The 230,686-nt window shown below is 66.8% G+C and carries 188 protein-coding genes, 2 tRNA genes, 3 rRNA genes and 4 pseudogenes (2 of these 197 cut by a window edge); 105 read left to right on the top strand and 92 right to left on the bottom strand.

Going from position 1 to position 230,686, the window contains the following annotated elements:
• A protein-coding gene (locus tag WK25_RS28985) for a heavy metal translocating P-type ATPase (protein ID WP_083253105.1) crosses the window boundary here: on the bottom strand, positions 1–2,041 show its 5' portion. Its footprint begins 782 nt before the window's first position; the window shows 2,041 of its 2,823 coding nt (coding positions 1–2,041); the start codon lies at positions 2,039–2,041; its stop codon lies beyond the left edge, outside the window.
• A 403-nt stretch (positions 2,042–2,444) separates the two neighbouring features.
• Between WK25_RS28985 and WK25_RS28980 the strand changes: the two genes are divergently transcribed.
• On the top strand, positions 2,445–3,884 hold the full coding sequence (locus WK25_RS28980) for a DUF1254 domain-containing protein (RefSeq protein WP_059548394.1): 1,440 nt from the start codon (positions 2,445–2,447) through the stop codon (positions 3,882–3,884).
• 151 nt (positions 3,885–4,035) lie between these two features.
• Entirely contained in the window at positions 4,036–7,869 is a 3,834-nt protein-coding gene (locus tag WK25_RS28975; RefSeq protein WP_069243406.1) for a DUF748 domain-containing protein, read from the top strand.
• A gap of 95 nt (positions 7,870–7,964) precedes the next feature.
• Here the strand turns inward: WK25_RS28975 and WK25_RS28970 are convergent, their stop codons facing one another.
• Positions 7,965–8,186, bottom strand: a complete 222-nt coding sequence (locus WK25_RS28970) for a hypothetical protein (protein ID WP_040138834.1) — start codon at positions 8,184–8,186, stop codon at positions 7,965–7,967.
• 251 nt (positions 8,187–8,437) lie between these two features.
• Between WK25_RS28970 and WK25_RS28965 the strand changes: the two genes are divergently transcribed.
• Positions 8,438–10,090: an alkaline phosphatase family protein gene (locus tag WK25_RS28965; RefSeq protein ID WP_069243405.1), complete on the top strand. Its 1,653-nt coding sequence runs from the start codon at positions 8,438–8,440 to the stop codon at positions 10,088–10,090.
• 112 nt (positions 10,091–10,202) lie between these two features.
• On the opposite strand, the gene WK25_RS28960 is transcribed toward WK25_RS28965, so the two are convergent.
• Positions 10,203–11,099, bottom strand: coding sequence for a LysR substrate-binding domain-containing protein (locus tag WK25_RS28960; RefSeq protein ID WP_069243404.1), 897 nt, complete (start codon positions 11,097–11,099; stop codon positions 10,203–10,205).
• A gap of 67 nt (positions 11,100–11,166) precedes the next feature.
• On the opposite strand from WK25_RS28960, the gene WK25_RS28955 reads away from it, so the two are divergent.
• The 6 genes from WK25_RS28955 to WK25_RS28930 all read left to right on the top strand — a co-directional run bounded on the left by WK25_RS28955 (position 11,167) and on the right by WK25_RS28930 (position 15,973).
• Positions 11,167–12,120 (top strand): ABC transporter permease, encoded by a 954-nt coding sequence (locus WK25_RS28955; RefSeq protein ID WP_420480840.1) that lies wholly within the window; start codon positions 11,167–11,169, stop codon positions 12,118–12,120.
• A gap of 7 nt (positions 12,121–12,127) precedes the next feature.
• A complete protein-coding gene (locus WK25_RS28950) occupies positions 12,128–13,171 on the top strand; it encodes an ABC transporter ATP-binding protein (protein WP_069243403.1) in 1,044 nt (347 codons plus the stop codon).
• A 26-nt stretch (positions 13,172–13,197) separates the two neighbouring features.
• On the top strand, positions 13,198–14,286 hold the full coding sequence (locus WK25_RS28945) for an extracellular solute-binding protein (RefSeq protein WP_069243402.1): 1,089 nt from the start codon (positions 13,198–13,200) through the stop codon (positions 14,284–14,286).
• A 10-nt stretch (positions 14,287–14,296) separates the two neighbouring features.
• Complete coding sequence (locus WK25_RS28940; protein ID WP_040138828.1) at positions 14,297–15,127, top strand: ABC transporter permease; 831 nt, start codon at positions 14,297–14,299, stop codon at positions 15,125–15,127.
• A gap of 76 nt (positions 15,128–15,203) precedes the next feature.
• A complete protein-coding gene (locus WK25_RS28935) occupies positions 15,204–15,659 on the top strand; it encodes a TIGR00725 family protein (protein WP_156789130.1) in 456 nt (151 codons plus the stop codon).
• Positions 15,660–15,778: 119 nt separating this feature from the next.
• Entirely contained in the window at positions 15,779–15,973 is a 195-nt protein-coding gene (locus tag WK25_RS28930; RefSeq protein WP_040138826.1) for a YqaE/Pmp3 family membrane protein, read from the top strand.
• Positions 15,974–16,084: 111 nt separating this feature from the next.
• Here WK25_RS28930 and WK25_RS28925 read toward each other — a convergent pair whose 3' ends face one another.
• From WK25_RS28925 to WK25_RS28915, 3 genes are read right to left on the bottom strand one after another with little or no spacing between them, the layout of a single operon-like run.
• A complete protein-coding gene (locus WK25_RS28925) occupies positions 16,085–16,264 on the bottom strand; it encodes a hypothetical protein (RefSeq protein WP_069243400.1) in 180 nt (59 codons plus the stop codon).
• Complete coding sequence (gene cydB, locus WK25_RS28920; RefSeq protein WP_040138824.1) at positions 16,236–17,243, bottom strand: cytochrome d ubiquinol oxidase subunit II; 1,008 nt, start codon at positions 17,241–17,243, stop codon at positions 16,236–16,238. Before cydB ends, WK25_RS28925 begins: the two co-directional genes overlap by 29 nt.
• Before the next feature lie 29 nt (positions 17,244–17,272).
• Complete coding sequence (locus WK25_RS28915; protein WP_069243399.1) at positions 17,273–18,685, bottom strand: cytochrome ubiquinol oxidase subunit I; 1,413 nt, start codon at positions 18,683–18,685, stop codon at positions 17,273–17,275.
• Between the two features lie 387 nt (positions 18,686–19,072).
• Here WK25_RS28915 and ltaE point away from each other — a divergent pair, with 387 nt between their 5' ends.
• Positions 19,073–20,086, top strand: a complete 1,014-nt coding sequence (gene ltaE / locus WK25_RS28910; RefSeq protein ID WP_069243583.1) for a low-specificity L-threonine aldolase — start codon at positions 19,073–19,075, stop codon at positions 20,084–20,086.
• A 116-nt stretch (positions 20,087–20,202) separates the two neighbouring features.
• On the opposite strand, the gene WK25_RS28905 is transcribed toward ltaE, so the two are convergent.
• Together WK25_RS28905 and WK25_RS28900 are read right to left on the bottom strand one after the other, a co-directional pair.
• Complete coding sequence (locus WK25_RS28905) at positions 20,203–20,415, bottom strand: DUF1059 domain-containing protein (RefSeq protein ID WP_040138821.1); 213 nt, start codon at positions 20,413–20,415, stop codon at positions 20,203–20,205.
• Positions 20,416–20,640: 225 nt separating this feature from the next.
• A complete protein-coding gene (locus WK25_RS28900; RefSeq protein WP_040138820.1) occupies positions 20,641–21,546 on the bottom strand; it encodes an HTH-type transcriptional regulator ArgP in 906 nt (301 codons plus the stop codon).
• A gap of 248 nt (positions 21,547–21,794) precedes the next feature.
• On the opposite strand from WK25_RS28900, the gene WK25_RS28895 reads away from it, so the two are divergent.
• A complete protein-coding gene (locus WK25_RS28895) occupies positions 21,795–22,865 on the top strand; it encodes a rhodanese-like domain-containing protein (protein WP_069243398.1) in 1,071 nt (356 codons plus the stop codon).
• A gap of 124 nt (positions 22,866–22,989) precedes the next feature.
• Positions 22,990–23,649, top strand: a complete 660-nt coding sequence (locus tag WK25_RS28890) for a glutathione S-transferase family protein (RefSeq protein WP_059548365.1) — start codon at positions 22,990–22,992, stop codon at positions 23,647–23,649.
• A gap of 121 nt (positions 23,650–23,770) precedes the next feature.
• On the opposite strand, the gene WK25_RS28885 is transcribed toward WK25_RS28890, so the two are convergent.
• Entirely contained in the window at positions 23,771–24,466 is a 696-nt protein-coding gene (locus WK25_RS28885; RefSeq protein WP_059548527.1) for a phosphatase PAP2 family protein, read from the bottom strand.
• A 425-nt stretch (positions 24,467–24,891) separates the two neighbouring features.
• Complete coding sequence (locus tag WK25_RS28880; protein ID WP_040140855.1) at positions 24,892–26,124, bottom strand: MFS transporter; 1,233 nt, start codon at positions 26,122–26,124, stop codon at positions 24,892–24,894.
• Between the two features lie 100 nt (positions 26,125–26,224).
• On the opposite strand from WK25_RS28880, the gene WK25_RS28875 reads away from it, so the two are divergent.
• The gene (locus tag WK25_RS28875; protein ID WP_069243397.1) at positions 26,225–27,208 is read left to right on the top strand and encodes a LysR family transcriptional regulator; all 984 of its coding nucleotides are present in this window, start codon (positions 26,225–26,227) and stop codon (positions 27,206–27,208) included.
• Positions 27,209–27,225: 17 nt separating this feature from the next.
• Here the strand turns inward: WK25_RS28875 and WK25_RS28870 are convergent, their stop codons facing one another.
• The 4 genes from WK25_RS28870 to WK25_RS28855 form a co-directional block, all read right to left on the bottom strand.
• Positions 27,226–27,864, bottom strand: coding sequence for a 2-hydroxychromene-2-carboxylate isomerase (locus WK25_RS28870; protein ID WP_069243396.1), 639 nt, complete (start codon positions 27,862–27,864; stop codon positions 27,226–27,228).
• A gap of 299 nt (positions 27,865–28,163) precedes the next feature.
• Positions 28,164–28,640, bottom strand: a complete 477-nt coding sequence (locus tag WK25_RS28865; protein WP_059548360.1) for an SRPBCC family protein — start codon at positions 28,638–28,640, stop codon at positions 28,164–28,166.
• A 116-nt stretch (positions 28,641–28,756) separates the two neighbouring features.
• The gene (locus WK25_RS28860) at positions 28,757–29,242 is read right to left on the bottom strand and encodes an SRPBCC family protein (protein WP_069243395.1); all 486 of its coding nucleotides are present in this window, start codon (positions 29,240–29,242) and stop codon (positions 28,757–28,759) included.
• Positions 29,205–29,582 (bottom strand): ArsR/SmtB family transcription factor, encoded by a 378-nt coding sequence (locus WK25_RS28855; protein ID WP_040138813.1) that lies wholly within the window; start codon positions 29,580–29,582, stop codon positions 29,205–29,207. The genes WK25_RS28860 and WK25_RS28855 overlap by 38 nt, the downstream gene beginning before the upstream one ends.
• Before the next feature lie 202 nt (positions 29,583–29,784).
• On the opposite strand from WK25_RS28855, the gene WK25_RS28850 reads away from it, so the two are divergent.
• Together WK25_RS28850 and WK25_RS28845 are read left to right on the top strand one after the other, a co-directional pair.
• Positions 29,785–30,315: a GNAT family N-acetyltransferase gene (locus tag WK25_RS28850; protein ID WP_069243394.1), complete on the top strand. Its 531-nt coding sequence runs from the start codon at positions 29,785–29,787 to the stop codon at positions 30,313–30,315.
• Positions 30,316–30,578: 263 nt separating this feature from the next.
• The gene (locus WK25_RS28845; RefSeq protein ID WP_069243393.1) at positions 30,579–31,157 is read left to right on the top strand and encodes a hypothetical protein; all 579 of its coding nucleotides are present in this window, start codon (positions 30,579–30,581) and stop codon (positions 31,155–31,157) included.
• A 34-nt stretch (positions 31,158–31,191) separates the two neighbouring features.
• Here WK25_RS28845 and WK25_RS28840 read toward each other — a convergent pair whose 3' ends face one another.
• The gene (locus tag WK25_RS28840; protein ID WP_040138810.1) at positions 31,192–31,776 is read right to left on the bottom strand and encodes a TetR/AcrR family transcriptional regulator; all 585 of its coding nucleotides are present in this window, start codon (positions 31,774–31,776) and stop codon (positions 31,192–31,194) included.
• A 344-nt stretch (positions 31,777–32,120) separates the two neighbouring features.
• Here WK25_RS28840 and WK25_RS28835 point away from each other — a divergent pair, with 344 nt between their 5' ends.
• Complete coding sequence (locus tag WK25_RS28835) at positions 32,121–32,825, top strand: SDR family oxidoreductase (protein ID WP_069243582.1); 705 nt, start codon at positions 32,121–32,123, stop codon at positions 32,823–32,825.
• 58 nt (positions 32,826–32,883) lie between these two features.
• Here the strand turns inward: WK25_RS28835 and fabV are convergent, their stop codons facing one another.
• The gene (gene fabV, locus WK25_RS28830; protein ID WP_040138809.1) at positions 32,884–34,086 is read right to left on the bottom strand and encodes an enoyl-ACP reductase FabV; all 1,203 of its coding nucleotides are present in this window, start codon (positions 34,084–34,086) and stop codon (positions 32,884–32,886) included.
• Positions 34,087–34,166: 80 nt separating this feature from the next.
• On the opposite strand from fabV, the gene WK25_RS31000 reads away from it, so the two are divergent.
• The 3 genes from WK25_RS31000 to WK25_RS28820 all read left to right on the top strand — a co-directional run bounded on the left by WK25_RS31000 (position 34,167) and on the right by WK25_RS28820 (position 35,394).
• Positions 34,167–34,340, top strand: coding sequence for a DUF2269 family protein (locus WK25_RS31000; RefSeq protein ID WP_409995361.1), 174 nt, complete (start codon positions 34,167–34,169; stop codon positions 34,338–34,340).
• Between the two features lie 133 nt (positions 34,341–34,473).
• Complete coding sequence (locus tag WK25_RS28825; protein ID WP_069243392.1) at positions 34,474–34,698, top strand: DUF1731 domain-containing protein; 225 nt, start codon at positions 34,474–34,476, stop codon at positions 34,696–34,698.
• 72 nt (positions 34,699–34,770) lie between these two features.
• Entirely contained in the window at positions 34,771–35,394 is a 624-nt protein-coding gene (locus WK25_RS28820; protein WP_069243391.1) for a glutathione S-transferase family protein, read from the top strand.
• Positions 35,395–35,463: 69 nt separating this feature from the next.
• On the opposite strand, the gene WK25_RS28815 is transcribed toward WK25_RS28820, so the two are convergent.
• On the bottom strand, positions 35,464–36,873 hold the full coding sequence (locus tag WK25_RS28815) for a serine hydrolase domain-containing protein (protein WP_069243390.1): 1,410 nt from the start codon (positions 36,871–36,873) through the stop codon (positions 35,464–35,466).
• A gap of 258 nt (positions 36,874–37,131) precedes the next feature.
• Here WK25_RS28815 and WK25_RS28805 point away from each other — a divergent pair, with 258 nt between their 5' ends.
• The 8 genes from WK25_RS28805 (at position 37,132) to WK25_RS28780 (ending at position 44,710) form a co-directional block, all read left to right on the top strand.
• Complete coding sequence (locus WK25_RS28805) at positions 37,132–37,551, top strand: HIT family protein (protein ID WP_069243389.1); 420 nt, start codon at positions 37,132–37,134, stop codon at positions 37,549–37,551.
• 3 nt (positions 37,552–37,554) lie between these two features.
• Positions 37,555–37,767: a hypothetical protein gene (locus WK25_RS31980; protein ID WP_144245331.1), complete on the top strand. Its 213-nt coding sequence runs from the start codon at positions 37,555–37,557 to the stop codon at positions 37,765–37,767.
• 170 nt (positions 37,768–37,937) lie between these two features.
• Positions 37,938–38,102 (top strand): hypothetical protein, encoded by a 165-nt coding sequence (locus WK25_RS31895; protein ID WP_167432682.1) that lies wholly within the window; start codon positions 37,938–37,940, stop codon positions 38,100–38,102.
• Between the two features lie 158 nt (positions 38,103–38,260).
• Positions 38,261–38,920 carry a methyltransferase family protein gene (locus tag WK25_RS28800; protein WP_069243388.1) on the top strand — a complete coding sequence of 220 codons (660 nt, stop codon included), beginning with the start codon at positions 38,261–38,263 and terminating at the stop codon, positions 38,918–38,920.
• Positions 38,921–39,294: 374 nt separating this feature from the next.
• Positions 39,295–39,732 (top strand): hypothetical protein, encoded by a 438-nt coding sequence (locus WK25_RS28795; RefSeq protein ID WP_040138802.1) that lies wholly within the window; start codon positions 39,295–39,297, stop codon positions 39,730–39,732.
• 894 nt (positions 39,733–40,626) lie between these two features.
• Positions 40,627–41,463, top strand: a complete 837-nt coding sequence (locus WK25_RS28790; protein WP_040138800.1) for a bifunctional allantoicase/(S)-ureidoglycine aminohydrolase — start codon at positions 40,627–40,629, stop codon at positions 41,461–41,463.
• A gap of 473 nt (positions 41,464–41,936) precedes the next feature.
• Complete coding sequence (locus tag WK25_RS28785) at positions 41,937–44,090, top strand: penicillin-binding protein 1A (RefSeq protein WP_069243387.1); 2,154 nt, start codon at positions 41,937–41,939, stop codon at positions 44,088–44,090.
• 8 nt (positions 44,091–44,098) lie between these two features.
• Positions 44,099–44,710 (top strand): trimeric intracellular cation channel family protein, encoded by a 612-nt coding sequence (locus WK25_RS28780; RefSeq protein WP_040138798.1) that lies wholly within the window; start codon positions 44,099–44,101, stop codon positions 44,708–44,710.
• Positions 44,711–44,746: 36 nt separating this feature from the next.
• Here WK25_RS28780 and WK25_RS28775 read toward each other — a convergent pair.
• The 9 genes and pseudogenes from WK25_RS28775 to WK25_RS28735 form a co-directional block, all read right to left on the bottom strand.
• Positions 44,747–45,523: pseudogene (locus WK25_RS28775) on the bottom strand (heme ABC transporter ATP-binding protein); the annotation flags it as partial.
• A 77-nt stretch (positions 45,524–45,600) separates the two neighbouring features.
• Positions 45,601–46,623: pseudogene (locus WK25_RS28770) on the bottom strand (FecCD family ABC transporter permease); the annotation flags it as partial.
• A 406-nt stretch (positions 46,624–47,029) separates the two neighbouring features.
• On the bottom strand, positions 47,030–47,941 hold the full coding sequence (locus tag WK25_RS28765) for a heme/hemin ABC transporter substrate-binding protein (protein WP_069243385.1): 912 nt from the start codon (positions 47,939–47,941) through the stop codon (positions 47,030–47,032).
• Positions 47,938–49,029 carry a hemin-degrading factor gene (locus WK25_RS28760; RefSeq protein ID WP_069243581.1) on the bottom strand — a complete coding sequence of 364 codons (1,092 nt, stop codon included), beginning with the start codon at positions 49,027–49,029 and terminating at the stop codon, positions 47,938–47,940. Before WK25_RS28760 ends, WK25_RS28765 begins: the two co-directional genes overlap by 4 nt.
• A 70-nt stretch (positions 49,030–49,099) precedes the next feature.
• Positions 49,100–51,370, bottom strand: a complete 2,271-nt coding sequence (locus WK25_RS28755; protein ID WP_069243384.1) for a TonB-dependent hemoglobin/transferrin/lactoferrin family receptor — start codon at positions 51,368–51,370, stop codon at positions 49,100–49,102.
• A 238-nt stretch (positions 51,371–51,608) separates the two neighbouring features.
• Positions 51,609–51,836 (bottom strand): hypothetical protein, encoded by a 228-nt coding sequence (locus WK25_RS28750; protein ID WP_040138794.1) that lies wholly within the window; start codon positions 51,834–51,836, stop codon positions 51,609–51,611.
• Between the two features lie 71 nt (positions 51,837–51,907).
• The gene (locus WK25_RS28745; protein ID WP_040138793.1) at positions 51,908–52,291 is read right to left on the bottom strand and encodes a DUF6232 family protein; all 384 of its coding nucleotides are present in this window, start codon (positions 52,289–52,291) and stop codon (positions 51,908–51,910) included.
• Positions 52,292–52,403: 112 nt separating this feature from the next.
• Entirely contained in the window at positions 52,404–52,664 is a 261-nt protein-coding gene (locus tag WK25_RS28740; protein WP_040138792.1) for a DUF2866 domain-containing protein, read from the bottom strand.
• Between the two features lie 220 nt (positions 52,665–52,884).
• On the bottom strand, positions 52,885–54,045 hold the full coding sequence (locus tag WK25_RS28735; protein ID WP_040138791.1) for a porin: 1,161 nt from the start codon (positions 54,043–54,045) through the stop codon (positions 52,885–52,887).
• A 308-nt stretch (positions 54,046–54,353) separates the two neighbouring features.
• Between WK25_RS28735 and WK25_RS28730 the strand changes: the two genes are divergently transcribed.
• On the top strand, positions 54,354–55,160 hold the full coding sequence (locus tag WK25_RS28730) for a MetQ/NlpA family ABC transporter substrate-binding protein (protein ID WP_040140846.1): 807 nt from the start codon (positions 54,354–54,356) through the stop codon (positions 55,158–55,160).
• 162 nt (positions 55,161–55,322) lie between these two features.
• On the opposite strand, the gene WK25_RS28725 is transcribed toward WK25_RS28730, so the two are convergent.
• From WK25_RS28725 to WK25_RS28710, 4 genes are all read right to left on the bottom strand, one after another.
• A complete protein-coding gene (locus tag WK25_RS28725; RefSeq protein ID WP_040138790.1) occupies positions 55,323–56,438 on the bottom strand; it encodes a succinylglutamate desuccinylase/aspartoacylase family protein in 1,116 nt (371 codons plus the stop codon).
• Positions 56,439–56,697: 259 nt separating this feature from the next.
• Complete coding sequence (locus tag WK25_RS28720; protein ID WP_040138789.1) at positions 56,698–57,480, bottom strand: ABC transporter substrate-binding protein; 783 nt, start codon at positions 57,478–57,480, stop codon at positions 56,698–56,700.
• 225 nt (positions 57,481–57,705) lie between these two features.
• A complete protein-coding gene (locus WK25_RS28715) occupies positions 57,706–58,626 on the bottom strand; it encodes a LysR family transcriptional regulator (protein ID WP_069243383.1) in 921 nt (306 codons plus the stop codon).
• A gap of 67 nt (positions 58,627–58,693) precedes the next feature.
• Entirely contained in the window at positions 58,694–59,641 is a 948-nt protein-coding gene (locus WK25_RS28710; RefSeq protein ID WP_069243382.1) for a GlxA family transcriptional regulator, read from the bottom strand.
• A gap of 106 nt (positions 59,642–59,747) precedes the next feature.
• Here WK25_RS28710 and WK25_RS28705 point away from each other — a divergent pair, with 106 nt between their 5' ends.
• Positions 59,748–60,056, top strand: coding sequence for a DUF3817 domain-containing protein (locus WK25_RS28705; RefSeq protein ID WP_069243381.1), 309 nt, complete (start codon positions 59,748–59,750; stop codon positions 60,054–60,056).
• Entirely contained in the window at positions 60,053–60,454 is a 402-nt protein-coding gene (locus WK25_RS28700; RefSeq protein WP_059548521.1) for a CopD family protein, read from the top strand. Before WK25_RS28705 ends, WK25_RS28700 begins: the two co-directional genes overlap by 4 nt.
• A gap of 9 nt (positions 60,455–60,463) precedes the next feature.
• Here the strand turns inward: WK25_RS28700 and WK25_RS28695 are convergent, their stop codons facing one another.
• The 3 genes from WK25_RS28695 to WK25_RS28685 all read right to left on the bottom strand — a co-directional run bounded on the left by WK25_RS28695 (position 60,464) and on the right by WK25_RS28685 (position 63,858).
• Positions 60,464–61,057 carry a hypothetical protein gene (locus tag WK25_RS28695; RefSeq protein WP_040138785.1) on the bottom strand — a complete coding sequence of 198 codons (594 nt, stop codon included), beginning with the start codon at positions 61,055–61,057 and terminating at the stop codon, positions 60,464–60,466.
• A gap of 213 nt (positions 61,058–61,270) precedes the next feature.
• Positions 61,271–62,659 carry an NCS2 family permease gene (locus tag WK25_RS28690; RefSeq protein WP_069243380.1) on the bottom strand — a complete coding sequence of 463 codons (1,389 nt, stop codon included), beginning with the start codon at positions 62,657–62,659 and terminating at the stop codon, positions 61,271–61,273.
• Between the two features lie 521 nt (positions 62,660–63,180).
• Positions 63,181–63,858: a TetR family transcriptional regulator gene (locus tag WK25_RS28685; protein WP_059548330.1), complete on the bottom strand. Its 678-nt coding sequence runs from the start codon at positions 63,856–63,858 to the stop codon at positions 63,181–63,183.
• 48 nt (positions 63,859–63,906) lie between these two features.
• Between WK25_RS28685 and WK25_RS28680 the strand changes: the two genes are divergently transcribed.
• Positions 63,907–64,587, top strand: coding sequence for an O-methyltransferase (locus WK25_RS28680; protein ID WP_069243379.1), 681 nt, complete (start codon positions 63,907–63,909; stop codon positions 64,585–64,587).
• A gap of 23 nt (positions 64,588–64,610) precedes the next feature.
• On the opposite strand, the gene WK25_RS28675 is transcribed toward WK25_RS28680, so the two are convergent.
• The 5 genes from WK25_RS28675 to WK25_RS28655 form a co-directional block, all read right to left on the bottom strand.
• Entirely contained in the window at positions 64,611–65,729 is a 1,119-nt protein-coding gene (locus WK25_RS28675) for an alkene reductase (protein ID WP_069243378.1), read from the bottom strand.
• Between the two features lie 71 nt (positions 65,730–65,800).
• Positions 65,801–66,607 (bottom strand): 2,5-didehydrogluconate reductase DkgB, encoded by an 807-nt coding sequence (dkgB, locus tag WK25_RS28670; protein WP_069243580.1) that lies wholly within the window; start codon positions 66,605–66,607, stop codon positions 65,801–65,803.
• Positions 66,608–66,756: 149 nt separating this feature from the next.
• On the bottom strand, positions 66,757–67,701 hold the full coding sequence (locus tag WK25_RS28665) for an LLM class oxidoreductase (RefSeq protein ID WP_059548325.1): 945 nt from the start codon (positions 67,699–67,701) through the stop codon (positions 66,757–66,759).
• 12 nt (positions 67,702–67,713) lie between these two features.
• Complete coding sequence (locus WK25_RS28660) at positions 67,714–68,037, bottom strand: MoaF-related domain-containing protein (RefSeq protein WP_059548323.1); 324 nt, start codon at positions 68,035–68,037, stop codon at positions 67,714–67,716.
• Between the two features lie 29 nt (positions 68,038–68,066).
• Positions 68,067–69,269 carry an MFS transporter gene (locus WK25_RS28655; protein ID WP_069243377.1) on the bottom strand — a complete coding sequence of 401 codons (1,203 nt, stop codon included), beginning with the start codon at positions 69,267–69,269 and terminating at the stop codon, positions 68,067–68,069.
• Positions 69,270–69,371: 102 nt separating this feature from the next.
• On the opposite strand from WK25_RS28655, the gene WK25_RS28650 reads away from it, so the two are divergent.
• Positions 69,372–70,313 (top strand): LysR family transcriptional regulator, encoded by a 942-nt coding sequence (locus WK25_RS28650; RefSeq protein ID WP_069243376.1) that lies wholly within the window; start codon positions 69,372–69,374, stop codon positions 70,311–70,313.
• Positions 70,314–70,513: 200 nt separating this feature from the next.
• Here the strand turns inward: WK25_RS28650 and zwf are convergent, their stop codons facing one another.
• Positions 70,514–71,989 (bottom strand): glucose-6-phosphate dehydrogenase, encoded by a 1,476-nt coding sequence (gene zwf, locus WK25_RS28645; RefSeq protein WP_040138776.1) that lies wholly within the window; start codon positions 71,987–71,989, stop codon positions 70,514–70,516.
• Positions 71,990–72,192: 203 nt separating this feature from the next.
• On the opposite strand from zwf, the gene WK25_RS28640 reads away from it, so the two are divergent.
• Together WK25_RS28640 and WK25_RS28635 are read left to right on the top strand one after the other, a co-directional pair.
• Positions 72,193–72,771 carry a TetR/AcrR family transcriptional regulator gene (locus WK25_RS28640; protein ID WP_069243375.1) on the top strand — a complete coding sequence of 193 codons (579 nt, stop codon included), beginning with the start codon at positions 72,193–72,195 and terminating at the stop codon, positions 72,769–72,771.
• A 204-nt stretch (positions 72,772–72,975) separates the two neighbouring features.
• Positions 72,976–73,851 (top strand): SDR family NAD(P)-dependent oxidoreductase, encoded by an 876-nt coding sequence (locus tag WK25_RS28635; RefSeq protein ID WP_040138774.1) that lies wholly within the window; start codon positions 72,976–72,978, stop codon positions 73,849–73,851.
• Between the two features lie 130 nt (positions 73,852–73,981).
• Here the strand turns inward: WK25_RS28635 and WK25_RS28630 are convergent, their stop codons facing one another.
• The 3 genes from WK25_RS28630 to WK25_RS28620 all read right to left on the bottom strand — a co-directional run bounded on the left by WK25_RS28630 (position 73,982) and on the right by WK25_RS28620 (position 76,312).
• Positions 73,982–74,560: a peroxidase-related enzyme gene (locus tag WK25_RS28630; RefSeq protein ID WP_069243374.1), complete on the bottom strand. Its 579-nt coding sequence runs from the start codon at positions 74,558–74,560 to the stop codon at positions 73,982–73,984.
• A gap of 84 nt (positions 74,561–74,644) precedes the next feature.
• The gene (locus tag WK25_RS28625) at positions 74,645–75,628 is read right to left on the bottom strand and encodes an MDR family oxidoreductase (RefSeq protein ID WP_069243373.1); all 984 of its coding nucleotides are present in this window, start codon (positions 75,626–75,628) and stop codon (positions 74,645–74,647) included.
• A 45-nt stretch (positions 75,629–75,673) separates the two neighbouring features.
• Positions 75,674–76,312, bottom strand: a complete 639-nt coding sequence (locus tag WK25_RS28620) for a TetR/AcrR family transcriptional regulator (protein WP_040138771.1) — start codon at positions 76,310–76,312, stop codon at positions 75,674–75,676.
• Positions 76,313–76,536: 224 nt separating this feature from the next.
• On the opposite strand from WK25_RS28620, the gene WK25_RS28615 reads away from it, so the two are divergent.
• On the top strand, positions 76,537–77,727 hold the full coding sequence (locus WK25_RS28615) for a M20 aminoacylase family protein (RefSeq protein WP_040140838.1): 1,191 nt from the start codon (positions 76,537–76,539) through the stop codon (positions 77,725–77,727).
• 64 nt (positions 77,728–77,791) lie between these two features.
• Positions 77,792–79,123, top strand: a complete 1,332-nt coding sequence (locus WK25_RS28610) for an MFS transporter (RefSeq protein ID WP_069243372.1) — start codon at positions 77,792–77,794, stop codon at positions 79,121–79,123.
• A gap of 318 nt (positions 79,124–79,441) precedes the next feature.
• Here the strand turns inward: WK25_RS28610 and WK25_RS28600 are convergent, their stop codons facing one another.
• A complete protein-coding gene (locus WK25_RS28600; protein ID WP_040140837.1) occupies positions 79,442–80,230 on the bottom strand; it encodes an IclR family transcriptional regulator in 789 nt (262 codons plus the stop codon).
• 227 nt (positions 80,231–80,457) lie between these two features.
• On the opposite strand from WK25_RS28600, the gene pcaF reads away from it, so the two are divergent.
• On the top strand, positions 80,458–81,660 hold the full coding sequence (gene pcaF, locus WK25_RS28595) for a 3-oxoadipyl-CoA thiolase (protein ID WP_069243371.1): 1,203 nt from the start codon (positions 80,458–80,460) through the stop codon (positions 81,658–81,660).
• 105 nt (positions 81,661–81,765) lie between these two features.
• On the opposite strand, the gene WK25_RS28590 is transcribed toward pcaF, so the two are convergent.
• Complete coding sequence (locus WK25_RS28590) at positions 81,766–82,293, bottom strand: DUF523 domain-containing protein (protein ID WP_069243370.1); 528 nt, start codon at positions 82,291–82,293, stop codon at positions 81,766–81,768.
• Between the two features lie 64 nt (positions 82,294–82,357).
• Positions 82,358–82,918, bottom strand: coding sequence for a GNAT family N-acetyltransferase (locus tag WK25_RS28585; protein WP_069243369.1), 561 nt, complete (start codon positions 82,916–82,918; stop codon positions 82,358–82,360).
• Between the two features lie 123 nt (positions 82,919–83,041).
• On the opposite strand from WK25_RS28585, the gene WK25_RS31550 reads away from it, so the two are divergent.
• From WK25_RS31550 to WK25_RS28575, 3 genes are all read left to right on the top strand, one after another.
• Positions 83,042–83,332, top strand: coding sequence for a hypothetical protein (locus tag WK25_RS31550; protein WP_156789120.1), 291 nt, complete (start codon positions 83,042–83,044; stop codon positions 83,330–83,332).
• Between the two features lie 75 nt (positions 83,333–83,407).
• A complete protein-coding gene (locus WK25_RS28580; RefSeq protein WP_069243368.1) occupies positions 83,408–84,952 on the top strand; it encodes a PAS domain-containing methyl-accepting chemotaxis protein in 1,545 nt (514 codons plus the stop codon).
• Positions 84,953–85,347: 395 nt separating this feature from the next.
• Positions 85,348–86,892 (top strand): PAS domain-containing methyl-accepting chemotaxis protein, encoded by a 1,545-nt coding sequence (locus tag WK25_RS28575; protein ID WP_069243579.1) that lies wholly within the window; start codon positions 85,348–85,350, stop codon positions 86,890–86,892.
• 109 nt (positions 86,893–87,001) lie between these two features.
• On the opposite strand, the gene gabD is transcribed toward WK25_RS28575, so the two are convergent.
• Complete coding sequence (gabD, locus tag WK25_RS28570; protein ID WP_069243367.1) at positions 87,002–88,471, bottom strand: NADP-dependent succinate-semialdehyde dehydrogenase; 1,470 nt, start codon at positions 88,469–88,471, stop codon at positions 87,002–87,004.
• A 97-nt stretch (positions 88,472–88,568) separates the two neighbouring features.
• Positions 88,569–89,852: a 4-aminobutyrate--2-oxoglutarate transaminase gene (locus tag WK25_RS28565; protein ID WP_156789119.1), complete on the bottom strand. Its 1,284-nt coding sequence runs from the start codon at positions 89,850–89,852 to the stop codon at positions 88,569–88,571.
• Between the two features lie 125 nt (positions 89,853–89,977).
• Here WK25_RS28565 and WK25_RS28560 point away from each other — a divergent pair, with 125 nt between their 5' ends.
• From WK25_RS28560 to WK25_RS28550, 3 genes are all read left to right on the top strand, one after another.
• On the top strand, positions 89,978–91,486 hold the full coding sequence (locus WK25_RS28560) for a PLP-dependent aminotransferase family protein (RefSeq protein ID WP_040138763.1): 1,509 nt from the start codon (positions 89,978–89,980) through the stop codon (positions 91,484–91,486).
• Positions 91,487–91,816: 330 nt separating this feature from the next.
• Positions 91,817–92,881, top strand: coding sequence for a selenide, water dikinase SelD (selD, locus tag WK25_RS28555; protein ID WP_040140831.1), 1,065 nt, complete (start codon positions 91,817–91,819; stop codon positions 92,879–92,881).
• Positions 92,882–93,245: 364 nt separating this feature from the next.
• Entirely contained in the window at positions 93,246–94,325 is a 1,080-nt protein-coding gene (locus tag WK25_RS28550) for a purine-nucleoside phosphorylase (RefSeq protein ID WP_040138762.1), read from the top strand.
• A gap of 228 nt (positions 94,326–94,553) precedes the next feature.
• On the opposite strand, the gene WK25_RS28545 is transcribed toward WK25_RS28550, so the two are convergent.
• Together WK25_RS28545 and ceoR are read right to left on the bottom strand one after the other, a co-directional pair.
• On the bottom strand, positions 94,554–94,850 hold the full coding sequence (locus WK25_RS28545) for a DUF4148 domain-containing protein (RefSeq protein ID WP_040138761.1): 297 nt from the start codon (positions 94,848–94,850) through the stop codon (positions 94,554–94,556).
• Between the two features lie 414 nt (positions 94,851–95,264).
• A complete protein-coding gene (gene ceoR / locus WK25_RS28540) occupies positions 95,265–96,269 on the bottom strand; it encodes a putative multidrug efflux transcriptional regulator CeoR (protein WP_069243366.1) in 1,005 nt (334 codons plus the stop codon).
• Between the two features lie 173 nt (positions 96,270–96,442).
• On the opposite strand from ceoR, the gene WK25_RS28535 reads away from it, so the two are divergent.
• Genes WK25_RS28535 through opcM form a run of 4 tightly spaced genes read left to right on the top strand, consistent with a single transcriptional unit; the run spans position 96,443 to position 103,351 of the window.
• Entirely contained in the window at positions 96,443–97,303 is an 861-nt protein-coding gene (locus WK25_RS28535) for an alpha/beta hydrolase (protein ID WP_069243365.1), read from the top strand.
• Between the two features lie 31 nt (positions 97,304–97,334).
• Positions 97,335–98,552 (top strand): multidrug efflux RND transporter periplasmic adaptor subunit CeoA, encoded by a 1,218-nt coding sequence (gene ceoA, locus WK25_RS28530; protein WP_040138758.1) that lies wholly within the window; start codon positions 97,335–97,337, stop codon positions 98,550–98,552.
• A gap of 46 nt (positions 98,553–98,598) precedes the next feature.
• Positions 98,599–101,799, top strand: a complete 3,201-nt coding sequence (ceoB, locus tag WK25_RS28525; RefSeq protein ID WP_059548303.1) for a multidrug efflux RND transporter permease subunit CeoB — start codon at positions 98,599–98,601, stop codon at positions 101,797–101,799.
• Between the two features lie 10 nt (positions 101,800–101,809).
• Positions 101,810–103,351 carry a multidrug efflux transporter outer membrane subunit OpcM gene (gene opcM, locus WK25_RS28520; RefSeq protein WP_069243577.1) on the top strand — a complete coding sequence of 514 codons (1,542 nt, stop codon included), beginning with the start codon at positions 101,810–101,812 and terminating at the stop codon, positions 103,349–103,351.
• Positions 103,352–103,575: 224 nt separating this feature from the next.
• On the opposite strand, the gene WK25_RS28515 is transcribed toward opcM, so the two are convergent.
• The 6 genes from WK25_RS28515 to WK25_RS31540 form a co-directional block, all read right to left on the bottom strand.
• A complete protein-coding gene (locus WK25_RS28515; protein WP_040138756.1) occupies positions 103,576–104,427 on the bottom strand; it encodes an alpha/beta fold hydrolase in 852 nt (283 codons plus the stop codon).
• Between the two features lie 269 nt (positions 104,428–104,696).
• Positions 104,697–105,026, bottom strand: coding sequence for a DUF3579 domain-containing protein (locus WK25_RS28510; protein ID WP_040138755.1), 330 nt, complete (start codon positions 105,024–105,026; stop codon positions 104,697–104,699).
• A gap of 25 nt (positions 105,027–105,051) precedes the next feature.
• Positions 105,052–106,413 (bottom strand): sigma-54-dependent transcriptional regulator, encoded by a 1,362-nt coding sequence (locus tag WK25_RS28505; protein ID WP_069243364.1) that lies wholly within the window; start codon positions 106,411–106,413, stop codon positions 105,052–105,054.
• Positions 106,403–108,289, bottom strand: a complete 1,887-nt coding sequence (locus tag WK25_RS28500; protein ID WP_069243363.1) for a sensor histidine kinase — start codon at positions 108,287–108,289, stop codon at positions 106,403–106,405. Before WK25_RS28500 ends, WK25_RS28505 begins: the two co-directional genes overlap by 11 nt.
• 173 nt (positions 108,290–108,462) lie before the next feature.
• Positions 108,463–109,827 (bottom strand): 2-hydroxycarboxylate transporter family protein, encoded by a 1,365-nt coding sequence (locus WK25_RS28495; protein WP_040138752.1) that lies wholly within the window; start codon positions 109,825–109,827, stop codon positions 108,463–108,465.
• Positions 109,828–109,941: 114 nt separating this feature from the next.
• Positions 109,942–110,145 carry a hypothetical protein gene (locus tag WK25_RS31540; protein ID WP_156432229.1) on the bottom strand — a complete coding sequence of 68 codons (204 nt, stop codon included), beginning with the start codon at positions 110,143–110,145 and terminating at the stop codon, positions 109,942–109,944.
• A 107-nt stretch (positions 110,146–110,252) separates the two neighbouring features.
• Here WK25_RS31540 and WK25_RS28490 point away from each other — a divergent pair, with 107 nt between their 5' ends.
• The 7 genes and pseudogenes from WK25_RS28490 to WK25_RS28460 all read left to right on the top strand — a co-directional run.
• Complete coding sequence (locus tag WK25_RS28490; protein WP_040138751.1) at positions 110,253–111,092, top strand: MetQ/NlpA family ABC transporter substrate-binding protein; 840 nt, start codon at positions 110,253–110,255, stop codon at positions 111,090–111,092.
• 11 nt (positions 111,093–111,103) lie between these two features.
• A complete protein-coding gene (locus WK25_RS28485) occupies positions 111,104–112,522 on the top strand; it encodes an LLM class flavin-dependent oxidoreductase (protein WP_040138750.1) in 1,419 nt (472 codons plus the stop codon).
• A gap of 18 nt (positions 112,523–112,540) precedes the next feature.
• Positions 112,541–113,734, top strand: a complete 1,194-nt coding sequence (locus WK25_RS28480) for a methionine ABC transporter ATP-binding protein (protein ID WP_069243362.1) — start codon at positions 112,541–112,543, stop codon at positions 113,732–113,734.
• Positions 113,727–114,383 carry a methionine ABC transporter permease gene (locus tag WK25_RS28475; RefSeq protein WP_040138748.1) on the top strand — a complete coding sequence of 219 codons (657 nt, stop codon included), beginning with the start codon at positions 113,727–113,729 and terminating at the stop codon, positions 114,381–114,383. The genes WK25_RS28480 and WK25_RS28475 overlap by 8 nt, the downstream gene beginning before the upstream one ends.
• Positions 114,384–114,437: 54 nt before the next feature.
• Complete coding sequence (locus WK25_RS28470) at positions 114,438–115,310, top strand: hypothetical protein (RefSeq protein WP_059548295.1); 873 nt, start codon at positions 114,438–114,440, stop codon at positions 115,308–115,310.
• Positions 115,307–116,518 carry an acyl-CoA dehydrogenase family protein gene (locus WK25_RS28465; protein ID WP_040138746.1) on the top strand — a complete coding sequence of 404 codons (1,212 nt, stop codon included), beginning with the start codon at positions 115,307–115,309 and terminating at the stop codon, positions 116,516–116,518. The genes WK25_RS28470 and WK25_RS28465 overlap by 4 nt, the downstream gene beginning before the upstream one ends.
• Before the next feature lie 74 nt (positions 116,519–116,592).
• Positions 116,593–116,880: pseudogene (locus WK25_RS28460) on the top strand (LysE family translocator); the annotation flags it as partial.
• A 6-nt stretch (positions 116,881–116,886) separates the two neighbouring features.
• Here WK25_RS28460 and WK25_RS28455 read toward each other — a convergent pair.
• Positions 116,887–117,735 carry a helix-turn-helix domain-containing protein gene (locus tag WK25_RS28455; protein ID WP_040138745.1) on the bottom strand — a complete coding sequence of 283 codons (849 nt, stop codon included), beginning with the start codon at positions 117,733–117,735 and terminating at the stop codon, positions 116,887–116,889.
• Positions 117,736–117,982: 247 nt separating this feature from the next.
• Between WK25_RS28455 and WK25_RS28450 the strand changes: the two genes are divergently transcribed.
• The 4 genes from WK25_RS28450 to WK25_RS28435 all read left to right on the top strand — a co-directional run bounded on the left by WK25_RS28450 (position 117,983) and on the right by WK25_RS28435 (position 122,637).
• Complete coding sequence (locus tag WK25_RS28450) at positions 117,983–118,936, top strand: DUF2167 domain-containing protein (protein WP_040138744.1); 954 nt, start codon at positions 117,983–117,985, stop codon at positions 118,934–118,936.
• The gene (locus WK25_RS28445; RefSeq protein WP_040138743.1) at positions 118,933–119,658 is read left to right on the top strand and encodes a site-2 protease family protein; all 726 of its coding nucleotides are present in this window, start codon (positions 118,933–118,935) and stop codon (positions 119,656–119,658) included. Before WK25_RS28450 ends, WK25_RS28445 begins: the two co-directional genes overlap by 4 nt.
• A gap of 476 nt (positions 119,659–120,134) precedes the next feature.
• A complete protein-coding gene (locus WK25_RS28440) occupies positions 120,135–121,712 on the top strand; it encodes an aldehyde dehydrogenase (NADP(+)) (RefSeq protein ID WP_040138742.1) in 1,578 nt (525 codons plus the stop codon).
• A 373-nt stretch (positions 121,713–122,085) separates the two neighbouring features.
• The gene (locus WK25_RS28435; RefSeq protein WP_069243361.1) at positions 122,086–122,637 is read left to right on the top strand and encodes a hypothetical protein; all 552 of its coding nucleotides are present in this window, start codon (positions 122,086–122,088) and stop codon (positions 122,635–122,637) included.
• Positions 122,638–122,821: 184 nt separating this feature from the next.
• Here WK25_RS28435 and kdgD read toward each other — a convergent pair whose 3' ends face one another.
• On the bottom strand, positions 122,822–123,736 hold the full coding sequence (gene kdgD, locus WK25_RS28430) for a 5-dehydro-4-deoxyglucarate dehydratase (RefSeq protein WP_040138740.1): 915 nt from the start codon (positions 123,734–123,736) through the stop codon (positions 122,822–122,824).
• Positions 123,737–123,966: 230 nt separating this feature from the next.
• Between kdgD and garD the strand changes: the two genes are divergently transcribed.
• From garD to WK25_RS28410, 4 genes are all read left to right on the top strand, one after another.
• Positions 123,967–125,520 carry a galactarate dehydratase gene (garD, locus tag WK25_RS28425; RefSeq protein ID WP_069243360.1) on the top strand — a complete coding sequence of 518 codons (1,554 nt, stop codon included), beginning with the start codon at positions 123,967–123,969 and terminating at the stop codon, positions 125,518–125,520.
• A 179-nt stretch (positions 125,521–125,699) separates the two neighbouring features.
• A complete protein-coding gene (locus WK25_RS28420; RefSeq protein ID WP_059548287.1) occupies positions 125,700–126,092 on the top strand; it encodes a nuclear transport factor 2 family protein in 393 nt (130 codons plus the stop codon).
• Positions 126,093–126,171: 79 nt separating this feature from the next.
• Positions 126,172–126,627 (top strand): RbsD/FucU family protein, encoded by a 456-nt coding sequence (locus WK25_RS28415; protein WP_040138737.1) that lies wholly within the window; start codon positions 126,172–126,174, stop codon positions 126,625–126,627.
• A 225-nt stretch (positions 126,628–126,852) separates the two neighbouring features.
• On the top strand, positions 126,853–127,290 hold the full coding sequence (locus tag WK25_RS28410; protein WP_040138736.1) for a DoxX family protein: 438 nt from the start codon (positions 126,853–126,855) through the stop codon (positions 127,288–127,290).
• A 144-nt stretch (positions 127,291–127,434) separates the two neighbouring features.
• Here WK25_RS28410 and WK25_RS28405 read toward each other — a convergent pair whose 3' ends face one another.
• From WK25_RS28405 to WK25_RS28395, 3 genes are all read right to left on the bottom strand, one after another.
• On the bottom strand, positions 127,435–128,745 hold the full coding sequence (locus tag WK25_RS28405; RefSeq protein ID WP_040138735.1) for an MFS transporter: 1,311 nt from the start codon (positions 128,743–128,745) through the stop codon (positions 127,435–127,437).
• A gap of 322 nt (positions 128,746–129,067) precedes the next feature.
• The gene (locus tag WK25_RS28400; RefSeq protein ID WP_040140826.1) at positions 129,068–130,204 is read right to left on the bottom strand and encodes a branched-chain amino acid ABC transporter substrate-binding protein; all 1,137 of its coding nucleotides are present in this window, start codon (positions 130,202–130,204) and stop codon (positions 129,068–129,070) included.
• A 190-nt stretch (positions 130,205–130,394) separates the two neighbouring features.
• Entirely contained in the window at positions 130,395–130,703 is a 309-nt protein-coding gene (locus tag WK25_RS28395; RefSeq protein WP_069243359.1) for a hypothetical protein, read from the bottom strand.
• 195 nt (positions 130,704–130,898) lie between these two features.
• Here WK25_RS28395 and WK25_RS28390 point away from each other — a divergent pair, with 195 nt between their 5' ends.
• A complete protein-coding gene (locus WK25_RS28390; protein WP_040138733.1) occupies positions 130,899–131,693 on the top strand; it encodes an AraC family transcriptional regulator in 795 nt (264 codons plus the stop codon).
• A gap of 68 nt (positions 131,694–131,761) precedes the next feature.
• On the opposite strand, the gene WK25_RS28385 is transcribed toward WK25_RS28390, so the two are convergent.
• Together WK25_RS28385 and WK25_RS28380 are read right to left on the bottom strand one after the other, a co-directional pair.
• Positions 131,762–132,025 carry a hypothetical protein gene (locus tag WK25_RS28385; protein ID WP_040138732.1) on the bottom strand — a complete coding sequence of 88 codons (264 nt, stop codon included), beginning with the start codon at positions 132,023–132,025 and terminating at the stop codon, positions 131,762–131,764.
• Positions 132,026–132,309: 284 nt separating this feature from the next.
• Positions 132,310–134,202 (bottom strand): bifunctional sugar phosphate isomerase/epimerase/4-hydroxyphenylpyruvate dioxygenase family protein, encoded by a 1,893-nt coding sequence (locus tag WK25_RS28380; RefSeq protein ID WP_069243358.1) that lies wholly within the window; start codon positions 134,200–134,202, stop codon positions 132,310–132,312.
• Between the two features lie 258 nt (positions 134,203–134,460).
• On the opposite strand from WK25_RS28380, the gene aroQ reads away from it, so the two are divergent.
• The 3 genes from aroQ to WK25_RS28365 are packed head-to-tail and all read left to right on the top strand — an operon-like array spanning position 134,461 to position 137,153.
• Positions 134,461–134,916: a type II 3-dehydroquinate dehydratase gene (gene aroQ / locus WK25_RS28375; RefSeq protein WP_059548284.1), complete on the top strand. Its 456-nt coding sequence runs from the start codon at positions 134,461–134,463 to the stop codon at positions 134,914–134,916.
• Positions 134,913–135,767, top strand: a complete 855-nt coding sequence (locus tag WK25_RS28370; RefSeq protein WP_069243357.1) for a shikimate dehydrogenase — start codon at positions 134,913–134,915, stop codon at positions 135,765–135,767. Before aroQ ends, WK25_RS28370 begins: the two co-directional genes overlap by 4 nt.
• Before the next feature lie 42 nt (positions 135,768–135,809).
• Entirely contained in the window at positions 135,810–137,153 is a 1,344-nt protein-coding gene (locus WK25_RS28365) for an MFS transporter (protein ID WP_040138728.1), read from the top strand.
• A 102-nt stretch (positions 137,154–137,255) separates the two neighbouring features.
• On the opposite strand, the gene WK25_RS28360 is transcribed toward WK25_RS28365, so the two are convergent.
• A complete protein-coding gene (locus tag WK25_RS28360; protein ID WP_069243356.1) occupies positions 137,256–138,365 on the bottom strand; it encodes a 2-aminoethylphosphonate--pyruvate transaminase in 1,110 nt (369 codons plus the stop codon).
• Positions 138,366–138,618: 253 nt separating this feature from the next.
• On the opposite strand from WK25_RS28360, the gene phnS reads away from it, so the two are divergent.
• The 13 genes from phnS to WK25_RS28290 all read left to right on the top strand — a co-directional run bounded on the left by phnS (position 138,619) and on the right by WK25_RS28290 (position 153,775).
• Complete coding sequence (gene phnS / locus WK25_RS28355; RefSeq protein ID WP_040138726.1) at positions 138,619–139,710, top strand: 2-aminoethylphosphonate ABC transporter substrate-binding protein; 1,092 nt, start codon at positions 138,619–138,621, stop codon at positions 139,708–139,710.
• A 34-nt stretch (positions 139,711–139,744) separates the two neighbouring features.
• A complete protein-coding gene (phnT, locus tag WK25_RS28350; protein WP_069243355.1) occupies positions 139,745–140,848 on the top strand; it encodes a 2-aminoethylphosphonate ABC transport system ATP-binding subunit PhnT in 1,104 nt (367 codons plus the stop codon).
• Entirely contained in the window at positions 140,826–141,746 is a 921-nt protein-coding gene (locus tag WK25_RS28345) for a 2-aminoethylphosphonate ABC transporter permease subunit (protein ID WP_069243354.1), read from the top strand. Before phnT ends, WK25_RS28345 begins: the two co-directional genes overlap by 23 nt.
• The gene (gene phnV, locus WK25_RS28340; RefSeq protein WP_069243353.1) at positions 141,736–142,596 is read left to right on the top strand and encodes a 2-aminoethylphosphonate ABC transport system, membrane component PhnV; all 861 of its coding nucleotides are present in this window, start codon (positions 141,736–141,738) and stop codon (positions 142,594–142,596) included. The genes WK25_RS28345 and phnV overlap by 11 nt, the downstream gene beginning before the upstream one ends.
• Positions 142,593–143,903 carry a phosphonoacetate hydrolase gene (gene phnA / locus WK25_RS28335; protein WP_069243352.1) on the top strand — a complete coding sequence of 437 codons (1,311 nt, stop codon included), beginning with the start codon at positions 142,593–142,595 and terminating at the stop codon, positions 143,901–143,903. The genes phnV and phnA overlap by 4 nt, the downstream gene beginning before the upstream one ends.
• Positions 143,900–145,354 carry a phosphonoacetaldehyde dehydrogenase gene (phnY, locus tag WK25_RS28330; protein WP_069243351.1) on the top strand — a complete coding sequence of 485 codons (1,455 nt, stop codon included), beginning with the start codon at positions 143,900–143,902 and terminating at the stop codon, positions 145,352–145,354. The genes phnA and phnY overlap by 4 nt, the downstream gene beginning before the upstream one ends.
• Positions 145,355–145,358: 4 nt before the next feature.
• Positions 145,359–145,910 (top strand): phosphonate degradation HD-domain oxygenase, encoded by a 552-nt coding sequence (locus WK25_RS28325; protein WP_040138720.1) that lies wholly within the window; start codon positions 145,359–145,361, stop codon positions 145,908–145,910.
• 509 nt (positions 145,911–146,419) lie between these two features.
• Positions 146,420–147,952, top strand: a 16S ribosomal RNA gene (locus WK25_RS28320).
• Between the two features lie 63 nt (positions 147,953–148,015).
• Positions 148,016–148,092 (top strand) — tRNA-Ile (locus tag WK25_RS28315).
• Between the two features lie 40 nt (positions 148,093–148,132).
• A tRNA-Ala gene (locus tag WK25_RS28310) sits at positions 148,133–148,208 on the top strand.
• A gap of 445 nt (positions 148,209–148,653) precedes the next feature.
• A 23S ribosomal RNA gene (locus WK25_RS28300) occupies positions 148,654–151,534 on the top strand.
• 130 nt (positions 151,535–151,664) lie between these two features.
• Positions 151,665–151,777: ribosomal RNA gene (gene rrf / locus WK25_RS28295) — 5S ribosomal RNA — on the top strand.
• Together the 16S, 23S and 5S rRNA genes with 2 tRNA genes alongside form the textbook arrangement of a ribosomal RNA operon.
• 573 nt (positions 151,778–152,350) lie before the next feature.
• Entirely contained in the window at positions 152,351–153,775 is a 1,425-nt protein-coding gene (locus WK25_RS28290) for an MFS transporter (protein ID WP_069243349.1), read from the top strand.
• Positions 153,776–154,425: 650 nt separating this feature from the next.
• Here WK25_RS28290 and WK25_RS28285 read toward each other — a convergent pair.
• Positions 154,426–155,169: a 2OG-Fe(II) oxygenase gene (locus tag WK25_RS28285; protein WP_069243348.1), complete on the bottom strand. Its 744-nt coding sequence runs from the start codon at positions 155,167–155,169 to the stop codon at positions 154,426–154,428.
• Between the two features lie 416 nt (positions 155,170–155,585).
• On the opposite strand from WK25_RS28285, the gene WK25_RS28275 reads away from it, so the two are divergent.
• Positions 155,586–156,718, top strand: a protein-coding gene (locus WK25_RS28275) for an IS3 family transposase (RefSeq protein ID WP_156789118.1) whose coding sequence is annotated in 2 segments (ribosomal slippage) — positions 155,586–155,835 and positions 155,835–156,718 — 1,134 coding nt in all. Because the reading frame shifts where the segments join, the coding sequence is not laid out codon by codon here.
• Between the two features lie 147 nt (positions 156,719–156,865).
• On the opposite strand, the gene WK25_RS28270 is transcribed toward WK25_RS28275, so the two are convergent.
• Together WK25_RS28270 and WK25_RS28265 are read right to left on the bottom strand one after the other, a co-directional pair.
• Positions 156,866–158,458, bottom strand: a complete 1,593-nt coding sequence (locus WK25_RS28270; RefSeq protein ID WP_040138717.1) for an inorganic phosphate transporter — start codon at positions 158,456–158,458, stop codon at positions 156,866–156,868.
• Positions 158,459–158,669: 211 nt separating this feature from the next.
• On the bottom strand, positions 158,670–159,578 hold the full coding sequence (locus WK25_RS28265) for a LysR family transcriptional regulator (RefSeq protein WP_059548544.1): 909 nt from the start codon (positions 159,576–159,578) through the stop codon (positions 158,670–158,672).
• A gap of 134 nt (positions 159,579–159,712) precedes the next feature.
• Between WK25_RS28265 and metE the strand changes: the two genes are divergently transcribed.
• A complete protein-coding gene (gene metE, locus WK25_RS28260) occupies positions 159,713–162,007 on the top strand; it encodes a 5-methyltetrahydropteroyltriglutamate--homocysteine S-methyltransferase (protein ID WP_069243346.1) in 2,295 nt (764 codons plus the stop codon).
• Between the two features lie 180 nt (positions 162,008–162,187).
• Here metE and WK25_RS28255 read toward each other — a convergent pair whose 3' ends face one another.
• Positions 162,188–163,513: an MFS transporter gene (locus tag WK25_RS28255; RefSeq protein ID WP_069243345.1), complete on the bottom strand. Its 1,326-nt coding sequence runs from the start codon at positions 163,511–163,513 to the stop codon at positions 162,188–162,190.
• 52 nt (positions 163,514–163,565) lie between these two features.
• Positions 163,566–164,522 (bottom strand): agmatinase, encoded by a 957-nt coding sequence (gene speB, locus WK25_RS28250; protein ID WP_059548546.1) that lies wholly within the window; start codon positions 164,520–164,522, stop codon positions 163,566–163,568.
• A gap of 138 nt (positions 164,523–164,660) precedes the next feature.
• Here speB and WK25_RS28245 point away from each other — a divergent pair, with 138 nt between their 5' ends.
• Positions 164,661–165,572 carry a LysR family transcriptional regulator gene (locus tag WK25_RS28245; protein ID WP_059548548.1) on the top strand — a complete coding sequence of 304 codons (912 nt, stop codon included), beginning with the start codon at positions 164,661–164,663 and terminating at the stop codon, positions 165,570–165,572.
• Between the two features lie 93 nt (positions 165,573–165,665).
• Here WK25_RS28245 and WK25_RS28240 read toward each other — a convergent pair whose 3' ends face one another.
• The gene (locus WK25_RS28240; protein ID WP_040138711.1) at positions 165,666–166,130 is read right to left on the bottom strand and encodes an Lrp/AsnC family transcriptional regulator; all 465 of its coding nucleotides are present in this window, start codon (positions 166,128–166,130) and stop codon (positions 165,666–165,668) included.
• 134 nt (positions 166,131–166,264) lie between these two features.
• On the opposite strand from WK25_RS28240, the gene WK25_RS28235 reads away from it, so the two are divergent.
• From WK25_RS28235 to WK25_RS28225, 3 genes are all read left to right on the top strand, one after another.
• Positions 166,265–166,888 carry a LysE family translocator gene (locus tag WK25_RS28235; protein WP_059548550.1) on the top strand — a complete coding sequence of 208 codons (624 nt, stop codon included), beginning with the start codon at positions 166,265–166,267 and terminating at the stop codon, positions 166,886–166,888.
• A 274-nt stretch (positions 166,889–167,162) separates the two neighbouring features.
• Positions 167,163–168,752 carry a S53 family peptidase gene (locus WK25_RS28230; RefSeq protein WP_040138709.1) on the top strand — a complete coding sequence of 530 codons (1,590 nt, stop codon included), beginning with the start codon at positions 167,163–167,165 and terminating at the stop codon, positions 168,750–168,752.
• A gap of 73 nt (positions 168,753–168,825) precedes the next feature.
• Complete coding sequence (locus tag WK25_RS28225) at positions 168,826–170,502, top strand: S10 family peptidase (protein WP_040138708.1); 1,677 nt, start codon at positions 168,826–168,828, stop codon at positions 170,500–170,502.
• 93 nt (positions 170,503–170,595) lie between these two features.
• On the opposite strand, the gene nadE is transcribed toward WK25_RS28225, so the two are convergent.
• The 3 genes from nadE to WK25_RS28210 all read right to left on the bottom strand — a co-directional run bounded on the left by nadE (position 170,596) and on the right by WK25_RS28210 (position 172,908).
• On the bottom strand, positions 170,596–171,444 hold the full coding sequence (nadE, locus tag WK25_RS28220) for an ammonia-dependent NAD(+) synthetase (RefSeq protein WP_040138707.1): 849 nt from the start codon (positions 171,442–171,444) through the stop codon (positions 170,596–170,598).
• 163 nt (positions 171,445–171,607) lie between these two features.
• Positions 171,608–172,477, bottom strand: a complete 870-nt coding sequence (locus WK25_RS28215) for a DMT family transporter (protein ID WP_059548554.1) — start codon at positions 172,475–172,477, stop codon at positions 171,608–171,610.
• A 245-nt stretch (positions 172,478–172,722) separates the two neighbouring features.
• Entirely contained in the window at positions 172,723–172,908 is a 186-nt protein-coding gene (locus WK25_RS28210) for a hypothetical protein (RefSeq protein WP_040140824.1), read from the bottom strand.
• A gap of 199 nt (positions 172,909–173,107) precedes the next feature.
• On the opposite strand from WK25_RS28210, the gene WK25_RS28205 reads away from it, so the two are divergent.
• Positions 173,108–173,866, top strand: a complete 759-nt coding sequence (locus WK25_RS28205; protein WP_069243344.1) for a DeoR/GlpR family DNA-binding transcription regulator — start codon at positions 173,108–173,110, stop codon at positions 173,864–173,866.
• A gap of 103 nt (positions 173,867–173,969) precedes the next feature.
• Positions 173,970–175,796, top strand: a complete 1,827-nt coding sequence (locus WK25_RS28200) for a phospholipase D-like domain-containing protein (protein WP_069243343.1) — start codon at positions 173,970–173,972, stop codon at positions 175,794–175,796.
• Between the two features lie 123 nt (positions 175,797–175,919).
• Here WK25_RS28200 and WK25_RS28195 read toward each other — a convergent pair whose 3' ends face one another.
• From WK25_RS28195 to WK25_RS28185, 3 genes are all read right to left on the bottom strand, one after another.
• Positions 175,920–176,594, bottom strand: coding sequence for a TetR family transcriptional regulator (locus tag WK25_RS28195; RefSeq protein WP_040138704.1), 675 nt, complete (start codon positions 176,592–176,594; stop codon positions 175,920–175,922).
• A gap of 118 nt (positions 176,595–176,712) precedes the next feature.
• The gene (locus WK25_RS28190; protein WP_040138703.1) at positions 176,713–177,981 is read right to left on the bottom strand and encodes an NAD(P)/FAD-dependent oxidoreductase; all 1,269 of its coding nucleotides are present in this window, start codon (positions 177,979–177,981) and stop codon (positions 176,713–176,715) included.
• A 134-nt stretch (positions 177,982–178,115) separates the two neighbouring features.
• Positions 178,116–179,696, bottom strand: a complete 1,581-nt coding sequence (locus WK25_RS28185; protein WP_059548561.1) for an amino acid permease — start codon at positions 179,694–179,696, stop codon at positions 178,116–178,118.
• 619 nt (positions 179,697–180,315) lie between these two features.
• Between WK25_RS28185 and WK25_RS28180 the strand changes: the two genes are divergently transcribed.
• Positions 180,316–181,827: an aldehyde dehydrogenase family protein gene (locus tag WK25_RS28180; protein WP_040138701.1), complete on the top strand. Its 1,512-nt coding sequence runs from the start codon at positions 180,316–180,318 to the stop codon at positions 181,825–181,827.
• A gap of 140 nt (positions 181,828–181,967) precedes the next feature.
• Here the strand turns inward: WK25_RS28180 and WK25_RS28175 are convergent, their stop codons facing one another.
• Positions 181,968–184,430, bottom strand: a complete 2,463-nt coding sequence (locus WK25_RS28175) for a DUF3772 domain-containing protein (RefSeq protein ID WP_069243342.1) — start codon at positions 184,428–184,430, stop codon at positions 181,968–181,970.
• 418 nt (positions 184,431–184,848) lie between these two features.
• On the opposite strand from WK25_RS28175, the gene WK25_RS28170 reads away from it, so the two are divergent.
• Positions 184,849–186,267: an MFS transporter gene (locus tag WK25_RS28170; RefSeq protein ID WP_040138699.1), complete on the top strand. Its 1,419-nt coding sequence runs from the start codon at positions 184,849–184,851 to the stop codon at positions 186,265–186,267.
• A 266-nt stretch (positions 186,268–186,533) separates the two neighbouring features.
• Positions 186,534–187,834, top strand: a pseudogene (locus tag WK25_RS28165) (hypothetical protein).
• Between the two features lie 156 nt (positions 187,835–187,990).
• Here the strand turns inward: WK25_RS28165 and WK25_RS28160 are convergent.
• Positions 187,991–190,189 carry a penicillin-binding protein 1A gene (locus WK25_RS28160; protein ID WP_069243341.1) on the bottom strand — a complete coding sequence of 733 codons (2,199 nt, stop codon included), beginning with the start codon at positions 190,187–190,189 and terminating at the stop codon, positions 187,991–187,993.
• A gap of 155 nt (positions 190,190–190,344) precedes the next feature.
• Complete coding sequence (locus WK25_RS28155; RefSeq protein WP_069243340.1) at positions 190,345–191,847, bottom strand: PLP-dependent aminotransferase family protein; 1,503 nt, start codon at positions 191,845–191,847, stop codon at positions 190,345–190,347.
• Between the two features lie 117 nt (positions 191,848–191,964).
• Between WK25_RS28155 and WK25_RS28150 the strand changes: the two genes are divergently transcribed.
• A complete protein-coding gene (locus tag WK25_RS28150; RefSeq protein ID WP_069243339.1) occupies positions 191,965–192,600 on the top strand; it encodes an FMN-binding negative transcriptional regulator in 636 nt (211 codons plus the stop codon).
• Positions 192,601–192,804: 204 nt separating this feature from the next.
• Entirely contained in the window at positions 192,805–193,614 is an 810-nt protein-coding gene (locus tag WK25_RS28145; RefSeq protein WP_069243338.1) for a hypothetical protein, read from the top strand.
• Positions 193,615–193,642: 28 nt separating this feature from the next.
• Here WK25_RS28145 and WK25_RS28140 read toward each other — a convergent pair whose 3' ends face one another.
• Positions 193,643–194,209 (bottom strand): thioredoxin family protein, encoded by a 567-nt coding sequence (locus tag WK25_RS28140; protein WP_059548573.1) that lies wholly within the window; start codon positions 194,207–194,209, stop codon positions 193,643–193,645.
• A 228-nt stretch (positions 194,210–194,437) separates the two neighbouring features.
• Here WK25_RS28140 and WK25_RS28135 point away from each other — a divergent pair, with 228 nt between their 5' ends.
• Positions 194,438–195,178, top strand: coding sequence for a response regulator (locus tag WK25_RS28135; RefSeq protein WP_059548575.1), 741 nt, complete (start codon positions 194,438–194,440; stop codon positions 195,176–195,178).
• A complete protein-coding gene (locus WK25_RS28130; protein WP_069243337.1) occupies positions 195,175–196,497 on the top strand; it encodes an ATP-binding protein in 1,323 nt (440 codons plus the stop codon). Before WK25_RS28135 ends, WK25_RS28130 begins: the two co-directional genes overlap by 4 nt.
• A gap of 173 nt (positions 196,498–196,670) precedes the next feature.
• Here WK25_RS28130 and WK25_RS28125 read toward each other — a convergent pair whose 3' ends face one another.
• From WK25_RS28125 to WK25_RS28115, 3 genes are all read right to left on the bottom strand, one after another.
• Positions 196,671–197,405, bottom strand: coding sequence for a metallophosphoesterase family protein (locus tag WK25_RS28125; protein WP_069243336.1), 735 nt, complete (start codon positions 197,403–197,405; stop codon positions 196,671–196,673).
• Positions 197,406–197,525: 120 nt separating this feature from the next.
• On the bottom strand, positions 197,526–198,062 hold the full coding sequence (locus WK25_RS28120) for a GNAT family N-acetyltransferase (RefSeq protein WP_069243335.1): 537 nt from the start codon (positions 198,060–198,062) through the stop codon (positions 197,526–197,528).
• 43 nt (positions 198,063–198,105) lie between these two features.
• Positions 198,106–198,738 carry a LysE family translocator gene (locus WK25_RS28115; protein ID WP_040138689.1) on the bottom strand — a complete coding sequence of 211 codons (633 nt, stop codon included), beginning with the start codon at positions 198,736–198,738 and terminating at the stop codon, positions 198,106–198,108.
• A 23-nt stretch (positions 198,739–198,761) separates the two neighbouring features.
• Between WK25_RS28115 and WK25_RS28110 the strand changes: the two genes are divergently transcribed.
• From WK25_RS28110 to WK25_RS28100, 3 genes are all read left to right on the top strand, one after another.
• On the top strand, positions 198,762–199,070 hold the full coding sequence (locus tag WK25_RS28110) for a hypothetical protein (protein ID WP_069243334.1): 309 nt from the start codon (positions 198,762–198,764) through the stop codon (positions 199,068–199,070).
• Positions 199,067–200,260: a porin gene (locus WK25_RS28105; protein WP_069243333.1), complete on the top strand. Its 1,194-nt coding sequence runs from the start codon at positions 199,067–199,069 to the stop codon at positions 200,258–200,260. The genes WK25_RS28110 and WK25_RS28105 overlap by 4 nt, the downstream gene beginning before the upstream one ends.
• 705 nt (positions 200,261–200,965) lie before the next feature.
• Complete coding sequence (locus WK25_RS28100) at positions 200,966–202,888, top strand: SMP-30/gluconolactonase/LRE family protein (RefSeq protein WP_069243332.1); 1,923 nt, start codon at positions 200,966–200,968, stop codon at positions 202,886–202,888.
• A 28-nt stretch (positions 202,889–202,916) separates the two neighbouring features.
• Here WK25_RS28100 and WK25_RS28095 read toward each other — a convergent pair whose 3' ends face one another.
• The 3 genes from WK25_RS28095 to WK25_RS28085 all read right to left on the bottom strand — a co-directional run bounded on the left by WK25_RS28095 (position 202,917) and on the right by WK25_RS28085 (position 207,551).
• Positions 202,917–205,094: a TonB-dependent siderophore receptor gene (locus WK25_RS28095; protein ID WP_069243331.1), complete on the bottom strand. Its 2,178-nt coding sequence runs from the start codon at positions 205,092–205,094 to the stop codon at positions 202,917–202,919.
• 415 nt (positions 205,095–205,509) lie between these two features.
• Positions 205,510–206,475: a PDR/VanB family oxidoreductase gene (locus tag WK25_RS28090; protein ID WP_069243330.1), complete on the bottom strand. Its 966-nt coding sequence runs from the start codon at positions 206,473–206,475 to the stop codon at positions 205,510–205,512.
• Positions 206,475–207,551, bottom strand: a complete 1,077-nt coding sequence (locus WK25_RS28085; protein ID WP_069243329.1) for an aromatic ring-hydroxylating oxygenase subunit alpha — start codon at positions 207,549–207,551, stop codon at positions 206,475–206,477. Before WK25_RS28085 ends, WK25_RS28090 begins: the two co-directional genes overlap by 1 nt.
• A 186-nt stretch (positions 207,552–207,737) precedes the next feature.
• Here WK25_RS28085 and WK25_RS28080 point away from each other — a divergent pair, with 186 nt between their 5' ends.
• Positions 207,738–208,226, top strand: coding sequence for a MarR family winged helix-turn-helix transcriptional regulator (locus WK25_RS28080; RefSeq protein WP_059548585.1), 489 nt, complete (start codon positions 207,738–207,740; stop codon positions 208,224–208,226).
• Positions 208,227–208,327: 101 nt separating this feature from the next.
• Here WK25_RS28080 and WK25_RS28075 read toward each other — a convergent pair whose 3' ends face one another.
• The gene (locus WK25_RS28075) at positions 208,328–209,074 is read right to left on the bottom strand and encodes a TetR/AcrR family transcriptional regulator (protein ID WP_069243328.1); all 747 of its coding nucleotides are present in this window, start codon (positions 209,072–209,074) and stop codon (positions 208,328–208,330) included.
• Between the two features lie 171 nt (positions 209,075–209,245).
• Here WK25_RS28075 and WK25_RS28070 point away from each other — a divergent pair, with 171 nt between their 5' ends.
• The 7 genes from WK25_RS28070 (at position 209,246) to WK25_RS28040 (ending at position 218,382) form a co-directional block, all read left to right on the top strand.
• Positions 209,246–210,427 carry an isovaleryl-CoA dehydrogenase gene (locus tag WK25_RS28070; RefSeq protein ID WP_040138680.1) on the top strand — a complete coding sequence of 394 codons (1,182 nt, stop codon included), beginning with the start codon at positions 209,246–209,248 and terminating at the stop codon, positions 210,425–210,427.
• Positions 210,428–210,458: 31 nt separating this feature from the next.
• Positions 210,459–212,066: a carboxyl transferase domain-containing protein gene (locus tag WK25_RS28065; RefSeq protein ID WP_040138679.1), complete on the top strand. Its 1,608-nt coding sequence runs from the start codon at positions 210,459–210,461 to the stop codon at positions 212,064–212,066.
• A gap of 19 nt (positions 212,067–212,085) precedes the next feature.
• Positions 212,086–212,871, top strand: coding sequence for an enoyl-CoA hydratase/isomerase family protein (locus WK25_RS28060; protein ID WP_040138678.1), 786 nt, complete (start codon positions 212,086–212,088; stop codon positions 212,869–212,871).
• Between the two features lie 36 nt (positions 212,872–212,907).
• Complete coding sequence (locus WK25_RS28055; RefSeq protein ID WP_069243327.1) at positions 212,908–214,908, top strand: acetyl-CoA carboxylase biotin carboxylase subunit; 2,001 nt, start codon at positions 212,908–212,910, stop codon at positions 214,906–214,908.
• A 255-nt stretch (positions 214,909–215,163) separates the two neighbouring features.
• Positions 215,164–216,306, top strand: coding sequence for a DUF2827 domain-containing protein (locus WK25_RS28050; protein ID WP_069243326.1), 1,143 nt, complete (start codon positions 215,164–215,166; stop codon positions 216,304–216,306).
• Between the two features lie 741 nt (positions 216,307–217,047).
• Entirely contained in the window at positions 217,048–217,851 is an 804-nt protein-coding gene (locus WK25_RS28045; protein ID WP_040140818.1) for an EAL domain-containing protein, read from the top strand.
• A gap of 81 nt (positions 217,852–217,932) precedes the next feature.
• A complete protein-coding gene (locus WK25_RS28040) occupies positions 217,933–218,382 on the top strand; it encodes a hypothetical protein (RefSeq protein WP_069243325.1) in 450 nt (149 codons plus the stop codon).
• 183 nt (positions 218,383–218,565) lie between these two features.
• On the opposite strand, the gene WK25_RS28035 is transcribed toward WK25_RS28040, so the two are convergent.
• From WK25_RS28035 to WK25_RS31530, 6 genes are all read right to left on the bottom strand, one after another.
• Positions 218,566–219,702: a DUF2827 family protein gene (locus WK25_RS28035; RefSeq protein WP_069243324.1), complete on the bottom strand. Its 1,137-nt coding sequence runs from the start codon at positions 219,700–219,702 to the stop codon at positions 218,566–218,568.
• A 28-nt stretch (positions 219,703–219,730) separates the two neighbouring features.
• A complete protein-coding gene (locus WK25_RS28030; protein ID WP_069243323.1) occupies positions 219,731–220,198 on the bottom strand; it encodes a DUF4019 domain-containing protein in 468 nt (155 codons plus the stop codon).
• Positions 220,199–220,224: 26 nt separating this feature from the next.
• Complete coding sequence (locus WK25_RS28025; protein WP_059548594.1) at positions 220,225–221,379, bottom strand: DUF2827 domain-containing protein; 1,155 nt, start codon at positions 221,377–221,379, stop codon at positions 220,225–220,227.
• A gap of 14 nt (positions 221,380–221,393) precedes the next feature.
• On the bottom strand, positions 221,394–222,539 hold the full coding sequence (locus tag WK25_RS28020; RefSeq protein ID WP_040138671.1) for a DUF2827 domain-containing protein: 1,146 nt from the start codon (positions 222,537–222,539) through the stop codon (positions 221,394–221,396).
• Positions 222,540–222,939: 400 nt separating this feature from the next.
• The gene (locus tag WK25_RS28015) at positions 222,940–223,611 is read right to left on the bottom strand and encodes an OmpA family protein (protein ID WP_069243322.1); all 672 of its coding nucleotides are present in this window, start codon (positions 223,609–223,611) and stop codon (positions 222,940–222,942) included.
• A 124-nt stretch (positions 223,612–223,735) separates the two neighbouring features.
• Positions 223,736–230,686 carry the 3' portion of a YadA-like family protein gene (locus WK25_RS31530; protein WP_156789128.1) on the bottom strand. The gene runs 984 nt beyond the window's last position, so only the last 6,951 of its 7,935 coding nucleotides appear in the window; its start codon lies off the right edge, out of view; its stop codon occupies positions 223,736–223,738.

Here is a 230,686-nt window from a genome sequence, read left to right as displayed (position 1 = left end):
AATCCGATGCGGCGCCGTTACGCGCGGCGACGTCGGCATCGTACGCGGCCACCACGGCCCGCGCGAGCGGATGATCGCTATGCCGCTGGACCGCGGCCGCGACAGCGAGCGCTTGCTCACGCGGGATACCGACCGCGTCGAACGCCGTCACGGATGGCTTGCCTTCGGTCAGCGTGCCCGTCTTGTCGAACGCGATCACGGTCGTGCGCTGCGCAAGCTCGAGCGCCTGCGCGTCCTTGATCAGCACGCCGCGACGCGCGGCGACGCCGGTGCCGGCCATGATCGCGGCAGGCGTCGCGAGGCCGAGCGCGCACGGGCATGCGATGACCAGCACGGCGACCGCGTTGAGGATCGCGGTTTCGGTGCCGGCGCCGGCAATGAGCCAGCCGGCCAGCGTCAGCACGGCGATGCCGAGGATCGCCGGTACGAACACTTCGCTGACGCGATCGACGAGCCGCTGGATCGGCGCCTTCTCCGCCTGAGCGGATTCGACGAGGCGGATGATGCGTGCGAGTGTCGTCTCCGCGCCGATCGCGGTGGTTTCGACGACGAGTGCGCCTTCGCCGTTGATCGAGCCCGCGGTCACCAGATCGCCGTCGTCCTTCGGCACCGGCAGGCTTTCGCCGGTAATGAGCGATTCGTCGACGTGCGAGCGGCCCGACACGATCCGGCCGTCGACCGGCACGCGCTCGCCGGGACGAATGCTGACCGTCGTGCCGACGCGCACCTGCGCGAGCGGCACGTCGCGCTCCACGCCGTGCTCGACGACGCGCGCCCGGTCGGGACGCAGCGCGTTCAGCGCGCGGATCGCTTCGGTCGTCTGCCGCTTCGCGCGCGCTTCGAGCCATTTGCCGAAGCGCACCAGCGTGACGATGACGGCGGACGCCTCGAAGTACAGGTGGCCCGGATGGGCCGGGTCGCGCAGCAGCATCCACAGGCTCAGGCCGAACGCGGCCGACGTGCCGAGCGCGACGAGCAGGTCCATGTTGCCGGTGCGCGCCTTCACCGCGTGCCATGCGGCGCGATAGAAACGCGCGCCGAAGCCGAACTGGACGATCGACGCGAGCGCGAGCTGCAGCCACCCGTTCAGCATCGCGTCGATGCCGAACGGCCCGACCAGCATCGGCGCGACGAGCGGTGCGCCAAGCACGGCCGACGCGATCACGAGATTGCGTTCCCGGATCGCTTCGCGACGCTTGCGCACGTCCGGCGCTTGCGCCGGATCGGCGGCACGGGCGTCGGTCGCCGCGGCGGCAGCGGCTTCCGGCGCGACGGCGACGGACGCGCGGTAGCCCGCTGCTGTCACCGCCGCGATCAGCGCGTCGGCGCCGACTGTGGCGGCGCGATGCACGGAGGCGCGCTCGGTCGCGAGATTGACCGACGCACGCGCAACGCCCGGCACCGCGGCCAGCGCTCTTTCGACGCGGCCGGCGCAGGATGCGCACGTCATTCCGCCGATGTCGAGTTCGAGATCGGTGGAGGCGGCCGGCGCAGCGGCGGCATCGGCGCCGGGCGGCGTCGCGGTGACGGGTGTCGCGTCATAGCCGGCCTGCTGCACGGCTGCGGCCAGCTGCGACGCGGAAACGCCGGGCGCCGCATCGACGGTCGCACGCTCGGTGGCGAGATTGACCGACGCACGCGTGACCCCCGGTACCTTCGCCAATGCCTTCTCGACGCGCGACACGCAGGACGCGCAGGTCATTCCGTCGATGTCGAGCTCGGTCGTGGCGAAGGGTGGTGCGTGCGACGCAGGCGACGCGTCGGCATGTCCCGCCTGCGCCGTTTCAACGGTATCGCGGGTCCGCTCGCGTATCGTCGCGCGGTAGCCGGCGCCCTCGACCGCATCGACGAGCCGCGCGGGCGCGACCGCATCGTGCGCGGTCACCGTTGCCGCGTGCGCGTCGAGATCGACTGTGGCGTCGACGACGCCGGGCACTGCGGCGAGTGCCCGCTGGACGCGGCCGCTGCAGCCGCCGCAATGCATGCCGTCAACCGTCAGTTCGACGGTGTGCAGCGTGGCGGAGGCGAGTGGTTCAGTCATGTCCGAATCCCCAAAAGCGCGGCGCGAGCCGCGAATGACGTCAGTATCAACATTGCCATGATGGGAAGGTCAAGAGGCGGTGGCGACTTGGCGCAGGAACGTGGTACTGGCTCCGGGGCGGTGACTTGGGTTTGGGGGGCGGAATGCAAAAAGGCAGGCCGCGCTCGGCCGGCATGCCCGCCAATTCGGCCGGCACTGCCCGGCGGGCGGCCGCGTGCAGCGCGTGGCGGTTCTTCTGCCCGTTATTCGGCATATTGGGGATTGCCCGTAGGCGCTATGATACCGGCCTGACATCAGCGCCCGCCGTAGCGAGACGGCGAACGGGCAGGCTGGGGTGCCTTGCTTTCACCGATTGAGTCGGACAAGGCGTTGACTGACAAGAACGAAATTCGGCCAGTATTCAATGATTGAACATCGACGAGAAACAATTTCCCTGCGACGCGCGGCAGGCGTGTCGCTGGCCGTTGCGGCGCTGCTGGCGGGATGCGCCTCGCAACCGGACGCGATCCAGCGGAAAACCGGCTGGATGCGCGCCGAAGTGGCCGACTCCTACGTCTACGCGTATCCGCTCGTGCTGATGGACGTCGCGAAGGAAGCCGCCACGGGCGGCGACGGCGCGCAGCCGGGCCAGGCGCCGCTCAACACGTTGCGCCACGCGCAAGCGCTGCCGCCCGTCGGCGCGGTGAACCCGCCGCTGCCCGGCGTCGACACGCTCGACTCGACCGGCTGGCTCGACGTCGGCGCCGAGCCCGTCATCGTCACGCTGCCCGATACCCGCGGCCGCTATTGGGACGCCCGCGCGCTCGACATGTGGACGAACGTACTGTGGTCGTCGTCGAGCGTGGGCGCACGGGGCGCACGCGGCCTCGCGCGATCGCAAACGATTGCCTTCGTCGCGAAGGACTGGCAGGGCGCGCTGCCGAAGGGCGCGTTGCGCGTCGACGTGCCGTCGGCCAATGCATGGCTCGAAGTGCGGCTGCAAACGAGCGGCGGCCGCGACCTCACGAACGTGAAAAAACTGCAGCGCGCGATTCGCGTGGTGCCGCTTTCGGTGTACACGGGCGCGGCGCGCGGTGCGTCGGTCGCGGTCCATGCGGGCAGCGCGCCGTCGGAGGCCGCGAGCGGCGGCACGCCGGCCGAGCAGGTTGCCGCGCTCGACCCGAAGGCGTTCTTCACGCGTTTCGCGCATGCGCTGCAGGACAACCCGCCGCCCGCCGACGACGCGCATGCGCAGGAACTGCTGAACGACATCGGCGTATCGGCCGGCTATCCGGTGCTGTGGACGGGCGATCGCCTGACTGCCGCGACGGCCGGCGTCGCCGAAGCGCGCGCGCGGCTCGCGGAGCCGCCGTCCAACCTGCTGAACGCGAACGGCTGGAGCTGGATCGGCGACACGGCCGGCAAGTACGGTCAGGACTACGCGCTGCGCGCGTACGCGGCCTACACGCAGTTCGGTACCGCGACGCGCGACGACGAGACGCTCGCGCTCGTGCGCGTCGACAGCGACGGCCATCCGCTGAACGGCGCGAACCGGTACGTGCTGCATTTCGCGCCGGGTGCGCTGCCGCCGGTGCGCGGATTCTGGACGCTCACGCCGTATACGACGAACGGCGCGCTGCCCGACGTCGGCGCCGCGCGCCGCTCGCTCGGCGACCGCGACCGGCTGCGCCGCAACCGGGACGGGTCGATCGACGTGGTCGTGTCTGCGTCGCCGGGCGGGGCGCATGCGGCGAACTGGCTGCCGGCGCCGCGCACCGACTTCGCGCTGGCACTGCGTTTGTACGCGCCGAAGCCGCAAGCAAGCGACGGCTCCTGGATGCCGCCCGCAGTCGTCCGCAAGTGATCGGATAGGCGCGGCCTCTGCCCGGCCCGCGGGCGCGGCGGCCGCGCCCGAACGCCGTTCCGTCACCGCCTCAGCCTATACTTTCGGGATAGCGTGCGCCGCCGTGCCGGTTTTCCGGTGCGGCCGCCGTCCATTTCCGAGGCATCCCCGCATGTCAAGCGCAGACAAACAAACCGTACCCTCGACCCTCCATGCCCTCGGCGGCGTTGCCCGCTCGCGCCGGACCCGGCGTATCGGCATCGGCGTGCTGATTTTCCTGGTTTTGTTCGGACTGCTCGGCTTCTTCGCGGCACCGCCGTTGATTCGCCATATCGCCGAACAGCAATTGAGCCAGCAGCTCGGGCGGCCGTCCACGATCCAGCGCATCGCACTGAACCCGTACACGCTGAATCTCGAAGCCGATGGCGTGCGAGTCGGCGAGCGCGGCGGCCAGGGCGACTTCATCGACATCGGCAAGCTCGTCGTGAGGCCGTCGTGGTCGTCGCTGTTCCGCGGCGCGCCGATCGTCAACGAAGTGCGCGTCGATTCGCCGCGCTTCCATATCGTCCGCTACGACGCGCAACGCTTCAATTTCACCGACCTGATCGAGAAGTTCTCGACGCCGTCCAGCCCGGACAGCAAGCCGACGCATTTCTCGGTGTCGAACATCCAGGTCAACGACGGCCGCATCGACTTCGACGACCGCCTGCTGAATGAGAAGCACGTGGTCGACAACTGGACGCTCGGCATTCCGTTCATCGCGACGCTGCCGTCGAAGACCGACATCTTCGTGCAGCCGAAGCTGCGCGCGCGGTTCGACGGCAGCCCGATCTCGATCGACGGCAGGACGAAGCCGTTCGCACAGTCGCGCGAGTCGGAAGTCGCGCTGAAATTCGACCGGCTCGACGTGCCGAAGCTGATTTCGTATGCGCCGGCGCAGTTGCCGGTGATCGTCACGAGCGGCCTGTTGAGCAGCGACCTGTCGCTGAACTTCGTGATGAGCGGCGACACGCCGACGCTGCGCGTGTCCGGCACCGTCGATCTCCACGACGCAAAGGTGACGGACCGCGCGTCGGCGCCGCTGTTCGCCGCGCGCGGTGTGCATGTTGCGGCCGCCGGCCTCGAGCCGCTGCGCAATGCGCTGCATTTCGACGAGATCCGGCTCGACCAGCCGGTCGTCGATCTCGCGCGCGACAAGCACGGCGTGCTGAACGTCGAGAAGCTGGCCGGCCAGCCTGCCGCCGCGCAGAAGACGACGGCCGCCCGGCCCGCTGCGCCGGGTGCCGCCGCATCGACTGCCGCGGGCGCCAGCGCCGCCAGCGCCAGCGCCAGCGCCGCGACTGCCGCGAGCGGCGCGAACGCCGAAGCCGCCGCGAAGGAAGCGCCGCCGCTCGACCTGACGATCCGTCATTTCGCGATCGACGGCGGCACGATCAATGTCGACGACCGCGTACCGGCGACGCCGACCGCGATGTCGCTGACCAGACTTGCCGCGACGCTCGACGGTTTCACCCTGCGCGGCAAGACGCCGGCGAAGTACACAGTGTCGACGTCGCTGTCGCACGGCGGTGACGTGAAGGCCGAAGGCGCGTTCAACCTTGCGGCGAAGCAGGCCGATACGAAGCTGACGGTCGATGCGCTCGCGCTGCCGGCGCTGCAGCCGTACCTCGGCGAAGCGACCCGCGCGCGCGTGCTCGACGGGGCGCTCGGCGCGACCGTCAACGCGAAGGCCGACTGGGGCAAGACGCCGTTCGACGCGCAGATCGCCGACAGCACGGTGAGCCTGAAGTCGCTGAAGCTCGCGACGCCGGACGCGAAAGCGCCTGCGATCGTGCTGCCCGACGCGCGCGCGCAGATCGCGAAGGTCGACGTCGCCGCGCGCACGGCGGAGATTTCGAGCGTCGACGCGAGCGGCCTCGCGCTCGACGTGAAGCGCCTGAAGGACGGCAAGATCGACCTCGCCGCGCTGGCCGAGCCCGCGCAGCCGGCGGTGCCGCAGCGCACGGTCGCGCGCAAGGCGCAGGCTGCCGCGCCGTCGTGGCACTACCGGATCGACGCGCTGAACGTGAAGGCGTCGTCCGCGAACTTCACGGACCTGTCGACGCCGCGCCCGGTGAAGCTTGCGATCAAGCCGCTCGACCTGTCGGTGCAGAAGCTCAGCGACGACATGACGAAGCCGCTGCCGGTGCAACTGAAGGCAACGCTGAACCGCAAGGGCTCGGTGAACGTGTCGGGCGACGTGACCGCACAGCCGCTGAAGCTCGGGCTGAAGATCAACGGCAACCGCGTCGACGCGGCCGCGTTCGAGCCGTATTTCGGCAGCGCGCTGAACGCGACCATCGCGAGCGCGCTGCTCAACGCGCAGGGCAACCTGACGTTCGCGCAGGTGAAGGACACGCCGCGCGCGACGTACCGCGGCGACGTCGCGCTGGTCGACGTGCGGATGCTCGACAAGGCGACGTCCGACCCGTTCGCGGGCTGGCGGTCGCTCGCGCTATCGAACCTGAAGGTGAACTACGACGAAAAGGGCACCGACGTCGACGCCGCGCGCGTGACGTTCTCGAACTTCTACGGTCGCGTGCTGCTCGACGCGCAGGGCCGGCTGAACCTGAAGGACGTGGTCGCGAAGGAGACGGGCCCCGCGCAATCGCTGACGCGCGACGCGAGCAAGAACGAGCCGGTGCCGCTGTCGCCGGGCGTGACGCCGCCGGCGGCCGCACAGGCCGCGTCGGCCGCGGCCGCGCAGCAGGCGTCCGGCCCGGCCGCCGCGTCGGCGACGGTCGTCGTGAAGGCCGCGCCGCCGCCGCAGAACCCGGTGCGCATGCATTTCGGCGAGCTGCTGCTGCAGAGCGGCCGCGTGACCTACACGGACAACTTCATCAAGCCGAACTACACCGCGAACCTGGTCGCGATCAACGGGACGGTCGGCGCGTTCGGCACCGATTCGACGACGTCGGCGCCGGTCGACGTTGCCGCGAATCTCGCGGGCAACGGGCCGATCACGATCAAGGGCACGGTGAACCCGCTGATCGACAAACCGGCGCTGGACCTCACGGCGACCGCGCACGACATCGAGCTGACCAACCTGACGCCGTATTCGGCGAAATACGCGGGTTATCCGATCACGAAGGGCAAGCTCAACGTCGACCTGCACTACCAGCTCGCGAACGATCAGCTGTCTGCGAACAACCACATCTTCATCGACCAGCTGACGTTTGGCGATCACGTCGAGAACGACACGGCGACCAAGCTGCCGGTGAAACTCGCGATTTCGCTGCTGAAGAACACGCGCGGCCAGATCGACGTGAACCTGCCGGTGTCGGGCTCGCTGTCGAATCCGGAGTTCAGCGTCGGCGGGCTGATCTGGCGCGCGGTGCTGAACCTGATCGCGAAGGCCGTCACGTCGCCGTTCACGCTGCTCGCGAATGCGTTCGGCGGCAGCGGCGGCGAGGATCTCGGCTATGTCGAATTCGCGCCCGGTTCGTACCAGTTGACCGACTCGCAGCAGAAGAAGCTCGACACCGTCGTGAAGATGCTGACCGAGAAGCCGTCGATCCGGCTCGACCTGATCGGCCGCGTCGATCCGGCGAAAGACACGCCGGGGCTGCGCGACGCGTACGTCGACCGGCTCGTTCGCCAGCAGAAGCTGAAGGACGTGATCGGCCAGGGCGAGAGCGTCGATCCGATGTCGGTGAAGGTCGATCAGGCCGAATACGGCAAGTACCTCGCGCGTGCGTACAAGGCCGCCGACTTCAAGAAGCCGCGCAACCTGATCGGCCTGCAGAAGACGTTGCCCGACGCGGATATGAAGCAGGCGCTCGCCGATCACGCGCCGGCCGACGACAACGCGCTGCGTGCGCTCGCGCAGCAGCGCGCGCAGGCCGTGCGCCAGTACCTCGACGGCAAGATCGATTCGAGCCGCATGTTCGTCGTGGCGCCGAAGCTCGATGCGAAGGGGATCGACGACAAGGGCGCGACGACGCGCGTCGATTTCGGCCTGCAGTAAGCGTTACCGCCATCATCCGCCATCCGCCGCCGTTGCGCCCACGCTGGAACCGCGCGCGGCGGCGCCTCGTTGCTCCGTCGCTTCGTCGTTTCCCGTCAGCGCGCGGTGAATTCCGGCTCGCGCTTGTCCAGTTCCTTCCTCGCGGCCAACGGCAGGCGCGCATCGTCCCACTGCGCGAGCCATTCGACTTCCTTCGCGGTGAACACTTGTCCGTAATTCCGCAACGCGTACTGCAGCGCGTCGACGACGTGGTGGCGAATGATTTCGGGGGTGCGTGCGTCGTCCAGCACGAACCGGAGGGCTTCCAGGGTCGACATACTCGTGCTCCGGGTCAGGGAAAACCCTTTATCGCACGCCAATAGTCGCGCGCCAACCGGGAAAAAAATCCGGCGTCATGCGGCTGCGCCCGTGTACGCACCGCATTGCGACGGCGCGATGTCATTTGCGATTGGTTACGTTTGATAGAGAACAGAAAGCCCCGCTTCATCGGACCGCCGCACGGCGCGGCCATATTTTGCGCGCCTGTGGGCAAGTCATGCGGTTCAACGTCAATCGATGAGGTGGGGTGATGATTTCCAGGTTCGTCAAGCAACGAAACATTGTGGCGATGGTGGCGGGCGCGCTGGCGCTCGCAAGCGCCGGCGCGCATGCGGTGCCGCCGGCCGGTCACGGTCAGCGCGTGGTGAAGCACGTGCTGCTGATCAGCGTGGACGGTCTGCACGAGCAGGATCTCGCGCGCTGCATCGGCGCGAACACGTGTCCGAACATCGCGGTGCTCGCGCAGAGCGGTGTCACGTACACGAATGCGTATACGCCGGGCCTGTCGGACTCGTTTCCGGGCTTGGCCGCGCTCGTGACGGGCGGCTCGCCGAAGACGGCCGGCCTGTTCTACGACGTGTCGTACGACCGCAACCTGTACGCGCCGAGCGACACGACGTGCTCGGGCAAGCAGGGCTGGAACGTCGTATTCGACGAGACGACGGGCATCGATGCGCAGAACGGCGGCGCGCTCGTGCATCTGGACGGCGGCGGCGCGTTCAATCCGCAGGCGATCCCGCATGCGAAGGTCGACGGCCGGTGCGTGCCGGTCTACCCGCACAACTACGTGAAGACCAATACCGTGTTCGAGGCCGTGAAGGCTGGCGTGCCGAACGCATACACCGCGTGGGCCGACAAGCACGCGTGGGGTTACGACTGGCTGAACGGCCCGTCGGGCACCGGCGTCGACGACTTGATGCGTACCGAGATCAACTCGATCGACCCGGCCACGGGTACGGATTACACCGACGTCTATTCGCACACCGCGCGCTTCGACAATCTGCACGTGCAGGCGCTGATCAACCAGATCGACGGCCGCGATTCGACCGGCGCGAAGAACGCACCGGTGCCGACGCTGTTCGGCGCGAACTTCCAGACGCTCAGCGTCGCGCAGAAGGCGCCGGTCGCGAAGGGCGGCGGCTACCTCGATGCGAACTTCACGCCGAACGGCCAGGTCGCGAATGCGATCACGTACGTCGACAACTCGATCGGGCGCATCGTCAACGAACTCAAGCAGCACAACCTGTACACGTCGACGGCCGTGATCGTCACCGCGAAGCACGGCCAGTCGCCGACCGATCACACGAAGCTCGTGAAGAACGGCGACACGCTGACGAAGCTGCTCGAAGCGAACAACTATCTCGACCCGAACGGCAATTTCGGCCAGAACAACACGACGACGGGCAACCTGAACGACGGCTCGGGCCTGGCCGGCACGGGCTTCGTGCAGACCGACGACGTCGGCCTGATCTGGCTGCGCGACCGCAGCCAGCGCACGGCCGTGGTGCAGACGCTGAAGGCGAACCTGGGCTGCAATGCGCCGGGGATCTGCGCGGACGGCCCGCAGGCGTACGTCCTGTATGGCGAAGCGCTGGCCGAGCGATTCGGCGATCCGGCCAACGGCCGCACGCCGGACATCATCGTGCAGCCGAATCCGGGCGTGATCTACACGTCGAGCACGAAGAAGGACGAGGAGCACGGCGGCAACGCGCCGGACGACAGCCATCTCGGCCTGCTCGTGTCGTATCCGGGCCTGCATCGCGCGCGCACCGTGTCGGACGTCGTCGGCACGAAGCAGGTCGCGCCGACGATTCTCGGGCTGCTGGGCGCCGATCCGAAGCTGTTGCACGCGGTCGTCGCGGAGAACACGCACGTGCTGCCGGGGCTCGGTATCGATCACTGACGTTGCGCGCGCCGGATGCCGCGGTCGCGCGGCGTCCGGCCCGGGACGCGCGGCGGCGCGCGTCCCGTCATTCCAGGGGTTTTTTGCCGACCGCCGTTGCCCGCCGTCGCCGTCAGCGAGCCGTTGCCTCGTCGAGCATCCATTCGCGGAAACGCCGCAGCGCGTCGCTGGTTTCGAGACGCTCCGGCGCGTAGCAGAGATAGTGACCCTGCGCGTCCACGTCGACCGGCGCGTCGAACGGCTCGACCAGCGTGCCGGCCGCGAGATTGTCGAGAATCAGGAAGCGCGGCACCAGCGCGATCCCGAGCCCGGCCTGGGCAGCCTGGATCAGCACCGAATACTGTTCGAAGCGGGGTCCGGCCAGCGCGTTCATTTGCGACGCGCGATGGCGCTCGGCCCATGCGGACCATGCGATCTCTGCCTGTTCGTGCACGAGGCGCGGCGCTGCCACGGCATCGGCGGGCTCGTGCAGCGCGTGCCGGTCGGCGAATTCGCGCGAGCAGACGGGCACGAAGGTCCGCCCGCCGAGATAGTCGCTTTGCACGCCGTCCCATGCGCCGTCGCCGTAGCGGATCGCCGCGTCGAGCCCGAACGGAAACACGTCACCGGGCGCGAGATGACGCCGAAAGCTCAGCGTGACACCCGGCGCGGCGGCGAGAAAGCGCGTGAGTCGCGGCAACAGCCACTTGGTCGTGAACGTCGGCACGCTTGCGATCGTCAGCAGGTCGCCGTTCTCGCGTGCGCTCAGCAGCTCGATCGACGCGTTGCCGATTTCGCGCAGCGGGCCGGCGACGCGCGCGTGATACACGTGGCCCGCGCGCGTCAGCGCCAGGCCGCGCCCCTCGCGCACGAACAGCTTCACGCCGAACAGCGCCTCGAGGTTTGCGATCTGCCGGCTGACCGCACTCGGCGTCAAGCCCAGTTCGCGGGCCGCGTAGGAGAAGTTCAGGTATTTCGCCGAAGCGACGAACGCGTGCAGCTCCGCGACGTTCGGATACAGGTGTTTCATCCGCTGCTGTTGTTCCGTTCTCGCATGGATCGATGCGGACTTTGTACGTTTTTTTCATGACGATGCCATGTCGGATCCTCACACTGCGCTCGTTCCGACCATGCGCAAGCCCCTGAATCGGCGGGCATTGCGTGCGGTCTTCCCTCATCGCCAGCGAGTGTGTCATGCCTCCGTCATCGGTCCCGTCCCGGCCGTGGCCGACGGTGTTCCGATTCGTCGTAGCAGAGCCGCGCGCCCGCGCATCGGCCGGCTGATACTGCAGGCCTTCGTCGCGGTGTTCGGGTTCTATCTGCTGTTGCCGATCGCGTTGCTGCTGATCGGCTCGGTCGGCGAATCGTGGACCAATACGTTACTGCCCACCGGCTTCACCGCGCACTGGTTTGCCGATCTGGCCGCGAACCGCAGCTTCACGCGGGCGTTCGGCGTGAGCCTGATGGTCGCATTGGCCTGCTGCGCGCTCAACGCGACGATCGGGCTGCCGCTCGCGTATGCGCTGCATCACCGCGCGCGGGCCGGCGGCGGCTTCGCGACGCGCATCGTGATGCTGATGCCGGTCGCCGTGCCGGCGCTCACGCTCGGCTTCGGCTACATCGCGATCTTCAGCGGCGACATATTGCCGTGGCTCGGCACGCTGCCGCTGATGGTCGCCGCCCACGCGGTGCTGACGCTGCCGTATCTGCTGCAGACCCTGCTGGGAGACCTGCGCCATCTCGATCTTGCGCGCCTCGAAGACTGCGCGGCGACGCTCGGTGCAACGCCGTCGCGGCAGTTCTTCACGATCGTGCTGCCGAACCTGCGGCACAGCCTGTTCTCCGGCCTCGTGATGGTGGCCGCGCTGTCGATCGGCGAATTCCAGATCTCGAACCTGATCGCCGGTTTTCGTTACCGGAATTATCCGATCGTGCTGCTGCAGGCGTTCTACGGCGCGACCGGGACGGCATGCGCGGCGACCGTCGTGCTGCTCGTTCTCGCCGTCCTCGCGACGCTCGTGTCCGTCGGCACCGTCCAACGTCTGAAATGAGTCCTTCATGAGCGTCGAATTCGAACACGTCAGCTTTCAGTATCCCGGTGCGCGTCACGGCGTCGACGACGTCACGCTGTCCGCCGCGCCGGGCGAGCTGCTCGCGGTGATGGGGCGCAGCGGCTCCGGCAAATCGACGCTGCTGCGGCTTGCCGCCGGGCTGCTCGACGGCTGGCACGGGCGCATCGCGATCGGCGGCGACGACGTGGCCGGCGTGCCGGTATGGCGCCGCGAAGTCGGGATGGTGTTTCAGCACTATGCGTTGTTTCCGAATCTGTCGGTCGTCGACAACGTCGCGTACGGGCTGCGGATGCGCGGCGTCGCGGCCGGCGTGCGGCGTCGGCGCGCGCTGGACATGCTCGAGCGGGTCGGCCTGGCCGCACATGCGACGCGCGGCGTCGCGATGCTGTCGGGCGGACAGCAACAGCGCGTCGCGCTGGCGCGCGCGCTCGTGATCGAGCCGAAGCTGCTGTTGCTCGACGAGCCGCTGGCCGCGCTCGATGCCGGCATCCGTCATCAGCTGCGCGACGAGATCCGCGCGCTGCAACGCGCGTGCGGCGCGACGACGCTGTTCGTCACGCACGACCAGGACGAGGCACTGAGCATGGCGGACCGCGTCGCGATCGTCGACGGCGGCCGCGTGCTCCAGGCCGGCACGCCGCGCGACCTGTACGAGCGGCCCGTGAGCGCGCAGGTTGCACGCTTCGTCGGCCATTCGACGCTGCTGCGCGGACGCGTGCTCACGCACGGCGCCATCGACGTGCGCTTCGCGATGCTGCGCGCGGACACGGGCGCACACCGGCCCGGCGCCGAAATCGCGGTGCTGGTGCGGCCCGAGCATGTACAGGCCGATCCGCCGGCGCACAGCGCGAACCGGCTCGACGGCCGTCTTGGCGAAGTGCGGTACTTCGGCGCGACGCAGCGCTACGACTTCATTCCGGACGGATCGCCGGACCCGCTGCTGTGCGAAGGGCGCGCGCCCGCCGCGCGCAGCATCGCGATCGACCCGCGCCATCTGCTCGTGCTGCCGGCGTTGCCGGACGCGCACTGATTCCTTTCGTTCAACGGAGATTCACCATGTCTGCAGGTTCCCTTTTCGTGAAGGCCGTGCGCGCCCGCATGCTCGCGCTGTGCGCGCTTGCCGCGCTTTCCTGTGCGGCGGCGCATGCCGCGCCGCTGTATCCGGGCGAGGACGCGCTGTACGCGAAGGCCGCCGACGAAGGCCTCGTCGTATCGTTCGACACCGGCCCCGAATGGGCGAACTGGAAGGCGCTGTTCGCCGAGTTCCGCAAGCGCTATCCGAAGGTCGAGATCACGTACAACGATATCGGCTCGGCGGCCACCGTCGTCGCGCTCGACAAGTCGCGCCGCCGTCCGCAGGCCGATACCGCGTACTACTTCGCGGCGTCGGCGCTCGACGCCGCGGGCAAGGACGTCGTCGCGCCGTTCAAGCCCGTCAACTTCGACCGGCTGCCGGGCGTGTTCCGTGCAACCGACGCGCGCTGGTTCGCCGTGCATTCGCTGAACATCGCGTTCCTCGTCAACCGGAAACTCGTGAAGAACGTACCGCAGCGCTGGTCCGATCTGCTCAAGCCCGAGTACCGCAACGCGGTGGTTTATCTCGACCCGCGTTCGACCGGGCAGGGCCAGGTCGCGGTGTTCGCGGCCGCCTATGCGAACGGCGGCAGCGTCGAGAATCCGAAACCGGGCGCCGACTTCTTCGGCAAGCTGAAGCAGGCCGGCAACGTGCTGCGTGTCGAAGGCACGACGCCGTATGCGAAGTTCGTGAAGGGCGAGATTCCGATCCTGATCGGCTACGAAAACGACGGCCTCAAGGCGAAGTACACGGACGGCATGGGCGACGCGGCCGACGTCGTGATTCCGCAGGACGGCAGCGTGTCGGCGCCGTATGCGATGAGTCTCGTGAAGAACGGCCCGAATCCGTTCGCCGCGCAGCTGTGGCTCAACCTCGTGATGAGCGATGTCGGCCAGGCGCTGTTCGCGCAGGGCTATGTGCGTCCGGCCGTGCCCGGCACGCCGGTGGCGCCGGAAACCGCGGCGAAGCTGCCGAACGCACCGCAGGTGCGTCCGCTCGATGTCGCGAAGGCGGCCGCGCGCAAGGCCGAAGTCGACCAGCTGTGGTCGCAGGCCACGCTCGGCAACTAAGGGGATCGGCATGCAGGCTTCGTTACCGGAACGCGGCGTGCTGCGCCGCTTCGGCGCGATTCCGGCGGCGGCGTTGCTCGCGGTGTGCTTCGTGCTGCCGCTCGCCGCGCTCGTCGACGCGGCATGTGCGGGCGGCGGGCGCGCGTTCGCGGCGGTGCTGCGCGACCCGCTCGTCGCCGATGCGATCGCGCGCTCGGTCGCGCTGGCCGTCGGCGCCGGGACGTTGTCGGTTGGCGTGGGCGTGCCGCTCGCCTTCGCACTGGCGGGGCAGTCGCCTGCTCGCCGCCACTGGTCGCTCGCGCTGCTCGGCGTGCCGCTGGCGTTCTCCGGACTGGTGATCGCGTACGGCTTCATTCTCGCGTTCGGCCGCGCGGGCTTCGTCACCACGCTGCTGGCGGCGCTCGGTGCGGATTCGAACGTGATCGGCGGCGCCATCTACACGATGCCCGGGCTCGCCGTCGCCTATGCGTATTACCTGATCCCGCGCGTCGCGCTGATGATCTATCCGACCCTCGCGAACCTCGACCGGCGGCCGCTCGAAGCGGCGCTGACGCTCGGCGCGCGGCCATGGCGCGCGTGGTTCGACGTTGCGTGGCGCGAGCTGTGGCCGTCGATCGCGTCCGCGTGGTGCCTCGTGACGGCGATCGCGCTCGGCACGTATGGCACGGCACTGGCGCTGGCCGGCACGCAGATCAATATCCTGCCGCTGCTGATGTACCTGAAGCTGTCGGACGGGCAAACCGATTTTTCGCAGGCGGCCGTGCTGTCGATCGTGCTGACGGCCATTTGCACCTGCGTTCTTGCACTGGGGGAAGGCCTTGTTCGCCAACGACGTCATTGAATGCGCGTGGTCCGAGCCGGCACGCGACGCGCTCGCGCGACTGGCGCAACGGCAACGCGGCACGCACCGGCACCGAATGCCGGTCGGCTTGATCGGCCCGCGCGACGCGACGGACGAGCAGATGCGGGTCGCGGAACGGATCGCGCACGCATTGGCGACGGCGGGCGTCGCGCTCGTCGGCGGCGGCAAGCAGGGTGTGATGGAAGCTGCCGCGCGCGGCGCGCATGCGGCAGGTGGCTGTGCAATCGGATTGCTGCCCGAAGACGACGCGGCGCTCGCGAATCCGTATCTGAGCGTCGCGCTGCCGACCGGGCTCGGCATCACGCGCAACGCGCTGGTCGCGCGCGCATCGCTGTGCCTGATCGCGGTCGGCGGCGGTCTCGGCACGCTGTCGGAGATCGCGCTCGGGCTGCAATGGGGCAAGCCGGTGTTCACGATTTGCGACGCGCCGTACGTCGCGGGCGTCGAGTGCTTCGACGAACCGGACCGGCTCGTCGCGCGCGCCGCGCAGTGGCTGAGCGATTCGGCTTAGGCGGTGGCGGCGGCATCTCGTGCGGCGGGCATCGTTGCGGACGTCGGACTTGAAACCGGCGCGCGACTCGCCATATTGTTCGGGCATCGATGTTCAACGACGCTTCGCGAGGATTCCAGATGCGCCTGCTGCTTGCCCTGCTGTTGCCGTGGTTCCAGTTCTTCACGATCGGCCGTCCGATCGCCGGGATCGTCTGTCTGATCCTGCAACTCACGATCATCGGCTGGCTGCCGGCCGCGATCTGGTCGGTCTATGCGCTGAGCCAGTACAAGACCGATAGAAAGATCGACGCGGCGCTGCGCGGGCGGCGGTAGGCGGCGCGGCGGCGCGGCGACGCGCTTCGAGCGATGCGCGAACGCTGCAAACCGGCCCGCGATATGAAAACGGCCGCTGCGATCGTCATCCGATCGCAGCGGCCGATGTGCCTACTTCACCGCAAACAGCGTCAGGTTCATGAAGATCTTGAACGCGTAGCCGAGCGTGACGGCGCCGAGCACGCCTCCGGCCCACAGGACGACGAACCACATCCAGCCGCGCATCCGCGGCCGCGGCGCGCCGGCCTGGCCGGCGGGGGAATCAGTGGTGGTAGTAATGCTGATCTTCATGGCGCACCTTGCCTCGGAATACCCAGTAACCCATCGTCGTGTAGGCGATGATGATCGGCAGGATAACCGCTGCGCCGACCAGCGTGAAGGTCTGGCTCGAACGCGGCGCGGCCGCTTCCCAGATCGTCATCGTCTGCGGAATCGCGTACGGGAACATCGTGACGAGCAGGCCGACGTAGCCGAGCAGCACGAGCGCCAGCGCGAGCACGAACGGCGTCACGTCGTGCCGTTCGCGTACCGCGCGGCGCATCCATGCCGCGCACCCGGCGACGAGGAACGGCACCGGCAGCAGGCGCCAGAACAGCCCCGAATCGAACCACCGCTGCGCGACGGCCGGATCCTGCAGCGGCGTCCACAGGCTGACGACCGCAATGAAGCCGAGCAGCACGACGGTCAGCGGCCACACGACGCGATGCAGGCGCCGTTGCAGGTCGCCTTCCGTCTTCGCGACGAGCCAGCAGCAGCCGAGCAGCGCGTACGTGACGATCAGCCCGAGGCCCGTCAGAAGGCTGAACGGCGTGAGCCAGTCGAATGCGCCGCCGGCGTATACGCCGTCCTTCACGTCGATGCCCTGCAGGAACGCGCCGAGCGCGATTCCCTGGAACAGCGTCGCGCCGGCCGAGCCGCCGATGAACGCGAGATCCCACAGCTGCTTCGTGCGCCGCGCCTTCGCGCGGATCTCGAACGACACGCCGCGGAAGATCAGGCACACCAGCATGAAGATCAGCGGCAGGTACAGCGCGGACAGCACCGTCGAATAGACGACGGGAAACACCGCGAACAGCCCGGCGCCGCCGAGCACGAGCCACGTCTCGTTGCCGTCCCACACGGGCGCTACGGTGTTCATCATCAGGTCGCGTTCCTTCTCGTCAGGGAAGAACGGGAAGACGATGCCGATGCCGAGGTCGAAGCCGTCGAGCACGACGTACATGAAGAGCCCCAATGCGATGATCGCGGCCCAGATTACGGTGACGTCCATAGGTTTTCTCGTATGCGAAAGGAGTGGGCTCAGACGGTCTCGATCAACTCGTCGACGGCCGACATCGGCCGGCGTCCGGTGTGATCGGGGCGCGTGTCCGGCTTGTCGTCATGCTTGACGTCGGGCAACGCGGGGCCGGCCTTCATCAGCTTCAGCATGTAGTACACGCCGGTGCCGAATACGAGGAAGTACACGATCACGAACGTCATCATCGACAGGCTGACCTGCTGTACGGACAGCGGCGACACGGCTTGCGCGGTGCGCATCACGCCATACACGACCCACGGCTGGCGGCCTGCTTCGGTCGTCACCCACCCCGCGAGCAGCGACACGAACCCGGTCGGCCCCATCGCGAGCGCGAAGCGCTGAAACCCCTTCGATTCATACAGGGCGCCGCGGCGGCGCAGCAGCCATGCGAGCGCGGCGAGAACGATCATCGCGAAGCCCAGGCCGACCATGATCCGGAAGCTCCAGAACACGACCGTCGAGTTCGGCCGGTCTTCCGGCGGGAAGTCCTTCAGCCCGCGGATTTCGCCGTCCCAGCTATGCGTGAGGATCAGGCTGCCGAGGTGCGGCACCTTCACCGCGTAGCGGGTCGTTTCGGCCTGCATGTCAGGAATGCCGAACAGGTTCAGCGCGGTGCCGCCCTTTTCGGTTTCCCACAGACCTTCGATCGCGGCGATCTTTGCCGGCTGGTGCTTCAGCGTGTTGATCCCGTGCTGGTCGCCGATTACGGCTTGCAGCGGCGCGAGCACCAGCAGCAGCCAAAGCGCCATCGAGAACATCTTCTTCACGCCCTTGTCGCGGCGGCCCTTCAGCAGGTGCCATGCGCCCGTCGCGGCTACCACGAGCGCGGCGACGATGAACGCGGCGATCGCCATGTGGAACAGGCGGTAAGGGAACGACGGGTTGAACACGATCGCGAACCAGTCGGTCGGCACGATGCGGCCGTCGACGATCTCGAAGCCTTGCGGCGTCTGCATCCAGCTGTTCGATGCGAGGATCCAGAACGTCGAGATCAGCGTGCCGATCGCGACCATCAGCGTCGCGCCGAAGTGGGCGCGCGGGCTCACGCGATTCCAGCCGAACAGCATGATGCCGAGGAAGCCGGCTTCGAGGAAGAACGCGGTCATCACTTCGTACATCAGCAGCGGGCCGGTGACGGAACCCGCGAAGCTCGAGAAGCCGGACCAGTTCGTGCCGAACTGATAGCTCATCACGACGCCGGAGACGACGCCCATCCCGAACGCGACCGCGAAAATCTTCGACCAGAACAGGCAGAGGGTTTTGTAGTACTGCTTGCCCGTCTTCAGCCAGCGATATTCGAGCACGGCGATGAAGCTGGCGAGGCCGATGCTCAGCGCCGGGAAGACGATGTGGAAGGAGACGGTGAACGCGAATTGCAGGCGGGCCAGATCGAGGGCCGAAAATGCGGTGTCCATACCAGTTGACCGAGGCTTGACGATACCCGCCGGCGGGTGCTGGCGGACCCGGGCCGGCGATGCGGCAGGGGTTGGCTGGAGTATGGATCGCGATGTTGCGCCGCGAAATGTGCCAACTCGTCGCAGATGTCCAGCCCGCCGCGCCCGCTTTCGCGCTAAATCGTTGATTCGCATCAAGAACGCGTTGCGCGGCCTGCGCTGGTGCGGCGCGGCGGTCTGCCGCACGTGCGGCAATATGGCGCGTCGCATCATCCGAACGGCGGCCCGCGCGGACAATCGGTGTGCGTCCGGCCTCGGGCGGGCGCCGCGCGAATTGCGTACACTCTCAGTCTCGTTTCGGCAGGGCCGGGCGCCTCGGTTCCGGTCCGCGTTCACAAGGGCACGAAGATGATCGATTTGCGCAGCGATACCGTGACACGTCCGAGCCAGGCGATGCTGGCCGCGATGACTGCCGCCGAAGTCGGCGACGACGTATGGGGCGACGACCCGACCGTGCTGCGCCTGCAGGCCGTCGCGGCCGAGCGGGCCGGCAAGGAAGCCGGACTGTTCTTCCCGAGCGGCACGCAGAGCAACCTGGCCGCGCTGATGGCCCACTGCGAGCGAGGCGACGAATACATCGTCGGCCAGCTCGCGCACACCTACAAGTACGAAGGCGGCGGCGCGGCCGTGCTCGGCAGCATCCAGCCGCAGCCGATCGAGAACGCGCCCGACGGCACGTTGCCGCTCGCGAAGATCGCCGCGGCGATCAAGCCGATCGATAACCACTTCGCGCGCACGCGGCTGCTCGCGCTGGAAAACACGATCGGCGGCCAGGTGTTGCCGGAAGGTTACGTGCAGGAAGCCGTCGCGCTCGCGCGCAGCCGCGGGCTGGCTGCGCACCTCGACGGCGCACGCGTGTGCAATGCGGCCGTCGCGTCGGGGCGCACGATTGCCGAGCTGTGCGCGCCGTTCGACACGATTTCGATCTGCTTCTCGAAAGGGCTCGGCGCGCCGGTCGGCTCGGTGCTGGTCGGCAGTCGTGCGCTGATCGAGCGCGCGCAGCGCTGGCGCAAGGTGCTGGGCGGCGGGATGCGGCAGTCTGGCATTCTCGCGGCAGCCTGCCTCCATGCGCTCGATCGCAACGTCGAGCGGCTCGCCGACGATCACGCGAACGCCGCACATCTCGCGGCAGGCCTCGCGCGCATCGAGCCCGTGAAGGTGCTGTCGCACGCGACGAACATGGTGTTCGCGCAATTCCCCGAAGCCGACTGCGCACCGCTCGAGGCGTGGCTCAAGGAACGCGGGATTCTGACGCAGATGCTGTACGCGTCGCGCTTCGTCACGCACTGCGACGTGTCGCGCGCGGACATCGACACGTTCGTCGACGCGGTCGGCGCATATTTCGCGAAGCGTCGCGCTTAACGCGTAACGCGCCGCGCAGACCCGACCCTTCGCGGGCCGGCGCGATGCGGCAGCGCGCAAGACATCGGGACGGGTCACGCAGCGCGTTGCGTGTCGATAATTGCCGTGCCGGCGGCTTACGCTTGCCGCGGCGTGTCGACGGGCGGCGTGCCGTCGTGGAACAGCGATTTCAGCTGCGTGCGCAGTTCGGCGCTGTCGGTGTGCTGGTGTACCGAGACCGCATGTTGCACGGCGGCCTCCAGCAGTTCGTTGTCGGAATCGGCGGAAATGGCGACCGAGCAATGCGTCGCGCTGGGAAACTCGCGGCAATCGATATAGCGGCGGGGCATGATGTTCTCCTCACGGGAAAGGGAACGGCCGGACTTGCATGATCGGCCGCGCGGCGCGTTCGCGAAGCCGATGACAAAAAGTATAGGCGGCAGCGCCGGACTTTCCGGGAGCGGCGCGCACGCCCCCGCGGCGTCGATCGACCGCATCCGCCGACGCTCGCGTTCAGTCCCGCACGTGCTTCGCTGCGGAGAGGGCCGGCAATCCGCTGCACGCGATGCGCCGCGTTACGGCAACGGCGCGAGCAGCCGGCGCGCCGCTTCGACCACGCGCGCGGACAGCGACGCCATCGTCGGCGATTGCACGGTCCATGCATGCCAGTACAGCGCGACGTCGGTCGGATGCGCGGGCGCGAGATCGACGAGCCCCTGCGTGTCGAGCGGCGCGCCGCCGATCAGCGGCTCCGGCACCATCGCGTAGCCGAGCCCATGCCGCACCGCCGCGAAGTGCGCGTGCGTGCCCGGCACGTAGTGACACGGATACGCGCGTTCGGGCAAGCCGAATTTCTCTTTCAGGAACGCGGACTGCAGCGTGTCGCGCCGCGAATACGCGACGACGGGTGCGGCCCGCGCGCTCGTGCGGTTCAGGCCGCGCGGGAACCAGCGAGCGGCGAACGCGGCCGCGGCAAGCAGCCGGTAGCGCATCGTGCCGAGCGGCGTCGCGACGCAGCCTCGCATCGGCTTCGGCTCGGTCGTCACGCAACCGACGGCCATCCCGCTCTCCAGCAGTGCGAACGTGTGATCCTGGTCCTCGACGATCAGCTCGAACAGGATGCGTTCGCCCGCGAGCACCGACGTCAGCGCGGGCAGGAACCAGGTGCCGAGACTGTCGGAGTTCAGCGCGATCGTGACCGAGATCGGCGATTCACGCTCGGCCGCGAGCGTGCTTTGCAGATCGGCCTGCAGCAGCGCGACGCGGCGCAGATGCTGCAGCACGCGCTGGCCGGCCACCGTCGGCCGGCACGGGCGCGTGCGCAGCACGAGCGGCGTGCCGAGGCTCGCTTCGAGCGCACGCACCCGCTGCGTGATCGCGGACGCGGTCACGTGCAGCCGCACGGCCGCCTGCTCGAAGCTGCCGGTGTCGGCGACGGCCAGCAGCGCTGCGGCCTGCTTCGGATCGATCGTCATCGACATGTCGGCGCAATTCCTGTGAACGTAAGACGAGAACAGGCGCTAGTGTAAGGCAGCGCGCGCGACGGCTCAGCGCGCGGGACGGCGTTCGCCCGGATGCATGCGGCGATGGCGACGCACGCGGGATTTGCACTACGCTGTGTGGACACACACGCCGCTGCGCCAGTAACGACGCACGCAGAGCAGGTCGCGCCACCGTCGCGATTCGCATCCCGATCCGCGCAACCGCCCAGACGACGGAGCAACCCACGATGATCTTCCGGCAACTGTTCGACCCGCAATCGTCGACCTACACCTATCTGCTCGCCGACCCCGCATCGCGCGAAGCGCTGCTGATCGATCCGGTGTTCGAGCAGGTGCGCCGCGACGCCGCGCTGCTCGACGAGCTCGGGCTGCGGCTCGTCGTGACCGTCGACACGCACGTGCATGCCGATCACGTGACGGGCGCGTGGCTGCTGAAACAGCGCACCGGCAGCGCGATCGCGATCTCGGCCGCGAGCGGCGCGCACGGCGCTGACCGCTATCTGAACGACGGCGATCGCTGCGCATTCGGCGCGCGTTACCTGACCGTGCGCGCGACGCCCGGCCATACGAGCGGCTGCATCAGCCTCGTGCTCGACGACGAGTCGATGGCGTTTACCGGCGACTGCCTGCTGATTCGCGGCACCGGACGCACCGACTTCCAGCAGGGCGACCCGCGTGCGCTGTATCGCGCGGTGCACGGCCGGCTGTTCACGCTGCCGGCCGCGTGCCTGCTGTACCCGGCGCACGACTATCGCGGGCTGACGGTCACGAGCGTCGGCGAGGAGCGGCGCTTCAATCCACGTCTCGGCGGCGATCTCAGCGAGGACGACTTCGCGGGCTACATGCGCAATCTCGGGCTCGCGCATCCGCGCCAGATCGACGTCGCGGTGCCCGCGAACCTGCAATGCGGGGTCGCCGCAAACGCGCCCGATGCACAGGCGGCGCCCGACTGGGCGCCGCTCGTCTACACGTTCGCCGGGTTCTGGGAAATCGATCCGCAGTGGCTCGAGGATCACCTGCCGGCGGTGCAGATCGTCGACGTGCGCGAGCCCGACGAATTCACCGGCCCGCTCGGCCATCTGCCCGGCGCAACGCCGATCCCGCTCGGCGAACTGGCCGCGCGTACCGGTGAACTCGCGCACGACCGGCCGATCGTGACCGTGTGCCGCGCGGGCGGACGCTCGGCGCAGGCCACGGTGATCCTGCGCAAGGCCGGGTTCGACGCCGTCGCAAATCTCGGTGGCGGCATGCTGCGCTGGCGCGGCGAAGGGCGCGTCGTGATGGACGGCCGGTCGTAGCGGTACGACGCCCGCAACGAAAAAAACTCGGCCGGATGTCGAATCGGCGTCGCGCCGTTCGTCGTCCAGGTATCCGACCACCTGGCGCTGCACGACGCGGCGCCGACACCCTGAGAGACCCGAGATGACGCCGACGCTCTATGCCCATCCCTTTTCGTCGTACTGCCAGAAGGCACTCACCGCGCTGTACGAGAACGCCACGCCGTTCGAATACCGCGTGCTCGCGCACGACGATCCGAAGCCGATGCAGGAACTGGCTGCGCTATGGCCGATGAAACGCTTCCCGGTGCTGGTCGACGCGGGCCGCACGGTGATCGAGGCAACGATCATCGTCGAGTACCTCGATCTCTACCATCCGGGCCCCGTGCGGCTGGTGCCGGAAGACCGGCGTGCGGCGCTGGAAGTGCGGACGATGGATCGCTTCTTCGACAACTACGTGGCTACTCCGCAGCAGAAAGTCGTGTTCGATGCGCTGCGGCCGGAGCACGAGCGCGATGCGCGCGGCGTGGCCGACGCGCGCGCGATGCTGGAGACGGCGTATGCATGGCTGGATCGCACGATGGCCGATCGCGAATGGGCGGCCGGCGACCGCTTCAGCCTCGCCGATTGCGGCGCGGCACCGTTCCTGTTCTACGCGGACTGGACGCACCGGATCGATTCGTCGTTCTCGAACGTGATCGCGTACCGCAAGCGGCTGCTTGCGCGGCCCTCGTTCGCGCGTGCGGTCGACGAGGCGCGGCCGTACCGTTCGTTCTTCCCGCTCGGTGCGCCCGATCGCGACTGACATGCGAGTTCGCGGCCGCGCAGGCCGCGGCATGCGCATGTCGGGCGGCCGGCGCGCCGGGCCGGCAGCGCGGTCCCGGGCGGCGTGACGACAGCAGCGGATGCATTACGGCGCCGCCCTGTTACATCGCGGTGTGCCTGACCGACTGCGCGAGCGTCAGCAGTTCGTCGAATTGCGTGATCAGCTCGAAGCAGAGCAGGAACGCGAACGTATAGGCGGGCGCGGGGAAGCGCCGGATCGCTTCCAGCACTTGCGGCGCGAATCGCGCGCGAATCGCATCGCGCGTCAGCAGCCACGCGATCGCGATGCCGATCGCCGCACCGGCGATCAGGTCGGTCGGATAGTGATAGCCGAGATACGCGCGCGGCACGCAGATGAACAAAACCGCATACAGCAGCGCGAGCACGCCGGCGCGCCGCGAGATGATGAAGATGCCGGTCGCGATCGCCATCCAAAGCATAGCGTGATCGCTCGGAAACGAACTCCACGCCTGCAGCGTGGCCGCACGCAACTCCTCGGACGGAAAGTGCAGATGCAAGTCCGGGTTGTAGATCGGCCGCACGCGGAACGGCAGGACTTTCGCGAGCAACCGGCCGAACGCGAGCGCGACGAGGCCGCTCGCGACCGTCGCGACGACGAGCTCGCGTTGCCGTTCGCGCTGCGGCCCGGGCTGGAACCATAGCCAGCACAGCACCGGGATGAGCACGAAGCCCTTGAAGGTGTACAGGCCGGCGATCACGCGGATTGCATGATTGATCAGCGGGCCGAACGTGATGTGAGTGAGAAAGGTCTGGATCGTGGTGTCGAAATTGTTCATGTCGTGCGACCCCGACGGCCGCCCGCGCACGCCGCGCGGCCGGCAGGATCAGAGAGCGCGCCCGCACCGGGGCGCAATGGGGGGCAAGTATGTCATCGGTAATTTCGAAGAAAATGGGAAAAAATACCGGGATTCCCCTGAGAAAACGCGATGTCGTAGTGGGGACGGATTGGAGCGCGCCGTGCGCTGCGGTCATGGCGATTCATCGGATGGTTGCGCGCGCATCAATCTGAGCGGACAAAAAATAATCCGTTGAACTGCGCGATTCGGCGCGTGGTCGGCAAGCTTGCACCGGATGCGCGAGTGCGGCCCGCGGCTCGCGCCGGATTGTCGTGCCGCGCCGTGTGACGCCGCGCCGAACGAAATCGAAAAGAAAAGGCGGGCAAGCCCTGCGGCCTGCCCGCGTCACATCCCGGCGCCGCAAATTACCGGCGCCACATCCGCACGGCCAGCGCACCCAGCGACGTTGCCACTGCCAGCACGATCACTGCGGTCCAGCCCAACTGCGCGAGCAATGTACTGCCCGCCGCCGCCCCGGCCGCCATCCCGATGAACATGCCGACGAACAGCACCGCGTTGAGGCGGCTGCGCGATGCCGGATCGATTCGATACACGATCGACTGGTGCGCGATCAGCGTCGCCTGTACGCCGAGATCGAAGCCGATCGTCGCGGCGGCGAGCAGCACGAGTTGCGCATGCGGGGTCAGCAGCGGCGCAGCGGCCATTGACGCGAACGACACCGTCGAGATCGCGATGCCGATCCGCGTGACGCGCTCGGGACCATGGTGGTCGGCGAGGCGTCCGGCAATGGGCGCAGCCAGCGCACCGGCCGCGCCTGCGAGTCCGAATGCGCCGGCGGCCGCGCTGCCGAGGTGGAACGGCGCGCCATGCAGCATCACCGCGAGCGTCGACCAGAACGCGCTGAACCCGACGGCGAGCAATCCCTGTGCAAGCGCCGCGCGGCGCAGTGCGGGGTGACGGCGCCACAGTTCGCCGAGCGATCCGATCAGCGCGCGGTACGACAACTGCGTGGTCGGCGCGAAGCGCGGCAGCCCGCGTGCGGCCACGACGCCGATTGCGGCGACGCTGGCGGCCGCGAGCGCGAACATCGCGCGCCAGCCGGCCGTTTCCGCGACGAAGCCGGCAACGACGCGCGACAGCAGAATGCCGAGCAGCAACCCGGTCATCACCGTGCCGACGATGCGGCCGCGATGCGTATCGTGTGCGAGCGTCGCGGCGGCGGGCACCACGTCCTGCGCCATCGTCGCGGTCAGCCCGATCGCGAAACTTGCCGCCAGCATCAGCCCGAGCGACGGCGCGACCGCCGCGAGCAGCAAAGCGCCCACCAGCGCCGCGGCTTTCGTCACGATCACGCGGCGCCGGTCGAAGCGATCGCCGAGCGGCGCGAGCAGCAGGATGCCGAGCGCGTAGCCGAGCTGGGTGAGCGTCGGCACGAAGCCGATCGCACGGGCAGACGCGCCGAGATCGGCGCCGAGCGCGGCGAGCATCGGCTGCGCGTAGTACAGCGGTGCGACGCCGAGACCGGCGGCCGCGGCGAGCAGCAGCACGAGCCGGCGATCGAGCGTCGACGAGGCGGCCGCGTGGGCCGGTGCATGAGCCGCGCGCGGCGCGGCAGCGAGACGGGTCGGAGTGGACATCGCGTGCATCCTTGTTCGGTTAGCGGATGGACGCCAGTGTGCCGACGCGCCCGCAGCCACGGTAGTGCCGCGCGGTGCAGATTTGTTATACGCTGCGTGCATGACTGACAAAATCTCCGCTTCGCCCGCCGTTGGCGGCTCTGCCCGCATCGACACGGTGCCTGTCGACGGCGCCAGCTATCGTTTCGAGTTGATGGAAACGTTCGTACGCATAGTGGAAGCTGGCAGTCTGTCGGCGGCTGCGGTGCAACTCCATACGACGCAACCGACCGTCAGCCGGCGGTTGCAGACGCTCGAGCGCTCGCTCGGCATGCGCCTGCTGCAGCGGACGACGCATACGATGCGGCTGACCGTCGACGGCGAGCGTTGCTTTACGCGCGCAAAGGAGCTGCTTGCCAGTTGGGCGGCATTCGAGGCCGACCTGCGCGGCGCGCAGGAGGAGCCTGACGGGTTGCTGCGCGTGGCGGTGCCGCATGCGTTCGGGCAGGAGCGCTTCGTCGCGCCGCTTGCGACGTTTCTGCGCGATTACCCGCGCGTATCGGTCGAATGGCTGCTGCAGGACGACGTGCGCGATTTCGTCGGCAGCGGGATCGATTGCGCGATCCAGGTCGGCGAGCCGACCGATCCTGGGGTCGTCGCGATCCGGTTGTCGAGGGTGCCGCGCTTCGTGGTGGCCGCGCCGTCGGTGCTGAACGGCGCGCAGGTGCCGGCCGATCCGGACGCGCTCGCCGCGTTGCCGTGGCTCGCGCTGCGCACGTATTACCGGACGGAGCTGACGCTCACACATGCCGTCACGGGCGACACGCGCCGCATCGCGATCCGGCCGCGCATCACGACCGCGAACCTGTACGCGCTGCGCAGCGCGGCGCTGCTGGGCATCGGCGCGTGCGTCGGCTCATCGTGGCTGCTCGCCGACAACCTCGCGCGCGGCGAGCTCGTGCATCTCGCGCCCGACTGGCAGGCCGCGCCATTGCCGGTGTACCTGACTTACCCGCACGCGCAGTTCTATCCGTCGCGGCTCGTGCGCTTCGTTGCGATGATGCGCGAGGCCGTGCCCCCGCTCGTCGAAGGGCCCGACATCTAGCGCGTCGGCTCGCGCGGTCAGCCGCGCCGGATGCCTTCGGGCAGCGCGCTGATGCGGCGCACTTCGGGCGAGTCGAGCCACGCGCGCGAACTCGCGCAGTCGACGAACATGTCGGTCGCGTCGTCGCCCCAGAACAAGTCGCCGTCGAGTTCGAAGGTCGGCACGCCGAACACGCCGTGCGCGATGGCCCGATCGGTGTTCGCGCGCAGCGCATCCTTCACCGGTTGCGCATCGACCGCCGTCACGCCTTCCGGAAAACCCACCGCTTCGCACAGCGCGGCGAAGCCGTCCGGCGTCGACACGTCGTGGCCGTCGCGCCAGATGTGCCGGAAGATCCGCCGGATCGCGTCGGGCGTGTTTCCCATCGCGATCGCGAGGCGCAGCGGCCGGATCGGGTTGAACGGATGGGCGGGCGGCATCCGGAATGGAATGCCGAGCTTGTCCGCGCGGTATTGCGCGTGGCGATAGGTAAAGATGCGCTTCGCCGCGATCTCGGCCGGCGCTTTCTGCCCCCAGTGCGCGAGCAGCGCGCCCAGCACGATTGGCTTCGGTTCGTACGCGGCGGCAGGGGGCAGCCGGTCGAACCGTTCCTGCTGCAAATAGGCGAACGGCGAAACGAAATCGAAATACCAGGTGGCGGTGCGCGCGGTGGTCATCGTCGGTTCCTGTTGTGCATATGGGCGGGCGGTTGAGCGGGCGGCGCAGGCAGGCGGCGCGACGCGCGCATCAGCGGCCAGTGTCGCATGGGCGCCTTATCCGGCGTCGAGCGCCGCATGTTCGACACCAATTTCCCGGTCGACAAAGCGGCGTATTCGTACATGAACGGCTGGAATGCGTTCGAGGGCGCGAGCACGCACGCTTGCGCAGGCGTGCGGGACGCGTTTTTCCCCGGCACGGCACGCTCGTGTATCGGTTGGATTGTGACCGGCGCTCTGCCGCGCGTCCGGCGGCCGGTTCAGCCCTTCTCGACCAGCGCCGCGAGTTTCGCGAGCGCCATGCGCCAGCCGGTTTCGTTGTCGGCGGCGGGCACACCGGGCGGCACGCCGTCATGCACCGCGTCGACGCGCGTGCCGCCTTCCTCGTCGCGCAGCGTGATCGTGACCGTCATGGCGCCGCGCAGCATCGGATCGTCGGTTTCGAACACGTCGATTTCGACGATGCGCTCGTCGGGCACGAGCGTCACGAAGCGGCCGTGATAGGTGTCGGTGTGCGCGGTGGTCTTTCCGCTATCGCCCGACGGTTCGTCGTAGCTCAGCGATACGCGCAGCGCGCCGCCTTCGCGCGTGTCGTAAGCGTGCACGCGGCATGTCATGCCGTCCGGCACTTTCCATTGTTCGACCGCGTGCGGATCGAGCAGCGCGCGATAGACGCGCCCGCGCGGTGCGTTCAGGTGCCGGCTGACCCGGGTCGAATGCGTGTGCATGTGCAGCATGTCGCCTCCTGCGGAACGCGCGCGACGGTGCACGCCGGCGTCCGGCGTGTCGTCACGCGTTGTTCAGGAATGCTAGGCGCGTACAACGCGGCACGCAATGGCCGGGTCCAGCGTTTTCAGCGCAGCGCGCCCGCGAGTTCGTCGAGCTGCGTGATGCAGGTGTTCCAGCCCTCGAAAAAACCGAGTGCGTCGTGGCGTTCGCGCGTCGCCGCGTCGGGGTGCATCACGCGGGCCTCGTAGCGGCAGCCTGCGTCGGCGTCGGTCATCGTGACGATGGCCGTGAAGCCGAGCCACGGCGCTTGCGGCCGCCACCCGCCGGCCAGCATCGACGTGAACACGATCCGCGTTTCGGGCACGATTTCGAGGAAGCAGCCGGGATTGTCGCTCGTGCCGCCTTCGGGGCCGCGCATGAACGTGTGGAAGGCCCCGCCCGGGCGCAGGTCGAACGCGCGGACTTCGGTCGTCCACGGTTGCGGGCACCACCATTCCTTCAGCAGGTCGGGGTCGGTCCACGCGCGCCACAGCGCGCGGCGCGGCGCGCGCAGCGTGCGCGTGATTACGAGATCATTGGCTTCGGCGGGTTCGGCGTGGCTGGCTGACATGCGTGTGTTCCTCCAGGTGCTGGCGTTCGACGAATTCCACGAGACGATCCGAGCGCGCTTCCCACAGCGCACGCTGCGCGGCGAGCCACTGCTCGGCTTCGGCGAGACGGCTGCCGACCAGTTCGCAGGTGCGCGAGCGGCCGGCTTTCCGGGTCTGCACGAGCCCGCTGCGTTCCAGCACCGCGACGTGCTTCATGAACGACGGCAGCGCCATGTCGAACGGCGCGGCCAGTTCGGACACGGTCCGGCCGCCGTCGCGGAGCGCGCCGACGATCCTGCAGCGCGTCGGGTCGGCAAGCGCGTGGAAGACGTCGCTGATACCGGATTGACAGTTATCCATTCGGCTAAGTGTAGGCGGAATGTCGGGCGATGCAATCGAAATTTTCGTCGAGTAGGATGAGCGGCGGGTGACGTGAGCCGGCCGCCGCCGGGTGCGGCGTTGCCAGCCGTCGGCGGCGCGCATCGGTTGGCCGCCGGCGTCACGTCACATTCGGCCGCATGCCGATCGCGCGCATGGCGTCCGTATCGATACCGGAGAGGGCATGACTCAAGCTGTTGCCGTACGCCGCGTCGACGCGAGCGAAGCACGCGCCTGCATCGACGCACTGGCCGACGTGCTGATCGATTGCGTCGAGGGCGGGGCGTCCGTCAGCTTCATGCTGCCGATCGCGCGCTCGACGGCCGTCGCGTTCTGGACCGGCGTCGCCGAAGGCGTCGCGAGCGGCGAGCGGATTCTGCTCGTCGCCGAGGATGCCGCCGGCCGCATCGTCGGCACCGTACAGATCGTCACCGCGCAGCCGGAGAACCAGCCGCATCGCGCCGACATCGCAAAGATGCTCGTGTCCCGCCACGCACGCAGGCAGGGGATTGCCGCGCGGCTGATGGCGGCGGCCGACGAAGCGGCGCGCGATGCGGGCAAGACCGTGCTCGTGCTCGATACGGTGACGGGCGGCGATGCCGAGCGCCTGTACGAACGTGCCGGCTGGCAGCGTGTCGGCGTCGTGCCGAACTATGCGCTGATGCCGGACGGCTCGTTGTGCTCGACCACGTACTTTCACAAGCAGCTCGGGTAAAACGGTTCGGGCCGCTTCGACGCAGGCGTGCAGCGGCGCGACGATGCGCCGGCGAACGCCGGTCTTTCATGCCGCCGTGAATCTCGTCGCTGCTGTTCGCCACGCACGCGGCGGGGGGCGGCGCACGCTGCCGCCGGACGGCCCGGGCCCGGCCCGGTCGGCGGCGGGATCCCGACAGCACGAAAAGCCGCGCCATGGGCGGCGCCGCTCCGATATAGTGGCGCTGGAAATTGCCCCTGATCGCCCACGGAATCGCCGCGTCGATGAAACGCTCCCATGTCGCTTTCGCCCTCACGGGCCTGCTCGTCGCAGTGCCGATCGCCGCGTACGCGCTCGTCAAGCCTCTGCGGGTCGTCGCGCCCGCGCTGCTGCCGGGCGTGTCATGCCCGAGCGCGGACATCTGCACGGACGACCCCGCGAAGCTCGGCGACGCGCAGCAGCTCTATCGCGACGGGTACGCGCGCGCGGCGGCGGCAGTGGGCGCGTTCCGCGCGGCGCCGCGCGTCGTGTTCTGCTCGACGCGCGAATGTGCGGACAAGTTCGGTCTCGGCGAACGCGCGGCACTGACGCTCGGCGATTTCGGGGTGGTCATCGCGCCGCGCGGCTGGCAGACCTACTTTCTCGCGCATGAACTGATCCATCATCGCCAGGCCGAAGTACTCGGCAATTTCGCGGTCGCGACCAAGCCGCGCTGGCTGATCGAAGGGATGGCGTATGCGCTCAGCGACGATCCGCGTCATCCGCTGACGGAGCCGTTCGAGTCGTGGCGCACCCGGTTCGCGGCATGGCATGCCGCGTTGGGGCGCGAGCCGCTGTGGGAGGCGGCGAAGGCGGTGGAATAACGGTCGCGCCCGACCGGTGTGCGGCGCCGTGCCGCTACGCCCGGACGGCCGGATCGTCGGGCGTCCCGACGAGCGCGCGCCGGCTCGCGTCGAGGATTTCGTCGGCCAGCGCCGGATCGGCGCCGGCGACCGCGCGCGACAATACCAGCGCGCCGATCATTTGGCTGAAGAGGGCAATTGCGTCGGCGCGTGCATCGGTCGCCGCCGGGTTTTCCGCGGCTATCGTTCGCTCGAGCCGGTCGAGATAACCGGCCACGCCGTGCGCATAGCAGGCGCGCGCCGCGTCGGTGACGCGCGGGGCGTCGCCGGCGAAGCCGGACAGCGGGCAGCCGGCTTCGACGTTGTCGCGATGCGCGCTCGACAGGTACGCCGTCACCTGCGTCGCGACGCTGCCGGCATTCGGCGAATCCGCGCGATCCTGCATCGCCTTTTCCATCACCGCGGCCACCAGCGCGTCCTTCGACTTGAAGTGATTGTAGAAGCCGCCTTGCGTGAAGCCCGCTTCCTTCATCAGCTCGGTCAACCCGACCGCATCGACGCCGCGCACCCGGAACAGCCGCTCCGCCGCCGCGATGATCGCGTTGCGGTTTTCTGCCGCCTGTTGTCTCGACACACCCATCGATCTCTCCGTCATACCTGTATATTGCAGCGATTGAAAAACATAATGGCGATCACCATTGACGTGTCCGTGTCCCGCTGCCACAATGCGCGGCAAAGACAAGGGTGATCGCCATTGACATCGAGTGTAGCCGACTTCGCGACCGAAGCGAAGCCCTCGGCGCGACACGCGAAGGCGTCGCTCGGGTCTTGGATGCGGGCGGGCGGGCGCGGCCGGCGGCTCAGGCGGCGTTCCCGCACCTGCGAAGCAACGGTTCGGTAAGCGAAGGCAGCGTGTTATTTCACAGGATCCCGGCCGTGCGGCGAACCGGCGCGACTGGGGTCGACTATCCGAAAGGAACGATCATGAGGATCGAGGGTGCAGTCGTTTTCGTCACGGGCGCAAATCGCGGGCTGGGTCTCGAATTCGCGAAGCAGGCGCTCGAACGCGGAGCGCGGAAGGTGTATGCGGGTGCGCGCGATCCGGCCAGCGTCACGTTGCCGGGCGTGGTGCCGGTGAGGCTCGACGTGACGGATCCGTCGGCCGTCGCCGCAGCCGCCGATGCGGCCCGCGACGTCACGCTGCTGATCAACAACGCGGGCATCGCGCGGCTCGGCAGCCTCGTCGACGACGGCGCGGTGGACGCGTTGCGCGATCATTTCGAAACCAACGTGTTCGGAATGCTGGCGATGTCCCGCGCATTTGCGCCGACCCTCGCCGGCAACGGCGGCGGCGCGATCCTGAACGTGTTGTCGATCGCGAGCTGGGTGAACCGGCCGAGCCTGTCGGGCTACGGCGTATCGAAGTCGGCCGCGTGGGCACTGACCAACGGATTGCGGCATTCGCTGCGCGAGCAGCGCACGCAGGTGGTCGGGCTGCATGCCGGGTTCATCGATACGGACCTCACGCGCGGCTTCGACGTGCCGAAGGCGGCGCCGTCCGACGTCGTACGCCAGGCGTACGACGCGATCGAGTCCGGTGCGGAGGAGGTGTCCACCGACGAGTTCACGCGACAGGTGAAGGCTGCGTTGTCGTCGGGCGTTTATCTGGAAGAACCGGCGCCGCGTTGACGCAGCCGGCAATGCGAACCCGCCGCCCGCGCCGCGAGGGTGCGGCCGGCCGGGCGTGTCAAACCGTCGTGTCGATGATGCCCGGGATCTTCACGTCCGGGTTTACGTCCGCGTCGTAGTCGACGCCGGCGATCTCGAAGCCGAACAGGCGCAGGAACTCGGTCTTGTAGCCTGCGAAGTCGGTCATCTCGTACAGGTTGTCGTTCGTGACCTTGTCCCACATCGCGACGACCTGATTCTGCACTTGCGGATCGAGTTCCTTGTAGTCCGCGCGCAGCCGGCCTTCTTCGTCGATGTGCGGCGTCGCGCCGTACAGGCTGTCCTTCAGCAGCCCGTAGACCTGCTCGATGCAGCCTTCGTGCGTGCCCTTTTCCTTCATCACCTTGAACAGCAGCGACAGGTAGAGCGGCATCATCGGAATCGCGGAGCTCGCCTGCGTGACGACGGCCTTCAGCACCGATACGCGTGCATCGCCGCCGTGCGCAGCCAGCTTGTCGCGAATCGACAGCACCTTCTTGTCGAGATCCTTCTTCGCTTCGCCGATCGAGCCGTTCCAGTAGATGTCGTGCGTGATCTGTTCGCCGAGATAGGTGAACGCGGTCGTCTTCGCGCCGTCGGCGAGCACGCCGGCTTCATCGAGCGCGTCGATCCACATCTGCCAGTCCTCGCCGCCCATCACGGCGACGGTGCCGTCGATCTCTTCCTGCGTCGCCGGTTCGAGCGACACTTCGCGGATCACTTCCTTGTCGGTGTCGAGGCCGCGGAACGTGACCGCCTTGCCGACCGGCTTCAGCGTCGAGCTGATCGTTTCGCCCGTCTTCGGATGCGTGCGGCGCGGCGCAGCGAGGCTGTAGACGACCAGGTCGACCTTGCCGAGATCCTGCTTGATCGTGTCGATCGTGATCTGCTTGACCTTGTCGGAGAACGCGTCGCCGTTGATGCTGCGCGCATAGAGCCCCTTTTCGGCGGCGAATTTTTCGAATGCGGCGCTGTTGTACCAGCCGGCCGTGCCCGGCTTCGTTTCGCTGCCGGCACGCTCGAAGAACACGCCGAGCGTGTCCGCGCCCGAGCCGAATGCGGCCGATATCCGGGCGGCGAGGCCGTAGCCGGTCGACGCGCCGATCACGAGCACCTTCTTCGGGCCGTTGGCGATCGGGCCGTGCGAAGTCACGTAGTCGATCTGTTCCTTGACGTTGGCTTCGCAGCCGACCGGATGAGTCGTCACGCAGATGAAGCCACGCACGCGCGGTTTGATGATCATGAAAACCTCTGTCTAATCGGAAAGGCGGGGACGGCCTGAAATCGGAAAAATCCCGCGCATTGTAATGGAAGCGGGCACCGGTGGCGCGGCTGCCGGTCGAGCTGGCAGCGATGGCGAAGCTCGCGCATGCGAACGGCGATGCCGCTCTGCCGCAGCGCTACTGGCGCCACGCGAATCGCTGGGAATGGCTCGGCTGCCCGGCGTTCTTCGCGATGCTGACCGTCCATTTCCTGATGGTGCTCAAGCCGATGTGAGCCTGTTGCCGGCGTGCGGGAGCGGCGGCGCAAGCGCAGTCAATCGATCGATTCGTGATGCTCGCGCCAAAAGCAGGAGCGCAAAGCATGAGATCGGCGGAGTGGGTTCTCTACTTCGACGGCGATGTCCGTTATGCGTCGCGGAAAGCCGGCGTTCCTGCGCGTGCCGGCCGCGTCGCTGCGCGCCGCGATGGGCGAGCCGCTGCTGGACGGGCAGCGCGCGATGCCGGCGCGGCTGCTTCAGCACGGATTCACGTTCTGCATTCCGACGGGCGAGCACGCGCTGCGCGACCCGACGAGGCGGCCGCACATCGATTTCGCGCATGCGGCCCGCCGTTTTCCCCGGGGTCGTGTATAACTTCGACGTGACCGCGTTCGGGCCGTGTCGTGCGCCCCGGACGCCCCGCATCCGACCTCACCAGGAGCCCGCATGCTGCATGTCCTCGGCAAGATTCCGTCCATCAACGTCCGCAAGGTGCTGTGGCTGTGCACCGAACTCGATCTGCCGTTCGAACAGGAAGACTGGGGTGCGGGATTCCGCACCACCAATGACCCGGCCTATCTCGCGCTGAATCCGAACGGCCTCGTGCCGGTCGTCAAGGACGACGACTTCGTGCTGTGGGAGTCGAACACGATCATCCGTTATCTCGCGAACCGCTACGGTGGCGACGCGCTCTATCCGGCCGAGCCGCGTGCGCGTGCGCGAGTCGACCAGTGGATCGACTGGCAGGCGTCGGACCTGAACCGGTCCTGGGTCGGCGCGTTCCTTGGCCTCGTGCGCAAGTCGCCCGACCATCAGGATCCCGCAGCGATCGCGCAGTCGATCGCGGGCTGGACCAGACACATGCAGGTGCTGAACGCGCAATTGGAGTCGACCGACGCGTTCGTGGCCGGCGATCGCTTCACGCTCGCCGACATTCCGATCGGCCTGTCGGTGAACCGCTGGTTCGGCACGCCGTTCGAGCATCCGGATTTCCCGGCGGTGCAGCGCTACATCGACCGGCTCGCGACGCGCGACCGGTTCAAGCGGTACGCGGGCAGCGCGAATCCGTAACGCGCCCCGTAATGCGCCGCACCCGCTTCGGCGCGCAGCGGCGCACCGACGGCCGTCGGGCCGCTGCCGTCAGTTGCCGGGGGCCGGCACGGCGTCGAGCACGCGCGCGAGGAATGCCCCATGATTCCACGCGGATTCCGGGCGCGACAGCCCGAGCCGCACGACCACCAGCTCGCGGCTCGGCACTACGCTTACAAACTGGCCTTCATGGCCGACCGCATGAAACGCGTCGGCCGGCAGCGGACTCGCGTGCGTATCGCGATCGTCGAACGGCTCCGGCACCCTCACCCAGAGATGTGCGCCGAATTCTTCCCGAGTCGACAGCGGCGTGACCCGCGTCAGGTATCGTACCCAGCCTTCCGGCAACAGCCGCTGCCCGTTCCACACGCCGTCCTGCAGCAGAAGCTGCCCGAAGCGCGCCCAGTCGCGCGCGCTCGCATACATGAACGACGCGCTGCCGAGCGTGCCCGCCGCATCGGGCTCGAACACCGCGCTGCGCATCCCGAGCGGCGCGAACAACGCACGGCGCGGAAACGCGAGGTAGTCGTCCTCGGTGCCGCCCATCGCAACGCGCATCACGCGCGCAACGATCGCGCTCGTGCCGCTCGAGTAGGCCCACTGCGTGCCGGGCGCCGCGGCGAGCGGCTTGGCCGACGCGTAGCGCGCGGTATCCGGCTGCGTGAAAAGCATCACGGCGACGTCGGACAACGGGTCGTCGTAGTCCTCGTTGAATGCCAGGCCGCTCGTCATCCGCAGGAGCTGGTCGAGCGTGATCGCCGCGCGCGGATCGGCGTGGCCCCGCCACTCAGGGAGCAGCGCCGACGCGTCCGGCGCGAGCTTGTGTTGCGCGACGAGCATGCCGGCGAGCGCGGCCGTCACGGTCTTCGTCATCGACCAGCCGGGCAGTGGCGTGTCGGCCGTGAAGCCGGGCGCATAGCGTTCGGCGACGATCCGGCCGCGCCACATCACGACGACCGCGCGCGTGCGTCGCGGCCGCGCCGGATCGGGTTCGTCGAACGCGCGGTCGAGCGCAGCGCGCAGCTTGCGCGCGTCGATGCCGGCGGCCGCGGTGCCCAGCGCGACCGGCATCGCGTGCCCGGCCGACGGATCGGCGACCGGGGGCAGCGCGGCCGGCAGCACGTCGCGCGACGGCCCGAGCGCGAGCGTGCAGCCGAGGCCGGGCCGGAAATCCGCTTCGCGCTGCGCGAAACCGGCGAAAGTGGCGACTGCGCGATGACGGGCGGGATCGATCGACGGCCGCACCAGTTTCAGCAGCGGATGCACGCCGGCCATGATGTCGACGTCGATCACCGATGCGGCGGGCCGCCCCGACACGAACACCCCTGAGCACAGCGCTTTCGCCGCATAGCCGGTCGCGATCGGCGCGAGCCGCGACAGCATGTAGCCGGTGTAGCCGAGCGCGGCGACGAGCGCGACTGCTGCGCCGCGCAGGATCAGCGATTTGAAGGGGATCGTCATGCGCGAGCGTCCTCGGTGGCGTGCCGGCCGGCAACGATCCGGCAGTGTCGCAGGTTCGGGCGATGCGGTGCAATCGCGGCGGCATGACGAACGCCGCGCCGCGCGCGTGCTTCGTTGCCGTGCGCGTCCGGCTGCCGACGGCGCCAGCAGCAGCGTCGGGCAGGGGCGGACAACCGGTTGAACTCCGGCCGGCCGCAGGCCGATAATCGTCCGGCAGCGCTCCCACTCCAACCGCAATCGGAAATATCGGAACACGCCATGTCCTACGACAACAACAACCCGTTCGCGCGCATCCTGCGCGGCGAACTCCCGTGCGTGAAAGTCGCCGAAGACGACGCGACCCTCGCGATCATGGATCTGATGCCGCAGGCCGACGGCCACGTGCTGGTGATCCCGAAGGAGCCGGCCGCGCAGATCTTCGAGCTGTCCGCTGACGCGGCCGCGGCCGGCATCCGCATGACGCAGCGCGTCGCGGCGGCCGTGCGCGCGGCGCTTGGACCGGACGGCATGTTCATCGGCCAGTTCAACGGCGCGGCGGCGGGCCAGACGGTCCCGCACGTGCATTTCCACGTGATCCCACGCTGGGAAGGCGCCGAGCTGCGGATGCATGCGCGCGACGTCGCCGACTCGGCCGCGCTCGAATCGATCGCGCAACGTATCCGCGCGCACTTCGTGTAACGCGTGCCCGATCCACTGGTCCGGTTCGCGGTCGTAATCCGCCTCGGCGCGCATCGCCTGCACGGCCGTGTGGAAATCCAGATGCGCAAACGCGTCGATCGCCGCCGTCGTCGCGTCGTCGAAGGTCATGGTCATGGCATAGCGGTTGCCGCGGACGGCGGCAACCGACCGCGGGCCTTCCCGCCGCGCGCCTGTTTCAGCGGTCACGCCAAGTAACACGTGTAACCGCCAGCGAAACGCGTTCCGGCGGCCCCGGCGCTAGACTCCGCGCATTGCTTCATCGAGCGACAGGAAGGGCCGATCCGCACCTTCGTGCCGGCCGCCGCAGCGTGCGGCGGTACGGCGCTCGCGAGGCGCCATGTGTCCTCTTCGCCGGGAATCGAACCATGTACAGAGTGCTCATCACGTTTGCGCTGATCGCCGGCCTGTCCGGCTGCTACGTCGCGCCGCCGTACGGCTACGCGCCCGCACCGGTCTACTACGGCTATGCGCCGGCGTATTACGCGCCGCCGGTCAGTGTCGGGATCGGCGGCAGCTTCAGGATTCGCTGACGCGGCGGCGTCGGGCATCGTCCGCGCATCCGTTAGCGCCTTCGTTCGCTCCGTCGCCACTTCGTTGCACGACTACGCGCGCCGCACGACGCGGCGCGTGCGTATCGCTCGCCCGTATTCCTATACTTCACGGGAGGAACCCGCCCGGCGAGGCACCGATGGCCGTGACGCGCAAGGCCGCAATCGTATCGAGCGTCTCCACGCTCGTCTATCTGGGGCTCGCCGTGTTCGGCTTCGGCGGGTTTGCCGCCTTCTTCTCCCGCCCGCAACTGGCCGCCGTCGCCGTCGCGACGCTCGCGCTGGGCGTCGCCGCGCTGTTCACCGAGGGCAATCTGAGCACCGGCGAGCGCGAGGACCGCGACAATCGCTGGGTGCTCGCGGGCTTTGCAGCAAGCGGGTTCCTGCTCGCTTATCTGCCCGCGCTGACCGACCGGCTCGGCATATGGACGTTCGGCGGCAACACGCTGCGCTGGGTCGGCGTCGCGCTGTATGTCGCCGGAGGAGCGCTGCGCCTCTGGCCGGTGTTCGTGCTCGGCAAGCGCTTCAGCGGGCTCGTCGCGATCCAGCCCGGCCATGCGCTGGTGACGGACGGCATCTATCGACGAATCCGCAATCCAAGCTATCTCGGGCTGCTCGTCAATGCGACGGGCTGGGCCCTTGCGTTCCGCTCGGGCGTCGGGCTGCTGCTCGTCGCGCTGACCATGGTGCCGCTGGTGGCGCGCATTCGCGCCGAGGAAGCGCTGCTGCGCGCGCAATTCGGCGCCGAATACGACGCATACTGCGCGCGCTCGTGGCGGCTGGTTCCCGGTGTGTACTGACCCTCGTTGGTTGCCGGAGCGCGGGCGAGTGCGGCCGGCTTGCGCGGTATCCCCGATGTGTTGCCACGTGTGTCTGAACCGGCGTAGCGGACGCGTCGCGGTTCGCTCATAAACGGGGCTTGATCGGCGCAGACGGCCGCCCGGCGCGGGTTTTCCGTGATTTCGGCAAGCTTTTCCGGTCGTGTTCCGGTAAACAACTTGTTACCAGAATGTCGACAGCAAGGACGCTCGACCGGTGCTATTCTTCGCCGCAAGCTCATTGAAATGAATTGGTCCGGGATTCGGCACAATGCCGAAATCGACGTCGATCGATTCAGATCGTCATCACGAGCGGACCTTCGATAACCAGATTGCGAACAAGGAAGAATACGGGAATGTGGAAGAAAATCGCCCCCGCTCTCGTCGTCGCCGCGTTGACCGGCGCGACGGCACTGCCGGCAATGGCCGGTGACTTGAACAACGCGCTCGGCGGCGCGCTCGGCGGGGTTGCCGGCGCAGCGGTCGGTGGCGCGGTCGGCGGCAGCACGGGCTCCGTCATCGGCGGCGCCATCGGCGGCGGCGCAGGCGGCGCAGTGACGTCGAACCGTCGCGAGCGCACCGGCGCAATCATCGGCGGCGCCCTCGGCGGCGGCGCGGGCACCGCAGCCGGCAACGCGATGGGCGGCCGCACGGGCGGCCTGCTGGGCGCGGCCGTCGGCGGCGGCGCAGGCGCGGCGCTGGGCGGCAACCTGTCGCGCAGCTCGTACGAACGCGATCACGGCGATCGCGGCTATCGTCACCGCAAGCATCGTCATCACCGCGATTGGGACTGATCGTCGCGAGCGCGACACGGTGCGCGGCTAGCCGGCGCACCGGCGCGCCCGATCCGTCGGCGCCCGATGCGGCGATCCGGCGCGACGATCGGACAAACGGCCCGGCGGCCTCAGCCGGGCCGACATCGCCGCAACACCTGCCTCCTTTTTCCCCCTCCTCAGTTCCTGCCGGCCCCGTCCGACGCTGTCGCACGCTGCCTCCGCGGCTGTATCTTCCCCGCTCGTAGAAGCCACCACGACGTACATCGACCTGCACGCGGCCAACTCCGGCCGGATACCGCGCGATATCGCGACGCGTCGAGCGCAAGGCCGCGCCCTGGCGGTTCGCATCCCGCTCAGCGGTTCTTCGTCGTGCGCTTGCCGTCGGTCCGCACCTCTCTCGACCTGCATGACGACTCGATCGGGAGTTTGCTCCACCACCGACATGCGCACAAACGCTTGTGCATGTCGCTGCCGCAAGGTCCCGCGCTCGCGCGGCGACCGTCATCAGGATTTCCCTGACGGGCGCGGCGTCCGTCGCACGTGTTGACCGGCCCGCCGCGGGCGGCGCCAGGTAGTGCGAAATCGAATGAGCGCCATCGCAACATTTAATTGGTCGATCCGGATCGACTTCGCTATCGTCAACGCTGCCCGCGTACGGAATCGAACCGTGCCGTCCCCGTGCCTCGCCGCACCACCGAACGTGTCCGCGGCCTGGCCGCTGGACTCACTGGCATCGGCCGCCACGTCCGCCGAATCGGTGGCCCGTCGCGAAGCCTGGCCGACCGAACGAAGGCGCCCGCGCTTTCAAGCCACCCCGGCAACGATGTCCCGCCGCCGCATGCGTGCCCCACGCGCATGCCGCGCGTGCCGTTGCGGCCCGGGGCCGGACCAACCCCATTGCCTGGATGCTTTATGTCTAAGACAACGTATTACGCGCCGCATGGCGGCCACCCGCCGCAAACCGATCTGCTGACCGATCGCGCGATGTTCACCGAGGCGTACGCGGTCATTCCGAAGGGAGTGATGCGCGACATCGTCACGAGCTGGCTGCCGTTCTGGACGAACACTCGCCTGTGGGTGATCGCGCGTCCGCTGTCGGGCTTCGCCGAGACTTTCTCGCAGTACATCGTCGAAGTGAATCCGGGCGGTGGCAGCGACAAGCCCGAGCAGGACAAGAACGCCGAAGCCGTACTGTTCGTCGTCGAAGGCGAGGCAGAGCTGACGCTGCAAGGCAACAAGCACACGCTGAAGCCGGGCGGCTACGCATTCATTCCGCCCGGCGCCGACTGGACGCTGCACAACGTCAGCGATGCCGCCGTGCGTTTCCACTGGATCCGCAAGCACTACCAGGCCGTCGACGGCATTCCGCTGCCGGACGCATTCGTGACCAACGAGCAGGACGTCGAGCCGATCCCGATGCCGGGCACCAACGGCGCATGGGTGACCACGCGCTTCGTCGACATGAGCGACATGCGTCACGACATGCACGTGAACATCGTCACGTTCGAGCCGGGCGGCGTGATTCCGTTCGCCGAGACGCACGTGATGGAGCACGGGCTGTACGTGCTCGAAGGCAAGGCCGTCTACCGTCTGAACCAGGACTGGGTCGAGGTGGAAGCGGGCGACTTCATGTGGCTGCGCGCATTCTGCCCGCAGGCATGCTATTCGGGTGGCCCCGGCCGCTTCCGTTACCTGCTGTACAAGGATGTGAACCGCCACATGAACCTGACGCTGAATCCGGCGCGCTGAGCGTCGCGAGCGTCGGGCACGAAAAACCGCCGGTCGATGCCGGCGGTTTTTTATTGGCGATGCGGTTCGATGCGGGAGACGCGTAGCGCAGGGGCCGCGCTACGCGGTCGGCAGCGCGGCCCTCGACATCGCGGCCCGCGCGTGCCTGACGACGGGCAGCACGCCGCGGCGCCCGTTCAGGATCGGGCTGCCGTCGGGAACGAGGCTCCGCCGGTCGCGGTATCGATCGAACATCAGACGCTGGTACGAGCAATCCGGCTCACGTGCCGGTCGACCCGTCGTGACGGCGTGCGGGAGTCCGCACGCGCGGCGTGAACAGGGCCGCCCGTCTTTCCTAAAGAAAATTTAGCCAGCCAAACTTTGGCTAAAGAATGTTCCGGTATTCGGGCATCCCTTCGACAATGCGCGCCTTTCCGCGATCGACGAGCGTTACTTCGTCGCTCGTCTGACGCCGCATCGAAGAAGGAGCCAGCATGACCGACCGCACCGCCAACCCGCCGCCTTCTGAACCGCCGTCGGCTCCGCCGCCCGCGTCGCCGCGCCGCCGCATGTGGCGCGTGTTCGCCGGTGCGCTGCTCGGCTTGACGATCGCATGTGCGGGCATCGGTGCATGGACGATCGACCGGATCTGGACGCAATTGCCGTCCGTCGAACACCTGGCCGTGTACCGTCCCGCGCTGCCGCTGCGGATCTTCTCGCGGGATGGCGAACTGCTGGCGGAATACGGCGTCGAGCGTCGCGAATTCGTGCCGCTCGAACGGATTCCGCCGTTGATGCGGCGCGCGCTGCTCGCGGCCGAGGACGCGAAGTTCTACCAGCATGGCGCCGTCGATATCGGCGGGCTTGCGCGCGCGACGTTCGCGAACGTCGTGACCGGGCAGCCAGGGCAGGGCGGCAGCACGATCACGATGCAGGTCGCGCGCAACTTCTACCTCACGCGCGACAAGGTGCTGAGCCGCAAGCTCGCCGAGATCCTGATGGCGATCAAGCTCGAGCGCGAATACGGCAAGGACAAGCTGCTCGAGCTGTACATGAACCAGATCTATCTCGGCGAGCGCGCATACGGGTTCGCAGCCGCCGCGAACGTGTATTTCGGCAAGCCGCTCGACGCGTTGAGCGCCGGCGAAGCGGCCGTGCTCGCCGGGCTGCCGAAGGCGCCGTCCGCATTCAACCCGGTCGTGAATCCGGCGCGCGCGACCGCGCGACGCAATTACGTGCTCGGCCGCATGCATGCGCTCGGCGAACTCGACGATGCGGCCTACCGCGCGGCGCTCGACGCGCCGATCGTCCTGGCGAGCACGCCGCCGCCCGGCATCGTCGCCGCACCGTACGCGGCGGAGCGCGCGCGCCGGATCATGGTCGAGCGCTTCCACGACGACGCGTATACGCTCGGCCTCGACGTGACCACGACGATCTCGATGCGCGACCAACGCGCGGCCGAAGCCGCGCTCGAGCGCACGCTGAGCCGCCAGTCGCGCGCGACGCGCGATACGCGCCACGGCCTCGACGGTGCGCTCGTGTCGCTCGATGCCGCGACGGGCGACATGCTTGCGCTCGTCGGCGGCGCGGACTTCCACCGCAACGTGTTCGATCACGCGTTGCAGGCGTATCGCCAGCCGGGATCGAGCTTCAAACCGTTCGTCTATTCGGCGGCGCTGGAGAAGGGCTATTTCCCGGGGGTGCTCGTGGACGACACGCAGCGCACGCTCACACATGCGGAAACCGGCGCACGGCCGTGGCGTCCGCGCAATTACGGCAACCGTTACGAAGGCTTCATCCCGGTGCGGCGCGGGCTCGTGCGCTCGAAGAACCTCGTCGCGGTCAACCTGATGCAGGCAGCGGATGCACGGTACGTGCAGCAGCACGCGATCCGCTTCGGTTTCGATGCGCAGCGCAATCCGGCGTCACTGCCGCTCGCGCTCGGTGCGGGCGCCGTGACGCCGCTCGAACTCGCGAGCGCGTACGGCGTGTTCGCGAACGGCGGGACGCGGATGGTGCCCCGGTTGATCGTGTCGGTGAAGCAGCGTCATGGCGGCGCGCTGTACGACGCGTCGGCGCCTGCGGGCGAGCGCGTCGTGTCGGCGCGCAACGCGTTCGTGATGGACAGCATGCTGCGCGATGTCGTGCGCAGCGGTACCGCGCGCGGCGCACTCGCGCTGCGTCGTGACGACGCGGCCGGCAAGACCGGCACGTCGAACGGGTCGAAGGACGTGTGGTTCGCCGGCTATTCGTCGGGGATCGTCGCGGTCGCATGGCTCGGCTACGACACGCCACGCCCGATGGGACGCGCAACCGGCGCGACGCTCGCACTGCCGGTCTGGCTCGACTACATGAAGACGGCCGTCGACGGACGTACGCCTGTCGCGGCGACGCCGCCGCAGGACGTCGCGCTCGTCGACGGCGATTTCGTCTATGCCGAATACACGCGCGGCGCGTGCACGGCGGACGTGCCGGCGTATATCCGCAGCCGCTTCGCCTGCGGCGGTGCGGCGGCCGTCGATGCGCCTGACGCCGCGGCCGACCGCGGCAAACGCAACGAGCGCAACGAGCGCGACGAGCCGATGCCAGCCGCCGTCGACGCGGCCGAGCGCGAGCGCGTGCTCGACCTGTTCCGTATCGACGACTGAGGCGCGCGATGCATACGCTTTATCTGATTGCGATCGTCGCGGAAGCGATGTCGGGTGCGCTGATGGGCATGCGGCGCGGAATGGATCGCTTCGGGCTCGCGCTCGTCGGCGCGGTGACGGCGCTCGGCGGCGGCACCGTGCGCGACGTGCTGCTCGGCCACTATCCGCTCGGCTGGATCGCGCATCCGGAGTATCTGGTGATCACGCTTGTCGCGGCGACCGTCGCATCGTGGGCCGCGCGGCACGTCGCGCGGATGAAGACGCTGTTCGTCACCGTGGATGCGGTCGGCCTTGCGGCGTTCACGATCATCGGCTGCGACATCGGCGCGGCGGCGGGCACCGCGCCGATCATCGTCGTGCTGGCCGGCGCGATCACCGGCGTGTGCGGCGGGATGCTGCGCGACCTGCTGTGCAACGAGATGCCGCTGATTCTGCGCGACGAACTGTATGCGAGCGTTGCGTTCTTCACGGGCACGCTCTATGTGGGCATCCAGCATCTCGGCATCGGCTCGGGTATCGCGACGGCAGCCGCGTTGACGGCTGGCTTCTCGATGCGGATGCTGGCCGTGCGGCTCGGGTGGAAGATGCGCACGTTCGGTGTCGCGGATGTCGAACGCTGAGCGGCGTCGGCGACCGGATACGGTAATTCACGCGCGCTACGCCGGCACCATGACCGGCGGCGCGCCATCGCCCGTTTCCACGATCTTCACCGCGAAGCCGTAGCAGTGCGCGATATGCGCGGGCGTCATCACGTCGCGCGGCGCTCCGTGCGCGACGATCGTGCCGTCGGCGAGCAGCGCGATCGTATCGGCGTGCCGCGCAGCGAGGTTCGGATCGTGAACGATCGCGAGCACGCCGAGCGTCCATTCGCGCGCGACCGAGCGCACGGTATCGAGCAAACGATGCTGATGCGCGAGGTCGAGTGCCGCAGTCGGCTCGTCGAGCAGCAGATAGCGCGGCTGTGTGTCCTTCGCGTCTTCGTCGGGCCACAGCTGCGCGAGCACTCGCGCGAACTGCACGCGGGCGAGTTCGCCGCCCGACAGCGTCGTCACGTCGCGGCCGACGAGCGTATCGGCGCCGGCGCGTTCGAGCGCCTGCCATGCGATGTCGCGGTCCCGATCGCGGCGCGCGATCGCGTGCGTCGCGCCGCTTGGCCGCGCATGCGGAAAGCGGCCGAGCAGCACGATTTCGTCGACGCTGAACGGAAACGCCGGCTGTGCAGCTTGCGGGAGCACCGCGCGCAGGCACGCGAGCCGCGGCGCGTCGATGCGTGCGAGCGGTTCGCCGTTCAGCGTGATGTCGCCGCTCACGTGCACGCCATTGGCCGCGATGCGGCCGGTCAGTTCGCCCGCCAGGGCCTTCAGCAGCGTGCTCTTGCCCGCACCGTTGCGGCCGAGCAGCGCGGTCACGCGGCCGGGTTCGATCGACAGCGATAGGTCGCGCAGAACGGCGCGATGCCGGCGGGCGACGTCAAGATGATGGGCGGTCAGCATGATGAATGGAGCACGGGTCAGCCACCGAGGGCGCCGCGGCTTTTCCACAGAAGCGCGAGAAAGAAAGGTGCACCGAGCAGCGCGGTCAGCACGCCGAGCGGAATCTCGGCCGGCGCGGCGACGGTGCGCGCGGCGAGATCGGCGGTGAGCGTCAGCAGCGCGCCGAGCAGCGCGGCGCCGGGCAGCACGGTGCGCTGATCGGGGCCGCACGCGAGACGCACGCAGTGCGGCGCGACGAGCCCGATGAACCCGATGATTCCCGCGCACGACACGAGCGCGCCGACCGCAAGCGCGACCGCGACGAGCACGCGCCGCTTGAGCCGCTGCACGGGCACGCCGAGGTGCAACGCTTCCGTTTCGCCGAGTTGCAATGCATTCAGCGCGTCACGGTCGCGCGCGAGCAGCACGCAGCCGATCGCGACACACGGTGCGACGGCCGCGAGCGCGGACCATTGCGCGCCGCCGAGGCTGCCGAGGCTCCAGAAGGTCAGCGAACGCAATTGCGCGTCGTCGGCGACGAACGTGAGCAAGCCGATCGCTGCGCCGACGAGCGCGTTGATTGCGATGCCGGCGAGAAGCAGCAGCGGAAGCGCGAGCCGGCCGCGCGACGCCGCGAGCCGGTAGACGAGCGCCGCCACCGCAAGCGCGCCTGCGAACGCGGCAACAGGCAGGACGGTCGCGCTTGCGTGCGCGGCGAACAGTGCTGGGCCGAGCACGATCGTCGCGGTTGCGCCGAGCGCCGCACCGCTCGACACGCCGACGAGCCCGGGATCGGCGAGCGGATTGCGAAACAGCGCCTGCATCGCGGCGCCGGCCGCGCCGAAGCCGCCGCCGACGAGCAACGCGAGCGCGACACGCGGTGCGCGGATGTCGAGCAGCACCGCGCGCGCTTGTTGTGCCGACGGATCGCCGGCAAGCGCGGCCCACGCTTGCGCGAACGGAATGCGGTACGCGCCCACGCACAGCGCGACGGCGGACATGACGCACACGAGGAAGGCGAGTGCCGCGAGCGCGAACGGCGCAACGCGGCGCGAAGTGGCGACACGGGCGGCGGCAGCGGTGGCAGCGGTGGCAGCACCAGCAGTGGTGGCAGCACCGGCAGCGGTGGCAGCACCGGCCGCGGCGCCAGCACTAGCACCGGCACCAGCACCGGCACCAGCACCGGCACCAGCACCAGCACCAGCACCAGCACCAGCACCAGCACCAGCACCAGCAGCGGCGGCAGCACCGGCGGTGGTGGTTGCACCGGCGGTGGTGGTTGCACCGGCATCGGCGGCAGCACTGGCAGCAATGGCAGCACTGGCACGAGCACCGGCACCAGCACCAGCACCAGCACCACCACCACCAGCACCACCAGCACCAAGACCGGCGTTGGCACAAGCACGGTAGGCTGGCGACGGCGCGTTGAAAGTCGAAGCATCGGCACCCATCGACGCAACTCCGGAATCAGGCGAGCGCATCCGACAGCCGTCGGTGCAGGGTCGTGACAGCGAGCGGCAGGCGCGGGCCGAACCCGAGCAGAAGCAGCGCATCCAGCGACACGACGCGTTGCGCGCGGCCGGCCGGCGTCGCGCCGAACCCCGGCGAGGCGAGCAGCGCGGCGCGCCCGCCGACGGCTGCGAGTCCTTCGTCGGAGATCAGTACGACATCGGGCGCGGCGGCGGCGAGCGCTTCGGTCGTCAGCGGCTTGTAGTGATCGAAGCCTTGCATCGCGTTGCGCGCACCGGCGTAGCGAATCATTGCGTCGGCGGCCGTGCGCTGGCCGGCGACGAGCGCCTGATTGCCGGTGTGATTCAGCACGAACAGCACGCGCTGCTGTTGCGCGGCACTGCCCGGCGGTCGTGCGGCGACCGCTTCGCGCGCAGCTTGCCAGTCTCGATCGAAGCGTTCCAGTAGCGCGGCGCCCGCATCACGCGCGTCGAGCGCCCGCGCGACGCCCGTGATCTTCGCGCGCGCCGATTCGACGTCGTGGCGTTCGTCGAACGTGGTCACCGCGACGCCCGCGCTTCTTACCTGCGCGATCGCGGCGGGCGGCCCGGCTTCCGCCGACGCGAGCACCAGATCGGGACGCAGCGACAACAGTCCCTCGGCCGAAAGTGCGCGCTGGTAGCCGACCTTCGGCAGACGCTTCGCGGCATCCGGGTACGTGCAAGTCGTGTCGGTGCCGACGAGCCGGAAGCCGCGCGTGTCGCCGCCACCGAGCGCGAACGCGGCTTCCGCAAGCGCACCGCCGATCACGACCACGCGCTTCGGCGCGGCTTGCGCTAGCGCTCGGCCGGCCAGCGCACCCGTGAGCGCACCGGCGACCGCGCTCGCGAGCACGATGCGGCGTCGCGGCACGAACGATCGCGCGCTCACCGTGCACCTCCGCGCACCGCGGACGGCAACGTCGCGACGAGCCCGCGCCAGTCGTCGCGTTCGGCGTGACCCGGCTCGCGTTCGCCGAACAGCAGCGCAACGTGGTCGCCTTGGCGATCGAACAGTTCGAGCGACGTGACAATACCGTCGCTCGTCGGCTTCTTTACGACCCATGCGGCGGCGATCAGGTCTTCGCGCACGTGCAGGTTGAAGCCGGGGTCGAGCACGTTGATCCACGCGCCGACCTCGCGCACGTTCGCGACGGCGCCCGTGTGGATCTGAATCATCCCCGCATTGCCGACGAACACCATGATCGGCTGGCCGCTGCGGGTGGCCTGTTCGAGCACGTGCCGCAGCGCACGCGCGGCTTCGACCGGATATGCATACCGCGGATCGGCGAGACGCAGCGCCTGCATGCGGCTCACGCCGAAGCGCCGCGTGATGCCGAAGAACTGGTGCGTGTCGGTCATTGCGTCCCACGCGGCGCGAAAGCCCGCGACGTCGATCTCGGTGTCTGCCCGCTCGGGCGTTTTCCGCGCGGCGGGCGCGACGTCGAGCCCCGGCTCTTGCGATGCCGCGCGCCAGCGCTCGACGAACGCATCGTACGCGGCGTGATCGCTGTGCGCGCGCAGGTAGACCTTGTGGATCGCATGACCATGTGCGTCGAAGAACTGCAGACTCTTCAGTGCACCGTGCGCGGTTTCGTCGCGCACCGCGAACGCGGACGCCCAGTGACGATAGAAAATGCGCAGATCGATGTCGCCGAGCGCGAGGCCGACGGGGCCGTCATGGCTCATCTGCGCATATGCGCCGTCCTTTTCGTGGACGGCCGCGTCGTTGCGCGTGAGCGCCATCACGCGGCCGAGGCGCGGCATTTCCTCGAACATCGCCGGAAATCGTGCGTCGAGCCGCACCACGTGTTCGCCGACGAACGCGGCGAGCGCTTCGCCTTCGCTTACGCCGAGCGCGTGCGCGACGTCGCGGTTGCGCAGCTGGCGTTCGGCTTTCAGCCTGACGAACGCGTCGCGCAGCGCGGCGGCCGCGCGGGCCGGCGCGGCCGGCTGACCGGGAAGGGCGGAATGCATCATGTCGGACTCCTTCAGGTAACGGTTGGGGCAGGAACGCGTGACGGCGCGCATCGGAACATCGGAACGAGCATCAGAAATCCACCTTCATGCTGACGGCCACGGTGCGGCCGGGCGACGTGTACGCGTCGAGCACTTGCGAATCGGCCGCGATTCCGCGTACGTCGGACCAGTTCCAGTACTTGCGGTCGAACAGGTTGCGAATGCCGATCGTCGCGCTCACGTGCTTGTTGAAGCGGTAGCCGGCGCGCAGGTCGACGACGAACGACGACGGCGGTGCGAAGCAAGTCTTGTTCGAGCAGTCGGACTTGTCGATGTCGTTGTCGCGTTTCGCGGCCTGGAACAGCAGGTCGCTCTGCACGATCCAGCGCTCGGTCGGCTCATAGCGCACGCCGAACACGGCGGAGAACGGGTTGACGGTGTTGAGCGGCTGGCTCGCCGCGCCATTGTTCTGCGTCGAGCCCTTCGTGAACGCCATCGCCGTCTTCAGCGTGACGCCGTTCGGCATCACCCATTCGGCGCGGCCCTCGAGGCCGTGGATCCGCGCGTCGGCGAAGTTCACGTACTGGAATACGAACGGGTCGGCCGGTCGGCCGCTGCCCGCGATCGTCGTGCGCGAGACGAAGTTGCGGTAGCGGCCGGTGAACGCGGCCGCGCTGTAGCGCACGACGCCGTAACCGGTGCCGGCGTTGCCGCGCAGGCCCGCTTCGAACGTGTCGCTCGTCTCCGGCTTCAGACTCGGGTTGCCGATCGACGTGTAGCCGTGCACCGGATTGGAGAAGCTGCTGTTCACCTGATCGGACGTCGGCGCGCGGAAGCCGTGCGCATACTGCACGTACGGGATCAGCGCGGGCGTGATTTCGTACAGCACCGAGACGCGCGGCGACACTTCGTTCGCGCTCGTCGACACGGCCTTGCCGGTGAACAGCGGATCGTTTCCGGTTGGGCTCAGCCGGTACGTGTCGAAGCGCAGGCCCGGCGTGACGAGCAGGCGGCCGTAGCCGATCCGGTCCTGCACGAATGCGCCGAACAGCGTGTAATCGGTATCGGGAAACGCCTTGTTCGGGAACGCTTCGCCAACGCCCGGCACCGTGCCGTCGCGCAGGTTCGTCACGCGCGACAAGCTGCCGTCGACACCGTACAGCAGCTTGTGCGCGAACGGGCCGGTCGAGAAGCCGCTTTCGGCGAATGCGGAGCCGCCGAACGTGCGCTCCTTGTACTGGTTGTCGCGCGAACGCGATTTCAGCGGCGCGCCGCGCGTCTCGAACGCGTATTGATCCTGCTTCGCGTCCTGGTAGTAGAACTGCACGTGCGCGTTCTGGAACCAGCGGACTGCATCGTCGCGGAGGTCGTAATCGACGCTGAAGCGGTTGCGTTCGAGCCGATCGCGGGTCGTGAGGCCGAGCGTGTTCGGCGGATTGAGCGCCGACAGCACGTCGGTGCTCACGCGCCGCTGCACGGTTTCGGCGGTGAACCTGATCGTGTCGCGCGCGGTGGGCGTCAGCACCAGCTTGCCGAGCAGCGATTCCGAATAGACGTCCTGAGGATTCGATGTCGTGCGCAGCGTGTCCGCCGAGTTGTTGCTGCCGCGCGTGTCGATTTCGTGGCCGCGCCGCCCATCGGCGATGATCATTCCCTGCACGCGATCGTTGCCGGCGGCGGCCGTCACGGTCGCGCCGACGCTGCGGTCGGCCGAGTCGTAGCTCGGCCGGAACGCGAAGTAGCGGGGCTTGCCGTAGATCGACAGCAGGTCGCGCGGATCCTTCGTGATGAAGTTCACCGCACCGGTCAGCCCATCGCTGCCGTACAGCGCCGACGCCGGCCCGCGCAGGATCTCGATGCGCTTGAGCGTGTCGAGATCGGCGTAGTCGCCACGCCCGGCTTCGAGCGGGCCGAACGAAAATGCGCTCGGCAGGCGAATGCCGTCTTCCATCAGCAGCACGCGATTGCCCTCGAGGCCGCGGATGTTGATGCTCGAATCGCCGTCCCGGCCGCCGCCGAGCGCGGCGCTGCCGGGGCGGTACGCGGTGCGGCGCACCGTGACGCCGGGCTCGTAGCGCAGCGCGTCCTTGATGTTGGCGGCCTGCTGTTCGTCCAGATCGTCGTCGGTGATCACCGACACGGACGCGGCCGTGCGGCTCGTCGCGGTGGCGGTGCGGGTTGCCGTGACGGTGACGGGGTCGAGCAGCGCCGCGCCGCTGCGCGGGGACGCGGCAACGGCGGCGGTGGAGGGCTGGTTGGCGTGTTGAGCCGACGAATCGGCGCAAGCCGGGGCGGCGGACAGGCCGAACGCGCCGAACAGCGCGGCGCAGATCGGCCGCCGCGCCAGCGGATAGCAATGCACAGGTGGTCTCCCATTAACGATGACTAGCCCGAAGGCTGGCTGGGTGACGCGTTCACCTGGCTGGCCCGTTCGCGCGCGACACGCGACGAACGGCGAATTGAAAGGCAACTGATAACTGCAGCAGTCTAAATGAGAATGATTATCAGTACAAGAACGAAAGGCGGCGAGTGCACGGACGCGCGCGACCGGCGCGGCTCGGGCGATTCGCGCAGGAAGCCGACCAGGGAGAATGGGGCTGTCAGGCGAGGGATTCGATGCGAATCAGCAGATTGCGTGCGTGGGCGATGAATGCGTCGTGCGTCGCGCGATCGCCGTGGCCTTCGAAGCCGGCCTGCTCGGCGAATGCGAGCTGTTCGGCGTAGAGGTCGACGAGCGCGCGGCGCCCGTCGGGCGGCAGCGTGCGGATCATCGAGACGAGCAGCAGTTCCTGCGCGCGCAGCATGCCGGACAGCGATTGGGCGTTCATGCCGACCTCCTCGAACGATGCGGCGGCGGGCCGCTCATTTCATGGTAGGCGGTCGGCGCGCCGAGCGGAAATCAGCCGGCGGACGTGGTGGAACGGGCGTCGCGCACGACCTGCGCGACACGTTCGACGAACGCGGCGTCGACGCTCGACAGCGCTTCACGCTTGCCGTCCGGCATTTCGACCATCAGCCGGTACGTGACGTCCTGCGTGGTCCAGGCAAGGTAGCCGACGACGGCGAGCATCACGCCGACGACGAGCGCGGCGCTCGATGCGCCGATGCCGCCGGCGATGGCGGTGGCCACGCCGATCAGCGAGATCAGCGACGGCACGAGACGATTCTTCGGGATCTTGACGACGTCGACGTCGCGGATGTCACGCAGCGGGAAGACTTGCCCGGCGGCCGACAGGCCGTTGCGCGTGACCATCACGCCGCGTTCGTTGAATGCGTTTTCCATCGTGTGGTGCGTGGACGAAAACGCGCAGCGTAGCAGACTTCGTTGCCGCGTCAAACGAGACCGAGTGCCGCACGATGCGTGCGGGCCGCGCGTGGCGGCGGAAAGCGGGGCGTCAGAACTGCAGCCGGCCGTCGCCGTACAGTCGGCCCGGCACGTGCGATGCGACGACCTCGGCGATTTCTTCGTCGGTCGATTCTGCCGGCACGATCTGGCGCCGCGCGGGCGCGTCGAGATGCATCGTCCATTCGACGAGCCGGTACGGGCGGCCCCACGGGCGCTGCATTTCCACCGACACGCGGCAGCTCTGGACGGGAAGCGAATGCTGGCGCGTCAGAATCGCGTGCAGATGGCTGAAAACGGAATCTTCGATCATCGTGGCCTCCGATCCTGGCTTGTAGGCAATCTGATGGCGGTGCCGTAGAGGGTCTCAAAAAAAAAGCCGCCGGTGCTCAGGCGGCCAACAGGGGGGGTGAGAGCATCCTCTCAGCCCAGAATTAAGCGAAACTTAAAAGCCCATAAAAAAGCGCCCCGCCGGAGCGGGGCGCCTGTTACCGTCGTGATCCGCGTGAGGAGCGGCCAGTCAGGCGAATGCTTTAGAACTTGTGACGGATACCGACACGAGCGGCCAGCTGGTTCGACGAACCGTTGCCCGACGTGTTGAAGTAGCTCGTGCTCGAGCCGATCTGCGCCTGCACGTTGTTGCCCGATGCCTTCTGGTACACGACCAGGCCGTACACGTCGGTACGCTTGCTGAGCGCGTAGTCCAGGCCCAGGTTGCCCTGGTTCCAGTGCGCCGAGCTGCCGCTTTGCGTTGCGTTCGTGTACGTGTAGCCTGCTGCTGCCGACAGCGCCGGCGTGATCGCATACTTCACGCCTGCTTCGTATGCGTTGTAGAACGTGCCCGATGCCCCCGAGGCGATCGGCGTGAACTGCGTGCGCGTCCACAGCAGCCATGCCGTTGCCGGGCCGAAGATGTAGCGGCCGCCGACGCCGTACGTGCGCAGGTCGCGGATGTTCGTCAGCGCGATGTTCGCGATCGACGTCGAGAATGCCGGCGTCGACTGGCTCGGGAAGCGGATGTCCGTGTAGGCGGCGCCGAGCGCGAACGGGCCGTTCGCGTAGTTCAGGCCGAAGCTGTATGCGCGCGACGAACCGGCCGTCGTCGTGGTGCCCGTCGTCGTCGCCGGTGCGCCAGCGAAGTCGGTCGAGTTCGAGAAGCCGTACAACGCGCCGAACGTGAAGCCGGCGTAGTTCGCGCTCTGGAACTTCACCGAGTTGTTGATGCGGCTCGACGTCAGCTGGTCGATGTCGTTCACGTGGTAAGCGTAGTTGCCCGCGACCGTGTTGCCGCCGGTCGAGTAGTTCGAACCGAGGATGTCGGTCGAGAACGAGTACTGGCGGCCGAACGTGACCGTGCCGTATTGCGCCTGGCTCAGGCCGACGTAAGCCTGACGGCCGAAGATCGCGCCGCCCTGGCCGATCGTGCCGTTGCCGCTGTTGAAGCCGTTTTCGAGCACGAAGATCGCCTTCAGGCCGCCACCGAGGTCTTCGGTACCGCGCAGGCCCCAGCGGCTGCCCTGGGCCACGCCGTCGTCGTACTTGAACAGCTTGCCGCTGCCGCCGTTGGCGGTCTTGCTGTGGTTCACGTAGCTGATACCGGCGTCGATCACGCCGTACAGGGTGACGCTGCTTTGTGCGTGTGCCGCGCCGGCCGTTGCTGCGAGGATGGCGATGGTCAACAGTTTCTTGTTCAAAGGATTCTCCGAGCGAATGAATGGCGTGTCCAGTTGCGGTTCCGGCGCTCTCTATGGGCGCTTTCACGGACCGGTCGCAACTTTATCGGCGGGCCACGTAATGAATATGACAGCGACTGTCATATGACGAATGTGTGGTGCCGATGCGACACTGGATTTTGCCCCGGTTGTACAGCGGGGAGTTATACCGATTCCGCCTGAGATTCGATCGGGGTCCGGAATATGCACATGAAATAAGCTTGGTTGGTGCCGCTGCGGCGCCGTGCCACGATGCGCGCTTCAACAACGACACGGGACAAGAGGACACCATGCGACGTTCGATCCTGACCGGCCTCGGCGCGCTTGCCGCCGCGCTGGCCTTTGCCGCGCCCGGCGCGCACGCCGATTCGCAGACGCTGAAGATCGGCACGATGAGCGGCCCCGACGCGCAGATCTGGACCGAGGTGACGAAAGTCGCCGCACGCGAAGGCCTCGCGATCAAGGTCATCGAATTCAACGACTACGTGCAGCCGAATGCGGCGCTGGACGCGGGCGACCTCGACGCGAACGGTTTCCAGCACCAGCCGTTTCTCGACAGCCAGATCAAGCAGCGCGGCTACAAGATCGTCAATGTCGGGCTGACGTATACGGCGCCGATGGGCTTCTATTCGAAGAAGCTGAAGTCGCTGAAGGATTTGCCGGCGGGCGCGAAGGTCGGGATCCAGAACGATCCGTCGAACGGCAACCGTGCGCTGCTGCTGTTGCAGAAATACGGGGTGATCAAGCTGAAGCCGGGTGTCGGCACGAACGGCGTGAACGCGACGCCGCTCGACGTCGCCGAGAATCCGAAGAAAATCCGGATCGTCGAGCTCGACGCCGCGCAATTGCCGCGCGCGCTGCCGGATCTCGATGCCGCGTCGATCAACACCGACTACGCGGTGAAGGCCGGGCTCACGCCGGTGAAGGATGCGATCGCGATCGAGGACCTGCGCGGGCCGTACGCGAACCTGATCGCCGTGCGCGCGCAGGACAAGGACAAGCCCTGGGTGAAGAAGCTCGTCGCGGCCTATGAATCGGACGACGTGCGCAAGTTCATCGACCAGAAATTCGGCGGCGCGATCGTGCCGGCGTTCTGAACGCCGGCACCCCCCACGCGAGCCGCGCCCGCGGCCGCCATGCCGCCAGGCATCGCGCATCACGCGAAACCGAAATGCAAATCGCCCGCGCAAGCGGGCGATTTCATTGGTGCGCGCGGCGATGCCGCGCACGGCCGGCGGCCGAAGGAGCCCGGCGCTTGCTCAGGCCGACAGCAGCGACCCGGTGCGGATCGGCGTCGCACCGGCGATGCGCGCGACTTCCATCCCGGCCGTCGCGAAGCGCACGACCTGGCGCGCGTACAGCACGCCGGATACGCTGCTCTTCAGCGAGATCACGCGATCGCTGAGCGGATCGACGATGTCGGCCACTTCCTGGCCGGCCTCGATCCACGCGCCGACCGGCGTGCGGAACACGATCACGCCGGAGACCGGCGCAACGAGAGGATCGGTGCCCGCGAGCGGCGTGGCCGGATGCGCGAGCGGCGGCAGCGGGGCGGGCGTGCCGTCGATCACGCCGCGCTCGGTCAGGTATTCGACGATCGCCTGCGAATCCTTTTCCGCGAACTCGTACGACACGTCGCGCTCGCTGCGCAGTTCGACCGTGACCGAAATCGCGCCGTTCGGGATCGGGAAACGGTCGCCGAAGCGGTTGCGCAGATCCGACCAGCAGAAGCTGTGGATCTCGTCGAACGGATTGCCGACCGAGTTCAGCGCGAGCAGCGACGCCTGCGCATCGAGGTAGCGGGCCAGCGGCTCGACGTCTTCCCACAGGTCGGGATTCGTGTACAGATGCATCACCGCGTCGTTGTCGCAATGCAGGTCGAGCACGATGTCGGCGTCGAACGACAGCTTTTGCAGCGCGAGGCGCTGCGATTCGAGCTCGGTGCGCGGCTTTTGTTCGTCGAGCGCCTCGCGCATCGCGGCGCGTACCGCGGCGACGTTGCGCTGCGCGTCGTTCGTCAGCCGGCTCTCGATGCGCGGCAGCACGAGCGCGGCGAGATCGTGGAAATTGCGGTTGAAGTTCTGCATCGAGCCGAGCTCGAAGCGGCCAAGGTGATCGCCGAACACATGCTGCGACAGACCGATCGGATTCGGCACCGGCACGATCACCACTTCGCCGCGCAGCTTGCCGGCCGTCTCGAGCGCGGCGATCTTGCGACGCAACAGCGCGGCGACCAGCATGCCGGGCAGCTCGTCCGCGTGCAGCGACGACTGGATGTAGACCTTCTTGCCGCCGCGCGGGCCGTAGTGAAAGCTGGTGATCTGGCGTTGGGTGCCGATGGCGGGGGAAATCAGCGGATGGGTCTGCGTTTGCATGATGAGGGGAGGGCGGCGCAGCCGCGAGTGATCCGGTATGCGTGGAAGATCGATTGTACGTTGCCTTGCGCGAACCTATCAAACCGGTTCCCGGGCACGTCATTTTCCTTTTCGAATCATCGGGTTGACGCGTAAAAAATAACGCAGGCGCGGCCGTTCCCCGACGCGCATCGGCGCGCTTCGCGGCGCGCGGGCGCAAAAAAAACGGGCTCCTTGCGGAGCCCGTGTGCGCGGATGAGAAGCGCGCTTTTACGCGGTATTACTTGCCGTACACGTCGAAATCGAAGTACTTCTTCGCAATCTTCTGGTACGTGCCGTCCTTGCGCATCGCGGCGATTGCGCCGTCGATCTTCGCCTTCAGGTCGGTGTCTTCCTTGCGCAGGCCGATGCCGGCGCCGTTGCCGAGCGTCTTCGGATCGTCGATGTCCTTGCCGGCGAAATCGAAGTTCGCGCCGCGCGGCGTCTTCAGGAAGCCGATTTCAGCCTGCACCGCGTCCTGCAGCGCGCCGTCCAGACGGCCCGAGATCAGGTCGGCGTAGACCTGGTCCTGGTTCTGGTACGGCACGACCGTGACACCCTTCGGCGCCCAGTACGTCTTCGCGTAGGTTTCCTGGATCGTGCCTTGCTCGACGCCGATCGACTTGCCCTTCAGCGATTCGGCCGTCGGCATCAGGCCCGCGCCCTTCTTCGTGACGAGGCGCGTCGGCGTGTTGAACAGCTTCGACGAGAACGCGATCTGTTCCTGGCGCGCCGGGGTCATCGACATCGACGACAGCACACCGTCGAACTTGCGCGCCTTCAGCGCCGGGATCATCCCGTCGAAGTCGTTCTCGATCCACACGCACTTCGCGTTGATGCGGCGGCAGATTTCGTTGCCGAGATCGACGTCGAAACCGACCACTTTGCCGTCAGCGCCTTTCGACTCGAAAGGCGGGTAGCTTGCGTCGACGCCAAAGCGCACGGTCGACCAGTCCTTCGCGTAGGCAGTGCCGGCCGATACGGCGAGCAGGGCTACGGTCACAGCCGCAAGAATCTTTTTCACTCGGTGACTCCTCGTTTTGTTCGATGGGTGCGCGGTTGTGCCGCGCCGTAAGCCTTCGGCCCGGCGCGGTTTCGTGCCGGACTGTCCGTTTCGCCTGCCCGATGCGGGCGCGCGACGTGCGCAAGATTATCAAGACAAAATACCGGCAGGGCGCCTAGTACATGCCCCGATACCGGACCGACGGCCGCGCATGCGCCGCGCGACCGTTTCAGACCAAGGAACGATTCAACCGAGCGTTTCGTTGACCGCGCGCTGCAGGCACGTGACGAATTGCGATACGGCGGGCGTCGGCAGCAGGTCGCGGCGCGCGATGATCGACAGGTCGAAGCGCGGCATGCTTTCGTCGAGCGCGGCCGTGCGGATGCCGAGCGGCGCCACCATTGCGGCCAGCGGGCGCGTGAAGCAGCCGATCACGTCGGAGCGCGCGACGAGCCCGAGCGTCACCGCGAACGACATCGGCGAGCGCAACAGCCGCTTCGGCAGCGGCAGCCCGCGCGCCTCGAACATCGCGATCATCACGCTGTGCGGAAACTGTTCGGCGCCGACGGTCACGATCCACTCGGCTTCGAGCAAATCCTCTAACCGGCGCGCGTGCGCGAGCGGGTGGCCGTCGCGCATCACGACCGTGAATTCGGTCGACAGCAGCGGCACTTGCGTGAAATCGCGGTCGAGCGCGGGCACATGGTGCATCGCAGCGATGTCGAGCGTGCCGTTGCGCAGCTGCGCGAGCGCGTCGGGCACCGTCACTTCCTCGAGATGCAGGCTCACGTTCGGCATCGACCGGCGAAACGCCGTGACCGCATGCGGCAGCGCGGTCAGCGCGATCGACGGCATCGTGCCGACCGCGACGCGCCCCGACATTTCGCCTTTCTCCTGTTCGACGGCCTCGACGGTGCGGCGCACGTCGCCGAGCAGCTGTTCCGCGCGCGGCAACAGCGCGTGCCCGCACGCGGTCAACTCGACGCCGCGCACGCTGCGCACGAGCAGCTCGGCGTTCAGCGCCGTTTCGAGTTCGCGGATCGTATGCGTGATCGCGGGCTGCGTGACGCCGAGCTCGCGCGCGGCGGCGCGCAGGCTCTTGTGATGCGCGGCGGAGACGAACGCGTGGAGCTGCGCGATGTTCAGGTGATTGCGGATGCGGGTCATCGATCGGGTCCGGTTGGCGCGAAAGGGGGCTGTTGCTGCGTGCTTCAGGTGTCGATCCGGATGAAGGTCACGCATCGGCGCGTGCGCGGAACGCCTGCCGATAGCGCTGCGGCGACGTGCCGACAATACGCGCGAAGCGTTCGCGAAATGCGCCTACCGAACCGAAACCGGCTTCCGTCGCCACGTGTTCGATCGACAATTCGGTCACCTCCAGCAACTGTTGCGCATGACGCACGCGCGCGGTCTGCAGCCATTGTCCCGGCGACGTGCCCGTCTGCTCGTGGAAGCGCCGCGTCAGCGTGCGCACGCTCGTCAACGCCTTGCGCGCGATCGCGTCGAGCGTCAGCGGCTTGCGCAGGTTCGCCTGAAGCCAGTCCATCAGGTCGTGCAGTCCGTCGCCGCCGGCCGGCCATTCGGGTGCGATGAACTGCGCCTGCCCGCCTTCGCGCACGCGCGGCGCCACCGCGCTGCGGGCGGCGTCGACCGCGACCGCAGCGCCATAGTCTGCCTGGATCATGTGCAGGCACAGATCGAGGCCGGCCGCCGCGCCGGCCGACGTCAGAATCCGGCCGTTGTCGACGAACAGCACGTTCGGATCGACGTCGACGTCCGGGTAGCGGCGCGCGAGTTCGGCGGCCGCGAGCCAGTGCGTCGTCGCGCGCAGGCCGTCGAGCAGCCCGGCTTCCGCGAGCACGAACGCGCCGCTGCAGATCGACGCGATCCGGCAGCCGCGCGCGGCCGCCGCGCGCAGCGCGTCGAGCACGCGGCGCGACGTCGGCGCGAGCGGCACCGACGTGCCGGGGACCATGATCGTGTCGGCGTCGGCTAGCGCGTCGAGGCGAAACGGCGGGCGCAGCTCGAACAGGTCGCCGCCGACGCGCGGCCGATCGCTGCACACACGGACGCGGTACGCCTGCGCGACGTTGGGCGCACGCACGCGCGCGAATGTGTCGCACGCCACGCCCAGATCGAACGGGACGACATCGGGCAAAGCGAGAACGGCGACCGTATGCATGGCGTTCGCGGCCGTGGCCAGAATCCGTTGAAAGATGTCATTCTAGCCAATGGCTCGAACCCGCACCGCGCGCGACAATCGCCGCGGACCATCTGGAGGCCTGCCGATGAAACAAGACGATCGCAACGCGTTGCGGAACCTGCAATACCTGTCGCTGGTGGAGGCGACCACCCTCATCGTGCTGATGTGCGTAGCCGTGCCGCTCAAGCACCTCGCGGGTTATCCGGTCGCGGTGTCGATCGTGGGCCCGGTGCACGGCATCGCGTTCGTGCTGTACGTGTGGGCGGTGGTCGGCACCGCGTCGGGCGGGCTGTGGAACAGGGGCGAAGTCGCGCGGCTCGTGCTGTCGGCCGTCGTGCCGTTCGTGGGGCTGGCGAGCGCCGCGTGGATCGCGCGCAGGCGGCACGCGCGATGATCTACCTGATACTGAAGGCCGTGCATCTGGTCGCCGTCGTCACGTTCGTCGGCGGGCTGTTGTTGTCGTCGGTCGCGGTCCGCATCGCGAACCTGGCCGTGCATCGCGCGGTGCGGCGCTGGGATCGCACGGTGACGGCGCCCGCGCTCGCGATCGTCTGGGGCGCGGGTGTCGCGCTCGCGCTGAGCGGTCACTGGTTCGGCAGCGCGTGGCTGTCGGTGAAGCTCGCGATCGTCGTCGCGCTGTCGGCGCTGCACGGGATCCTGAGCGGCACGCTGCGGCGCATGGAGCGCGACGATCTCGTCGTCGTGCCTGTGCCGTGGCTCGGGCAGGCGGCCGGTGCGGTGATCGTTGCAATGGCGTTCGTCGTCGGACTCGCCGTGATCAAACCGTTCTGACGCGGCGAATCAGGCCAGCGCGATCTCGACGGCCGCTAACGTACGACGCCGGATCCAGCCGCTGCCCAGCCGGATAGCGAGCCAGTACGGCGCGAACAACCAGCGCGTGCGTGCGCTCGGGCAGTGAACGAAGGTTTCGGTGCGCAGGATGTGCGCGCCGGCGGCGAGTCCGATCACCTCGAAGCGGAGCACCAGCTTTGCGTCGCGCGGGTCGTTGTGCCGGACGAACGCGTCGGCGTCGGCGATGGAACGCACGTCGAGCGTCGGGCGCCAGAAGCGCCCGATGAGACCGAGCGACAGCGACGTGTCGTCGCGATGAAGCGGTGTGAAGGCGTCCAGGCCGAAGCGCGCGCGTTCCGGGGCAGCCGGCGCGTTGCGCAGCGTGCCGGCGATCGCGGCCGGGAGTTCGCGCACCGTCAGCAGCGCGTCGATGACGGGATCGGCGCGCATGTCGAGCGATGCGACGACATCGATGATGCGCGCGGGCGGCGCGCCGATCGGCTGCGATTCGTGCACTTCGTGGAAGCCGAACGATGGAATGAATGGCGGCTTGCGCGCCGAGGTCCGGGTGCTCGATTCGGAGACGATGCCGAGTGAATTCATCGCGACTCCTGAAGGCAAAACGCGATCGTAGCACCGGGCGCGAATGAGCGTCGCGCCGTTTTCGCGCAGCGCGACACGCTGCCGCGCATCCGCAAAAAAGGCCTGGAAACGAACGCTTCCAGGCCATGAGGCCATCGACGACGATGGTGGAGGAGACGTTGTCGTCCCGATGCGCGCGGCCTTTTTGCGAGCGGCGTCGCGCACGATCTGCGCTCAGATGGCCCAGCCGCCGAGATAGAACGTGACGAGCACGGCCGCGATGAGCACGGTGCCGACGTTGAGCTTGCGAAATTCGCCGCTGGCGAGGCGGCCGATCACGAGCGTCGAGAAGCCGAGCATGATCCCCGTCACGATATTCGCGGTCAGCACGATGAACACCGCGCATACGAGGCCCGACATCGCGTCGACCATGTCGTCCATGTGCAGCTTGCTCACGCTGCCGAGCATCAGCAGGCCGACGTACATCAGCGCGGGCGCCGTCGCATACGAGGGCACGAGGCCCGCGAGCGGCGAGAAGAACATCACGACGAGGAACAGCAGGCCGACGACCGCGGCTGCAAGGCCCGTCTTCGCGCCGGCGGCCACGCCGACGCTCGACTCGATATAGGCCGCCGCCGGCGCGCCGCCGAGGAAGCCGGAGAAGATCGAACTGACCGAATCCGCGGTCAGTGCGCGGCCGCCGTTGACGATGCGGCCGTTGTCGTCGAGCTGCCCTGCCTGGCCGGCGACCGCGCGAATCGTGCCGGTCGCGTCGAACACGGCCGTCATCACGAGCGCGAGCACGCTCGGCAACACGGCCATCGACAGCGCGCCCTTGATGTCCATCGCACCGATCAGCGACGCATGGCCCGGCGCGCTCAGCGACGGCAGCGCGAAGACGCCGCGGTACTTCACCGCCGGATCGAACGCGAGGCCGATCAGCGAGATCGCGACGACGACGAGCAGGATGCCGCCCGGTACGCGCCGCTTTTCGAGCCCGAAGATCGCGGCGAGGCCGATGACCGACATGATGACCGGGAACGCGCCGATTTGCCCGAGCGACACCGGCAGGCCGGCGCCCGGATTCTTGATCACGAGGCCGACGTCGTTCGACGCGATCAGCAGCAGGAACAGGCCGATGCCGATGCCGGTGCCGTGCGCGACGCCTGCCGGCAGGTTGCGCAGGATCCACGAACGCACGCCGGTGACCGAGATGCCGGTGAACACGACACCCATCAGGAAGACGGCGCCGAGCGCGACGCTCGGGTGCAGTCCCTTGCCGAGCACGAGGCCGAACGCGGTGAAGGCGGTCAGCGAAATCGCGCAGCCGATCGCGATCGGCAGCTTCGCCCACAGGCCCATCAGCAGCGAACCGAACGCGGTGGTCAGGCAGACCGCGACGAACACGGCGCTCGTGTCGAAGCCGGCTTTGCCGAACATGCCGGGCACGACGAATACGGAATACACCATCGCGAGGAAGGTGGTCACGCCCGCGACGATTTCGCGACGTTGCGTGCTGCCGCGCGACGAAATGCCGAAGTACCGGTCGATGAGCCCCGTGGTGCGGAGGTCAGTTTCTTGCGCGCCGACGCCGACCGTCGGTTGCACCGGGGTATCACTCATGAGCTTGCTCCTTTATCAGCGTGCTGAAACGGGCCGTGGCGGACCGTCGTCAGGGTGTCTCGTATCTGGTTGAAGTTATCGGCAACGTCGTGGGCGCGCATGACGCGTCACGCGTGGTGCGTGTCGTCGTGCGCGCTCCGAAGGGCGCGCGGATGGCGCGTCGTGCGACGCATGGTGGGGTCGACCCGTCACGTGTGCTTTGCCGTAGCGAAGGTTAGGCGAACGGGTCATCACGTCCCATTGGGGGACGTGCATGCAGCGCATGTCGCAACGCTTATATCGGCGTGGAACGGGGCTTTGTCGGCGCGGAACGCGTGTATACGCCTAGTTGGAATCCGTTAAGGCGACTATTTGAATGCGGGACCGGCGCGCCGCGCGGATGGCGGGTGATGCGTCGAATCTTACGCGCGTCTTTCATCGGCCGCGTACGGCGGCACGGACGCCGCCGCGCGCAGCCCGCATCCGGACGATGCCGCCGCGGCGCGTGAGCCGTGCAGCTGCCGCCGCATTTCGACCGCCCGTCAACCGCGCGACAGATGTGCAAGGTACGCGTCGAACATGTCGGCCATCGCGTCCGAGAACGCGGCGATCTCCGCGGGCGTGCGCGCGGTTTCGGAGAACGCCTTGCCGCCGGACGTGAGCGTCGTCATGACCAGCGTGCACGCGAGCGCATGTTCGGCGTCGGATACGCCGGGCAGCGCTTCGCGCATGAACGCGCTGAACACGCGGTTGCCCTCGGCCTTCACTGCCTGGGCCTCGGGGGCGTCGCGATAGAGGGGCGCGGCGTCGTCGAGCGCGATGCGCATCGGCGCCTCGTCGCATTCGGAACGGATAAACGCGTGGACGGCGGTGCGCAGCCGCTCGGGCGGCGTCTTGCTCGTGTCCTGCAGCATCTCGCACAGCATTCCCGACGTCTGCCGCCATTCGTCGTGCTGGAGCCGGAACAGCACGGCCGCCTTGTTCGGAAAGTACTGGTATAGCGAGCCGACGCTCACGCCGGCGCGCTCGGCGACGCGCGCCATCGTGAAGCGCTGTGCGCCTTCGGCAGCCAAAACCTGAATAGCGGCCTCGAGCACGTCGTCGACGAGTTGGGTCGAGCGGGCCTGCCGAGGCTGTCGGCGCGAGGCGATCGGGGCGTTGCGACGCTGGGTCATGACGGGCCTGCCAATGCGAATAGTAAAACCTGAATAGTTCGTCATATTCTAGTCGGGCGCACTGACGCATTCAACCTGACACCGGAGATTCGCATGACCACCCTGATTCAAGACCCGCTCGCGTCGCTGCTGGAGCGCCTGTTCGACGAAGCCGACGCGTCGTCGCCCGCGTCGAACCCGGACTTCGCCGACTTGACGCGCGACGAGCAAGCGCGGCTGATGCGCAGCAAGACCGGCTACGCGGACTTCTATGCACGCCTGAAGGACTACCCGCTCGCGGTGTCGCGCGAGACGGGCACGCTTCTGTACATGCTCGCGCGCAGCTGCGGCGCGCGTTCGATCGTCGAATTCGGAACGTCGTTCGGCATCTCGACACTGCACCTCGCCGCCGCGTTGCGCGACAACGGCGGCGGCCGCGTGATCACGAGCGAGTTCGAAGCGTCGAAGGTCGCGCGGGCGCGTGCGAACCTCACGGCGGCGGGATTGGCCGATCTGGTCGAGATCCGCGAAGGCGATGCGCTGAGCACGCTGGCCGTGGATCTGCCGGATACCGTCGACCTGCTGCTGCTCGACGGCGCGAAGGCGCTGTATTCGGAGATACTCGCGCGGGTCGAGCCGCGCCTGCGGCCGGGTGCGTTTGTCGTCGCCGACAACGCGCAGTACAGCCCCGAGTACCTCGCGTACGTGCGCGAGCCGCGCAACGGCTATCTGTCGGTGCCGTTCGGCGGCGACGTCGAGCTGTCGATGCGGATCCGCGGATCGCGACCGGATTGACGTTGGCCGCCGAGCTTCTGTCGTTACGCTGCGGTTTGTGCGAGCGTCGGGTAGTCGGTCAGGCCGCGCGCGCCGCCGCCGAACAGCGTGTTGCGGTCGTGCTGCGCGAGCGGGGCGCCGGTGCGCAGGCGCTCGGGCAAGTCGGGGTTCGCGACGAACGGACGGCCGAACGCGACGAGGTCGGCCCAGCCGGCGGCGATCGCATCGCGCGCACGCTCGGCGGTGTACGCGCCGGCGTAGATCAGCACGCCCGGGTACGCGGCACGCAACTGCTGCTTGAATGCGACCGGCATCAGCGGCGCGTCGTCCCAGTCGGCTTCCGCGACGTGCAGATAGCCGACGCCGAGTTCGCCAAGCAGCTTGGCGGCGGCGAGATAGGTGGTTTCCGGATCGTCGTCGACACAGCCGTTCAGCGTGGTCAACGGCGCGAGCCGGATGCCGACGCGCGACGCGTCGCCGGTGCCTTCGATCAGCGCCTGCGCGACTTCGCGCAGGAAGCGCAACCGGTTGTCCAGCGAGCCGCCGTATGCGTCGGTGCGCGTGTTTGCGTTCGAGTCGATGAACTGGTTCACGAGATAGCCGTTCGCACCGTGCAGCTCGACGCCGTCGAAGCCGGCTTCGATCGCGTTGCGGGCGGCGGCGCGGTATTGGTCGACGATCTCGCCGATTTCATCGATCGACAGCGCGCGCGGCTCGGACGCCTGCACGAAGCCCGGCGTGCTGCCGTCGTCGCTGGCGACGAACACGTTCACGCCCTTCGCCTGCAGCGGCGACGACGACACGGGTTGGCGGCCGCCGAGCAGGCTCGTATGGCTCAGCCGGCCGACGTGCCACAGCTGCGCGAAGATGCGGCCGTGCGCCGCGTGGACGGCGTCCGTCACCTTGCGCCAGCCGGCTACCTGCGACGGCGTGTGGATGCCGGGCGTCCATGCGTAGCCTTTGCCGAGCGGCGCGATGTACGTGCCTTCGCTGACAATCAGCCCCGCACTCGCGCGCTGCGCATAATACGCGGCCATCAATTCGTTGGCTTCGTCGCCAGGCTGACTCGCGCGCGAGCGTGTCATCGGCGGCATCACGATGCGGTTCGGCAGCGTCAGCGCGCCGAGTTGCAGCGGTTGGAACAGCGGATCCTGTTGAGTCATGGTGGTGTCCTGTCGGTGCCGCAGCCGGCTGGCCGCGGGCGGGTCGTTTCGGAGGAGCGTGCGGGGCGCGCTCAATCCCACTTCGGTGCGAGACCGGCCGGGTCGACCTCGCGGCCGTTGCGCTCGAGCGCGACGATCTGCACGAGGTCTTCGTCGGTCAGGCGCAGCGTCTGCGCGAGCAGGTTGCTCGCGAGGTTCTCGCGTTTGGTCGACGACGGAATCACCGAATAGCCGAGCTGCAGCGCCCACGCGAGCGCGACCTGCGCCGGCGTCGCGTCGTGGCGCTGCGCGATCGCGCCGATCACCGGGTCGCCGAGCACCTTGCCGTACGCGAGCGTCATGTACGACGTCACGTGTATGCCTTCGCGTTGCAGGAATCCGACCAGCTTGCGGTTCTGCAGATACGGGCTCAGTTCGATCTGGTTCGTCGCGATCGCATCCTTGCCGACCACGGCGATCGCTTCCTTCGTCAGTTCGATGTTGAAGTTCGAGATGCCGATCTGGCGCGTAAGGCCCTTCGCCTTCGCGTCGGCCAGCGCGGTCATGAACGCGGCGAGCGGCACGCCGTTGTCCGGTGCCGGCCAGTGGATCAGCGTCAGGTCGACATAGTCGGTGCGCAGCTTGCGCAGACTTTCCTCGAGGCTCGCGGCGAGCTTTTCCGGTGCGTAGTTGTCGACCCAGATCTTGGTCGTGAGAAAAAGGTCTTCGCGGCGCACGCCCGATGCGGCGATTGCGTCGCCGACTTCGGCCTCGTTGCCGTAGATCTGTGCGGTGTCGATCGCTCGATAACCGAGCTCGAGCCCGTTGCGAACGGAGTCGATGACGACCTGGCCTTGCAGGCGAAACGTGCCGAGGCCGAATGCGGGAATGTTGCTCATCATGTGCTCCTGGAAGGGGGGCGATTGCGGTATGGAAGTCATTCTGACGCTTGGGACTGGTGAGATAAACGCCTTCAGACGCCAAAAATATTTGATCTGAAATCAAATATCGACGTGCATTACTTCCGCGGCGTCTGCGTGCGCCGCCCTTATGCGACGCTGGCCGGCGCGTTCGCATGGAACGCCGGCAGCACGTCCGATGCGATCTCGCACATCGTCTCGTCGAGCGGACGCCGGTTGCGGCGAAAATGCAGGCCGATATGCTGCACGCCCGCATCGCGCATCGCCGCGAGTTCTTCCGTGAGCGCGATGCGGCCGGCGCGCGCGCCGAAGCGGTGGCGCTGCAGCGGTTCGTGCGGATCGTCGGCGAGATCGAGATGGATGAAGCTCACGTACGGCTTGCTGCCGGCCACCGCACGCCAGTTCGCGACGCGCCGCACGTGATCGGCCGGCGTGCCCGGATACGCGAGGCAGCCGTCCATGTGTTCGCCGATCCATTCGGGCGTTTGCTGCGCGAGGCCGGCGACGAGCAGCGGGACCGGCGAGCGTGCGGCAGGCAGCACGTCGAGGCCGGGCGGCAGCTGTCGGCGCGCGCCGTCGCGCAGCAACGCGATCTGGTCGCGGAACGTTGCGCCGCGCGTGGCGAAGTCGCGGCCGAACAGCGGATATTCGACCGGCCGGTCGCCGCTCGCGACGCCGAGCAGCAGACGGCCGCGGCTCAGTTCCTGGATCGTCGCGGCCGATTTCAGCGTGAGCAGGGGCTCGCGCAGCGGCAGCACGACCGCCGCCGTGCCGAGCAGGATGTCACGCGTGATGCCGGCGAGATACCCGAGATACGAGAACGTCTCGAACACCTGCGCGGCGTCGCCGAACGACGGGTCGTACACCGGCACGTCGCGCACCCAGAGCGCGCGGAAACCGAGCGTGTCGGCGAGTTGCGCGAGCTCCGCGTGGATCTCCATGTCGGGCACGCCGGGGTGGCGGCCGTCATGCTGGCGTTTGGCGTTGCCGGCCGGCGTCCAGTCGTTGTCGAGCGGCAGTTCGACGCCGATGCTGAAACCACCGTCGGCGAGTGTGTCGAGCGAAGTGGGCATGATCGGCTCCGTTCAGACCGCGCGCAGGCTGCCTTCGAGGCGATGAAAATCGAGCGACGCCGCGGTGAAGAACGAGCGCGACGTGCCGGCGGCGAAATCATCGATATGCACGACGGTCGCACGGTCGGCTTCCTGCCACGAGATCGCGTAGGTGTCGCCGGCGACGGGCTGCCACGTGTATGCGACTTCGCCTTTCGCACCCGCGTACGGGCCTTCGGTGATCTCGTAGCGCATGTGGCGGCCGTCTTCGTCATACGCGTTGAGCGCGGTGAGGCCGTCGTAGCGGACTTCGAAGGTCTTGCCGGCAAAAGGTGGACGTTGGGTCGGTGCAGTCATGGTGTGTGGCTCCTGCCAGAAGATGACGTTCAATGGGCGAGTTCGACGGGTTCGGCCGTGCGTTCCGGCAGGCCCTGACCGCGATCGAGGCGGCCGCTGAGTGCGGTCAGCGCGAATGCGCCGAGCGTGACGACGGCAGCGATCCACGGCGTATGGCCGAGACCGACGTTCGCGACGATCAGGCCGCCGAGCGACGAGCCGCCCGCGACGCCGAGGTTGAACGCGGCGATGTTGAAGCCCGATGCGACGTCGGTGGCGTCGGGCGCGAAGTGGCGCGCCTGCTTGACGACGTACACCTGCAGCCCCGGCACGTTGCCGAACGCAACGGCGCCCCAGGCGAGCATCGTCACCACCGCGAGCCACTTCACCTGCACCGTGAAGGTCAGCGCGAGCAGCACGATCGCCAGCAACACGAAAATTCGCTTGAGCGCCTTGACCGGTCCGACGCGGTCGGCGAGCTTGCCGCCCCACACGTTGCCGAAGGCGACCGACACGCCATAGCCGACGAGCACGAGGCTGACCTGCGACGGCGTGAAGCCGGCGATCTGTTCGAGCAGCGGCGCCATGTACGTGAACGCGATCAGCGAGCCGCCGTAGCCGACCGCCGTCATCGCATAGACGAGCAGCAGGCGCGGTTGCGCGAGCACGCGGAACTGGCGGGCGAGCGGCGCCGGCGGCGTTTGCGGCAGACCGCGCGGCACGAACGCGACCGCGCCGACGAACGCGACGAGGCCGAACAGCGCGACGATCAGGAACGTCGCACGCCAGCCGAAGTGCTGGCCGATGAAGGTGCCGAGCGGAATGCCGGCGACGAACGCGACGGTCATGCCGCTGAACATCGTCGCGATCGCGCTCGCAGCCTTGTCCTTCGTCACGAGCGTCGTCGCGATGATCGAGCCGACCGAGAAGAACACGCCGTGCGCGAGGCCGGTGAGCACGCGCGCGACAATCAGCGATTCATAGCTCGGCGCCTGCCACGCGACGAGGTTGCCGACGGTGAACAGTGCCATCAGCGCGGCAAGCAGCGTTTTGCGCGGCACGCGGCCGGTGAGCGCGGTGAGGAGCGGCGCGCCGATCGCGACGCTCAGTGCGTAGAGACTGACGAGCAGGCCGGCCGACGGCAGGCTGACGCCGAGGTCGGCGCCGATCGTCGGAATCAGCCCGACGATCACGAACTCGGTCGTGCCGATGGCAAACGCGCTGATGGTCAGCGCAAGCAGGGCGAGAGGCATGATGGGATCCAGGGTTCCAGTAAGGATGGATCGCAGTGTGCCGCCTTTACTTTTGCGGAAAAACTGGTCTATAAACCAAATTGTTTTGATTTCAGATCAATAATGAAAATCACGCTCGACGAACTCCAGGCCTTTGCCGCCGTGGTCGATACCGGTTCGATCACTGCTGCCGCGCAGCAGCTCGACCTGACCGTGTCGGCCGCGAGCCGCACGCTCGCGCGGCTCGAGGAAAAGCTGAAGACCACGCTGCTGCGCCGGACCACGCGCCGGCTCGAACTGACCGAAGAGGGGCGCGCATTCCTGCAGGATGCGCGCGCGATCATCGAGTCGGTCGAGAATGCCGAGGAGCAGATGCTCGCGCGGCGCGAGATGCCGTCGGGGCGGCTGCGCGTCGACGCCGCGACGCCGTTCATGCTGCACGTGATCGTGCCGCTCGTGCGCGGCTACCGCGAACGCTTTCCGAAGGTCGACCTGGAACTGAACAGCAACGAGGGAATCATCGACTTGCTGGAGCGGCGCACCGACGTCGCGATCCGGATCGGGCGGCTCAAGGATTCGACGCTGCACAGCCGGCGGATCGGCAACAGCAGGCTGCGTATCCTCGCAAGCCCCGCGTATCTCGATGCGCACGGCCAGCCGCGCAAGGTGGAGGATCTCGCGAAACACACGCTGCTCGGCTTCACGCAGCCCGAGTCGCTGAACCTGTGGCCGATCCTTGGCACGGACGGCGAGCCTTGCCGCATCGAGCCCGGCATCTGGTCGTCGAGCGGCGAGACGCTGCGGCAGCTCGCGCTCGAAGGCGCGGGCATCGTGTGCCTGTCGGATTTCATGACCGCGCAGGATCGCGACACCGGCAGGCTCGTGCAGGTGCTCGCGCGGCAGACGCTCGACGTCGAGCAGCCGATCAACGCGGTGTATTACCGGAACACCGCAATTTCGTCGCGGATTGCGTCGTTCGTCGATTACATGATCGAGGCGCTGGGTGGCGGAACTGGTGGCGATGCGCCGGCGCGGCGCAAGGCCGCGTGGCTGGGGCACGCGTAGCGGACGCCGTGTGGTGGGGCCCGGCGCCGTTCCCGCACGTCGCGGCGCGCCGGATTTGCATGATTTGCCTGCGCCGGATTTGACGGCGGCGCACGCGTGCGCCGCTCACCCTGCTGTGCGCGCATGCCGACGGCGCTCGCGCCGCCCGCATGCGTTCACATGAAGCGCTTCTCGTGCCCTTGCGCCGGTTGCGCGATCCGTTACGCCTCTTCGGCCCACGACATGTTGTCGCGCGCGAGCAGCGCCGACGATGCGGCGGGCCCGAACGTGCCGGCCGTGTAGAGGCGAGGGCGGTCGCCGAGCTGTTTCCAGCCGTCGAGGATCGGCTCGACCCACGACCAGGCGGCTTCGAGCTCGTCGCGCCGCATGAAGTGCGTAAGGCGACCGCGGATCACGTCGATCAGCAGCCGCTCGTACGCTTCCGCGCGTCGCTCCGGAATCGCCTGCTGCAAATCGAGGTTCAGGCTCACCGGCACCATCTTCATCCCGCTGCCCGGTTCCTTCGCGAGCATTTGCAGCTGGATCGATTCTTCCGGCTGCAGCTGGATCACGAGGCGGTTGCTGTAGTGGCGCGGGCCGCTCGGGATGATCGAGAACGGCATGTCCGCGAACTCGATCACGATCTCCGACTGGCGGCGTTGCAGCCGCTTGCCGGTGCGCAGGAAGAACGGCACGTTCGCCCAGCGCCAGTTGTTGACGTACGCACGCAGCGCGACGAACGTCTCCGCGTGGCTGTCCGCCGGCACGTTGTCTTCTTCGAGATAACCCTTGACCGGCTGGCCGTCCACCGCGCCCGCCGTGTACTGGCCGCGCACCGTGTCGCGCGCGACATCCGACAGCGCCATCGGCCGCAGCGAGCGCAGCACCTTCAGCTTTTCGTCGCGCACCGCGTCCGGGTCGAGCGACACCGGCGGCTCCATCGCGACGATACACAGCAGTTGCAGCAGGTGGTTCTGCACCATGTCGCGCAGCGCGCCGGTGTGGTCGTAGAAGCCCGCGCGGCTGCCGACGCCGACCGTCTCCGCGACCGTGATCTGCACGCTGCGGATGCTCGGCGCCTGCCACAGCGGCCCGAAGATCGGGTTGCCGAAGCGCAGCACCATCAGGTTCTGTACGGTTTCCTTGCCGAGGTAATGGTCGATCCGGTAGATCTGCGATTCCTCAAAATGCTTGCCGACCGCATCGTTGATCGCTTTCGCCGACGCGAGATCGTGGCCGAGCGGCTTTTCGAGGACGACGCGCGAGCGCGCATCGACGAGATGCGCTGCCGACAGGTTGTCGCAGATCGTCGTGAACAGTTCCGGCGACGTCGACAGGTAGAACACGCGGATCGCGTCGCCGCGCGCCGCTTCGGCGAGCCGTGCGTAGTCCTGCGGCGCGTTCACGTCGATCAGCACGTATTTGAACAGGTCGAGGAAGCGGGCCCAGGCTTCGGCGTCGAACGCCTTCTCGTCGATGAACGGGCGCGACTGCTCGTCCATGAACTTGCGGTAGCCGTCGATGCCCCAGTCGCGCCGGCCGACCGCGATGATCCGCGTGTCCGGCGGCAGGTTGCAGTGCAGATGCGCCATGTACAGCGCGGGCAGCAGCTTGCGGGCGGCCAGGTCGCCGCCGCCGCCGAAGATGATCATGTCGACGGGCTGCTCGGCTTCGGTCTGGTTGGGCTTGTTCGTCATGAGTGATTCGCGGTCTGGGAACGGGTGAGCGTGGAACGGACGCCGACGCGCCGGCCGCTGGTGGGTTGGCGTGCCAGTACGTGAAAACGCTAATAGTGCACGGTTTTGACGAATTGCGGATGGGTTCCCCGATGTAACGGCGCTTGCATTCCAGCCGAAAGTCCGATTATGATTGAGCAATCACTCATTAAAGGAGCGTCGACGTGGCCCGACCGCGTAGTCCCGACAAGCACGAAGCGATCCTTTCTGCGGCCGCGCGCGCGCTTGCGGAAGACGGCGCGGGCGCGACCACGGCTCGGATCGCGCGGCTCGCCGGCGTTGCCGAAGGCACGGTATTCACCTATTTCGAGACCAAGGACGTGTTGCTGAACGCGTTGTACCTGAGCCTGAAGGCCGGCATGCGCGACGCGATGATGACCGGGTTTCCGGAGCACGCGCCGGCCGAGCAGGCGATGCGGCATGCGTGGAATGGGTACGTGACGTGGGGCATCGAGAATCCGGACGGCCGGCGAGCGCTGCAACAGCTGGGCGTGAGCGGCCGCATCGACGACGCGCACCGCGCGGCCGGAGCCGAAGGTTTCGGTGCGGTCCGTGCGCTGCTGCGCGAGCATGCCGCCGCGGCTCGCGGGCTGAAGGCCGATGATGCGCATGCGTTCTGCGCGGCGCTGTTCACGTCGATCGCGGAAACGGCGATGGACTCGATCGCCCGGGATCCGGCCCAGGCCGAAGGTTACCGGGAAGCGGGTTTCCGCGCGTTGTGGGCTGTGTTGCACGCGGTGTGAGCGAAGCGGTGATGGGCCGACGGGCGCAAGAGCGCCAGGCCTGAACGCGGCATCGGCAGCCGTTGCACGCACCGGGCTGCCGCCGGGAATGGGCGGGACGTGGTTTCAGGATGGGCGAGTCACGGTCGAACGACCGTTTGATCGCGTCATGTTAATGAGTGAGTAATCATTCATTTTGGTTTCAACCTTGTCGAGGAGCGGGATATGTCGAAAGTCTGGCTGGTAACGGGGGCCGCACGCGGCCTGGGGCGTTCGATCGCGGAAGCGGTGCTGGCGGCGGGCGACCGCCTGGTGGCCGGCGCGCGCGATCCTGAGCGGCTTGCGGATCTGGTGGAACGGTACGGCGAGCGCGTGCTCCCGGTCGCGCTCGACGTGACCGACGAAGCAGCGGCCGCGCACGCGGTGACGGCGGCTCGCGACGCGTTCGGCCGCATCGACGTGCTGGTGAACAACGCCGGCTACGGTCACACGGCGCCGTTCGAGCAAATGGGTGGCGACGACTTCCGCGCTCAGATCGAAACGAATTTCTTCGGCGTGGTCAACCTCACGCGCGCGGTGTTACCGACGATGCGCGCGCAGCGCGCGGGCCACATCTTCCAGGTATCGTCGGTCGGCGGGCGCACGTCCACGCCGGGGCTGTCCGCATATCAGGCCGCGAAATGGGCGGTCGGCGGATTCAGCGACGTGCTGTCGAAGGAGGTCGCGCCGTTCGGCGTCCGTGTGTGCACGCTCGAGCCGGGCGGGATGCGGACCGACTGGGCCGCGCAAGCGAAGCGCGAAGTCGACGGGCTGTTGCCCGACTATCGGCCGTCGGTCGGGAAAATGCTCGACCTGCTGGGCTCGTACGGCGGCAACGAAGTCGGCGATCCCGTACGGATCGCGGCGCTGATCGTCGGGTTGTCGCGCCGCGACGACGTGCCGATGCGGCTGCTGCTCGGCGGCGATGCGCTGTTCGTGTGCGAGCAGGCGGAGACGCAGCGTGCGGACGAGGCGGCGCGGTGGCGGGACACGACGTTGTCGACGATGTTCCCGGATGCGAAGCTGCCGGACGGGCTGCAGGCGCTGAAGAAGGCCGGTTGAACACGCAGCGGCGGTGTCGCGGGTTCGGTGAGCGGCGCGGCGGTCGCCGCTGGCGCGGCGCGCGAGCGCAAGCCGGAGACGGGCGGCATGCGCGCGCCCGGCTTGCGCGGCCGGCGCCGCCGATGCCCGGTTATCGCCCCAGCGTGTAAAACTCCGCGTTCGGCCGCATGTTCGTCACGTTCGCGATGCGATTCGACATCCCGAAGAATGCCGAGATCGCTGCGATGTCCCACACGTCTTCCTCGGTGAAGCCATGCGACTTCAGCGTGTCGAAGTCTGCCTCGCCGACCAGATGCGCGGACTGCGACACCTTCATCGCGAAGTCGAGCATCGCTTTCTGGCGCACCGTGATGTCGGCCTTGCGGTAGTTGGTCGCGACCTGGTCGGCGATCAGCGGATCCTTCGCGCGAATGCGCAGGATCGCGCCGTGTGCGATTACGCAGTACTGGCACTGGTTCGCGCTGCTGGTCGCCACGACGATCATTTCGCGTTCGGCCTTCGTGAGGTTGCCGGGCTTGTCCATCAGCGCGTCGTGATACGCGATGAACGCGCGAAACTCGTCCGGGCGATACGCGAGCGTGAGGAACACGTTCGGGATGAAGCCCGATTTTTCCTGCACGGCCGCGATCCGTTCTCGAATGTCGTCGGGCAGTTCTTCGAGTGCCGGCACCGGGAAGCGGCTGACGGGGGCGTTGTCTGCGGCAGTCATGGGGTCTCCTGAATAAAGCGTTGCGGGCGGTTCCGACGCGCGGGCCGCCCGTCGATAAACAAACGACGCATTGCCGTTGCCGGCTCATGCGTTGACGTCGACGACGATGCGGCCGCGCACCTTCCCGCCGATCAACTCGCCGGCGAGCGGAATCGCGTCGCCGAGGCCGACCTGGTGGCCGATCGTACCGAGCTTCTCCACGTCCAGATCGGACGCGAGGCGGCGCCATGCTTCGAGTCGCTCGGCACGCGGACACATCACGCTATCGATGCCGACGAGCGTCACGCCGCGCAGGATGAACGGCGCGACGGTCGCAGGGAAGTCCATGCCCGCAGCGAGGCCGCAGGCCGTCACCACGCCGCGATAGCGCGTCGTCGCGCATACGTTCGCAAGCACGTGGCTGCCGGCGACGTCGACGGCGCCCGCCCATCGTTCCTTGCCGAGCGGCTTGCCGGGGGTGCTGAATTGCGACCGGTCTAGGATTTCCGACGCGCCGAGCTGCCGCAGGTAGTCGGCATCGGCGGGGCGGCCGGTCACGGCAACGACGCGATAGCCGAGCCGCGCGAGGATCGCCGTGGCGACGCTGCCGACGCCGCCCGCCGCACCGGTCACGACGATCTCCCCGTCGCCCGGGCGCACGCCGTGCCGTTCGAGCGCCATCACGCACAGCATCGCGGTATAGCCGGCCGTGCCGATCGCCATCGCCTGGCGCGGCGAGAACTCGGATGGCAGCGGCACGAGCCAGTCGCCGTCGACGCGCGCCTTTTGCGCGAGGCCGCCCCAGTGCGTCTCGCCGACGCCCCAGCCGTTGAGCACGACGCAATCGCCGGCGCGGTAATCCGGATGCGTGCTGTGCTCGACCTCGCCGACGAGATCGATGCCCGGCACCATCGGGAACTTGCGCACCACCGGGCCCTTGCCCGTGATCGCGAGTCCGTCCTTGTAATTCAGCGTCGAATAGCCGACGCGGATCGTCACGTTGCCCGGCGGCAGTTGCGTGTCGTCCAGCGTCTGCAACCGCGCGTGCTGGCCGGTTTCGTCCTTGTCGATCACGATGCCCTGGAACATGCGTCCTCCTTTTTAGACCGATCGTCTAGTCAATTGCAAAAAAATTCAGCGGCGCGGTAGTCCGTTGAAGAAAAACTCGGCGAACAGTGCGAGCGGTGCGTCGCTGCGTTCGAGCTTCGCGCGCAGCACGGCGCCTTCCCAGCCGATCCAGAAGAACGCGGCGATAGCGGCGGGATCGGCCGCGTCGGCCAGCTCGCCGGCCTGTTGAGCGGCGACGAGGCAGTCGGCCAGCCGGCGCTGCCAGTCGTCGAACGTCGCACGCAGCCGCGCACGGAAACTCTCGGGCAGCGCGCTCATTTCCTGGCCGAGATTGCCGATCAGGCAGCCGCGCGCGTATTCGTAACGGGCCATGCCGTCGCGCGCATCGTCGACGAACGCGCGCACGCGTGCCAGCGGCGGCGCATCGGTCCGGCTCAAATGGCGATCGAGCTTGCGCGCGAAGAACTCGGCGTAGCGATCGATCAGTTCGAGGCCGAACGCTTCCTTGCTGTCGAAGTAGTGATAGAACGAGCCCTTCGGCACGCCGGCGCGGCCGAGGATCTCGTCGAGCCCCGTGGCCGAAAAGCCCTTTTCGGTGAGCGCTTCCAGCCCGGTGCGCAACAGCATGTCTCGGGTGGCGACGAGGTCTTCGTGCTGCTTGGGCGGCCGCCCGCGGCGGCGCGGCGGAGTGGTGCGAATGTCCATTCGCAAATAATAGACCGTTCGTCTCTAAAATCAAGCCCCGCGTTGACGGTCGAGCGAACGACCGCGGCCGGTGCCGGCTTCACCCGTATTAACCCTGATTAAAAAATCTTATCGCGGTGAAAAATTCCGCATCTTATTGAACCGATATCGGCTAGCTATAGTGGCTCGCTTTCCCGCACGCAATCGCCGCGTGCGGCTGACCGCCGACCAGCAGGAGCCGCTTGATGACCACCGCCGCCCGATTTACCGAAATCGACGATCTGATGCCCGCCGCCGGCGCGCTGCGCGAGATTCGCCATCACATTCACCATCACCCGGAACTCGCGTACGAGGAGCACGAAACCGCGGCGCTCGTCGCGGACAAACTCGAGCAATGGGGCTGGCAGGTCACGCGCGGCGTCGGCAAGACGGGGGTGGTCGGCACGCTGCGCGTCGGCGACGGCAAGCGCAGCATCGGCATCCGCGCGGACATGGACGCACTGCCGATCGTCGAGGCCACCGGGCTGCCGTACGCGAGCGGCACGCACGGCAAGATGCACGCGTGCGGGCACGACGGACACACGACGATGCTGCTCGGCGCCGCGCAGCACCTCGCCAGGACGCGCAACTTCTCCGGCACCGTGCATCTGTATTTCCAGCCGGCGGAAGAGCACGGCGTCGACAGCGGTGCGAAGAAGATGATCGACGACGGCCTGTTCGAACGCTTTCCGTGCGATGCGGTGTTCGGAATGCACAACCATCCGGGCGCGGCGCCCGGTGTATTCCTCACGCGCCGCGGCCCGTTCATGTCGGCCGGCGACAAGGCGGTCATCTCGATCGAGGGCGTGGGCGGCCACGCGGCGCGTCCACACCTGACGGTCGATCCGGTGGTGGTTGCCGCAAGCATCGTGATGGCGCTGCAGACGATCGTCGCGCGCAACGTCGACCCGTCGCAACCGGCGGTCGTCACGGTCGGCTCGATGCACGCGGGCACCGCAAACAACGTGATTCCGAACGGTGCACGCCTCGAACTCAGCGTGCGCTCGTTCAGCCCCGAAGTCCGGGCGCTGCTCAAGCGCCGCATCGTCGAGCTCGCCGAGTCGCAAGCCGCGAGCTACGGCGCAACCGCGAACGTCGAATACATCGAAGGCTATCCGGTCGTCGTCAATACGGATGCCGAAACGGATTTTGCCGCGCAGGTCGCGCGCGAACTCGTCGGCGACGCGCACGTGGTCGAGCAGGCCGACCTGCTGATGGGCAGCGAGGATTTTGCGTTCATGCTGCAGCAGCGGCCCGGCTCGTTCGTACGGCTGGGCAACGGCGAAGGCGAGGACGGCTGCATGGTGCACAACCCGAAGTACGACTTCAACGACCGCAACCTGCCGATTGGCGCGGCGTACTGGACGCGCCTCGTCGAACGTTACCTGGCGCAGTGACGATCCGTCGCGACGGGCGACGGCAGGCCGGCGTTTCCGGCCGCATTGACAGGAGATTCGAGCGATGCAGAAGGACCATCTCGCACTGCACCCCGTGTCGGCGGACGCCGTCGAAACCGGTACGCGCGCCGCGCCGGCCGTCACGAAACGCGGCGCGATCGCGGCGGCCGTGATCGGCAACTGGCTGGAGTTCTTCGATTTCACCGTGTACGGCTTCTTCGCGGTGCTGATCGGCAAGCTGTTCTTCCCGTCGAGCGACGCGACCACGTCGCTGCTGCTGTCCGTCGCAACGTTTGCCGCCGGTTTCTTCACGCGGCCGCTCGGCAGCGTCGTGCTCGGCGTCTATGCGGACCGGAAGGGCCGCAAGGCCGCGCTGAACCTGACGATCATGCTGATGGCGCTCGGCACCGGCCTGATCGCGATCGCGCCGACCTACGCGCAGATCGGCGTGGCCGCGCCGCTGTTGGTGGTCTGCGCGCGGCTGATGCAGGGCTTTTCGCAGGGCGGCGAATTCGGCGCGGCGACGTCGACGCTGATCGAGCAGGGCGGCACGTCGCGCCGCGCGTTCCGCGCGAGCTGGCAGCTCGCGACGCAGGGCGGCGCGGCGCTGATGGGTTCGGGTTTCGCGGCGCTGCTGTCCAACACGCTGACGAAGGATGCGCTCGAAGGCTGGGGCTGGCGTCTGCCGTTCCTCGTGGGCGTGCTGATCGCGCCGGTTGGGATGATTTTGCGGCGCCGGCTCGCGGATGATGCGCCCGGCGACAACCATCACGCGATCGAACGCGGCGTGCTGCGCGAGCTGTTCTCGAAGCACACGCGCACGGTGCTGCTGTTGATGCTGACGGTGATGGGCGGCACGGTGTCGACCTACATCCTGACTTTCTACATGCCGACCTACGCGATTCATACGCTCGGGCTGCCGATGAAGCTGTCGATGTTCGTCGGCGTCGCGTCGGGTTGCGTGATGCTGGTGACGTGTCCGCTGTTCGGCTGGCTGTCGGATCGTCTCGGCAGCCGGCGCATGCCGATCTTCGTCGGGCGCGGCGTGCTCGTGCTGCTGCTGTTTCCGGCGTTCTGGCTGATGAACCATCATCCGACGCTGTCGGTGATCCTGCCGCTTACCGCGCTGATGCTGCTGTTCTATTCGCTCGGGTCGGCATCCGAAATGGCGTTGATGTGCGAGTCGCTGCCGCGCCACGTGCGCGCGACCGGCATCTCGATCGCGTACGCGCTTGCGGTGACGATCTTCGGCGGCACCGCACAGCTGATCGCGACGTGGCTCGTGAAGATCACGGGCAGCAAACTCGCGCCGGCAGGCTATGTGGCCGCGTGCGTGGTGCTGTCGCTGGTCGCGGTCGCGATGCTGCGCGAGACGGCGCGCGAGTCGATGGACTGATGCGCGATGCGGGCGGCTGCCGGCGCGCCCGTCGGGCGCATCACGGGCACGATGCCGATGCGAAACGGGATGCTGCCGGATGCGCGATCGGCGGGATGGCCGTGTGTCAGAGCGATGCGGCGCAATTTCGTTCTCGTCAAATTGACGGTGTTTTGGCGCATCCCTAAATTTGCCGATGCGGAGCGCGCCCAGTGTTCCGCACGAAGCAAGTTGCAAGCAGAGTCAGAGAGTTGAGCGGGCGGCTCCTGCCGCCCGTCTTTTTGTCCGCGCAATCCGCGAACGGTCGTGTGCGGCCCGTCCGGCGAGCGAAGCAACCGCTCACCCTCGCCGAGCGACGAGTTCCGACACCGTCTGCGCGGCCTGCTGCAGCGGCCCCAGAAACTCCTTCACCATCTGCTTCGCGGTATGCCGCTGCGCGTTGCCGCTGATGTTCATCGCGGCGATCACCTGCCCGCGCCGGTTGCGGATCGGCGCGGAGATCGACATCAGGCCCACTTCGAGTTCCTGATCGACCACGGCCCAGCCTTGCTGGCGCACCTGCGCGATCGTCGCCTTCAATTCGCCGATATCGGTGATCGTGCGCGGCGTGTGCGCGCGAATGCCGCTTTGCGCGAGCGTTTCGTCGAGCGCCGCATCGTCGAGCGCGGACAGCAGCACGCGGCCCATCGACGTGCAGTACGCGGGCAGCCGGCTGCCGATCGACAGGTTGATCGTCATGATCTTGCGGGTCGGCACACGCAGCACGTACACGATCTCGGTGCGGTCGAGCACGGCGGCCGAGCAGCTTTCGTGGATCTGCGCGGACAGTTGCTCCATCACCGGATCGGCAAGATTCCAGAACGGCATCGACGTCAGGTATGCGAAGCCGAGCTCGAGGATCTTCGGCGTGAGGCGGAACAGCCGGCCGTCGGCTTCGACGTAGCCGAGCGTCTGCAGCGTCAGCAGGATCCGGCGCGCGCCCGCGCGCGTGAGCCCGGTGGCCGACGCGACCTCGGTGAGCGTCTGCTCCGGGCGTTGCGCGTCGAATGCGCGGATTACCGCAAGGCCGCGCGCGAACGACTGTACGTAGGAGTCGCCCGGTTTGGTCTGGATGTCTTCGATGGTCATGAACGGTCGGATTGTCGTGCAGCCGAGAAGATAGCGCATGGGGCCCGGCACGCCAACCGCGCGACGGACCGCGCGCTTGACAGGTCGTCCCCGCACTCCCTATGATGCGTTGAACGTTCGATACACGATCTTATGTTCGTATATAGAACATTTAAGCGCATCCCGGCGGGCAATGCAAGGGGCGCGTTTGATTCACTTACCAGCCTTGCATGAGACCGGAGACACCGATGACCGAAGCTTTTCTGTGTGATGCGATCCGTACCCCGATCGGCCGTTACGGCGGCGCGCTGTCCGGCGTGCGCGCCGACGACCTCGGCGCAGTGCCGCTGAAGGCGCTCGTCGAGCGCAACCGCGACGTCGACTGGACGGCGATCGACGATGTGATCTACGGCTGCGCGAACCAGGCCGGCGAAGACAACCGCAACGTCGCGCGCATGTCCGCGCTCCTCGCGGGCTTGCCGGAAGGCGTGCCGGGTTCGACGATCAATCGCCTGTGCGGTTCCGGGATGGACGCGGTCGGCGTGGCCGCGCGCGCGATCAAGTCGGGCGAGGCTGCGCTGATGGTGGCCGGCGGCGTCGAAAGCATGACGCGCGCACCGTTCGTGATGGGCAAGGCCGCCAGCGCGTTCGCGCGCCAGGCCGACATCTACGACACGACGATCGGCTGGCGCTTCGTCAATCCGCTGATGAAACAGCTGCACGGCGTCGACTCGATGCCGGAGACCGCCGAGAACGTCGCGGTCGATTACAACATCAGCCGCGCCGACCAGGATCTGTTCGCGCTGCGCAGCCAGCAGAAGGCCGCGCGTGCGCAGCAGGACGGCACGCTTGCCGAGGAAATCGTGCCGGTCACGATTCAGCAAAAGAAGGGCGATCCTGTCGTGTTTTCGCGCGACGAACATCCGCGCGAGACGTCGCTCGACGCGCTCGCGAAGCTGAAGGGCGTCGTGCGCCCGGACGGCTCCGTCACGGCCGGCAACGCGTCGGGCGTCAACGACGGCGCGGCCGCGTTGCTGCTCGCTAACGAAGCCGCCGCGAAGCGCTTCGGCTTGACCCCGCGCGCACGCGTGCTGGGCATCGCGACAGCCGGCGTCGCGCCCCGTGTGATGGGCATCGGCCCGGCGCCGGCGACGCAGAAGCTGCTTGCGCGGCTCGGGATGACGATCGGCCAGTTCGACGTGATCGAGCTGAACGAAGCGTTCGCGTCGCAGGGGCTCGCGGTGCTGCGCATGCTCGGCGTCGCCGACGACGATCCCCGCGTGAACCCGAACGGCGGTGCGATCGCGCTCGGCCATCCGCTCGGCGCATCGGGTGCGCGCCTCGTGACGACCGCGATGTACCAGCTGCATCGCACCAACGGCCGCTTCGCGCTGTGCACGATGTGCATCGGCGTCGGCCAGGGCATCGCGATCGCGATCGAACGCGTGTGACCGCGCGATGCGGCGACGCGTGTGCGCAGTGCGCGCGCCGCTTCGCCGCATGTTCTTTCCAAAACGATGTGGCCGCCACGAGAGATCGTCGTGGCGGCCACATCGTCATTCGGCCTGCGAATATTGCGCGACCCGCGCGGCAAGCGCGTCGAACTCGGTGTCCGCGAATACCTCGACACCATGCTGGCGCAGCAGCGCCGCCGTCACGCCCGCGCCGGCATGGCGCCGGCCCGTGAAACTTCCGTCGTGGATGAAACGGCTTCCACACGATGGGCTGCCGTCCGCGAGGATCGCGAAGCGGCAATCGTGTGCACGCGCGAGCGCGAGCGCCGCCTGTGCGCCGTCGACGAATTGCGCGGTCACGTCGGCGCCGTGCACGTCGACAATGCGCGCGGCGCCCGTCAGCACGCGTTGCCCTGTTGCACCGTCCGCGATTTCGGCGGGCGGGCGCGGCACGCTCAATCCTCCCGCAAGTTCCGGACACACGGGCACCAGCCGCCCTTCGCGCTGCCACCGCGCGAGCGCGTCATGTGCGGCGGTTTTCGCCGAGCCGTTGTAGCGGACCGGGTGGCCGAGCACGCACATGCTGACGAGGATCTTCGCCAGGGCTGACTGCCGCGCCGCGTTTTGCATGGGCGTTCTCCGTGAAGGCGGGTTGGGGCAGCGGAAATTCTACGGACGCGGGCGCGTGCGCGTGTCAGGCCGTCGGCGCTTCCAGATGGATGTCTTCCGGCTCCAGCGCATACAGCGCCGGATCGGGCGACGGGCTGACGCGGAAGCCGAGACGCAGATAGAAGTCGATCGTGCGCTGCGACGGCGTCGCCGACACGTACAGCCGTTCCGCGCCCATCGCCCGGGCCTGCGCGCGGGCCGCGCGACAGAGCCGCTCGCCGAGCCCGCAGCCGCGCCAGTCATGGCTCACATGCAGGAATTTCAGTTGCAGCATGTCGCGTCGCGGGCCGAGCCGATCGCTGTCGACGATGACGGCCGCGACGAGCGTCGCGCCGTCGAACATTCCGACACACCAGCCACCGCGATCGTGGCAGTCGAGCAGGATCGGCGTGTAGTGCTCGGCTTCGCCGTCCGGCCAGCTGCGCACGTCGTAAAAGTCGGGAACGAGCCGCAGTTCGCCGTCGCGCAGCACGTACAAATGATGAATGATCTCGCGCCGGTCGATGGTCCACACGAGCGGAATCTCGTCGCGAGCGAGCTCGCGGGACGACAGTGCGTCGCATTCGGCGGCGGTGCGGCGCGTCATGCGGTTGCCGCGGGCGGGGTAGGTTGTCATGTGCTTGCCGTGGTGCCCGTTGCGGTGCCGTGAGCCTCGCGCGCATTTTCGCCAAACGCGCCGCATCGCGGCTTCCAGAACAGGCAGCTAATAATGTTCGTCGTCAGCCATGCATCAGGCTGCCGCATTTTCGCGATCGAATGCCGTCGAAAGGCCGATCCGGATGAGTCGTTTCGTCGTCTGCAATGGCTGGCCGGATTGGTGTGTGCGCCGATGTTATCCCATAAAGCATCGCGCATTATTCGAGAAGCGCCGGCTGAGATTATCGCGGGATTATTTGATCGAAATCATCCCGATGGACGAATTCGGGAATTTATGCGCGTTCGGATTAAGGTTTTTCCGGAACGTGCCGACAGCAAGGACGAGACCGTCGTAAAGCGATAAACCGTTTTTCGGCTACTGAGCGCGATTTCAGCGCTGCGCGGATTCCGCATCCGGAACCGCCTATCGGAGCCTTGCATGCGCAACAACCAGCCAGTCACCCAACAGGAATTCGAGTTTCCCGACGACGTCACGTTGATGTCGACCACCGATGCCGACAGCATCATCACGTACGCGAACACGACGTTTGCGCACGTGAGCGGTTTCCCGGCCGACGAACTCGTTGGCCAGCCGCACAACGTCGTGCGCCATCCGGACATGCCGAAGGAGGCGTTCGCCGACATGTGGGCGACGCTGAAGAACGGCGAGCCGTGGACCGCGCTCGTGAAGAACCGCCGCAAGAACGGCGACCATTACTGGGTGCGCGCGAACGCGGTGCCGGTGATGCGCAACGGCGCGCCGCATGGCTACATGTCGGTGCGCACGCGCGCGTCGCGCGACGAGGTCGCGGCCGCGGATGCGCTGTACCGCGCGTTCCGCGCGGGCAAGGCAGGCGGCCGCCGATTTTACAAGGGACTGGTCGTGCGCACCGGGCTGATGCGCATCCTGTCGCTGCCGCAGGCAATGTCGGTGCGCACACGCGTCCACGCTGCGCTGTGCGTGCTGGCGCCGACCGTCGTCGGTGCCGGCTGGGCGTGCGGGCTCGCCGGCGGCACGCTCGCCGCGTTCGCGGCGGCGACGGTGGGCGTGTCGGCGGCGGCGGGTTTGTGGCTCGATGCGCAGATCGTGCGTCCGCTGAAGCGGCTGCACGATCAGGCGCTGAACGTCGCGACCGGCGAAAGCCGCCGCGGCGTGAGAATGAACCGCGTCGACGAGATCGGCATGACGCTGCGCACGATCAACCAGCTCGGGTTGATGTTCCGCTGGCTCGTCGACGACGTCAGCGAACAGGTGCACAACGTGCAGCGCGCGAGTAACGAGATCGCGCAGGGCAACAACGACCTGAGCGCGCGCACCGAACAGGCTGCGTCCAGCGTGCAGCAGACGGCCGCGTCGATGGCCGAGATGACGGCCACCGTCGACAGCAATGCGGAGACCGCGCTGCAGGCGAACCGGCTCGCGATGTCCGCGAGCGATGCGGCCGAGCGTGGCGGGCAGGCGGTGAACGAGATCGTCACGACGATGCGCGACATCACCGACAGTTCGCGCAGGATCGCCGACATCATCGGCGTGATCGACGGGATCGCGTTCCAGACCAACATTCTCGCGCTGAATGCGGCGGTCGAAGCCGCGCGCGCGGGCGAACAGGGACGCGGTTTCGCGGTGGTCGCGGGCGAGGTGCGCGCGCTCGCGCAACGCAGCGCGAACGCGGCGAAGGAAATCAAGACGCTGATCGGCGCGAGCGTCGAGCGGGTCGAGTCCGGCGCGCGGCGAGTCGACGATGCGGGCAGAACGATGGAGGACATCGTCGCGCAGGTGAAGCGCGTGTCGGACCTGATCGCGGAGATCAGCTCGTCGACGGCGGAGCAAAGCACCGGCGTCGCGCAGGTCGACCAGGCGGTGGTGCATCTGGACAACATCACGCAGCAGAACGCGGCGCTGGTCGAGCAAAGCGCGGCGGCGTCGGAAAGTTTGAAGCAGCAGGCGACGCGGCTCGTGGATGCGGTGAACGTATTTCGATAACGATCGCGGCGCACGCTTGCGCGTGGGCCAGGCCCGACGCGAGGCGACGCGTTTGCGTTTCCGTTTCGATATGCACGCGGCGAACGATGCGCATTCGCGGTCGGGATTTCTTAACCTCGTCGTTAATCCGGGTAGTGGCGGCGCGCCGAATTATCAGACGAATGTGTTTCAAGTCATTGATAAAAAGGCGTTTTTATTCACGTATAAACAAAATGTTCGGCTAAAGCAGGTTGATGCAAATTTAGTGCATATTTATCCGTGCCCGGCATAATGTTTTCCGAAGTTTTGCCGAAAGCGCAGGAGTGGGATCGAACGCATGCGGGCCGACCGCGATGCGGGCGGTCCCGATCCAGTCACCAAGCGGACGCAAGATCTGCAACCAGGAACTCCACACCATGCGCAATAACCAGCCTGTCACGCAACGCGAATTCGAATTTCCCGACGACGCGACGCTGATGTCGACTACCGACGCGAACAGTTACATCGCGTACGCGAACGCCGCCTTTATCCAGGTCAGCGGATTCTCGCCGGAGGAAATCGAAGGTCAGCCGCACAACGTCGTGCGCCATCCGGACATGCCCAAAGAGGCGTTCGCCGACATGTGGACGACGCTGAAGAACGGCGAACCGTGGACCGCGCTCGTGAAGAATCGCCGCAAGAACGGCGATCACTACTGGGTGCGTTCGAACACGGTGCCGGTGATGCGCAACGGACAGCCGACGGGTTACATGTCGGTGCGCACGAAGGCGACGCGCGACGAGATCGCTGCCGCCGATGCGCTGTACCGCGCCTTCCGCGAAGGCAAGGCAGGCAACCGCCGTTTCTACAAGGGGCTGATCGTCCGGACCGGACTGATGCGCGTCGCGTCGCTGTTTCAGACGATGTCGGTGCGCGCGCGGCTGCATTCGACGCTGTGCGTGCTCGCGCCGGCCGTCGTCGGCGCGGGCTGGGCGTGCGGGCTCGCCGGCGGCGCGCTCGCCGCGTTCGCGGCTGCGACCGCGGGCGTGTCGGTGGCCGCCGGCCTGTGGCTCGATGCACAGATCGCGCGTCCGCTGATGCAGCTGCGCGACCAGGCGTTGCGCGTTGCGACCGGCGAGAGCCGCACCGGTGTCGCGATGAACCGCGTCGACGAGATCGGCATGACGCTGCGCACGATCAACCAGCTCGGGTTGATGTTACGCTGGCTCGTCGACGACGTCAGCGAGCAGGTGCTCAACGTGCAGCGTGCGAGCAACGAGATCGCCCAGGGCAACAACGACCTGAGCGCGCGCACCGAACAGGCATCCACCAGCGTGCAGCAGACGGCCGCGTCGATGGCCGAAATGACGGCGACCGTATCGAGCAATGCGGAGACCGCGCTGCAGGCGAATCAGTTGTCGGTGTCGGCGAGCGAAGCGGCCGAACGCGGCGGGCACGCGGTGAGCGAAGTCGTCACGACGATGAACGACATCACGGCCAGCTCCCGGAAGATCTCGGACATCATCGGCGTAATCGACGGGATCGCGTTCCAGACCAACATTCTCGCGCTGAATGCGGCGGTCGAAGCCGCGCGGGCGGGCGATCAGGGACGCGGTTTCGCGGTGGTCGCGGGCGAGGTGCGTGCGCTCGCGCAGCGCAGCGCGAACGCGGCGAAGGAAATCAAGACGCTGATCGGCGCGAGCGTCGAGCGGGTCGAATCCGGAGCGCGAATCGTCGATGGCGCGGGCAAGACGATGGAGGAGATCGTCACGCAGGTGAAACGCGTGTCGGACCTGATCGCGGAGATCAGCTCGTCGACGGCGGAGCAAAGCACGGGCGTCGCGCAGGTCGACCAGGCGGTGGTGCATCTGGACAACATCACGCAGCAGAACGCGGCGCTGGTCGAGCAAAGCGCGGCGGCGTCGGAAAGCCTGAAGCAGCAGGCGACGCGGCTCGTGGATGCGGTGAACGTGTTTCGCTGAAGACGGAGATGACGCGGGCGCGGCGGAGAGGGGCGCCGGCCCGCGTCGTGACCGCCCGGTTCCGGCCGGGCGGTCAGGGCCTGCCGCTCACGCGACCGGCCCCGAGCCGTCAGACGGCCAGACAGAGGTACTTGATCACGACGTAGTCGTCGATGCCGTAATGCGAGCCTTCGCGGCCGAGGCCCGACTGCTTGACGCCGCCGAACGGGGCGACTTCGTTCGAGATCAGGCCCGTGTTGATGCCGACCATCCCGTATTCGAGCGCTTCGGCGACCTTCCACACGCGGCCGATGTCGCGGCTGTAGAAATACGCGGCGAGACCGAATTCGGTGTCGTTCGCGAGGCGGATCACCTCGTCGTCGCTGCCGAATTTGAACAGCGGCGCGAGCGGCCCGAACGTCTCTTCCTTCGCAACCTTCATCGCCGGCGTGACGCCCGTCAGCACGGTCGGCTCGAAGAAGCCGTGGCCGAGCGCATGGCGCTTGCCGCCCGTCACGACGGTCGCGCCCTTCGCGAGCGCATCTTCGATGTGCGCCTCGACCTTCAGCACCGCCGCTTCGTTGATCAGCGGCCCTTGCGTGACGCCCGGCTCCGTGCCGCGGCCGACCTTCAACTGGCCGACCGCCGCCGCGAGCTTCTGCGCAAACTGGTCGTACACGGCTTCGTGGACGTAGAAGCGGTTCGTGCACACGCATGTCTGGCCGCTGTTGCGATACTTCGACGCGATCGCGCCCTGCACGGCCGCGTCGAGGTCGGCGTCGTCGAACACGATGAACGGCGCGTTGCCGCCCAACTCCAGCGAGACCTTCTTCACCGTTGCCGCGCACTGCGACATCAGCAGCCGGCCGACCGGCGTCGAGCCCGTGAACGACAGCTTGCGCACGATCGGGTTCGACGTCAGTTCGCCGCCGATCGCCTTCGGGTCGCCCGTGACGACGCTGAACACGCCGGCCGGCACGCCCGCGCGCTCGGCCAGCACGGCCATCGCGAGCGCCGAGAACGGCGTCGCCTCGGCCGGCTTCACGACGATCGGGCAGCCTGCCGCGAGCGCCGGGCCGACCTTGCGCGTGATCATCGCCGCCGGGAAGTTCCACGGCGTGATCGCCGCGCACACGCCGATCGCTTCCTTCGTCACGACGATGCGCTTGTCGCTTGCCGGCGTCGGGATCGTATCGCCGTACACGCGCTTGCCTTCTTCCGCGAACCATTCGAGGAACGATGCCGCATAGCCGATCTCGCCTTTTGCTTCGGCCAGCGACTTGCCCTGCTCGGTGGTCAGGATCAGCGCGAGATCGTCGGCGTTCTCGATCATCAGGTCGTGCCACTTGCGCAGGATCGTCGCGCGTTCCTTCGCGGTCTTCTTGCGCCACGCCGGCCACGCGGCGTTCGCGGCCTCGATCGCGTGACGCGTCTCGGCCGCGCCCATCGCCGGCACGGTGCCGAGCAGTCCGCCGGTGGCCGGGTTGCGGACCTCGAACGACTCGCCGTTCGCCGCGCGTTGCCATTCGCCGTTGACGTACGCGTGCTGGCGGAACAGCGACGGATCTTTCAGTGCCAGGGTTTCCTGAACGGTGCTCATATGAATCGCCTGCTTCGAAAAGGACGGGTAAGGACAGATGAACGCCGCCGCCGTCGTGAAGACGGCGGCGGCGCATTCAGCCGCAGTGGACGGGAACTCAGGCCGGCACGCCGACCGTTTCCTTCAGCACTTCCTCGAGGATCACGAGCGCTTCGTCGAACACGGCTTGCGGGATCGTCAGCGGGAACAGGAAGCGCACGACGTTCGAGTACACGCCGCACACGAGCAGCAGCAGCCCGCGCTCGAGCGCACGCGCCTGCACGCGCTTCGTGAAGTCGGCGTCCGGCTCGCCCGTGCCCGGCTTCAGGAATTCGACCGCGATCATCGCGCCCGGACCGCGCACGTCGGCGATCTGCGGCACGTCCGCCTGCAGCGCGTTCAGCTTCGCCTTCAGTACGTCGCCGAGTTGCGTCGCGCGCTCGCACAGCTTCTCTTCGTCGATGATCTCGAGCACCGCGTGCGCCGATGCCACGGCCAGCGGGTTGCCCGCGTAGGTGCCGCCGAGGCCGCCGGGAGCGGCCGCGTCCATCAGGTCCGCACGGCCGACGACGCCCGACAGCGGCATGCCGCCCGCGAGGCTCTTCGCCATCGTGATCAGGTCGGCCAGCACGTCGTAGTGCTGCATCGCGAACAGCTTGCCGGTGCGCGCGAAGCCGGTCTGCACTTCGTCGGCGATCAGCAGGATGCCATGCTCGTTACAGATCTTGCGCAGCGCGCGCACGAATTCGGCCGGCGCCGGGTTGAAGCCGCCTTCGCCCTGGACCGGTTCGAAAATGATCGCGGCGACACGCTTCGGATCGATGTCGGCCTTGAACAGCATCTCGATCGCCTTGATCGAGTCGGCCGTCGTCACGCCGTGCAGCGCATTCGGATACGGTGCGTGGAACACGTCGCCCGGGAACGGGCCGAAGTTCAGCTTGTACGGCGCGACCTTGCCGGTCAGCGCCATGCCCATCATCGTGCGGCCGTGGAAGCCGCCCGAGAACGCGATGACGCCCGGACGGCCCGTCGCCGCGCGTGCGATCTTGATCGCGTTTTCGACGGCTTCGGCGCCGGTCGTGAAGAACGCGGTCTTCTTCGGGTAGTCGCCCGGCGCGCGCGCGTTGATCTTTTCCGCGAGCTCGACGTACGACGCGTACGGGACGATCTGGTAAGCGGTGTGCGTGAAGCTGTTCAGCTGATCCGAGATCGCCTTGACGATCTTCGGGTGGCGGTGGCCCGTGTTCAGCACCGCGATCCCGGCGGCGAAATCGATGAAGCGGCGGCCTTCGACATCCCACAGCTCCGCGTTCTCGGCGCGGGCTGCGTAGAAATCGCACATCACGCCGACGCCGCGCGGGGTGGCGGCGTTCTTGCGGGCCTGCAGGTCGGCATTCTTCACGGTCATCTCCTTGATGTTCTGTCCGGTGGGATAAAAACGGCCGCGTTGGCAGCCCATGGAGGCGACTATAATCACATTTGGCTCCGGCAATCAGAGCCATTTCAATAAATATTCAGGAGCCAATCATGCGCGCAAGCGTGTTGTCGGACTGGCTGGCGCAGCGCCTCGTGCGCGGCGGCAATCAGCCGATCTACCGGCAGCTGCACCGGCTGCTGCAGCAGGCGATCCTGTCGCGCGAACTGCCGGCCGGCACGCGCGTGCCGTCGTCGCGGCTGCTCGCAGCCGAGCTCGGAATCGCGCGCAACACGGTCACGCAGGTTTACGAACAACTGGCGCTCGAAGGCTATGTGAACTCTGCGACGGGCCGCGGCACGTTCGTCGCGGACAGCGCGCCGGACGAGATCGTCGGTGCGCCGGCCGATCCGGCGGCCGGGCCGGCGGTCGTGCAGTCGCCCGCGCGGCGGCTGTCCGAGCGCGGTACGCGGCTTGTCGACGGCGCGGGTGTGTCGAAGCGGCAGGGCGGCGCGTTCATGCCGGGCGTGCCCGATGTGTCCCGTTTTCCGGCGCGCGTGTGGACGCGGCTGCACAACAAGTACTGGCGGCGTCTGCGCCCGGATCTGCTGACCTACGCGCCCGGCGGCGGGCTCGCGCTGCTGCGCGAGGCACTCGCCGACTACTTGCGCACGTCGCGCTCGGTGCGCTGCACGCCCGAGCAGATCGTGATCACGACGGGCATCCACCAGTCGATCGACCTCGCGGTGCGGCTGCTGACCGATCCGGGCGACGCGATCTGGACCGAAGATCCGTGCTACTGGGGCGTGCGCAGCGTGCTGAACGTGTCGGGGCTGACCACGCGGCCGATTCCGGTCGACGACGAAGGGATCGCGCCGTCGGCCGCCGATCTCGCCGAGCCGCCGAAGCTGATGCTCGTCACGCCGTCGCATCAATATCCGCTCGGGATGGTGATGAGCCTCGCGCGCCGCCGGATGCTGCTCGAATACGCGCGCCAGCACGGCTGCTGGATCATCGAGGACGATTACGACAGCGAGTTCCGCTACGGCAGCCGGCCGCTCGCATCGTTGCAGGGGCTCGACACCGCCGGGCAGGTGATCTACGTCGGCAGTTTCGGCAAGACGCTGTTCCCGGGGCTGCGGGTCGGCTACCTCGTTGCGCCGGAGCCGCTCGCGGAGAGCTTCGCGACCGCGAGCGCCGAGCTGTACCGCGAAGGTCAGCTGCTGCAGCAGGCGGTGCTCGCCGAGTTCATCGCGGAAGGGCACTTCGTGTCGCATATCCGCAAGATGCGCACGCTGTACGGGCAGCGCCGCGAGGTGCTGCTCGATGCGGTCGCGCGCCGCTACGGCGATACGCTGCACGCGCTCGGCAGCGATGCGGGGTTGCATCTCGTCACGCGGTTGCCGGATGGTGTCGACGATCGCGCGGTCGCGCAGGCCGCGCTCGAACGCAACATCGTCGTGCGGCCGCTGTCCGGGTATTACGCGGAGCGCGAGCGCGCGGCGTCGGGTTTGCTGCTCGGCTACGCGTGCGTGCCGGAGGACGAGATTCCGGCTGCGTTCTCGACGCTCGCCGAGGCAATCGACGAGCGCGCGTTCGACAAGGTCGTGGCGGCGGCGTAACGGCGCGCGCGGTGCCGCGGGCAAGCTGGCTGTTCGCGCTTTGATCAACGCGGCGCCGGGCACTACCCGTGCGTATGAGGCAAGCCGCTGCGTGCCGGGCCGCCCGCGCCGGCTCTGCTCGCGCATCGCGAACCGGCCGATTGCGATCGCAAAGATCGGATGCGTTCGCGCAGTGCGGACACGGTCGCGTCCGGCAGGCGCCGGTACGCGAAGATCACGATCGCAAAGGTCGCGAGCGAGGGCTGGCACGCGCTGTCGCTTGCGTGGGTATCGGGCGCGCTCGCGCGGAATTGTCGATAATGGAACGTTGTTATTCACCGGATGCCGACGATGACCGAAGCCACCCTCACCCCGCCCGCCGTTCCACGCCTCACGAGCCTGTCGCACGGCGGCGGCTGCGGCTGCAAGATCGCGCCGGGCGTGCTGTCCGAACTGCTGAAACGCGCGACGCCGCCGGCGTTGTTTCCCGATCTGCTGGTTGGCACCGAAACCTCCGACGACGCGGCGGTCTACCGGCTCAACGACGAGCAGGCGATCGTCGCGACCACCGATTTCTTCATGCCGATCGTCGACGATCCATTCGACTTCGGCCGGATCGCGGCCACGAACGCGCTGTCCGATGTCTACGCGATGGGCGGCAAGCCGATTCTCGCGCTCGCGCTGGTCGGAATGCCGATCAACGTGTTGCCGCACGAGACGATCGCGGCCGTGCTGCGCGGCGGCGAGTCGGTGTGTGCGGACGCCGGCATTCCGGTTGCTGGCGGCCATTCGATCGATTCGGTCGAGCCGATCTACGGACTCGCGGCGATCGGCGTCGTGCATCCGTCGCGCGTGAAGCGCAACGCGGCCGCGCGTGCGGGCGACGTGCTCGTGCTCGGCAAGCCGCTTGGCGTCGGCGTACTGTCGGCCGCGTTGAAGAAAAACCAGCTCGATGCCGACGGCTATGCGCAGATGGTTGCGACGACCACGAAGCTGAACCGGCCGGGCGCCGAACTCGCGGCGCTGCCGGGCGTGCATGCGTTGACCGACGTCACGGGCTTCGGGCTGCTCGGCCACACGCTCGAACTGGCGCGAGGCGCGAATCTCACGGCGCGCGTGCATTACGCGTCGCTGCCGTGGCTGGCGGGCGTCGAGGCGTTCGTCGCCGACGGCGTGTTCACCGGCGCATCGGGCCGCAACTGGGCCGCGTATGGCGCCGACGTGCGGCTCGCCGACGGGCTGCCGCCGGTCGCGCAGGCGCTGCTGACCGATCCGCAGACATCCGGCGGCCTGCTGGTCGCATGCGCGCCGGACGCAGTCGACGACGTGCTCGCTTGCTTCCGCGCCGACGGTTTCGACCGTGCCGCCGTGATCGGCGAGATGGTGGACGGGCCGGCACGCGTCGATGTGGGCTGATGCGGCTTTCTCCCGCGCCGATCGCTGACTGTCGCGGGAGTCGATGCCGGTACTCGCCGGCATCGATGATCGATGACCGTTCTTCTGTTCGGCGAATGGAGGGCGAACCACGCCACACTTGTCTTGGTTCGCGTTGCATGGTCCGCATCATGGCCGGCGTGAGTGCCGGCTAAAACGAATAGCATTCCTGACGTTGTAACGAGACATGCGCGTCGTGTTGCCGTGCGTTCGATGTCCACAGACGCGCGCTCGAGCAGTCCCGGCCGTTTCGTAGTCGGGTTCCCGCCCGCGCCCGCGCGTTCTATACTCCGTCGCGCAGTCTCCGACAGTCGTTCTCACTCACTCACCGAAACAAGGAACGCCGATGCTGACTCGCTCCATTCTTTCCGCCGCCGCATTTTCGCTCGCAGCCTGTGCAACCGCGCCGTCGATCGCGCAGGACAACCCGGGCAGCGACGCGGTCAACGCGGCATTCGCCGAGGCCGGCTCACATGGCCGCCCGGTCAAGGTCATGATCATCACGATGTTCGGGCCGGAAGGCCAGGCATGGCTCGACCGGCTCGGCCCGTGGCGCGACATCACTGTGCCCGGCCTGTCGCCCGATTATCCGGCCGTTCACTGCAACAAGCAGGACGTATGCGTGGTGACGACCGGCATGGGCTACGCGAACGCGTCCGCGACGATCATGGCGCTCACGTTCTCGTCGCGCTTCGATCTGCGTCGCACGTATTTCCTGGTTTCCGGCATTGCAGGCGTCGACCCGGCACAAGGCACGGTCGGCTCGGCCGCTTGGTCGAAATATCTGGTCGATTTCAGCCTGCAGTGGGAACTCGATGCGCGCGAGATTCCGGCCGGCTGGAACACCGGCTTCCTCGGCATCAACACGAAGAGCCCGAACGACAAGCCGCCGCTCGACTACCGCACCGAAGTGTTCCAGCTGAACCCGCAGCTGGCCGACGCCGCGTACGCGCTGTCACGCAACGTCGTACTCGCGGACAGCGCACAGGCGCAGGCGGCGCGCGCGAAGTTCACGTACGCGCCGGCGAACCGGCCGCCGACCGTGATCCAGTGCGACACGTCGTCGGGGAACACGTGGTTCTCTGGCACGCTGATAGGCGAGCGCGCGCGCCAGTGGACGAAGATCCTCACCGACGGCAAGGGCACCTATTGCATGACCGCGCAGGAAGACAATGCGACATATGAAGCGCTGAAGCGCGCGGCGAGCGTGAAGCGCGTCGACTTGTCGCGTGTCGCGGTGCTGCGCACGGGCTCAGATTTCGACCGCCCGTACGCCGGGCAGACGAGCGCCGACAACCTGCTGAACTACGCGGATCAGGGCGGCTTCGCGCCGGCGACGGAAAACCTGTACCGCGCCGGCAATCCGCTCGTGCATGACATCGTCACGCACTGGGGCGAATGGCGCGACGGCGTGCCGCGCCGCTGACGGCCGACCGCTGTCGGCGACACGTCGCCGCGAAGGTCAATGCGATTGCGGCGCGGAACGGAACGGCGTCCACACCGGCGTGGTGTCGTCCCAATGATCGAGCGGCGAAGGAAGTTGGTCGTTCATCACAGACTCCTGCAACTAACTGACTAATCGAGTGTTCGACGGCGGTATCGCGACGCCGCGCAGACGATCATGCTCTGCGCGGCGTTGCTCGTTTACCGACGTTTATCGCGCGCCGCCTGCGAGCTGATTGCTCTCCGGCATCGAGCGATACGGGCCTTGCGCGAGTTCGAGCCCTTGCGGATACGAATTGGCCTTGCGCAGCCATGCGAGCGTGCCGTCGCGGCGCGCCTGTTCGACTTCGGCGCTGACTTCGGCGCGCGTGCGCGGGCCGTTGTTGTGCTGCGTGTACCACGACGTGTTGCCGTAGTCGCCGGCGTGCGGGGTGGTCGTATCGGCGAAGGCCGGTGCGGACACGGCGAGTGCGACGGCGACGGCGGAGAGAAGATGGCGGCGGTTCATGACGTAACTCCTGTGTTGGTCGGAGTTGGCGCGTGGGCGCTCGCTCCGGTCCCGTCAAGCGGGGCTATTCGATGCGCAACGAAGTGCGCGACAGGGTTTACTCTAGGTGTCCGTGCCGGCTCGATAAATGCCGCCGATGCGAATTGAATTGTCGCGATGGAGGAACAATCGCGATACGTACCTTCATCAGGGTTATTCGACCCTCGCGCACAGCGGCGTGCAGCGGGGCTCGCGGCGATGCGGGGCGGTGCGCGCGACGCCGCGACCGGGCGATTGCCGCGCGTGGTGCAAAGGTGTGATGCGGATTCGGGAAAGACAGCGTGTGGCGGCAGCGGTCACGCGAAGTGACACCGAAGCGGCGCGAAGGCAGGACGGCGCGCGGGCAGAACAGCCCGCGCGCCGCGAATCAGACGATTATGCGACCCATTCGTTGATGACCGGCGTGTCGAGCGCCGGCGCGCGCTCGGCTTCCTCGAACGTGCGCTTGCTGCACGTCGCGTCGAGGCTGCCCTTGCCGCTCAGCAGCGGGCAGCGGTCGAACACTTCGGCGATCCAGTCGACGAACACGCGCACCTTCGGCGACAGGTGCCGGCTGTGCGGATATACCACCGAGATCGGCATCGGCAGCGGCTTCAGGCCGGGCAGCACTTCCTTGAGCCGGCCGTCGCGCAAGTGCGGCAGCACCATGAACAGCGGCGGCTGAATCAGCCCGAAACCTTCGAGCCCGCAGGTCACGTATGCATCGGCGTCGTTGACCGACACGATCGCGTTCATCTTGACCTCGACTTCCTTGCCGTCGGTCAGGAACGTCCAGTCGATCGTGCGGCCCGTGCGGCTCGAGAAATAGTTCACCGCCTTGTGATCGCTCAGTTCCTCGATCGTGTGCGGTTCGCCATACTTCTCCAGATACGCGGGCGCGGCGACCGACACGCACTCGAACAGGCCGACGCGGCGCGCGACGAGCGACGAATCCTGCAGCGCCCCGACGCGGATCACGCAGTCGACGCCTTCCTGCAGCAGATCGACCGGCCGGTCCGACAGGCCGAGTTGCAGATCGATGTCCGGGTAGCGCGTATGGAATTCACACAGAGACGGAATCACGAGGAGCCGGCCGATCGACCCCGGCATGTCTATACGCAACTTTCCGTGCGGCTTCCGGTTGTTGGCCTGGAAGCGTGCTTCGGTTTCCTCGACGTCGGCGAGGATCCGCACGCATCGTTCGTAGTACGCTGCGCCGTCGGGCGTGAGCGACAGCCGGCGCGTCGTCCGGTGCATCAGCCGCACGCCGAGGAATGCTTCGAGATTCTGGATGATCGTCGTGACGGATGCCCGCGGCAGGCCGAGCGTTTCTGCTGCCTTGGTGAAGCTGCTTGTATCGACGACGCGAGTAAACACCTGCATGGCCTGAAGCCGGTCCATCACAACCTCCGCAATCTAATGAGCCCCCGAACAAAGAGGCTGCGCTACCTGATGGGTAAGCGCAGCCTGGGATTGTTCGGGGGCGTTGAATTGTGTTGCCGGATTATAGGCATTTATCCGGATGTCTGCCGGACCCAGAATTCGTTCCATCTCGAAATGGATGCTGCATCGTCATGGACGCTTCTGAATTCAGCAAATTCCTGAAAGCCGCATTGCCCGCCGAAGCCAGAGCCGACGCGGCGTTGACGGTCGCGGAGGTGGAAATCCCCGGCTACGCGCAGGACATTGCGCTGCGTCTGTATCGGCGCGCGGACAAGACCGGATTGCCGGTAGTGCTTTATTTCCACGGCGGCGGTTTCGTGCGCGGCACGCTCGACGACGCCGACTTCGCCGCGCGCTTTTTAGCAGAACGCTTACCAGCTCTCGTAGTGTCGGTCGATTATTCGCTCGCACCGGCCTTTCCGTTTCCGGCCGCGCCGGAGGATGCGTATCGCGCCGCCGTATGGGCCGCGACGCGCGCCCGCTCGTTCGGCGGCAATCCGAAGAAGATCGGCGTCGCGGGTCATGACGCGGGCGGCCAGCTCGCGAATTGTCTCGCGTTCATCGCGCGCGATCGCGGTGAAGTGCCGATCGCCGCGCAGGCGCTGTTCGGGCCGATGCTCGACCCGAGCATGACGCGCATCGGCGACGCCGAACGTCTTTCGTCGGACATCACCGCGCGCGAATGCGCGGCCTGTTATCGCGCGTACCTGCCGCAGGCGGCGCAGCGCATGCACCCGTATGCGGCCCCGCTCGAATCGGTGCGCCTCGCGGGCTTGCCGCCGACGCTGGTTGTCACCGCGCAGAACGACGTGCTGCACGTCGAGGCGGAGAAATATGCGGGCTGCCTGATTTCATCGGGCGTGCTCACGCAGGTGATCCGCTACCCCGACGTCACGCATGCGGCGCTCGCGACGCACGAGGCCGCGCTGGAGGAAGCCGTGCGCTTCTTCCAGTGCCGTTTCCAGGCGCGCCAGCCGAATCGATCCGAATAACCAGACCACGCCACGCTTACCGGAGATCTACATGGCCATCCTACGCACCACCCGTTCACGAATTGCGACCGCGGCGATCGCGACGCTCGCCGTCATCGGTCTCGGCACGTTCGGCGCGATGCGCGTGAACGCGAACGCGCCCGAGAAGGCGGCTGCGCCGCTGCCCGAAGTGGACGTCGCGACCGTCGTCCCGCAGACCGTCACCGACTGGCAAAGCTATTCGGGCCGCCTCGAGGCGGTCGAGAAAGTCGACGTGCGCCCGCAGGTGTCGGGCACGATCGTCGCGGTGAACTTCAAGGACGGCGCGCTCGTGAAGAAGGGCGACGTGCTGTTCGTGATCGATCCGCGTCCGTACCAGGCGGAAGTGGACCGCGCGGCCGCGCAGCTCGCGGCCGCGCAGGCCCGCAACGGCTACGCGCAGAGCGACTGGCAGCGCGCGCAGCGGCTGATCGGCGACAACGCGATCGCGAAGCGCGATTACGACGAGAAGCAGAATGCCGCGCGCGAAGCGAGCGCGAATCTCAAGGCGGCTGAAGCCGCGCTTGAAACGGCGCGCATCAATCTCGGCTATACGCGGATCACCGCGCCGGTATCGGGCCGCGTGTCGCGTGCGGAAATCACGCTCGGCAACGTCGTATCGGCCGGCGCGTCGGCCGCGCCGCTGACGACGCTGGTGTCGGTGTCGCCGATCTACGCATCGTTCGACGCGGACGAGCAGACCTACCTGCAATACATCAACGGCGCACGCAACGGCCGCAAGGTGCCGGTCGAGCTCGGCCTCGCGAACGAAACCGGCTATTCGCGCAGCGGCGAAATCGATTCGGTCGACAACCGGCTCGACACGTCGTCGGGCACGATCCGCGTGCGCGCGCGCTTCGACAACGCGGACGGCACGCTGGTCCCCGGCCTCTACGCGCGCGTGAAGGTGGGCGGCAGCGCGCCGCACCCGGCATTGCTCGTCGACGATGCGGCGATCAACACCGACCAGGACAAGAAGTTCGTGTTCGTTGTCGACCAGCAGGGTCGCGTGTCGTATCGCGAGGTGCAGCCAGGCATGCAGCACGGCAACCGGCGCGTGATCGTGAGCGGCCTGGCCGCCGGCGATCGCGTGATCGTGAACGGCACGCAGCGCGTGCGTCCCGGCGAGCAAGTGAAGCCGCACATGGTCCCGATGACGGGCGGCGACGAGCCGTCAGCGCCGCTCGCGAACGAAGCGAAGCCGGCCGCCTCGGCGAAGGCGGAATCGTAAGCGGCGTGCCGCTTCGATTTCCGCGTTCAACCAGACAGAGCTACAGATGAACATTTCCAAATTCTTTATCGACCGACCGATCTTTGCAGGAGTCCTATCAGTGGTCATCCTGCTCGGCGGGGTGATCGCGATGTTCCTGCTGCCGATTTCGGAATATCCGGAAGTCGTGCCGCCTTCGGTGATAGTGAAGGCGCAGTATCCGGGCGCAAACCCGAAAGTGATCGCCGAGACGGTCGCGTCGCCACTCGAAGAGCAGATCAACGGCGTCGAGGACATGCTCTACATGCAGTCGCAGGCGAACAGCGACGGCAACATGACGATCACCGTCACGTTCAAGCTGGGCACCGATCCGGACAAGGCCACGCAGCTCGTGCAGAACCGCGTGAACCAGGCGCTGCCGCGCCTGCCGGAAGACGTGCAGCGGCTCGGCATCACGACGGTGAAGAGCTCGCCGACGCTGACGATGGTGGTCCACCTGATCTCGCCGGACAACCGCTACGACATGACCTACCTGCGCAACTACGCGCTGATCAACGTGAAGGATCGCCTGTCGCGGATCCAGGGCGTCGGCCAGGTGCAGCTGTGGGGTTCGGGCGACTACGCGATGCGCGTGTGGCTCGATCCGCAGAAGGTCGCGCAGCGCGGGCTGTCGGCCGAGGACGTCGTGCAGGCGATCCGCGAGCAGAACGTGCAGGTCGCGGCCGGCGTGATCGGCGCATCGCCGTCGCTGCCCGGTACGCCGCTGCAGCTGTCGGTGAACGCGCGCGGCCGCTTGCAGACGGAAGACGAGTTCGGCGACATCGTCGTGAAGACGACGCCGGACGGCGGCGTCACGCACTTGCGCGACATCGCGCGAATCGAGCTCGACGCATCCGAATACGGGCTGCGCTCGCTGCTGGACAACAAGCCCGCCGTCGCGATGGCGATCAACCAGTCGCCGGGCGCGAACTCGCTGCAGATTTCGGACGAAGTGCGCAAGACGATGGCCGAGCTGAAGCAGGACATGCCGGCCGGCGTCGACTACAAGATCGTCTATGACCCGACGCAGTTCGTGCGTTCGTCGATCAAGGCCGTCGTGCACACGCTGCTCGAGGCGATCGCGCTGGTCGTGATCGTCGTGATCGTGTTCCTGCAGACGTGGCGCGCATCGATCATTCCGCTGATCGCGGTGCCGGTGTCGATCGTCGGCACGTTCTCGCTGTTGCTCGCGTTCGGGTATTCGATCAACGCGTTGTCGCTGTTCGGGATGGTGCTCGCGATCGGGATCGTCGTCGACGATGCGATCGTGGTCGTCGAGAACGTCGAGCGCAACATCGAAAGCGGGATGAACGCGCGCCAGGCGACCTACAAGGCGATGCAGGAAGTGAGCGGGCCGATCATCGCGATCGCGCTGACGCTCGTCGCCGTGTTCGTGCCGCTCGCGTTCATGTCGGGCCTGACCGGCCAGTTCTACAAGCAGTTCGCGATGACGATCGCGATCTCGACGGTGATCTCGGCGTTCAACTCGCTGACGCTGTCGCCGGCGCTGTCCGCGATCCTGCTCAAAGGCCACGGCGACAAGGAGGACTGGCTCACGCGCGTGATGAACCGCGTGCTCGGCGGCTTCTTCAAGCGCTTCAACAAGGTGTTCCATCGCGGCGCGGAGAACTACGGCCGCGGCGTGCGCGGCGTGCTGTCGCGCAAGACGCTGATGCTGGGGGTGTACCTCGTGCTGGTCGGTGCGACGGTCCTCGTGTCGAAGATCGTGCCCGGCGGCTTCGTGCCCGCGCAGGACAAGGAATACCTGATTGCGTTCGCGCAACTGCCGAACGGCGCGTCGCTCGATCGCACCGAGAAGGTGATCCGCGACATGGGCTCGATCGCGCTGAAGCAGCCGGGCGTCGAGAGCGCGGTCGCGTTCCCGGGTCTGTCGGTGAACGGCTTCACGAACAGCTCGAGCGCGGGCATCGTGTTCGTCACGCTGAAGCCGTTCGCGGAGCGGCACGGCAAGGCGCTGTCGGCCGGTGCGATCGCCGGTGCGCTGAACCAGCAGTATGGCGCGATCAAGGATTCGTTCGTCGCGGTGTTCCCGCCGCCGCCGGTGCTCGGCCTCGGTACGCTGGGCGGGTTCAAGATGCAGATCGAGGATCGCGGCGCGGTTGGCTACGCGAAGCTGTCGGATGCGACCAACGATTTCATCAAGCGCGCGCAGCAGGCGCCGGAACTCGGCCCGCTCTTCACGAGCTACCAGATCAACGTGCCGCAGCTGAACGTCGATCTCGACCGCGTGAAGGCGAAGCAACTGGGCGTGCCGGTGACCGACGTGTTCAATACGATGCAGGTGTATCTCGGCTCGCTGTACGTGAACGACTTCAACCGCTTCGGACGCGTGTACCAGGTGCGCGTGCAGGCCGATGCGCCGTTCCGCCAGCGCGCGGACGACATCCTGCAGTTGAAGACCCGCAACGACAAGGGCGAGATGGTGCCGCTGTCGTCGCTGGTGACGGTGACGCCGACGTTCGGCCCGGAAATGGTCGTGCGCTACAACGGCTACACGGCGGCCGACATCAACGGCGGCCCCGCACCTGGCTTCTCGTCGGGGCAGGCGCAGGCCGCGATCGAGCGCATCGCGCATGAAACGCTGCCGCGCGGCGTGCGGTTCGAATGGACCGACCTCACGTACCAGCAGATCCTTGCGGGCGATTCGGCGATGTACGTGTTCCCGATCAGCGTGCTGCTCGTGTTCCTCGTGCTCGCTGCGCTGTATGAAAGCCTGACGCTGCCGCTCGCGGTGATCCTGATCGTGCCGATGAGCATTTTGTCGGCGCTGACGGGCGTGTGGCTCACGCAGGGCGACAACAACATCTTCACGCAGATCGGCCTGATGGTGCTGGTGGGGCTGTCCGCGAAGAACGCGATCCTGATCGTGGAATTCGCACGCGAGCTGGAGCACGACGGCAGGACGCCGCTCGAGGCCGCGATCGAGGCGAGCCGGCTGCGGCTGCGTCCGATTCTGATGACGTCGATTGCGTTCATCATGGGTGTCGTGCCGCTCGTCACGTCGACGGGCGCGGGCTCGGAGATGCGGCATGCGATGGGCGTCGCGGTGTTCTTCGGGATGCTCGGCGTGACGCTGTTCGGACTGATGCTGACGCCGGTGTTCTACGTCGTGCTGCGTACGCTCGCGGGCGGCAAGATTCACGTCGCGGGCAAGGATTCGGCCGGTTATGGCGTATCGCCGCCGAATGCGTCGGCTTCGGATGCTTGAGGACAAGAAGATGGACAACATGCACAACTCGAATGGCCTGATGCGCTTCGCGAAGGTGGCGGCCGCGAGCACCCTGCTCGCGACGCTGCTCGCCGCGTGCGCGGTGGGGCCCGACTACAAGCGCCCGGACGTGTCGACGCCCGCGGCGTTCAAGGAAGCGCCGACGCTCGCGCCCGGCGAACAGGCCGGCACGTGGAAGACGGCCGAGCCGGCGGACGGCGAACATCGCGGCGAATGGTGGAAGGTGTTCGGCGACCCCGTGCTCGATTCGCTCGAAGCGCAGGCGCTCGCAGCGAACCAGAACCTGAAGGCCGCGGCCGCGCGTGTCGAGGAAGCGCGTGCGGCAACCCGCACCGCGCGTTCGCAATGGTTCCCGCAGGTCGGCGTGGGGTTCGGGCCGACGCGCGAAGGGGTGTCGTCGGCGTCGCAGTTCCAGCCGCAGGGCACGGGCCCGACCACCGCGACGCTGTGGCGCGCACAGGGCACGGTGTCGTACGAGGCCGACCTGTTCGGCCGCGTGAGCCGCAACGTCGAAGCGTCGCGCGCCGACCAGGCGCAGAGCGAAGCACTGTTCCGTTCGGTGCAGCTCGCGCTGCAGGCCGACGTCGCGCAGAACTACTTCGAACTGCGTCAGCTCGATTCGGACCAGGATCTGTACCGCCGTACGGTCGAACTGCGTGAAGAGGCGCTCAAGCTCGTGCAGCGCCGCTTCAACGAAGGCGACATCAGCGAGCTCGACGTGGCGCGCGCGAAGAACGAACTGGCGAGCGCGCAGGCCGATGCGGTCGGCGTCGCGCGCCGGCGCGCGGCGTCCGAGCATGCGCTCGCGATCCTGCTGGGCAAGGCGCCCGCAGACTTCGCGTTCAAGGAAACGCCGATCGTGCCGGTCGCGGTGAAGATTCCGCCGGGCCTGCCGTCCGCGCTGCTCGAACGCCGTCCGGACGTATCGGCGGCCGAGCGAGCGATGGCCGCCGCGAATGCGCGGATCGGGCTCGCGAAGTCCGCGTATTTCCCGAAGCTCGATATCACCGGCGCGTTCGGGTATGAGGCGTCGACGCTCGGCAACCTGTTCCTGTGGTCGAGCCGCACGTTCCTGCTCGGGCCGTTCGCCGGCACCGCGCTGACGTTGCCGCTGTTCGACGGCGGCCGTCGTGCGGCCGGCGTGCAGCAGGCGCGCGCGCAGTACGACGAGCAGGTCGCGAATTACCGGCAGCAGGTGCTCGTCGCGTTCCGCGAAGTCGAGGACAATCTCGCCGATCTGCGCCTGCTCGACGACCAGATCCGCGCGCAGGAGGCGGCCGTCAACGCGTCGCGTCGCTCGGCAACGCTGTCGCGCACGCAGTATCAGGAAGGCGAGGTCGCATATCTCGACGTGATCGACAGCGAGCGATCGGTGCTGCAGTCGCAGTTGCAAGCGAACCAGTTGACCGGTGCGCAGGCGGTATCGACCGTGAACCTGATTCGTGCGCTCGGCGGCGGATGGGGCGATGCGCCGGCGTCGGCCGCGGTTGGCGATGCGGCGGCGGGCAAGCAGGACGTCGCCGTGCGGTGAGAGATCGGCGGGCGTCGGCGTGCCGGCGCCGCGCTCGATCGACGAAGAAAGATCGAAGCCGGAAGAACCCCGATCCGTGGCGACGCGGATCGGGGTTTTTTACGTGTGCGACTCCGGAGGCAACTCAGGATGTTCGGTGGCGCGCTCCGCGAGCAACACCGCGTATCGCATCGTGCAGAAAAGGGACTTGCGGTAACGGGCGGTGCGCATGCCGCCCGCGAACGTTACGCAGCGACGAACTCGTGCACGTAACGGTTGAACACCGCGGGGCTCGCCGCGTTCATCCCGTGCGATGCGCCTGCGACGGTCTGCCGTTGCGCATCGCCGATCCACTGCGACAACGTATCGACGTTGTGGCGGAACATCTTCGGGCTGCGCTGGCCGTCGATCAGCAGCGTGCGGCATGCGATATCCGCCGCGGCCTGCTGCGAATACGCGGGCAGCGGATCGCGCAGTTGCTTCGGCAGCGTGCTTGCGTTGTCGATCGCCATCGTGCGGAAGCGGGACGTGCTCTTTTTCCACGCGCCCGGCAGGCTCACCGAGTCGACGAACATTTCGAGGCCCGCTTCGACGTCGCCCTGATCGATCAGGTTCACGGCCTTCGTGCGCAGCGCGATCGCGGCGGCCGGCAGCGCGGCTTCGCGCACGCCCGGCTGTTGCAGCGGGCCGCCCGGATCGGCGAGCGTCAGCGTGTCGACGAGGTGCGGATGCTGGCGCGCGACGTTGAACGCGACGTTGCCGCCGCGCGAATGGCCGACGAGATGCACGGGGCCGAGATCGAGTGCGTCGATGAATTCAGCGAGTTCGTCGACGTGGTTTTGCCAGCTGAACTCGTCCTGGATGCCTGCTTCGACCGCCGGCCAGTAGTGGCTGAGGCTCGGCGCGATGCAGCGGTAGTGATCCGACAGCGATGCGAGTTGCGGATCCCAGTAGCGGTAATCGCACAACGACCCGTGCACGAACACCATCGGCGCGCCGCTGCCCCGCTCGACATACGGCAGGCTGATGCCTGACGAAAGCGTCGCAAATTGCAGGTCGGGGTTCGCGAGCACCGAAGGCTCGATTCGCATGTTCATGACTGAAAACTCATTGGGTGCGTCATCACGCCGCAACTATGCCTGACGGCGAGCTGCGAGGAAAACGCATAATTTTCATCGTGACGATCAATTTTATTGATGGATCGGCCGGAAAGCCTTGTCGTGGCGAGGCGACCGGGCGAGTCTTTCAATCGTCTGACGATTGATGGTGCGACGTACGGCACGGGCGGACACCCGCGCAATCGCGCGTCGAAGCGGCGGGGAAGCGGGAAAAGGCGAAGGGGCGGCCGCCGAGCGCGGCCGGCGCATTACCGCACCGCGAGCGCCGGCGCGGTCCGAAGCTCGACCGCAAGATCGTTGTCGGCCGCGAACTGCATCGCGAAATCGAACGCATCGGCACAGACTTCGCGCAGTTCGTCGGACACGAACAGGCATTTGACGCCGCCGTCGACGACCGGCATTGCGAGCCGCGACAGCGCACACGGATAGCCGGGCCGGCGTTCGCCGACGAACAGCGTGATCACGCCCGCGAGCCGTTCGGGCCAGTCGCTCGGGCGGAAGGTCTTCTGCGCGCGCGTGACGCCGCGGATCAGGTGGCCGTCGATGCGGCCGCGTTCGGTGATGTCGATGCGATCCATGCCGGTATGCGTGTTCTCGTTCGCGTCATTCGCCGCCGTCGGCGGCCGTGTCGCCGCGCGCGGGAATCCGCAGGTGGCGCAGCTTGTGATACAGCGTCTTCTTCGGCATGCCGAGTGCAACGCTTGCGTCCGCAACGTTGCCGTTGTGACGCCGCAGCATGTCCTCGATCAGCATCCGCTCGAAATACGCGAGCTGTTCCGCGAGCGTGCCGCCGGCCGTCGCCGTGCCGCCCGACGACAGCAGGCTGTCGCCGGTCAGCCCGAGCACGAAGCGGTCGGCCACGTTCTGCAGTTCGCGCACGTTGCCGGGCCACGCGTGCGTCATCAGTTCGGATACCTGCGCAGCCGTGGCGACCGGCGCCGGCTGCCCGAAGCGCCGTGCGGCCGCGAGCACGAAATGCTCGAACAGCAGCGGCACGTCCTCGCGCCGCTCGCGCAGCGGCGGCAGCTCGATCTGCGCGACGTTGAGCCGATACAGCAAGTCCGCGCGGAACCGCCCTTCGGCCGCGAGTTCCGCCAGATCGGCCTTCGACGCGGCCACCACGCGACAGTCGACCGGAATCAGCTCGTTCGCGCCGAGCCGCTCGACCACACGCTCCTGCAGCACGCGCAGCATCTTGATCTGCAGCGAAACCGGCATCGTCTCGATTTCGTCGAGGAACAGCGTGCCGCCGTGCGCCCATTCGATCTTGCCGATCCGTTTCTTGATCGCGCCGGTGAACGCGCCGGCCTCGTGGCCGAACAGCTCGCTCTCGAACACCTGTTCAGGCAGGCCGCCGCAGTTCAGCGCGACGAAGTGGGCATCGCGCCGGCCGCCGAAATCGTGCAGGCTGCGCGCGATCAGCTCCTTGCCGGTGCCCGTCTCGCCGGTGATCAGCACCGACACCGACGTATCGGCGAGACGCAGGATCTTCTTGCGCACGTCGGCCATCGCGGGCGACTTGCCGAGCACGAACGCGTCGATGCCATGCCAGTTGTTCAGGGCCGCGCGCAGCCCCTGAACCTCGAGCGTCAGCCGGCGCTTCTCGACGGCGCGCGCGACGCGGCCGGCGATTACGTCCGACGAAAACGGCTTCTCGATGAAGTCGTACGCACCGTCGTGCATCGCGCCGACGGCCGTCGAAATATCCGCGTGCCCGCTGATCAGCACGACCGGGATCTGCGGATCGACGGCCATCACCCGTTCGAGCAACTGCAGCCCGTCGATGCCCGGCATCCGCACGTCCGACACGATCACGACGGGCGCGCCGGGCGCGACGTGCGCGAGCGCGTCGGACGCGGACGCGAATGCGTCGACCGGAAATCCGGCGAGGGCGACGGCCTGCTCGACGCCGATCCGGACGTTTTCATCGTCCTCGACGACCAGCACCCGAATCTCATCTTCCATGCTCTGTCCTTTGTTGCGGCGTCGCCGCCGCGAATTCGATGGTGAACTCCGCGCCGCCTTCGTCACGGTTCGTCGCGGCGATCTTCGCGCCGAACGCCTCGACGATGCGCGACGTGATCGCGAGGCCGAGCCCGAGCCCCTGGCCGCGCGGCTTGGTGGTCACGAACGGCTCGAACAGGTGCGGCAGCACGTCGGGCGCGATGCCGGCGCCGCTGTCTGCGACGCTCAAGCGTATGCGGCCGGTTTCGTCGGCGTCGGCCGCCTCGATGACGATGCGCCGCAGCGGCGCGTCGTGCACCGCGTCGAGCGCGTTGCCGAGCAGGTTCACGATCACCTGCTGCAGCTGGCTCGATTCCGCGGACACTGTCGTGCCGGGCGCGATGTTCACGTCGAGCTGCACGCCTTCGTCGCGGATGCGCGCATCGTAGATGAGCCGCGCGTGCGCGACGGCTTCGTTCAGCGATACCGCGACGCGCTCGACGTCGGGCTTGCGTGCAAACGTCTTCAGCTCGCCGGTGAGCACGGCCATGCTGTCGACGAGCTTGCCGATCCGTTCGAGATTCGCGTACGCCGGCGCCGGCTGCCCGCGCTCGAAGAACGTGCGCGCGTTGTCGCACAGCGTGCGGATCGCGACGAGCGGCTGGTTCAGCTCGTGCGTGAGACCGGCTGCCATCTGCCCGAGCACCGCGAGCTTGCCCGCGTGCACGACTTCCTGCTGCGAATCGCGCAGCCGTTGCTCGGTGCGTTCGCGCTCGACGATCTCGCGTTGCATCCGCTCGTTCGCGGCGGTCAGCGCGGCCGTGCGCTGCGCGACGGTCAGCTCGAGCCGGTCGTTCGCGCGGCGCAGCGCGTCCTGCGCGTTCAGCCGCGCGACGATCGCCCGGCGGCGCTGGATCGCGTAGCCGACCAGCAGCGCGGCAATCAGGAACGCGCCGGTGACGAACACGAACGCGGTCTGCTGCTGGCGCCGCGCGCCGGCGATGTCGAGCAGCACCATCAGCGAATCGCCGGCCTGCGGCGCGGGGCGCGACATCACCAGATAGCGTGTGCTGCGACCCGCGTGGCGCGTATCCGGGAACGTGCCGAACCACGCGGCGGCGCCGCGATCGCCGATGCGGCGATACGGCAGCACGTCCACCGTGCGGCCCGCATACTGGCGCGACGCCTGGATGTCGCGCTGCTGCTGCGCGGTGATCGGCCGCAGCGCGGTGAACTTCCACGCGGGCTCGGTCGAGATCACGATCACGCCGTTGCTGTCGACCACCATCGCGGCGACGCCCGGCGCGCGCCAAGCGGATTCCAGCGGATCGACGCTGATTTTCACCGCGGCCGCGCCGACCGGCACGCCGTCGTCGCGCACCGCGCTCGCGAAATAGACGCCGGGCACGCCCGTGTTGGTGCCGATTCCGAAGAAGCGGCCGCTGCCGCGCGCGAGCGCGTCCTTGAAGTACGGACGGTACGACACGTTGGTGCCGACGAAGCTGATCGTCTCGTTCCAGTTGCTCGCGGCGATCACTTCGCCGTGCAGGTCGATCACGTCGACCGCGCCGCTGCCGGCGTCGCGGTTCACGGCTTCCAGATAGGTATCGACCGAATGCACGAGTTCGGGGGCGTCGTGCGGCGCGGCCTTCAGCAATGCGCGCACGCTGTCCTGCCGCGCGACCAGGCCGGGCAGGATCTCGAAGCGCCCGAGCTCGCTTTTCAGGCTCGACGCATACAGGTCGAGCCGGTGCGCGCCGGTTTCCTCGAGCGCATCGATCGCTCGCTCCCACGCGAAATCGACGGCCGCGCCGGCCACGCCGACATACAGCACGGCCGCTGCCGCCCAACCCCACCACGGGATTCCCTTGAAGCTCTTCTGCACGTTCGCCCTCATCGAAGCCCGCTATCGGCCGGCCGCCATCTCCCGCCGCTACGGGCCGTCCCCGCGGCCGGTGAGCCACCGCAACCGGTCAGCCACCGCGCGCCGCAACGACACGCGCCGCGCACCGGCTGAACCGGCGGCGGCGCGTGCGAAGCAGCGTGCGCGACGATGCGCGCGGCCGTGCGTTATCCGAAGTGCGCGACCAGGATCAGCGTCACCGTGACGACGATCGCGCCGCCGATGCGGGTGGCGATCTGCGCGAACGGCATCAGCTGCATCCGGTTCGCGGCGGTCAGGATCGCGACGTCTCCGGTGCCGCCCTGGCCACTGTGGCAGGCGTTCACGATTGCGGTGTCGATAGGGTACATCTTCAGCAGGCGGCCGACCACGAAACCGGTGCCCATCAGCGTCGCGACGGTCGACACGATCGTGACCACGTTGACGATCGTGAATGCGGCGGTCAGCTTGTCCCACGGCGTCATCGCGACACCGATCGCAAACAGCAGCGGATACGTGACGGCCGTCGAGAAGAACTTGTAGACGACGAACGCGCCTTCCTGCAGCGGCGGCGACACCGCCCGTGCGAGCTTCACGAGCACCGCGAGGAACAGCATTGCGACCGGCGCGGGAAGGCCGAACAGCTTGTGCGCCATCAGGCCGACGAGGTACAGCGTGATCGCCGTGATGCCGGCGCCGGCGATGTGCGTGACGTCGACGTGGCCGCGGATTTCCTCGCTTTCCGGCGCCATGTCGCCGCTTTCGCCGACCTGCAGGCGGCCGTTGCCGGTCAGATGCGGCAGGCGCTTGCCGAGCATGTCGAGCGCGCCCGACAGGATGATCGCGGTCAGGCTGCCGAGCATCACCGGCGGCAGCACCATCGCGAACATCTCGCCCTGCGGCAGGTGCATCAGTTCCGAATAGCCGATCGACAGCGGAATCGCGCCTTCGCCGACACCGCCGGCCATGATCGGCACGACGATGTACAGCAGCGTGTGGCGCGCGCCGAGGCCGAGCGCGGTGCCGACCGCGGTGCCGACGATCGCGGCCGCGACCGATCCGGCGGCGAGCGGAATGAAGATCTTCACGAAGCCCTGGATCAGCACGCGACGGTCCATGCTCAGGATGCTGCCGACGATGATCGACGCGATGAACAGGTACAGGAAGTTCGTCGACTTCGTGAACTCGACCGTCAGGTTCAGCACCGGCTTCGGCAGCACGTGGTAGTAGGTCAGCGCGGACGGCACGAAGGTCGCGAAGATCGCGGCCGCGCCGATGTTGCGCAGGAGCGGCAGGCGCTTGCCGAGTTCCGCGCACGTGAAGCCGAAGAATGCGAGCACCGCGATCGCCATCGAGATCTCGCCGGGCACCTTGCCCGTAACGGCAAACCCGACGATCAGCCCGAACAGGATCACGTAGACCGGCAACGGAATGATGCCGATGCGAATTTCCATCAGCTTCCACCAGCCGTGCGGCCAGAAGCGTTCGCGCGCGACTGGACCGGCTTCTGCAACGGCCTCGGGTCGGGTTGGGGTATGGATAGAGGTCTGCAAGACGTGTCTCCTGATGTATGGAATGCCTGCATCGCTTCGCGGCATCGTGTGCCGTCTATTACGCAACCCCCATGCCAGAAATCCGGCCAGCCGGAATATTTTTAGTGCATTGATTCATAACGGATTTGTTTCGTCTGCGGAAAAGGTTGCCGCGGGCGGCAGGCCGAGATTTCGGAATTCGCGCGGCAGCCAGGCCGAGATTTCGGCCTGGCCGCCGGCCGTCGCACCGTCCCTGCGCTGATCCGCGCGCCATATCGCCGCACGCGATTTTCTTCGCACAATCGCTTCGTAGACCGCCCTGCCGCCGCTCACTATCATCGGCTGATCCTTTTCCGATGCGACGACGACTGTCCGGAGAACGCCCGCGCGTTCGCCGCGGCGTCGCTCATCCGTCGATACCGTCTTTGGACAGGAGAGTGGTTCCGATGCTGCATCCCGTTTTTTCCGCCCGCTTTTCGCTCCGCCGGTTCGCGACGCTCGCGCGCGTACTGGCGGCCACGCTGCTCGGCGTCGCGCTGCTGAACGCCGCGCGCGCCGACACCGCGCCGCTGAAGGTCGGCATCTCGACCAGCCCGCAGATCGACGCGCTGAAGATCGCCGCGAAGGAGGCGAAGGAGCAGGGGCTCGACGTGAAGATCGTCGAGTTCACCGACTGGAATACGCCGAACGCCGCGCTCGCGAACAGGGACATCGACGTCAACTACTTTCAGCACATTCCGTTTCTCGAGAACGCGAAGAAGCAGGGCGGCTACAACTTCATCTCGATCGCGCCGGGCACGATCATGAAGATCGGCCTCTATTCGAAGAAGGTGAAGAGCTTTGCCGAGCTGAAGGACGGCGCGCGCGTCGCGATCGCGAACGATCCGGTGAACGGCGGTCGGGGGCTGTTGCTGCTGCAGCGCGCGGGACTCATCACGCTGACGCCGGGCGCCGATTATCGCGCGACGACGCACGACATCGTGTCCAACCCGAAGCACCTGAAGATCATCGCGCTCGAGGCGTCGCAGCTTGCGCGCTCGCTCGACGACGTCGACCTCGCGCAGGGCTATCCGAGCTTCATCAAGCTCGCCGGCACGACCGATCCGAACAGCGCGCTGCTGTTCGACGGCACGGAGAACAAGAACTTTGCGATCCAGTGGGTCGTGCGGCCGGAGAGCGCGAACGATCCGCGCATCCGCAAGTTCATTTCGATCTACCAGCACTCGCCGGCGGTGCGCCGTGCACTCGACAACGCGTTCGGGTCGCTGTACGCGATCGCGTGGTGACGGGGGGCGACATGACGACCGCAAACCGCAAGAAAATCCTGCTCAACGCGTTCAACATGAACTGCGTCGGGCACATCAATCACGGGCTGTGGACGCACCCGCGCGACCGCTCCGCGCATTACACCGATCTCGATTACTGGGCCGATCTCGCAAGGACGCTGGAGCGCGGCAAGTTCGACGGCATCTTTCTGGCGGACATCGTCGGCGTGTACGACGTGTTCGGCGGCGGCCCTGACGTCGCGCTGCGCGAATCGGTGCAGGTGCCCGTCAACGATCCGCTGCTGCTCGTGCCCGCGATGGCGCAGGTCACACGGCATCTCGGCTTCGGCGTGACCGCGAACCTGACGTACGAGCCGCCGTATCTGTTCGCACGCCGGATGTCGACGCTCGATCATCTGACGAAGGGGCGCGTCGGCTGGAACATCGTGACCGGTTATCTCGACAGCGCCGCGCGCGGGATGGGCCTCGCGCAGCAGATCGGCCACGACGACCGCTACGAACGCGCGGACGACTATATGGACGTCGTCTACAAGCTGTGGGAACAGAGCTGGGACGACGATGCGGTGATCCGCGACGCGCGCGCGCGCGTGTTCGCGCAGCCGGGCAAGGTGCGGCGCGTGAAGCACGACGGGCCGTTCTATTCGGTAGACGCGATCCACCTGAGCGAACCCTCGCTGCAGCGCACGCCGGTGCTGTACCAGGCCGGTTCGTCGGCGCGCGGCGTCGAATTCGCGGCGCGTCATGCGGAATGTGTGTTCGTGAACGGGCAGAGCAAGGCCGCCGCGCGCGCGGCCGTGCTCGACATTCGGGCCGCCGCCGCGCGGCAGGGGCGCGACCCGGCGTCGATCAGGATCTTCGCCGGCGTGAGCGTCGTGACCGCCGAGACCGAAACGCTCGCGCGCGAGAAGTTCGACGAATACCGGCGCCATGCAAGCCCGGAAGCGGGCCTCGCGCATTTCGCGAGCTCGACCGGCATCGACTTCGCGAAGTACGGCCTCGACGAGCCGATCTCGTACGTGAAGACCGATTCGATCCAGTCGGCCGTCGACGCGATTTCGAAGAAGAGCACGACCGGCACGTGGACCGTGCGCCGGATGCTCGAACAGATGTCGCTTGGCGGCCGCTATGCGCCGATCGTCGGTTCGCCGTCGCAGGTCGCGGACGAACTGCAGTCGTGGATCGATGAAACCGGCATCGACGGCTTCAACCTGACACGCACTGTGATGCCCGAGTCGTTCGAGGATTTCGTCGACTGGGTCGTGCCCGAACTGCAGAACCGTGGCGTCTACAAGGAAGACTACGACGCCGCGCCGACGTTGCGCGAGAAGCTGTTCGGCGCCGGCGCGCGGCTGCCGGCCTGGCATACGGGCGCGCAGTATCGGCCGACCGCCGCGTTGGCGACCGAGCGTGCGCACCCTGCGCATGCGTGAACGTGACGGAGCGAAGCGATGACGCAATTGTTCGATACGCTGGGTTTCGTCGACGCATCGGCCGTGCGGGTCGGCGCGGCCGTGGACGCCGGCGCGCCGGCGGCACATGACGAAGCGGCCGCGCGCGCCGACGGCGCCGCCGCCGTGTCGTTCGCGCACGTCGGCAAGGTATTCGCGACGCCGCACGGGCAGGCCGCCGCGCTGCGCGACGTGACGCTCGACGTGCGGCGCGGCGAGGTGTTCGGCATCATCGGCCGCAGCGGTGCCGGCAAGTCGACGCTGCTGCGGCTCGTCAACGGCCTCGAGCGACCGAGCTCGGGCAGCGTGCGCGTGCACGGCATCGATGTCGGCACGTTAGACGAGAACGGGCTCGTCGCACTGCGTCGCCGCACCGGCATGGTGTTCCAGCATTTCAACCTGCTGCACGCGAAAACGGTGTTCGAGAACGTCGCATTGCCGCTGAAGATCGCGGGCGTCCCTAAGGCCGAGCGCACGCGCAAGGTCGATGCGCTGCTCGATCTCGTCGGACTCGCCGCGAAGCGCGATGCGTATCCGGCAAGCCTGTCCGGCGGCCAGAAGCAGCGCGTCGGCATCGCACGCGCGCTGGTGCACGACCCGGAGGTGCTGCTATGCGACGAGGCGACGTCGGCGCTCGATCCCGAGACGACGCAGTCGATCCTCGCGCTGCTCGCCGACATCAATCGCCGCCTCGGGCTGACGATCGTGCTGATCACGCACGAGATGGAAGTGATTCGCGCGGTGTGCGACACGGTTGCGGTGATCGAACAAGGTGAAGTCGTCGAAACGGGCGCGGTTTGGCGCGTTTTCGGCGATCCCCGTCATGGTGCGACGCGCGCGCTGCTGAGCACGCTCGTGCACGATCTGCCTGCGGAACTTGCCGCACGCGTGCAGCCGCTGCCCGAGCACGCGCCGCTGCCCGACGGCGCGCACGTCGTGCTCGACGTGCGTTATACGGGCGAAAGCGGCGGCGAGCCGGACGTCGGCGCGCTTGCCGCGGCGCTCGGCGGCTCGGTGCGATTCCTGCACGGCGGAATCGAACGGATTCAGGGGCATGCGCAGGGGCGTCTCGTGATCGCGGCCGCGCCCGGCGCGAGCGCAGGCGGTGCAGAGCATGCACGCGGCGCCGTTGCGGCATTGCTCGAACGCGCGCGCCGGCATGCGAACCGTGCGGAGGTGCTCGGCTATGTTTGAGCTCTGGTGGCCGGAACTGCTCGACGCGATCCGCGACACGCTGTCGATGGTTGCCGCATCCGCGGCGATTGCCGCGCTGCTCGGCATCCCGCTCGCGGTGATTCTCGTGACGACCGCGCCCGGCGGCATCTACGAACGGCGCGGCGTGAACACGGTGCTCGGCGCGCTCGTCAATGTGTTCCGCTCGACGCCGTTCATCATCCTGCTCGTCGCGCTGCTGCCGTTCACGCGCATCCTGATCGGCACGACGATCGGCGTATGGGCGGCCGTCGTGCCGCTGTCGATCGCCGCGATTCCGTTCTTCGCACGGATCGCCGAAGTGAGCCTGCGCGAAGTCGATCGCGGATTGATCGAGGCCGCGCTCGCGATGGGGGCGAAACGACGCCACATCGTATGGCACGTGCTGCTGCCGGAAGCGCTGCCCGGCATGCTGGGCGGCTTTACGATCACCGTCGTCGCGCTGATCGGCTCGACCGCGATGGCGGGCGCCGTCGGCGCGGGCGGACTCGGCGATCTCGCGATCCGCTACGGTTATCAGCGCTTCGACACGACCGTCATGGCGACCGTGATCGTGATCCTGATCGCACTCGTTTCGGCCGTGCAAATCACGGGCGACCGCCTGGTCCGACGCGTGACCCGGCGTACCTGAGCGGCGCCACGAGCGCCGGCTCTTTTTCATTGAAGACCTGAGAGAACGATACCCATGACCTTGCCCATCGGCGCACAGCGCGAGTGGAACGGACAATTCGAGGAAGCGCTGTTTCTGGACGTCGCGCGGCGTCATCGTCCCGGCTTTCCGGCCAAGCTCGCAACGCCGCCGCGCGAGCCGCGCGGCGCACACGAGCTCGCCGCCGTCGCGGACTACTACACGAAGATGGCGTCGCACGACCTGTTCATCGTGCAGGTCGTCGCGAAGGCGATCGACACGCTGTTTCGCGACGACCCGCATTTCCAGCTGATCCTGTCGCGGCAACTCGGCGATGACGGCGCCCACGCGGTGATCGGTCGCGAACGCGTGACCGAACTGACGGGCCGCGATCCGCTGCCGGAAATCGAGCGGCTCGTCGCCGCGCACTGGGAGCGGATCGGCGACATCGCGGTGCGCGACGTCGCCGGCTTCCTCGCATTCGAATGGCACTATGAGCTGCACATCCTCGCGAAGCTGTGGATCCAGCGCAAGACCGGCAGCATCGCCGACGGCGCGATGCGCGAGCACGGCGAGAACCGGATTCGCCCGGACGAGGAATGGCATCGCGTGCAGATCGTCCAGTGGTGGTTCGACACGTTGAACGTGCTGCCGGCCGTGGAGCGCGACGCGCTGATCGACCGCGTGATCGCGGCCGACGAGGAAACTCAGGCACGGCTCGACGGCTATCTGCACGACGAGTACGCGCACACCGCGCATGTCTTTGGCGCGGACATCGCCGAATACCGCGCGATCTACGACGATTGGCGGCGCGAGATGCTGTCGGCGCTGACCGGCCGGCAGCTCGATGCGCTGGTGCCGCTGTCGGGCCAAGTCGTTGAGCACGCAACGATCGCGCGGGAAGCGGTTGCACGGGAAGCGGTCGCATGAACGATCCCCGCGGGCCGGCAACGCTGGTGCCGGATACGGATGCGCCGGCCGCCACGGACGACGCGCTCGCGCGCGCGATCGACGCACTCCGCGCGACGGCTGCCGAACGCGATCGCAAGGGCGGTCATGCAGCGGCCGAGAAGCAGTGGCTCGCCGATGCGGGCCTGCTCACGCTCGCGGTGCCGCGCGAATTCGGCGGGCAGGAAGCGGCGTGGCCGACGGTCTATGACGCGATCCGGCGCATCGCACGGGTCGACAGCGCGCTCGCGCATCTGGTCGGGTTTCAGGCGCTGCAGGTCGTGAGCGTCGATGTGTGGGGCAACGCGGCGCAGCGCGAGCGCTACTTGCGCGGCACCGTCGAGCATCGCTGGTGGTGGGGCAATGCGGTGAACCCGCTCGACACGCGCGTCGCGGCGACCGCGACGCCGGACGGCGGCTACCGGCTCGATGGCGTGAAGGGCTTCTGCTCGGGTACGCGCGGCTCGCAGCGGATGACCGTGTCCGCGCACGACCCGGAAACCGGCCGCGCGGTGTTCGGCGTGGTGCCGACCGATCGCGACGGGATCACGGTCAACGACGACTGGGATCCGATCGGTCAGCGCCAGACCGACAGCGGCAGCGTGCGTTTCGACGGCGTGATCCTTGCACCCGACGAAGTGCTGCACCGGTCGGAGACACCGCCGACGCCGCGCGCGACGCTGCGCACGCTCGTGTCGCAGCTCGTGCTGACGAACCTGTTCGTCGGGCTCGCCGAAGGCGCACTGGCCGAGGCTCGCGACTACGTGCTGAAGCACGGGCGGCCGTGGATCGCTGCTGGTGTGGCACAGGCGAGCGACGATCCTTATACGCTGCAGCGCTTCGGCGACATGCGCGTGCAAGCGGTGGCCGCCGCATCGCTCGCCGATCGTGCGGCCGCGGCGTTGCAGCGCGCGTGGTCGCGGCGCGACGCGCTGACGGCCGAGGAGCGTGCCGAGGCCGCGCTCGCGGTGTCGGATGCGAAGATCGTCGCGCAGCGCGCGGCACTCGACAACGGCGAGGCGCTGTTCGATGCGTGCGGCGCGAGAGCGACGGCTGCGTCGCTCGGCCTCGACCGCTTCTGGCGCAACGCGCGCACGCATACGCTGCACGATCCGCTCGACTATCGGCTGCGCGATGTGGGCCGGTTCGCGTTGACGGGGGAATTGCCGCAGGCGTCGCTGTATACGTAGCGTCGGCAAATTGTCCGGCGACGCTGCGCGGCCCGGTGTCGCTTACCGTGGGCGTGCCGGCCGGTTCCGTTTGCTCGAGCGCATGCCTGTCCAACGTGTCGAATCCGAAGGTCGCGCTGTTCTATCTCGCGTTTCTGCCGCAATTCGTCCCGGCGGGCGCCGCACGTCCGATGCTGTCGCTGTTCGTGCTCGGCACGACGTTTGCCTGCCTGACGTTTCTCGTCAAGGGGCCGGTCGCGCTGTTCGCCGGCCTGCTTTCGACGTCGATCCGGCGCAATCCGCGCATCCTGACCCGCATGCACCGTGTGAGCGGCGCGGTGCTTATCGCGCTGGGCGTGAAGCTGGCGTTCGAGCGTCGCTGATCATGTTCACTGCGCCGGCATCGTCTCCGCCAGCGTGCGCATCGCGTCCGCCGTTTCCGGGTTCGCCGGGAAAAACGCCTCGATCGCGAGTTCCGACAGCGTGACGTCGACCGGCGTACCGAACACGGTCGTCGTGCTGAAGAACGTCAGTTCGCCGGCGGCCGTGCGCAGCCGCAGCGGCACCGCGATGTCCGCGTAGTCGGCGCGTGCGTGCGTGTCGTCGGACCGGCCGCCCGGTGCCGGATAGGCAGCGAGTTCGTCGCGCAGCGCATGCAGCGCGCGGTCGCCGCTCGCGTCGATTTGTCGTTGCAGCCGGTGCAGGATATGCGCACGCCATTCGTGCCAGTTGACGATCTGCGGCGCGAGGCCGTCGGGATGCAGGCTCAGGCGCAGCACGTTGACGGGCGGCTGCAAGAGCGCCGGATCGGCCTGCGCGACCAGCGCGCCGAGCATCCGGTTCGACGCGAGCAGCGTCCAGTGGCGATCCACCGCGAGTGCCGGGTACGGTTCGTGGCCGCGCAGCACGGCTTCGACCGCGTGCCGCGCCGCATCGAGTTGAGGATCGGAAAAGGGGCGCTCGCGAAACAGCGGCGCATAGCCTGCGGCGACCAGTAGCGCATTGCGCTCGCGCAGCGGCACGTCGAGGCGCTCGGCCAGATGCAGCACCATCTCCCGGCTCGGCTGCGCGCGCCCCGATTCGACGAAGCTCAGGTGTCGCGCTGACACCTCGGCTTCCAGTGCGAGGGCCATCTGGCTCAGGCGCCGGCGTTGACGCCACGTGCGCAACAGGGAGCCGATACCGGACACGCGGCCGGCGGACGGGGGAAGCGATTGAAGGGTGGCGGTCGAGTTCATGACGAGGATGATAGGCAATCCCGCGCGCATCGGGCATTACCTGCGAGGTAAGCATTCCGGATCGGCGGGCGTCGCCGGTGCCGCGCGACGCTCCGTTGCGCCCCCGCATTTTCGTTCCCGGATGCGGACCGACGCTGCGTTACCATAACCCCCGTGCCACCTGAGAGGCGGCATCGGACCCGCGACCGCAGCGCCCGGGCCGTATGCCGCGCACATTCACAACAAGGCATTCCGGGGGAATCCAACAATGAAAAAACTCGCCGTCCGCGTCGCATGCGTGGCGATGCTCGCGCTCGCCGCGACCAGCAGCCACGCGCAAACCGAAGCCGCGCAGGTCGAAATGAGAGCGGCCGCCGCGGCCGCCAACAAGGCCGTCGTGAACGGTCCCGCCGATATCGACGTCAAGCGCGAAGCCGTGCTGAAGCTGAAGGCCGGGGAGTCGTTCGTGCCGGCCGCCGAAGCCGGCCGCTACCTGCGTTCGATGGGCAACTCGATCGACGAATCGAAGCTGGTCGGCCTCGTGCTGCCCCAGGACCCGGACGCCGACTGGATCTCGGTCGTGTCGTTCGAGCCGAGCGGCTACATCCGCGACGATGACGCGAAGGACTGGAAACGCGACGAATTGCTGAAGAGCCTGCAGGCCGGCACCGAGGAAAACAACCCGGCGCGCAAGGAACGCGGGCTGCCCGAGACGGAGGTGGTCGGCTGGGCGCAGCCGCCCGCGTACGACGCCGCCACGCACCGGCTCGTGTGGTCCGCGATCATCCGCGACAAGGGCGCGCCCGCGAATCCGCAGAGCGACGGCGTGAACTACCGGACGCTCGTGCTCGGCCGCGACGGCTACCTGTCGCTGACGATGGCATCCACGCTCGCCGATCTGCCGAAGTACAAGGCATCGGCCGACGACCTGCTCGCGAACATCCGCTTCAACGACGGCAAGCGCTACGCCGATTTCAACAAGTCGACCGACCACGTTGCCGAGTACGGGCTTGCGGCGCTGATCGTCGGCGTCGGCGCGAAGAAGCTCGGGCTGCTCGCGCTGATCGGCGCATTCGCCGTGAAGTTCTTCAAGATCGGGGCGGTCGCGTTGCTGGCGGGCGGCGCGGCGCTGAAGCGCTTCTTCGGGCGTAAGCCGAAGCCGGCGGCCGTGCCGGTCGTCGCCGACGCTGCCGCCGTGTCCGGCACGGAGCGCAAGGAATGACGAAGCTGCTGTTGCTGATCTTCGGCGGCCTGAAGCTCGGCAAGGTGCTGATGTCGGCGGGCACCATGCTGGCGTCGATCGCGGTCTACGCGCTGTTCTACGGGTGGCGCTTCGCGGCCGGCTTCGTCGCGCTGCTGCTGGTCCACGAAGCCGGCCACTACGTGGCCGCGCAGCGGCGCGGGCTCGATGTGGGGCTGCCGACGTTCATCCCGTTCGTCGGCGCATGGATCCAGCTGAAGGAGATGCCGCACGACGCCGAAACCGAAGCATACGTCGGGCTGGCCGGGCCGTTCGTCGGCACGCTCGGCGCGCTGGCCTGCTACGCGGCCGCGCGGCACTACGACAGCAACCTGCTGCTTGCACTCGCCTATACGGGTTTCTTCCTGAACCTGTTCAACATGATTCCGCTGTCGCCGTTCGATGGCGGACGCATCACGGCGGTGCTGTCGCCGCGCATCTGGTTCGCGGGCGTGCCCGTGCTGATCGCGCTGTTCGCGTACCGGCCGAGCCCGCTGCTGATCGTGATGGCGATCCTCGCGCTGCCGCAGTTGAAGCGCGCGTGGCGCTACGATCCCGACGCGCCGGAGAACCGCGCGTACTACACGACGTCGGTCGAGACGAAAACGACCTACGCGCTGTGCTACGTCGGCCTGCTCGCGTTTCTCGCGCTGATGACGTCCGGCGTGCACGACATGCTGCGCGTCGCGCATTCGGCGGCCTGAGCGATGTGAAAAGGGGGCGGCCGCTCATGCGCGGCCGCCGTCGTCTTCCCGCATGCTCTCGGGAGCCTTGCCGAAGAACGCCACGCCATCGGCACGATCACGAGCACGTCGCTGTCGGCGCAATTGCCGCCGATGACGCCCACCGACGGCAGCATTTCCCCGCGATCGGCATTTTGTGCGCGAGCGTTCGCCCCCGCCGAGGCGGTATTCGGGTGGATTCGGTCACTTGCTATAACATATGTTGTCGTATGACATAAGATGGGGTTTTACGGGCAATGTCGCCCAGCAGAAGCCTCGGCTTTTCGGTGTGAAGGCGTGGGGCGATGCACTAGCATCGCGGAAAATGCCGACAAATAAGGGGTGGAGGGTAAGGCGCGTGCAACGATAGCGCCGGCATAAATGTGCGAGTCTGTCGGCAGACATCGTATCTGTTCAGCTACAATGTGCAGACCCTTCCCGACCCACGGAGCATTCCCATGCAACTGACTGGACAGATGCTGATCGGCGCCGACGCGGTGGCCGGCTCGGCCGGCGCGTTGCGCGCGTTCGACCCGACGAAAGGCGCGCCGATCGACGAACCGGCGTTCGGCGTCGGCACGCAGGCCGACGTCGAGCGCGCGTGCGCGCTCGCGCGCGACGCCTTCGACGCGTATCGCACGCAGCCGCTTTCGGCCCGCGCGGCGTTTCTCGAAGCGATCGCCGATGAAATCGTCGCGCTCGGCGACACCCTGATCGAACGTGCGCATGCGGAAACGGGGCTGCCCGTCGCGCGGCTGCAGGGCGAGCGCGGCCGCACGGTCGGCCAGCTCCGGTTGTTCGCGCGCGTCGTGCGCGACGGCCGTTTCCTCGCCGCGTCGATCGATCCCGCGCAGCCCGCGCGCACGCCGCTGCCGCGCGCGGACCTGCGGCTGCAGAAGATCGGGCTCGGGCCCGTCGTCGTGTTCGGCGCGAGCAACTTCCCGCTCGCGTTCTCGGTGGCCGGAGGCGATACCGCGTCGGCGCTGGCGGCCGGCTGCCCGGTGATCGTGAAGGCTCACGAGGCGCATCTCGGCACGTCCGAGCTGGTCGGCCGCGCGATTCGGGCGGCGGTCGCCAAATGCGGGATGCCGGCCGGCGTGTTCTCGTTGCTGATCGGGCCCGGTCGCGTAATCGGTGCCGCGCTCGTCAGCCATCCGGCGATCCAGGCCGTCGGTTTCACCGGATCGCGGCAGGGCGGGATGGCGCTCGTGCAGCTTGCGAATGCGCGTCCGCAGCCGATTCCGGTCTATGCGGAAATGAGCAGCATCAATCCGGTCGTGCTGTTCCCGGCCGCGCTGGCCGCACGTGCCGACGCGATCGCGACCGGCTTCGTCGATTCGCTGACGCTCGGCACCGGCCAGTTCTGCACGAACCCGGGCCTCGTGCTGGCCGTCGACGGCCCCGATCTCGACCGTTTCGAGGCGGCTGCCGCGCAGGCGCTCGCGAAGAAGCCGGCCGGCGTGATGCTGACGCGCGGCATCGCCGACGCGTATCGCAACGGCCGCGGCAAGCTGGCCGAACTGCCTGGCGTGCGTGAAATCGGCGCGGGCGAGGCGGCGCAGACCGAATGCCAGGCGGGCGGCGCGTTGTATGAAGTCGCCGCGCAGGCGTTCCTGTCCGAGCCGGCGTTCGGCCACGAAGTGTTCGGGCCGGCGTCGCTGATCGTGCGCTGCCGCGATCTCGACGAAGTTGCGCGCGTGCTCGACGCGCTCGAGGGCCAGCTGACGGCCACGCTGCAGATGGACGCCGACGACAAGCCGCTCGCGCGCCGCCTGCTGCCGATCCTCGAGCGCAAGGCCGGCCGCCTGCTCGTCAACGGCTTCCCGACCGGAGTCGAGGTATGCGATGCGATGGTGCACGGCGGTCCGTTCCCGGCGACGTCGAACCCGGCGGTGACGTCGGTCGGCGCCACCGCGATCGACCGCTTCCTGCGGCCGGTGTGCTATCAGGACTTCCCGGACGACCTGCTGCCGGAAGGGTTGCAGGAAAGCAATCCGCTCGCCATTCCGCGATTGCGCGACGGGAAGGCGGAGTAACGGTGAGAAACGGCTAAAGGCGCGCGCCGGCAGAGGCGCGTTGCGGTACGTTGGAACACGGCGGCGGACGGTGCCCACGGGCGCGTCCGCCGTTTTTCGTCGATGGCAGGCTGTCGAGCCGCCCTTGTCGTGCGGCCGGCGAGGGGGCGCGACGCGTTGCAGCTGCCCGGGTGCGTCCAGCACGCGCCGATCGCGAGTCCACCGCTTGCTGCCGGCGGCCAGCCTGGCCGAGGCAAGCGGATGAGCCATGAGGTGCCGGCTCGACGGGCCGGCTTCCCCGTTTCCCGATTTTCTCCTACAGTAGCGAGGCCTCGGACCGCCCGGTCCGCTGGCGAGCCTGAGAGCGCGAAAAAATCCAACAAGGAACCATCCGATGAACATCAGCAAGCGCGGCGACCATCTGTTCGCCGCCGGATTATGGAAGGCGATCGGCGACGTCGCCCAATCCGTTCGTACCCAGATCGGCGAATACAGCGAAGGGCGCGTGCTCGCCGACACGCTTGTCGAATTGCGGCGCGACCTGGGCGGCAGCGAATTCGACATCACGATCAACCAGGGGCGCGTCGTCACCGATTCCGATGCGCATTCGCTCGCATTCGGCCACGCCGTTCGCCGCTTCCGGCAGGACATGGAAGCACTGGTGTACGCGCTGAAATATCGCCGCGACATCGACGAACACGATCAGCGCGCGCGCACCGAAGCACTGACGCAGGCGAACAATCAGCTCACCATCGCCAAGCAATCCGCGACGATCACGGTCGGCCGGTTCTTCGATGCGGTCGTCGATCGCGACGTGCTCGCGCAGATTCTCGACGGTGCATCGACCGCACGGGCACGGGCTGGCACGCAGGTGCAGGTCGAGTCGACGCGGATCAGGCTCGGTATCGTGCGTCACCGGATCGTCGGGATCATCGCGCAGATGTGACGGCGGCCGCGTAGAGCGGCGTGGCAGGAAGCCGCGCCGTGATAGACCATGCATGCATCGCTGCGGATGCACGCGTGGTTTCGCGCAAATGAAAACGCTCGCGGCATGCGCGAGCGATCACAACGCGAACGGCCGACGGCGGGTGGCCCGGCTGAATGCCGCGCCCGCTGCCGGGCGCGTTCGCTTACTGCGGGCCCATCTTCCTGATCAGCACGTCGAGTTCGGCGAGCTCGGCTTCGGTCAGGTCGACGAGCGGCGCGCGCACCGGGCCCGCGTCGTGGCCGACGAGCTTCGCGCCCGCCTTCACGATGCTGACCGCGTAACCGGCGCGCCGGTTGCGGATTTGCAGGTACGGCAGGAAGAACTCGTCGATCAGGCGGCCGACCGTCGCGTGGTCGTCCTTCGCGATCGCTTCGTAGAATGCCATCGCCGTCTTCGGGATGAAATTGAACACCGCCGACGAGTACACCGGCACGCCGAGCGCCTTGTACGCGGCTGCGTAGACTTCGGCCGTCGGCAGGCCGCCGAGATAGGCAAAGCGATCGCCGAGGCGGCGGCGGATCGTGACCATGCTTTCGATTTCGCCGACGCCGTCCTTGAAGCCGATCAGGTTCGGGCAACGATCGGCCAGGCGCTCGAGCATGTCGGCGTTCAGCTTCGAATTCGCACGGTTGTACACCACGACGCCGATCTTCAGCGAGCGGCACACCTGCTCGACGTGCTCGGCAATGCCTTCCTGGCTCGCTTCGGTCAGATAGTGCGGCATCAGCAGCACGCCGCTCGCGCCGAGGCGCTCGGCCTCTTGCGCATATTCGATCGCGACGCGCGTCGCGCCGCCGGCGCCCGCGAGAATCGGCACCTTGCCCTTGCAGGTTTCAGTCGCGACGCGAATCACGTCCGAATACTCGCGCTGCGTCAGCGAGAAGAATTCGCCGGTGCCGCCGGCCGCGAACAGTGCGGTCGCGCCATACGGCGCCAGCCATTCGAGGCGTTCGGCATAGGTGGCCGGGCGGAAGCTGCCGTCCGCGTCGAAATCCGTCAGCGGAAACGACAGAAGGCCTTCGGAAATGATCTGTTTGAGTTCTTGCGGTGAGGTCATGGTTGGGGTCGTCCGTTTAGCGCGAGTGCTGGGTTCGTCGGGCACGGCATCCGGGCCACATTGGCGATGTCGTTGTATGTCATCGTACAACGCGAGGTTGAGCGATGCAAGCGGTTTGCGGGCCGGCCGAGGGTAGGGTCTTTCCGGATCAGGGTTTACGGCGCGTCGCACGATGGCGTCGAATGTCGTATGATGACTAACGATTTGACGATGGGCCTCCAGGAATCCCGATGACTGCTTCTCCTCTCTACATTCGCGTGCATCCGGACGACAACGTCGCGATCGTCGTCAACGACGGCGGCCTGCCGGAGGGCGCGACGTTCGCCGACGGCCTGACGTTGCGCGAAGGCGTGCCGCAGGGTCACAAGGTCGCGCTGGTCGACCTCGCGGCCGGCGACCCGATCGTCCGCTACAACGTGGTGATCGGCTACGCGCTCACCGAGCTGCGCCGCGGCAGCTGGGTCAACGAACGCACGATGCGCATGCCCGAGCCGCCGGGCCTCGACGATCTGCCGCTCGCGACGCGTGCCGCGCCGCCGCTGGCGCCGCTCGAAGGCTATACGTTCGAAGGTTTCCGCAATCCCGACGGCTCGGTCGGCACGCGCAACATCCTCGCGATCACGACGACCGTGCAGTGCGTGTCCGGCGTCGTCGAGCATGCGGTGAAGCGGATCAAGGAAGAATTGCTGCCGCGCTACCCGAACGTCGACGACGTGGTCGGGCTCGAGCACACGTATGGCTGCGGCGTTGCGATCGATGCGCCGGACGCCGACATCCCGATCCGCACGCTGCGCAACATCAGCCTGAACCCGAATTTCGGCGGCGAGGTGATGACGGTGAGCCTCGGCTGCGAGAAGCTGCAGCCCGAGCGTCTGCTGCCGCCGGGCTCGATTCCCGTTGCGGCCGCCGGCGTGACGGACAACGGCGGCGTCGTGTGCTTGCAGGATGCTGCGCACGTCGGCTTCCACTCGATGATCGACTCGATCATGAAGATGGCCGAAGTGCATCTCGAGCGGCTGAACCGCCGCCGTCGCGAAACCTGCCCGGCGTCGGATCTCGTCGTCGGCGTGCAGTGCGGCGGCAGCGACGCGTTTTCCGGATTGACCGCGAACCCGGCGGTCGGCTTCGCGGCCGACCTGCTCGTGCGTGCGGGCGCGACGATCATGTTTTCGGAAGTGACCGAAGTGCGGGACGGCGTCGCGCAGCTCACGTCGCGCGCGGCGAGCGAGGACGTCGCCCGCGAGATCATCCGCGAGATGGACTGGTACGACCGCTACCTGCAGCGCGGCCGCGTCGACCGCAGCGCGAACACGACGCCCGGCAACAAGAAGGGCGGCCTGTCGAACATCGTCGAGAAGGCGATGGGCTCGATCGTGAAGTCGGGCAGTGCGCCGATCGCCGGCGTCGTGCGGCCCGGCGACCGGGCGCGACAGAAGGGGCTGCTGTATGCGGCGACGCCCGCGAGCGACTTCATCTGCGGCACGCTGCAGCTCGCGGCGGGGATGAACCTGCACGTGTTCACAACCGGCCGCGGCACGCCTTACGGCCTCGCTCAGGTGCCGGTGATCAAGGTCGCGACGCGCAGCGATCTCGCGCGCCGCTGGCACGATCTGATGGATCTCGACGCGGGGCGGATCGCGACCGGCGCGGCGACGATCGAGGACGTGGGCTGGGAACTGTTCCGCCTGATGCTCGACGTCGCGAGCGGCAAGCGCCGCACGTGGGCCGAGCAATGGAAGCTCGCGAATGCGCTGACGCTGTTCAATCCGGCGCCGGTGACCTGATCCGCAACACGCGACGGCATGCGACGCGGGCGCCTTCGGGCGCCCGCTTTTCGTTGGGCGGTGCGATCTGCTTACCTCGCACGTAATCGACCGGCGGTGCGGGGCCGGCGACGATAGCGTCACGCGAACCCGAAACGTTCGCGGCATGGTCTTCCGTCAATCCAACCAAGGAGCCTCGCATGAATACCGCTCAAACCGCCTCGTCCGCCCACGCCGAGCTGATCGACCGCTATTTCGACGCATGGAACGAACCGGATGCCGCCGCGCGGCGCGCGCTGATCGAGGCCGTCTACGCGAGCGACGCCGCTTATCGCGATCCGCTGATGGCCGGCGACGGCCACGCGGGCATCGACACGATGATCGCGGCCGTGCAGGAACGCTTCCCCGCGTATCGCTTTCACCGTACGACCGATGTCGACGGATTCGGCCAGCATCTGCGCTTCTCGTGGGCGCTCGTATCGCCCGACGGCGCGGCGATCGTGCGGGGCGCGGATTTCGGCACCGTCGATGCGTCGGGCCGGCTGAAGTCCGTCACGGGCTTCATCGACGAAATGCCGGCAGCGGCGTCGTGACGCGAGCCGCGCACAACCGCAGGCGTCCGGGATCGGGTAACGTTACGCAGTTCGTTCCCGATCCCGGAGACTTGCCGACATGTTGAAGAACCTCGATCCGCTGCTGCACGCCGACATCCTGCACGCGCTGCGTGCGATGGGCCACGGAGATGAAGTGGTGATCTGCGATGCGAATTTTCCGGCGGAATCCGTCGCCGAGCATACGGTCGTCGGCCGCGCACTACGCATCGACGGCGCCGACTCGGCGCGAGTCGCGCGCGCGGTGCTGTCCGTGCTGCCCCTCGATACGTTCGTCGAAACGCCTGTGTGGCGGATGGAAGTGGTCGGCGATCCGGCCGCCGTGCCGCCGGTGCAACGCGAAGTGCAGGCGGAGATCGACCGCGCGGAAGGGCGCGCGGTGCCGCTCGCGGGCATCGATCGCTTTGCGTTTTATGAGCGGGCGCAGCAAGCGTATGCGGTGATCGTCACCGGCGAGCTGCGCGGCTACGGGTGCTTCGTCTTCAAGAAAGGCGTGCTGCTGGCCGATGCGGGCTAGGGCCGGTTCCCATTATTTTTCGCGGATGCGGGCGCTGGGCTCGCTGCGGCGCCGTCGCGCGTCGCCATCGTCGCAGTGTAAAGATTTGCTACAACCTTTTTCTTGGACGCTGCGCGAAGTCCTTCTATGCTGGCCCATTTGCCGCCGCGCCCGCCGGGCCGCGCGGCACGAACCGTACGGGCAACGTCCCGCGCGGGCGGCCGACTTGCATACGAGGAGAGAGGCATGACGCGTTCCGTCGATTCCGGCGTCATTTTTTTCGCACGCCTGGCGCTGGCGGCGTTGTTTCTGTGGGGCGGCGTGATGAAGCTGCTCGGCTACGGCGAGTTCATCGGCTATCTGCACGGGGTGAACGTCCCGTATCCGCAGGTGATGGGGCCGGTCGTCGTCACGATCGAGGCGCTGGGCGGGCTGCTGCTGATCGTCGGCTACAAGGTGAAGCCGCTCGCATTGCTGATGGCGGTCTATACGGTCGCGACCGCAATGGTTGGCCACAATTTCTGGGACGCGACTGACGCAGCGGTCCAGCACGACATGGTGATCCACTTCTGGAAGAACATCGCGATCGCCGGCGGGTTCCTGCTGCTGTTCGTGACCGGTGCCGGCGGCGCGAGCATCGACGCACTGCGCCGGCCGAGTTCGTCGTACGGCGTGCTGCGCTGAGTCGAACCGCGATTCGCCGAGTCGAACCGAGTCGACCGAAGCGCCGCACGCGCGCCGCGACACTGACGCAAAGCAAAAGGGCCGAACCCGCACGCGGCGGAATTCGGCCCTTCGTTCATCCGGCCGGCGCGTGCGCGCCGTCGTTCAGCGTGCGTCCTTCAGGTCTTTCGCGTCCTTTGCGAACTGCACGGCGATCGCGCCGAGCACGCAGATCGCGGCGACGTACACGACCGGCGCGAGCGGATTCGACTTCATCATCAGCGACACGATCACCGGCGTAAGGCCGCCGAAGATTGCGTAAGCGACGTTGTACGAGAACGAGATGCCCGAGAAGCGCACGACGGCCGGAAAGCTGCGCACCATCACGAACGGCACCGCGCCGATCGTGCCGACCGCGAAGCCGGCGATCCCGTAATACAGCGGCAGCGTCGATGCGTCGGCCGCCACCTGCGCGAACAGCAGGTAGTAGCATGCGGCGAGCACGAGGCCGCCGATGCCGAGCACGCGTTTCGCGCCGATCCAGCCCGCGAGCGAGCCGGCGGTGATGCAGCCGGCCGTGAGGCACAGCGTCGCGATGCTGTTCGCGAACAGCGTGGTCGCGGGCGTCAGGTGGAACTGCTTTTGCAGCAGCGCAGGCGTCATCAGGATCACGACGACGATCGCTGCCGACAGCATCCACGTAAGCAGCATCGATACGATCACCGCGCGCCCGTGGTCGCGCAACACGGCCTTCAGCGGAATCTCGGCCGCGAGCGCCTTCTTCGCCTTCATCTCCGCGAACACCGGCGTTTCATGCAGCCAGCGGCGCAGGTACACGGAGAACAGGCCGAACACGCCGCCGAGCAGGAACGGAATGCGCCACGCGAATGCGGTGACTTCGGCGCCCGAGTAACGGCTGTTGATGCCGGCGGCAACCAGCGAGCCGAGCAGGATGCCGGCCGTGAGTCCCGCGGTCAGCGTGCCGCACGCGTAGCCGATGTGGCGCGACGGCACATGTTCGGACACGAACACCCATGCGCCCGGCACTTCGCCGCCGACCGCCGCGCCCTGCAGCACGCGGAACAGCAGCAGCAACACCGGCGCAAGGATGCCGATCGTGTCGTAGGTCGGCAGCAGCCCCATCAGCAGCGTCGGCACCGACATCATCAGCACGCTGAGCGTGAACATCCGCTTGCGGCCGAACAGGTCGCCGAAATGCGCCATGATCACGCCGCCGAGCGGGCGGGCGAGATAGCCGGCCGCGAAGATGCCGAACGTCTGCAGCTGGCGCAGCCAGTCGGGGATGTCGTGCGGGAAGAACAGCTGTCCGATCGCGGGCGCGAAGAACACGAAGATGATGAAGTCGTAGAACTCGAGCGCGCCGCCGAGTGCGGCAAGGCCAAGAGTTTTGTAATCGCTGCGCGTGAGCGCGCGTTCGGCGGCGCGAGGCACGCCGCTCAATTCGGAAGCTTGCATGGTCAGGACGATCGGTTTTCGAATGTAGTTGTCGGTGCTGCGTCTCCAGGGCCCGCTTTTCGGCATGGCTGGCAAGGCGCGGCTTGCGTCGTCGAGCGTGGGTCGCGTATCGGATGGAATACGTTACAGGCGCCGTCGCACCAGGATGGGGCGCGACGGAGACGATGCGTCGAAGCGGGTGGGAGGATTCTACAGGAGCGCGAAATGCGCGCATGCGGCAGGCGGCCGGGGAAAGCTTCGGCGCTTCGCCGCGCGCAATGCGGACGCGGCGCGGCAGGCGGAGAAACCGCATGCCGCGCCGCGTGGCAGGGGTGCGACGTAATCAGTTGCCGGCGATCGTGTCGACGGGCTTGAACGTGCCGCGCTCGACCTTGTAGATCGTCACCGGCGCATCCTTCAGGTCGCCCTTCGCGTCGTACGCGATGCTCGGCGCCGACACGCCCTTGATCGATACCTTGCCGAGATACGGCGTATAGACTTTCGGGTCGGTCGAGTTCGCCTGCTTCATCGCGGTGAGCAGTGCGATCGTGCCGTCGTACGAATAAGGCGAATACGTGATCACGTCTTCGTTGAAGCGCGCCTTGTAGCGGGATGCGTAGCCGGCGAAGCCGGGCATCTTTTCCTTCGGCAGCCCGCCCATGTAGACGATCGCGCCTTCGGCCGCTTCGCCGCCGACCTTCAGGAACGTCGGCGAACGCGACATCTCGCCGGTCACGAACGCCGATTTCATCCCGAGCTGGCGCATCTTGCGGATCATCGGCGAAGACTGTGCGTCTCCGCCGCCGTAGAAGATCGCGTCGGGATTGATGCCCTTCAGGTTGGTCAGGATCGCCGAGAAGTCGAGCGCCTTGTCGTTCGTGAAGTCACGCTTCACGATCGTGCCGCCCGCGGCCTGCACGGCTTTCGCGAATTCGTCGGCGATGCCCTGCCCATAGGCGGTGCGGTCGTCGATGATCGCGATGCGCTTGAAATGCAGCGTCTTCACCGCGTACGTGCCGACGATGCGGCCGGCCTGCGCGTCGCTCGTCAGCAGCCGGTAGGTCGTCTTGTAGCCGCGCGCGGTGTACTGCGGCGACGTCGCCATCGAGATCTGCGGCAGCCCTGCGCGATCGTACAGGTCGGACGCGGGGATGCTCGTGCCCGAGTTGAAGTGGCCGATGATCCCGCTGACGTTGTCGTCGATCAGCCGCTGTGCGACCGTCGTGCCGGTGCGCGGGTCGGCCTGGTCGTCCTGCGAGTCGAGCTGGAACGTGACCGGTTTGCCGCCGATCGTCGGATGCGTCGCGTTGAAATCGGCGATCGCGAGCTGTACGCCCTTTTGCATGTCCGTGCCGTAGTTCGACTGCGGCCCCGTTAGCGGTGCGGCGAAACCGATCTTGACGACGTCCGCGGCGATGGCGTGTGCGCCCGACAGTGCGCAGGCAGCAGCCAGCGCGACGTGCGATACCTTCAGCTTCACTTTCACTTCCCCTTGATGGCGTGGTTGGGCCGCGGCCGGCCAGCGGGCCGCTGCGGTAAACCGGGCGAGACGTATCGCTTGTGCGGCGCCCGCAGAAGCCGGGCCGCATGTGCCGCGCGCCGTGCGGGTTGTGCCGGAATCCGCGTGCGTGGCGGCGGCGGGATGTCGTCTCGTGACCGTTGAGCGAAGTCTAGGCAACGAAAATACGCGCGTCTTGCGCGTTCGGTGCGCGGGTGGCGACGATTTCGGCATATCGTCGATAACCCTGATATGTGCTCAAATCGTCATCCTGAATGCGCAAACCCGCCAAGACGCGGCGCGGCGGCATTTTTACGATGGCGGGTCCGAGCGCCTGGCGTGGCGTGACGATGGCGATGCCGGCGCGATACGCCGTCGTGGCCGCCCAGGCGCGTGACAGGCGGCGGCCGGACGCGACGCCGTCCCGCCGGACACGCGCACTGCGGTCGTTGCGCGCGCAACCGCAAGGCGGCGCGCACATCGCGCACCGCCGTATGCACGGAGCAGAGCATCGCCCATCGGCTGCGCAGCGCTCGTATTGCACGATCGTCGGGCCGCGCGATAGCGTGAGCGGCGTTACCCGCTGCACCCGATCGCGTTCCGACGAACGCCGCGCCGCGTCCGCGGGGCGCTTCTATAATCGACGCCATCAGCCACTCCCTCCGCACACGCCGGGATGACGACCTTCCTTGCCGCACCGCCCATGACCCTGTCCGAAACGTTGCGCTACCAGCCCGACAACACCGATCTTGGTGCGATGCTTGCGCATTTCCGCCTGCTCGAGCCGGTGTTCGACGCGCTGCCCGACGTCGCGTTTTTCGTGAAGGATGCGAACGGCCGCTACGCGCTCGTCAATCGCACGCTCGCAATGCGCTGCGGCTACAAGGACAAGCGCGACCTGCTCGGCAAGACGACCGACGAAGTGTTTCCGCGCCGCTTCGGCCGGACTTATTTCGAGCAGGACATGGCGACGATCAATGCCGGCCAGCAGTTGATGGATCAGCTTGAGCTGCACCTGTATCCGGGCCGTCAGCCGGGCTGGTGCCTGACCTGCAAGGAGCCGCTGCGCGACGCGGCCGGCAAGGTGGTCGGCCTCGCGGGGATCTCGCGCGACCTGAAGGCGCACGAGGGTTCGCATCCGGCATACAGCAAGCTTGCCGACGTCGTGCAGCACATCCAGGATCACTACGTGCAGCCGCTGAACCTGAAGCACCTCGCGCAGATGGCGGGGATGTCGGTCGCGCAGCTCGAGCGCTACTTCCACAAGGTGTTTCACCTGACGCCGCGCCAGGTGCTGCTGAAGACGCGGCTCGAGGCGGCTACGGCGCTGCTCGTCACGCACGACAAGGTAACGGACGTCGCGGCGCTATGCGGCTATACGGATCACAGCGCGTTCACGCGCCAGTTCAAGGCGACGGTCGGCGTGACGCCGACCGAATACCGGCTGATGCTGCAGGATCGGGCAGGTTGACGCGATGCGCCGGCCTCGGGCCGGCGCATCGGATGATCGGGGTGGTGCGGGAACGGGGAAGCGATGGCTCAGCGGTAGCCGAGGCCTTTCAAGACGGCCGTGCCGTCCTCCGTCAGGCGGAAGCTCGGCGAGGTGTCGGCGTCGAGCTTGATCATCTCGACGAGTCCGGCTTCCTGCAGCGCGGGCAATTCGGGCTTCGCATTCGCGCCGATCGGTGCGTGCAGCAGCACGAGCAGCGTCGCGATCTCGTGATGGCTGAGCAAGCGGCGCAGCATCGTCTTTTTCGCAGGGGGGGCGGCCGGGCGGCCCGCGGGTGCATCTACGGCGCTCATCGCTGTCCTCCTTTTCGGGATATCCATCGGGTGGTTGGTTCCGGATGGTGCCGTCGAAGACTTAAGCGATTCTTAAACGCGCGGCGGGCAGGCCAATGGTGCGGTGCGGCGTCCGTTACCGGATGTAACGCCGGCGCGGGGCGCATTCCGCGCGCCAGCGCGCCGAGCCTTGCCGGGCGGCTCTGTGCGGCGGCGTTGCGCACGATGGTGCGTCTGCCCGCCGCGCGGTGTGGCGTCTGCCGGTGTTCCGGTTCCGCCTGCGCCCGATCCGATTCATACCCCTCTTATTTCTTGCGCTGCGCCTGCGCGGCGAGGCGCACGGCCGCGTTCGCCGCGCCGTAGCCGTCGTAACCGCCGCGCCGCTCGACGATTTCCAGCGAGAACCGGCCGTCGACCAGTTCCGTGTATGCGTGCAGGAATTCGCCGCCGCTTTCGTCGCGGTCGTACAGCAGATGGTGCGCGCTCAGCGTGTCGATCATCTCGTCGGGCAGTGCGTAGCGTGCGGCCAGATCGTCGTAGTAGTTCGGCGGAATCCGCAGGAACGGCACGCCGTCGGCCGCGAGCGCGGCGACCGTCTTCACGATGTCGTCGGTGCGGAACGCGACGTGATTCAGCCCCGTGCCGTGATAGCGGTCGAGCGATTCGGCAACGGCCGTATGACGGTCGACCGATGCATTCAGTGCAATTCGCACCGAGCCGTCGGCGCTGCGCACCGCGCGGCTGCGCATCAGGCCGTACGGATCCGGTACGAGCCAGCTGCGCTCTGCCTCGAAGCCGAAAGCGGTCTTGAAGAACAGGATCCAGGTATCGAGCGCGTCGGCCGGCAGCGCGAGGCAGACATGATCGATACCCGTCAGCGGGCCGACCTCGGTCGGGCCGTCGATGTCGGTGAGCACGAAATCCGATTCGTACAGCGTCGGCGCGTTCGGCGCTTCGTCGACGAAGTATTCGAGGCTGCCGTCCGGCGCCTTCACGCTCGGCAGCACGCGCTCGTTCGGGCCGACGCGCCCGGAAAACGGCGCATAGCCGAAGCCCGCCGCGCGTTCGAACGCGACATTCGCGTCGTCGACGCGGAACGCCGACGCGCACAGCGACAACCCGTGCTGCTGGAAGAACGCATCGGCGAACGAATCGCGCTCGGCGTTCAGCACGATCGACGCCGCGCCGTGCTGGAACAGCGTCACGTCCTTCGACCGGTGGCGACCCGCGAGCCGGAACCGCATACGGCCGAGCCATTCGCCGACGGTGGCCGCTGCCTGCGCGTCGACCGCGAATTCGATGAACTGGAACCCCACGTGCGCGGGCGGCGCCGGCGGTGCGAACAGCGGTTGCCCGGCGGACGGCGTGCGGCCGTCCTGCGCGAGTCGCGCGCGCGTCAGTTCTTCCAGATAGAGCAGCGAGCGGTGGCCGTCGGCGGCCGTGATCGCGGTCGGCGCGGCGCGGAAGCCGTCGTTGAAGATCTCCAGCGACAGCGGCCCCGTATAACCGGACTCGATCACGCGGGCCGTGAAGCGCGCCAAGTCGAAGTCGCCCTGGCCGGGGAACGAGCGGTAGTGGCGGCTCCATTCGAGCACGTCCATCGCGAGCTTCGGCGCATCGGCAATCTGAACGAATGCGATCCGGTCGCCCGGAATGTCGGCGATCGCGTCAGGCGAGTCGTCGAGCGACAGCGTATGGAAGCTGTCGAGCGCGAGGCCGAGGTGCGGGCTGTTGACCGCATTCACGAGCTGCCACGCGTGACCGTACCGTTTCACGACGCTGCCCCACGCGAGCGCCTCGTACGCGGCGACCACGCCGGCCTGCCGCGCCGCTTCGGCGAGCGTGCCGAGCTGGTCGATCAGCAGCGCGTCGTCCGCGATCGCGTCGGGCGACACGCTGCTGCATACCAGGATGCGATCGGTGCCGAGCGCGTGCATCACGTCGAACTTGCGACGGATGCGGTCGAGATTGCGCGCGAGCTGCGCCGCGCTCACGCCCTCGAAGTCGCGAAAGGGCTGGAACAGCACGATGTCCAGGCCGAGATCGGCGGCCATGCGCCGCACGTCGGCGGGCGAGCCGTCGAAGTACACGAGGTCGTTCTCGAAGATTTCGACACCGTCGAAACCGGCGGCCTTGATGGCTGCGAGCTTCTCGGCGAGCGTGCCGGACAGTGACACCGTGGCGATCGAGCGCTGCATGGGCGAATCCTGCGGGTGAGCGGGATGTGGCGTCGGCCGAATGGGGCGGGAATGAACCAGTCGTTGAATTCGTTGCGGATGCCATATCCCCAATTTACTAGGGAAGTGACGCAGATTATACAAACTAACTAGATGGTACAAATAAGCGAAAACCCGAAAAGACAGCGGGCTCGCGCCGGCGCACACTAGCGCCACATCCTGATTGTCACGGGGCGGATCGGATAACGTTCCGCCCCCGTTTTTGGAGCAGAAATCGTCATGAGCAAGCACAAGGTGCTGGTGCTGAACGGCCCGAACCTGAATCTGCTGGGCACCCGCGAGCCGCATATCTACGGCGCCGAGACCCTTGCGGACGTCGAGCAGCGTTGCCGTAGCGCCGCCGAAGGCCTCGGTCTGGAGATCGACTTCCGCCAGTCGAACGCCGAGCACCAGCTGATCGACTGGCTGCATGCCGCGCGTCACGACACGCACGGCATCGTGATCAACCCGGCTGCCTATACGCATACGTCGGTCGCGCTGGCCGATGCGCTGTCCGCGATCGCGAAGCCCGTGATCGAGGTGCACATTTCCAACGTGCACCGCCGTGAGGCATTCCGTCACCACTCATATATAGCGGCCATTGCCGAAGCGGTGATCTGCGGGTGCGGTACCGAAGGCTACGTGTTCGCGCTGCAGCGCCTGTCGACCCTTTTTGCCCAGCGAGCCGCGCAATGAGCCGCCCGTCCTTTCTGATCGGCCTGATCGGCCAGGGCATCGGCGGTTCGTTGTCGCCCGCGATGCATGAGGAAGAGGGATTCCGCCAGGGTTTCGGCTACGTCTATCGCCGCATCGATCTCGACGTGCTCGGGCTGACCGCCGACGCGCTGCCCGAATTGCTCGACGCCGCGCAGCGGATGGGCTACAACGGCCTGAACATCACGCATCCGTGCAAGCAGCGCGTGATCGAGCATCTCGACGAATTGTCGGACGACGCGCGCGCCCTCGGCGCGGTGAACACCGTGTTGTTCAGGGACGGCAAGCGGATCGGCCACAACACCGACTGGTCCGGTTTCGCGAAATCGTTCCGCCGCGGGCTGCCGTCCGCGTCGCTCGAGCGTGTCGTGCAGCTCGGCGCGGGCGGTGCGGGTGCAGCCGTCGCGCATGCGGCGCTGCAAATGGGCGCGGCCGAACTGACGATTTTCGATGTCGACCGCACGCGTGCGGTCACGCTCGCGGGCGAACTGCAGCAACGGTTCCCGGCCGCGCGGGTCACGGCCGGCGACGACCTCGCGGCCGCGGTGAAAGCCGCAACCGGGCTGATCCACGCAACGCCGACCGGCATGATCAAGCATCCGGGCTTGCCGCTGCCCGCCGAACTGCTTCACGCCGGAATGTGGGTCGCCGACATCGTGTACTTCCCGCTCGAAACGGAACTGCTCCGCGCGGCGCGCGCGGCTGGCTGCGCAACGCTGCCGGGCGGCGGGATGGCCGTGTACCAGGCCGTCGATGCGTTCGAAATCTTCACCGGCCGCACGCCCGACGACGAGCGGATGTTCGAACACTTTCAGTCGCTCGTCGCGCGCTGACCTTTCTACCTACTAGCTCGAAAAAGAGACCAGGAGACAACCATGCAGCACACCACCCATACCAACGCCGCGCCGGCGCAGGCGGCCGGCACGGTCCGGCGGACATCGGCGCGCTACAAGATCCTTGCGCTGCTCGCGATCGGCACGATGATCAACTACCTCGACCGTACGGTGCTGGGGGTGGCTGCGCCGCAGCTCACCAAGGAGCTCGGCATCAATGCGGCGGTGATGGGCATCATGTTTTCCGCGTTCTCGTGGACGTACGTCGCGATGCAGGTGCCCGGCGGTCTGTTTCTCGACCGCTTCGGCAGCAAGGTCACCTATTACTGGTCGATGACGCTGTGGTCGCTGTGCACGTTCCTGCAAGGCTTCGTGCCCGGTGTCGCAACGCTGCTCGCGTGCCGGCTCGGCCTCGGCGTGACCGAGGCGCCGTGCTTTCCGACCAATAGCCGCGTGGTCGCGACCTGGTTCCCGCAGAACGAGCGCGCGATGGCGACGGGCACGTATACCGTCGGCGAGTACATCGGCCTTGCGTTCTTCAGCCCCGTGCTGTTCGCGTTGATGGGCGCGTTCGGCTGGCGCTCGCTGTTCTGGGTGGTCGGCGCAGTCGGCATCGTGTTCGGCCTGGTCTGGTGGAAGCTTTATCACGAGCCGCGCAATCATCCGGCCGCGAACTCGGAGGAGCTTGCGTACATCGAAGCAGGCGGCGGCCTCGTTCATGGTGCGCGCAAGAACGGCGACGCGGGCGCCAGGTCGGCGCAGGCCAAGTTCAGCTGGTCGATGGTTGGCCGGCTGGTGAAGAAGCGTCAGCTCGCGGGTATTTGCCTCGGCCAGTTCGCCGGCAACTCGACGCTCGTGTTCTTCCTGACCTGGTTCCCGACCTATCTCGCGACCGAGCGCCACATGGGCTGGCTGAAGATCGGCTTCTTCGCGGTGATGCCGTTCATTGCCGCGTCGGTCGGTGTGATGTTCGGCGGCATTTTCTCGGACTGGCTGCTGCGTCGCGGCAAGTCGGCGAACCTCGCGCGCAAGCTGCCGATCATTGCGGGCCTGCTGCTCGCGTCGACGATCATTCTCGCGAACTACGTGCAGAGCAACGAAGCCGTGATCGCGATCATGTCGGTGGCGTTCTTCGCGCAAGGGATGGCCGCGCTCGGCTGGACGCTCGTGTCCGACATCGCGCCGGACGGCCTGCTCGGCGTGACGGGCGGCATCTTCAACTTCGCGGCGAACCTCGCGGGGATCATCACGCCGCTCGTCGTCGGCTTTATCGTCGCATCCACGGGTTCGTTCGTCGGCGCGCTGGTGTTCATCGGCGTGATCGCCCTGATCGGTGCGCTGTCTTACATCTTCGTGGTCGGCGACATCAAGCGGATCGAGCTTTAAGCATCGGCTCCACGCACTCTCGGTGCGTTCGCCCGGCGGCCCGTGGGTCGCCGGGCGTTTTTGTTTGCGGGCCCGGTCGCGGGCCGGTTTATGCGCGTGCAGTCATGCGCGTTGCACCGTAATCCCGAGCGATTCGACCGCCCGTGCGATCGCCGCTACCGCGCGCCGGATGACGTCGGCATCGATGGCGCCGATGCAGCCGACGCGAAACGTTTCCACCTGCGTCAGCTTGCCCGGATAAAGAATGAATCCCGCATCGCGCACCGCGTCGTAGAAGCGGCGGAAATCGTAGTCCGGATGATCCGGCGCGTGAAACGTGACGATCACCGGCGCCTGCACGGCGGCATCGAGGAACGGCACGAAGCCGAGCGCGCACATCGAGTCGACGAGCGTGCGGCAGTTCTGCGCATAACGCGCGCCGCGCGCCGGCTGGCCGCCGTCGGCAAGGTACTGGTCGAGTGCGGCGCGCAGCGCGGCGACGACGTGCGTCGGCGGCGTGAAGCGCCACTGGCCGGTCTTGCGCAGGTACGCGTGCTGATCGTGCAGGTCCAGCGCGAGCGACGGCGAGTTGCCTGCGCACGCGTCGAGCGCGTCGCGCCGCACGATCGCGAAACCCATCCCCGGCACGCCTTCCAGGCACTTGCCGCTCGCCGAGATCAGCGCGTCGATGCCGCTGTCCTCCAGCGCGATCGGCACCGCGCCGAACGAACTCATTGCATCGACGATCAGCCGCTTGCCGTGCCGCCGGCACACTGCGGCGATCGCGTCGAGCGGGTTCAGGATGCCGGCGCTCGTTTCCAGATGCACGAGCGCGACGTGCGTGATGCGCGGCTCGCGCGCGAGCGTGGCGTCGACCGCGGCCGGGTCGACCGCCGTGTCCTCGCCGAACGGCAGTGCGATCGCGTTGATGCCGAGCCGGCCGAGGATCTTCAGGATGCGCGCGCAATACGCGCCGTTGTCCGGCACCAGCACGACGCCGTCGCGCGGCACCAGCGTGCCCAGCGCGGCCTCGACGGAAAACGTGCCGCTACCCTGCATCGGCACGCACACGTACTCGTCGCCGCCGTGCGCGATCGCGACGAGATCCGCGCAGACGCCGGCCGTCAATTGATTGAAAGCGGCGTCCCACGAGCCCCAGTCATGTTGCATTGCGTTGCGTGTTGTGGCGGTCGTGGCGAGCGGACCGGGCGTGAGCAGAATCGGGTCGGGCATGTTTTTCCTCAGGAAAGGGCGAGAGAAATTCCGGGACAGCAGCCTGTGCGACTTGCAGGATATTGGCAAAATATGTCATTTTGTGGCAATTGTGGCAGTCGTCACGGGGTTGTCATCGAACGCTGTGATCCTTCGGTTGCCGCGCGAAGCCACCTGCAGCGCGGCAGCGAGGCAGGCCGGTTCGCGGCTTGTCCGACTGGAAGGAGCCGGATCGTGCCCCGGCCGCTTGGTGGTCCGCCTACGGAGAAGTGAGATGACACTGCAGAATTCCTCGCGCGCCGCTCGCGGCGCGTTCCTGAAGTTCGCGCTGGCCGCTTGCGCCGCCGGTCTGCTTCAAGCCGCGTCGATGCCCGCGCATGCGGCGAATGCGGTCGTGCTGTACACGGCGGACGGTCTGGAGAACCTCTACCGCGATGTGCTGCCTGCGTTCGAGAAGAAGGAAGGCGTGAAGGTCAACATCGTGACGGCGGGTAGCGGCGAGGTCGTCAACCGCGCGAACATCGAAAAGAATTCGCCGAAGGCGGACGTGATCGTCACGCTGCCGCCGTTCATCCAGCAAGCCGGCCAGATGGGGCTGCTTCAGCCTTACCAGAGCGTCAACTACAAGAACGTGCCGGCGATCGCGAAGGCGGAAGACGGCACGTGGGCGACGTTCGTGAACAACTACTTCTCGTTCGCGATCAACCCGGACGTCGTGAAGAACCAGCCGAAGACATTCGCCGACCTGTTGTCGCCGAGCTATGCCGGCAAGGTCGCGTACTCCAACCCGGCAACCGCCGGCGACGGGATGGCCGTGCTGATCCTGACGACCACGCTGATGGGCGAGGACAAGGCGTTCGACTACCTCGCGAAGCTGTCGCAGAGCGTGAAGTTCCACACGAAGGGCACGGGTTACCTGAACGTGCTGCTGTCGCGCAACGAAATCAGCGTCGCGAACGGCGACCTGCAGATGGACCTCGACGATGCCGACCACGGCGCGCTGTCCGTCAAGCCGATCTTCCTGGCAGCGAAGGCCGGCGACCAGCCGACCACGTTCCAGCTGCCGTACGGCATCGGCCTGATCAAGAGCGGCCCGAACCAGGACGCCGGCAAGAAGCTGATCGACTACCTGATGTCGACCGAAGTGCAGTCGAAGGTGCCCGACATGTACGGGATTCCGGGCCGCACTGACGTGCCGCTTGCCGGCAAGAACGGTGAAGCGGTGAAGAAGGCGATCGCGGGCGTGAAGCTGATTCCGGTCGACTGGGCGCAGGTGATGGAGAAGAAGCCGCAGTGGATCGAGCGTTGGAAGAAGGACGTGATCGGCAGCTCGGGCAAGCAGCTCGACGTCGTCAAGCCGAAATGACCGGTGCACGCCGCCTGAATTCGAAAGCAAGAGGATGAACCCGGTGGACACCACCCTGACCCATCCCGGCGCATTCGGCGCCGCCGGGCCGCACGCGACGTTGCGGTCCGGCGCGCCAGGCGGCGTGCAGATCGAACACCTGAGCGTGCGCTACGGTGCGCGCACGGTGCTGGACGATCTGTCGCTGTCGATCGCCGCCGGCGAATTTCTGACCGTGCTCGGCAAGAGCGGCTGCGGCAAGACCACGCTGCTGCGCTTCATCGCCGGGTTCGTGAAGGCCGATGGCCTGACCGGCACGCTGACCGTAGCCGGACGCGACCTCACCTATGTGCCGCCGCACAAGCGCAATCTCGGGCTGCTGTTCCAGAATTACGCGCTGTTCCCGCACCTGTCGGTGTTCGAGAACGTCGCATTCGGGCTGCGTGCGCGCAGGATGGCGTCGCCGGAAGTGACGCGCCGCGTCGCCGACGCGCTGAAGCTCGTGCAGCTCGGCGATACCGGCCATCACCTGCCAGCGCAGTTGTCGGGCGGGATGCAGCAGCGCGTCGCGCTGGCCCGCGCGCTCGTGATCGAGCCGGACGTGCTGCTGCTCGACGAGCCGCTGTCGGCGCTCGATGCGAATCTGCGCGCGTCGGTGCGCAGCGAACTGAAGGCGTTGCACGAGCGGCTGCCGAACCTGACCGTCGTCTGCGTGACGCACGATCGCGACGACGCGCTCGTGCTGTCCGACCGCGCGCTGCTGATGCGCGACGGCCGCATCGCGCAGCTCGGCACGCCGCAACAGTTGTACGACGCGCCTCGCGACGGCTACGTCGCGCGCTATCTCGGCCCGGCGAACCTGCTGCCGCCGCATGTGATTTTCCCGCTTGGCGATCCGCGCCACGACGTGCGCGACAAGGTCGCGTGCGTGCGCCCCGAACGGCTGACCGTGATGCCGCCCGCGGCGGGCGGGCTGCACGGCACGGTGTCGTCCGTCGAATGGCAGGGCGCCGACCTGTCGGTCGCGGTCGTGATCGACGCGGCGCCCGACGAACCCGTGCGTGTGACGATGCAACGCGGCCGCGGCGCGGCCCCCGAGCGCGGCGCGCGCGTGTCCCTGCATTGCGAGGCAGACGATGTCGTCCTTATCGAGCCCTGAAGCCGGCCTGACGCCGCGGCTGCACGCATCGGCCGCCGAGCATGCCGCGGCCGCGCGACGCCGCCAGCGCATGAGCGACCTGCACATCGCCGCGCTCGCGATGGTCGTGCTGGGGCCGCTCGTCATCTATCCGTTCGTGCGTCTTGTGCTGCTGAGCGTATCCGGCGATCACGGGCTCAGCTTCGCCGCGTACCGCGCGTTCTTCGGCAACCCGGATACGCGCAACGTGATGATGACGACCGTCGGCGTGCTGTTCGCAAGCGCGGGCAGCGCGTCCGTGCTCGGCGTGCTGCTCGCCGCGCTTCTGTTCTTCAAACCGTTCCCGGGCGCGTCGCTCGTCACGCGTTTCCTGGAACTGTACGTCGCGTTCCCGTCGTTCCTCGTCGCGTTCACGCTGATTTTCCTGTACGGGTCGCAAGGCTCGATCAGCATCGCGCTGCAGCATCTGCTCCATCTCGAGAATCCGCCGCTCGATTTCCTGTTCGGTACCGGTGGCGTGATCCTTGCGCAGACGGTGTTTTACACGCCGTTCGTGGTTCGACCGACGCTGGCATCGTTCGCGACGCTCGACCTGCGTCTGGTCGAGGCGGCGCGCAGTCTCGGCGCGTCCGGGTGGATGCTCGCGCGTCGCATCGTGATGCCGATCGCGTGGCCGGGCATCGCGGCCGGCACCGTGCTGTGCTTTCTGCTGACCCTGAACGAATTCGGGATCCTGCTGGTGCTCGGCAGCGCACGGCTCGTGACACTGCCAGTCGCGATCTACAGCAGCGCGACCGTCGATCTCGATCTGCCGACCGCGTCGGCCGGCGCGGTCGTGATGCTCGCGCTGTCGCTGGCGCTCTATGCGGTTTATCGCCGGGTGAACCGGCGCGCGATGGGAGGGAACGATGTCCGCTGAATTCCGTATCGGACAAGCCGTGCCGCGTCACCAGATCGGCTGGGGCGACACGCTGCGCAAACATGCGTCGCGCGCGGCGCTCGCGCTGGCCGCATTCACGTGCTTCTGGCTGTTCGTGCTGCCGGTGAGCGTGGTCGCGCTGTCGAGCGTGTCGACGCAGTGGTCGGGCACGATTCTGCCAGCCGGTTACAGCCTGCGCTGGTTCGAGCGGCTCGGGTCGCCGGAATACGATGCGTTGCTGACGAGCCTCGAAATCGGCTTCGGCGTGTCGGCGCTCGGCACGGTTCTCGGGCTGTGGCTCGCCCTCGCGCTCGAAGGGCGCGACCGCCGCGGGCTCGGCGCGCTCGTCGACGCCCTCGTGATGGTGCCGAACGGGATGCCGAGCGTCGTGCTCGGGCTCGCGGTGCTGATCGCGTATCACCAGAAGCCGCTGGACCTGTCGAGTTCCGCGGCGATCGTGGTGCTCGTGCAGCTCGCGCTGATTTTGCCGTTCTGCTATCGGTGCGCGGCCGCCGCGCTGCGCCCGGAGCTGACCGTGCTGCGCGAAGCGGCCGCGAGCCTCGGCGCCCCGCCCGCGATGGTGCTGCGCCGCGTGCTGCTGCCGCAACTGGTGCCGGCGCTGCGCGCGAGCGTTGCGCTCGGCTTCGCGCTGTCGCTCGGCGAACTCGGTGCGACGCTGACCGTGTATCCGCCGGGGTTCGCGACTGTGCCGATCGTCGTCATCGGCCAGGTCGAGCGCGGCTACTACCTTCCCGCATCGGCGTTGTCGCTGCTGATGCTCGGCGCGTCGCTCGCGGCGCTGCTGCTGATCGCCGCGCGTGTGCCGCGCGGCAAGCGGGCCGCATCATGAACGCCGCGTTCGCGTTGCGGCTTCCCGGCGAGCAGCCAGACGCCGGCACGGATTCGACCCGTCTCGCCGGGCGCTGCGTCGACGTCAATGGCCGGCGCTACCGGCTGCCGGTCGAACCGACCGTCGTCGTCTGCGTCGACGGCTGCGAGTACGACTATCTCGAGCGCGCGGTCGAAGCGGGCGTCGCGCCGTTCATCGGCCGGATCATCGCCGAAGGCACCGCATGGCGCGCCGATTGCGTCGTGCCGACCTTCACGAACCCGAACAACCTGTCGATCGTATGCGGCGTGCCGCCGTCAGTGCACGGGATCTGCGGCAACTACTTCTGGGATCCGGCCGCCGACGATGGACGCGGCGCCGAAGTGATGATGAACGACCCGGCCTACTTGCGTGCCGGCACGCTGCTCGCGGCGGCCGCCGACGCCGGCGCGCGCGTGGCCGTCGTCACCGCGAAGGACAAGCTGCGGCGGCTGCTCGGCTGGCGGATGAACGGTATCTGCTTCTCCGCCGAGAAGGCTGCGCAGGCGAATCTCGCGGAGAACGGGATTGTCGACGTGCTCGACTGGGTCGGGCTGCCGTCGCCGGACGTGTACAGCGCGGCGCTGTCCGAGTTCGTGTTCGCGGCCGGCGTGCGCCTTGCGCAGAAACGCCAGATCGACTTGATGTACCTGTCGACCACCGACTATGTGCAGCACAAATGCGCGCCGGGCAGCGCGGGCGCGAACGCGTTCTACGCGATGATGGACGGCTACCTGGCGCAGCTCGACGGGCTCGGCTGGGCGATCGGGCTCACCGCCGACCACGGGATGAACGCGAAGCACGATCCCGCGACGGGCCGCCCGAACGTCATCTACCTGCAGGACGCGTTCGACGGCTGGTTCGGTGCGCGCGCCGCGCGCGTGATCCTGCCGATCACCGATCCGTACGTCGTGCATCACGGCGCGCTCGGCTCGTTTGCCACGGTTTATCTGGCGCCGGGCGCCGACCGCGCCGAAGCGATGTGGCGCATCGGCCGGCTCGACGGCGTCGAACTCGTGCTCGACAACGCGGAAGCCGCCGCGCGCTTCGAATTGCCGGCCGACCGGATCGGCGATCTCGTCGTGATCGCTCGGCGGGACACGACGCTCGGCACGCGGGAGCGCGAACACGATCTGTCCGGCCTGACCGTGCCGCTGCGCTCGCATGGCGGCGTGTCCGAGCAGGAAGTGCCGTTGCTGTTCAATCGTCGGATCGAGCGGGGCGATCCCGTGCGCCGTCCGCGCAACTTCGACGTGTTCGATTTCGTGTTGAACCGGATCGCGACATGATGGCTCATCCCCGGCAAGATCACCCCGCGTTCCGCGCCGAGACGCTGCGGTGGTGCGGCACGCGCGCGCTGCGCGACCGTGTGTTCGACGTCGCCGATCCGTACACCGGCACGCGCGTCGGAACGGCGCCGCTTGCGAGCGTCGAGGACGTGCGCGCTGCATTCGACTACGCGATCGCGTATCGGCCGGCGCTGACGCGTTACGAGCGTTCGCAGATCCTCGAGCGCGCGGCCGCGCTGCTGCGCGAGCGAGCCGACGAAGCGTCCGATCTGATCACGCTCGAGTCGGGATTGTCGAAACAGGATTCCCGTTACGAGATCGGCCGCGTTGCCGACGTGCTGAAGTTCGCGTCGGCCGAGGCGTTGCGCGACGACGCGCAGAGCTTCTCATGCGACCTGACGCCTCACGGGAAGGCGCGGCGCGTGTTCTCGCAGCGTCAGCCGCTCGACGGCGTGATCGTCGCGATCACGCCGTTCAATCACCCGATGAATCAGGTTGCGCACAAGATCGCGCCGGCGATCGCGACCAACAACCGCGTGATCGTGAAGCCGTCGGAGAAGGTGCCGCTGTCGGCGTTTTATCTGGCGGACCTGCTCTACGAGGCCGGCTTGCCGGAACCGATGCTGCAGGTGCTGACCGGCGATCCGCGCGAAATTGCCGATGAACTCGTTACGCATCCGCATGCGTCGCTGATTACCTTTACGGGCGGCGTGTCGATCGGCAAGGCGATCGCCGCGCGGGCCGGGTATCGGCGCATCGTGCTGGAGCTGGGCGGCAACGACCCGCTGATTGTTCTCGACGATGCCGATCTGGAACGTGCGGCGTCGCTCGCCGTACTCGGCTCGTATCGGAATTCGGGGCAGCGCTGCACGGCCGTGAAGCGGATTCTGGTACAGCGCTCGATTGCGCCGGCGTTTACCGAATTGCTCGTCGAGAAGACGCGCGCATGGAAGTACGGCGATCCGTTCGATCCCGCGAACGACATGGGGACGGTGATCGACGATGCAGCGGCGCGGCTGTTCGAAGCGCGAGTCGACGACGCTGTTGCGCGGGGCGCGCGCCTGCTGATCGGCAACGTACGTCGTGGTGCGCTGTATGCGCCGACCGTGCTCGACAACGTCGATCCGTCGATGACGATCGTACGCGACGAAACATTCGGTCCCGTATCGCCGATCATCGCGTTCGACACGATCGACGATGCGATCCGGATCAGCAACGGCACCGCGTTCGGGTTGTCGTCGGGCGTCTGCACGGACAGCACGGCCGCGGTCGTGCGGTTCGTGAACGAATTGAAAGTCGGGACGGTGAACGTGTGGGAGGTGCCTGGATACCGGATCGAGCTGTCGCCGTTCGGCGGGATCAAGGATTCGGGGCTCGGCTATAAGGAGGGCGTTCAGGAAGCGATGAAGAGCTTCACGAACCTGAAGACGTTTTCGTTGCCGTGGGAGTAAGCGGATGGCACTGACAGTGGAAGAGATTCACGGTCTGTATCGCGAGCACGGCCACGTCGCGTATAGCGGCGAACCGGTCACGCAACTGGAGCACGCGTTGCAGAGCGGCTTGCTGGCGGAAGAATCGGGCGCCGACGACGCACTGGTCGCGGCGGCGTTCCTCCACGATCTTGGCCATCTGCTGAGTTGTCAGGGGGAGACGCCGAGCGCGCGCGGGATCGACGATCTGCATCAGTATTACGTGTTGCCGTTCGTGCGGCCGCTGTTCGGCGACGCGGTGCTGGAGCCAATCCGGCTGCATGTCGACGCGAAGCGTTGCCTGTGCCGTACGGATGCCGGGTATGTCGAGAGCCTGTCGGCGGATTCGGCGCGCAGCCTTGCGCTGCAGGGCGGCATCTATAGTGACGATGAAGCGGCGGCGTTCCTGCGGCGTCCGTTCGCGGCAGACGCGCTGCGTCTGCGCCGCTGGGACGACGCGGCGAAGGAGGCCGGCAAGGTGACGCCCGGTCTCGATCACTATATGGAGATAGTGGCGCGCCAGGTGCGTGTGGCCTGACGATTGAACCGTGTCTATTTAAGGCCCCCGCACGCGGCAGCGTGCGGGGGCCTTAAATTTTTTCGGAAACCCCTTGCGCGATCGCTGAACGATGCCTAGAATCACGCCTCTTTCGCGCTAACGGAAACGCGGCGCGGGAGAAGAAGGGAAGCGGTGCGATTGGGTCAGCGGTAGCGGCCCTGGGCACACGAAGCTGAACCCCTCGCGGTCGCAACGAAGCAGTTCAGAAAGTTGTTGACGAGCGAAGAAAGGCGGTTCATAATCTCGCTTCTCTGCTGCTGAAAACGCAGCGCTGCCGGGAAACGCGAAGTTCCTCGCAGGAATGCTCTTTAAAAATTAACAGCCGATAAGTGTGGGCGCTTGATGGCAGCGAGCTGATCTTCGGATCAGATAGCAAAAGTATCAAGAGTCTCACACTAAAGTAAGTCAGGTTTATGAAGTGATTCATATTCCTGTCAGCTTTGAGTGAGCGACCGGTTCTTAACGGAACCGAAAACAGTAACAGGTTTGAACTGAAGAGTTTGATCCTGGCTCAGATTGAACGCTGGCGGCATGCCTTACACATGCAAGTCGAACGGCAGCACGGGTGCTTGCACCTGGTGGCGAGTGGCGAACGGGTGAGTAATACATCGGAACATGTCCTGTAGTGGGGGATAGCCCGGCGAAAGCCGGATTAATACCGCATACGATCTACGGATGAAAGCGGGGGACCTTCGGGCCTCGCGCTATAGGGTTGGCCGATGGCTGATTAGCTAGTTGGTGGGGTAAAGGCCTACCAAGGCGACGATCAGTAGCTGGTCTGAGAGGACGACCAGCCACACTGGGACTGAGACACGGCCCAGACTCCTACGGGAGGCAGCAGTGGGGAATTTTGGACAATGGGCGAAAGCCTGATCCAGCAATGCCGCGTGTGTGAAGAAGGCCTTCGGGTTGTAAAGCACTTTTGTCCGGAAAGAAATCCTTGGCTCTAATACAGCCGGGGGATGACGGTACCGGAAGAATAAGCACCGGCTAACTACGTGCCAGCAGCCGCGGTAATACGTAGGGTGCAAGCGTTAATCGGAATTACTGGGCGTAAAGCGTGCGCAGGCGGTTTGCTAAGACCGATGTGAAATCCCCGGGCTCAACCTGGGAACTGCATTGGTGACTGGCAGGCTAGAGTATGGCAGAGGGGGGTAGAATTCCACGTGTAGCAGTGAAATGCGTAGAGATGTGGAGGAATACCGATGGCGAAGGCAGCCCCCTGGGCCAATACTGACGCTCATGCACGAAAGCGTGGGGAGCAAACAGGATTAGATACCCTGGTAGTCCACGCCCTAAACGATGTCAACTAGTTGTTGGGGATTCATTTCCTTAGTAACGTAGCTAACGCGTGAAGTTGACCGCCTGGGGAGTACGGTCGCAAGATTAAAACTCAAAGGAATTGACGGGGACCCGCACAAGCGGTGGATGATGTGGATTAATTCGATGCAACGCGAAAAACCTTACCTACCCTTGACATGGTCGGAATCCTGAAGAGATTCGGGAGTGCTCGAAAGAGAACCGGCGCACAGGTGCTGCATGGCTGTCGTCAGCTCGTGTCGTGAGATGTTGGGTTAAGTCCCGCAACGAGCGCAACCCTTGTCCTTAGTTGCTACGCAAGAGCACTCTAAGGAGACTGCCGGTGACAAACCGGAGGAAGGTGGGGATGACGTCAAGTCCTCATGGCCCTTATGGGTAGGGCTTCACACGTCATACAATGGTCGGAACAGAGGGTTGCCAACCCGCGAGGGGGAGCTAATCCCAGAAAACCGATCGTAGTCCGGATTGCACTCTGCAACTCGAGTGCATGAAGCTGGAATCGCTAGTAATCGCGGATCAGCATGCCGCGGTGAATACGTTCCCGGGTCTTGTACACACCGCCCGTCACACCATGGGAGTGGGTTTTACCAGAAGTGGCTAGTCTAACCGCAAGGAGGACGGTCACCACGGTAGGATTCATGACTGGGGTGAAGTCGTAACAAGGTAGCCGTATCGGAAGGTGCGGCTGGATCACCTCCTTTCCAGAGCTATCTCGCAAAATTGAGCGCTCACGCTTATCGGCTGTAAATTAAAGACAGACTCAGGGGTCTGTAGCTCAGTCGGTTAGAGCACCGTCTTGATAAGGCGGGGGTCGTTGGTTCGAATCCAACCAGACCCACCATTGTCTGGCGGTAACACACCTGAGGCAAATCTGTACTCATGGGGGCATAGCTCAGCTGGGAGAGCACCTGCTTTGCAAGCAGGGGGTCGTCGGTTCGATCCCGTCTGCCTCCACCAATTGCGATGATCGTTAGCGCTTCAGCGCTTACGAGCATCTCACTCCCGAAGGGAGCCCAATGGATAATGTTTGATGGAGTTCGAGAGAACGAATCGAATATTACTCATTGGCGATTGAGCCAGTCAGAGTGATATGAGTAACACCATATCGGCTGTCGTTCTTTAACAATCTGGAAGAAGTAAGTAATTTGGATAGCGGAAGCGTCTTTGAGATGGACGTGGAAACTATCCGGGTTGTGATTGTATCGATGTATCTCAAGATGATTCGAACTTCATGTTCGGCTCCCTACGGGAGTGGGACCAGAGTAAGCGCTAAAGCGCCAACTCTGGTCGACATCAACTTGGAATACGGCACAACGCGAGAACTCAACCTGTAACGTACTTTGTATCGGATCCTCGTAAGCGCTAAAGCGCTAACGATGATCGAGAGACAGACTCGTTATAGGGTCAAGCGAACAAGTGCATGTGGTGGATGCCTTGGCGATCACAGGCGATGAAGGACGCGGTAGCCTGCGAAAAGCTACGGGGAGCTGGCAAACGAGCTTTGATCCGTAGATGTCCGAATGGGGAAACCCACTCCTTATGGAGTATCCATGGCTGAATACATAGGCCATGTGAAGCGAACGCGGTGAACTGAAACATCTAAGTAACCGCAGGAAAAGAAATCAACCGAGATTCCCAAAGTAGTGGCGAGCGAAATGGGATGAGCCTTGCACTCTTTATTTATATTGTTAGCCGAACGCTCTGGAAAGTGCGGCCATAGCAGGTGATAGCCCTGTAGGCGAAAACAGTATGAAAGAACTAGGTGTGCGACAAGTAGGGCGGGACACGTGAAATCCTGTCTGAAGATGGGGGGACCATCCTCCAAGGCTAAATACTCGTGATCGACCGATAGTGAACCAGTACCGTGAGGGAAAGGCGAAAAGAACCCCGGGAGGGGAGTGAAATAGATCCTGAAACCGCATGCATACAAACAGTCGGAGCCTCGCAAGGGGTGACGGCGTACCTTTTGTATAATGGGTCAGCGACTTACGTTCAGTAGCAAGCTTAACCGTATAGGGCAGGCGTAGCGAAAGCGAGTCCGAATAGGGCGTTCAGTTGCTGGGCGTAGACCCGAAACCAGGTGATCTATCCATGGCCAGGATGAAGGTGCGGTAACACGTACTGGAGGTCCGAACCCACTAACGTTGAAAAGTTAGGGGATGAGCTGTGGATAGGGGTGAAAGGCTAAACAAACCTGGAAATAGCTGGTTCTCTCCGAAAACTATTTAGGTAGTGCCTCGTGTCTCACCTTCGGGGGTAGAGCACTGTCATGGTTGGGGGGTCTATTGCAGATTACCCCGCCATAGCAAACTCCGAATACCGAAGAGTGCAATCACGGGAGACAGACATCGGGTGCTAACGTCCGGTGTCAAGAGGGAAACAACCCAGACCGCCAGCTAAGGTCCCCAAATATAGCTAAGTGGGAAACGAAGTGGGAAGGCTAAAACAGTCAGGAGGTTGGCTTAGAAGCAGCCACCCTTTAAAGAAAGCGTAATAGCTCACTGATCGAGTCGTCCTGCGCGGAAGATGTAACGGGGCTAAGCTATATACCGAAGCTGCGGATGCGTGCTTGCACGCATGGTAGGAGAGCGTTCCGTAAGCCTGCGAAGGTGCGTTGAAAAGCGTGCTGGAGGTATCGGAAGTGCGAATGCTGACATGAGTAGCGATAAAGGGGGTGAAAGGCCCCCTCGCCGTAAGCCCAAGGTTTCCTACGCAACGTTCATCGGCGTAGGGTGAGTCGGCCCCTAAGGCGAGGCAGAAATGCGTAGCTGATGGGAAGCAGGTCAATATTCCTGCACCGTCGTTAGATGCGATGGGGGGACGGATCGCGGAAGGTTGTCCGGGTGTTGGAAGTCCCGGTCGCTGCATTGGAGAAGGCGCTTAGGCAAATCCGGGCGCGTAATTCAAGGGTGTGGCGCGAGCTCCTTCGGGAGCGAAGCAATTGGAAGTGGTTCCAAGAAAAGCCTCTAAGCTTCAGTCTAACGATGACCGTACCGCAAACCGACACAGGTGGGCGAGATGAGTATTCTAAGGCGCTTGAGAGAACTCGGGAGAAGGAACTCGGCAAATTGGTACCGTAACTTCGGGATAAGGTACGCCCTTGTAGCTTGACTGGCCTGCGCCAGGAGGGTGAAGGGGTTGCAATAAACTGGTGGCTGCGACTGTTTAATAAAAACACAGCACTCTGCAAACACGAAAGTGGACGTATAGGGTGTGACGCCTGCCCGGTGCCGGAAGATTAAATGATGGGGTGCAAGCTCTTGATTGAAGTCCCGGTAAACGGCGGCCGTAACTATAACGGTCCTAAGGTAGCGAAATTCCTTGTCGGGTAAGTTCCGACCTGCACGAATGGCGTAACGATGGCCACACTGTCTCCTCCCGAGACTCAGCGAAGTTGAAGTGTTTGTGATGATGCAATCTACCCGCGGCTAGACGGAAAGACCCCATGAACCTTTACTGTAGCTTTGCATTGGACTTTGAACCGATCTGTGTAGGATAGGTGGGAGGCTATGAAACCGGAACGCTAGTTTCGGTGGAGCCGTCCTTGAAATACCACCCTGGTTTGTTTGAGGTTCTAACCTTGGCCCGTGATCCGGGTCGGGGACAGTGCATGGTAGGCAGTTTGACTGGGGCGGTCTCCTCCCAAAGCGTAACGGAGGAGTACGAAGGTACGCTAGGTACGGTCGGAAATCGTGCTGATAGTGCAATGGCATAAGCGTGCTTAACTGCGAGACCGACAAGTCGAGCAGGTGCGAAAGCAGGTCATAGTGATCCGGTGGTTCTGTATGGAAGGGCCATCGCTCAACGGATAAAAGGTACTCTGGGGATAACAGGCTGATACCGCCCAAGAGTTCATATCGACGGCGGTGTTTGGCACCTCGATGTCGGCTCATCTCATCCTGGGGCTGTAGCCGGTCCCAAGGGTATGGCTGTTCGCCATTTAAAGAGGTACGTGAGCTGGGTTTAAAACGTCGTGAGACAGTTTGGTCCCTATCTGCCGTGGGCGTTGGATATTTGAAGGGGGCTGCTCCTAGTACGAGAGGACCGGAGTGGACGAACCTCTGGTGTACCGGTTGTCACGCCAGTGGCATCGCCGGGTAGCTATGTTCGGAAGAGATAACCGCTGAAAGCATCTAAGCGGGAAACTCGCCTTAAGATGAGATATCCCTGGGGACTAGATCCCCTTGAAGGGTCGTTCGAGACCAGGACGTTGATAGGTCGGGTGTGTAAGCGCAGTAATGCGTTCAGCTAACCGATACTAATTGCCCGTAAGGCTTGATCCTATAACAAGTCTGTTTCGCGCTACAGAGCGCGTCGGACGGTTGGATTCTCGTGTGTGATACACACAACCCAAAATTACTGCTTCTTCCAAGATTGGTTCTGCTGGCCACGCCAGCAGGACAACCCTCTTTGCCTGATGACCATAGCGAGTCGGTCCCACCCCTTCCCATCCCGAACAGGACCGTGAAACGACTCTACGCCGATGATAGTGCGGATTCCCGTGTGAAAGTAGGTAATCGTCAGGCTCCCCTCAAGCCAGAAACCCCCGCCCGAACAGGCGGGGGTTTTTGCATTTGCGGCGGCGGAAATGGCAGCGTGAGAGGCGCTGGCAGCCTGCGGCCGCCTGCGGGCCGCGCCACCGCAAGATCCATCATCAGTGCGGATCGCTTTACCGTCCCGACGGCAGGTCGGTCGATCCGGCTTTCACCAATGCTTCGCCAATTCCGATTGCCGTGGCACACGTCCCCTGCGACATCCCGAAACTGACCGCACATTGGGCAATGTGTCGCGGACTACATCCTTTCATGGTGTTGTGAACGAAAACGATGGCGGGCGTAAATGCGCTGTTTGAACGGAACTCCACGTTTCATCGTCCAAACCGTCGGCAAATAACACCAATTCGGAAGGGGTTTGCGCTACGGGCTGCCGCCGCCGGAGATCGTCATAAAAATCCACGCGCACAAAATCCGTTCACGGCATGCGGGCGAAAGCGGAACGTCAACCCTTCAAGGTAATATCGCTCTTTCATTCCGATCTTCGCCGTTCGTCTGTATCTGCTGGCGGTCGGCGCATCTTGCATCCTGTCTCCCGCACCGTTCATGACCGACAGCTCTGCCCAACGTGGTCGGACGACCGACTTCCTGCCGTATCTCGTTGCCGCCACGTTCTTCATGGAATATCTCGACACGACCGTGATCGCGACCGCGCTGCCGCAAATGGCGCGCTCGTTCGGCGTCGGACCGAACGCGCTCAGTCTCGGGATGACGGCCTACATGCTCGCGCTCGCGGTCTTCATCCCGATCAGCGGCTGGGTCGCAGATCGCTATGGGTCGAGGACGGTCTTCGCGACCGCCATCGTGGTCTTCACCGGCGCGTCGGTGTTGTGCGGCCTCTCCGAAGGCGTGATGACGTTCACGGCCGCACGCCTGCTCCAAGGCGTCGGCGGGGCGATGATGGTGCCGGTCGGACGGATGATCGTCGTGCGCAGCACCGACAAGGCAAAGCTGATGCGCGCGATCGCGACGATCACGTGGCCGGGCATCGTCGCACCGGTCGTCGGACCGCCGGTCGGCGGTTTCATCACGACCTACGCGTCATGGCGATGGATCTTCCTGTTGAACGTCCCGTTCGGTATTGCCGCACTCGTCTGCACGTGGCTGATCGTGCGCAACACGCGGGCCGACGAGCGGCGGCCGCTCGACTGGGGCGGCTTCGTGCTGGCCGGTGGGGCGCTGACGTGTCTGCTGCTCGGTACCGAAGCGGCCGGCCAGCAGGACGTCGACTTCGCGCGCGCCGGCATGTTGGTCGGCGCCAGCATGCTGTTCGGCATCGCCGCGTGGATCCACGCGCGCCGCTGCGCGCATCCGCTACTCGACTTCACGACACTGAACGTGCCGACGTTCTCGGTGACCGTGATCACCGGCTCGCTCACGCGGATCGCGATCAACGCGGTGCCGTATCTGCTGCCGCTGCTGTTCCAAATCGGCTTCGGGCTGTCGCCGTTCCAGTCGGGGCTGCTGCTGCTCGCGAGTGCGTTGGGCAACCTCGGAATGAAAGCCGGGACGTCGTGGATCCTCGACCGCTTCGGCTTCCGCCGCGTGGCGCTCGTCGACGTGACTATCGTCGGGCTCTTTACGATCGCATGCGGCTGGTTGACTGCTTCGACGCCACTCGCGATCACGCTGTTCGTCGTTTTCGTGTACGGGCTCACGAGGTCGATGCAGTTCACGACGCTCGCGACGTTGGCGTATGCGGATATTCCCGCCCAGCAGACGAGCGCGGCCAGCACGTTATGGAGTGCCGCGCAGCAGATGACGATCGGGATGGGAATCGCATTCGGCGCGTTGTCGTTGCGGCTCGCGGCATTGGTGCGCGGCGACGTCGCCGGCATGCACTACGTCCTAGACGATTTCCGCTGGGCGTTCGTCGCGGCAGGCGCGCTTGCGCTGGCGACATTGCCCGGCTATGCGCGATTGGCCTCCGATGCGGGTGACCGCTTGCGGGCGAATATCGCACGAGGATAGGGCGATACGCGACGTGCATTGAATGCGCGACAGGTGAGTACCCGTGTCGTCTGTGGCGCGCTTGGGGCGCCGGTCTGCTTGCTCCGCTGCGGTGTGGGCCGGCGCGACGGCAATCGCGATTCCGGACGCAAACGAGCAGATTGCGCTGCGCGTTGGACAACGACGTGCGGCGCGGTCGGTGCGAATCAAGTTGAATGCCGGAGTCCTAGGGCCCGAGGCGCGTGGGCACGACTGCCCGACTGCCGACGCCGCAAACCGCAAACCGCAAACCGCAAACCGCAAACCGCAAACCGCAAACCGCAAACCGCAAACCGCAAACCGCAAACCGCGAACCGCGAACCGCGAACCGCGAACCGCAAACCGCAAACCGCAAACCGCAAGCCGCAAGCGGCAAGCGGCAAGCGGCAAGCGGCAAGCGGCAAGCGGCAAGCGGCAAGCGGCAGGTGGCGGGTGGCGGGTGGCGGGTGGCAGGCGGCAGGCGGGAAGCCACAGGGCCAAAGGGCCAAAGAGCCAAAGAGCCAAAGAGCCAAAGAGCCGAAAGCCGAAAGCCGAAAGCCGAAAGCCGAAAGCCGAAAGCCGAAAGCCGAAAGCCGAAAGCCGAAAGCCGAAAGCCGAAAGCCGAGCCGGCACCGCGCTCGCCTCGATTGCTGTCACTCGGCGTCGTGGAAGATGATGCCGACCGTGTGGCGGCGGCCGCTTCGAATCCTGCTCACACCATGGCGCAAGTTGACGCGATAGACACCTCGCGTTCCGTGCACGGGCCTGCCGTGCACCGCGAAGATCACTGCGTCGCCTTGCGTCAGCGGCACCACTTCCGCACGCGACTGCATCCGTGGACGCTGTTCCGTCAGCACGAACTCGCCACCCGTGAAATCGCGGCCGGGCGCCGACAGCAGGATCGCAACCTGGAGCGGGAACACGTGTTCCCCATAGAGGTCCTGATGAAGGCAGTTGTAGTCGTCGGCACCGTATTCCAGGATCAATGGCGTGGGTCGCGTCTGTCCCGCTGCATGGCACCGGTCGAGGAACGACCAATGATCTTTCGGATAGCGGACGTCGGCTCCAAGCGCCTCGTTCCAGCGATTCGCGATCGGTGCGAGACGCGGATAGATCGTCGCGCGGAGTTCAGCGATGATCGCCGGCAGCGGATACGCGAAATACTTGTACTCGCCGCGTCCGAAGCCGTGCCGGGCCATGACCACGCGTGAACGGTACAGCGTATCCCGAGCATAGAGCGACGCGAGAGCCTCGCACTCGCTTGCGGACAGCAGGCCCGGTACGCGCGCGCAGCCGTATCGGTCCAGCTCGCCCTCGACGGACGGCCAATCGATCGCATCGACCCTTCGCGCGACGTCCATCGATGCGGCGGCAGGTTGCAGGTCGGCAATTTTCACAGGGTGTACCTCGGTTCGTCGGCAATAGGGCATCGTGAGGCCGCATGCAGCGGTACGGACGCGTTCCGCCCGCCATTCACGCAGCGATGAGCGTCGATGGATCCAGTCTAGTCCTGTGCGTCTGCCGGCGCGCTCCAGATCTTGCGCTTCAATTCGGAGATGAAATGGCGGGAGAGCTTGCGGCTCGGTGCGAATATGCAGAACGCGGTAAGACCGCGAAACGCGCGGGACCAGGAGCGAAGAAGCGGAGAAGCGGAGAAGCGGAGAAGCGGAGAAGCGGAGAAGCGGAGAAGCGGAGAAGTGTAGTGGTTCAATGCCCTTGGACAGTTCGAAAAGGAGGTAACGTGTCGTTGTAGTGGTTCAATGCCCTTGGACAGTTCGAAAAGGAGGTAACGTGTCGTCTGGAGGGCCAAAGCATGGTCAGGCGTGCGTTTTCCGAGGAATTCAAAGAAGAAGCGATACGACTCGTCGTAGAGCAGGGTTACCCCTTTTCCAAGGCGTGTGAGGCTGTAGGAGTTGGGGAGACCGCACTGCGTCGCTGGGTCGCACAGTGGCGAGCGGCACACAGTTTAGATGCGCCGAGTCCGGCACAACTCAGTGCAGACGCGCGTCGGATCAAGGAACTGGAGGCGCGCGTAGCCGAACTCGAACGGGAGCGTGAAGTTTTAAAAAAATCCACGGCCTTCTTCGTCAAGGAGCTCGAACGCTCCTGGAAGTGATCCAGGCGATGGAGAAGGCCTACCCGGTAGCGCTGATTTGTCGACTGGCTGGTGTAGCACGCAGCAGCTATTACGCATGGAGGGCGCGCCAAGGCAGATCAAATCGCGATGCGACGGTACTGGAAGCGGTGCGCCGTATTCATGAGGAGACTCGTCGAAGCTACGGCAGCAGGAGGATGTCGCAAGCGTTGCGCTTGCTCGGACACAACGTAGGACGTTATCGAGCACGATCGTTGATGCGTAAGGCTCGGCTGGTGCGGTCTAAGCGCGTACATCGTTATCGAGTGGCGCAAGCCGAGAGTCTGATTGCGCCGAATCTGCTTGCACGACGATTCGATCCGGCGCAGCGCAATCAGGTATGGGTGGGCGACATCACGTTTGTGCAGACTAGGCAGGGATGGCTTTACGTGGCCGTCGTCATGGATCTGTATGCGCGCCGCATTGTGGGCTGGGCGTTTAGTCAGCACGCGGACACCGACTTGGTGCTCAAGGCATTAAGACGGGCTTACGATCATCGTCGCCCGGCACCAGGCTTGATGTTCCATTCGGATCAGGGCTGCCAATACACGAGCACGCGCTTTCTCGCCGAGCTGCGCGCCCGTGGCGCGATCCAGAGTATGAGCCGGCGCGGCAACTGTTGGGGCAATGCGGTGGTCGAGCGCTTCTTCCGAAGCCTCAAAAGTGAATGGATCGGCGAGCAGTTGTACTTCGATCACCGCCATGCAGAGCAAGACATCACCGACTATTTAGTCGATTTCTACAACCATCGTCGCCTTCACTCGGCTGCGAAGGGAATGCCGCCAGCGCGTTTCGACGCGCTTGCAGCCTAACCCGGAGCTATGTCCAGAGTTACTTGACCACTTCAGAAACGGAGAAACGGAGAAACGGAGAAACGGAGAAACGGAGAAACGGAGAAACAACACCCGTCCCATCGACCGCGGACGACCGGATTCACCGGCCGCCCGCCGTCCGCCGGATCAAGCCACCGACCGGAACAACCAGTAAAGCCCTGCCGCCAGCGCGATCGACGCCGGCAGTGTCAGCACCCAAGCCAGCACGAGGCTGCGCACCGTGCTCCATTGCAGCCCGGACCCGTTCGCCGCCATCGTGCCTGCGACGCCCGACGACAGCACATGCGTCGTCGACACCGGCAACCCGTACGCATCTGCCGCGCCGATCGTTAGCATCGCGACGAGTTCGGCGGATGCACCCTGGCCGTACGTCAGATGCTGCTTGCCGATTTTCTCGCCGACGGTCACGACGATCCGCTTCCACCCGACCATCGTGCCGAGACCGAGCGCGATCGCGACAGCGACCTTCACCCAGGTCGGGATGAACTTCGTCGCGTGATCGAGCTGCTTGCGATAGTTGTCGATCGCGAGCTTGTCGTCGGCGGCGAACGCGGGTTGCCCCGACTTCTCGATCAGGCGAATCGCTTCGGACACCAGATACATCGTGTTGCGCACGTTGTCGACGTCGCCCTGCGGCACGGCTGCCATCGAACCCGACGAGCCGACCGCGGCCGCCAGCGACGTGGAAAGCTGTTGAACGCCCGGCAGCACTGCGGGCGTCATCTGACGGTGCTGCACGAAGTGCTCGACGTCGGCACGCGGATTCGCCGACGGTGCGACGCCATTCGAGTATTTTGCGAAGGTCGCGGCGGCCTGATTCGCGACGGCGACGAACGTCTGCGATTCGGCCGGCGTGACGGCCTTGTTCAGTGCATACGCGGTCGGCACCGTGCCGATCAGGATCAGCATGATCAGTCCCATTCCCTTCTGTCCGTCGTTCGACCCGTGCGCGAACGACACGCCGGTGCACGTGAGGATCAGCAGGCAGCGGATCCAGAACGGCGGCGGCTGATCCTTCGGCGGCTCCTGGTACAGTTCCGGAATCCGCACGGCGGCTTTCAGCAGGAGCAGCAGCAGCGACGCGCACAGGAACCCGACGATCGGCGAGAACAGCAGCGACTTGCCGACGCCGAGCGCCTGAGCCCAGTCGACGCCGCTCGTGCCCGACGGGCCGTGCATCAGCTGGTTCATCAGCCCGACACCGATGATCGAGCCGATCAACGTATGAGAACTCGACGACGGCAATCCGAAATACCAGGTTGCGAGGTTCCATACGATCGCGGCAATCAGCAGCGCGAACACCATCGCGAAACCCGATCCGCTGCCGACCTGCAGGATCAGCTCGACCGGCAGCAACTGCAGGATGCCGAACGCGACGGCACCGCTCGAAACCATCACGCCGAGGAAGTTCCACATGCCGGACCAGATTACCGCGACGTTCGGCGTTAGCGAGTGCGTATAGATCACGGTCGCGACCGCATTCGCCGTGTCGTGGAAGCCGTTGACGAACTCGAATCCGAGCGCGATCAGCAGCGCGGCGCCGAGCATCAGATACGGGAACAGCGATCCTTCGCGGACGGGCGCCAAATCGGCGATCAGATGGGTGGCGATATAGACCGCGCCGATCGCGAGTACCAGCAGGAAGGCGGCATAGCCGACCTGCCGGCTGCGTTCGGTAGAGCCGGAATTGTTTGCGGCGGACTGGGCAGACTGATTCATGACGGCATCTCGTAAGGGAATCGCGTCCGATCCTAGCTTTCGCTAGCAGTCAGTTTGATGACAGTACGGACATCGAATCGTCGTCTTACGAATGTGAAAGCCGGGAGCCGAATCGTGGCGACGCGAGATGCCGTGGCGACGCGCGCCATTCCCCACATAGTGAGCACGTGCCGCCACCGGAACCCCATCGCGGACGCAGCACGCGAGCCGCCTAGCGAAGCATGCGCGGTGCGTGCCCCGTCGATTCGCGCGCCAACGTCACGAACGCGGCCAGATAGTCGATCGACGCGTCCGCCTCGCGGATGCCGAGAAAGATCTGTTTCGCGATGCCCTTCTTGCCGAGCCTGACCGGCACCACCGGCATCCGGTCCGCGTATTCGTCGGCGAGCCAGCGCGGTAGCGCGGCCACGCCGCGTCCGCTCGCCACCATCTGCAGCATGATGTCGGTCGTCTCGATCGACTTGTGGCGCCGCGGCACGATGCCGGCCGGCGTCAGGAACTGGTTGTAGATGTCGAGCCGGTCGGTCTCGACCGGGTAGGTGATCAGAATCTCGTCGGTCAGCTGCTGGGGCGTAACGTACTCGGCGTGCGCGAACCGATGCGCGTCGGCGACGACCAGCACCTGCTCGTAATCGAACACGGGATCGAAGCGCAGCCCCGGCCGGTTCAGCGGATCTGGCGTGACGAGCACGTCGACGTCATGACCCAGGAGCGCGCCGATGCCGCCGAATTGAAAGCGCTGCTTGACGTCCACATCGACGTCGGGCCAGCGGGAGAGGTAGGGCGACACGACCTTCAGCAGCCATTGGTAGCACGGATGGCACTCCATCCCGATGCGCAGGGTGCCGCGTTCGCCCTTCGCGTACTGCTTCATCCGCTCCTCCGCCAACTCGAATTGTGGCAGCAGCCGGTTCGCGAGCTTAAGCAGATATTGGCCGCCCTGCGTGAGCCGCAGGCCGCGGCCTTCGCGGTCCCAAATCGGTGTGCCGAGCTGCTGCTCGAGCTTGCGGACCGTATGGCTGAGCGCCGATTGGGTGAGATGCAACGCGTTGGCGGCGGCCGTCAGCGAGCCCTGACGCTCGACTTCACGGATCACGGCGAGATGGAATCGTTCCAGCATGGCATTGAGTTACCGGGAGACAGATAAACGCATGAAGAAATCTAATGGATGAATGAAATAATGCCATTTTATTTCATGGGATGAAATCCCTATGATGGCTGCCGGATCGACTATTTCTACTGGATGGCAGCTTCATGGTTACGACACACAATCTCGGTTTTCCGCGGATCGGCGCGAAGCGCGAACTCAAGTTCGGTCTCGAGCGCTACTGGAAGGGCGAGTCGTCGCGCGACGCGCTGAGGGCGCTTGGCGCGGAGTTGCGCCAGCGGCACTGGGCCCAGCAACGTGATCTCGATCTCGCGCCGCTCGGCGATTTCGCGTTCTACGACCACGTGCTCGACATGAGCTTCACGCTCGGTAACCTGCCAAAGCGCGTGCAAGGCTTCCATGGTGATTCGCTCGACAACTATTTCCGCGTCGCGCGCGGCCGTTCCGCCCAATCGGACGGCGAGCATGCGGCGTGCTGCGGCGGTGTAGCCGCCGGCGAAATGACCAAGTGGTTCGACACGAACTACCACTACATCGTCCCGGAATTCCACGCGGACACGAACTTCTCGCTCGATCCGTCGCGGCTGCTGCAGCAACTCGCCGAAGCGCAGGCGCTCGGCGTGGCCGTGAAGCCGGTCATCCTCGGCCCCGTCACGTATCTGTGGCTGGGCAAGGTGAAGGACGATTCCGACCGTCTCGCGCTGTTGCCGAAACTGCTGCCTGTATACGGTGCGCTGCTCGACACGCTGACCGCGCAGGGCGTCGAATGGGTGCAGATCGACGAGCCGATTCTCGTCACAGAACTCGATGCCGAGTGGCGGCACGCGCTGCGTATCGCGTACGACACGCTGGAGACGCGTCGGATCAAAGTGCTGCTCGCCACGTATTTCGGCCAGTTGCAGGACAATCTGTCGCTCGCGGCGTCGCTGCCCGTCGACGGCCTGCATATCGACGCGGTCAACGCGCGAGACGAGGTCGATGCGCTCGTGCGCGCATTGCCTGCCGATCGCGTGCTGTCGCTGGGCGTGATCAACGGGCGCAACATCTGGAAGACGGATCTGAACGCAGCGCTCGACTGGCTCGAACCGCTCGCAAAGCAACTGGGCGAGCGGCTGTGGCTCGCCCCGTCGTGCTCGCTGCTGCACGTGCCGGTCGATCTCGCGAGCGAGGCGCAGCTCGACGCGGAGATCCGTTCGTGGCTCGCGTTCGCGCTGCAGAAGCTCGACGAGCTGAAGGTGCTCGCGACCGCGCTGAACGCGGGCCGCGACGCGGTTGCCGACGCGCTCGCCGCGAATGCGGCCGCGATCGAGTCGCGCCGCCGCTCGCCGCGCGTGAACAATCCGGCGGTGAAGGCGGCGATCGCGCGCATCGACGCGCAGCTCGGCAGCCGTGCGAGCCCGTACCCGGAGCGGGCGCCGAAGCAGTCGGCGCGGCTGAACCTGCCGCACTTCCCGACGACGACGATCGGCTCGTTCCCGCAAACCGCCGAAATCCGCCACGCACGCAGCCAGTTCAAGGCCGGCGTGCTGAATGAAGCCGACTACCGCGCGGCGATGCGGGCCGAAATCGAACGCAGCGTGCGCGAACAGGAATCGCTCGGGCTCGACGTGCTCGTGCATGGCGAAGCGGAACGCAACGACATGGTCGAATACTTCGGCGAACAGCTCGACGGCTATGCGTTCAGCCAGTTCGGCTGGGTGCAGTCATACGGGTCGCGCTGCGTGAAGCCGCCGATCCTGTTCGGCGACATCAGCCGTCCGAACGCGATGACGGTCGAATGGATCACTTACGCGCAGTCGCTGACGAGCAAACCGATGAAGGGCATGCTGACCGGGCCGGTGACGATCCTGAACTGGTCGTTCGTGCGCGACGATCAGCCGCGCTCGGTATCGTGCTACCAGCTCGCACTCGCGATTCGCGAGGAAGTGCTCGATCTCGAGAAGGCCGGCGTGCGGGTGATTCAGATCGACGAGGCCGCGCTGCGCGAAGGGCTGCCGCTGCGTCGCGCGCAATGGGGCGCGTATCTGACGTGGGCGGTCGAGTCCTTCCGCATCGCCGCGAACGGCGTGCGGGACGACACGCAGATCCATACGCACATGTGCTATTCGGAGTTCAACGACATCATCGCGTCGATCGCCGACATGGACGCGGACGTGATCACGATCGAAACGTCGCGCTCGGACATGGAGCTGCTCGACGCGTTCGACAATTTCCGTTATCCGAACGAGATCGGGCCTGGCGTGTACGACATTCACTCCCCGAACATCCCGACGCAGGATCATATCGTCGGCCTGATGCAGAAGGCGGCCGAGCGGATTCCGGCGGAACGGCTGTGGGTGAATCCGGACTGCGGGCTGAAGACGCGCCAGTGGGCCGAGGTGATGCCGGCACTGACCAACATGGTCGCCGCCGCGAAGACGCTGCGCAATCAGATGCGATAACGCGGACGAAGCGCGCAGCCCGCCGCTGTCGATGACGGGAGCGCCAAGTCGCGGCGCTGCATGCGCGAGCCGCTTGTCGAGATGTTGCTTCGCGGATACGGTCGAGCTTGAGCGCTGTGCCGCAGGCACAATGCAAACGGGCAGGCGATGTCGCCTGCCCGTTGCGTGAGTTGCGTGGAATTACGCGGTGCGCGCGCCGCGCGGCAGTGCGTCGTCCTGCTGGCCGGGTGCGCCGGCATCGTCGATGCTGACGCGCCGCGAAATCAGCCACACGCACAGCGACGACAGCAGGGCGGCGCTCGTGTACTGGATCGCGAGCGGCCACCATTGCGGCGCCACGTTCTGTGCGATCAGCGTGGCGACGAGCGGCGTGAGGCCGCCGGCGAGCGCGCCGCACACCTGGTACGCGATCGAGATCGCGGTGTAGCGGATGCGCGCGATGAAGATGCCGCTGACGAAGCCCGCGACCACCGAGTAGTAGCCCGATTCGGCGAGCGTCGCGAGGCCGACGCCGACGGTGATCGACACCGGCGTGCCCATGTGCACGAGCGGCAGCATCACGAACGGTACGATCGCGGCCCATGCGCCGGTGATCAGCAGCACGCGCGTCGTGCCGAAGCGCTGTGCGAGGAACGCTGCGGCGAGCTGCACGACGAACTGCAACACGGCCACGATCGTCATGCAGTGCAGCACCATCGAGCGGTCGAGCGACAGGAACTGCGTTGCATAGCTGATCATGAAAATGTTGCTGAAGTACACGCCGGCGATCCCGTACACGTTCGCGCCGATCGCGAGCAGAAGCAGCGGCCAGTACTGGAGCGCCTCGCGCACGGGGTTTTGCGCGGTGTTGCCGCTCTTCTTCACTTCCTCGAACTCGGGCGATTCGGACACGCTCGCACGGATCACGAAGCCGACCGCCAGCAGCACCGCGCTCGCGAGGAACGGCACGCGCCAGCCCCAGCTCATCATGTCCTCCTTCGGCAGCGTGCTGATCGCGCCGAACGCGAGCATCGACAGGATCAGGCCGCTCGCGCTGCCGAGCTGCGCGAACGACGCGAAGAACGTGCGCTTGCCTGCGGGTGCATGCTCGCCCGCAAGCAGCACCGCGCCGCCCCACTCGCCGCCGACCGCGACGCCCTGCAGCACGCGCATCAGCACGAGCAGGATCGGCGCGATCACGCCGGCCTGCGCGTGGGTCGGCAGCAGTCCGATCGCGACGGTCGACACGGCCATCAGCATGAGCGTCGCAAGCAGCGAACGCTTGCGGCCGAAGCGGTCGCCGAGATAGCCGAACATCACGCCGCCGAGCGGCCGCGCGAAGAAGCCGACCGCGAACGAGCCGAACGACGCGAGCAGGCTGATGAAGCGGTTTTCGCCGGGGAAGAACAGCGGGCCGAACACGATGGCCGCGGCGGTCGCGTAGCTATAGAAGTCGTACCACTCGATCGTGGTGCCGACGAACGATGCGAGCGCCGCCCGCTTCGGTTGTTTGACGGAAGTCCCCATCTGCTGTGTGCTCCTCTGGAATCCTCTGATTGGAATAGTCGGGTGGCGGCGCTCAGTCGCGGTACGCGACGCCCGGCAGCACGCACAGCAGCTCGTACGCGAGGTTCGCGCCGAGCAGCGCCGTGGTGCCGAACGGGTCGTACGGTGGCGCGACTTCGACGAGATCGCAGCCGACGATGTTCAACCCCTTCGCGCCCCGGATGATCTCGAGCGCCTGCGGCACCGTGAGCCCGGCGATCTCCGGCGTGCCGGTGCCCGGTGCGTACGCCGGGTCGATGCCGTCGATGTCGAAGCTGATGTAGACGGGCGTGTCGCCGATGCGCGCGCGCACTTCCTCCATCAGCGGCGCGAGCGACTTGTTCCAGCATTCCTCGGCCTGGACCACGCGGAAGCCCTGCTCGCGGCACCAGTCGAAATCTTCCGCGGCGTAGCCGGTGCCGCGCAGGCCGATCTGCGTGACCTTGTCGCCGTGCAGCAGCCCTTCTTCGACCGCGCGGCGGAACGGCGTGCCGTGCGCAATCTTTTCGCCCATCATCGTATCGTTGACGTCGGCGTGTGCATCGACGTGGATCAATGCAACCTTGCCATGCTTGCGATGAATCGCGCGCAGGATCGGGAGCGCGATCGTGTGGTCGCCGCCGAGCGTGACCGGCTTGCAGTTGTGCTCGAGGATCGCGTCGTACGCGGCTTCGATGCGCGCGATCGAATCGTGCAGGTTGTACGGATTGATCGCGACGTCGCCGATGTCGGCGACTTGCAGCGAATCGAACGGCGCGGCGCGCGTGGCCATGTTGTACGGGCGCAGCAGCACGGATTCGGTGCGGATTTGGCGCGGACCGAAGCGCGCACCGGTGCGGTTGGAGGTGCCGAGATCGAACGGCACGCCGACGAAGCACGCGTCGAGCCCGGCGGCGCTCGGCACGTGCGGCAGGCGCATCATCGTCGCGATGCCGCCGCTGCGCGGCATTTCATTGCCGCCGAGCGGCTGGAAATGGGTGTGGTCGTTCATGGGATGCCTCTTCCGATGTGGGGTTGCCGTATCATTCGACGCGGTCTGGCGCATAGTTTTACGCGTCCGGCCGGAAAGAAGAATGCGAAGATATCGACGTAAACATCGATTTTCATCGATGTATGGAAGGGGAATAGCGTGCTCGGGAATTTGTCGACCCTCGATCTGCGGTTGATCCGCGTGTTTCTCGCGGTCACGGACGCGGGCGGCGTGTCGGCCGCGCAGGCGATGCTGAACGTCGGCCAGTCGACGATCAGCGCGCAGCTGTCGTCGCTCGAGACGCGGCTCGGCTACCGGCTTTGCGAGCGCGGCCGCAGCGGTTTCCGGCTTACGCCGAAAGGCGAGCGGTTCCACGCGATGAGCCGCAAGCTGCTCGCCGCGCTCGACGAATTCGGGATGGCCGCGCGGCACATGGACCGCCAGCTGGTCGGCACGCTGAACATCGGCCTGATCGGTCATACGCCCGTCAGCCAGAACGCCCGGATCGCCGAGGCGATCGCGGCGTTCCGTACGCGCGACGAAGCCGTGCGCTTCTCGATCTCGGTGCGCGCGCCCGGCGATCTCGAGGAAAAGCTGCTGAGCAACGAGATTCAGATCGCGGTCGGCTACTTTTGGCACCGCGTGCCGACGCTGCACTACACGCCGCTGTTCATCGAGCAGCAGGTCGCATACTGCGGGCGCGGCCATCCGCTGTTCGAGCGCGCCGGCGCATTGACGCCGGCGGACGTCGCCGGATTCGAATGGGCGTGGCGGTCGTACCCGCTGCCGGAGGCGCAGATGTCGACGACGCCCGATCGTGTGACCGCGACCGCCGACAACATGGAAGCGGTTGCGCTGCTGATCCTGTCCGGCCATCACCTCGGTTATCTGCCACAGCACTTCGCGGCGCCTTACGTCGCGCAGGGGCTGCTTGCACCGCTCAATCCCGAGCGGCTGCACTACGAAGTCACGTTCCACATGGTCGTCGCGCGCGACGGGCGCGGGGATCCGGTCGTCGAGGCGTTTCTCGAGGATCTCGAGCGCGCGCATCAGTCGCCTGACGTGGTCTGAGCCACGCGAAGTCGTGAGAGGCCGGGCGGACGACGCAACGCCGGTCACGCGGCAACGCGAAAGAGCGCCGCGCGCCAGCCGGCACGGCCCGCATCACGGCACCGGCAAGCCCGCGTCATGCTTCACTTCCCGCAGCGACAGCGCCGATTCGATCGACGTGACGCCCGGCAACATCCGCAGCGACTCGCGCAGGAACGTGCCGTAATCGTCGAGATCGCGCGCGACCACCTGCAGCAGATAGTCGGCCGTGCCCGCGACGTTGTGGCACGCGAGAATCCGCTCGATGCCGAGCACTTCCCGCTCGAACCGGTCGGCGACCTTGCGGTCGTGGGTCGCGAACCGCACCAGCACGAATGCGACGACGCCGAACCCGAGCGCCTGCCGCGACAGTTGTGCGCGGTAGCGCTCGATATAGCCGTCGTTTTCGAGACGCTTGAGGCGCCGCGCACACGGCGTTTCGGACAGGCCGACCGACTCGGCGAGGCGCGCAATCGGCAGGCGGCCGTCGCGCTGCACAGCAGCGAGAATCGCGCGATCGGTTTTGTCTAGCTCGATCATTTTGGAGGATTCCTTGTTCCAGTGAACGTATTGTGGCGGATTCCGCTACAAGCGGGCAATCCGGAGCGAAAGATGGCCAATAATCCCTCCGCCTTCAGCGGCAACATATCGCCATTGAAGGACGGGGGCAGACCATGATTTCCACGCATTTGCTGTTGATTTATCTCGCCGCGCTCGCGGCCATTTACGCGGTGCCGGGCCCCGACATGGCGCTTGTGCTGCAGACCAGCATCGGCCGCGGCGTGCGGCCCGGGATCGCGGCGGCGGCAGGCCTGTCGCTGTCGCGCACGGTGCACGTGACGCTGTCCGCTTGCGGCGTTGCGGCATTGATCCGCAGCGCGCCGTGGCTGTACGAGGCGATCCGCTACGGCGGCGCGCTGTATCTCGCTTACGTTGCGATCCAGGTATTCCGCTCGCCCGTGTTCGCGCTCGCAGACGGCGACGCGGCTGCTGCGGCGGAACTGCGGCAGTCGTTCTTCAAGGGGTTGCTGACGAACCTGCTGAACCCGAAGGCGCTGCTGTTCTGCTCGGTGTTGCTGCCGCAATTCGTGCGGCCCGAGGCCGGGCCGGTCGTATGGCAGATGTTCGAGCTCGGTGCGATGCTGATCGCGGCCGGCGTGTGTTTCGACATTGCATGCGTATTCGGCGCGTCGCGCATCGCGGCATGGATGCGCGCGCATCCGCTCGCGCAGACGGTGCAGCGCTGGACGTTCTCGGCGGCGCTGATCGGCTTCGCGCTGCGCCTGTCGATGGACTGAGCCGCTGCGTCGTCGCATCGCTACCGTGCGTTCCGCGGCCGGCTGCCCCACGCGGTGCGCCGCCAAGCTTGGCGCTTGCGCAATGCCGGCACGTGCGCACTTCGCGGTACCGCCCTGCACGGGCGCAAATCGTCTGACTGTTCTAAACTTCCTTTAACTTCGCGCCGTCGCAACGCGCCGTCGCGAACCGACTGACCGAACGGAACCGTCTTCCACCGCCCCTGTCCGATTTCCTGGCTGTTCCGTGCAACGCGGTACCAAGGAGGGTCTGAACATGGCAAGGCATCTTCAAGCCGACCGTGAACCCCGAATCGTCGCCGAGTCCAAGTGTCTCGGTCAGTGCGATCCGGCAGAACGCATCCACGTCACGATCATGTTGCGGCGGCAGGAAGAAGGGCAACTCGATGCATTGGTCCACCAGCTCGCGAGCGGCGATGCGAATGCGAAGCCGCTGTCGCGCGACGCATTCGCGCAGCGTTTCTCCGCCAATCCCGACGACATTCGCAAGACCGAGGACTTCGCGCGCCGGCACCGGCTGACCGTCGATCGCGTCGACCCGGTCGAGAGCGTCGTCGTGCTGTCGGGCACGATCGCGCAGTTCGAGGCCGCGTTCAGCGTGAAGCTCGAGCGTTTCGAGCATCGCGCGATCGGTCAGTATCGCGGCCGTTCGGGCCCGATCGCGCTGCCGGACGAACTCGGCGATGCGGTTACGGCCGTGCTCGGTCTCGACAGCCGGCCTCAGGCCAGGCCGCACTTCCGCCTGCGTCCGCCGTTCAAACCTGCGCGCGGTGCGGCCGCCGTCACGTTCACGCCGCCGCAGCTTGCATCGCTGTACGGGTTTCCTGCTGGCGACGGCGCCGGGCAATGCATCGCGATCGTCGAGCTTGGCGGCGGCTATCGCGCGGCCGATATCGACCAGTATTTCCGCGGGCTCGGCATCGCCAGCCCGCCGACGCTCGTCGACGTGAACGTCGGCACCGGCCGCAATGCACCGACCGGCGAACCGAACGGCCCGGACGGCGAAGTCGCGCTCGACATCGAGATCGCAGGCGCGATCGCGCCGGCCGCGAAGATCGCGGTGTACTTCGCTCCAAACAGCGACGCGGGCTTCATCCAGGCCGTCAACGCCGCCGTCACCGACAAGACCAACCGGCCTTCCGTGATCTCCATCAGCTGGGGCGGTCCGGAAGCGATCTGGCAGGCACAGTCGGCCCACGCATTCAATCGCGTGCTGCAGGCGGCCGCCGCGCAGGGCATCACGGTGTGTGCGGCGTCGGGCGACAGCGGCTCGGGCGACGGGCTGCAGGACGGCGCGGATCACGTCGATTTTCCTGCGTCGAGCCCGTACGTGCTCGGCTGCGGCGGCACGCAGCTCGACGCGCTGCCGGGGCAGGGCATCCGCAGCGAAGTCACGTGGAACGACGAGGCGGGCGGCGGCGGCGCGGGCGGCGGCGGCGTCAGTTCGCTGTTCGATGTACCGGCGTGGCAGCAAGGGCTGAAGGTCACGCTCGCCGACGGTACCACCACGCCGCTCGCGAAGCGTGGCGTGCCCGACGTTGCCGGCGATGCATCGCCGCAAACGGGCTATGAGGTGTCGGTCGCCGGCACGCCGACGGTGATGGGCGGTACGAGCGCGGTTGCACCGTTGTGGGCCGCGCTGATCGCGCGAATCAATGCATCGGCAGGTGTATCGGCGGGCTGGATCAACCCGGTGCTGTACAAGAATTCCGGCGCGCTGCGCGACATCACGAAAGGCTCGAACGGCACCTATGCGGCCGCGGCCGGCTGGGACGCGTGCACGGGCCTCGGCAGCCCCGACGGCGCGAAACTCGCGGCGCTCTTCGCGCGCAAGCCGTCGAGCTGACGCGCCGGTATTCACCTTCACTTTCGACGCGGGTGTCCTGCCCGCGTCTTTTTTCACCTCCAGGAGCAGCACGATGGGCATCGATTCCGCATCTTCCGGCGGCGTGTATCCGCTGCATCACGGCGACCACAATTCGCATGGCGTGCCGCCGACCATCAATCCGGTCGCGCTGAGCCACGGCCGCGACGTGCCGTTCTTCGATCCGGTCGCGTACGGCAACGGCCCCGACGACTCGGTCACCGATACGACGGAGGCGGCCGCGATCACGCACCACACGATCCTGATCGACGGCAAGCGCATCGCGTACACGGCGACGGTCGGCCATCTCGTGACGGTCGATCCGAGCAGTTCGCAACCGTCCGCGAAGATCTTCTACGTCGCGTTTACGGCCGACGGCGCGCGGGAGGAAACGCGGCCCGTCACGTTCTTCTACAACGGCGGGCCCGGATCGTCGTCGGTGTTCGTGCTGCTCGGCTCATTCGCGCCGAAGCGCATCAAGACGTCGATGCCGGGATTCACGCCGCCCGCGCCGTACCAGATTGAAGACAACCCGGACAGCATGATCGATCACAGCGACCTGGTGTTCATCAATCCGGTCGGCACCGGCTATTCCGCGGCCGTCGCGCCGAACAAGAACCGCGATTTCTGGGGCGTCGACCAGGATGCGAATTCGCTGAAGCAGTTCATCAAGCGCTACCTGACGAAGAACAACCGCTGGAATTCGCCGAAATACCTGTTCGGCGAATCGTACGGCACCGCGCGCAGCTGCGTGCTCGCGTACAAGCTGCACGAAGACGGCGTCGACCTGAACGGCGTCACGCTGCAGTCGTCGATCCTCGACTACCGGCAGGCCGGCAATCCGGTCGGCGCGCTGCCGACGGCGGCAGCCGACGCGTGGTATCACAAGAAGCTCGGCATCAAGCCGGCGCCGGCCAATCTCGGCGCGTTCGTCGAGGAAGTCGCGCAGTTCGCGCGCACCGACTACCTGAGCGCGTTGCGCAACGTCCCGCATGCGGACCCGGCCGTCGTGCAGAAGCTGTCCGACTATACGGGCATCGATACGGCGACGCTGCAGACGTGGGGGCTCGACATCGCAGGCTACGACGCGCGCGGAAATTCGCTGTTCCTGACGACGCTGCTGCATGCGCAGGGGCTCGCGCTCGGCTCGTACGACGGCCGCGTGACCGGGATTTCGTCCGGCATCGCCGGCAAGATCGATCCGAATTCCGGCGGCAACGACCCAACGATGACCGCGGTGACGGGCGTCTATACGGCAATGTGGAACAGCTATCTGAACGAGCAGCTGAAGTTCACGTCGAACTCCGCGTTCACGGACCTGAACGACCAGGCGTTCCAGAATTGGGACTTCAGCCACATCGATCCGACCGGCGAGCAGCAGGGCATCGATGCGAAGGGGAACGTAATCCTCTATACCGCTGGCGATCTCGCCGCGGTGATGGCGCTGAACGTCGATCTGAAGGTGTTGTCGGCGAACGGGCTGTACGATTTCGTCACGCCGTTCTACCAGACCGTGATCGACTTGCAGCAGATGCCGCTCGAGGACCGGAAGGTGCGGCAGAACCTGTCCGCGCGCTTCTATCCGTCGGGGCACATGGTGTATCTGGACGGGGGGTCGCGCACCGCGCTCAAGCGCGATCTGGCGGCGATGTACGACGCGACGGTCAGCGACACGGGCGCGCGGATGCGGATCCGCGCGCTGCAGGCGAAGAAAACGGGCGGGCACGCGTAGCGCCGCCCGTCGGGCACGCGCCGCGCGCAACCGTTCCGGCTCGCGCGGCGCCGCCGGTGCCGTCGGCGCGATTCTCGCGCTGCGGCGGCCGGGTTACGCGGCCGGCCAGTCGAACGGCGTGTACGGCAGCGCGCGCTTGTGGCGCGAGCCGTCGTAGAAGCGCAGCACCGTTTCGTACACGTTGTCGGCGACCGTCTTGCCTTCGAGGAAATCGTCGATCTCGTCGTAGGTGACGCCGTACGCGTGCTCGTCGGGGCGCAGCGGACGCAACTCCTCGAGGTCGGCCGTCGGCACCTTCATCACGATCAATTCGTCGCCGCCGAGCGCGCGGGCGATCGCACGCACGCGGCGCTTGCTCAGGCCGGCGAGCGGCAGCACGTCGGCGCCGCCGTCGCCGAACTTGGTGAAAAAGCCCATCAGCGATTCGGCTGCGTGATCGGTGCCGATCACGATGCCGCGCCGTGCACCGGCTACCGCGTACTGCGCGATCATGCGCTCGCGCGCCTTGATGTTGCCGTGCACGAAGTCCTGTTGCGCCGGGTTCTCGAATGCGTGACCGGACGCGATCAGCGACGCGAGCATCGCGTCGGCGGCGGGCTTCACGTCGACCGTGAACGTCTCGTCGGCGCGCACGAACGCGAGCGCACGCTGCGCGTCGGCTTCATCGTTCTGCACGCCGTTCGGCAAACGCATCGCAATGAAGCGTGCGTCATAGCCCTCGGCACGCAGTTGCTCGACCGCGAGCTGCGCGAGCCGGCCGGCCGTCGACGAATCGACGCCGCCGCTGATGCCGAGCACGTAGGTCCGCAGGCCGGTCGAACGAAGATACTGCGCGAGGAAATCGACGCGGCGCTTGATTTCGGCGTCGACGTCGAATTGCGGGGCGACGTGCAGTTCGGCAATGATCGCGCGTTGGCGGCTGGCGTAATCGGCGGATGTCATGGGGGTGGTTCCGGAACGAAATGCGAGGCGCCCATCATAAGCGCAATCGCGGCCGGGCACCGCGCCCCGCATGCGATCCGGCGGCCGCGCGTTGCATCGGCGACACGCAGTGCATCGTCATGGTGCAACGGCGGCGGCGCGATCGCGGTCGCGGGCGGCGAACTCACCGCCGTGCGAGCACGACCCCTGCCAGCGCGAGCGCGAAGCCGGCCAGTTGGATGGTCGCGAGCGTCTCGCCGAACAGCCAGTAACCCTGCAGCGCGGCGAGCGGCGGCGCGAGAAACAGCAACGACGTCGCGCGCGCGGCGTTGCCGCGCCGAAGCATCCACATCAGCATCGTGACCGCGCCGCCGGACAGGAACACGACGCCCCACACGAGCGAAATCCACAGTGCCGGCGCGCCGATCCAGCGCGCTTCGTGCAGCAGTGCGACGAACACGGCCGCGACGATCGCCGCGCCGAGATTCTGCACGGCGACGGCCGTGCGCAGGTCGTTCTGCGCGAGCCTGCCCTTCTGGTACAGCGAGCCTGCGGTGATCGACCCGACCGACAGCACCGATACGATCACGACGAACCACGCAGGCGCGGCGCCCGGAGGCGGCGCGACGCCGCCCGAGACCTTCGGCGCAAGCACGAGCGCGACGCCGGCCAGCCCGAGCGCCATGCCGAGCCAGCCGCGTGCGGGCAGCCGCTCGTTGAACAGCGGAACGGCGAGCACGGCGGTCGCGAGCGGCTGCAGCGCGCCGAGCAGCGCCATCACGCCGGCGTTCAGCCCTTGCGCGACCGCCCAGTAGCTCGCGCCGAGATAGATGCCTTGCAGCAGCGCGCCGGCGATCAGATGGCGCGGCCATTCTCGGCGGGCCGGCCACGGTGCGCGCGCGGCGAGTGCCACCACGCCGAACAGCGCGGCCGTACCCGCGAAACGCGCGAGCAGGAAGAGGTTGGGATCGGCGTAGGGCTTGATGGCCCGCGCGACAATGAAGCCGGTGGACCACAGCGCGACGAAAGCCGCGGCGACGAGCGAGTTGAGCATGCAGAGCGGGCCGCGATGCGACCGGACGAATCGTGGAGTCGATCAGTATCGGGCGAAGCGGTGCCGCCGTCTTGTCGGATTCTGCACTCGCGCGCGGCGCAGGGCGGCGGTACGCATCTGCTCCACGCGCGGTGTGTGCTTTCGCTGCTATCGCAGAGGTCGAACGCGATGCGCGGCAGGTGCGCGACGTGCCGGCCGAGCGAGCCGGCTGCGGGCTCCAGCGCGGCGCGCTTGACGAACGCAGATCAGTCGAGCGAGAACGTGTCGAGCGGCTGGTTCGCGCGCGCATCGGTCGCGAAGCGTGCGGCGAGTCGCTCGTACAACCGGCGCGCCTCGTCGAGCGTCAGGTCGATCCAGTACGGATCGCCGGCGCCGTCGTTGAGCCGTTCCGGCGAAAACTGGATTTCGATCACACTGCCTTTGCGATACATTGCGCGTCCCTTGATGGTCTGTCGTTCGGCGAAACGCAAAGTGTAGCAATCGCTGCCGCACCGATTCGCGCGCATCGGGCAATACTGAATTTCGCTTTCGGAAGCGCGCGGGCCGCCGGCCGCGCCGCGTCAAATGGCGGTCAAACGGCCGTAATACAATGACCGGCTTACCCATAACAGTCACCTCGGGCGCATCGCGATGCTGGCGGAACAACGTCATCAATACATTCTGTCGGAGCTCGGCCGATCGGGCGCGCTGTCCGTGGCCGAACTCGTGCGCTCGCTCGACGTGTCGCGCGAGACCGTGCGGCGCGACCTGAACGCGCTCGCGGCGCGCGGCCTGCTCGTGATGACGCACGGCGGTGCGCTCGCGGCGGACCGGCGCGAGCCGAGCCTGTCCGAGCGTGAAGCGGCGCACGCCGACGCGAAGCGCGTAATTGGCCGGCGCGCGGCCGAATTCGTTCCCGACGACGCGTCGGTGCTGATCGACTCCGGCAGCACGCCGCATGCGGTCGCGCTCGCACTGACCGACCGGCACCGGCTGTCGGTCTACACGAACGACTGGCGCACCGCGTTCGTGCTCGCGCGGCGCAATGGCAATCGCGTGACGCTGCTCGGCGGCGAACTGTCCGACGACGAGGACGCGACGTTCGGGCTCGATACGATCCAGCAGCTCGGGCAATATCACGTCGATTTCGCGTTCGTCGGTGCGGGCGGCATTACCGTCGACGGCGACTGCACCGACTATTCGCGGCTTGCCGCCGAAGTGCGCAGCCGGATGATCGCGGCGGCCGGCACGGCGGTCATCGTCGCCGATCATTCGAAATTCGGCCGCGTCACGCCCGTGCGGATCAACGGCACGTCGGCCGCCCGCTACCTCGTCACCGAGCGCACGCCGGACAAGGCCGTGCGCCGCGCGCTGAGCGGCCGCGGCATCGAGCTGGTGGTGTGCGACTGACGCGCAGTCGACACACAAGGTTCATCGAACGGTCATCGCGCTGGAAAAACCGCTGTCGACACTGACCCATTCACGTCGATCGGCCACGCGCCAGGAGCACTGAATGACCGTCAGCGTACGCAGCTATCTTTCCCCGACTCTCGTGCTGCTTGCCTTCGACTGGGCAGCCGCGCGCTCGCGCGACGACTTCCTCGGCTTTGCGATCCGCCGCACGCCCGGTTTCTGGTCGGCGGACGGCAAGACCCGCGCGCCGAACAGCTGGCTGCCGAACCGGCTCACGTTCGACGGCCCGGCCGCCGGCACGCAGGGCGACGCGCCGACCGACCAGGCGCCGATTCAGAAATTCATGTGGTGGGACGCGCGCATCGATCCGCAGGACCGCGGTGCGTCGTTCCGCTATCACGTCTTCCCCGTCGTCGGCACGCCGGAGCGTCTGCAGCTGCTCGATGCGCAAGCCGGCGTATGCGACGTCGTGCTGCCCGCGCACGTCGTCGACGGCATCGGCACGTGGTTCAACCGCGCGGTGGTGAGCTCGCAGGCGTTCGCGAAGCAGGTCGCGGTGCTGGGTCTCGCGCCGGACGCGGCGCCGAGCGCGGACGAGGCGCTGAAGCTGCGCACGTGGCTCGCGAACGACATGGAGCAGGTGTTCTCCGAAATGCTCGATCCGGCGTCGCGCGCGGTGTCGGCCGTCTATCACCTCACGGACACACTGTGGGCGCTTCCGGCGTTCGAAGCGTTCGGGCGCACGCACGGCGCGGCGGCGCTCGCGATCGTCTACGACGCGCATACGACCGGGCGCAAGGGCAAGCCGCCGCTGCCTTCGCCGAACCAGCCGGCGGTCGACGCGCTGCAAGGCCTCGCGACGCTGGCGCCGCGCGATCGGACGCACATCATGCACGACAAGTTCATCGTGACCGACGCGCGCGCGAGCGGCGCGTCCGCGCCGACGCCTGCGCGCGTGCTGACCGGCTCCGCGAACTTCACGACCGAAGGGCTGACGGAGCAGGCCAACGTGCTGCACACGTTCGATTCGCCGGCGCTTGCCGCGCAGTACAACGCGCGCGCCCGGGCGCTGGCCGCGAATCCGCCGATCGCGGTGACGGCGAAGTTGTCGCCGGGATGGTCCGAGCCGCTGACGATCGGCAGCGCGCAGGTGCGCGTCGCGTTTTCGCCGGAGCCGGCCGGGCAGCGCACGGAGATTGATACGATCGTCGCCGCGATCGAGGCCGCTCGGCATTCGGTGTCGTTCTGCCTGTTCATGCCGACCGATGCGGCGCTGCGCGACGCGTGCTTCGCCGCGGGCGACCGCGGGTTGATGATGTTCGGGCTGGTGAACCGCATCAACGTCGGCAGTGCGACGAAGGCCGATGCCGAGCGCCGCGACGGCGAGCCGCTCGATGCGGCGACGCTCGCGAACCTGGAGCTTTACCATCGCCGCCGCGACCGACGCGACGTGATCGATGCCGCGTATTTTTCGCCGGCGACGGTGCCGCAGGGCTTCGAGCCGGAGCTGCGCCTGTTTCCGGGCGAACCGGCTCCGGCCTATCCGCCGGTCGTGATCCATCACAAATTCATCGTGATCGATGCGGAAGGCGCAAATCCGATCGTCTATACGGGCTCGGCGAACATGAGCCGCAACTCCGAGCAATACAACGACGAAAACCTGCTCGAGATCCGCGATGCGCGGATCGCGGCGATCTATCTCGCCGAATTCCTGCGGCTTTACGAACATTACCGTGCGCGGGCGCTGTCGATCGAAACCAGGCGGCGCGGCGGCGGTGCATCGCGGCAACTCGCGCTTGCACCGGATTCGAGCTGGGCGAAGAAGTACTACGTGGCGGGAAGCCCGGAGGAGAAGGCGCGGATCGCACTGGCGTCGAGCGTGCCGGTGGAGCCGACTGCCGAGCCGGTCCGGCGTCGCGTGGCCTGAACGAGTGCGGCACGCGCGCACCGCCCATGCCGGGTGCACGCGGTGCGCTGCCGCTGGAAACGTGTGCCGGACCGCGAGTGCGCCGCTCGCCCGCCGGCCTTTCGCTGCAGCGGTGCGGGGCGCTTAAGCGCAGACGTAGCGCAGCACGGTATCGGCGATCGTCTCGCGATGCCGCGCACGCAGCCGCGGCGCCGACGGATCGCGACCGAATGCGGCGCCGAACGTGTAGCGGTTCGACACGCGATGGAAGCAGAACGAGCTGATCAGCAGGTGCAGGTCGAACGCGTCGATGTCCTTGCGGAACACGCCGCTCGCCGCGCCGCGCTCGAGCAGTTCCTCGAGCGTCTTGATGATGCTGACGTTGCGGTTCTTGAACGACTTCAGCTGTTCGAGATACTTCGCGCCGTGGATGTTCTCGATCGACACGAGGCGCACGAAGTCGCGGTGCTTGTCGTGGTAGTCGAACGTGAATTCGACGAGCCTGCGCATGCCTTCGCGCGGCTCCATGTCGCCGACGTGCAGCTCCTGCTCGAGCTCGCGGATGTCGCCGTACACCTTCTCCAGCACGGCCTCGTACAGGCCTTCCTTGCTTTCGAAGTAGTAGTAGAGCATCCGCTTCGTCGTGTTGGTGCGCTCGGCGATTGCGTCGACGCGCGCGCCGGCGAGGCCCATCGCGGAAAATTCCTGCGTGGCGACGTCGAGGATGTTGCGCTTCGTTTGCTCGGGATCGTATTTGCGCCGCGCATCGGTCGCAAGCGCGCGGCTTTCGGACGTGGCAGCCTTGCTTCCAGCTTTCATGTGACTTTGTTGTGGGTTGGCGGCGGCATGGAGAAACCATTCTAGCATGCGGGAAATCCCCGCCCGGCCGACCTGCCGCTCTAATCGGCCGCGCGATTTGCGCTGTTGCCGCCGTCGTTCAGCGCCGATACGACGCGAGCGCGTCGCGGGCCTGGTACGCGGTGTAAGTGAGCTGCGCGGCGGCGAGGCCGGCAAGCCCGAACGTGCGTGTGAGCCCGAACGCGGCGAAGCCTTGCGGCACGGGTTGCTCGCCGGCCAGCGCGGCGGCGAGCGCTTCGCCGGCTACGGTGGTCGGTGCCATCCCGTGACCGCCGAACGCGATCGCATGCCATACGCCGTCGGCATCGCGGCCGATCTGCGGCATCTTGTGCCGCGCATAGCTCATCAGTCCGCCCCACGCGTAGTCGACCTTCACGCCGTCGAGCTGCGGGTACACGCGCAGCAGGTCGCGCCGCAGCAGCCGCGCGATCGCGTCGGGGCCGCGGTCGAGCACCGAGATCCGGCCGCCCCAAAGAATGCGCGTGTCCTTCAGCGGACGGTAATAGTCGAACGCGAAGCGCGTGTCGTAGATCGCATACGGCGCGTCGATCGCGTCGGGCAGGCGCGTGCCGAGCGGCTCGGTCGCGATCACGTAGGTCGCGATCGGCAGCACCGCGCGCTCGATGCGCGGCGACACGCCGCGCGCATAGCCGCCGCCGGCGAACACGACGTCCTTCGCGCGTACCGTGCCGTGCGCGGTGCGCACGTCGTAGCCGGCGCCTTTGCGCGCGATGCCGAGCGCGGCCGAGCTTTCGTACACGCGGGCACCGCCGCGCGATGCGGCGGCCGCGACGCCAAGCACGTATTTGAGCGGATGAAAGTGGAAAGCGTTCGGCTCGAACAGGCCGCCGTAGTAACGCTGCGTCTTCAGCCGCGCGCGCAGCGCGTCGGTCGCGACCGGCTCCCAGTCGACGTCGAATTCCTGCTTCATCAGCGTGCGCACGCCGTCGAGTCGCGACGAATCGTCGAACCAGTTCGCGAGCATCACGCCTTCGTCGACGATGTCGCAGTCGATTCCGTAGCGGGCGATCCGCGCACGGATCAGGTCGACCGCATCGACCGTCAAGCGGTACAGCCGCCGGCCTTCGTCGCGGCCGAGCGTGCGCAGCAGGTCGGCGTTGTCGAGGCTGTAGCCGCCGAACACGAAGCCGCCGTTGCGGCCGGACGCGCCGAAGCCGACCCGCTCGCCGTCGAGCACGACGACGTCGCGCACGCCGCGCTCGACGAGGCCCAGCGCCGTGCACAGGCCGGCGAGGCCGCCGCCGACGATGCAGACCTGCGTGTCGACGGCGCCGGCTAGCTGCGGATACGGCTGACGGGTAACGGTGGCTTCGTAGAAGTTCTGCATGCGGGTTCGGTGGCTCGTAACGGCGCGAAAAACGGACGGCGCGCGTCGATCTTGCCTGAACGCGCGCGCCGCGTCGAATCGGGTTTCAGCGCAGCGGCCGCCGCGCTCGAGCGGCGGCCCGCGTCCTGCCGGGCTCAGGCCCCCGGCGTCGGGTTGACCGGGGCGGCGACGTAGGCCGGATAGCCTGCGGCGGTCTTGCCTGTGGCGTCGTGCGTCGCATTGCGATCGATCCAGGGCGCGATCTCCATGTCTTCGTAACGCACCAGCCGGCATTTGCGCACCAGCGCGTAGCCAAGCCAGATCACCAGGAAGAACGGCAGGCCGATGTAGGTGGCGGCGATGCCGGCCCAGTCGATTTTGTCGGCGAGGAACGCCTGGTAGTCCTGGCCGAGCGCGACGATCGCGCACAGCACGAACGCGAACAACGGGCCGAACGGGAACCACTTCGAGCGGTACGGCAGCTGGTCGAGCCGGTAACCCTGTTTCAGGAAGCCCTTGCGGAAGCGATAGTGGCTGACCGCAATGCCGAGCCACGTGATGAACCCGGCCATCCCCGACGTATTCAGCAGCCACAGGTACACCGTCTTGTCGCCGTACAGCGACGTGAGGAAGCACAGCGCGCCGACGGCAGTCGTCGCGTAGAGCGCGTTGCGCGGCACGCCGCCGGGCGACAGCTTCGCGAACACTTTCGGCGCGCGACCCTCGACCGCGAGGTTGTAGAGCATCCGCGTGGACGCATACATGCCCGAGTTGCCGGCCGACAGTACGGCCGTCAGGATCACCGCGTTCATCACGCCGGCCGCAAACGCGAAGCCCGCGTGGCGGAACACAAGCGTGAACGGACTCACGCCGATGTCGGTGACGTCGCTTTTCAGCAGACTCGGGTCGGTGTACGGAATCAGCACGCCGATCACGAAGATCGCGAACACGTAGAACAGCAGGATGCGCCAGAAGATCTGGCTGACCGCGCGCGGGATCGTGGTGCGCGGATTCTCCGATTCGCCGGCCGCGACGCCGATCATTTCGGTGCCCTGGAACGAGAAGCCGGCGATCATCGCGACGCCGAGCATGGTTGCCCAGCCGCCCGCGAACGGCGCGTCGCCGATCGTGAAGTTGCCCCAGCCCGCGCTCGGGCCGCCCTGCATGATCCCGAAGATCATCAGCAGGCCGACACCGACGAACGCGAGCACCGTCAGCACCTTGATCAGCGCGAACCAGTATTCGGCCTCGCCGAAGCCGCGCACCGACAGCGCGTTGAGCGCAAAGATCACCACGAGGAAGAGCGCGCTCCACCAGACGCCCGGCACATGCGGAAACCAGTAGTTCATCACCAGCTGCGCGGCGACGAGTTCGACTGCGAGCGTCACCGCCCAGTTGTACCAGTAGTTCCAGCCGAGCGCGAAGCCGAAGCCTTCGTCGACGAATTTTGCACCGTAGGTCGCGAACGAGCCCGACACCGGCATGAACGCGGCCATTTCGCCGAGGCTCGTCATCAGGAAGTAGACCATCAGGCCGATCAGCATGTACGCAAGCATCGCGCCGCCGGGGCCTGCCTGCGAGATCGACGCGCCGGACGCGACGAACAGGCCCGTGCCGATCGAGCCGCCGATCGCGATCATCCGCAGATGGCGCGCCTGCAGGCTGCGGTGGAGAGACGGCTTCGCGGGCGGCGAGCCGGACGGACGGGGCGAGTCGGGGCGGGCATCTGAATGCATGGCGGGTGCTGGGCGCTGTCTCCGGAATTGTTCTTTGGCTGCGAAGGGCGACGCAGGGCCGGCCGCCGGCCTGGCAGCGACGCTGCTTCGCGCGCTTCGATCCGGCTCCCGCCGGGCCGCGGCGCGCGTTGCCTTCGCCTGTCGTCCGGCCGCCGTTCGGCAGCCGTCGGCGCGCCGGGTGCGCTGCACCTCGACGCCGCCCCGATTGTGGGTTCCGGCCGCGCGTGCGGCAACCGATATTTCTGCACAGGGTGATGCAGGTTTGTCATCAACCGGCGGTTCGCCACGGACGGGTGAGCGGCCCCTTCGCGTGCTTGGACGGGTCCAGCGGCCGCGCCGAAACCGGCGGTGTCGCGATGCCCGGTTGTTGCGTTTTAGGAATGAAGTCGTGAGTTAATATCAATAGCGGCCGGACTTGTGGGCACCGACAATGTGTCTCATGGATCGTGCCTCGCGAGGCTGGGGCGCGCCGGCCGGCCGCGGTTCCGGCGGCGCCGCGCGGTGCGCCGGCCTGCGTCGCGGACGCATCCGCTTGCACAGGGCGCGCGAACGCGCTCCAATCGAATCACGCGGGCGGCGCTGCCGCCGCACCGATCAATCTGTCCCTGAAGAGGAAGTGATGCAATTCAACGACATTCTTGCTGCGCTCGACATCGATCTCGCCCAGTGGAAAGGCAATGCGCTGACCGCGCGTTCGCCGCTCGACGGCGCGACGCTCGCGACGCTGGCGGTCGATTCGCCCGCCGACGCCGAGCGCAAGATCGACGCCGCGCACGACGCATTCCTCAAGTGGCGCACGGTGCCGGCGCCGGTGCGCGGCGAACTCGTGCGCGTGTTCGGCAACGTGCTGCGCGAGCACAAGGCGGAGCTTGGCCGCCTCGTCACGCTCGAAGCGGGCAAGATCACGTCGGAAGGCCTTGGCGAAGTGCAGGAAATGATCGACATCTGCGATTTCGCGGTTGGCCTGTCGCGCCAGCTGTACGGCCTGACGATCGCGTCCGAGCGCCCTGGCCACCGGATGATGGAGACGTGGCACCCGATCGGCGTGTGCGGCGTGATCTCGGCGTTCAACTTCCCGGTCGCGGTGTGGGCGTGGAACGCGGCGCTCGCGTTCGTGTGCGGCGACCCGGTCGTGTGGAAGCCGTCGGAAAAGACGCCGCTCACGGCAATCGCGTGCCATCAGCTGCTCGCCAAGGCGTTGCGCGAATTCGACAAGACGCATCCGGGCGTCGCGCCGGAAGGCCTGCATCAGCTGGTGCTCGGCATGCGCGACGTCGGCGAGGTGCTGACGTCGTCGAAGAAGGTGCCGGTCATCAGCGCGACCGGCAGCGTGCGGATGGGCCAGGAAGTCGCGAAGGTGCTGAGCCAGCGTCTCGCGCGCGGCATCCTCGAGCTCGGCGGTAACAACGGGATGATCGTCGCTCCGAGCGCCGACCTCGATCTCGTCGTGCGCGCCGTCACGTTTGCGGCAGTCGGCACGGCAGGCCAACGCTGCACGACGTTGCGCCGCCTGATCGTTCATCGCAGCATCGTCGATCAATTGCTGCCGCGCATCGAGAAGGCCTATGCGTCGGTGAAGGTCGGCAGCCCGCTCGAGGAAGGCACGCTCGTCGGCCCGCTGGTCGACCGCGCGTCGTTCGACGCGATGCAGAAGGCGCTCGCCGACGCGCGCGAGCAGGGCGGCGAAGTGAAGGGCGGCGAACGCGTCGATGTCGGTCATGCGGATGCTTACTACGTGCGTCCGGCCATCGTGCGGATGCCGAAGCAGTCGGCGGTGGTCGAGCGCGAGACGTTTGCGCCGATCCTCTACGTGATGGTGTACGACGACTTCGAAGACGCGATTGCCGTGCACAACGCGGTGCCGCAAGGGTTGTCGTCGGCGATTTTCACGAACGACATGCGCGAGGCCGAGCAGTTCATGTCGGCGGCGGGCAGCGACTGCGGGATCGTCAACGTGAACATCGGCACGAGCGGCGCGGAAATCGGCGGTGCATTCGGCGGCGAGAAGGAAACGGGCGGCGGCCGCGAGTCCGGTTCGGACGCGTGGAAGGCGTATATGCGCCGTGCGACGAATACGATCAACTACAGCCGGCAGTTGCCGCTGGCGCAGGGGGTGAAGTTCGACGTGTGATGGTGCGCGCCCTGCCGGGCGCGTCGCGCGTCGAATGACACGGGCCGGTTGCCGCGATGCGGTAACCGGCCCGTGTCGTTTCAGGCAATGAGCGGCGCGATGCGACGCCGGATCGCAAGCGCGCTCGCCCGGTCACGCGCTCACGATTCCTGCCGTGGGGCGCCGTCGCCCGACGGCATGTTCTGCACAACCAGCATCTGCGGCGTCGACAACGTGATCTTCGCCGCGCGCAACTGCTTCAGGATTTCGAACAGCAGGTCGCTCTTCGTCGAGCTGGCGATCCGCGGGCTCGACACGTAGCCGGTCACGCTGAGCGTGATGCCGTCCGGCGCGAGCTGGCTGAACGTGACCGACGGCGCCGGCTTGTCGAGAATCGCCGGATGTTCGCGGTACGCGTCGAGCAGCAGGTCGCGCACCTGCTCCGGGTCGGTGTTCAGCGGGAACGTCAGCATCAGCGTCGCGACGCCCTGCGTGCTGTTGCCCATCGTCACGTTGCGCACGTTCTGCGAGATCAGCTGCGAGTTCGGCACGATCACGGTCGAGCGGTCGCTGAGCTGGATCTCGGTCGCGCGCACGTTGATCCGGCGAATGTCGCCTTCGACGCCCGCGATGCTGACCATGTCGCCGACCTTCACCGGCCGCTCGGTCAGCAGGATCAATCCCGATACGAAGTTCTTCACGATCTCCTGCAGGCCGAAGCCGATACCGACCGACAGCGCACTGACGATCCACGCGAGATTGCTCCACTTGACGCCAAGCAGGCCCAGCGTCATCAGCACGAGCAGCACGTACCCGACGTTGGTGAACAGCGTGATGAGCGACACGCGCATGCCGGCGTCCATGCCGAGCGCCGGCATGAACTCGCCGTCGAGCCAGCGGCGCACCGAGCGCAGCAGGTAGAAGCCGATCGCGAAGCCGATTACGGCGTTCATGATCCGGTCGGGCATGATGTTCAGGCTCTGCAGCCGCTGCCCGCCGACCATCGCGACCGCGCTGTCGAGCAGGTCGCTCGGCGTCGTGCCGAAGCCGCCCGTCAGCAGCGCAATGGCCGCGACCAGCATGAGCAGGCTCGTGCCGAGGCCGGACACGACCGTGTGCGCCTGGTCCAGATGCCGGTCGTCAAGCGCGAACAGGTGCTTGATCTGCTTGCCCGTCGACAGGTTCACGGAGAACAGGCTTTCGCTCGCGTCGCGCGTCAGCTGCGTCAGGATGTAGACGCTGCACAGCACGATCTCGAACCATACGAGCTCGTACGTGATGAAGCGCGCGACCGTGATGTAGCCGATCAGCAGCGCGACCAGCGACACGACGATCGCGACCGTGACGCCGGCGTGGATCAGCCCCGCGAGCGTCGAACGGTCCTCGGGCGCCTCGCCGGACGCGGCAAGCGCGCTGCGCACGCGATTCGCGCGCAGGATCGACGCACCGACGGTCAGCGCGACGACCAGCGATACGATGCCGCGGCCAAACAGCGTGACGGACAGGCTCGTGTCGACGATCCGGTTGATCGATTCGATCGTGCCCGATATCAGCAGCAGCGCGGCCAGCACGCCCGGGAACGGCTTCATCGCGAGCGCGACGGGATCGGCGAGCGCGGGCAGCCGCCATGACGGATGTTTCGTGCAGAGCAGCGCACGGCCGAGGCCGGCGATCAGCGCGCACGTCACCGCGAGCTTCGCGAATTGGTCCCACAGATCCGTCATCGACGGCGTGAGCTCGTAGTGGCGCGCCAGCGCGAGGTAGAGGATCTGGACGGCGACCGCGGTGGCCAGCAGTGTCGCCAGCGCGGTCGACAGCGCGAGCGCGCTGCGTCGCAGCCGCGTTGGCGGCAGCCGGTTCAGGCACACCCACGCGAGCCCGCGTTCGACGATGCGGCGTCCGCCGAGCCACGCGGCGAGCGCGGCGATCAGCAGCAGCGTCGTGATCGCGCGCTGGCCCGGCGTCCACGACGAACGCAGCATGTCGCGCAGTTCGTCGTTGAAGTCCTCGAGCCGCCGGACGTCGTCAGGCGACAGATGGAACAGCGGCAGCCAGAACTGTGCGCCGAAGATGCTGCCCGAGCGGAACGCGAGCTGGTTCCTCAGCAAGCTGCGGTGCAGCTTCGCGAACTGATCGTTCAGGTTCGACAGGTTCGTCTTCTGGTCGGCCACCTGTTTCAGCGCGGCATCGATCTGCGCCTTGCGCGCGTTCAGCGCCGCCCGCTGCTGCGCGACCGCTGGCGTTTCGGGCGACGCCCCCGGCGCCGGCGGCGGCCCGAGCACGTCGAGCTGCGCCTGCACCTGCGTGCGCTGCGGAACGAGCTGGCTCTGCAGCTTGTCGACGTCGGCGCTCAGTTCCTGCGTCGCGTCGCCGAGCTCGTCGAGCTCCTTGCTGTTGGTCGCGGTCGACGTCTGCTGCTTGATGCGGTCCTGTTGCACCTGCATTTGCTTGAGCTGCGCGAGTGCGTCGCTCAGCGAAATGGCCGGCACGGGGACGCCGACGCCGCTCGCGCCCGGCGCGGACGCGGGAGAGGGGAACGCGGCCGCGGTCGCAATCGCCGCGAACTGCAGCAGTGCGATCAACGCGATCCGTCGTGCGTACGTGGAGAGTCGTTGCATGGACATGGAATACTTACGTTTTGCCGACGATGCCGGATGCCGAAAGGCATCCGGAAGCCGGGAGTTGGCCCGGTAGCATGTTACCGGGGTGCGGCGGCGCGGGGCGTGCCAATTCGGGCTCGGGCGGGGCGCGAGCGGACGTGCGGATGGTGGTCGGCACGCGGCCCGCGAGCCCATGCAGAGGCCGCCGCGGCGGTTGGCCGGGCGGTCGCGCGACCTCAATTCCCGACGCCGGCATGAACGACGAGCCCGACAGACAGTTACGCAATTTACATCTCGTTCCGCGCGAAAACGCGGTGCCGGAACCGGTTCACGTCGCGACGCTGCCCGTGCGGCGTGCCGGTACAATGCAGCGAATCATCCGACGGCGGCCTGCCGGCGCGCTGTACAACAACACACGACACGATCAGGAGACACGACCAAGATGGTCTCAACGGACAGCATTCCCGAGGCAGCTGCCTCGTCTTCCTCCATCGACCCCGGCTCGATCTCGGCACGCCTCGACCGCCTGCCGCCCACCCGCAGCGTCTGGAAGCTCGTCGTGCTGCTGAGCCTCGGCTTCTTCTTCGAACTGTACGATCTGCTGTATAGCGGCTACGTCGCGCCCGGGCTCGTGAAAAGCGGGATCCTGTCTGCGACCACGCACGGGTTGTTCGGCACCACGGGCGTCGCGAGCTTCATCGCCGCGCTGTTCTCCGGCCTCTTCATCGGCACGATCGCATGCGGCTTCCTCGCGGACCGCTTCGGCCGCCGCGCGATCTTCACGTGGTCGCTGCTGTGGTACACGGCCGCCAACGTCGTGATGGCGTTCCAGGACACGGCGGGCGGTCTGAACTTCTGGCGTTTCGTCGTCGGCCTCGGGCTCGGGGTCGAGATGGTCACGATCGGCACGTACATCTCCGAACTCGTGCCGAAGCAGATACGCGGCCGCGCGTTCGCGTGCGAGCAGGCGGTCGGCTTCGTCGCGGTGCCGGTGGTCGCGTTCCTCGCGTACCTGCTCGTGCCGCACGCGCCGTTCGGCGTCGACGGCTGGCGCTGGGTCGTGCTGATCGGCGCGCACGGCGCGCTGTTCGTGTGGTGGATTCGCCGCGAACTGCCGGAAAGCCCGCGCTGGCTCGCGCAACAGGGCCGCGTCGATGAAGCCGACCGCATCATGCGCGCGCTCGAGGCGAAGGTCGAAGCCGAATACGGCCGGCCGCTGCCGCCGCCCGCGCCGGCGGAACCGGTGCCGCCGCGCGGCAGTTTCCGCGACATGTGGGTGCCGCCGTATCGCAGCCGCACGATCATGATGACGATCTTCAACGTGTTCCAGACGGTCGGCTTCTACGGCTTCGCGAACTGGGTGCCGACGCTGCTGATCAAACAGGGCATCACGATCACGTCGAGCCTCATGTATTCGAGCGTGATTGCGCTCGCCGCGCCGCTCGGCCCGCTAATCGGCCTCGTGATCGCCGACCGCTTCGAGCGCAAGTCGGTGATCGTCGCGATGGCGGCGGCGATCGTGGTGTGCGGGCTGTTGTTCAGCCAGACGACGATCGGCGCGTTCCTGATCGTGCTCGGCATCGGTCTCACGCTTGCGAGCAACATCATGTCGTACAGCTTCCACGCGTACCAGGCCGAACTTTTCCCCACTTCGATCCGCGCGCGCGCGGTGGGCTTCGTCTACTCGTGGAGCCGGTTCTCGGCGATCTTCTCGTCGTTCGTCATCGCGGCCGTGCTGAAAGGCTTCGGCACGTTTGGCGTGTTTGCGTTCATCGCGGGCGCGATGGTCATCGTGATGGCAGCGATCGGGTTCATGGGGCCGCGCACGAAAGGCATCGCGCTCGAAACCATTTCGAAGTAGGCAACGGAGGGGGCGCGCATGTCGAGTGCGCGCGCACACGTGGCCGGAAATCGCGAACACGTCAGCCTGCGCTGCACCCGCGACGCAACCCGCAACGAGTTGAAACAAAGCGTGACCAAGCGCAAAATCCCCGCAAAACCGGGGGTTCGGCCCTGCGGATCCGTGTTCGCCCGAGTAGAATGAAAGACCTGACGACTCATTAGCCGCCATCGTGCCGGACGCGTTCATGCGCGCACGGCCCCACCGCGAAGAGGCGTCGGCGCCGGATGCCCAGCGTGTGTCCGGCGTGTCGATGGCTTGCGCGGAAGACGTGCCGCCGCCGCGTGCGGCGGCCGGTTCGGCCGATGGCCTCGATCGCATGACACTTTCCGACCTCGCGCGGCGTTTGTCCACACCGCGCCGCCGTACCCTCGCAGCCGCATCGATGTGGCTCGCTGCCGCTGTCCCGATTTCCATGCTCGTCGAGCAGCCGGCGTCGGCCGCGTCCGACGCGCCGGCGTCAGTTGCTACGCCATCCTCAGCAATGGCTTCGTCCGCCCATCCCGGTTCCGCCGCGCATTCGGCTTCGTCCGCGCATGCGTCGCCGGCAGCGACACCATCGTCAACCGCCTCCGCCGCACCTCACCACGCCGCGCCCGCGAGCGACGCATCGGCGCCCGCCGCGTCCGCTGCATCGCCGGCTTCTGCGGCATCGCCCGCATCGGCTGCGTCCGGCATGCCCGCGAGCGAATCAGAGGCCGCCGCACCGACGCCGCCGCGCCGGCATCCGCCGTTGTCGGCCGACGAGGCGAAAGACGCGACCGCACGCGCGATCGACATGCGCAAGCGCTTCCCGCAGGAAGTCACACGGCGCCTGAACGTGCCCGCGAGCGAACAACGTGCGTACGGCGAGCGGCTTCAGAAGGCGCTCGACGATGCGAACCTCGGCGACCTCGCAGGCGAATACGTCGCGATGGTCGATCGCGCGCCGAACGTGCAGGCACTGTTCATCTACTTCCGTGCGACGCCGAAGAATGAATGGCTGATGATCGGCGCGTCGCCGGTCGGCACCGGCTGGCCCGGACAGTACGATCACTTCCTGACGCCGCTGGGCGTGTTCCATCATTCGCCCGATCACATGGACTTTCGTGCGGAAGGCACGACCAACGACAACGGCATTCGCGGCTACGGGCAGCGCGACATGCGGATCTACGACTTCGGCTGGGTGGACGGCGAGCGTGGCTGGGGCAAGGGCGGCAAGTCGCCGATGCGCTTCCAGATGCACGCCACCGATCCGGACCGCCTCGAGCCGCTGCTAGGCATCCGGCACTCGAAGGGGTGCGTGCGGATTCCCGCATCGCTGAACACGTTCCTCGACCGTCACGGCATCCTCGACGACGACTACCAGGCGCGCGTCGAGGCGGGCAAGTCGCTGTGGGTGCTGCGCCATGATCGCGACATCACGCCGATTGCCGGCCGCTATCTGGTCGTCATCGACAGCGAACGCAAGACGCGTCCCGCATGGTCGCCGGCGCCGGGCCGCCACGCATGGTCGAAATTGCCGAAGAACGGCGACACGGCGGACTGACGAATGGCCGGCATTGCTGCCGGCCCGATTCAAGCGTGTCGGCGAGGCCGTTCATTCAGTGTGCGTAGCCGTGGGCCCTCTAGCGTGCGATGCACCGCCCGTGCGCGTTGCGATTCCTTCGGATCGGCCGCATGAAGCGCCATCGCGCTGCCGCGATCAGCGGAAAATCTTCAGCCAGTCGAACAGCCCGACATGCGGCCGCCGCCTCGGCACCGGCGCGGGCGCGCTGCGCGGCCGGAAGTCCGGCGAGAACTGCGCATGCGGATCGATTGCGCGTGCACGCAGCGCCGCATCGTAGAACGACCCGACGATCGGCAGCGCGCTGTGCGCGCCCGCGCCCCAGTAGTCGCTGCGCAGCGTCACGCTGCCGTCGTCGAAGCCGACCCACGCGCCGGCCACCAGTTGCGGATGCATCAGGATGAACCAGCCGTCCGTGTTGTCCTGGGTCGTGCCGGTCTTGCCTGCCACGTCGATGCGGATCCCGTAGCGCGACCGAATGTCGGCACCGGTCCCGTAGTCGACGACGCTGCGCATCGTGTCGACGAGCGTCTGCGCCGCCGTCTCCGGCAGCGCGCGTTCTGGCGGCGCGCTGCCGAACGCGGCGAGCACCTTGCCATCGCGATCCTCGATGCGCGTGATCATCTGCGGCGCGACGTACACGCCGCGGTTCGCGATCGTCCCGTACGCGGACACCATTTCCTTCAGCGTGACCGGGCTCGTGCCGAGCGCGAGCGACGGCACCGCGTCGAGCGGGCTGTCGCGCACGCCCATCGCGCGCGCGAGCTGCGCGACCTTCGCCGCGCCTTCGCGCTGCATCACCTGTGCGGTGATGCGGTTGCGTGACAGCGCGAGTCCGTCGCGCAGCGTCATCGGCGCGTCCGTCGGCGGCTCGGCGTCGGTCGGGCGCCACACCGCATGCGTGCCGATCGGGATCGCGACCGGGCGATCGACGAACGTATCGCCCGGACGCATGCCGTCCGCGAACGCGGCGCCGTAGACGAACGGCTTGAACGTCGAGCCGGGCTGGCGCCGCGCCTGCACGACATGGTCGAACGGCTCGCTGCCGAAGTCGGGGCTGCCGACCCACGCGCGGATCGCGCCGTTGCGCGGATCGATCGCGACGAAGCCGGCCTGCACCTGCGTCTTGCGCTCGCACAGCGCACGCATGAACGCGCGATTCGCGCCGAGCTGCTTCAGCGCTGCCGTATCGGCGAGTCCCGCGTCGCGCGCGGCGCGATAGTCGGGCGTCTGCCGGATGAAGCCGCGGAACAGGTCGTTGCGCAGCCCGCAGCCGGACGGGCCGCGCCACGCGCTGTCGGCGATCGCCTGCAGGCGGTCGGTCTGCTGCACGAGCGCTTGCGTTGCCATGTCCTGCAAGCGCGCATCGAGCGTCGTGCGCACGACGAGGCCGTCGGAATAGAGATCGTAGTTGTTGCGGTCGGCCCACGCGATCAGCCACTTGCGCAGCTGTACCGCGAAATGCGGCGCGGGGCCGGGCTGCGCTGTCTGCGGTTCGAAGTCGACGCGCAGCGGCCGCCGCTGCAGTTGCGCGAGTTGCCGCGGCGACAGCATGCCCATTGCGGCCATCCGGCCGAGCACGATGTTGCGGCGCTGAACCGCGCGTTCCGGATTCAGCACCGGGTTGTAGTAGCTGTTGCCCTTCAGCATCCCGACGAGCGTCGCGCTTTCGACGACGTCGAGATCGTCGGCCGATTTGCCGAAATAGGTGCGCGCGGCCATTTCGACGCCGTACGCGTTGTAGAGGAACGGGACGGTGTTCAGGTAGGTCTCGAGAATTTCGTCCTTGCTGTAGACGATCTCGATCTTGAATGCGGTGATCAGCTCCTTCAGCTTGCGCGTGAGCGTGGGCGCGCGCCCGACTTCGTCCGGGTACAGGTTGCGCGCGAGCTGCTGCGTGATCGTCGAGCCGCCCTGACGGCTGCCAGAAAACGTATGCAGCCCCGCCGCGAGCGTGCGGCGCCAGTCGATCCCGTGGTGTGCGTAGAAGCGATGATCCTCGGTCGCGATCAGCGCGTCGACCATGTGCGGCGAGATCTGCTTGAGCGGCACCCATTCGCGGTTCACCGGTCGGAACTCGGCGATCAGCTGGCCGTCGGCCGACAGCACGCGCGCCGGGCGGTCGATGCGCGCCTTGCGGATGTCGCCGATGCTCGGCGTGAACGGAACGAACGCGAGCAGCACGAGCACGCCCAGCAGCGGGATCGCGCCGACGGTCAGCGCGATCCCGCTGCGTGTCGGGTGGCGCACGCGCTGCCACGCGCCGACACCCAGCGCGCGGGCGCCGTCACGGCAGCGAACCGACAGATTGCGAAGAAACGGCACGAAGCGAGTCACGGCGGCGGGAGCCCGAGCGGAAAAGGCGCGATCCTAGCAAACCGGCCGGCAGCGGCTGTGACGAAAAGGCCGGTTTTCTTGCAAGATTTACAGACGATTACGTTTGTTGCCTGCGGCCAATCTTTGCGTGTAAATGCGCGCGGCGATTCGCCGGATCAGCGGCCCGCAGCCGCTTCGCCGATCACGTATGCGAGCCGCTGCGCGGCCGCCTCCATCAGCGCGCGCTCGAACCCGCCGAAACCGAGCACGAGGCCGCTGCGTTCGGTGCCCGGTGCGAACATCGGCGATACGGCCCGCACCGCGACACCGGCCAGCGCCGCGCGCGCGACCACGTCGACATCGTCGAGCCGTTGCGCGAGCCACAGTACGACGTGCATGCCCTGGTTGCCCGGCTGGAGCCACGCGAGCTCGCGCGGCAGTCGCGCGTGCAGCGTGTCGATCAGCAGCGCGCGCTGTTCTGCGTAGACGCCTCGCACGCGGCGGATGTGGCGGTCGAGGTGACCTTCGGCGATGAACGCGGCGAGCACGTGCTGATCGGCCGTCGGCGCGTGGCGATCCATCAGCACGCGCGCGCCGCAAAACGCCGGAACGAGGCTGTCGGGCGCGATCACGTAGCCGAGCCGAAGCGACGGGAACAGGATCTTGCTGAAGGTGCCGAGATAGACGACGCGATCCGGATCGAGCCCTTGCAGCGACGGAAACGGATGGCCTTCGTAACGCAGCTCGCTGTCGTAATCGTCTTCGACGACCCAGGCGCGATGCGTGCGCGCCCACCCGAGCAGCGCATTGCGCCGCGCCATGCTCATCGGCATGCCGAGCGGGTACTGGTGCGACGGCGTGACGAATGCCGCGCGTGCGTCGGGTGCGGCGCGGATGCCGGCTTCGACGTCGATGCCGTCCGCGTCGACCGGCACGCGCACCATCGCATCGCGCCGCCCGGTGCTGTCGAGCAGCGCGGTGATGCCGCGATACGCGGGATTCTCGACCCACGCGCGATCGCCCGCGCCGAGCAGCACCTGAGTCGCGAGATGCAGTCCTTGCTGCGTGCCGCTCGTGATCACGACCTGAGCGGCACTGCAGCGAACCGAACGCGACCGGCGCACGTGGTCGGCGATCGCTTCGCGCAGCGGCAATGCGCCCTGCGGATCCGTATAGCCGGACGGCGCGCCGTCGCCGCGGGCGCGCAAGCGGTTGCCGAGGCGGCGCCAGATGTCGTCGGGCGCGGTGGGGCCGGCCGGCACCGAGATCGCGAACGGCGCGGCCGGCAATGGGCGAAATTCGCGGGCGATCCGCGCGAACGTCGCGGCCGGCTCGGGCAAGCCGGTGGGCGCGCCGTGAGCGGTGCGCAGATGCGCCGCAGACGGCTCGCCGGGGGGCGCAGGCTTCGCCAGCGCGTTCGCGACCCGCGTGCCGGCGCCGCCGCGCGATTCGAGAAACCCTTCGGCGACAAGCTGCGCATACGCATCGACGACGGTTCCGCGCGCGACTTGCAGCGACGCCGCGAGCAGCCGCGTGGACGGCAGCAGGTCGCCGGGCCGCACGTCGCCGCGGCGCACCGCGTCGCGCAACGCCTGCGCGAGTTGACGGCTCAGATCGCCGGCCGCGCGGTCGAGCGTGCCGAGCGACGGGATTTCGACGATCCGGGCGGTTCTGGCCATGATTCTGGTCTGCTGAAATTGTTTGAAACTGGCTCTACAGAATAAACCAGATAACGCTCACAATCGGCGCATGCCGTGCCCGTTTCCGCCAGAACCCTGTCCGACCGTGGAGCCGCCATGTATGTCCCCGCCGATTTCGCCGAATCCCGTCCCGACGCGCTGCGCGAGCTGATCGTGCAGCACCCGTTCGGCAGCCTGGTCACGCATGGGAAGAGCGGCCTCGACGCGAACCATCTTCCGTTCGAGCTGGTGTCCGGCGATGGCGGCGCCGGCGAGTTGCATGCGCACGTCGCGCGGGCGAATCCGGTGTGGCAGGAGGTCGCGAACGGCGACGAGGTGCTTGTCATTTTCCGCGGTGGCGACGCCTACGTTTCGCCGAACTGGTATCCGAGCAAACACGTCACGCATCGGCACGTGCCGACCTGGAATTACATGGTCGTGCACGCGCACGGCCGCATCACGGTGCGCGACGACGAGAAGTTCGTGCGGGGCGTGGTTGCGCGGCTGACGCGCACGCACGAGGCGTCGCAACCGTTGCCGTGGAAGATGGCCGACGCGCCGAAGGACTATCTCGATGCGATGCTGCAGTCGATCGTCGGGCTGCAGATCGAGATCACGCGGCTCGTCGGCAAGCGCAAGCTCGGGCAGAACAGGACGGTCGACGATATGCGCGGTGCGGCCGATGCGCTGATCGCGGAGGGGCATTTCGCGATCGGTGAAGCGATGCTGGCGGAGGCCGACGCAAAGCGCTAGCGAGCGACGCACGGCGTGGGGGCGGCGAGGTCAAGCGACGGCGCGGAGCCGGGCGGGGCCGTAACGCGGAATTCGCCGCGCGTTGACGCGTCGCGGCGAAATTGCCCGTGTCGGGGTGGGTGTGTATCGTGCAGTGGCGTACTTGCCGTGACGGAACACGCGCAGGCGATGCGCGCCGCTTGAACCCCCTTTTCATCCCGCACTATGACCCTGCTCAAGCCTCTATTCGAGAAATGGAAGGCGCAATCGCCTTCCGGGAAACTTTACACATCGGGCAATGCCGCGTTGACGCTCGTCATGGGCGCCCTCGTCGCGATTCCGTGGACGGAGCAACGCACGCTGACGTTGGTGATGGCGGTTCCGTTGGTACTGTTCATGGCCGGATTCTTGATCTGGTTCGTGCCGAAACTGCTTGCATTCAGCCGGTCGCAGATCGGGACGATGCCGATCGTCGTTGTGAGCACGCTGCTTGCGCCAATCTGCTTGGGAGTCTCAAGGCAGTTCGTCGGCATGGTTGTGCGACTGCCCCCGCAGTCATTCGACGTGACGGTGGCACTGTTCGCGGTTCTTTTCATTCCCATCGGATGGGGCGTCGTTGTCAGTGCCATTCTGCTGTTCGTGTGCTCCGTGTCGATTCTGGGCGTGATGACGACGTCATCTTTTCGTCCATTCCTGCGCATCTTCGCAGTGAATCCGACCGGCTGGCTTGCATGTACGCTCGGACGCGTGGCAGCGGCCGAACGCGCGATCGGCAACCACGCGGCGGGTGCATTCGTGTTCGGCATCGTCATCCTGCTGTTGTCCGCCGGTTATGCCTCTGCTGTAGCGAATCCCGCTGTCGGCCGACTGGCCGCGTACGCGCTCGACTTCTCTTATGCGGACGAGTACCCGGGCATTCGATCCGGTGAGCGCATTCGTCTGCTCGACAACGGCCTTGTCGCGCACGCGGAGCGGCGAGGACTCGAGGTGATATTCGACGTGAACGAGTACGCGTCGCGCCCAAAGGCGAAGTGAGCCGCACCGAACAGCACGTGCCGACCTGCTACTGCGTCCGCGTCGTCCCCGCCTGCGCCAGCGCGCCGCGAATCGCCGCCTCGGTCTTGTCATACCCGCCTTCGCCATACCGCGTGTAGACGACTTTCCCGTTCGCGTCGATCAGATACAGCGCGGGCCAGTACTGATTCCCGTACGCGCGCCACGTGTCGTAGCGGTTATCCTGCGCGACCGGATACCGGATGTCGAAACGCTTGATCGCGTCGGCAACGTTCTTCGCATCGCGCTCGAACGGATACTCGGGCGTATGCACGCCGACCACGACGAGCCCCTGGTCGCGATACTTCCGGTACCAGTCGTTCACGTACGGAATCGTATGAATGCAGTTGATGCACGAGTACGTCCAGAAATCGACCAGCACGACCTTGCCGCGCAACTGGTCCAGCTTGAGCGGCGCGCTGTTGTGCCAGCGCTCGATGCCGGTGAAATCGGGCGCCTGCGTGCCGGCGAGCGACGCGGTCATGCCGGGGTCGTCGCGGGTGCCGGCGAACGCGGCGAGCCCCGCCGTGGCGGCGAGGGCGATCACGAAGGCGGCGGTCTTGAATCGGGGCAGCATGGCGGTTCTCCGGGTAGGGCGGCCGTCGCGCGGGTGCGTCGGCCGGACAGGTTTCGACAGCCCCCATTGGGCCGCGCCGACGTATCTGCGATGTGTCCGGCCGGTCGCGCATGTGCAATGTTGTGTGTCGTCGTGGCGGCGCGATACATTGCGATACAAACGCGCGCCCGCGGTGCGGTATAACAGCGGACATCGCCAGGCGAACCCTCACGACACCGACACCGATTCATGGACAAAATCGACCACGTACTGATCGTCGACGACGATCGCGCGATCCGCGAACTGATCGCGGATTACCTCGAGAAGAACGGCATGCGCGTGTCGGTCGCCGCGAACGGCCGCGAGATGCGCAACGTGCTCGACGACGGCGCGCCCGACCTGATCGTGCTCGACCTGATGCTGCCCGGCGAGGACGGGCTCACGCTGTGCCGGGATCTGCGCGCCGGCAAGTTCCGCACGGTGCCGGTGCTGATGCTGACCGCGCGCGGCGAGGAAACCGACCGCATCATCGGCCTCGAAATGGGCGCCGACGACTATCTCGCGAAGCCGTTCGCGGTGCGAGAGCTGCTCGCGCGGATCCGCTCGGTGCTGCGGCGCGCGCGGATGCTGCCGCCCGGCATGCAGGTGACGGAGACGGCCGCGATGCTCGCGTTCGGCGAATGGCGTCTCGACACGACGGGGCGCCATCTGCTCGACGCCGAAGGCACGCTGGTCGCGCTGAGCGGCGCCGAATACCGGCTGCTGCGCGTGTTCGTCGACAACCCGCAACGCGTACTGACCCGCGATCAGCTGCTCAACCTTACGCAGGGCCGGCAGTCCGATCCGTTCGACCGGTCGATCGACCTGCTCGTGAGCCGGCTGCGCCAGCGGCTGCGCGACGGCGCGCGCGAGCCGCGCTACATCAAGACGCTGCGCAACGAGGGTTACGTGTTCTCGTCGGCGGTGACGTCGGTGGAAGGCGACGCATGAACGCGCGCACGCTGTGGCACTGGCCGCGCTCGCTGTTCACCCGGCTCGCGCTGATCCTGTGCGTCGGCCTCGTGCTCGCGCAGACGCTCTCGTTCTGGCTCACCGTGATGGAGCGCGACCAGGCAACGACCAACCTGATGATGGGCTACATCGAGCGCGAGGTCGCGAGCTCGGTCGCGCTGCTCGACCATCTTCCGCCGGACCAGCGCGCCGCATGGCTGCCGCGTCTCGCGCGGCGCAGCTACGCATTCATCCTCGGCCCCGGCGAGACGGGAACGCCGCCGGAGGCAAGACTGTCGGCGCGCGTCGAGCGCTCGATTTCGGACGGCATCGGTGGCGACTATCCGCTGACCGCGAACGCGATGCCGGGCGATAGCGAGCATCTGCAAGTACATCTGCGCCTGACCGACGGCTCGCCGCTGACGATCGACATCCATCCGATGTCGACGGTGCCGCTGTCGGGGTGGCTGCCTTACGTGCTCGCGCTGCAACTGGCGGTGCTGGCCGCGTGCTGCTGGATCGCGGTGCGGCTCGCGACGCGGCCGCTGAACCAGCTCGCGCAGGCGGCCGACGCGCTCGGCCCCGACCTGAAGGGCGAACGCCTGCGCGAGGACGGGCCGTCCGAAGTCGCGCGCGCCGCGCGGGCGTTCAATGCGATGCAGGACCGCATCGCGCAGTACATGGCGGAACGCATGCAGATCCTTGCGTCGATCTCGCACGACTTGCAGACGCCGATCACGCGGATGCGGTTGCGCGTCGACGTGATGGACGACGACGCGCAGGGCGCGAAGCTGCGCCAGGACCTGATCGAGATGGAGCATCTGGTGAAGGAAGGCGTCGCATATGCGCGCACGCTGCACGGCACGGAAGAGGCCGCGCGTCGCATCGACCTCGATGCGCTGCTCGACAGCATCGTGTGCGACTACATGGATGCGGGGCAGGATGTCGCGCTGCACGGCGGCGGCCCGCTCGCGCTCGTCACGCGGCCGAAGGCGCTGCGCCGGATCGTCGGCAATCTCGTCGACAACGCGCTGAAGTTCGCGGGCGCGGCCGAGATCGACGTGCAGCCGGCGCCCGGCGGCGGCGCCGTCATCGCGGTGCTCGACCGCGGGCCCGGCATTCCGGACGATCAACTCGACGCGGTGTTCGAGCCGTTCCGGCGCGTCGAGACGTCACGCAATCGCGAGACGGGCGGCACCGGGCTCGGCCTCGCGATCGCACGACAACTTGCGCTCGCGATGGGCGGCACGCTCACGCTGCGCAACCGGCCGGATGGCGGCGGCCTGGAAGCGCGGTTGACGCTCGCGAATGCGGCGTGATGCGGTGGCGCGGCGCAGCGGGGTGACGCGGCAGGCTGGCGCCGCGTGATGCCGCGCGACGCTGCGGTGCGCGGCGAGATCGTGCATGTCGACGCCGCCGGGCGCGATCGTCAATGCCGGATATCTGACCAGAGCCGTGCGTTGGGACGCGGTGTGGAGAAGGCGGCGATGCGTCAGCACCGCCCGGTGCGCAGCGCGACGGCCCAGTCGTCGCGCCCGCGCGATGCCGCGGTGGCGGCGGCCGTGTGCCAGTCGTACTCGACCGCGTGAAACGCCGCGTGCCACCCGGCCCGCGTGCGCGACACCATCGCATAGCGCGCATGCGGCGAACCGGTTTCGATCCGGTGCGGATGCGGCTGATCGTCGGCGTATGCCTGCAGGCCGACGCTGCCCGGGTTGACGATGAGCCGGCCGTCGTCGAGCCTCGCGATGCGGGGCACGTGCGTGTGCCCGCACAGGATCAGCGATGCCGGCACGTCGCCGGCGCGCTGCGCGATTTCATCGGGCGTCGCCGCGCGGCAGCCTTCCGGTGTGACCGTTTCGAGGAAATAGACGAGGTCGCTCGCGGGCGTGCCGTGCACGAGCAGCACGTCGTCGCCGAGCGTCACGCGCTCGGGCAGCGCGGCGATCCATGCGCGATGCTCGTCGCACAGCGTGTCGTGCGCCCAGCGATCGGACGGACCCATCGTGTCGCGATCCCCGGTCAGCAGTTGTCGCTCGTGATTGCCCTTGATGGTTGGCAGGTCGAGCGCAATCAGGCGCTCGGCCGTTTCGGCCGGCTGGAGCGCCCCCGACACGATGTCGCCGAGATTGACGATCACGTCGGCGCCGCGGCGGCGCACGTCGTCGAGCACCGCGTCGAGCGCGGCGAGGTTGCCGTGGATGTCGGATAGCGCGGCGATTTTCATGACGAAGCAGTCGATGCGGGGAACGGCGATTGTCGCCAATTCGGCGTGGATCGTCCAATCGCGTCGACGGCGGCGTGCACGCATCGCACGGCCACCCGCGTCCGTTTGCCGGCCGGCGCGTCAGTCGGTCGCGATGCGCGCGTACATCGCGAAATCGCGCGGCACGCCGCGCACCATCCTGTATGCACGCAGCAAGCCTTCGTACCGGTAGCCGCATTTCTCGAGTACGCGCGCGGAGCCGGCATTGGTCGTCAGCACGACGCCTTGCACGCGCACGAAGCCTTCGGCTGCGAATGCCCACGCTGTGACGCTCGCGCAGAGCGCGCTTGCGATGCCGCGCCCCCAGTACGGCGGCGCGAGATCGTATGCAATTTCGGCGGAGCGATTAATCGGCGATATCGTATGCAGCCCGATCGTGCCGGCCAGCGCGCCGGATGCGTCGTCGACGATCGCGAGACGGCGGATCGAGTCCGGATGAGGCGATTCGATGTTGGCGAACAACGGCAGCAGATCGCGGCGGGAACGCAGGTTCCAGCTCGTGTGGCGCACGACGTCCGGATTCGACAGATACGCGAACCACTTGTCGAAATCCGCGCGGTCGAGCTGGCGGAGCGACAGGCCGGGGAAGCCGGAGCGGGGCGGCGCATCGACTTTCATCGCGTGTCAGTCGCGAACGATGTGTTGTGCGTGCCGATCCGGCCTACGCCGCATGGCGTCGATACAGCGCGAGCGAACCGGCCAGCACGAGCAGCATCGCGCCGCAGGTGCGCTCGAGCCACAGCGCGCCCGCGCGCTTCAGCACCCGCACCGCGCGTGCGCCGAGCAGCGCGTAGCCGAACATCACCGCACCGTCGAGCAGCGCGAACGTCACGGCGAGCGCGACGTATTGCGGTGCGAGCGCCGCAGCCGGATCGAGGAACTGCGGCAGGAACGCGGAGAAGAACAGGTAGCCCTTCGGATTCGTCGCCGCGGTCAGGAAGCTCTTGGCGAAGATGGACGCGTTGCGCTCCGGCGCCTCGGTGCCGTGCGCGGTGGCGACGTCGAGCGTGCCCTTCGACGTGAGCAGCCGGACGCCGACGTACGCGAGATAGGCGGCGCCGAGCCACTTCACGACCGAGAACCAGAACGCCGATGCGATCAGCAGCGCGCCGAGGCCGAGCGCGACCGCGACGATCAGCACGAAGTCGGACAGCATCGCGCCGGCGAAGCCGTAGGCCGCGCGGCGCACGCCGTAGCGCGAGCCATTGGTCAGCGCGAGCAATACGGTCGGGCCGGGTGTTGCGATTCCGACGAACGCGACGGCGGCGAAAATCAGCAAGGTTGTGTGATGCATGCCGGCGGCTCCCGTGCAAGGCGGTGCTCGATTATCTGGCGCGCGTCGCCGCGCTGTACAGCGTCTTGCGCGACGCGACGAATTGTCTCGAAATCAGCAAGAAGCTGTTTTTATTATTGCGCTATCGAACGGAACCGGTTCCATCTACCATGGCGGCCACGGCGGGCATGCTCGCCGCGACGTCGCGCGCGTATCGCACGTGCGCGTTCCCGCGTGCGGCCGCCGCCGGCCCGGCAACATCGAACACCGAAACGCCGGCGGATCTCGCCGACCGCACGTGCTACTCGCATAGAACAACGGGCTCGTCGCCCGGAGACGCTAAAAAACCATGAACAAGCAACTGATCGCAGCACCGCTGCTGCTCTCGCTCGCGGGTCTCGCATCCGCGCAAAGCTCCGTCACGCTGTACGGGATCGTCGACGCGGGCGTGACCTACCGCAGCAACGAACGGGTCGGCTCGACGGGCGCGTACACCGGCCATTCGAACGTCGGCCTGACTACCGGCAACCTGTCCGGCAGCCGCTGGGGCATCAAGGGTTCGGAAGATCTCGGTGGCGGAATGCGCGCGCTGTTCGTGCTCGAGAACGGCTTCGACATCACCAACGGCACGTCGGGCCAGGGCGGCCGCCAGTTCGGCCGCCAGGCGTTCGTCGGCGTCGGCAGCAATCGCTACGGGACAGTCACGCTCGGCCGCCAGTACACGTCGCTCGACGACTTCGTAAGCCCGGTCGGGCCGTCGTCGTTCATCGGCGGCTTCGGCGCGCATCCCGGCGACATCGACGATCTCGACCAGACCGCACGCGTCGACAGCTCGATCAAGTTCACGAGCGCGAACTATGCGGGCTTCACGTTCGGCGCGCTGTACGGCTTCGGCGGCCAACCAGGCAGCATGAAGCGGCGCAATACGTGGAGCGTCGGCGCGGCGTACGCGTCCGGGCCGCTGCGCGTCGGCGTCGGCTACGAGCGCTCGGACAACAGCAAGACGGGCGCGGCCGATCCGGCGGCGGGCAAGTGGCAAAGCACCGACGACGGCCTGTTCAACTCGTCGATCAACGAAGGCTATGCGAGCGCGCAGTCGCAGCAAATCGTCGCGACCGGCGCGACTTACGACTTCGGTGCGGCAGTGGTCGGCGTGAACTACAGCAACGTGCAGTACCGCGGCGGCCCGCAGTCGCTGTTCAACGGCCATGCGACTTTCAACGTCGCGGGCGTGTTCACGCGCTGGAACGTGCGGCCGCAGACGCAACTGTTCGCCGGCTACAGCTACACGCGCGGCAGTGACGTCGACGGCATCGACAACCGCGCGCAGTATCACAACGTCACGCTGGGCGCGGCCTATGACCTGTCGAAGCGCACCAGCGTGTACCTGCTCGGGGCGTACCAGCACGCGTCGGGCACGACGCTCGACGCGCTCGGCCGGCCGGTGGCCGCGACCGCGTCGGTGTCGGACAAGGCGAACGGCCATTCGTCCGATTCGCGCTCGCAGGCGATCGTGAGCGTCGGGATGCGTCAGAAGTTCTGACGCGCGAGATCGGTCGCAGGTGCGCACGGCGGGCAGCGTACCGACGATCCGCAGCCGACGGATGCATCTGGCGTGCGGGCAGCGCGCGAGGGCTGTCGCGATGCGCGGCCCGACTCCGTCGACAGCCGGGGCGGTACGGCGCTCGATCGCGCACGCCCGCCTGACATGGCCGCACGCGCAGCCCGCATGCGGCCTTCTCGTTCTATCGTCGGCTATTCGGTGCTTCGCCGGTCGGTCCGCGGCTTCGTCGTTCTTGGCCGTTGCTCTGTTGACGGCATTCCGCCGCGCATCGCTCTATTTCACTTCTTCATGATCGTGCGGCAATGCGGCATGCATCGTGCGCGTCGCATCGGGCCATGCCTCTGCGCCGGATTATTTTTTCTCTTTCATTTTAATTTCGATTTGTAATCATTGGCCTCGATTTGGATGCGCTTGTAATTCGATATGTGCGCATCAGCAATAATTACCAACGCCAATTCGATAATTCGCAAAAAATTCCTGTTTTTATGAGTCGCATCGGCGTCGTGCGACGGCGATAGATGCTCGTAGAAGCGGAGTGATGGACCGCCGGTTGGCCCGTGCCGGGCGGTAAAGCAATGTAATGTGAATTTCACCGCGCAATTGAACACGACTTTGCAGAAATCACCAATATTTCATGCGCGGCGAATTAAAGTGTCGAGAAACGATCGTCCGGGAGCATCATTCATGGTATCGAAACAAATGCGCGCGGCATTGCTTGGAATGTGCATGGCAATGCTGGCGGCGCTGACTCCCGCGCAAGCGCAGTACACGACGGACTGGCTCGCGAACACGTTCGGCACGCTCGCTGCGCACGTCGGCAACGGTGCGCGCTCGTTGTGGGTGGCGCCCGAAGGCGTGATCTACACGTCGTCGCGCTGGGACGAAAACGCGGGCGGCGTCGCGATCTACCAGAACGGGCAGACGCTCGGCACGATCGGCATCCACGACGAATTCCAGGGCGGCGCGATCACCGGCAACGCGAGCTCGCTGTTCGTCGCGCTCGGCTACAACCGCACGTTCGGCAGCGGCTCGGTCGGCCGCTACAACCGCAGCACGAACCAGCGCGATCTGCGCATCCCCGTCAGCACATGGACGGGCATCCAGTACGCGGACGTGATCACCGGCCTCGCGACGGCCGGCAACCTGCTGTACGCGAGCGACTTCTACGGCAACCGCGTGCGCGTGTACACGACGGACGGCGTGTGGCAGCGAGACATCAGCGTATCGGGGCCGGGCGCGCTCGCGCTGGATGCGGCCGGCAACCTGTGGGTTGCGCGCAAGAGTGCGGGCGTCGTCGCGCAGTTCAGCCCGACCGGCGCGGCGATGAGCACGATCCAGATGGCGGCTCGCGCGCGGCCCGCGTCGCTGTATTTCGACGCGCCGACGGGGCAGCTGCTGGTAGGCGACGAAGGCCCCGACATGAACATCAAGATCTACGCGCTCATCGGCGTGCCGCTGCAGGTCGGGACGTTCGGCGTGCAAGGCGGATATCTCGACACGACGACGGGCATCAAGGGGCAGGTCGGCGACAAGCGCTTCACGCGCGTCGCCGGCATCGGCAAGGATGCGGCCGGCAACCTGTACGTGCTGAACAATGCGTGGGGCGGCGGCTGGGATCTCGGGCGCAACGGCAGCACCGATCTTCATTCGTACAGCCCGACGGGGGTGCTGCAATGGAAGCTGCAGGCGCTGAACTTCGAGGCGGCCGCCGCGCCCGATCCGGCCACCGACGGCGCGTTCTTCTACAGCGGCAACACCGTGTACACCGGCACCGCGGGCGGCACGTTCGTCGCGAATACGGTCGATCCGTTCACCTATCCGAAGGACCCGCGCCTCGACATGAACGATTACCAGCGCGGCCAGCATTTCGGCCAGCTCGCGCTGGTGAACGGTACGCGGATGCTTGTCGCGACCGGACAGAACCCCGGCAACTACAACATCTACCACTTCAACAGCGCGAGCGGTTACATCGCGATTCCGGACGGCTCGATCCCCGGCAAGCCGTTCAACACGACGCTGCAGGTGACGGCCGGCTTCTCGCTCGACGACAACGGCGACGTATGGGCCGGACTCGATCGCACCAACAACATCTCGCATTATCCGATGACGGGTTTCGACGCGACCGGGAAACCGACGTGGGGCAAGCCGGTGCAGATTCAGATTCCGCGCAGCGTGCTGCCGCTCACGCGAATCATCTACCAGGCCGACAGCGACACGATGATCCTCGCGCAGGGCATCTCGGGCAGTTGGGACTGGACCGCGATGAACGGACACATCGAGGTGTATCGCGGCTGGAAAGCCGGCAACACGACCACGCCGAACGTCGCGATCGATTTGACGAGCGCGAACCCGAAATCGATGGCGGCTGCCGGCCACTATCTGTTCGTCGGCTACGTGCACACGGTGCCGAACGTCGACGTGTTCGATCTGAATACCGGCAGCCTCGTGACCACGCTGACGAACTCGAACACGTCGGCAATGGACGTCGGCAACGACGTCGATTCGATGTACGGCATTCGTGCCTATCGACGCTCGACCGGCGAATACGTGATCACGAAAGACAATTACAACGGGTCAAGCCTCGTCGTGTATCGCTGGCGTCCGTGATCGCGTATGCGCGCGTCGCAACCGCCGGTCAGAACGACACGGTCGTCGTCAGCGTGACGAGCCGCGGCTCGCCGACCGCGACGATCAGGTTGCTGTTGCTCGACGGATAGTAGGTCTTGTCGAGCAGGTTCTTCACGTTGAGCTGGATGCGCGTCGGGAACTTGCCGATCGTCGTCTCGTAGGCCGCGAACGCATCGACGGTCACGTAGCCGGGCAGCGTGAAGCTGTTCGCGGTGTCGCCGGGCCGCGCGCCGACGAGCCGCGCGCCGCCGCCGAAACGCCAGTGGCCGGGCAGGTTCGCGATCGCGGTGTCGAACACCGCGAACAGGCTGCCGGTGTGACGCGCGACGTTGACGAGCGATGTGTTGCTGTCTCGATCGTTCGCGTTCGTGTATGCATAGCTGCCGATCAGGCTCAGGTGCCGCGTGATCTGTCCGGCGACATCGAGTTCGATCCCGCGCGAGCGTGCGGTGCCGATCGTCGACGTGACGTCGCCGACGGTGACGGCCACGTTGCGCTTGTCGATCTGGTAGGCCGCAAGCGTGCCGGTGATGCCGGGCTTCACGCTGAACTTCAGGCCGGCCTCGAGCACGCGGCCGAATTCCGGCGCGAGCGGCGCCGCGACATTCGATGCGACGTTCGGCTTGAACGAGCGGCTCACGTTCGCATACGCGGTCAGCGACGGCGTGAGCGCATACGCGAGCCCGAACTGCGGCAGCCATACGTTTCCGTGCGAGCGGTCGGCGAACACGAACGGGCGGCCCATTCCCGATTCCTGCTGCCAGTCCTCCCAGCGCAGCCCGCCGACCGCGGTGAGCCGGTCGGTGATCTTCACCGAATCCTGCACGATCATCGAATACGCATGGACCTTCGAAAGCGAATCGCTTTGCTTCGCGCTCACCGTGCCGCCGGGCGCGAGCAGGCCGTACACGGGATCGTACAGATTGAAGCCTGTCGTCGCCGCGCCGCGGATCGTGTCGCCGCGATAACTGCGCTGCCGCTCGTATTCGCCGCCGATGTACAGCGCGTGGCTCATTCCCGCGAGGGTCACGTTGCCAAGCAGGCCGAGCGTCGCGATCTGGTCTGAATCGTTGCGCCCGAGGTTGGCATCGGATGAGCGCGACAGTGCGCCGGTCGTGCTGTTGAATGCGGTGGCGCGCGTGATGTACTGGTCGTACCGGTCGCGGCCCCAGCCATAGGTCGCGCGCACGCGCCACGCGTCGGAGAAGCGGTGCTCGACGCGGGCCCGCAGCGTTTCCTGGATTCCGCTGCTTTGCGCCCACGCTTCCTCGTAGCGGCGATAGCGCAGCGCATCGTCGGGACGGCCGCCTGCGAGCACGGTGCCGCGATCGAACGGTGTGGTGTAGTCGACGTATTGGTAACTGACGTCGATCGACGTGTTCGCGTCGTGCCACGACAGCGCGGGCGCGATCAGCGCGTTGCGCTCGCGGCCGAAGCTGCGCCAGTAGCGGCTCGTGTCGTAATCGCCGGTGAGCCGGAATGCGAGCGTGCCGCCCGCGACCTGCCCGGGCTTGCCGAGCGGGCCGGTCAGGTCGAACTGCGCGCCGCTGCCGCCGTGGCTCGTGCGTGAGGCCGAAATCGAGCCGCCGAACGTATCCTCCGGCTTGCGCGTGACGAGATTGATCACGCCGCCCGGATCCTGCATCCCGTACAGCAGCGACGCGGGGCCCTTCAGCACCTCGACGCGGTCGATCGTTGCCAGATAGCTGTGCAGAACCGGCGTGCGTACGCCATCGACGAGCACGGAGCCGTCGTTGTTCGAACCGAAACCGCGCTTGATGAACGCGTCGCGTGTGCCGCCGAGCGTATTGGTCTGCGTGACGCCGCTGATGTTGCCGAGCACGTCGTCGAGCGAGCGCGCCTGCTGGTCCTGCATCACGCTGCTGCTGACCACGGCGACCGATTGCGGAATCTCCTTCAGCGGGCGATCGTCGCCGCCGGCGATGCTGCTGGTGCGAGGTTGGTAGCCGACGGTCGGATCGGCGAGAGCCGCTGCGCTGACGCTGATCGCCGGCAATTCGCGTTCGGGCGGCACGGGCGCCGACGAAGGGGCGGCCGCTGCCGCGGCGGGAGGTTCGGTATCCGCATGCGCGCCGGTCGCGACGCAAAGGGTGATCAGGGCAGGCAGGCTCGCGCGCCACGGGCGCAAGGTCCGCGCATGGCGGGACGGTCGACGGGATGACATGAATCGATGGATGAAGGCGTGCCAAGGACGAGGGCGCGGGCCGCAGCACTCGACTGCGTCACCACGACAGGGTGCGCATGATATAGGTAATGAGAATCGTTTGCAATTGTAAAGATGAGCGTTCCGGCCGGAGCAGCAATCGTGCGGGAGCGATGACGTCGAATCGAGGGGCAACCGGTGATTTGACGCATGCCATCGCACGGTCTTCAACGTCGCGTGGACGTGATGCGACGGCATGTCCGGTGAGGCCGGAAAGGGTGCGCGCGGCCGACGAGCAGTCTGGCGTTCGTGCTGGCGTTGCGGCTAGCGTGTGCGTTCCACGCCGAGCGGGGGATAGAGCGTGGCGTAGCAGCTGCCGCCCGTGAACACGATCATCTGTCGCATGGGGTCCGCCGCTGCGCGCCGCGCGAGCCGCCTACAGATCGAGCACCAGCAGGCCGGTTCGCGACCGAGAGCAACACGGCATGAACTGGTCGCCGGCCGCCCGTTCCGCTTCCGTCAGATACGAATCGCGATGATCGGGCTCGCCTTCGAGCACGCGGGTCACGCAAGTGCCGCACACGCCTTGCTCGCACGACGTCAGCACGTCGATCCCGTTGGCTGCGAGCGCCGTGATGACCGTGCAGTCGGCCGGGACGTCGATCACCTTGCCGCTGCTCGCGATCTTGACCTGGAACGCGCGGTCGGCGCCAGTCGATGCCGCCGCGCCGCCGAAGAATTCGTAGTGCAGGCGCGCTTCGGGCCAGTCGCGCTCGCGCGCGGCGTTCAGTACTGCATCCATGAAGCCGCGTGGCCCGCACACGTACAGATGCGTGCCCGCAGGCACGCCGGCAAGCACGGCAGCCAGATCGAAGCGTTGCGCGGGATCGCCGTCGTCGACGTGGAGGCGCGCGCGATCGCGAAACCCGGCCGCTTCGAGCCGCTCGACGAAGGCCATGCGCGCCATCGAACGCGCGCAGTAGTGCATGTCGAACGGCATGCCCGATGAAAACAGCCGTTCCGCCATGCTCAGTATCGGCGTGACGCCGATCCCGCCCGCAAGCAATAGATGGTGCGGTGCGTCGGGCGCGAGCGGAAACTGATTGCGCGGCATGCCGATCCGCACGATGTCGCCTTGCCGGACCGCGTCGTGAATCGCGCGCGATCCGCCGCGGCCGTCGGCCTCGCGCAACACGGCGATCTGGTAGCGATCGCATTGATCGGGGTGGTTGCACAGCGAGTACTGGCGCACGAAGCCGCCCGGCAGATGCACGTCGATATGGGCGCCGGCGTCGAAGCGCGGCAACGGCGAGCCGTCGTCGCTGACGAATTCGAGGCCGCAGATATCGTGCGCTTCCTGCCACTTGCGGGCGACGCGCACCGTCAATGTCGCGTCGTTCATCACGCCTCCCCGACCTGCGCGGCGGGAATCACGGGACGTTGCGGGCGCGCGGCGTTTTCGGCGGCGAGCAGCCGGTCGATTACCTTGCGCGACAGCACGCCGCCGGCGTCGATGTTCAGCTTCAGCAACTGGCGGTCCGGCCATTGTTCGAGGTTCCGTTGCTGGCGCTCGAGCATCTCGAGATCCTCCGCGAAGATCTTGCCCTGGCCTGCGCGGATCTCGGCGGTCAGCGCGTGATCGTCGGGCCGGAAGTTGCGCGCCATCCCCCAGAAATACCAGATCGACGTGTCGGTCTCGGGCGTGATGAAGTCGACGACGATCGACGACGCTTTCTTGTTCGCGGGCGCATCGTAGCCGCCGTGGCCCGCGTGCGCGACACCGACTTCGATCATCACGTGGCTCGGCGGCGTGAAGCGGCAGATCTGCCAGCGATCGACCGGCACGTCGTCGGCGAGGCCGTTGCCGCGCAGCGCCATCCGCCAGAACGGCGGCGGCATCACGTTTTGCATGAAGCGACTCGTGACGACTTCGTCGCCGTGGCTCGTCGTCTTCGGCGGCGCTTCGTCGATTTCCTTCTGGCCGATGCTCGTCGCATGCACGTACGTCTCGTGCGTGAGGTCCATCAGGTTGTCGATCATCAGCCGGTAGTCGCAGCGGATGTGATACAGGCCGCCGCCGTGCGCCCAGGCCGGATCCTCCGCCCACGCGAGCGGCGGCAGTTTGGCCGGATCGGCTTCAGATGCGTCGCCCGGCCACACCCAGACGAAGCCGTACCGCTCGACCGCCGGAAAGCTGCGGATCGCCGGAAAACCGCCGACGCGCTGGCCCGGCATGCCGGCCGTCTTGCCGTTGCAACCCATTTCGAGCCCGTGATAGCCGCACACGAGCACGCCGTCGCGCACGAACCCGAGCGACAGCGGCGCGCCGCGGTGCGGGCAGAAATCCTCGAGCGCGGCAACCTGGCCGTCCGCCGCCCGGTAGAACACGATCGATTCGTTGCAGATCTTGCGGCCCAGCGGCTTGCCTTCGATTTCGTCGGGTGTGCACGCCACATACCAAGCGTTCTTGAGAAACACGTGTCGTCTCCTTTGGGGCGGTACCGCCGGGGCGCGCCCGTTCTTTATTCCGTGTACTGAATGTGATTCAGTGTACTTACCGAGGGCGGCCCGGGCAAGGCGGGCGGTATACTGGTTTTCCCGGGAACTGGCGCGACGCAGCGCCATGCCGCCGGCGCCCCGCCCGCCTATCTGATCGACTCATTCATGGAAAAAACGAATCCCGCCAACCTGCCGGCTTTCCCGATCGATCTGTACGACGAGCCCGGACATCTGATCCGCCGTGCGCACCAGATCGCGGTCGCGATGTTCTACGAGAAGTTCGGCCGGGACGTGACGCCGGTGCAGTATGCGGTGCTGCGGATGCTTTACGAGTCTCCGGGGCTTGACCAGGTGACGCTCGCGCAGCGCGTGGCGCTCGACACGTCGACGACCGCCGATCTCGCGGCGCGGCTGGAGGCGAAAGGGCTGATCGTCCGCGAGGTGCTGCCGCGGCGGCAGCGGCGCCTGCTGCTGACGCCGGCGGGCGTCGAATTGCTCACGCACCTGATGCCGTCGGTGGCGGAACTGCGCGCGGGGCTGTTCGACGGGATGGGCGAGGACGATTCGCAGGAATTGATGCGCCTGTTGCGCAAGTTCGTCCATTTGAACAACGAGCAAAGCCGCGCGCCGCTGCGCGTCGCCGAGGATTCGTAGCGGTCGAACGGTCCTGCGACCCGGCGACCCCGCGACCCCGCGACCCCGCGCGCGGCGGCAGCAGCGAGGCCGAGAGCGGCGCGCTGCGGCTGCCGCCGCCGTTACCTGTGTGACGCTTCGCCTTCGAGCCGCCGCACCGCTTCGGTCACTTCGTTCCTGAAGCGCACCAGCGCCGCCTGCTCCGGCGCGGGCGGCTGCACGGCCGCCCACAGCATGTCGATCAGCTGCGTGGCCGTCGTTTCCGTATCGAGCTTGCGGTGCCCGAGAATCGCATCCCACAGCACGTGCTCGATCGGCCCGAACACCATCGAGCGAAGCAGGCTCAGCGGCATGTCGCGGCGCACCTGCCCCGCGGCCTGGCCACGTGCGAGCACGTCCATCAGCGGCGCCGTGTAGCGGCGCTGCAGCGCGGTGAGTTCGTCGCTCAACGCGTGCTGCTTCGCGCGGCCCTCCGACAGGACCAGCGCACACAGCCCCGTGCCGTTCACCAGCATCAGCCGCAGGTGCGTGCGCACGATGAACGCGAACTGCTGCTGCACCGGCGCGTCCATCGGCATCCCGTGTTCGAACGCGGCGATGATTTCGTCGTACCAGTCGGCGATCACACGCGCGCACAGCTCGCGCTTGCCGCGGAAATAGCTGAACACCGTCGCCTCCGATACACCGACGCGCTGCGCGATCTCGGCGGCCGTCGCATGCTCGTAGCCCTTTTCGGCGAACACTTCACGACCGGCGCGCAGGATGTCCTGCACGCGCTGCTGGGACTTGCGCCCGGCGGGTGCGCGCGACGGGTCGGCGCGGTCGGCTTTGGCGGTGGCGGTCATGGTGTCGGCGGTAGCGGCTGTCATGTCGCCATGATATCTGAGTGTCACTCAAAAAACTATTGACGCCGAACCGGGCGAGGCGCGAAACTGTGCAAAATTTCCGCTGCATTGGCTTAATGAATCGACGCATTGATCCGATTTGAGCGAAACTCAGAAATCGGTGCGTGCAACCCACTTTCCGAAGACGGAGGAGACATGATCAACCTGCCCGGCGTGCAATTCATGCTCGGTGAAGACATCGAGATGCTGCGCGACGCCGTCGCGACGTTTGCGGCGAAGGAAATCACGCCGCGCGCGGCGGAGGTCGACCGCACCGACCAGTTCCCGATGGATCTGTGGAAGAAGTTCGGCGACCTCGGCGTGCTCGGGATGACCGTCTCGGAGGAATACGGCGGCGCGAACATGGGCTACACGGCCCACATGGTCGCGATGGAGGAGATTTCGCGCGCGTCGGCATCGATCGGCCTGTCGTACGGCGCGCACTCGAACCTGTGCGTGAACCAGATCCACCGCAACGGCACCGACGCGCAAAAGCGGAAATACCTGCCGAAGCTCGTGTCGGGCGAACACATCGGCGCGCTCGCGATGAGCGAGCCGAACGCGGGCTCCGACGTCGTCAGCATGAAGTTGCGCGCGGACAAGCGCGGCGACCGCTACGTGCTCAACGGCACGAAGATGTGGATCACCAACGGCCCTGACTGCGACACGCTCGTCGTCTACGCGAAGACGGATCTCGACGCGGGCCCGCGCGGCATCACCGCGTTCATCGTCGAGAAGGGGATGAAGGGCTTCTCGGTCGCGCAAAAGCTCGACAAGCTGGGCATGCGCGGATCGCACACGGGCGAACTCGTGTTCCAGGACGTCGAGGTGCCGGAAGAGAATATCCTCGGCCAGCTCAACGGCGGCGTGAAGGTGCTGATGAGCGGGCTCGACTACGAACGCGCGGTGCTGTCCGGCGGCCCGACGGGCATCATGGCCGCGTGTCTCGACGCGGTGGTCCCGTATATCCACGACCGCAAGCAGTTCGGCCAGGCGATCGGCGAATTCCAGCTGATCCAGGGCAAGGTCGCCGACATGTACACCACGTTCCAGGCATGCCGCGCGTATCTGTACGCGGTCGGCCGCCATCTGGACTCCGCGGGCAGCGACCATATTCGCCAGGTGCGCAAGGACTGCGCGGGCGTGATCCTCTACACGGCCGAGAAGGCGACGTGGATGGCCGGCGAGGCGATCCAGATCCTCGGCGGCAACGGCTACATCAACGAATACCCGGTCGGACGTCTGTGGCGCGATGCGAAGCTGTACGAGATCGGCGCGGGCACGAGCGAGATTCGCCGGATGCTGATCGGCCGCGAGCTGTTCGCGGAAACGATGTAACGCCCCACGTCACGCGAACGGAGCCCCGTCGATGCCGATCATCGAATCGAAACTGAACCCGCGTTCGGAAGATTTCCGCGCGAACGCCGCGGCGCTCGAGGCGGTCGTCGCCGACCTGCGCGCGAAGATCGAACAGCTTGCGCAAGGCGGCGGTCAGGCCGCGCGGGACAAGCACCTCGCGCGCGGCAAACTGCTGCCGCGCGACCGGATCGCGCAACTGCTCGATCCCGGCGCGCCGTTCCTCGAGTTCTCGCAACTCGCGGCGAACGGCATGTACAACGACGACGCGCCGGGCGCGGGCGTGATTACCGGCATCGGCCGGATCGCGGGCCGCGAGTGCGTGATCGTGTGCAACGACGCGACGGTCAAGGGCGGCACCTACTACCCGATGACCGTGAAGAAGCACGTGCGCGCGCAGGAAATCGCCGCGGAAAACCGGCTGCCGTGCGTGTATCTCGTCGACTCGGGCGGTGCGAACCTGCCGAACCAGGACGACGTGTTTCCCGATCGCGACCACTTCGGCCGCATCTTCTTCAACCAGGCGACGATGTCCGCGGCGGGGATCGCGCAGATCGCGGTCGTGATGGGCTCGTGCACGGCAGGCGGCGCATACGTGCCGGCGATGAGCGACGAATCGATCATCGTGAAGAACCAGGGCACGATTTTCCTCGGCGGCCCGCCGCTCGTGAAGGCCGCCACCGGCGAGGAAGTGAGCGCCGAGGATCTCGGCGGCGGCGACGTGCACACGCGCCTGTCGGGCGTGGCCGATCATCTCGCGCAGAACGATTCGCACGCGCTGTCGATCGCGCGCAACATCGTCAGTCATCTCGCACCGAAGATCGCGCCGCCAGTGACGCTGCGCGAACCGAAGCCGCCGCGCTACGACGCGAAGAGCCTGTACGGCGTGATTCCGGTCGACACGCGCAAGCCGTTCGACGTACGCGAGGTGATCGCACGCATCGTCGACGATTCGGAGTTCGACGAATTCAAGGCGCGCTTCGGCACGACGCTCGTCACGGGCTTCGCGCACATCTGGGGGCACCCGGTCGGGATCGTCGCGAACAACGGGATCCTGTTCTCGGAATCCGCCGTGAAGGGCGCGCATTTCATCGAGCTGTGCTGCCAGCGCAAGATTCCGCTGGTGTTCCTGCAGAACATCACGGGCTTCATGGTCGGCCGCAAGTACGAGAACGAAGGCATCGCGCGTCACGGCGCGAAGATGGTGACGGCCGTGTCGAACGCGAAGGTGCCGAAGTTCACGGTCATCATCGGCGGCTCGTTCGGCGCCGGCAACTACGGGATGTGCGGCCGCGCGTTCGGTCCGCGCTTTCTGTGGATGTGGCCGAATGCGCGGATCTCGGTGATGGGCGGCGAGCAGGCCGCATCGGTGCTCGCGACGGTGCGCCGCGACGGGATCGAGGCGAAGGGCGGCACGTGGTCGGCCGACGACGAGGATGCGTTCAAGCAGCCGATCCGCGACCAGTACGAGCGCCAGGGGCATCCGTATTACGCGAGCGCACGACTGTGGGACGACGGCGTAATCGATCCGGCGCAGACGCGCGACGTGCTGGGGCTCGGGCTTGCGGCGTCGATGAACGCACCGATCGAAGACACGCGCTTCGGCGTGTTCCGCATGTGACGGCCCGGAGGACTGACCGATGCGATACGAAACGATCAAGGTAAGCGACGCCGGCCGCGTGGCGACCGTCACGCTCGCGCGGCCAGACGTGCGCAACGCGTTCAACGAGACGACGATCGCCGAGCTGACCACCGCGTTCGAGTGGCTCGACGCGCACGAAGGCGTGCGCGCGGTCGTGCTCGCCGCCGAAGGCGCGGCATTCTGCGCGGGCGCGGACCTGAACTGGATGAAGAAGATGGCCGGGTACTCGGACGACGAGAACCGCGCCGATGCGCGCAAGCTCGCGCGGATGCTCGAGGCGATCCATCGCTGCGGCAAGCCGGTGATCGCGCGCGTGCACGGCGACGCGTATGCGGGCGGCGTGGGGCTCGTCGCGGCGGCCGACATCGCGATCGCCGCCGACGGCGCTAAGTTCTGCCTGTCCGAGGCGCGGCTGGGCCTGATTCCGGCGACGATCGCGCCGTACGTCGTGCGTGCGATGGGCGAGCGCGCGGCGCGCCGCTACTTCACGACGGCCGAGGTGTTCGACAGCGCACGTGCGGCGTCGCTCGGCTTCGTTCACGACGCGGTGCCGGCCGATGCGCTCGACGACACGGTCGCGCAGGTGGCCGCGGCAGTCGTCGCGAACGGTCCCGCCGCGGTGCGCGCGTGCAAGCGGCTCGTCGCCGACGTGGCCGGCCGGCCGCTCGACGCGGCGCTGATCGAGCAGACCGCCGACTGGATTGCGCGCACCCGCGCAGGCGCGGAAGCGCGCGAGGGGATCGCATCCTTCCTCGAGAAGCGCACGCCTTCGTGGCGTGAATGACGGCGTGCCCCTAACTTTCCGGACGACATCGAAGCCATGTTCGACAAGATTCTGATCGCCAACCGCGGCGAAATCGCGTGCCGCGTCGCCGCGACGTGCAAACGTCTCGGGATCGCGAGCGTCGCCGTTTATTCCGACGCGGATGCAAACGCGAAGCACGTCGCCGCTTGCGACGAAGCGGTGCACATCGGCGGCTCGGCCGCCGCGGACAGTTACCTGCGCATCGAGCGCATCATCGAGGCCGCGCGCGCGACCGGCGCGCAGGCCATCCACCCGGGCTACGGCTTCCTGTCGGAGAACGAGGATTTCGCGCATGCGTGCGAAGCGGCCGGCATCGTGTTCATCGGGCCGCCGGTCGACGCGATCGCGGCGATGGGCTCGAAGGCGGCCGCCAAGGCGCTGATGCATGCGGCCGCGGTGCCGCTCGTGCCGGGTTATCACGGCGACGACCAGGACGCGCACAACCTGCATCGCGAAGCGGACCGGATCGGCTATCCGGTGCTGCTGAAGGCCAGCGCGGGCGGCGGCGGCAAGGGCATGCGCGTGGTCGAGCGCTCGGAGGATTTCCTGGCGGCGCTGGCATCGTGCCAGCGCGAGGCCGCGAGCAGCTTCGGCAACGACCGCGTGCTGATCGAGAAATACCTGACGCGTCCGCGTCACGTCGAAGTGCAGGTGTTCGGCGACACGCACGGCAACACCGTGTACCTGTTCGATCGCGATTGCTCGGTGCAACGCCGTCATCAGAAGGTGCTCGAGGAAGCGCCGGCGCCGGGCCTGCATCCGGACGTGCGGCAGGCGATGGGCGAGGCGGCCGTCGCGGCCGCGCGCGCGGTGCATTATGTCGGCGCGGGCACCGTCGAATTCATCATGACGGGCGAAGCGTTCTACTTCATGGAGATGAACACGCGCCTGCAGGTCGAGCATCCGGTCACGGAGATGGTCACGGGGCTCGATCTCGTCGAGTGGCAGCTGCGCGTCGCCGCGGGCGAGCCGCTGCCGCTGAAGCAGGACGAGCTGCGCGTGCACGGGCATGCGATCGAGGCGCGTCTTTACGCGGAGAACCCGGCGCGCGGTTTCCTGCCGTCGACGGGAACGCTGAAGCACCTGCGGCTGCCGGACGGCGTCGAGTTCGCGATCGGTGCGCCGGTGCGCGTCGACAGCGGCGTGCGCGAAGGCGATGCGATCACGCCGTTCTACGATCCGATGATCGCGAAGCTGATCGTGCGCGGCGCAGACCGTGCCGAAGCGCTGGGCCGGATGCTGCGCGCGCTGCAGGCCTGCGAGGTGGTCGGCTTGCACACCAATGCCGCGTTCCTGCAGCGGATCGTCGCGTGTCAGCCGTTTGCGATCGCCGATCTCGACACGGGCCTGATCGAGCGCAACCACGACGTGCTGTTTGCGCCGCAACAGCCGCCGCGCGCGACGCTCGCGCTCGCCTGCGCGGCGCTCCTCGCGCGGGAGCGCGATGCGGCCGGGGGGCAGCGCACGTCGCCGTGGAGCGCGCTGCCTGACTGGCGGCTGAACGGCGGCTATCGGCGCACGCTCGAATGGCATGCGCCGGAACGCGAAGCGGACGTGACGGTCACCTATGAAGACGATGGCGGCGGCGCGCGTGTCGCGACCGGCGATGCGCCCGCGCAGTCGTTCGCGTGGACGCGCGGCGCGACGCCGCTCGACTTCGACGTGACGCTCGGCGGCGTGCGCAGCAGCGGGCGCGTGTATGCGGACGGCGACTGTTTCCACGTGTTCACGCAGGGCGTGGCCGAGACGTTCGAGTGGCGCAACGTGCTCGCGCACGCGGGCGATGCCGAGCACGGCGGCGGCCGCCTCACCGCGCCGATGCCCGGCAAGGTGATCGCGGTGCTGGTCGAGGCCGGCCAGAAGGTCGACGGCGGCACGCCGCTGATCGTGATGGAGGCGATGAAGATGGAGCACACGATCGGCGCGCCGGGTGCGGGCGTCGTCGCGGAAGTGCTCTACGGCGTCGGCGATCAGGTCGCCGACGGCGCGCAGTTGCTGGTGATGGCGCAAGCGTAAACGGCGTATTGGCGACGCACGGGCCGGCGTAGCGTGTTGCGGCGCGACGCCGGCCTTGTCGCGTCCGGCGGCCGCGTCGATCGCAGTCGAGCGGCGTCAGGCGCGCGCATCGCGCATCGCGTGCGGAACGTTCGACACCGCGCATGACGATCCATGACAGTTCGTTGGCGCGCGCTTCGCTACACTGGCGGATTGCTCGCGCGGCTGCGTGCCGCGCGCTACACTGCGTCCATTCACTCTCCCATCCCGCCGACGATGACGTCTCCTGTCCTGACCGGCCTGCGCATCGGTATCACGATCGGACTGCGCGCCCCCGACGAAAGCCTGTGGATCAACGGCATCAAGCAGAACGCGTTGTTCCTCGCGAAGCTGCTGATGGCGTCGCCGCACGGCTACCGCGTGACGCTGGTCAATACGACCGACGTGCCGCTCACCGATGCACTGCCGTGGGATCGCACCGTGTACGACACGCGCGCGTTCGCGGACATGAAAGACGCACTCGACGTGCTGATCGAGCTCGGCGGCCAGATCGACGCCGCACAGACCGCTTATCTGAAGGCGCGCGGCGCGAAGATCGTCAGCTATTGCTGCGGCGTCGAGTACATCAACGCGATGGAGTCGATGCTGTTCGGCCGCCGGCTGTGGGATTCGCTGTTCATCAACCGCGGCTACGACGAGGTGTGGGCGATTCCGCAGATCGCGCCGTCGTCGCTGCCGTTCCTGCAGTCGTTGCGCCGCTGCCCGGGGCGCGTCGTGCCGTTCGTGTGGGATCCGATGTTCCTGACCGAGCGGGCGGCGCCGCTCCCCGAGCACGGCGAGTACCGGCCGCGCGGCGAGCCCGGCAAGCGGCTCACGGTGATGGAGCCGAACCACAACGTGGTCAAGTTCTGCGTGTACCCGATGCTGATCATCGACGAGGCGTACCGCCGCGACCCCGATGCGATCTGCTTCACGCACGTGACGAATGCCGACCGTCTCGCGCACGACAGCCCGGAGTTCGTGATGCTGATGAACTACCTCGACATCGTGCGCGCGGGCAAGGCGAGTTTCGTGGGCCGTTTCGATACGCCGCTGTTTCTCGCCGACCTGACCGACGTTGTCGTATCGCATCAATGGTCGAACCCGCTCAACTACTTCTATTTCGATGTGTGCTGGCAGGGCTATCCGCTCGTGCACAACGCTAGCCTTGCGCCCGATCTCGGCTACTACTACCCGGACAACGATGTGCAGAAGGGTGCGGACGCACTGCTGCACGCGCTCCACACGCACGACGACGATTGGGAAGGGTACACGCGGAGCCAGCGCGAGATACTCGGCCGCTACACGTCGGCCAACCCCGCACTGGTCGCCGAGTACGACGCGTTGCTCGCGAACCTGATTGGCGCGACGGCTGCGTGAGATCGTGCGCGTGGCGTCGCCCGCATTATTTCCGGTTAATGTCTGAAGAAAGCGCGGCGTTAAAAAAGAAACCGCCGAGCCGGGGAGACTCGACGGTTTTTGAAGGCACGAATTCGACGGCTCCGAGGGAAGTCCGTCCGGAATTATTTTAGAGGTTAACAAGCTGAAAAGATTGTTAAAGATCTTTCAATCGGTTGATGTCATATAATCCAGCGACCGATATCTATTCGATGCCGCGGCCATTGTCTTGCGGGTATTTTCAATATCGTTTGAAACGGCGAAATTAGTTTCGACAATGATCGAATGCCGACGGGAACGCTCGTTCCGTGGCCATGCATGGCACGCACGGCGTCCGGGCGGTCCGCGACGGCACGATTCCGACGATCGATATACTCATACCAAATAACGAGCCATCGTGCATGTGAAACGGAAATTCCGGCAAATCGGTCGCGCGGCGTAGTTTAAAGGCGTCAAATAAACGCTTATCTGTGATAAATCGATGATGGTTTTATGTAACCTGTCGCACAATCGCCGGTTCTCATGCGTGGTGTATTTGTCGTGTTTGAATATCGTTAACAATATCGGATTTGACGGCGCGACGAAATGAAAAGTACGCTCCCGGAAAAGATCGAAACAAGAGGTTGGGCCGGGTAGGCAGTGGCGCGCGTCGTGGTCGGCTCGCTCCACGAGTATCGATAGCGCGGGCCGTCGCCGACGGCCCGACACTTGCCGGAGCGCCGGATGAATGCGGTCGAACCTCGCCTGGAGGCGAACAGGGTAGCGAATCCAAACGAGATCGAACTCGTGTTTGGCGCACCCGACGATCACCCCGACCTCGCGTCGGTACGCAGTTTCGTCGAAAGCCGGCTTGCGTTTGCACGCGAGCCGGTGTGCCGGGCCGATCTGTCGGGCGGCGTGCTGTATCACGAATGCCTTGCGCGGTTGCGCTGGGGCGCGCACGACGCGTTGCCGCCGATCGCGTTCCTGCCCCGGATCGAGTCGCTCGGGCTGATGCGCTGGTTCGACCGGCTCGTGGTCGGCCGGACGATCGACGCGCTGCGCGCCGAGGCGAACGCCGTGTACGGCTGCAACATCGCGGCGGCGAGCGCGGTCGTCGACGACGCGTGGTTGCCGATCTTCAGGCGGCTCGAGCGCGAGCCGTCGGTGGCGGCGCGGCTCGTCGTCGAAATCACCGAGACGGGGCCGCTGAACCCCGTCGCGGGCCGGTCGTTCGTCAATCGGTTCCGGCAGGCCGGATGCCGCGTCGCGATCGACGATTTCGGCGTCGGCTTCAGCGCGCTGAACAATCTCGTGATCGGCAACCCCGACATCGTGAAGCTCGACCGGTCGGTGCTGTCGTTGATCAAGCGCAACGCGATCGGACGCTACCAGTTTCGCCGGCTGATTGCGTTCGCGCACGAAAGCGCGCGGCACGTCGTCGTCGAAGGCGTCGAGAACGAGGTCGATCGGCAAATCATCCTGGATTCCGGCGTCGCGTGGGCGCAGGGAATCCGCTTTTCGAGGCGGTCGCCAGCGGCTGCATGAGCTTGCGTGAGGCCGTACGAGCCCATCGCGGGCAGCGCATTCCGGCATCGCGCAAGGACGGATTCTAAAAGGGGCGTGGGCATGATGAGGACGAAGGCGTGGGGCGGGCACGGAGCGGGCACGCGGGCGGCTGGCGCGCACGCGCTCGTCGCAATCGGCGAATTGGCGGACGTGCTGCGCCAGATCGGCGCCGACCTCGCCGAAAGCGCCGATGTCCGCGATACGCTCGATGCGCCGACGGACGTCGAGCCGTTTCTAGACGGCCTTGGCCGCGTCTCGCAACTGATTTACCGGATGAAGCTACTCGATGCCGATGGCCGCGAGCGCGCTGCGCGACACTATTTCGCCGGCGTGTTTGCGGGCGCGTGCGGCGACGATTCGGCGATCGCGTGCGGCGTCGCGGGCAGCCTCGCGCAGCAGGCGGGCGCGGTCAGCCCCGCTGCTGCCCGCTGTTTCGCAACGCTCGCACGCGTCGGCCGGCGTCATGGCCGCATGTTTGCAGAATGGCGGGGGCAGCGCGTGCCGGCATAGCGCGTGTTTGCACGCCGGGCCGTCGTCGCGATGTGAACGAGCGGATAGCGAGTGCTTGCGCTTTGATCCGTGCGCCGCTTGCCGGGGCGATGTATCTGTCGATGGCGAACGGGCCGTGGATCCGGTCGTTCACCGCGCAATTTCGAACGGTGTCCTTAATCGGCGAAACGCGGGCCGGCGCGCTCAGCCGAGCGCACGCGCGCCGAACAAACGCTGGATCTGCCCGGAATATGCGCCGACGTTGTGATCCGCGAGCGCGTCGACCCGCTGCAGGCAGCGGCGGGCTGCCGTCGCGTATTCGTCGAGCCGCGCGTCGTGCGTCTGCGCGGCGGTTGCGATCGCACGCGCGGCGTCGAATATCTCGAAGTCCGGGTAGTAGTAGCCGACGTCGCGCAGGAACGGCGAGTTGTGCACGAGCGGGTAGTTGCCGTACAGCGCGTCGTACAGCAGGTAGTTCAAGCCGTTTTCCCAGTGGTGCGATACGACGATGTCGGTGTGGTGCGCGGCCCATGCAACGAACGGCGCGCGCACGTCGGCCGTCGCCTTGCCGTCGCGCACCATCTCGAGCCCGAGCGCGAGATGCTTGAAGGCGACGTTTTCCTTCTTGTCGAACGTATTGGTCATGTACACGTGCTCGACCAGCTCGGGATGGTCCATATAGCAGGCGTTTGCGGCCAGCATCGGGACGATCGAACTCTTCACGACGTTCAGGTTCGGTTCGAAGAACGCGATTCGCTTCGCCGGGCCGCGGTTGCGGTAGCCGAAACGCGCCTTCAATTCCGGATCGGCGTCGAGGCTGCGTTCGATGAAGTACGGCGACCAGATGTGCGGCAGCTCGATTACCGGTGCGCGATAGACGGCCTGAAAGTATGCCGCGCACGTATGCATGTGCTGCGGGTTGGTCCAGATCTCGTCGAACTGCACGCGGTGCGGGTTCGGCCGCCAGTCGTTCTTCTCGAAGTTGATCGTTTCGACGGCGATCACGTAATCGTTGCCGAAGCGGTAAGACACGCACTTGCCGCCGCGCCGGCGCACCGCGTCCGTGTGCGACGGATCGATGAACGCGTTCATCTCGATCAGCAGGTCGGTCTGATGGACGATCGCCGACAGCGGCCGCAGCGCGTCGCCGAATGCATCCATCATCAGCGCCTGCGGGTAGTCGGTGATGCCGTCGTCGTGCGCGAGCCACACTTCGCCGATCAGCGGCGAACGCTTGAGCAGCATGTACAGGTACACGCAATGCTGGTTCGCGCCGTTGTACCAGATCGACTGCGTCGCGTCGCGCTGAACGTTCATCGTAATCGCGACATTGATTTTCATCGGCGGCTCCGGGCGGACGGTGCGCGGTTCAAGGCGTGTAGTTCTGCGACTGGCGCGGCACGTAGCCGGTCAGGTGCCAGCGGCCGTCGTCGCCGAGGCGAAAGCTCAGTTTTTCGTACACGGTCGTCCCGGTCGCGAGCGTCGTTGCATAGTCGACGTTCGCATAGAGCCCGTCGGGCATCGACGATGAATTCGTGTAGCGAATTCGCGTGATCTGCGCCCAGCCGCGATGGCCGACCATGCCGACCGACTGGCGCGCGCGCTGCATGTCCAGCGCGAACTGGTCCTGCTTGACGCGCGCCTTCACGAACGCGGCGGCGTCGTTCCACACCGCACCGTACTGGCCCGCGTCGAGCTGCCTGAAGACTGCATCGGCGTCGCGCAGCAGCGCGTCGGCAGATTCGCCGTCGGATTGCGCATGCGCACCGATCGCGATCGACGCGACGGCGCAGCCGATCAGCCATTTCGTGCGAGAGACGGGCGGATGTGCGTTCATGTCGGAGTCCGGGGGAAGGCGGCGCGTCATGCGTCGCGATAGAGCGACGCGATCGCGTCGGAATACGCGGCGACGTTGCCGGGGTTGTAGATGCTGACCGAGTCGAGCACGTGCTTCGATTGCTCGCGGTACGCGTCGAGGTTCGCATCGTGCTCGGCAAACGCCTGCAGCAGCGCGCGGCCGCCGGCCTGGCAGTCGAAGTCCGGATAGAAATACCCGGCCTTGCCGAGGAACGGCGAGTTGTGGATCAGCGGGTAGTCGCCGTACAACAGTTCGTAGTACAGGTAGTTCTGCGCGTTTTCCCACGTGTGGGACACCACGGCGTCACCGTACGCGGCCATGAACTCGTACACCGCATAGCGGCTTTCGAACGTCGTGATTCCGTGGTTCACGATGTCGAGGCTTTTCGCGAAGTGGACGAACGTCGCGTGTTCCTTCAGGTGCAGCGTGTTGCACACGCGCACGAACTCGAGGAACGCAGGCTTCGCGCGGTACGCTTCCTCGGTCACCAGCATCGGGATGATGCTCGTCTTCACCATGCAGATGTTCGGCTCGAACATCGTCACGCGCCAGCGCGGCTTGCCCGGCCGATAGCCGAATGACAAACCGGCGCCAAGCGTCGCACGCGCCTTGTCGAACAGCATCGGATGCCAGATGTGCGGAACGATCGTCACCGGCGCGCGCAGGCCCGTCTGGTAATAGTGCAGGCAAGAGCGCTCGAATTCCGGAATCGTCCACACCGCGTCGTACGGCGCGCCCGAGAAAAGGAAGCCCGACGGCTTGTCGAACATCGCACGCTCGATGTCGATCACGTAGTCGTTGCCGACCCGCATCGTGACGACCTTGCCGCCGCGCGCGCGGAATGCGCGCAGGTAGTCCGCGCCGAACTGCGCACTCATTTCGATCAGCACGTCGCAGCGTTGCAACGCTTCGTCCATCGACAGCAGCGGCACGTTCCACTCGCCGAGCATCATCTGCGGATCGGCGACCTGTTCGCCGCCGTTCACCATCACGGCGTCCGCGACGAGCGGTGACTGACGCAGCAGCAGGATCAGCAGCAGGCAGTTCTGGAAAATGCCGTTTTCCCACAGCGACTGGCCCGCGCCGCGCACGAACAGCGATACGCCGACGACGAGACGTTTGCCGTCGCCGGGCGCTTGACGGGCATTCGAGTCCGACATGCGTGTGCTCCGGTTCAGGCGACCAGGCGCGCGACGAACGCGTCCAGGTTCGCGGGGTTGTCGATCGAGACCGACCGCAGCAGCCGGCCGGCTTTCGCGCGATAGTCGTCGAGCCGCTCGTCGTGATGCAGCCACGCGTCATACAGCGCGCGGGCGCCGGAGACGGAATCGAAATCCGGGTAGTAGTAGCCGGCGTCGCCGAGCAGCGTCGAGTTGTGGATCAGCGGATAGCCGCCGTAGAGCACGTCGTAATAGAGGTAGTTCTGCGGATTTTCCCAGTGATGCGATACCACGGCATCCGCATGGCGCGCCATGAAGCCCGGCAGATCGAGGCGCGGTTCGAACGTCGCCTTGTGCTGGCGCACCAGCTCGAGGCTGTTCGCGAAGTGCACGAAGGTTGGATGCGCCTTCATGTGCAGCGAGTTGACGACGAACAGATGCTGCACGGCGTCCGGATGCGCGCGATAGAACTCGTCGCACGCGAGCATCGGGTAGTGACAGGACTTCACGACCGAGATGTTCGGCTCGAGCGTCGCGAGACGCCATGGGCGGGGGCCACGGCGATAGCCGAAGGTCACGCCCTCGTTCGCGAGCGCGGCGATGCGGCGATCGAGGAAGTACGGCGACCAAAGATGAGGAATCGTATAGACCGGCGCGCGGGTGAGCGTGCGCAACAGCGGCACGTCGATCTTCTGCGACTTCTCGAGCACCCACACTTCGTCGAATTGCGTGCCGTTGAAGATGTGGCCCGACGGCTTGCCGAAGATCGGCGTCTCGGCGAGACCGCTGTACGTATGACCGACGTAGCACGCGACGAGCTTCGTGCCGAGCGCCTTCACGTGCCGCATCCATTCGACCGGCAACTGCGCGCCCATCTCGATCACGACATCCAGTGCGTGCGTGACGTCGGCGGGTTTGACGAGCGGCACGTCGAGTCCGTCGAGTTCGAGGCCGGCCGGCAGTGCGTTCGCGTCGCCGCCATTCAGGAAATAGACGGGGCCGACGTGGTCCGAGCGTTTCAGCATCATCGCGAGGTACGCGATGTTCTGGTGGATGCCGTTTTCCCAGATCGCCTGGCCGTCGCGCGCAAACAGCGAGATGCCGACGGCCGGCCGTTGCGTGCGCGTGCTGCCCGAGGCGGTTTGATCGATGTCCGTCACCGGTTGGTTTCCTCTGCGGCGCCGCGCGTTCGGCGGGGGCGTCGAGCGCCGGGCCGCGAAACGGCGCGCCGTGGATTGTCGTGGTTGCGTTCGCGTCGGCGCATGCGGGAATACGAGTCGGGCTGCGCGGAGCGCTGAGCGGCCGCCGGATTCCGCGGTTGCGTCGGGCGCGATTGGCACGGCGCGCGACGCGGGCGGAACGGCCCGGCAACTGTCTGCGGCGATTGTGGCACGGAAGTCGCCGGTTTGTGGAGGGGCATGACGAACTTTGACATACCGTCCGGCGCGGACTCGCGCGGACGGGTGGCAAGCCGCGCCCGCGTGGTTCGGCAGTGCGTCGGCCGGGCGGGAATGCGCAGCCGGTGCCGGCCGCCGCGCAAGGATCGCCGCGGCCGGGCGCTCAGCGCTGCAGCGAGATCTCGACGCGGCGGTTGCTCGCGCGGCCTTCGGCCGTCGCGTTGGATGCGACCGGATCGGTCTTGCCGCGGCCGGAGACCGTCATCGAGCCGGCCTTCAGCCCATGCGCGTTCAGATAGGATGCGACCGCTTCGGCGCGGCGCTTGGACAGCGCGAGGTTCGACGCATCGCTGCCGACCGAGTCCGTATAGCCGGTGACCGACACCTGGGTATATGTGCGGTCCTCGCGTTCGCTCAGCAGTTTGTCGAGCGAGGCGCGCGCGGCGGGCGTCAACGTGGCCTGGCCGGTTGCGAACAGCGCGTCGCCCGCGAGGTTCACGTGTTCGACCGCGGCGGGCGCAGGGGCCGGCGCCGAAGCTGCGGGCGCCGCTTCGGCCGGCGCCGCGCCGCACTGGAATATCAGCGTCGCGGGATCCGCGCCGTCGCGCAGCGCGCGGGCCGAGTCGATCGTGCGTACCGGCTGGTCCGCGCAGATCTTGCGTGCGGCTCTCATGCACGTCTGCGGGCCCGACAGCAGGCCATGGCAGTCCACCTGGAACGTGCGCACGCCGTCGCGCGGCTGCAGTTCGGATGCGCTGTAGGTCGGGCCCGATGCGGTCGAGCACGCGGCGAGGCCGATCGCGGAAAGTGCGAGCGCCAGAGCGAGTTTGTTCACGGTTACATCCTCAAAACTGTGGTTGACTGAAGCGCACCGCACGATGGGCGGTGCGCTCGTCCTGCCGTCGTGGCCGCCGCGCGCAACCCGGCTCGCAAGCCGGGCGGCGTGGCGTCGCGACCGGTTACTTCCACTGATACAGCATGCCGGCGCCGATCACCTTCTGACCGCCGCTGAAGCCGCCGTTGATCGACGCCTTCAGGTTTTCCGTGATGCGAGCCTGCATGTTGACCGCCATGGCCTTCTGGCCGAGGAAGGTCGACGTGCCGACCCCCATCCCGAAGTTGGCGTCGCGGTCCAGCTGCGGGATCGACGCCATCGCACCGACCGCCGCGATACCCTGCTTCGCCATCTGGTCGGTCTGCTGCAGCTGCGAGCCCAGCGAGTTGATCTGCGCCTGCTGTCCCGACAGTGCCGTCGACAGCGTCGTCTGCACCTGCGTCAGCTGGTTCACGTTCACCGCATCGGTGCCTTGCGTGCCCGGCGCGACGTTCGTGATCTGGCGTTGCTGCTGGTCGCTGCCCACCGACACCACGTTCGAGCGACCGCCGTCGTTCGACGCCGCACCGATCGCCACCGAGTTCGAGCCGGCCGTGACGACGGGCCTGTCGTTGCCGGTGCCGTTCATGTCGGCGGCGATGCCGTTGTTGTTCGCCGTGCGGGTCGTGTTGTTGATCGTCGTCGACAATTGGCTCACCTGGTTGTTGAGGTTGGTCACGCCCGTCGACAGCGACGCCACCGTGCTGTTCGTCGAGCTCAGGCCGGTCGACAGCGAGCCGATGCCCGTCGACGTCGACGTGGACAGCGACGTGAGGTTGCTGTTGGTCGAGCTCAGGCCGGTCGACAGCGAGCCGATCGCCGTCGACGTCGACGTGGACAGCGACGTAAGGTTGCTGTTGGTCGAGCTCAGGCCCGTCGACAGCGAACCGATGCCGGTCGACAGCGACGAGATGTTCGACGCGGTCGACGTCGACAGGCTCGTGATCGCCTGGTTCGTCGCGTTGAGCTGGCTGCCGTTGATCGCGTCCGTGCTCGTGGCCGAGATCTGGCCGGCCGACACGTTCGTGATCTGGCGCGTGGCGCCCGTGGCGGCGTCGCCGACGCTGACCACGCCTGCCGGCGAACTGCCCGCGAAGAAGTACGTGACGCCGCCAATCGTTGCGCTCGACGTGCCGACTGCGTTGCCCGTGACCGAGTTCGCGCCGAGGGCGATCGAGTTCGCGACGTTGGCCGTGGCGTTCGAGCCGAACGCGAGGGCGTCGGTTGCCGTAGCCTTTGCGTTCGTACCGTAGGCCTGCGCGCCGATTGCGCTGGCCGTCGCCTGGTTGCCGAGCGCGATCGTGTTGTCCGCGGTGGCCTGGTTCGCGCTGCCGAGGGCCAGCGCGCCGTTGCCGGTTGCGGTGTTCGCGTTGCCGAGCGCCACTGCGCCGGTGCCGGTCGCGGTGTCGTTTGCGCCCATCGCGACTGCGCCGGTGCCCGTTGCAACACTCGGGTCGCCGATCGCGACCGCGCCGTCGCCGCTCGCGGTGTTGCCGGAGCCGATCGACACCGCCTTGCCGCCTGCGGCCGATGCATTCTGGCCGATCGCGACTGCACCTGCCGTTTGCGCGTTCGAGCCGTCGCCAACCGCCACGCTGCTGGCGCCGGCCGCGCTGGCGTTCGCGCCGGCGGCGAGTGCGTTGACGCCGGTTGCGCCGTCATTTGCGTAGTTGCCTTGCTGCGTGCCGTTGTCGTTGACGCTGAAGTAGTGCGTCTTCGCGGCTTCGATCGCGGTCGACGTCGAGGTGGACAGCGACGTGATCGAGCTGGTGGCCGACGACAGGCCGGTCGACGTGGACGTCGACAGCGACAGTATCGTGCTGGCAGCCGTCGACAGACCGGTCGAGGTCGACGTCGACAGGGAGGCGATCGAGCTGGTAGCCGACGACAGGCCGGTCGACGTCGAGGTCGACAGTGAAGCGACGGAGCTGTTGGTCGAGCTCAGGCCCGTGGACAGCGACGTGACGCTGCTGGCGGTCGACGTGGACAACGACGTGAGCGAGCTGTTCGTCGTGCTCAGGCCGGTGGACAGCGAGCCGATCGAGCTGGTTGCCGACGAGAGGCCGGTGGACGTCGACGTCGACAGGGAGCTGATCGAACTCGTAGCCGACGAGAGGCCGGTCGACGTGGAGGTCGACAGCGATGCCACCGAGCTGTCGGTCGAGCTGAGGCCGGTCGACAGCGAGCTGATGCCGGTCGAAGTCGAGGTGGACAGCGAGCTGATCGAGCTGGTCGCCGACGACAGGCCCGTTGACGTGGAAGTCGACAGCGAAGCGACGGAGCTGTCGGTCGAGCTGAGGCCGGTGGACAGCGAGCTGATGCCGGTCGACGTCGACGTGGAAAGCGAGCCGATCGAGCTGTTTGCCGACGAGAGGCCCGTTGACGTGGAAGTCGACAGCGAAGCGACGGAGCTATTGGTCGAGCTGAGGCCGGTCGACAGCGAGCTGATGCCGGTCGAAGTCGAGGTGGACAGCGAGCTGATCGAGCTGGTCGCCGACGACAGGCCCGTTGACGTGGAAGTCGACAGCGAAGCGACGGAGCTGTCGGTCGAGCTGAGGCCGGTGGACAGCGAGCTGATGCCGGTCGACGTCGACGTGGAAAGCGAGCCGATCGAGCTGTTTGCCGACGAGAGGCCCGTTGACGTGGAAGTCGACAGCGAAGCGACGGAGCTATTGGTCGAGCTGAGGCCGGTCGACAGCGAGCTGATGCCGGTCGAAGTCGACGTGGAGAGAGACGAGATCGAGCTGTTGGCAGACGAGAGGCCGGTGGAGGTCGACGTCGACAGGGAGCTGATCGAACTCGTAGCCGACGACAGACCGGTCGACGTGGAGGTCGACAGCGATGCCACTGAGCTATCGGTCGAACTGAGGCCAGTGGACAGCGAGCTAATGCCGGTCGACGTCGAGGTGGACAGCGAGCCGATCGAGCTGTTTGCCGACGAGAGACCGGTCGACGTGGAGGTCGACAGCGATGCCACCGAGCTGTCGGTCGAGCTGAGGCCGGTCGACAGCGAGCTGATGCCGGTCGAAGTCGAGGTGGACAGCGAGCTGATCGAGCTGGTCGCCGACGACAGGCCGGTCGACGTCGAAGTCGAGAGCGACGCCACGGTGCTGTCGGTCGAGCTGAGGCCCGTCGACAACGAGTTGATGCCGGTCGAGGTCGACGTCGACAGCGAGCTGATCGAGCTGGTTGCTGACGAGAGACCCGTCGACGTGGAAGTCGACAGTGAGGCAACCGAACTATTGGTCGAGCTGATGCCGGTCGAAGTCGACGTGGAGAGAGACGAGATCGAGCTGTTGGCAGACGAGAGGCCGGTGGAGGTCGACGTCGACAGGGAGCTGATCGAACTCGTAGCCGACGACAGACCGGTCGACGTGGAGGTCGACAGCGATGCCACTGAGCTATCGGTCGAACTGAGGCCAGTGGACAGCGAGCTAATGCCGGTCGACGTCGAGGTGGACAGCGAGCCGATCGAGCTGGTTGCCGACGAGAGACCGGTCGACGTGGAGGTCGACAGCGACGCCACCGAGCTGTCGGTCGAGCTGAGGCCCGTCGACAACGAGTTGATGCCGGTGGAGGTCGACGTCGACAGGGAGCTGATCGAACTCGTAGCCGACGAGAGGCCGGTTGACGTCGAGGTTGACAGCGACGCCACCGAGCTATCGGTCGAGCTCAGGCCGGTCGACAACGAGGTGATGCCCGTCGAAGTCGACGTGGAAAGCGAACTGATCGAGCTGGTGGCTGACGACAAGCCCGTTGACGTCGACGTCGACAGCGAAGCGACGGAGCTGTCGGTCGAGCTGAGGCCGGTGGACAGCGAGCTGATGCCGGTCGACGTCGACGTGGAAAGCGAGCCGATCGAGCTGTTTGCCGACGAGAGGCCCGTTGACGTGGAAGTCGACAGCGAAGCAACGGAGCTATTGGTCGAGCTGATGCCTGTGGACAACGAGTTGATGCCGGTCGACGTCGACGTGGACAACGAGCTGATCGAGCTGTTTGCCGATGACAGACCCGTCGACGTGGAAGTCGACAGCGAAGCAACCGAGCTATTGGTCGAGCTGATGCCGGTGGACAACGAGCTGATGCCGGTCGACGTCGAGGTGGAAAGCGAGCCGATCGAGCTGTTTGCCGACGACAACCCCGTCGACGTGGAGGTCGACAGCGAAGCAACCGAGCTATTGGTCGAGCTGATGCCGGTGGACAACGAGCTGATGCCGGTCGACGTCGACGTGGAAAGCGAGCCGATCGAGCTGTTTGCCGATGACAGACCCGTCGACGTGGAAGTCGACAGCGAAGCAACCGAGCTATTGGTCGAGCTGATGCCGGTGGACAACGAGCTGATGCCGGTCGACGTCGAGGTGGAAAGCGAGCCGATCGAGCTGTTTGCCGATGACAGACCCGTCGACGTGGAAGTCGACAGCGAAGCAACCGAGCTGTTGGTCGAGCTGAGGCCGGTCGACAGCGAGCTGATTCCGGTCGACGTCGAGGTGGAAAGCGAGCCGATCGAGCTGTTTGCCGATGACAGACCCGTCGACGTGGAAGTCGACAGCGAAGCAACCGAGCTATTGGTCGAGCTGATGCCGGTGGACAACGAGCTGATGCCGGTCGACGTCGAGGTGGAAAGCGAGCCGATCGAGCTGTTTGCCGATGACAGACCCGTCGACGTGGAAGTCGACAGCGACGCCACGGAGCTGTTGGTCGAGCTCAGGCCGGTCGACAGCGAATTGATCCCCGTCGAAGTCGACGTGGAGAGCGAAGCGATCGAGCTGGTTGCCGACGACAACCCCGTCGAAGTCGACGACGACAGCGAGGTCACCGAGCTATTGGTCGAACTGAGCCCCGTCGACAACGAGGTGATGCCAGTCGACAGCGACGAGATCGCGCTGCTGGACGACGATACCGTCGTTGACAGCGAATCCACGATGGAATTGGTCGCGAAGAGTTGGGAGCCGTTGATCGCGTCCGTGCTGGTCGGCGTTATTTGGCCTGCCGCGACATTGGTGATCTGGCGTGTGGTGCCCGTGCTCGCATTGCCGACGCTCACCACGCTGCTCGGGTTGCCCCCCGCGAACGTGGAGGTCACGCCGCCAACGGTACCCGTGGGCGTCGGAGCGGGCGCGCCGGTAACGGAGCCGCTGCCGAGTGCGACGTCGCCCGCGTGGTTGGCGATCGCATTCGGGCCGATCGCGACCGAGTCGGTGCCGAGTGCCTGGCTGTCGGCTGCCGTCGAATTCGCGTGGAAGTACTTGATGCCCTGGTTGTTGATGCTGTCGATCGCCGAGCCAACACTATTGGCGGTCGACGTCGTGCCGTTCGCGTTGTACGTCGTGTACGACGGAGCGGAAACGGTGCCGGTTGCCGGGTTATAGCTTGAACCGCCGCCGAGGGCCGCGGCCGTGCTGTTGCCGAGATTGTCGGTCTTGGTGGTAACCGTGCTGAGGCCGGTCGACAGCGAGCTGATCGAGCTATTGGCCGATGAGAGGCCGGTCGATGTAGAAGTCGACAGCGAAGCGACCGAACTATTGGTCGAGCTGAGGCCTGTCGACAGAGAATTGATGCCCGTCGAAGTCGAGGTAGACAGCGAGCCGATCGAGCTGTTAGCCGACGACAGCCCCGTCGACGTGGAAGTCGACAGCGAGGCAACCGAGCTATTGGCCGAGCTGAGGCCGGTCGACAGCGAGTTGATCCCCGTCGAGGTAGAGGTGGACAGCGAGGCGACCGAGCTATTTGCCGAGCTGAGCCCGGTCGACAGAGAATTGATGCCCGTCGAAGTCGAGGTAGACAGCGAGCCGATTGAGCTATTAGCCGACGACAGCCCCGTCGACGTGGAGGTCGACAGCGAGCTGATCGAGCTGTTAGCCGACGACAGACCGGTCGACGTGGAAGTTGACAGCGAAGCGACCGAGCTATTGGTCGCGCTGAGGCCGGTCGAGGTCGAGGTGGACAGCGAGCTGATCGAGCTGTTAGCCGACGACAGCCCCGTCGACGTGGAAGTCGACAGCGAGGCAACCGAGCTATTGGCCGAGCTGAGGCCGGTCGACAGCGAGCTGATCCCCGTCGACGTCGAGGTAGACAGCGAGGCAACCGAGCTATTGGTCGACGACAGACCGGTCGACGTGGAGGTAGACAGCGAGCTGATCGAGCTATTAGCCGACGACAGCCCCGTCGACGTGGAAGTCGACAGCGAGGCGACCGAGCTATTCGCCGAGCTGAGGCCGGTCGACAGCGAGTTGATCCCCGTCGACGTGGAGGTAGAAAGCGAGCTGATCGAGCTATTAGCCGACGACAACCCCGTCGACGTGGAAGTCGACAGCGAAGCGACCGAGCTATTGGTCGAGCTGAGGCCGGTCGACAGCGAGCTGATCCCCGTCGACGTCGAGGTAGACAACGAGGTGACCGAGCTATTGGTCGACGACAGACCGGTCGACGTCGAGGTAGACAGCGAGCTGATCGAGCTATTAGCCGACGACAGCCCCGTCGAGGTGGAAGTCGACAGCGAATTGATGCCCGTCGAGGTCGAGGTGGACAGGGAGCCGATCGAGCTATTAGCCGACGACAGCCCCGTCGACGTGGAAGTCGACAGCGAAGCAACCGAGCTATTGGTCGAACTGAGGCCGGTCGAAGTCGAGGTGGACAGCGACGAGATCGAGCTGTTAGCCGACGACAGCCCCGTCGAGGTGGAAGTCGACAGCGAGGCGACCGAGCTATTCGCTGAGCTGAGGCCGGTCGACAGCGAGTTGATCCCGGTCGAAGTCGAGGTAGACAGCGAGCTGATCCCCGTCGACGTCGAGGTAGACAGCGAGGCAACCGAGCTATTGGTCGACGACAGACCGGTCGACGTGGAAGTCGACAGCGAGGCGACCGAGCTATTCGCTGAGCTGAGGCCGGTCGACAGCGAGTTGATCCCGGTCGAAGTCGAGGTGGACAGCGACGAGATCGAGCTGTTGGCCGACGACAGCCCCGTCGACGTGGAAGTCGACAGCGAGGCAATCGAACTCTTGGTCGAACTGAGGCCGGTCGAGGTCGATGTGGACAG

Origin of the sequence: Burkholderia latens, assembly GCF_001718795.1 — a bacterium.
Taxonomy (GTDB): Bacteria; Pseudomonadota; Gammaproteobacteria; order Burkholderiales; family Burkholderiaceae; genus Burkholderia; species Burkholderia latens_A.
This window is presented reverse-complemented; position numbering and strand designations above follow the sequence as displayed.

Coding starts and splice junctions, on each gene's coding strand:
- WK25_RS28980 (WP_059548394.1), top strand. CDS start 2,445: ATGATTGAACATCGACGAGAAACAATTTCCCTGCGACGCGCGGCAGGC.
- WK25_RS28975 (WP_069243406.1), top strand. CDS start 4,036: ATGTCAAGCGCAGACAAACAAACCGTACCCTCGACCCTCCATGCCCTC.
- WK25_RS28970 (WP_040138834.1), bottom strand. CDS start 8,186: ATGTCGACCCTGGAAGCCCTCCGGTTCGTGCTGGACGACGCACGCACC.
- WK25_RS28965 (WP_069243405.1), top strand. CDS start 8,438: ATGATTTCCAGGTTCGTCAAGCAACGAAACATTGTGGCGATGGTGGCG.
- WK25_RS28960 (WP_069243404.1), bottom strand. CDS start 11,099: ATGAAACACCTGTATCCGAACGTCGCGGAGCTGCACGCGTTCGTCGCT.
- WK25_RS28955 (WP_420480840.1), top strand. CDS start 11,167: ATGTCGGATCCTCACACTGCGCTCGTTCCGACCATGCGCAAGCCCCTG.
- WK25_RS28950 (WP_069243403.1), top strand. CDS start 12,128: ATGAGCGTCGAATTCGAACACGTCAGCTTTCAGTATCCCGGTGCGCGT.
- WK25_RS28945 (WP_069243402.1), top strand. CDS start 13,198: ATGTCTGCAGGTTCCCTTTTCGTGAAGGCCGTGCGCGCCCGCATGCTC.
- WK25_RS28940 (WP_040138828.1), top strand. CDS start 14,297: ATGCAGGCTTCGTTACCGGAACGCGGCGTGCTGCGCCGCTTCGGCGCG.
- WK25_RS28935 (WP_156789130.1), top strand. CDS start 15,204: ATGCCGGTCGGCTTGATCGGCCCGCGCGACGCGACGGACGAGCAGATG.
- WK25_RS28930 (WP_040138826.1), top strand. CDS start 15,779: ATGCGCCTGCTGCTTGCCCTGCTGTTGCCGTGGTTCCAGTTCTTCACG.
- WK25_RS28925 (WP_069243400.1), bottom strand. CDS start 16,264: ATGAAGATCAGCATTACTACCACCACTGATTCCCCCGCCGGCCAGGCC.
- cydB (WP_040138824.1), bottom strand. CDS start 17,243: ATGGACGTCACCGTAATCTGGGCCGCGATCATCGCATTGGGGCTCTTC.
- WK25_RS28915 (WP_069243399.1), bottom strand. CDS start 18,685: ATGGACACCGCATTTTCGGCCCTCGATCTGGCCCGCCTGCAATTCGCG.
- ltaE (WP_069243583.1), top strand. CDS start 19,073: ATGATCGATTTGCGCAGCGATACCGTGACACGTCCGAGCCAGGCGATG.
- WK25_RS28905 (WP_040138821.1), bottom strand. CDS start 20,415: ATGCCCCGCCGCTATATCGATTGCCGCGAGTTTCCCAGCGCGACGCAT.
- WK25_RS28900 (WP_040138820.1), bottom strand. CDS start 21,546: ATGTCGATGACGATCGATCCGAAGCAGGCCGCAGCGCTGCTGGCCGTC.
- WK25_RS28895 (WP_069243398.1), top strand. CDS start 21,795: ATGATCTTCCGGCAACTGTTCGACCCGCAATCGTCGACCTACACCTAT.
- WK25_RS28890 (WP_059548365.1), top strand. CDS start 22,990: ATGACGCCGACGCTCTATGCCCATCCCTTTTCGTCGTACTGCCAGAAG.
- WK25_RS28885 (WP_059548527.1), bottom strand. CDS start 24,466: ATGAACAATTTCGACACCACGATCCAGACCTTTCTCACTCACATCACG.
- WK25_RS28880 (WP_040140855.1), bottom strand. CDS start 26,124: ATGTCCACTCCGACCCGTCTCGCTGCCGCGCCGCGCGCGGCTCATGCA.
- WK25_RS28875 (WP_069243397.1), top strand. CDS start 26,225: ATGACTGACAAAATCTCCGCTTCGCCCGCCGTTGGCGGCTCTGCCCGC.
- WK25_RS28870 (WP_069243396.1), bottom strand. CDS start 27,864: ATGACCACCGCGCGCACCGCCACCTGGTATTTCGATTTCGTTTCGCCG.
- WK25_RS28865 (WP_059548360.1), bottom strand. CDS start 28,640: ATGCTGCACATGCACACGCATTCGACCCGGGTCAGCCGGCACCTGAAC.
- WK25_RS28860 (WP_069243395.1), bottom strand. CDS start 29,242: ATGTCAGCCAGCCACGCCGAACCCGCCGAAGCCAATGATCTCGTAATC.
- WK25_RS28855 (WP_040138813.1), bottom strand. CDS start 29,582: ATGGATAACTGTCAATCCGGTATCAGCGACGTCTTCCACGCGCTTGCC.
- WK25_RS28850 (WP_069243394.1), top strand. CDS start 29,785: ATGACTCAAGCTGTTGCCGTACGCCGCGTCGACGCGAGCGAAGCACGC.
- WK25_RS28845 (WP_069243393.1), top strand. CDS start 30,579: ATGAAACGCTCCCATGTCGCTTTCGCCCTCACGGGCCTGCTCGTCGCA.
- WK25_RS28840 (WP_040138810.1), bottom strand. CDS start 31,776: ATGGGTGTGTCGAGACAACAGGCGGCAGAAAACCGCAACGCGATCATC.
- WK25_RS28835 (WP_069243582.1), top strand. CDS start 32,121: ATGAGGATCGAGGGTGCAGTCGTTTTCGTCACGGGCGCAAATCGCGGG.
- fabV (WP_040138809.1), bottom strand. CDS start 34,086: ATGATCATCAAACCGCGCGTGCGTGGCTTCATCTGCGTGACGACTCAT.
- WK25_RS28825 (WP_069243392.1), top strand. CDS start 34,474: ATGCGTCGCGGAAAGCCGGCGTTCCTGCGCGTGCCGGCCGCGTCGCTG.
- WK25_RS28820 (WP_069243391.1), top strand. CDS start 34,771: ATGCTGCATGTCCTCGGCAAGATTCCGTCCATCAACGTCCGCAAGGTG.
- WK25_RS28815 (WP_069243390.1), bottom strand. CDS start 36,873: ATGACGATCCCCTTCAAATCGCTGATCCTGCGCGGCGCAGCAGTCGCG.
- WK25_RS28805 (WP_069243389.1), top strand. CDS start 37,132: ATGTCCTACGACAACAACAACCCGTTCGCGCGCATCCTGCGCGGCGAA.
- WK25_RS31895 (WP_167432682.1), top strand. CDS start 37,938: ATGTACAGAGTGCTCATCACGTTTGCGCTGATCGCCGGCCTGTCCGGC.
- WK25_RS28800 (WP_069243388.1), top strand. CDS start 38,261: ATGGCCGTGACGCGCAAGGCCGCAATCGTATCGAGCGTCTCCACGCTC.
- WK25_RS28795 (WP_040138802.1), top strand. CDS start 39,295: ATGTGGAAGAAAATCGCCCCCGCTCTCGTCGTCGCCGCGTTGACCGGC.
- WK25_RS28790 (WP_040138800.1), top strand. CDS start 40,627: ATGTCTAAGACAACGTATTACGCGCCGCATGGCGGCCACCCGCCGCAA.
- WK25_RS28785 (WP_069243387.1), top strand. CDS start 41,937: ATGACCGACCGCACCGCCAACCCGCCGCCTTCTGAACCGCCGTCGGCT.
- WK25_RS28780 (WP_040138798.1), top strand. CDS start 44,099: ATGCATACGCTTTATCTGATTGCGATCGTCGCGGAAGCGATGTCGGGT.
- WK25_RS28760 (WP_069243581.1), bottom strand. CDS start 49,029: ATGATGCATTCCGCCCTTCCCGGTCAGCCGGCCGCGCCGGCCCGCGCG.
- WK25_RS28750 (WP_040138794.1), bottom strand. CDS start 51,836: ATGAACGCCCAATCGCTGTCCGGCATGCTGCGCGCGCAGGAACTGCTG.
- WK25_RS28745 (WP_040138793.1), bottom strand. CDS start 52,291: ATGGAAAACGCATTCAACGAACGCGGCGTGATGGTCACGCGCAACGGC.
- WK25_RS28740 (WP_040138792.1), bottom strand. CDS start 52,664: ATGATCGAAGATTCCGTTTTCAGCCATCTGCACGCGATTCTGACGCGC.
- WK25_RS28730 (WP_040140846.1), top strand. CDS start 54,354: ATGCGACGTTCGATCCTGACCGGCCTCGGCGCGCTTGCCGCCGCGCTG.
- WK25_RS28725 (WP_040138790.1), bottom strand. CDS start 56,438: ATGCAAACGCAGACCCATCCGCTGATTTCCCCCGCCATCGGCACCCAA.
- WK25_RS28715 (WP_069243383.1), bottom strand. CDS start 58,626: ATGACCCGCATCCGCAATCACCTGAACATCGCGCAGCTCCACGCGTTC.
- WK25_RS28710 (WP_069243382.1), bottom strand. CDS start 59,641: ATGCATACGGTCGCCGTTCTCGCTTTGCCCGATGTCGTCCCGTTCGAT.
- WK25_RS28705 (WP_069243381.1), top strand. CDS start 59,748: ATGAAACAAGACGATCGCAACGCGTTGCGGAACCTGCAATACCTGTCG.
- WK25_RS28700 (WP_059548521.1), top strand. CDS start 60,053: ATGATCTACCTGATACTGAAGGCCGTGCATCTGGTCGCCGTCGTCACG.
- WK25_RS28695 (WP_040138785.1), bottom strand. CDS start 61,057: ATGAATTCACTCGGCATCGTCTCCGAATCGAGCACCCGGACCTCGGCG.
- WK25_RS28690 (WP_069243380.1), bottom strand. CDS start 62,659: ATGAGTGATACCCCGGTGCAACCGACGGTCGGCGTCGGCGCGCAAGAA.
- WK25_RS28685 (WP_059548330.1), bottom strand. CDS start 63,858: ATGACGAACTATTCAGGTTTTACTATTCGCATTGGCAGGCCCGTCATG.
- WK25_RS28680 (WP_069243379.1), top strand. CDS start 63,907: ATGACCACCCTGATTCAAGACCCGCTCGCGTCGCTGCTGGAGCGCCTG.
- WK25_RS28675 (WP_069243378.1), bottom strand. CDS start 65,729: ATGACTCAACAGGATCCGCTGTTCCAACCGCTGCAACTCGGCGCGCTG.
- dkgB (WP_069243580.1), bottom strand. CDS start 66,607: ATGAGCAACATTCCCGCATTCGGCCTCGGCACGTTTCGCCTGCAAGGC.
- WK25_RS28665 (WP_059548325.1), bottom strand. CDS start 67,701: ATGCCCACTTCGCTCGACACACTCGCCGACGGTGGTTTCAGCATCGGC.
- WK25_RS28660 (WP_059548323.1), bottom strand. CDS start 68,037: ATGACTGCACCGACCCAACGTCCACCTTTTGCCGGCAAGACCTTCGAA.
- WK25_RS28655 (WP_069243377.1), bottom strand. CDS start 69,269: ATGCCTCTCGCCCTGCTTGCGCTGACCATCAGCGCGTTTGCCATCGGC.
- WK25_RS28650 (WP_069243376.1), top strand. CDS start 69,372: ATGAAAATCACGCTCGACGAACTCCAGGCCTTTGCCGCCGTGGTCGAT.
- zwf (WP_040138776.1), bottom strand. CDS start 71,989: ATGACGAACAAGCCCAACCAGACCGAAGCCGAGCAGCCCGTCGACATG.
- WK25_RS28635 (WP_040138774.1), top strand. CDS start 72,976: ATGTCGAAAGTCTGGCTGGTAACGGGGGCCGCACGCGGCCTGGGGCGT.
- WK25_RS28630 (WP_069243374.1), bottom strand. CDS start 74,560: ATGACTGCCGCAGACAACGCCCCCGTCAGCCGCTTCCCGGTGCCGGCA.
- WK25_RS28625 (WP_069243373.1), bottom strand. CDS start 75,628: ATGTTCCAGGGCATCGTGATCGACAAGGACGAAACCGGCCAGCACGCG.
- WK25_RS28620 (WP_040138771.1), bottom strand. CDS start 76,312: ATGGACATTCGCACCACTCCGCCGCGCCGCCGCGGGCGGCCGCCCAAG.
- WK25_RS28615 (WP_040140838.1), top strand. CDS start 76,537: ATGACCACCGCCGCCCGATTTACCGAAATCGACGATCTGATGCCCGCC.
- WK25_RS28610 (WP_069243372.1), top strand. CDS start 77,792: ATGCAGAAGGACCATCTCGCACTGCACCCCGTGTCGGCGGACGCCGTC.
- WK25_RS28600 (WP_040140837.1), bottom strand. CDS start 80,230: ATGACCATCGAAGACATCCAGACCAAACCGGGCGACTCCTACGTACAG.
- pcaF (WP_069243371.1), top strand. CDS start 80,458: ATGACCGAAGCTTTTCTGTGTGATGCGATCCGTACCCCGATCGGCCGT.
- WK25_RS28590 (WP_069243370.1), bottom strand. CDS start 82,293: ATGCAAAACGCGGCGCGGCAGTCAGCCCTGGCGAAGATCCTCGTCAGC.
- WK25_RS28585 (WP_069243369.1), bottom strand. CDS start 82,918: ATGACGCGCCGCACCGCCGCCGAATGCGACGCACTGTCGTCCCGCGAG.
- WK25_RS31550 (WP_156789120.1), top strand. CDS start 83,042: ATGTTCGTCGTCAGCCATGCATCAGGCTGCCGCATTTTCGCGATCGAA.
- WK25_RS28580 (WP_069243368.1), top strand. CDS start 83,408: ATGCGCAACAACCAGCCAGTCACCCAACAGGAATTCGAGTTTCCCGAC.
- WK25_RS28575 (WP_069243579.1), top strand. CDS start 85,348: ATGCGCAATAACCAGCCTGTCACGCAACGCGAATTCGAATTTCCCGAC.
- gabD (WP_069243367.1), bottom strand. CDS start 88,471: ATGAGCACCGTTCAGGAAACCCTGGCACTGAAAGATCCGTCGCTGTTC.
- WK25_RS28560 (WP_040138763.1), top strand. CDS start 89,978: ATGCGCGCAAGCGTGTTGTCGGACTGGCTGGCGCAGCGCCTCGTGCGC.
- selD (WP_040140831.1), top strand. CDS start 91,817: ATGACCGAAGCCACCCTCACCCCGCCCGCCGTTCCACGCCTCACGAGC.
- WK25_RS28550 (WP_040138762.1), top strand. CDS start 93,246: ATGCTGACTCGCTCCATTCTTTCCGCCGCCGCATTTTCGCTCGCAGCC.
- WK25_RS28545 (WP_040138761.1), bottom strand. CDS start 94,850: ATGAACCGCCGCCATCTTCTCTCCGCCGTCGCCGTCGCACTCGCCGTG.
- ceoR (WP_069243366.1), bottom strand. CDS start 96,269: ATGGACCGGCTTCAGGCCATGCAGGTGTTTACTCGCGTCGTCGATACA.
- WK25_RS28535 (WP_069243365.1), top strand. CDS start 96,443: ATGGACGCTTCTGAATTCAGCAAATTCCTGAAAGCCGCATTGCCCGCC.
- ceoA (WP_040138758.1), top strand. CDS start 97,335: ATGGCCATCCTACGCACCACCCGTTCACGAATTGCGACCGCGGCGATC.
- ceoB (WP_059548303.1), top strand. CDS start 98,599: ATGAACATTTCCAAATTCTTTATCGACCGACCGATCTTTGCAGGAGTC.
- opcM (WP_069243577.1), top strand. CDS start 101,810: ATGGACAACATGCACAACTCGAATGGCCTGATGCGCTTCGCGAAGGTG.
- WK25_RS28515 (WP_040138756.1), bottom strand. CDS start 104,427: ATGAACATGCGAATCGAGCCTTCGGTGCTCGCGAACCCCGACCTGCAA.
- WK25_RS28510 (WP_040138755.1), bottom strand. CDS start 105,026: ATGGATCGCATCGACATCACCGAACGCGGCCGCATCGACGGCCACCTG.
- WK25_RS28505 (WP_069243364.1), bottom strand. CDS start 106,413: ATGGAAGATGAGATTCGGGTGCTGGTCGTCGAGGACGATGAAAACGTC.
- WK25_RS28500 (WP_069243363.1), bottom strand. CDS start 108,289: ATGAGGGCGAACGTGCAGAAGAGCTTCAAGGGAATCCCGTGGTGGGGT.
- WK25_RS31540 (WP_156432229.1), bottom strand. CDS start 110,145: ATGATAGTGAGCGGCGGCAGGGCGGTCTACGAAGCGATTGTGCGAAGA.
- WK25_RS28490 (WP_040138751.1), top strand. CDS start 110,253: ATGCTGCATCCCGTTTTTTCCGCCCGCTTTTCGCTCCGCCGGTTCGCG.
- WK25_RS28485 (WP_040138750.1), top strand. CDS start 111,104: ATGACGACCGCAAACCGCAAGAAAATCCTGCTCAACGCGTTCAACATG.
- WK25_RS28480 (WP_069243362.1), top strand. CDS start 112,541: ATGACGCAATTGTTCGATACGCTGGGTTTCGTCGACGCATCGGCCGTG.
- WK25_RS28475 (WP_040138748.1), top strand. CDS start 113,727: ATGTTTGAGCTCTGGTGGCCGGAACTGCTCGACGCGATCCGCGACACG.
- WK25_RS28470 (WP_059548295.1), top strand. CDS start 114,438: ATGACCTTGCCCATCGGCGCACAGCGCGAGTGGAACGGACAATTCGAG.
- WK25_RS28465 (WP_040138746.1), top strand. CDS start 115,307: ATGAACGATCCCCGCGGGCCGGCAACGCTGGTGCCGGATACGGATGCG.
- WK25_RS28455 (WP_040138745.1), bottom strand. CDS start 117,735: ATGAACTCGACCGCCACCCTTCAATCGCTTCCCCCGTCCGCCGGCCGC.
- WK25_RS28450 (WP_040138744.1), top strand. CDS start 117,983: ATGAAAAAACTCGCCGTCCGCGTCGCATGCGTGGCGATGCTCGCGCTC.
- WK25_RS28445 (WP_040138743.1), top strand. CDS start 118,933: ATGACGAAGCTGCTGTTGCTGATCTTCGGCGGCCTGAAGCTCGGCAAG.
- WK25_RS28440 (WP_040138742.1), top strand. CDS start 120,135: ATGCAACTGACTGGACAGATGCTGATCGGCGCCGACGCGGTGGCCGGC.
- WK25_RS28435 (WP_069243361.1), top strand. CDS start 122,086: ATGAACATCAGCAAGCGCGGCGACCATCTGTTCGCCGCCGGATTATGG.
- kdgD (WP_040138740.1), bottom strand. CDS start 123,736: ATGACCTCACCGCAAGAACTCAAACAGATCATTTCCGAAGGCCTTCTG.
- garD (WP_069243360.1), top strand. CDS start 123,967: ATGACTGCTTCTCCTCTCTACATTCGCGTGCATCCGGACGACAACGTC.
- WK25_RS28420 (WP_059548287.1), top strand. CDS start 125,700: ATGAATACCGCTCAAACCGCCTCGTCCGCCCACGCCGAGCTGATCGAC.
- WK25_RS28415 (WP_040138737.1), top strand. CDS start 126,172: ATGTTGAAGAACCTCGATCCGCTGCTGCACGCCGACATCCTGCACGCG.
- WK25_RS28410 (WP_040138736.1), top strand. CDS start 126,853: ATGACGCGTTCCGTCGATTCCGGCGTCATTTTTTTCGCACGCCTGGCG.
- WK25_RS28405 (WP_040138735.1), bottom strand. CDS start 128,745: ATGCAAGCTTCCGAATTGAGCGGCGTGCCTCGCGCCGCCGAACGCGCG.
- WK25_RS28395 (WP_069243359.1), bottom strand. CDS start 130,703: ATGTGCGCGCCGCCTTGCGGTTGCGCGCGCAACGACCGCAGTGCGCGT.
- WK25_RS28390 (WP_040138733.1), top strand. CDS start 130,899: ATGACGACCTTCCTTGCCGCACCGCCCATGACCCTGTCCGAAACGTTG.
- WK25_RS28385 (WP_040138732.1), bottom strand. CDS start 132,025: ATGAGCGCCGTAGATGCACCCGCGGGCCGCCCGGCCGCCCCCCCTGCG.
- WK25_RS28380 (WP_069243358.1), bottom strand. CDS start 134,202: ATGCAGCGCTCGATCGCCACGGTGTCACTGTCCGGCACGCTCGCCGAG.
- aroQ (WP_059548284.1), top strand. CDS start 134,461: ATGAGCAAGCACAAGGTGCTGGTGCTGAACGGCCCGAACCTGAATCTG.
- WK25_RS28370 (WP_069243357.1), top strand. CDS start 134,913: ATGAGCCGCCCGTCCTTTCTGATCGGCCTGATCGGCCAGGGCATCGGC.
- WK25_RS28365 (WP_040138728.1), top strand. CDS start 135,810: ATGCAGCACACCACCCATACCAACGCCGCGCCGGCGCAGGCGGCCGGC.
- WK25_RS28360 (WP_069243356.1), bottom strand. CDS start 138,365: ATGCCCGACCCGATTCTGCTCACGCCCGGTCCGCTCGCCACGACCGCC.
- phnS (WP_040138726.1), top strand. CDS start 138,619: ATGACACTGCAGAATTCCTCGCGCGCCGCTCGCGGCGCGTTCCTGAAG.
- phnT (WP_069243355.1), top strand. CDS start 139,745: ATGAACCCGGTGGACACCACCCTGACCCATCCCGGCGCATTCGGCGCC.
- WK25_RS28345 (WP_069243354.1), top strand. CDS start 140,826: ATGTCGTCCTTATCGAGCCCTGAAGCCGGCCTGACGCCGCGGCTGCAC.
- phnV (WP_069243353.1), top strand. CDS start 141,736: ATGTCCGCTGAATTCCGTATCGGACAAGCCGTGCCGCGTCACCAGATC.
- phnA (WP_069243352.1), top strand. CDS start 142,593: ATGAACGCCGCGTTCGCGTTGCGGCTTCCCGGCGAGCAGCCAGACGCC.
- phnY (WP_069243351.1), top strand. CDS start 143,900: ATGATGGCTCATCCCCGGCAAGATCACCCCGCGTTCCGCGCCGAGACG.
- WK25_RS28325 (WP_040138720.1), top strand. CDS start 145,359: ATGGCACTGACAGTGGAAGAGATTCACGGTCTGTATCGCGAGCACGGC.
- WK25_RS28290 (WP_069243349.1), top strand. CDS start 152,351: ATGACCGACAGCTCTGCCCAACGTGGTCGGACGACCGACTTCCTGCCG.
- WK25_RS28270 (WP_040138717.1), bottom strand. CDS start 158,458: ATGAATCAGTCTGCCCAGTCCGCCGCAAACAATTCCGGCTCTACCGAA.
- WK25_RS28265 (WP_059548544.1), bottom strand. CDS start 159,578: ATGCTGGAACGATTCCATCTCGCCGTGATCCGTGAAGTCGAGCGTCAG.
- metE (WP_069243346.1), top strand. CDS start 159,713: ATGGTTACGACACACAATCTCGGTTTTCCGCGGATCGGCGCGAAGCGC.
- WK25_RS28255 (WP_069243345.1), bottom strand. CDS start 163,513: ATGGGGACTTCCGTCAAACAACCGAAGCGGGCGGCGCTCGCATCGTTC.
- speB (WP_059548546.1), bottom strand. CDS start 164,522: ATGAACGACCACACCCATTTCCAGCCGCTCGGCGGCAATGAAATGCCG.
- WK25_RS28240 (WP_040138711.1), bottom strand. CDS start 166,130: ATGATCGAGCTAGACAAAACCGATCGCGCGATTCTCGCTGCTGTGCAG.
- WK25_RS28235 (WP_059548550.1), top strand. CDS start 166,265: ATGATTTCCACGCATTTGCTGTTGATTTATCTCGCCGCGCTCGCGGCC.
- WK25_RS28230 (WP_040138709.1), top strand. CDS start 167,163: ATGGCAAGGCATCTTCAAGCCGACCGTGAACCCCGAATCGTCGCCGAG.
- WK25_RS28225 (WP_040138708.1), top strand. CDS start 168,826: ATGGGCATCGATTCCGCATCTTCCGGCGGCGTGTATCCGCTGCATCAC.
- nadE (WP_040138707.1), bottom strand. CDS start 171,444: ATGACATCCGCCGATTACGCCAGCCGCCAACGCGCGATCATTGCCGAA.
- WK25_RS28215 (WP_059548554.1), bottom strand. CDS start 172,477: ATGCTCAACTCGCTCGTCGCCGCGGCTTTCGTCGCGCTGTGGTCCACC.
- WK25_RS28210 (WP_040140824.1), bottom strand. CDS start 172,908: ATGTATCGCAAAGGCAGTGTGATCGAAATCCAGTTTTCGCCGGAACGG.
- WK25_RS28205 (WP_069243344.1), top strand. CDS start 173,108: ATGCTGGCGGAACAACGTCATCAATACATTCTGTCGGAGCTCGGCCGA.
- WK25_RS28200 (WP_069243343.1), top strand. CDS start 173,970: ATGACCGTCAGCGTACGCAGCTATCTTTCCCCGACTCTCGTGCTGCTT.
- WK25_RS28195 (WP_040138704.1), bottom strand. CDS start 176,594: ATGAAAGCTGGAAGCAAGGCTGCCACGTCCGAAAGCCGCGCGCTTGCG.
- WK25_RS28190 (WP_040138703.1), bottom strand. CDS start 177,981: ATGCAGAACTTCTACGAAGCCACCGTTACCCGTCAGCCGTATCCGCAG.
- WK25_RS28185 (WP_059548561.1), bottom strand. CDS start 179,696: ATGCATTCAGATGCCCGCCCCGACTCGCCCCGTCCGTCCGGCTCGCCG.
- WK25_RS28180 (WP_040138701.1), top strand. CDS start 180,316: ATGCAATTCAACGACATTCTTGCTGCGCTCGACATCGATCTCGCCCAG.
- WK25_RS28175 (WP_069243342.1), bottom strand. CDS start 184,430: ATGTCCATGCAACGACTCTCCACGTACGCACGACGGATCGCGTTGATC.
- WK25_RS28170 (WP_040138699.1), top strand. CDS start 184,849: ATGGTCTCAACGGACAGCATTCCCGAGGCAGCTGCCTCGTCTTCCTCC.
- WK25_RS28155 (WP_069243340.1), bottom strand. CDS start 191,847: ATGGCCAGAACCGCCCGGATCGTCGAAATCCCGTCGCTCGGCACGCTC.
- WK25_RS28150 (WP_069243339.1), top strand. CDS start 191,965: ATGTATGTCCCCGCCGATTTCGCCGAATCCCGTCCCGACGCGCTGCGC.
- WK25_RS28145 (WP_069243338.1), top strand. CDS start 192,805: ATGACCCTGCTCAAGCCTCTATTCGAGAAATGGAAGGCGCAATCGCCT.
- WK25_RS28140 (WP_059548573.1), bottom strand. CDS start 194,209: ATGCTGCCCCGATTCAAGACCGCCGCCTTCGTGATCGCCCTCGCCGCC.
- WK25_RS28135 (WP_059548575.1), top strand. CDS start 194,438: ATGGACAAAATCGACCACGTACTGATCGTCGACGACGATCGCGCGATC.
- WK25_RS28130 (WP_069243337.1), top strand. CDS start 195,175: ATGAACGCGCGCACGCTGTGGCACTGGCCGCGCTCGCTGTTCACCCGG.
- WK25_RS28125 (WP_069243336.1), bottom strand. CDS start 197,405: ATGAAAATCGCCGCGCTATCCGACATCCACGGCAACCTCGCCGCGCTC.
- WK25_RS28120 (WP_069243335.1), bottom strand. CDS start 198,062: ATGAAAGTCGATGCGCCGCCCCGCTCCGGCTTCCCCGGCCTGTCGCTC.
- WK25_RS28115 (WP_040138689.1), bottom strand. CDS start 198,738: ATGCATCACACAACCTTGCTGATTTTCGCCGCCGTCGCGTTCGTCGGA.
- WK25_RS28105 (WP_069243333.1), top strand. CDS start 199,067: ATGAACAAGCAACTGATCGCAGCACCGCTGCTGCTCTCGCTCGCGGGT.
- WK25_RS28100 (WP_069243332.1), top strand. CDS start 200,966: ATGGTATCGAAACAAATGCGCGCGGCATTGCTTGGAATGTGCATGGCA.
- WK25_RS28095 (WP_069243331.1), bottom strand. CDS start 205,094: ATGTCATCCCGTCGACCGTCCCGCCATGCGCGGACCTTGCGCCCGTGG.
- WK25_RS28090 (WP_069243330.1), bottom strand. CDS start 206,475: ATGAACGACGCGACATTGACGGTGCGCGTCGCCCGCAAGTGGCAGGAA.
- WK25_RS28080 (WP_059548585.1), top strand. CDS start 207,738: ATGGAAAAAACGAATCCCGCCAACCTGCCGGCTTTCCCGATCGATCTG.
- WK25_RS28075 (WP_069243328.1), bottom strand. CDS start 209,074: ATGACAGCCGCTACCGCCGACACCATGACCGCCACCGCCAAAGCCGAC.
- WK25_RS28070 (WP_040138680.1), top strand. CDS start 209,246: ATGATCAACCTGCCCGGCGTGCAATTCATGCTCGGTGAAGACATCGAG.
- WK25_RS28065 (WP_040138679.1), top strand. CDS start 210,459: ATGCCGATCATCGAATCGAAACTGAACCCGCGTTCGGAAGATTTCCGC.
- WK25_RS28060 (WP_040138678.1), top strand. CDS start 212,086: ATGCGATACGAAACGATCAAGGTAAGCGACGCCGGCCGCGTGGCGACC.
- WK25_RS28055 (WP_069243327.1), top strand. CDS start 212,908: ATGTTCGACAAGATTCTGATCGCCAACCGCGGCGAAATCGCGTGCCGC.
- WK25_RS28050 (WP_069243326.1), top strand. CDS start 215,164: ATGACGTCTCCTGTCCTGACCGGCCTGCGCATCGGTATCACGATCGGA.
- WK25_RS28045 (WP_040140818.1), top strand. CDS start 217,048: ATGAATGCGGTCGAACCTCGCCTGGAGGCGAACAGGGTAGCGAATCCA.
- WK25_RS28040 (WP_069243325.1), top strand. CDS start 217,933: ATGATGAGGACGAAGGCGTGGGGCGGGCACGGAGCGGGCACGCGGGCG.
- WK25_RS28035 (WP_069243324.1), bottom strand. CDS start 219,702: ATGAAAATCAATGTCGCGATTACGATGAACGTTCAGCGCGACGCGACG.
- WK25_RS28030 (WP_069243323.1), bottom strand. CDS start 220,198: ATGAACGCACATCCGCCCGTCTCTCGCACGAAATGGCTGATCGGCTGC.
- WK25_RS28025 (WP_059548594.1), bottom strand. CDS start 221,379: ATGTCGGACTCGAATGCCCGTCAAGCGCCCGGCGACGGCAAACGTCTC.